Annotated in this window: 177 protein-coding genes and 2 pseudogenes (1 of these 179 running past the window's edge); 145 read left to right on the top strand and 34 right to left on the bottom strand. The window is 54.7% G+C overall.

The window, feature by feature from the left end:
* The first annotated feature begins 528 nt into the window (after nt 1-528).
* The 4 genes from hisS (at nt 529) to MKZ15_RS17470 (ending at nt 6,871) form a co-directional block, all read left to right on the top strand.
* Nucleotides 529-1,773: a histidine--tRNA ligase gene (gene hisS, locus MKZ15_RS17485; protein ID WP_193418937.1), complete on the top strand. Its 1,245-nt coding sequence runs from the start codon at nt 529-531 to the stop codon at nt 1,771-1,773.
* Between the two features lie 43 nt (nt 1,774-1,816).
* Nucleotides 1,817-3,595, top strand: a complete 1,779-nt coding sequence (aspS, locus tag MKZ15_RS17480) for an aspartate--tRNA ligase (RefSeq protein WP_339817156.1) — start codon at nt 1,817-1,819, stop codon at nt 3,593-3,595.
* 144 nt (nt 3,596-3,739) lie between these two features.
* The gene (locus tag MKZ15_RS17475) at nt 3,740-4,492 is read left to right on the top strand and encodes a tRNA threonylcarbamoyladenosine dehydratase (RefSeq protein ID WP_155608735.1); all 753 of its coding nucleotides are present in this window, start codon (nt 3,740-3,742) and stop codon (nt 4,490-4,492) included.
* A 216-nt stretch (nt 4,493-4,708) separates the two neighbouring features.
* Nucleotides 4,709-6,871: a UvrD-helicase domain-containing protein gene (locus MKZ15_RS17470; RefSeq protein ID WP_339817153.1), complete on the top strand. Its 2,163-nt coding sequence runs from the start codon at nt 4,709-4,711 to the stop codon at nt 6,869-6,871.
* A 418-nt stretch (nt 6,872-7,289) separates the two neighbouring features.
* Here the strand turns inward: MKZ15_RS17470 and MKZ15_RS17465 are convergent, their stop codons facing one another.
* Together MKZ15_RS17465 and MKZ15_RS17460 are read right to left on the bottom strand one after the other, a co-directional pair.
* A complete protein-coding gene (locus tag MKZ15_RS17465) occupies nt 7,290-8,192 on the bottom strand; it encodes an HNH endonuclease signature motif containing protein (RefSeq protein WP_339817151.1) in 903 nt (300 codons plus the stop codon).
* 141 nt (nt 8,193-8,333) lie between these two features.
* Nucleotides 8,334-8,630, bottom strand: coding sequence for a CD3324 family protein (locus tag MKZ15_RS17460; protein WP_336244906.1), 297 nt, complete (start codon nt 8,628-8,630; stop codon nt 8,334-8,336).
* Nucleotides 8,631-9,092: 462 nt separating this feature from the next.
* Here MKZ15_RS17460 and MKZ15_RS17455 point away from each other — a divergent pair, with 462 nt between their 5' ends.
* Nucleotides 9,093-10,406: a replication-associated recombination protein A gene (locus tag MKZ15_RS17455; RefSeq protein WP_193416570.1), complete on the top strand. Its 1,314-nt coding sequence runs from the start codon at nt 9,093-9,095 to the stop codon at nt 10,404-10,406.
* Nucleotides 10,407-10,507: 101 nt separating this feature from the next.
* On the opposite strand, the gene mnmA is transcribed toward MKZ15_RS17455, so the two are convergent.
* Complete coding sequence (mnmA, locus tag MKZ15_RS17450) at nt 10,508-11,641, bottom strand: tRNA 2-thiouridine(34) synthase MnmA (RefSeq protein WP_213623952.1); 1,134 nt, start codon at nt 11,639-11,641, stop codon at nt 10,508-10,510.
* Nucleotides 11,642-11,881: 240 nt separating this feature from the next.
* On the opposite strand from mnmA, the gene MKZ15_RS17445 reads away from it, so the two are divergent.
* From MKZ15_RS17445 to MKZ15_RS17350, 20 genes are all read left to right on the top strand, one after another.
* Nucleotides 11,882-12,301: an Rrf2 family transcriptional regulator gene (locus MKZ15_RS17445; RefSeq protein WP_068784637.1), complete on the top strand. Its 420-nt coding sequence runs from the start codon at nt 11,882-11,884 to the stop codon at nt 12,299-12,301.
* Between the two features lie 133 nt (nt 12,302-12,434).
* A complete protein-coding gene (locus MKZ15_RS17440; protein ID WP_339817147.1) occupies nt 12,435-13,586 on the top strand; it encodes a cysteine desulfurase family protein in 1,152 nt (383 codons plus the stop codon).
* Nucleotides 13,587-13,683: 97 nt separating this feature from the next.
* On the top strand, nt 13,684-14,187 hold the full coding sequence (locus MKZ15_RS17435) for a PRC-barrel domain-containing protein (RefSeq protein WP_155605820.1): 504 nt from the start codon (nt 13,684-13,686) through the stop codon (nt 14,185-14,187).
* A 31-nt stretch (nt 14,188-14,218) separates the two neighbouring features.
* Complete coding sequence (locus tag MKZ15_RS17430) at nt 14,219-14,428, top strand: hypothetical protein (protein WP_193416592.1); 210 nt, start codon at nt 14,219-14,221, stop codon at nt 14,426-14,428.
* 241 nt (nt 14,429-14,669) lie between these two features.
* Nucleotides 14,670-16,109, top strand: a complete 1,440-nt coding sequence (locus MKZ15_RS17425) for a PTS mannitol transporter subunit IICBA (RefSeq protein WP_155605818.1) — start codon at nt 14,670-14,672, stop codon at nt 16,107-16,109.
* A gap of 81 nt (nt 16,110-16,190) precedes the next feature.
* Entirely contained in the window at nt 16,191-18,269 is a 2,079-nt protein-coding gene (locus MKZ15_RS17420; RefSeq protein ID WP_339817145.1) for a BglG family transcription antiterminator, read from the top strand.
* A 42-nt stretch (nt 18,270-18,311) separates the two neighbouring features.
* On the top strand, nt 18,312-18,749 hold the full coding sequence (locus MKZ15_RS17415) for a PTS sugar transporter subunit IIA (protein ID WP_155605816.1): 438 nt from the start codon (nt 18,312-18,314) through the stop codon (nt 18,747-18,749).
* Nucleotides 18,746-19,900, top strand: a complete 1,155-nt coding sequence (locus tag MKZ15_RS17410; protein ID WP_339817143.1) for a mannitol-1-phosphate 5-dehydrogenase — start codon at nt 18,746-18,748, stop codon at nt 19,898-19,900. The genes MKZ15_RS17415 and MKZ15_RS17410 overlap by 4 nt, the downstream gene beginning before the upstream one ends.
* Nucleotides 19,901-20,584: 684 nt before the next feature.
* Nucleotides 20,585-21,652, top strand: a complete 1,068-nt coding sequence (locus MKZ15_RS17405) for an AI-2E family transporter (protein WP_155605852.1) — start codon at nt 20,585-20,587, stop codon at nt 21,650-21,652.
* 387 nt (nt 21,653-22,039) lie between these two features.
* Nucleotides 22,040-24,664 (top strand): alanine--tRNA ligase, encoded by a 2,625-nt coding sequence (gene alaS, locus MKZ15_RS17400; RefSeq protein WP_193416564.1) that lies wholly within the window; start codon nt 22,040-22,042, stop codon nt 24,662-24,664.
* 133 nt (nt 24,665-24,797) lie between these two features.
* Nucleotides 24,798-25,058, top strand: a complete 261-nt coding sequence (locus tag MKZ15_RS17395) for an IreB family regulatory phosphoprotein (protein ID WP_155605813.1) — start codon at nt 24,798-24,800, stop codon at nt 25,056-25,058.
* Between the two features lie 9 nt (nt 25,059-25,067).
* The gene (gene ruvX / locus MKZ15_RS17390; protein WP_155605812.1) at nt 25,068-25,484 is read left to right on the top strand and encodes a Holliday junction resolvase RuvX; all 417 of its coding nucleotides are present in this window, start codon (nt 25,068-25,070) and stop codon (nt 25,482-25,484) included.
* Between the two features lie 12 nt (nt 25,485-25,496).
* On the top strand, nt 25,497-25,814 hold the full coding sequence (locus MKZ15_RS17385; protein ID WP_155605811.1) for a DUF1292 domain-containing protein: 318 nt from the start codon (nt 25,497-25,499) through the stop codon (nt 25,812-25,814).
* On the top strand, nt 25,807-26,106 hold the full coding sequence (locus tag MKZ15_RS17380; RefSeq protein ID WP_155605810.1) for a DUF1292 domain-containing protein: 300 nt from the start codon (nt 25,807-25,809) through the stop codon (nt 26,104-26,106). Before MKZ15_RS17385 ends, MKZ15_RS17380 begins: the two co-directional genes overlap by 8 nt.
* A gap of 87 nt (nt 26,107-26,193) precedes the next feature.
* Complete coding sequence (mltG, locus tag MKZ15_RS17375; protein WP_193416562.1) at nt 26,194-27,249, top strand: endolytic transglycosylase MltG; 1,056 nt, start codon at nt 26,194-26,196, stop codon at nt 27,247-27,249.
* A 15-nt stretch (nt 27,250-27,264) separates the two neighbouring features.
* Nucleotides 27,265-28,200, top strand: coding sequence for a U32 family peptidase (locus MKZ15_RS17370; protein WP_339817139.1), 936 nt, complete (start codon nt 27,265-27,267; stop codon nt 28,198-28,200).
* A 99-nt stretch (nt 28,201-28,299) separates the two neighbouring features.
* Nucleotides 28,300-29,634 carry a U32 family peptidase gene (locus MKZ15_RS17365; protein ID WP_213623945.1) on the top strand — a complete coding sequence of 445 codons (1,335 nt, stop codon included), beginning with the start codon at nt 28,300-28,302 and terminating at the stop codon, nt 29,632-29,634.
* A 241-nt stretch (nt 29,635-29,875) separates the two neighbouring features.
* A complete protein-coding gene (locus MKZ15_RS17360) occupies nt 29,876-32,053 on the top strand; it encodes a methyl-accepting chemotaxis protein (RefSeq protein WP_339817138.1) in 2,178 nt (725 codons plus the stop codon).
* 329 nt (nt 32,054-32,382) lie between these two features.
* Nucleotides 32,383-34,167: a penicillin-binding transpeptidase domain-containing protein gene (locus MKZ15_RS17355; protein WP_339817137.1), complete on the top strand. Its 1,785-nt coding sequence runs from the start codon at nt 32,383-32,385 to the stop codon at nt 34,165-34,167.
* 127 nt (nt 34,168-34,294) lie between these two features.
* Nucleotides 34,295-35,713, top strand: a complete 1,419-nt coding sequence (locus MKZ15_RS17350; RefSeq protein ID WP_155605804.1) for a polysaccharide deacetylase family protein — start codon at nt 34,295-34,297, stop codon at nt 35,711-35,713.
* 88 nt (nt 35,714-35,801) lie between these two features.
* Here the strand turns inward: MKZ15_RS17350 and ilvD are convergent, their stop codons facing one another.
* The 3 genes from ilvD to MKZ15_RS17335 form a co-directional block, all read right to left on the bottom strand.
* Complete coding sequence (gene ilvD, locus MKZ15_RS17345; RefSeq protein ID WP_155605803.1) at nt 35,802-37,487, bottom strand: dihydroxy-acid dehydratase; 1,686 nt, start codon at nt 37,485-37,487, stop codon at nt 35,802-35,804.
* A 189-nt stretch (nt 37,488-37,676) separates the two neighbouring features.
* Nucleotides 37,677-37,943 (bottom strand): general stress protein, encoded by a 267-nt coding sequence (locus MKZ15_RS17340; protein WP_155605802.1) that lies wholly within the window; start codon nt 37,941-37,943, stop codon nt 37,677-37,679.
* A gap of 163 nt (nt 37,944-38,106) precedes the next feature.
* Nucleotides 38,107-39,159, bottom strand: a complete 1,053-nt coding sequence (locus MKZ15_RS17335) for an acyltransferase family protein (RefSeq protein ID WP_339817136.1) — start codon at nt 39,157-39,159, stop codon at nt 38,107-38,109.
* Nucleotides 39,160-39,393: 234 nt separating this feature from the next.
* Between MKZ15_RS17335 and MKZ15_RS17330 the strand changes: the two genes are divergently transcribed.
* The gene (locus MKZ15_RS17330; protein ID WP_339817135.1) at nt 39,394-40,173 is read left to right on the top strand and encodes an HAD family hydrolase; all 780 of its coding nucleotides are present in this window, start codon (nt 39,394-39,396) and stop codon (nt 40,171-40,173) included.
* 14 nt (nt 40,174-40,187) lie between these two features.
* A complete protein-coding gene (locus MKZ15_RS17325; protein WP_339817134.1) occupies nt 40,188-40,937 on the top strand; it encodes an NAD-dependent protein deacylase in 750 nt (249 codons plus the stop codon).
* Between the two features lie 8 nt (nt 40,938-40,945).
* Here the strand turns inward: MKZ15_RS17325 and MKZ15_RS17320 are convergent, their stop codons facing one another.
* Complete coding sequence (locus MKZ15_RS17320; protein WP_155605798.1) at nt 40,946-41,809, bottom strand: AraC family transcriptional regulator; 864 nt, start codon at nt 41,807-41,809, stop codon at nt 40,946-40,948.
* Between the two features lie 178 nt (nt 41,810-41,987).
* Between MKZ15_RS17320 and MKZ15_RS17315 the strand changes: the two genes are divergently transcribed.
* The 11 genes from MKZ15_RS17315 (at nt 41,988) to MKZ15_RS17265 (ending at nt 56,522) form a co-directional block, all read left to right on the top strand.
* On the top strand, nt 41,988-43,166 hold the full coding sequence (locus tag MKZ15_RS17315; protein WP_339817133.1) for a galactokinase: 1,179 nt from the start codon (nt 41,988-41,990) through the stop codon (nt 43,164-43,166).
* A gap of 2 nt (nt 43,167-43,168) precedes the next feature.
* Complete coding sequence (gene galE, locus MKZ15_RS17310; protein WP_339817132.1) at nt 43,169-44,155, top strand: UDP-glucose 4-epimerase GalE; 987 nt, start codon at nt 43,169-43,171, stop codon at nt 44,153-44,155.
* Nucleotides 44,156-44,169: 14 nt separating this feature from the next.
* Entirely contained in the window at nt 44,170-45,747 is a 1,578-nt protein-coding gene (locus MKZ15_RS17305; RefSeq protein WP_339817129.1) for a UDP-glucose--hexose-1-phosphate uridylyltransferase, read from the top strand.
* A 170-nt stretch (nt 45,748-45,917) separates the two neighbouring features.
* Nucleotides 45,918-47,081: an iron-containing alcohol dehydrogenase gene (locus tag MKZ15_RS17300; protein ID WP_339817127.1), complete on the top strand. Its 1,164-nt coding sequence runs from the start codon at nt 45,918-45,920 to the stop codon at nt 47,079-47,081.
* A 135-nt stretch (nt 47,082-47,216) separates the two neighbouring features.
* Nucleotides 47,217-47,747, top strand: coding sequence for a protease (locus tag MKZ15_RS17295; protein WP_339817126.1), 531 nt, complete (start codon nt 47,217-47,219; stop codon nt 47,745-47,747).
* Nucleotides 47,748-47,789: 42 nt separating this feature from the next.
* Nucleotides 47,790-49,358 (top strand): flotillin family protein, encoded by a 1,569-nt coding sequence (locus tag MKZ15_RS17290; protein ID WP_244868563.1) that lies wholly within the window; start codon nt 47,790-47,792, stop codon nt 49,356-49,358.
* A gap of 195 nt (nt 49,359-49,553) precedes the next feature.
* Nucleotides 49,554-50,399 (top strand): PRD domain-containing protein, encoded by an 846-nt coding sequence (locus MKZ15_RS17285; RefSeq protein WP_339817125.1) that lies wholly within the window; start codon nt 49,554-49,556, stop codon nt 50,397-50,399.
* Between the two features lie 235 nt (nt 50,400-50,634).
* Nucleotides 50,635-52,695 carry a glucose-specific PTS transporter subunit IIBC gene (gene ptsG, locus MKZ15_RS17280; RefSeq protein WP_213623937.1) on the top strand — a complete coding sequence of 687 codons (2,061 nt, stop codon included), beginning with the start codon at nt 50,635-50,637 and terminating at the stop codon, nt 52,693-52,695.
* A 132-nt stretch (nt 52,696-52,827) separates the two neighbouring features.
* The gene (locus tag MKZ15_RS17275; protein WP_155605791.1) at nt 52,828-53,103 is read left to right on the top strand and encodes an HPr family phosphocarrier protein; all 276 of its coding nucleotides are present in this window, start codon (nt 52,828-52,830) and stop codon (nt 53,101-53,103) included.
* Nucleotides 53,096-54,808, top strand: coding sequence for a phosphoenolpyruvate--protein phosphotransferase (gene ptsP / locus MKZ15_RS17270; protein WP_213623936.1), 1,713 nt, complete (start codon nt 53,096-53,098; stop codon nt 54,806-54,808). Before MKZ15_RS17275 ends, ptsP begins: the two co-directional genes overlap by 8 nt.
* A gap of 175 nt (nt 54,809-54,983) precedes the next feature.
* Nucleotides 54,984-56,522, top strand: coding sequence for a Ppx/GppA family phosphatase (locus tag MKZ15_RS17265; RefSeq protein ID WP_339817120.1), 1,539 nt, complete (start codon nt 54,984-54,986; stop codon nt 56,520-56,522).
* Here the strand turns inward: MKZ15_RS17265 and ppk1 are convergent.
* Entirely contained in the window at nt 56,482-58,575 is a 2,094-nt protein-coding gene (ppk1, locus tag MKZ15_RS17260; RefSeq protein WP_339817118.1) for a polyphosphate kinase 1, read from the bottom strand. The two genes, MKZ15_RS17265 and ppk1, sit on opposite strands and share 41 nt — an antisense overlap.
* A gap of 249 nt (nt 58,576-58,824) precedes the next feature.
* Between ppk1 and MKZ15_RS17255 the strand changes: the two genes are divergently transcribed.
* The 4 genes from MKZ15_RS17255 to MKZ15_RS17240 all read left to right on the top strand — a co-directional run bounded on the left by MKZ15_RS17255 (nt 58,825) and on the right by MKZ15_RS17240 (nt 62,247).
* Nucleotides 58,825-59,466 (top strand): 50S ribosomal protein L25, encoded by a 642-nt coding sequence (locus MKZ15_RS17255; protein ID WP_155605787.1) that lies wholly within the window; start codon nt 58,825-58,827, stop codon nt 59,464-59,466.
* Nucleotides 59,467-59,643: 177 nt separating this feature from the next.
* The gene (locus MKZ15_RS17250) at nt 59,644-60,360 is read left to right on the top strand and encodes a thioredoxin domain-containing protein (protein WP_155605786.1); all 717 of its coding nucleotides are present in this window, start codon (nt 59,644-59,646) and stop codon (nt 60,358-60,360) included.
* A gap of 358 nt (nt 60,361-60,718) precedes the next feature.
* Entirely contained in the window at nt 60,719-61,159 is a 441-nt protein-coding gene (locus MKZ15_RS17245; protein WP_339817117.1) for a disulfide oxidoreductase, read from the top strand.
* A gap of 152 nt (nt 61,160-61,311) precedes the next feature.
* Nucleotides 61,312-62,247, top strand: coding sequence for a hypothetical protein (locus tag MKZ15_RS17240; RefSeq protein ID WP_155605785.1), 936 nt, complete (start codon nt 61,312-61,314; stop codon nt 62,245-62,247).
* 651 nt (nt 62,248-62,898) lie between these two features.
* Here MKZ15_RS17240 and MKZ15_RS17235 read toward each other — a convergent pair.
* Entirely contained in the window at nt 62,899-63,780 is an 882-nt protein-coding gene (locus MKZ15_RS17235; protein ID WP_339817116.1) for an AraC family transcriptional regulator, read from the bottom strand.
* 132 nt (nt 63,781-63,912) lie between these two features.
* Between MKZ15_RS17235 and MKZ15_RS17230 the strand changes: the two genes are divergently transcribed.
* Complete coding sequence (locus tag MKZ15_RS17230) at nt 63,913-65,886, top strand: beta-L-arabinofuranosidase domain-containing protein (protein ID WP_244868435.1); 1,974 nt, start codon at nt 63,913-63,915, stop codon at nt 65,884-65,886.
* A 44-nt stretch (nt 65,887-65,930) separates the two neighbouring features.
* On the opposite strand, the gene MKZ15_RS17225 is transcribed toward MKZ15_RS17230, so the two are convergent.
* Nucleotides 65,931-67,175 (bottom strand): MFS transporter, encoded by a 1,245-nt coding sequence (locus MKZ15_RS17225; RefSeq protein ID WP_339817115.1) that lies wholly within the window; start codon nt 67,173-67,175, stop codon nt 65,931-65,933.
* A gap of 231 nt (nt 67,176-67,406) precedes the next feature.
* Between MKZ15_RS17225 and MKZ15_RS17220 the strand changes: the two genes are divergently transcribed.
* The 3 genes from MKZ15_RS17220 to MKZ15_RS17210 all read left to right on the top strand — a co-directional run bounded on the left by MKZ15_RS17220 (nt 67,407) and on the right by MKZ15_RS17210 (nt 76,277).
* Nucleotides 67,407-72,446: a WIAG-tail domain gene (locus MKZ15_RS17220; protein ID WP_339817113.1), complete on the top strand. Its 5,040-nt coding sequence runs from the start codon at nt 67,407-67,409 to the stop codon at nt 72,444-72,446.
* Between the two features lie 361 nt (nt 72,447-72,807).
* Nucleotides 72,808-75,039 carry an FMN-binding protein gene (locus MKZ15_RS17215; RefSeq protein WP_339817112.1) on the top strand — a complete coding sequence of 744 codons (2,232 nt, stop codon included), beginning with the start codon at nt 72,808-72,810 and terminating at the stop codon, nt 75,037-75,039.
* 281 nt (nt 75,040-75,320) lie between these two features.
* Nucleotides 75,321-76,277 (top strand): HD domain-containing protein, encoded by a 957-nt coding sequence (locus MKZ15_RS17210; RefSeq protein ID WP_339817110.1) that lies wholly within the window; start codon nt 75,321-75,323, stop codon nt 76,275-76,277.
* A gap of 13 nt (nt 76,278-76,290) precedes the next feature.
* On the opposite strand, the gene MKZ15_RS17205 is transcribed toward MKZ15_RS17210, so the two are convergent.
* The gene (locus tag MKZ15_RS17205; RefSeq protein WP_193416534.1) at nt 76,291-77,127 is read right to left on the bottom strand and encodes a M15 family metallopeptidase; all 837 of its coding nucleotides are present in this window, start codon (nt 77,125-77,127) and stop codon (nt 76,291-76,293) included.
* A 96-nt stretch (nt 77,128-77,223) separates the two neighbouring features.
* Here MKZ15_RS17205 and MKZ15_RS17200 point away from each other — a divergent pair, with 96 nt between their 5' ends.
* From MKZ15_RS17200 to MKZ15_RS17155, 10 genes are all read left to right on the top strand, one after another.
* Nucleotides 77,224-78,105: an ROK family protein gene (locus MKZ15_RS17200; protein WP_193416533.1), complete on the top strand. Its 882-nt coding sequence runs from the start codon at nt 77,224-77,226 to the stop codon at nt 78,103-78,105.
* 111 nt (nt 78,106-78,216) lie between these two features.
* Nucleotides 78,217-79,407 (top strand): substrate-binding domain-containing protein, encoded by a 1,191-nt coding sequence (locus tag MKZ15_RS17195; protein ID WP_193416532.1) that lies wholly within the window; start codon nt 78,217-78,219, stop codon nt 79,405-79,407.
* A 704-nt stretch (nt 79,408-80,111) separates the two neighbouring features.
* On the top strand, nt 80,112-81,419 hold the full coding sequence (locus MKZ15_RS17190) for an ABC transporter substrate-binding protein (protein WP_339817107.1): 1,308 nt from the start codon (nt 80,112-80,114) through the stop codon (nt 81,417-81,419).
* Between the two features lie 27 nt (nt 81,420-81,446).
* The gene (locus tag MKZ15_RS17185; protein WP_339817105.1) at nt 81,447-82,334 is read left to right on the top strand and encodes a sugar ABC transporter permease; all 888 of its coding nucleotides are present in this window, start codon (nt 81,447-81,449) and stop codon (nt 82,332-82,334) included.
* Between the two features lie 59 nt (nt 82,335-82,393).
* Nucleotides 82,394-83,257 (top strand): carbohydrate ABC transporter permease, encoded by an 864-nt coding sequence (locus tag MKZ15_RS17180; RefSeq protein WP_193416588.1) that lies wholly within the window; start codon nt 82,394-82,396, stop codon nt 83,255-83,257.
* 19 nt (nt 83,258-83,276) lie between these two features.
* Entirely contained in the window at nt 83,277-84,362 is a 1,086-nt protein-coding gene (locus MKZ15_RS17175; RefSeq protein WP_339817104.1) for a glycoside hydrolase family 76 protein, read from the top strand.
* Nucleotides 84,359-85,411: a glycoside hydrolase family 76 protein gene (locus MKZ15_RS17170; RefSeq protein ID WP_193416530.1), complete on the top strand. Its 1,053-nt coding sequence runs from the start codon at nt 84,359-84,361 to the stop codon at nt 85,409-85,411. The genes MKZ15_RS17175 and MKZ15_RS17170 overlap by 4 nt, the downstream gene beginning before the upstream one ends.
* Nucleotides 85,412-85,471: 60 nt before the next feature.
* On the top strand, nt 85,472-86,740 hold the full coding sequence (locus MKZ15_RS17165) for a glycoside hydrolase family 125 protein (protein WP_339817102.1): 1,269 nt from the start codon (nt 85,472-85,474) through the stop codon (nt 86,738-86,740).
* A 39-nt stretch (nt 86,741-86,779) separates the two neighbouring features.
* On the top strand, nt 86,780-89,527 hold the full coding sequence (locus MKZ15_RS17160) for a carbohydrate-binding protein (RefSeq protein ID WP_339817100.1): 2,748 nt from the start codon (nt 86,780-86,782) through the stop codon (nt 89,525-89,527).
* Nucleotides 89,528-89,639: 112 nt separating this feature from the next.
* Nucleotides 89,640-90,632: a Gfo/Idh/MocA family oxidoreductase gene (locus MKZ15_RS17155; protein ID WP_339817098.1), complete on the top strand. Its 993-nt coding sequence runs from the start codon at nt 89,640-89,642 to the stop codon at nt 90,630-90,632.
* Between the two features lie 130 nt (nt 90,633-90,762).
* Here MKZ15_RS17155 and MKZ15_RS17150 read toward each other — a convergent pair whose 3' ends face one another.
* Nucleotides 90,763-91,104, bottom strand: a complete 342-nt coding sequence (locus MKZ15_RS17150; RefSeq protein WP_155605770.1) for a cupin domain-containing protein — start codon at nt 91,102-91,104, stop codon at nt 90,763-90,765.
* Between the two features lie 215 nt (nt 91,105-91,319).
* Here MKZ15_RS17150 and MKZ15_RS17145 point away from each other — a divergent pair, with 215 nt between their 5' ends.
* Nucleotides 91,320-91,529: a hypothetical protein gene (locus tag MKZ15_RS17145; protein ID WP_155605769.1), complete on the top strand. Its 210-nt coding sequence runs from the start codon at nt 91,320-91,322 to the stop codon at nt 91,527-91,529.
* 125 nt (nt 91,530-91,654) lie between these two features.
* Here the strand turns inward: MKZ15_RS17145 and MKZ15_RS17140 are convergent, their stop codons facing one another.
* From MKZ15_RS17140 to MKZ15_RS17130, 3 genes are all read right to left on the bottom strand, one after another.
* Nucleotides 91,655-93,142 carry an altronate dehydratase family protein gene (locus MKZ15_RS17140; RefSeq protein WP_155605763.1) on the bottom strand — a complete coding sequence of 496 codons (1,488 nt, stop codon included), beginning with the start codon at nt 93,140-93,142 and terminating at the stop codon, nt 91,655-91,657.
* Nucleotides 93,130-94,578 (bottom strand): tagaturonate reductase, encoded by a 1,449-nt coding sequence (locus tag MKZ15_RS17135; protein WP_339817097.1) that lies wholly within the window; start codon nt 94,576-94,578, stop codon nt 93,130-93,132. The genes MKZ15_RS17140 and MKZ15_RS17135 overlap by 13 nt, the downstream gene beginning before the upstream one ends.
* A gap of 143 nt (nt 94,579-94,721) precedes the next feature.
* Nucleotides 94,722-95,738, bottom strand: coding sequence for a LacI family DNA-binding transcriptional regulator (locus MKZ15_RS17130; protein ID WP_339817095.1), 1,017 nt, complete (start codon nt 95,736-95,738; stop codon nt 94,722-94,724).
* 171 nt (nt 95,739-95,909) lie between these two features.
* Here MKZ15_RS17130 and MKZ15_RS17125 point away from each other — a divergent pair, with 171 nt between their 5' ends.
* A complete protein-coding gene (locus MKZ15_RS17125) occupies nt 95,910-96,830 on the top strand; it encodes a dienelactone hydrolase family protein (protein ID WP_213622741.1) in 921 nt (306 codons plus the stop codon).
* 26 nt (nt 96,831-96,856) lie between these two features.
* Here the strand turns inward: MKZ15_RS17125 and MKZ15_RS17120 are convergent, their stop codons facing one another.
* Nucleotides 96,857-97,732: an AraC family transcriptional regulator gene (locus MKZ15_RS17120; protein ID WP_155605759.1), complete on the bottom strand. Its 876-nt coding sequence runs from the start codon at nt 97,730-97,732 to the stop codon at nt 96,857-96,859.
* A 112-nt stretch (nt 97,733-97,844) separates the two neighbouring features.
* Between MKZ15_RS17120 and MKZ15_RS17115 the strand changes: the two genes are divergently transcribed.
* From MKZ15_RS17115 to rbsK, 4 genes are all read left to right on the top strand, one after another.
* Entirely contained in the window at nt 97,845-100,883 is a 3,039-nt protein-coding gene (locus MKZ15_RS17115) for a glycoside hydrolase family 2 TIM barrel-domain containing protein (protein WP_339817093.1), read from the top strand.
* Nucleotides 100,884-101,125: 242 nt separating this feature from the next.
* Nucleotides 101,126-101,563: a MarR family transcriptional regulator gene (locus tag MKZ15_RS17110; protein ID WP_155605757.1), complete on the top strand. Its 438-nt coding sequence runs from the start codon at nt 101,126-101,128 to the stop codon at nt 101,561-101,563.
* A gap of 18 nt (nt 101,564-101,581) precedes the next feature.
* Nucleotides 101,582-103,222, top strand: coding sequence for an MDR family MFS transporter (locus MKZ15_RS17105; protein WP_193416521.1), 1,641 nt, complete (start codon nt 101,582-101,584; stop codon nt 103,220-103,222).
* A gap of 363 nt (nt 103,223-103,585) precedes the next feature.
* Nucleotides 103,586-104,896 carry a ribokinase gene (gene rbsK, locus MKZ15_RS17100; protein WP_213622739.1) on the top strand — a complete coding sequence of 437 codons (1,311 nt, stop codon included), beginning with the start codon at nt 103,586-103,588 and terminating at the stop codon, nt 104,894-104,896.
* 82 nt (nt 104,897-104,978) lie between these two features.
* On the opposite strand, the gene MKZ15_RS17095 is transcribed toward rbsK, so the two are convergent.
* Nucleotides 104,979-105,521, bottom strand: coding sequence for a flavin reductase family protein (locus MKZ15_RS17095; protein ID WP_213622738.1), 543 nt, complete (start codon nt 105,519-105,521; stop codon nt 104,979-104,981).
* Nucleotides 105,522-105,761: 240 nt separating this feature from the next.
* Here MKZ15_RS17095 and MKZ15_RS17090 point away from each other — a divergent pair, with 240 nt between their 5' ends.
* The 10 genes from MKZ15_RS17090 (at nt 105,762) to MKZ15_RS17045 (ending at nt 126,057) form a co-directional block, all read left to right on the top strand.
* Nucleotides 105,762-108,071: an AraC family transcriptional regulator gene (locus tag MKZ15_RS17090; RefSeq protein ID WP_339817089.1), complete on the top strand. Its 2,310-nt coding sequence runs from the start codon at nt 105,762-105,764 to the stop codon at nt 108,069-108,071.
* 203 nt (nt 108,072-108,274) lie between these two features.
* Nucleotides 108,275-109,207: an ABC transporter permease subunit gene (locus MKZ15_RS17085; protein WP_239483943.1), complete on the top strand. Its 933-nt coding sequence runs from the start codon at nt 108,275-108,277 to the stop codon at nt 109,205-109,207.
* Between the two features lie 15 nt (nt 109,208-109,222).
* Nucleotides 109,223-110,107 (top strand): carbohydrate ABC transporter permease, encoded by an 885-nt coding sequence (locus MKZ15_RS17080; protein ID WP_155605751.1) that lies wholly within the window; start codon nt 109,223-109,225, stop codon nt 110,105-110,107.
* Nucleotides 110,108-110,144: 37 nt separating this feature from the next.
* The gene (locus MKZ15_RS17075) at nt 110,145-111,683 is read left to right on the top strand and encodes an ABC transporter substrate-binding protein (protein WP_339817085.1); all 1,539 of its coding nucleotides are present in this window, start codon (nt 110,145-110,147) and stop codon (nt 111,681-111,683) included.
* 124 nt (nt 111,684-111,807) lie between these two features.
* Nucleotides 111,808-115,605, top strand: a complete 3,798-nt coding sequence (locus MKZ15_RS17070; protein WP_339817083.1) for an Ig-like domain-containing protein — start codon at nt 111,808-111,810, stop codon at nt 115,603-115,605.
* Nucleotides 115,606-115,898: 293 nt separating this feature from the next.
* On the top strand, nt 115,899-116,609 hold the full coding sequence (locus MKZ15_RS17065) for a hypothetical protein (protein ID WP_339817081.1): 711 nt from the start codon (nt 115,899-115,901) through the stop codon (nt 116,607-116,609).
* Complete coding sequence (locus MKZ15_RS17060) at nt 116,588-120,772, top strand: glycoside hydrolase family 2 TIM barrel-domain containing protein (RefSeq protein WP_339817080.1); 4,185 nt, start codon at nt 116,588-116,590, stop codon at nt 120,770-120,772. Before MKZ15_RS17065 ends, MKZ15_RS17060 begins: the two co-directional genes overlap by 22 nt.
* A gap of 243 nt (nt 120,773-121,015) precedes the next feature.
* The gene (locus MKZ15_RS17055) at nt 121,016-123,394 is read left to right on the top strand and encodes a hypothetical protein (RefSeq protein WP_339817079.1); all 2,379 of its coding nucleotides are present in this window, start codon (nt 121,016-121,018) and stop codon (nt 123,392-123,394) included.
* Nucleotides 123,395-123,432: 38 nt separating this feature from the next.
* Nucleotides 123,433-124,578 (top strand): glycoside hydrolase family 88 protein, encoded by a 1,146-nt coding sequence (locus tag MKZ15_RS17050; RefSeq protein ID WP_339817078.1) that lies wholly within the window; start codon nt 123,433-123,435, stop codon nt 124,576-124,578.
* A gap of 201 nt (nt 124,579-124,779) precedes the next feature.
* Nucleotides 124,780-126,057, top strand: coding sequence for a BNR-4 repeat-containing protein (locus MKZ15_RS17045; protein WP_339817076.1), 1,278 nt, complete (start codon nt 124,780-124,782; stop codon nt 126,055-126,057).
* A 66-nt stretch (nt 126,058-126,123) separates the two neighbouring features.
* Here MKZ15_RS17045 and MKZ15_RS17040 read toward each other — a convergent pair whose 3' ends face one another.
* Nucleotides 126,124-126,798, bottom strand: coding sequence for an SOS response-associated peptidase (locus MKZ15_RS17040; RefSeq protein ID WP_339817074.1), 675 nt, complete (start codon nt 126,796-126,798; stop codon nt 126,124-126,126).
* Between the two features lie 254 nt (nt 126,799-127,052).
* Here MKZ15_RS17040 and sigK point away from each other — a divergent pair, with 254 nt between their 5' ends.
* The 5 genes from sigK (at nt 127,053) to MKZ15_RS17015 (ending at nt 130,542) form a co-directional block, all read left to right on the top strand.
* A complete protein-coding gene (gene sigK / locus MKZ15_RS17035) occupies nt 127,053-127,751 on the top strand; it encodes an RNA polymerase sporulation sigma factor SigK (RefSeq protein WP_155605744.1) in 699 nt (232 codons plus the stop codon).
* A gap of 143 nt (nt 127,752-127,894) precedes the next feature.
* Nucleotides 127,895-128,518: a hypothetical protein gene (locus MKZ15_RS17030; RefSeq protein ID WP_339817073.1), complete on the top strand. Its 624-nt coding sequence runs from the start codon at nt 127,895-127,897 to the stop codon at nt 128,516-128,518.
* A 152-nt stretch (nt 128,519-128,670) separates the two neighbouring features.
* Nucleotides 128,671-129,528, top strand: coding sequence for an ABC transporter ATP-binding protein (locus MKZ15_RS17025; protein WP_213622728.1), 858 nt, complete (start codon nt 128,671-128,673; stop codon nt 129,526-129,528).
* Nucleotides 129,521-130,180, top strand: coding sequence for an ABC-2 transporter permease (locus tag MKZ15_RS17020; RefSeq protein WP_155605741.1), 660 nt, complete (start codon nt 129,521-129,523; stop codon nt 130,178-130,180). The genes MKZ15_RS17025 and MKZ15_RS17020 overlap by 8 nt, the downstream gene beginning before the upstream one ends.
* The gene (locus MKZ15_RS17015) at nt 130,177-130,542 is read left to right on the top strand and encodes a GntR family transcriptional regulator (RefSeq protein WP_155605740.1); all 366 of its coding nucleotides are present in this window, start codon (nt 130,177-130,179) and stop codon (nt 130,540-130,542) included. Before MKZ15_RS17020 ends, MKZ15_RS17015 begins: the two co-directional genes overlap by 4 nt.
* Nucleotides 130,543-130,600: 58 nt before the next feature.
* Here MKZ15_RS17015 and MKZ15_RS17010 read toward each other — a convergent pair whose 3' ends face one another.
* Complete coding sequence (locus MKZ15_RS17010) at nt 130,601-131,884, bottom strand: glycoside hydrolase family 27 protein (RefSeq protein WP_339817072.1); 1,284 nt, start codon at nt 131,882-131,884, stop codon at nt 130,601-130,603.
* 462 nt (nt 131,885-132,346) lie between these two features.
* Nucleotides 132,347-132,532: pseudogene (locus MKZ15_RS17005) on the bottom strand (catalase); the annotation flags it as partial.
* Nucleotides 132,533-132,959: 427 nt separating this feature from the next.
* Between MKZ15_RS17005 and MKZ15_RS17000 the strand changes: the two are divergent.
* Complete coding sequence (locus tag MKZ15_RS17000) at nt 132,960-137,765, top strand: X2-like carbohydrate binding domain-containing protein (protein ID WP_339817070.1); 4,806 nt, start codon at nt 132,960-132,962, stop codon at nt 137,763-137,765.
* A gap of 55 nt (nt 137,766-137,820) precedes the next feature.
* Here MKZ15_RS17000 and MKZ15_RS16995 read toward each other — a convergent pair whose 3' ends face one another.
* The gene (locus MKZ15_RS16995) at nt 137,821-138,801 is read right to left on the bottom strand and encodes a glycoside hydrolase family 43 protein (RefSeq protein WP_213622721.1); all 981 of its coding nucleotides are present in this window, start codon (nt 138,799-138,801) and stop codon (nt 137,821-137,823) included.
* A gap of 246 nt (nt 138,802-139,047) precedes the next feature.
* On the opposite strand from MKZ15_RS16995, the gene MKZ15_RS16990 reads away from it, so the two are divergent.
* On the top strand, nt 139,048-140,256 hold the full coding sequence (locus MKZ15_RS16990; protein WP_339822476.1) for an oxalate decarboxylase family bicupin: 1,209 nt from the start codon (nt 139,048-139,050) through the stop codon (nt 140,254-140,256).
* Here the strand turns inward: MKZ15_RS16990 and MKZ15_RS16985 are convergent.
* From MKZ15_RS16985 to MKZ15_RS16975, 3 genes are all read right to left on the bottom strand, one after another.
* Complete coding sequence (locus tag MKZ15_RS16985) at nt 140,247-140,621, bottom strand: hypothetical protein (protein ID WP_339817068.1); 375 nt, start codon at nt 140,619-140,621, stop codon at nt 140,247-140,249. The two genes, MKZ15_RS16990 and MKZ15_RS16985, sit on opposite strands and share 10 nt — an antisense overlap.
* Nucleotides 140,622-140,623: 2 nt before the next feature.
* Nucleotides 140,624-141,223, bottom strand: a complete 600-nt coding sequence (locus MKZ15_RS16980; RefSeq protein ID WP_193416497.1) for an ImmA/IrrE family metallo-endopeptidase — start codon at nt 141,221-141,223, stop codon at nt 140,624-140,626.
* A gap of 107 nt (nt 141,224-141,330) precedes the next feature.
* Complete coding sequence (locus tag MKZ15_RS16975) at nt 141,331-141,684, bottom strand: helix-turn-helix transcriptional regulator (protein WP_059044468.1); 354 nt, start codon at nt 141,682-141,684, stop codon at nt 141,331-141,333.
* 295 nt (nt 141,685-141,979) lie between these two features.
* Here MKZ15_RS16975 and MKZ15_RS16970 point away from each other — a divergent pair, with 295 nt between their 5' ends.
* The 15 genes from MKZ15_RS16970 (at nt 141,980) to MKZ15_RS16900 (ending at nt 155,736) form a co-directional block, all read left to right on the top strand.
* A complete protein-coding gene (locus MKZ15_RS16970; RefSeq protein ID WP_339817067.1) occupies nt 141,980-142,471 on the top strand; it encodes an ArpU family phage packaging/lysis transcriptional regulator in 492 nt (163 codons plus the stop codon).
* 271 nt (nt 142,472-142,742) lie between these two features.
* Complete coding sequence (locus MKZ15_RS16965) at nt 142,743-143,336, top strand: hypothetical protein (RefSeq protein WP_339822473.1); 594 nt, start codon at nt 142,743-142,745, stop codon at nt 143,334-143,336.
* Nucleotides 143,337-143,342: 6 nt separating this feature from the next.
* On the top strand, nt 143,343-143,567 hold the full coding sequence (locus MKZ15_RS16960; RefSeq protein ID WP_339817066.1) for a hypothetical protein: 225 nt from the start codon (nt 143,343-143,345) through the stop codon (nt 143,565-143,567).
* Between the two features lie 3 nt (nt 143,568-143,570).
* A complete protein-coding gene (locus MKZ15_RS16955) occupies nt 143,571-145,028 on the top strand; it encodes a phage tail sheath family protein (RefSeq protein WP_339817064.1) in 1,458 nt (485 codons plus the stop codon).
* Between the two features lie 31 nt (nt 145,029-145,059).
* On the top strand, nt 145,060-145,476 hold the full coding sequence (locus tag MKZ15_RS16950; protein WP_193416492.1) for a phage tail tube protein: 417 nt from the start codon (nt 145,060-145,062) through the stop codon (nt 145,474-145,476).
* A 261-nt stretch (nt 145,477-145,737) separates the two neighbouring features.
* Nucleotides 145,738-146,220, top strand: a complete 483-nt coding sequence (locus tag MKZ15_RS16945; protein WP_339817061.1) for a hypothetical protein — start codon at nt 145,738-145,740, stop codon at nt 146,218-146,220.
* Nucleotides 146,221-146,383: 163 nt separating this feature from the next.
* On the top strand, nt 146,384-147,976 hold the full coding sequence (locus MKZ15_RS16940; RefSeq protein WP_339817059.1) for a hypothetical protein: 1,593 nt from the start codon (nt 146,384-146,386) through the stop codon (nt 147,974-147,976).
* A 19-nt stretch (nt 147,977-147,995) separates the two neighbouring features.
* Nucleotides 147,996-148,637, top strand: a complete 642-nt coding sequence (locus tag MKZ15_RS16935) for a LysM peptidoglycan-binding domain-containing protein (RefSeq protein ID WP_339817057.1) — start codon at nt 147,996-147,998, stop codon at nt 148,635-148,637.
* Nucleotides 148,634-149,632: a phage portal protein gene (locus MKZ15_RS16930; protein ID WP_339817055.1), complete on the top strand. Its 999-nt coding sequence runs from the start codon at nt 148,634-148,636 to the stop codon at nt 149,630-149,632. The genes MKZ15_RS16935 and MKZ15_RS16930 overlap by 4 nt, the downstream gene beginning before the upstream one ends.
* On the top strand, nt 149,622-150,023 hold the full coding sequence (locus tag MKZ15_RS16925) for a hypothetical protein (RefSeq protein WP_339817053.1): 402 nt from the start codon (nt 149,622-149,624) through the stop codon (nt 150,021-150,023). The genes MKZ15_RS16930 and MKZ15_RS16925 overlap by 11 nt, the downstream gene beginning before the upstream one ends.
* On the top strand, nt 150,016-150,477 hold the full coding sequence (locus MKZ15_RS16920) for a DUF2634 domain-containing protein (RefSeq protein ID WP_339817051.1): 462 nt from the start codon (nt 150,016-150,018) through the stop codon (nt 150,475-150,477). The genes MKZ15_RS16925 and MKZ15_RS16920 overlap by 8 nt, the downstream gene beginning before the upstream one ends.
* Entirely contained in the window at nt 150,477-151,595 is a 1,119-nt protein-coding gene (locus tag MKZ15_RS16915) for a baseplate J/gp47 family protein (protein ID WP_339817049.1), read from the top strand. The genes MKZ15_RS16920 and MKZ15_RS16915 overlap by 1 nt, the downstream gene beginning before the upstream one ends.
* Before the next feature lie 103 nt (nt 151,596-151,698).
* Nucleotides 151,699-152,238 carry a YmfQ family protein gene (locus MKZ15_RS16910; protein ID WP_339822470.1) on the top strand — a complete coding sequence of 180 codons (540 nt, stop codon included), beginning with the start codon at nt 151,699-151,701 and terminating at the stop codon, nt 152,236-152,238.
* Entirely contained in the window at nt 152,228-155,548 is a 3,321-nt protein-coding gene (locus tag MKZ15_RS16905) for a tail fiber protein (protein WP_339817047.1), read from the top strand. The genes MKZ15_RS16910 and MKZ15_RS16905 overlap by 11 nt, the downstream gene beginning before the upstream one ends.
* Complete coding sequence (locus MKZ15_RS16900) at nt 155,548-155,736, top strand: hypothetical protein (protein ID WP_339817045.1); 189 nt, start codon at nt 155,548-155,550, stop codon at nt 155,734-155,736. Before MKZ15_RS16905 ends, MKZ15_RS16900 begins: the two co-directional genes overlap by 1 nt.
* A gap of 8 nt (nt 155,737-155,744) precedes the next feature.
* Here the strand turns inward: MKZ15_RS16900 and MKZ15_RS16895 are convergent, their stop codons facing one another.
* Nucleotides 155,745-156,008 (bottom strand): hypothetical protein, encoded by a 264-nt coding sequence (locus MKZ15_RS16895; protein WP_339817044.1) that lies wholly within the window; start codon nt 156,006-156,008, stop codon nt 155,745-155,747.
* On the opposite strand from MKZ15_RS16895, the gene MKZ15_RS16890 reads away from it, so the two are divergent.
* The 17 genes from MKZ15_RS16890 (at nt 155,989) to MKZ15_RS16810 (ending at nt 175,389) form a co-directional block, all read left to right on the top strand.
* On the top strand, nt 155,989-156,276 hold the full coding sequence (locus MKZ15_RS16890) for a hypothetical protein (protein WP_193416482.1): 288 nt from the start codon (nt 155,989-155,991) through the stop codon (nt 156,274-156,276). The genes MKZ15_RS16895 and MKZ15_RS16890 overlap by 20 nt on opposite strands.
* Nucleotides 156,277-156,509: 233 nt before the next feature.
* The gene (locus tag MKZ15_RS16885; RefSeq protein ID WP_339817043.1) at nt 156,510-157,442 is read left to right on the top strand and encodes a peptidoglycan recognition family protein; all 933 of its coding nucleotides are present in this window, start codon (nt 156,510-156,512) and stop codon (nt 157,440-157,442) included.
* A gap of 14 nt (nt 157,443-157,456) precedes the next feature.
* Nucleotides 157,457-157,735: a holin gene (locus MKZ15_RS16880; protein WP_155605726.1), complete on the top strand. Its 279-nt coding sequence runs from the start codon at nt 157,457-157,459 to the stop codon at nt 157,733-157,735.
* Nucleotides 157,736-157,836: 101 nt separating this feature from the next.
* Complete coding sequence (locus MKZ15_RS16875) at nt 157,837-158,049, top strand: hypothetical protein (RefSeq protein WP_339822467.1); 213 nt, start codon at nt 157,837-157,839, stop codon at nt 158,047-158,049.
* Between the two features lie 179 nt (nt 158,050-158,228).
* Entirely contained in the window at nt 158,229-159,803 is a 1,575-nt protein-coding gene (locus MKZ15_RS16870; protein ID WP_339817040.1) for a DUF4127 family protein, read from the top strand.
* 94 nt (nt 159,804-159,897) lie between these two features.
* A complete protein-coding gene (locus tag MKZ15_RS16865; RefSeq protein ID WP_339817037.1) occupies nt 159,898-161,010 on the top strand; it encodes an amidohydrolase/deacetylase family metallohydrolase in 1,113 nt (370 codons plus the stop codon).
* The gene (locus MKZ15_RS16860; RefSeq protein WP_339817034.1) at nt 160,976-162,079 is read left to right on the top strand and encodes a DgaE family pyridoxal phosphate-dependent ammonia lyase; all 1,104 of its coding nucleotides are present in this window, start codon (nt 160,976-160,978) and stop codon (nt 162,077-162,079) included. The genes MKZ15_RS16865 and MKZ15_RS16860 overlap by 35 nt, the downstream gene beginning before the upstream one ends.
* 1 nt (nt 162,080) lies before the next feature.
* On the top strand, nt 162,081-162,836 hold the full coding sequence (locus MKZ15_RS16855; RefSeq protein ID WP_193416476.1) for a KDGP aldolase family protein: 756 nt from the start codon (nt 162,081-162,083) through the stop codon (nt 162,834-162,836).
* Nucleotides 162,829-163,848: a sugar kinase gene (locus MKZ15_RS16850; protein ID WP_339817030.1), complete on the top strand. Its 1,020-nt coding sequence runs from the start codon at nt 162,829-162,831 to the stop codon at nt 163,846-163,848. The genes MKZ15_RS16855 and MKZ15_RS16850 overlap by 8 nt, the downstream gene beginning before the upstream one ends.
* A 10-nt stretch (nt 163,849-163,858) precedes the next feature.
* Nucleotides 163,859-164,572: a GntR family transcriptional regulator gene (locus MKZ15_RS16845; RefSeq protein ID WP_339817028.1), complete on the top strand. Its 714-nt coding sequence runs from the start codon at nt 163,859-163,861 to the stop codon at nt 164,570-164,572.
* Nucleotides 164,573-165,003: 431 nt separating this feature from the next.
* The gene (locus MKZ15_RS16840) at nt 165,004-166,023 is read left to right on the top strand and encodes a glycosidase (protein ID WP_155605719.1); all 1,020 of its coding nucleotides are present in this window, start codon (nt 165,004-165,006) and stop codon (nt 166,021-166,023) included.
* A gap of 329 nt (nt 166,024-166,352) precedes the next feature.
* On the top strand, nt 166,353-167,678 hold the full coding sequence (locus tag MKZ15_RS16835; RefSeq protein ID WP_213622708.1) for an extracellular solute-binding protein: 1,326 nt from the start codon (nt 166,353-166,355) through the stop codon (nt 167,676-167,678).
* A 146-nt stretch (nt 167,679-167,824) separates the two neighbouring features.
* Nucleotides 167,825-168,700, top strand: a complete 876-nt coding sequence (locus MKZ15_RS16830) for a sugar ABC transporter permease (RefSeq protein ID WP_178025032.1) — start codon at nt 167,825-167,827, stop codon at nt 168,698-168,700.
* Nucleotides 168,701-168,717: 17 nt separating this feature from the next.
* Nucleotides 168,718-169,548, top strand: a complete 831-nt coding sequence (locus MKZ15_RS16825; RefSeq protein WP_339817025.1) for a carbohydrate ABC transporter permease — start codon at nt 168,718-168,720, stop codon at nt 169,546-169,548.
* 31 nt (nt 169,549-169,579) lie between these two features.
* The gene (locus MKZ15_RS16820; RefSeq protein ID WP_339817023.1) at nt 169,580-171,382 is read left to right on the top strand and encodes a sensor histidine kinase; all 1,803 of its coding nucleotides are present in this window, start codon (nt 169,580-169,582) and stop codon (nt 171,380-171,382) included.
* Nucleotides 171,372-173,027 (top strand): response regulator, encoded by a 1,656-nt coding sequence (locus MKZ15_RS16815; protein WP_339817021.1) that lies wholly within the window; start codon nt 171,372-171,374, stop codon nt 173,025-173,027. The genes MKZ15_RS16820 and MKZ15_RS16815 overlap by 11 nt, the downstream gene beginning before the upstream one ends.
* Before the next feature lie 52 nt (nt 173,028-173,079).
* A complete protein-coding gene (locus MKZ15_RS16810; RefSeq protein WP_339817020.1) occupies nt 173,080-175,389 on the top strand; it encodes a glycoside hydrolase family 3 N-terminal domain-containing protein in 2,310 nt (769 codons plus the stop codon).
* Nucleotides 175,390-175,660: 271 nt separating this feature from the next.
* On the opposite strand, the gene MKZ15_RS16805 is transcribed toward MKZ15_RS16810, so the two are convergent.
* Entirely contained in the window at nt 175,661-176,503 is an 843-nt protein-coding gene (locus tag MKZ15_RS16805; protein ID WP_193416467.1) for an AraC family transcriptional regulator, read from the bottom strand.
* Nucleotides 176,504-176,710: 207 nt separating this feature from the next.
* On the opposite strand from MKZ15_RS16805, the gene MKZ15_RS16800 reads away from it, so the two are divergent.
* The 7 genes from MKZ15_RS16800 to MKZ15_RS16770 all read left to right on the top strand — a co-directional run bounded on the left by MKZ15_RS16800 (nt 176,711) and on the right by MKZ15_RS16770 (nt 183,741).
* Entirely contained in the window at nt 176,711-178,501 is a 1,791-nt protein-coding gene (locus tag MKZ15_RS16800) for an L-fucose isomerase (protein ID WP_339817018.1), read from the top strand.
* A gap of 34 nt (nt 178,502-178,535) precedes the next feature.
* Nucleotides 178,536-179,195: a class II aldolase/adducin family protein gene (locus MKZ15_RS16795; protein ID WP_339817017.1), complete on the top strand. Its 660-nt coding sequence runs from the start codon at nt 178,536-178,538 to the stop codon at nt 179,193-179,195.
* 16 nt (nt 179,196-179,211) lie between these two features.
* Entirely contained in the window at nt 179,212-180,774 is a 1,563-nt protein-coding gene (locus MKZ15_RS16790; RefSeq protein ID WP_339817016.1) for a rhamnulokinase family protein, read from the top strand.
* Nucleotides 180,768-181,199 carry an L-fucose mutarotase gene (fucU, locus tag MKZ15_RS16785; RefSeq protein ID WP_155605708.1) on the top strand — a complete coding sequence of 144 codons (432 nt, stop codon included), beginning with the start codon at nt 180,768-180,770 and terminating at the stop codon, nt 181,197-181,199. The genes MKZ15_RS16790 and fucU overlap by 7 nt, the downstream gene beginning before the upstream one ends.
* 138 nt (nt 181,200-181,337) lie before the next feature.
* Nucleotides 181,338-182,069, top strand: a complete 732-nt coding sequence (locus MKZ15_RS16780) for an SDR family oxidoreductase (RefSeq protein WP_339817015.1) — start codon at nt 181,338-181,340, stop codon at nt 182,067-182,069.
* Nucleotides 182,070-182,108: 39 nt separating this feature from the next.
* Entirely contained in the window at nt 182,109-183,086 is a 978-nt protein-coding gene (locus MKZ15_RS16775; RefSeq protein ID WP_339817014.1) for an aldo/keto reductase, read from the top strand.
* Between the two features lie 16 nt (nt 183,087-183,102).
* A complete protein-coding gene (locus tag MKZ15_RS16770; protein WP_339817013.1) occupies nt 183,103-183,741 on the top strand; it encodes a ThuA domain-containing protein in 639 nt (212 codons plus the stop codon).
* Nucleotides 183,742-184,218: 477 nt separating this feature from the next.
* Here MKZ15_RS16770 and MKZ15_RS16765 read toward each other — a convergent pair whose 3' ends face one another.
* Both MKZ15_RS16765 and MKZ15_RS16760 read right to left on the bottom strand, forming a co-directional pair.
* Nucleotides 184,219-184,890: a hypothetical protein gene (locus MKZ15_RS16765; RefSeq protein WP_240908659.1), complete on the bottom strand. Its 672-nt coding sequence runs from the start codon at nt 184,888-184,890 to the stop codon at nt 184,219-184,221.
* Nucleotides 184,891-184,950: 60 nt separating this feature from the next.
* Nucleotides 184,951-185,130, bottom strand: a pseudogene (locus tag MKZ15_RS16760) (transposase); the annotation flags it as partial.
* A 360-nt stretch (nt 185,131-185,490) separates the two neighbouring features.
* Here MKZ15_RS16760 and MKZ15_RS16755 point away from each other — a divergent pair.
* The 4 genes from MKZ15_RS16755 to MKZ15_RS16740 all read left to right on the top strand — a co-directional run bounded on the left by MKZ15_RS16755 (nt 185,491) and on the right by MKZ15_RS16740 (nt 190,625).
* Nucleotides 185,491-187,584 (top strand): bifunctional aldolase/short-chain dehydrogenase, encoded by a 2,094-nt coding sequence (locus MKZ15_RS16755; RefSeq protein WP_339817012.1) that lies wholly within the window; start codon nt 185,491-185,493, stop codon nt 187,582-187,584.
* Between the two features lie 71 nt (nt 187,585-187,655).
* Nucleotides 187,656-188,384 carry a (Fe-S)-binding protein gene (locus MKZ15_RS16750; RefSeq protein ID WP_339822464.1) on the top strand — a complete coding sequence of 243 codons (729 nt, stop codon included), beginning with the start codon at nt 187,656-187,658 and terminating at the stop codon, nt 188,382-188,384.
* A complete protein-coding gene (locus MKZ15_RS16745; protein WP_339817011.1) occupies nt 188,381-189,901 on the top strand; it encodes a LutB/LldF family L-lactate oxidation iron-sulfur protein in 1,521 nt (506 codons plus the stop codon). Before MKZ15_RS16750 ends, MKZ15_RS16745 begins: the two co-directional genes overlap by 4 nt.
* A complete protein-coding gene (locus tag MKZ15_RS16740) occupies nt 189,894-190,625 on the top strand; it encodes a lactate utilization protein C (protein ID WP_339822461.1) in 732 nt (243 codons plus the stop codon). Before MKZ15_RS16745 ends, MKZ15_RS16740 begins: the two co-directional genes overlap by 8 nt.
* On the opposite strand, the gene MKZ15_RS16735 is transcribed toward MKZ15_RS16740, so the two are convergent.
* Nucleotides 190,622-191,377 (bottom strand): DeoR/GlpR family DNA-binding transcription regulator, encoded by a 756-nt coding sequence (locus tag MKZ15_RS16735; protein ID WP_339817010.1) that lies wholly within the window; start codon nt 191,375-191,377, stop codon nt 190,622-190,624. The two genes, MKZ15_RS16740 and MKZ15_RS16735, sit on opposite strands and share 4 nt — an antisense overlap.
* Nucleotides 191,378-191,635: 258 nt before the next feature.
* Between MKZ15_RS16735 and rhaB the strand changes: the two genes are divergently transcribed.
* The 8 genes from rhaB to MKZ15_RS16695 all read left to right on the top strand — a co-directional run bounded on the left by rhaB (nt 191,636) and on the right by MKZ15_RS16695 (nt 202,387).
* A complete protein-coding gene (gene rhaB, locus MKZ15_RS16730) occupies nt 191,636-193,093 on the top strand; it encodes a rhamnulokinase (RefSeq protein ID WP_339817009.1) in 1,458 nt (485 codons plus the stop codon).
* A gap of 47 nt (nt 193,094-193,140) precedes the next feature.
* Nucleotides 193,141-194,397: an L-rhamnose isomerase gene (gene rhaA / locus MKZ15_RS16725; protein ID WP_339817008.1), complete on the top strand. Its 1,257-nt coding sequence runs from the start codon at nt 193,141-193,143 to the stop codon at nt 194,395-194,397.
* A 106-nt stretch (nt 194,398-194,503) separates the two neighbouring features.
* Nucleotides 194,504-195,310, top strand: coding sequence for a rhamnulose-1-phosphate aldolase (gene rhaD, locus MKZ15_RS16720; protein WP_193416580.1), 807 nt, complete (start codon nt 194,504-194,506; stop codon nt 195,308-195,310).
* Nucleotides 195,311-195,873: 563 nt separating this feature from the next.
* Nucleotides 195,874-197,361, top strand: coding sequence for an L-arabinose isomerase (gene araA / locus MKZ15_RS16715; protein WP_339817007.1), 1,488 nt, complete (start codon nt 195,874-195,876; stop codon nt 197,359-197,361).
* A gap of 107 nt (nt 197,362-197,468) precedes the next feature.
* Nucleotides 197,469-198,569 carry a GntR family transcriptional regulator gene (locus tag MKZ15_RS16710; RefSeq protein WP_193416455.1) on the top strand — a complete coding sequence of 367 codons (1,101 nt, stop codon included), beginning with the start codon at nt 197,469-197,471 and terminating at the stop codon, nt 198,567-198,569.
* Between the two features lie 148 nt (nt 198,570-198,717).
* Nucleotides 198,718-199,413 carry an L-ribulose-5-phosphate 4-epimerase gene (gene araD, locus MKZ15_RS16705; protein ID WP_339822455.1) on the top strand — a complete coding sequence of 232 codons (696 nt, stop codon included), beginning with the start codon at nt 198,718-198,720 and terminating at the stop codon, nt 199,411-199,413.
* A gap of 15 nt (nt 199,414-199,428) precedes the next feature.
* On the top strand, nt 199,429-201,105 hold the full coding sequence (locus tag MKZ15_RS16700) for a ribulokinase (protein ID WP_339817005.1): 1,677 nt from the start codon (nt 199,429-199,431) through the stop codon (nt 201,103-201,105).
* 148 nt (nt 201,106-201,253) lie between these two features.
* Nucleotides 201,254-202,387 (top strand): sn-glycerol-1-phosphate dehydrogenase, encoded by a 1,134-nt coding sequence (locus MKZ15_RS16695; RefSeq protein ID WP_339817004.1) that lies wholly within the window; start codon nt 201,254-201,256, stop codon nt 202,385-202,387.
* A 266-nt stretch (nt 202,388-202,653) separates the two neighbouring features.
* Here MKZ15_RS16695 and MKZ15_RS16690 read toward each other — a convergent pair whose 3' ends face one another.
* Nucleotides 202,654-203,508, bottom strand: a complete 855-nt coding sequence (locus tag MKZ15_RS16690; RefSeq protein ID WP_193416452.1) for a LysR family transcriptional regulator — start codon at nt 203,506-203,508, stop codon at nt 202,654-202,656.
* Nucleotides 203,509-203,634: 126 nt separating this feature from the next.
* On the opposite strand from MKZ15_RS16690, the gene MKZ15_RS16685 reads away from it, so the two are divergent.
* Together MKZ15_RS16685 and MKZ15_RS16680 are read left to right on the top strand one after the other, a co-directional pair.
* Entirely contained in the window at nt 203,635-204,537 is a 903-nt protein-coding gene (locus tag MKZ15_RS16685; protein WP_339817003.1) for an EamA family transporter, read from the top strand.
* 2 nt (nt 204,538-204,539) lie between these two features.
* Entirely contained in the window at nt 204,540-205,277 is a 738-nt protein-coding gene (locus MKZ15_RS16680; protein ID WP_339817002.1) for an SDR family oxidoreductase, read from the top strand.
* A gap of 65 nt (nt 205,278-205,342) precedes the next feature.
* Here MKZ15_RS16680 and MKZ15_RS16675 read toward each other — a convergent pair whose 3' ends face one another.
* Nucleotides 205,343-206,260 (bottom strand): winged helix-turn-helix transcriptional regulator, encoded by a 918-nt coding sequence (locus tag MKZ15_RS16675; protein ID WP_193416450.1) that lies wholly within the window; start codon nt 206,258-206,260, stop codon nt 205,343-205,345.
* Nucleotides 206,261-206,638: 378 nt separating this feature from the next.
* On the opposite strand from MKZ15_RS16675, the gene MKZ15_RS16670 reads away from it, so the two are divergent.
* The 6 genes from MKZ15_RS16670 to MKZ15_RS16645 all read left to right on the top strand — a co-directional run bounded on the left by MKZ15_RS16670 (nt 206,639) and on the right by MKZ15_RS16645 (nt 214,317).
* Nucleotides 206,639-208,159 carry an alpha-N-arabinofuranosidase gene (locus MKZ15_RS16670; RefSeq protein WP_193416449.1) on the top strand — a complete coding sequence of 507 codons (1,521 nt, stop codon included), beginning with the start codon at nt 206,639-206,641 and terminating at the stop codon, nt 208,157-208,159.
* 184 nt (nt 208,160-208,343) lie between these two features.
* Complete coding sequence (locus MKZ15_RS16665; protein ID WP_339817000.1) at nt 208,344-209,675, top strand: extracellular solute-binding protein; 1,332 nt, start codon at nt 208,344-208,346, stop codon at nt 209,673-209,675.
* A 72-nt stretch (nt 209,676-209,747) separates the two neighbouring features.
* On the top strand, nt 209,748-210,647 hold the full coding sequence (locus MKZ15_RS16660) for a sugar ABC transporter permease (RefSeq protein ID WP_193416447.1): 900 nt from the start codon (nt 209,748-209,750) through the stop codon (nt 210,645-210,647).
* Entirely contained in the window at nt 210,644-211,486 is an 843-nt protein-coding gene (locus tag MKZ15_RS16655; RefSeq protein WP_339816998.1) for a carbohydrate ABC transporter permease, read from the top strand. The genes MKZ15_RS16660 and MKZ15_RS16655 overlap by 4 nt, the downstream gene beginning before the upstream one ends.
* 69 nt (nt 211,487-211,555) lie before the next feature.
* On the top strand, nt 211,556-212,527 hold the full coding sequence (locus MKZ15_RS16650; RefSeq protein WP_339816997.1) for a family 43 glycosylhydrolase: 972 nt from the start codon (nt 211,556-211,558) through the stop codon (nt 212,525-212,527).
* Nucleotides 212,528-212,769: 242 nt separating this feature from the next.
* Nucleotides 212,770-214,317, top strand: a complete 1,548-nt coding sequence (locus tag MKZ15_RS16645; protein WP_193416445.1) for a response regulator transcription factor — start codon at nt 212,770-212,772, stop codon at nt 214,315-214,317.
* Between the two features lie 181 nt (nt 214,318-214,498).
* Here MKZ15_RS16645 and MKZ15_RS16640 read toward each other — a convergent pair whose 3' ends face one another.
* Nucleotides 214,499-215,404: an IS1595 family transposase gene (locus tag MKZ15_RS16640; RefSeq protein ID WP_339816992.1), complete on the bottom strand. Its 906-nt coding sequence runs from the start codon at nt 215,402-215,404 to the stop codon at nt 214,499-214,501.
* Between the two features lie 352 nt (nt 215,405-215,756).
* Between MKZ15_RS16640 and MKZ15_RS16635 the strand changes: the two genes are divergently transcribed.
* Entirely contained in the window at nt 215,757-218,618 is a 2,862-nt protein-coding gene (locus tag MKZ15_RS16635; RefSeq protein ID WP_339816991.1) for a glycoside hydrolase family 3 C-terminal domain-containing protein, read from the top strand.
* Nucleotides 218,619-218,765: 147 nt separating this feature from the next.
* Here the strand turns inward: MKZ15_RS16635 and MKZ15_RS16630 are convergent, their stop codons facing one another.
* Complete coding sequence (locus tag MKZ15_RS16630; RefSeq protein ID WP_155605681.1) at nt 218,766-219,671, bottom strand: AraC family transcriptional regulator; 906 nt, start codon at nt 219,669-219,671, stop codon at nt 218,766-218,768.
* Nucleotides 219,672-219,804: 133 nt separating this feature from the next.
* Here MKZ15_RS16630 and yicI point away from each other — a divergent pair, with 133 nt between their 5' ends.
* From yicI to MKZ15_RS16600, 6 genes are all read left to right on the top strand, one after another.
* On the top strand, nt 219,805-222,123 hold the full coding sequence (gene yicI / locus MKZ15_RS16625) for an alpha-xylosidase (protein WP_339816987.1): 2,319 nt from the start codon (nt 219,805-219,807) through the stop codon (nt 222,121-222,123).
* 141 nt (nt 222,124-222,264) lie between these two features.
* Nucleotides 222,265-224,049: a sensor histidine kinase gene (locus MKZ15_RS16620; RefSeq protein ID WP_339816986.1), complete on the top strand. Its 1,785-nt coding sequence runs from the start codon at nt 222,265-222,267 to the stop codon at nt 224,047-224,049.
* A gap of 93 nt (nt 224,050-224,142) precedes the next feature.
* A complete protein-coding gene (locus tag MKZ15_RS16615; RefSeq protein WP_339816985.1) occupies nt 224,143-225,123 on the top strand; it encodes a sugar ABC transporter permease in 981 nt (326 codons plus the stop codon).
* Nucleotides 225,124-225,139: 16 nt separating this feature from the next.
* Nucleotides 225,140-226,045 carry a carbohydrate ABC transporter permease gene (locus tag MKZ15_RS16610; RefSeq protein ID WP_339816984.1) on the top strand — a complete coding sequence of 302 codons (906 nt, stop codon included), beginning with the start codon at nt 225,140-225,142 and terminating at the stop codon, nt 226,043-226,045.
* A gap of 202 nt (nt 226,046-226,247) precedes the next feature.
* The gene (locus MKZ15_RS16605) at nt 226,248-227,975 is read left to right on the top strand and encodes an ABC transporter substrate-binding protein (RefSeq protein WP_339816982.1); all 1,728 of its coding nucleotides are present in this window, start codon (nt 226,248-226,250) and stop codon (nt 227,973-227,975) included.
* A gap of 105 nt (nt 227,976-228,080) precedes the next feature.
* Nucleotides 228,081-230,465, top strand: coding sequence for a glycoside hydrolase family 95 protein (locus tag MKZ15_RS16600; protein ID WP_339816981.1), 2,385 nt, complete (start codon nt 228,081-228,083; stop codon nt 230,463-230,465).
* Nucleotides 230,466-230,483: 18 nt separating this feature from the next.
* On the opposite strand, the gene MKZ15_RS16595 is transcribed toward MKZ15_RS16600, so the two are convergent.
* A protein-coding gene (locus MKZ15_RS16595; RefSeq protein WP_193416438.1) for an AraC family transcriptional regulator crosses the window boundary here: on the bottom strand, nt 230,484-230,686 show its end. It continues 631 nt past the right edge of the window; the window shows 203 of its 834 coding nt (coding positions 632-834); its start codon lies beyond the right edge, outside the window; the stop codon is at nt 230,484-230,486.

The raw sequence follows: 230,686 nt of genomic DNA, 5'->3' as shown, positions 1-230,686 counted from the left end.
CGTTGGTGACAGGTTTTTTTCTTTGTTTAGACATTTTTCAAGGGTCCGGGCTTGACTTTAGCGCGGTGGTTTCATACAATCTAAAAATAACAGTGTGACCTTTTGAACTGCATCTAATATTCGATGACGGGAGAAAGTAGTGCAACCCCACATCCACAGAGAGGAATCCCCGACTTCGACGGCGGTCTAACGGACGTATCAAATCCGTTACTCGGATGGCGAAGCAGGCTGGAAGGATTCCGGTGATGATTGAACGAAAGACTTCCCCGAGAACCGACGGCGAAATCCCAGAGCGACCCTTCGCTTGGAGAGTAGACGTATGGCGTAGGCGGGCGATAACCGCTTAAAGCGAAGGCGAACATGGAGGACGCCGCGCAGTCAGTGTGACTGGGCAACCTCAGGTTTCGAATTCGGAATGTGGGTGGCACCACGGGTGATTGCGAACCGATCTCTCGTCCCTGTTTGAATCAAACAGGAACGGGAGATTTTTTATTTTGGCTTACGAGTCTGAGATGGAGGATGAACGATATGGCTTTTCAGAAACCGACGGGTACGCAAGATTTGCTGCCGGGAACCGTCGAGAAATGGCAATTTATCGAGGAGAAGGTCAGAGATTTGTGCCGGCGCTTTAACTACCGGGAAATCCGTACCCCGATTTTTGAGCAGACCTCGCTGTTCGAACGGGGCGTAGGGGAAACGACGGATATCGTCGAGAAGGAAATGTATACGTTTCTGGATAAAGGGGAGCGCAGCATGACGCTGCGTCCGGAAGGAACCGCCGGCGTCGTTCGTTCCTATGTGGAGAACAAGCTTTACGGCGAACCGGATGTCAGCAAGCTGTATTATATCGGGCCGATGTTCCGCTATGAGCGTCCACAGGCCGGGCGGCAGCGCCAATTTCACCAGTTTGGGGTAGAGGCGTTTGGGGCGACGGATCCGGCGATCGACGCCGAAGTCGTGGCACTGGGTTACCAGTTTTGCCGCGAACTGGGGCTGCAAGGCGTAAAGGTGGAGATCAACTCCGTTGGTAATCCGGCTAGCCGGGCGGCCTATCGTGAGAAGTTGCTTGCGTTCCTGCTGCCGATGAAGGACAGCTTGTGCAAAGACTGCCAAGCTCGGATGGAACGCAATCCACTGCGTGTGCTCGACTGCAAGAACGATCAGGACAAGTTCGTTGGCGCACCTTCCATTCTGGATAGCTTAGATGAGGAATGTACTTCACATTTCGCGAAAGTGCAGGAGCTGCTGAGTGCGATGGAGGTCGATTATGTGATCAATCCTCGTCTCGTCCGCGGATTGGACTACTATACGCACACTGCGTTTGAATATAAGGCTCAAGGCATCGGTGCGATCGATACGATCGGCGGCGGCGGACGTTATAACGGACTGGTGGCTGAGGTGGGCGGCCCGGATCAGCCGGGCATCGGGTTCGGAATGGGACTCGAACGGATTGCATTGATTCTGGAGAAGCAGGAGATCGAAGTCGGCGCCGTCAAGCCGCTTGACGTATATCTCATCGCCTTGGGCGAAGCGGCGGATAAGGAAATTACGACCCAGCTGTTTAAGCTGCGGCAAGCGGGAATCTCCGCCGAACGCGATTACCTGGGCCGGAAGATGAAAGCGCAGATGAAATCCGCCGACCGGATGCAGGCGCGCTACACCGCGATTCTCGGCGACGATGAGCTGGAACGCGGAGAAATCGCGCTGAAGTCAATGGAAAACGGCGAGCAGCGCACAGTGAAGTTAAGCGAACTGATTCAAGAGCTAAAATAACCAAAACTATAAACAAAACGAAAACGCGAAAAGGGGAGTTACGATGAAACGAACGCATCAAAGCGGGACACTGAGTACCGCGAACATCGGAGAAACCGTTACATTAAACGGCTGGGTGCAAACCCGCCGCGACTTGGGGGGCGTCCTGTTCATCGATCTGCGTGATCGCAGCGGTATCGTACAGATTGTCTTTAATCCGGCTTATTCCGGTGAAGCGCTGCAAATCGCCGACCGGGTGCGCAGCGAATACGTGCTGGCCGTCACGGGGAAAGTCGTAGCCCGGGACGCCGAAACGGTCAATCCGAATCTGCCAACCGGTGACATCGAAGTGCAAATTACGGAAATTGAAGTGTTGAATGCAGCGAAAACGCCGCCGTTCTTCATTGAAGACGGCGTCGAAGTCGATGAATCGCTGCGCTTGAAATACCGTTACCTCGACCTGCGCCGTCCGGAAATGCAGCAAACGCTGTGGCTGCGCTCCAAAGCGGCTAAGGTGTTCCGCGATTTCCTTGACGGAGAAGGATTTATTGAAGTAGAAACTCCGATCCTGACCAAGAGCTCGCCGGAAGGCGCGCGCGATTATCTTGTGCCGAGCCGCGTGCATCCGGGCGAATTTTTCGCTCTCCCGCAATCGCCTCAGCTTTACAAGCAACTGCTCATGGTCAGCGGAATCGAACGCTACTACCAAATCGCCCGTTGCTTCCGCGACGAGGATTTGCGTGCTGACCGCCAGCCGGAATTTACGCAGGTCGACATTGAGACTTCGTTCCTGTCGCGCGACGAACTGCTGGAGATGATGGAGAAGCTAGTGGTGCGTCTGTTCAAGGAAACAAAGGGAATCGATATTCCTACGCCGTTCCAGCGCCTGAGCTATGCCGATGCGATGGATAAGTACGGCTCGGATAAGCCGGATCTCAGATTCGGCCTGGAGCTCGTGAATGTTAGCGACCTGGTTGCTACAAGCGGCGTCAAGGTGTTCGCCTCCGTTATCGAGAAGGGCGGCGAAGTGAAAGTCCTGAACGCCAAAGGTTGCGGGACATGGAGCCGGAAGGATATCGACGATCTTGGACCTTATGCGGCCCGTTACGGCGCGAAGGGTCTCGCCTGGATTCAAGTGAAGGAAGGCGAATTCCGCGGTCCGATCGTGAAGTTCTTTACGGAACAGGAAATCGAAGCGATCAAGGAACGCACCGGCGCGGAAGAAGGCGACCTGCTGTTGTTCTCCGCGGATAATAAAAAGGTTGTCGCGGACGTTCTCGGTGCGTTGCGCCTGAAAATCGGCCGCGATCTCGGCTTGATCGACGACAGCGTCTATAAATTTGCTTGGGTGGTCGACTTCCCGTTGCTGGGCTGGGACGAGGAGCAAAAACGTTATATCGCCGAGCATCATCCGTTCACCCGCCCGCGTGAGGAGGATCTTTCTCTATTTGACACGGACCCGGGCAAAATCCTCGCTCAAGCTTACGACCTCGTGCTGAACGGCTACGAAGTTGGTGGCGGCTCGATGCGGATTTACAAACGCGATGTGCAGGAGAAGATGTTTAAAGCAATCGGCTTGTCGCAAGAGGAAGCCCAAGACAAATTTGGCTATCTGATGGACGCGTTCGAATACGGCACACCGCCGCACGGCGGAATTGCCTTCGGCTTCGACCGCTTGGTGATGCTGCTGACGGGCCGTTCCAACCTGCGCGAAACGATCGCTTTCCCGAAAACGGCCAGCGCGACGGATTTGCTTATGAACGCTCCTTCCGAAGTCGACGGATCGCAGCTTGATCAACTCCATATCAAGCTCGCGCCGAAGTTGGCGGAAGCGAAGAAGTAGAATTGGGCGTTTGAAGAACGAGCTATAAATTGGAAAAGACTCTCCTGTTGGAGAGTCTTTTGTTTAGCTGGAACAACTTGCTTCCAAGCTTAGATTTGTCCTATCATATATAAGATGTCAACCTATCGGGAGGTACACTAGACCATGCTTCATCAATTTTCGCGGACAGAACTCGCCATCGGGGCGGAGGGACTGGATATTCTTAAGAATAGCACGGTGGCCGTGCTCGGTATTGGCGGCGTAGGGGCGATGGCGGTCGAAGGGCTGGCCAGAACCGGGATCGGGCGAATCATCCTGATTGACAAGGACGTCGTCGATATCACGAACATCAACCGGCAAATTCATGCCTTGACGACGACGATCGGACAGAAGAAAGCTGATTTAATGTGCGATCGGGTCAAGCTGATCAACCCGGAGTGCGAAACGATCGCGCTGAATATGTTTTATACCGAAGAGACATACGAGGAACTGTTTAAACACGAGATTGATTACGTGCTGGACGCCTCGGATACGATCATTTACAAAATCCATCTGATCAAGGAATGTCTGAAGCGGAAGATCCCGATCTTGTCGAGTATGGGGGCCGCCAACAAAATGGACCCGACGAAATTCCAAGTCACGGATATCTCGAAAACCCATATGGATCCGATGGCTCGAGTGATTCGGACGAAATTGCGCGAGGACGGGATCAAGAAGGGCGTAAAGGTTGTCTTCTCAACCGAACCTCCGGTGAAGCCTCGCCAGGATGTCACGGAGAAAATCGCTCCGGCCGGCGCCAAAATCCGCAAGGCCAAGCAGCCGCCGGCCAGCAACTCGTTCGTGCCGCCGGTCGTTGGCTTGATCATGGTTAGCGTGGCGGTACGCGAATTGCTGGAACGCGGGAGCGTGCGCGCATGATTCAGGAGCTTGCCAAGAAGCTGAAGTGGGGCGCTTGAAGCGCCCATCGGATAAAGCATAGAGGAAGATGAGATCATGAAGACGCGGTCAGGGCGCCTAAGGCTAGCTGGATCCGCGTCTTTCTTTTTGAGAAAATTCGCCTTTTGGATGGAGGTAGTGGTATAATGAAACTCCTTTTGAGTCTGGAGTGCACAAAAACCTTAGGAGGTAACTGAAATGGATGATTTTCAAAGTGCCTATCAAGAAGAGAAGGCGCGGCTTGACCGCACCTTGGAAGAGATCGACCAGCAGCTTAAGCGACTGCGTTCGATTCCGGTGTACACCGGGCAGGACTTTACCGAACAACTTCTTGAAGAGAATCGGGAGAGCCAACGTAAACAGCTGGAGCAATCGATCCATGAACCGTATTTTGGGCGGCTGGATTTCGAGGAGCAGGGAAGAAGAAAAACGCCGCTTTATATCGGCAAGGTTGGCGTTGGCGACCAAGACGGAAAAGACCCCATCGTCATCGACTGGCGCGCGCCGGTGGCCAGCCTGTTCTACTCGTTTACCGGCGGGGATGATGCCTCTTATGTGGCGCCTGAGGGCTTGATCGAAGGCTTGGTCTATTTGAAGAGGAACATCGTGATCCGTAAAGGGATTTTGGACCGGGTCGTGGATACGTATAACCGCGACGGCGATGGCCCGGCTGTATCGGATGAGTTTCTTGTTTATCGCCTCGGCGAGAACAAGGACAACCGCTTGCGCGACATTGTCTCGACGATTCAGGCCGAGCAGGACCAAATTATCCGTGCGGCGAAAAATACGGCGCTGATTATCCAAGGCGTAGCCGGCAGCGGGAAAACAACCGTGGCGCTGCATCGGCTAGCTTTTTTGCTGTATCAGTATAAGGAGCAGATTAAAGCGGAACGGCTGGTCATTTTTGCGCCAAACCATATGTTTATCGATTATATTTCGGAAGTGTTGCCCGAGCTGGGAGTAGGAGACATCCAGCAGAGCACATTCAGCGATTGGGCGGCGAAGGTATTGGAGCTGGATGAGGTCCCGTCCGATGGTTCCGAGGCGTTGTCGCGGTGGTTTGACGGCGGGGCAAGGGGCGCGGAAACATGGCGGGATGCGGAGTTGCCTGGACGCTTTAAGGGTTCGATGGCGTTTAAGGAGATCATCGACGCGGCTGTGAGCACGCTCGAATCCGGCTGCGTGCCCGAAGGCGATTTCGAGCCTTGGGAAGGGGCGCGACTGCCGCGCAAAGAAATCCTGATCTGGTTTGAAGGCGAATACCGCCACTATCCGGTGGCCCGCCGTAAGGAACGGGTGCTGGCACGCATTCATCGCTGGATCGAAATGGAGCTGAAGAAGGCACCGTCGGCGGCTGCGCTCAAGGATCGGAAGAAAAAGGCCCAGCAACGGGAAAAAAGCTATGCCAAAAAGTGGCCGGAGCTTACGCCGCTCAGCCTGTACCGGGAGTTGTTTGGCATTCGGAAGAGCGGCGGGACGGAAGGGATGGTTAATGTCTCGGACCGGATTCCGGCGGGCATTTGGAAGGATACGCAAGCTCGTTTGAAGAAAAATGCCGTTAAGGAAGAAGATCTGGCCGCCCTGTTGTACCTGTACACATTGATCAATGAGATCGACGGAAATCAGACCTTCGACCACGTCGTCATCGACGAGGCCCAGGACTTTGCTCCATTCCAGGTTCATGTGCTGGACCGTTTCGTTAAGGGGCATTCCTTTACGATTCTCGGGGATTTATCGCAGGGCATCCATTATTACAAGGGAGTGCGCCATTGGGATGAGATGAAGCAGTTATTCCGGCCGGACGAAACCGCTTATTTTGCGTTAACGCGCAGCTATCGATCGACGATGGAGATCATCCAATTCGCGAATGAGATTCTCGAGCGGGGCGTTGGGGCGGATTTGCTGGCTGTTCCGGTATTTCGCAGCGGGGAGCCGGTGCGGCTGCTGGAGGCGGATGGCGAGAAGCGGCTGGCGCTGATTCGGAAGGCGCTGGATAAGGTGCAGGGCGGTTCGTTCCGTACGGCGGCGGTATTAACCCGAACGATGCGGGAGGCGGAAGAGCTGTATGCCGCGTTAAGCGAAGGCGGGCTGGAAGCAAACCTGATTAACGGGGAGCTGACGCAATACGCCGGCGGCGTATCGGTGTTGCCGGTATACCTGTCGAAGGGACTGGAGTTCGATGCGGTGATCGTGACGGACGTGGATCAGGAGCATTATGGGACTAAAGACGCCAAGCTGCTTTACGTCGGCTGCACCCGCGCGCTGCACGAGCTGTGGCTGTTGCATGGCGAGAGGCTGCCGGATTACGTCTCTGGCGATGAGGCGTCGGAGTATGCGGCTAAGGTGAGCTTGGAAGCTTAAGCTCACGGGCGTGAGGGATGATGCTCAATAGGGGGTTGAGATTTCCCTTCACCATTATCCCTTTCATTAAGGTGAAGAGTGAAGGGGGGCGGTTGCTGCATTATCCCTTTCGTTCAGGAGAGGGAATCATGCATGCACGCACTCGGGCTTCTCTTGGAAACCTGCCTAGGTACAACGCGATGTTTTACGGGGGCGAAAATGTATTCGATTTTTCATATATAACATACCGAAGATGGCGGAAAAACCGAATTGTATTCGGTTTTTCGCATAGATTCAGGGCAAACGGCTCTAGCAGGTACGAATGTATATGAAATTTCATATATATTCGGTCAAAATCGCCAAAGCGGGCGGATTGTATTCGATTCTTCGAATAGAAGTGCACCAATAGGGTTGTTTGGAGCGCGTATTAAACGGAGCTTTACAGCGCGTCATCCTGCATAAAGTCGTCCAGCCACCGGTCGGCTTTACTCTGATTGCACAGGTTGCAGGCACATACGCAGTTGACCGGAGTCGTATGACCTCCCTTGGCCTTAGGCAACAGATGGTCGATCGTATCGCCGTATTCTCCGCAAAAGAAGCAAGTGTAATCATCCCGTTTCAAAATATACTGGCGGAACGCCTTGTTGGTATACAAACGCCGGATGGTAAACGGATTGACGACGACTGCCATATGCTCGCGCACGAGCGTGACGGCCAGATCAAAGTCGATCTCCTGCTGCCAGCGCCGACCTTTGTCGGTGCGTCCGCGCAGGCGGATCATGCCGTTCCGGTTCGGGCGCAGGGTCCGAACGTCGGGACCCTCAGCCTTCGGGGGCGGGGCAGGCAGCGCCCGCTTGATCCGCCGCTTGGGCAGCGCGGCGTCGGCGCTTAGCCGGCCCGCAGCTGCGGCCGGCGCCGCATTGGCGGCGCTTGCGCCGTCTTTCAAGGCCGCGACCTGTGCCGCGGCCTTTTTGCTGCGGCGCTTGCGCTTGCGTTTGCGCGCCGCCTTGGCCGTGCCGGCGGCGACCTCCGCGCCCGGCGGCACGCTTGGCCCGGCCGCGGCTTCGCCTGCGCGGCCGCCGCGGCTTGGCGCCGCCGCGGCGGGCACTGCCGCTGGCGCCGCAAGTGCTGTGCCAGCGGGCTCGGGCACCGCGGCCTGGGCCGGCTGCTGCTTGCGCTGCGCCCGGCAGCTGCGGCAGGCGCCGCGGCGCGAGCCTTTGCCGGAGCGCTTGCCGGTGCGGCGCAGGAATTCGCCGAGCGGCTTCGCTTTGCCGCAATAGGCGCATATTTTTACCGCTTTCGCGGAGGTAGAAGCTTGATCGGGTTGCTGTTGCTGCGTCAAGGGGGTCACCTCAGTTTAGAATAGGCTACAAGTAGGATATGACTCCATTATACCTGATTCTACATAAATATAGCCAAGACCAGCCGGTCTTGGCTTATGGTTTATATTCAAATTTGTCATTGGATGATCCCTCATTGCCGGTTACTCGGTCACGGCTGCGGGTTGTCTTAGGCTGCGCATTTTGGTTAAAATTTTGCGGATGCTTTCATCGGAGAGGTGGAATCTTCCGGCTAAATCCCGAACCGTGCTCCCGGCGCGATAAAGGCGGAAAATCTCTTCGTTCCGCTTGGCGATGGAGATGCGGGATCCGCTCAGTTCTCCCCATAACGCCCTCGACCGTTCCGGTTTGGGAATGTACAGCAGCTCACCTTGAATATAGGTTTGGAGCTCCTGCAACAGCCTAGGGGGAAGAACATCCTTTCCATTTTTGTAATTCACGATCATGTACCTCCTTATTTCGTGGTCCGTCCTCAACTACTGTTACGACATAAGTCAACATGCTCGCTTCCCCCTTTCAAAATTTGATTTGGTCGTCGCTTCATCCTACCTTCTCGGTGTGGAAAAGCCGACTTTGTGACTTTTAATAAAGTCAAAATTTGGTTTTTACTGGATCTATCTTAACACAGGTATCGTCAAACATAAATAAGGGAGGCTGTTCCCAGCCCCCCGTTTTATTGCGGTGCCGCTTACGCGGCAGCCACCTCACTCACTGTAATCACTTCGATCAGCCCCCTTTCCCGTGATTCGTCGGCCCGACATCTATATTAACTCATATTTCCGGCCGCTGGAAAAGCGAAAGAACGACTATAAGTGTTTTTTACGTAAGGTATGCTAGAATAAGTTTGGGTTCATTCCATTTATCACGTTAATCATGCTAACGATCAAGGAAGTGACTTGAAGGTGGATTTGTTTTCTTTCAATCAGGAGCAAAGCCCGGCGGGGCGGCTGCTAGCCGACCGGATGCGGCCAACCTCCCTCGATGAATATATCGGACAGGAGCATATCGTTGGCCCGGGCAAGCTGCTGCGGCGAGCGATCGAAGCCGATCAGGTGTCCTCGATTTTGCTGTACGGCCCTCCGGGATGCGGCAAAACGACGCTTGCCCACATTATTTCCAACCATACTCAGGCGGAATTCGTTCGGTTAAACGCGGTGGATGCGTCGGTGAAGGACGTTCGCGAGGTCATCGAAAAGGCGCAGAACGACAAAGCTTTTTACGGCACGAAAACGATCCTGTTCCTGGATGAGGTCCATCGATTTAACAGTTCGAGACAGGATGCCTTGCTGCCGGCGGTGGAAAAAGGAACGATCATCTTCATCGGCGCAACGACGGAAAATCCGTTCCACTACGTCAACGGCGCCTTAATGAGCCGCTCCACGTTGTTCCAACTAGAATCGCTGACGAAAGAGCATTCGCTGATCGCGATGCGGCGGGCCTTGGCGGATCAAGAGAAAGGGCTTGGCTTCATGCCGCTGCAGGTCGACGAGGAGGCGCTGCTGCACATTGCCGCGATGGCTAACGGCGACATTCGGCGCGCGCTGAATGCCCTGGAGCTGGCCGCGATGACCACGCCGCCGCAATCGGACGGCACGGTGCATGTCACGCTTGAGGTGGCGGAGGAATCGATCCGTCGGCCGCTGGTCAAAGCGGACGAGTCGACGCAATACGACGTGTTGTCTGCGTTCCACAAGTCGATTCGCGGTTCCAGCGATGCGGCGGTATTCTGGTTCCTCTATGCCGTGGAGAAGCTGGGGATGGATCCGATGACCTTTATCCGCCGGTTGATCGCCGCCAGCAGCGAGGATATCGGCCTGGCTAATCCGCAAGCGCTGGTACAGGCGATCAGTGCTTTGGACGCTTACCGGAACAACGGTTGGCCCGAAGCGCGGCTAAACGTCGTTCAGGCGATCCTGTTTGCGGTCGAAAGCCCTAAATCGAACGGCGTCGTGGAGGCGATCGGGAACGCTATGGCAGCTATCGAGGAGGTCAAATCCGCCGAGGTTCCGCTGCATTTGCGCGATACCCACTATAAGGGAGCAGTGAAGCTCGGGCACGAGGGCTACAAATATCCGCATGATTACCCTGGTCATTATGTGCAGCAGGAATACCTGCCCGAACGCTTGGCTGGTCGTTCGTTCTACCATGCCACCGAGCAAGGGAACGAAGCGAAGATCAAACACAACCAAGAGCTGCGGCGCAGAAACGGCAAGTAAGCCGAGTGCATGAGTGTAAGTGCCATGTCTATACACGCAAAAAAAAGCGGGAGGTTCGGGTCTAATGTAGACGCCGTAACTCCCGCTTTATTTCTTCCTGCTTAAGCTTGCGCTGCCGCAGCCTCCGCCCGCAGTTTCGCCGGGGCTTCGATCGTGCCACCGCCGAGGCATTCCTCACCTTGGTAGAACACGACGGCTTGGCCCGGGGTGATCGCCTTTTGCGGCTGATCGAACTCGACAAGCACGGTGCCGTCCGGCCGCTTCGTCAACGTCACGCCTTGGTCCGGCTGGCGATAGCGGAACTTCGCCATGCAGTGGAACGGACCCTCCGGCAGATGGTCAGCCCCGGCGATCCAATTGACGCCAGAAGCGATCAGCGACGTCGAGTACAAGCTGGGGTGCTTGTCGCCTTGCACGACGTACAAAAGGTTGCGCTCCAGATCTTTGTCAGCGACGAACCACGGTTCGCCGGTGCCGGAGCCGCCGATGCCAAGTCCTTGCCGTTGGCCTAACGTATAGTACATCAGGCCATCGTGGCGGCCCTTGACTTCGCCGGTGACGATATCAACCATATCGCCGGATTTGGCCGGTAGGTAGTTGCTTAAGAACTCCTTGAAATTACGTTCCCCAATGAAGCAGACGCCGGTGCTGTCTTTCTTCTTAGCCGTATATAAACCGGCTTCTTCCGCAATCCGACGCACCTCCGGTTTCGGCAGGTGACCGATCGGGAACATGGCTTTGGATAACTGCTCCTGATTCAGGGCATTGAGGAAATAAGTTTGATCCTTGTTGTTGTCGACGCCTCGCAGCAGCTTGTACGTCCCGTTCTCTTCCACGACTTGTGCATAATGCCCAGTCGCAACGTAATCCGCGCCAAGATCCAGCGCTTTGTTCAGAAATTCGCCGAATTTGATTTCCCGGTTGCACATGACGTCGGGATTTGGCGTCCGGCCCCGCTTATATTCTTCGAGGAAATAGGCAAATACTTTATCGTAGTATTGCTTCTCGAAGTTCACGGTGTAGTAAGGGATATCGATCTGCTCGCAGACGCGGCGAACATCTTCGGCGTCCGCTTCGGCCGTGCAGTAGCCGAATTCGTCGGTATCGTCCCAATTTTTCATGAATATGCCGATGACATCGTAACCCTGCTGCTTCAGCAGGAGCGCGGTCACCGAGGAATCGACGCCGCCGGACATGCCGACGACGACGCGGGTTTCGCTGTTAGGCTTCGCCATGATTATCACTCCTTCGAGCGGCGTTCGCTCGCCGTTTATTTTACCATATTTGTTGCTTTATTTTCCAAAACACATATGATATGTTACGATAAGCACAGGGTAAAGATAGGAATAGGGAGGAATTCCCGGATTTGGGCACGGCTGTCGCGGAAGTACGCGGCGGATGGCCCGAGACTGTCTTTTTTAGGATCAAAGCTTAATTATATAAAGTTTACTCGAAAATTGAAAGAGGTGCCTTCTTTGAAGATTTCTACAAAAGGACGCTACGGATTGACCATTATGATGGAGCTCGCCGCCAAATTTGGCGAGGGGCCCACTTCTCTCAAAAGCATCGCCGAGAAAAACCAATTGTCCGAGCATTATCTGGAGCAATTGATCGCACCGCTGCGCAACGCCGGCTTGGTAAAGAGCGTACGCGGGGCTTACGGCGGCTATATTCTTTCCAAGGAAGCCAGTGAAATTACGGCTGGAGATATCATCCGCGTGTTGGAGGGGCCGATTTCCCCGGTGGACTTCACCGAGGAGGATGATCCGGCAAAACGCGATTTGTGGCTGCGCATCCGCGATAGTATCGCTGAAGTGCTGGATTCGACGACGCTGGAGAATCTGGTGAATTTCGAGGAGCACGGAGCCAAGGAAAATTACATGTTCTACATTTAATCTGCGAACCGACTTGTCATCATGAATGCGGTGGGATACAATCAACAAACGATTCGGTAGCCGTCCCGATCCCGGGGCGGTGATTTACGTTTTATACGTTAATAAAAAAAGTGATTTGGACAAGGTGAGAGCCATGAAGCATATCTATTTGGACCATGCCGCATCCACGCCGATCCATCCGGACGTCGCGGAAACGATGCTGAAGGTGATGCGGGGGCAACTCGGTAATGCATCCAGCGTTCATTTTTTTGGACGGGAAGCCAAACGTCTGGTGAACGGGGCGCGAGATTCGATTGCGGCTCGGATCGGCTGCCGTCCGGATGAACTGGTATTTACCGGCGGAGGGACGGAAAGCGATAACCTGGCGTTGTTTGGCACGGCATCTGCCCGCAAGGCGGACGGTCGCCATATCATCACGACCGCCATCGAGCACCATGCGGTGTTGCATTCCTGCGAACGTCTAGAGAAGGACGGGTTCGAGGTAACCTATTTGCCGGTGGATCGCTACGGTCAGGTGCATCCGGATCAGGTACGGGAAGCCATTCGTCCCGATACGATCCTGATTAGCGTGATGTACGGCAATAACGAGGTTGGAACGATTCAGCCGATTGCCGAAATCGGCGCGATCGCCAGGGAGCGGGGGATCGTCTTTCATGTGGACGCCGTGCAAGCGCTCGGTTCGCTGCCGATTTCCTGCCGCGAGCTTCCGGTCGACCTGATGAGCTTCTCTTCGCACAAAATCAACGGACCCCAAGGCGTCGGAGCTTTATATGTACGGAAGGATCTTCAGCTGGATCCGATCCAGCACGGCGGACTGCAAGAGAGAAAACGCCGGGCCGGTACGGAAAACATGGCCGGGATCGCCGGTTTTGCCAAAGCCGTTGAATTGGCCGTGGCGGAGCGAGAGGCTCGCACCGCGCATGATCGTCTGTTGATCCAGGAGCTGCTGTCCGCTTTGGAACAGCGGATCACCCGCGAAGCCTTCCATGTGAACGGCCACCCGAGCGATCGACTGCCGCATATCGTCAACCTCAGCTTTCCGGAAGTGGATTCGGAGACGATGTTGATGAATCTGGATATGGAAGGCATTGCCGCCTCCAGCGGCTCGGCGTGCACCTCGGGCTCCTTGGAGCCGTCGCACGTGCTGGAAGCGATGCATCTTCCGGCAAGTTTTTTGCGATCCGCGATTCGATTTAGTGTAGGATTGGGTAATACTAGGGAAGAAATTTCCGAAACTGCCGAAAAAATTGGAACCATCCTGGAACGACTTCGTAGAAGAAAATAATGGGCACCTTTTTGGGCTCAAATCGGCTTTTGCGGAGAGGAGGTATAGGATTTTCGGCACCGTATGAAATGCCCAAGCAGGGAGTGTCTTATTCAACATGAGAATGCAAGAAATGATTGGCCTGACCGTTTATGATGTGGAGCATGGCAAGCAGGTCGGGAAAGTCGTTGACATCCTCCTAAACCATGACTGGTCGATCGTCGGCATCCAGCTGGAGAATCGATTATTTTGGACTTCCGGTGTCAAGGCGGTAGGGTGGGACGATATCGTGGCTTACGGCGATGATGCTGTGATGATTCGTAATCAACAGGCTGTCCGCAAATGGGGAGCCGAGAACATACAGAACACCTTTTTAACGGGAAATGGGAAATTAAAAGAGCTGCCGGTCCTGACTGAGGACGGAATTCGTCTGGGTCATGTGACGGATGTTTATTTTGAGCATGAATTGGGAAACACAATTACTGGAATTGAAATTAGCGACGGGTTTTTCACCGATCTCATGGAAGGGCGCAAGCTGCTGCCTTTTTTGCCGGAAATGACCCGAGGGGAAAATGTGATCATGGTGCCCCTGGGCAGCGAACAGCTGCTTGAAAAGCCGTGAATTTTGTGGATGGATAGGTGATGGTTCTATGATGAAATGTCCAAATTGCAATTCCAAGGATATCGGGAAAATCGGCTCCCACCAGTTCTACTGCTGGGGTTGCTTTATTGAACTAACGGTGAACGGCGACAAAATGTCCGTATATCAAGTCGAGGAAGACGGTACGCTCAGCTCGCTGGACGATCTGTTCTTCGGCGAGGAAATGGTGCAGGACTTCTCGCAAATGCACGCTTCCTCGTAACAATATATTCCTGCTAGGCTTTGGAAATGCAAAAGCTGTCCCCATTTGATCGTGAAGGGGATGGCTTTTTTTGTATAGAGGAATCGCTCTTCAAATGTTGTCAACAATAATCATGACGAAACCGTGTTTTCATTTGATTGAGAAAGAAAGCGCTTTGATTTAGGATGAGTCTAGAAGCACGGTAATCCAACAAGTCAACGTTGTTGATGGTCCGTACATCATTCTAAGGGGGTTTCTCTTTATGGCTATAGCACAAACGAAAAAACCGTCTGCAGGATCCGGCGGAGCAAGGGTCAAGGTTCAGCAGTTCGGTCGTGCGCTCAGCGGGATGGTTATGCCGAACATCGGCGCATTTATCGCATGGGGGTTAATCACCGCACTTTTCATTCCTACCGGCTGGATTCCAAGCGAATATCTCGCCAAGTTGGTTGATCCGATGATCAAATACTTGCTGCCGCTCCTGATTGGTTACACCGGCGGCAACATGGTACATGGCAAACGCGGTGCAGTAACGGCTGCGATCGTAACGATGGGGGTGATCGTCGGCAGCGATATTCCGATGTTCCTCGGCGCGATGATCGTGGGTCCGTTGTCCGCTTGGATCATCAAGCAGTTCGACAAATTGGTCGAAGGGAAGATCAAATCCGGTTTTGAAATGCTGGTCAATAACTTCTCGATCGGGATTTTTGGCGGCTTGATGGCTCTTGGAGCTTACAGCGGCATCGGTCCGGTCGTCACCGCGATTAGCAAAGGCTTGTCTTCGGGCGTTGACTTCCTGGTGGAGGCAAAATTGCTCCCACTGGTCAACCTCTTGATTGAACCAGGCAAGGTGTTGTTCCTGAACAATGCCATCAACCATGGTGTTATTACGCCGATCGCTTCGGAAGAAGCGCTGCGTGTCGGCAAATCGATGTTATACATGCTCGAATCGAACCCGGGTCCAGGTCTTGGCATCCTGCTGGCTTACTGGGTCTTCGGACGCGGCATGGTGAAACAATCGGCTCCAGGCGCAGTGGTGATCCACTTCCTGGGCGGGATTCACGAGATTTATTTCCCGTATATCTTGATGAAGCCGATCTTGATTCTGGCAGCCATTGCCGGTGGTGTGGCGGGTACGTTCACGTTCCAATTGACCGGTGCCGGTCTTGTAGGTTCTCCTTCTCCGGGTAGTATTTTCGCTTACTTCCTGATGACGCCGAAGGGCGGATATGTGCCGATGTTAAGCGGTGTAATCGTCGCAACGGTCGTTTCTTTCTTGATCGCTTCGCTACTGCTCAAGACGGGTAAACAAGACGAAGAGGATATGAACTTGGAAGAAGCATCGGCGAAAATGAAAGAGATGAAATCCGCAGGTTCGAAGAACCAGGTGGCAGCTCCTGCTGCTGTAGGCGGCGTGCAAAAAGAAACGGTGAACAAAATCGTGTTTGCTTGCGATGCGGGTATGGGTTCCAGCGCGATGGGCGCCTCGGTCCTGAGAAAGAAGATGCAGGATGCGGGCGTGAAGGTGACTGTCGTCAATTCAGCTGTTAGTGAGATCCCTAGCGACGCAGATATCGTTATTACGCAAAAAACGCTGACGGACCGCGCCATCGCGAACAAACCGGATGCGGAACATATCTCCATTGATAATTTCTTGAAGAGTCCCAAATACGATGAACTGGTCGAACGGCTGAAGGGCTAAGTAGCGCCGGTTACGATGCGGGGGCAGAACACTGGCGATTAGTCGCCGGTGTTTTGCGTCTATATTAGGGAGAGACTTGATATGAGGAAAATGACCGCAAGACAAAAGCAGATCCTCATCCTCCTCCTCGGGCGCAAGAACGGGATGACCGCTGCGGAAATCGCCGCGGAGATTAACGTCAGCGTCAGAACGGTCCACCGGGAACTGGACGAGATTGAAAAAATCCTGGCCTATTTCGGATTGATCCTGCACCGTAAGTCCGGTACCGGAATTTCTGTTTGGAGTAATGCGGCAGATAGCGAGGAAGGTGAGAAGCTTCAGGAAGCCAGGCGTTTGCTGCTGGTGGATAAGCCTAGTGACTACTCGGGAGAGGAGCGGCAGCTCTTGTTGATTTGCCGCTTGCTGGAGGAGCAGGAGCCATGCAAGTTGTTTACATTAGCTCATAGCCTGAAAGTCACGGTAGCAACGATCAGCAGCGATTTGGATGAGGTAGAGCCTTGGACCCGCCGCTTCGGACTGGAGCTGGTCCGCCGCCGGGGCTACGGCGTCGAGTTGATCGGTGATGAGCGGGAGATACGCGAGGCCTTATGCCAATTGGCAGCCGATCACCTGGATTACTCGGATCTGATCGGGGGATCGCCGGAAAGTCAAGTCTCCTCAGCTACCGCGAGGCTGCTGGAGGTCGTTGGCACACACAACCTGATGACGGTGGAGAATACGCTATGGGCCATGAATTGGAATTGGACGGAACATTTGTCCGAAAATGCCTACACTCAGCTGTTGATCCATCTCTCCGTTTCGGTGAATCGGATCAACGCGGGGAGATTCGTAAACGGTTTGAACAACTCTGGCAAGGTGGCCTCCACCGGGGGCGGAGAGCAAGACGCAGCTGAGACGGCCCGCTTTGCGCTACGTTTGGCCGACAAGCTCACGCTTACGTTCCCACCGGATGAAATCACCTATATGAACGGGTTGTTCAGCCAGGCCAAGGAAGCCTCTCCTGAACTGGTTCAAGCGGATTTAGAACTGGTTGATACCGTATACCGACTAACGGAGAACGTCGTCAAGCGAACCGGTATCCCGTTTCAGGAGGACCGCCTGCTGCATAGCGGCTTACTTGAGCATATGGGCCCGGCGTTTAAGCGGATTCGCGAAGGCTCTCGCATCCGCAACCCGCTGCTAGGCGCTATCCGCAAGGATTACGAGGAGCTGTTCGGCATCGTGCGGGAGGCGATGAACGACAGCGCAGCCGGCCTGGACGTGCCGGATGAAGAGATCGGCTTCCTGGTGATGCATTTCGGCGCTTCGATCGAACGGTTGAATCAGCTAGGCCGCAACGTGCGGGCTATCTTGGTTTGCTCAAGCGGGCTGAGCTCCTCCAAACTGTTAGCTACGCGGCTCGCCAAGGAGATGCCGCAGATCGAAGTGCTGGGCAACGTCTCATGGTATGAAGCCAAGCGGCTTCCAGAGTCTGATTATGATTTAATGATTTCGACGATCGATCTGCCTCTTCCAGAGGATCGTTACGTCAAATTGAGCCCGCTGCTCACGGACGAGGACAGCGAGCGGTTACTGGAGTACGTGCAGCATACGACGCTGAAGGCTCGTAAGCCGGCATCCGAGCCGGAATCGGCCAAAACCAGGGCCTTTGATAAGGTACGGTCGTTGTCGATGGCGCTTAACGAAGTTGTCAGTCTGTTAGATCAGTTCGACGTGAGTACCTTGTATAACCGGGGGGCTTCGCTCCGAGACACGGTAACGGCGGCACTGGAGGAAATAAACCAATCGTTCGTTCCACCTTCCGTATCCGACATTGCGGCTGTAGCCGACCGTTTACTGGAACGGGAAAAAATGGCCAGTCAGGTTATTCCGGGTACTTCGCTCGCCTTGTTCCATACGCGAACCCGGTTTGTGAATACCCGTTCGCTGGCTTTGTTCCGGCTGGAGGAGCCTGTACTGCTCGACGGCGGGACGAAAGTAGGCGCACTGCTATTCATGCTTGCGCCACGCGAGCTGTCGCGTGAGAGCTTAGAGGTGCTTAGTGAAATCAGTGCGTTGCTGCTGAAGCCGGAGCTGGTAGAACTGCTGGAAACGGGAGAGCGTCAGGAAATCCGAAACTTTTTGGCGACTGAACTGTTGGTTTATTTTGAACATTTGTAAATCCGGAAGATAGGAAAATCAGTGGAAAGGGAGAGAACAATCATGAAATTACTGTCTAAAGAGAAAATTATATTAAATGGAAAAGCTAACGATAAATACGAGGCGATCCGCATGGCCGGGAAGCTGCTGGTTGACGCCGGTCACGTTACGGAGGGATACGTCGACAAAATGGTCGAGCGCGAAGAGATCGTCTCCACCTATATGGGCGGCGGCCTCGCGATCCCGCACGGAACCAAGGAGGCCAAAAGCCTGATTTCCTCGACAGGACTGTCGGTTGTTCGCTTCCCTGAGGGCGTTGACTTCGGCGGCGATGAGCCAGCTTTTATCGTCATTGGCATTGCTGCTGCCGGCGGGGATCATATGGAAGTCCTGACCAACGTCGCCATGGTGTTCACCGAGGAATCCAACTTGGAGCGGATCATGAATGCAAAGACGGAAGAGGAGATCGCGGAAATTCTCGAAGGGGGGATGGAGGCATGAAGGCGGTCCATTTCGGCGCAGGGAATATCGGGAGAGGGTTTATCGGCTTGCTGTTGTCCGGTTCCGGTTACGAGGTTTGTTTTGTCGATGTCAACGAGAAACTGGTTTCGGAACTGGCGCGGCGTAAGGAATATCCCGTCACTCTGGCCAGCGATCAGCGGGAAACCGTTCTTGTGAGCGGCGTGACGGCGATCAACAGCGTGAATGACCCTGTCGCCGCCGCCCGGGCAATTTCCGAAGCCGACTTGGTAACCACGGCGGTTGGGGTTTCGGTGCTGAAGCATATCGCCGGTACAATCGCCCAAGGGCTGATGCTGCGGAAAACCAATGAAGCGGCATCCCCACTTCATGTCATCGCCTGCGAGAACGCCATCGGCGGTAGCTCCCAGCTTAAGGAGCATGTCTATGCCCAACTGGACGAGGCAACGCGGCAGTGGGCCGACAGTCATGTAGCGTTCCCCGATGCGGCGGTCGACCGGATCGTTCCGCTGCAGCAGCATGAGGATCCGCTGCAGGTCGTTGTGGAACCTTTTTACGAATGGGCGGTGGATCAGTCCCAAATGTTCGAAGGCTTTCACCGGGTCGAGGGAGTGCACTATGTTGACCGGTTGGAGCCTTATATCGAACGCAAGTTGTTTACCGTAAATACCGGCCATTGCTCGGCCGCTTACATGGGATACCTGCAAGGCCATGCCACGATTCAGGAAGCCATGAACGATGAGAAGGTCGTTCATCATGTACGTGCCGTCCTCTCGGAGACCGGGGCGGTGCTTGTGGCGAAACATGGGTTTTCGTCAGCCGAGCATCAGGCATATATCGATACGACTCTGGAGCGTTTCGCCAATCCGGCGCTGACGGACGAGGTTTCGCGGGTCGGCCGTTCACCGATCCGCAAGCTGTCCGCCGGCGACCGGCTGGTCTCCCCGGCGACGCAGGCGTATGACCGGGAGTTTGGATACGGCTACCTGGCGCTGACGATGGCGATGGCGCTCCGTTTCGAGTCTCCGGACGATCCGGAAGCCGCGGAACTGCAAGCGTCGCTGAAAGAAGTCGGCGCTTCGCAGACCTTGGCCAAATACACCGGCCTCGACGCCGAGCACCCGATCCACCAAGCGGCGCTGGCGCATTATGAGGAATTGAAGAACCGCTGAGCGGCAATTAGTAGGGGGATTAGCTTATTCAACGCTATTTCCCTGCTTGACGCCAATATACTCGCTCGAACATCGCCTCTAGCAGGTGGATGAGATAGCAGCCCTGACGCATCTGCAATATAAGATGCGCCAGGGCTTTTTCGGTTTGCACGCGTGGCTAACGGCTAACGGACCTAGGGGACGTTATTGGCCGCGAGAACCGTACCATTGAAACCTAACGGACTGAGATGACCTTATTCCAGCGGAATTGTCTCGGTTGGCTGCATTTGCGGCTAAATAACGGCTGCTGAGTCCGTTACATCGGGAAATAGTCGGGAAATGACTCAATAACGTCTCTCAGGTCCGTTAGGAGTAAGAGGCCCACAGAGAAAGCACTCGAAGAGCGCAAAAGGCCAGAGGGAGAAATGATTCTGGAGAAACGTTAGTGGTCGCCTTTGCGAGTGGATTTCTACACCGTAGGAATTTAGTTCAGTCAGAGAAATCCGCGAACAACAGCGATCGGAAGAACATTTCACCCGTCGGCCCCCAGCGCTCTTCAAATCTTTTTCAGTTACCGGTTCTCGTCATCTCACACATCTCCGGCCCTTCGCAGCCACCCTCTCATAAATCTCCCTCTCCAGGCAAATACTGATCTATACGATTAACCGCCGCGAAGGGGGAGGAGGCATGAAGCCGATGGAACCGATGGAACCGATCGCCAAAAGCAAGCTGTTCCGATATGGCGTCTGGGTGTTGCTTGGGCTGGTCATCTTGTTTTTCGTGTGGCAGCTGCGCCCGATGTTTGCGCTCGTTTATGGATTTCTCAAAGCGGTGTTCGCTCCGTTCGTGATCGCCATTATCATCTCTTATGTCTTGAATCCGATCGTTCGCATGCTCGGCGGGCGCAAGGTGCCGCGGACGATGGCCGTATTGTTGATTTACGCGGTATTCCTGACCGGCCTTTCGGTGGTGCTCATGAACGTGATCCCGATGTTCGTCGAACAGCTGGAGGAACTCGGGGAGCATTTGCCGGAGCTGACCATCCACACCCAGCAAATGATGAACCGTTGGGACAACGGCATTTTGCCCGGGAGCATCCGCATGGGGATGAACAACTGGTTTTATCAATTCGAAAACCGGCTGGCAAGTTCGATTTCCGGCTTTTTAGACAATATCGGGACAACGATCGGCGTGGTATTTAATGCGTTCATTATTCCATTTCTGATCTTCTACATGCTGAAGGACATCGAGCTGATTGAACGGCTGATGCTGCAGTACCTGCCGCGTTCGCGGCGCAAGTCGATCATGACGTTGCTGAAGGAAATCGACATGGCCTTGGGCAACTACGTTCGGGGGCAACTCCTGGTTTGCATCATCATCGGCGTGCTGGCCTACATCGGCTATATGCTTATCGGAATGCCGTTTGCTCTGCTGCTAGCGGGAGTGGTCGCTGTTTGCAATATCATACCTTACCTGGGCCCGTTTCTCGGGGCAGCGCCGGCCTTGATCATGGCGACAACGATTTCGTGGAAAATGGTCCTGTTTGTCCTGCTCGTCAATATGCTCTGCCAAATGATCGAAAGTAACGTCATCTCCCCGCAAGTCGTGGGGCGGAGCTTGCATATGCACCCCATGCTGATTATTCTGGCGCTCCTGATCGGCGGGGAACTGGCGGGGGTGCCCGGGCTGATTTTGGCTGTGCCGTTTTTTGCCGTGGTGAAGGTGATTATCCAGCATTTCTATACTTATTACGTTCGGCGCAAAGCGATGTGAATATGCCGCATTGACATGGCGTAACCCGCCTTATATACTTAAAATGTTATGTGCAAAATCTAAAAAACGTTGATGAAATCAAGTACGTTCGGCAAGCGGATTTGCCAGAGAAGGGTTCCGCTGCAAGCGGCGTCCCGCAAGGGAAGGCCACAGCGGCGGCTGAGAGAACCTGAAATCTCGCGCGGACGGAAAGCTAATTTCGGAGTGTGAGCTCTAAATTCACCGGCAGGTCCCCGTTACCGGGCCGACGAGGCGATCGCTACAGACGCTGGCGGACGAAGTCCAGCCGCATCAGGAGCGATAACCAGGGTGGTACCGCGATTTAATCGTCCCTGATTTTCAGGGGCGTTTTTGTTTTTTTAGAGGATAAATTAGGAGGTCTATACGATGAAAGCAAGTGAAATTCGTTCCAAATGGCTGGAGTTCTTTGCCGGCAAAGGCCATAAAATCGAACCGAGCGCCTCGCTCGTACCGCATAACGATCCGTCCCTGCTGTGGATCAACGCCGGGATGGCTCCGCTCAAACCGTATTTTGACGGGCGGGTTAAGCCGGAAAATCCGCGCCTGACGAATTCGCAGAAATGCATCCGCACCAACGATATCGAAAACGTGGGCAAGACGCGCCGGCACCATACGTTTTTTGAAATGCTGGGCAACTTCTCGATTGGGGATTACTTTAAGGAAGAAGCGATCACATGGGCTTGGGAATTCCTGACCGACAAGAAGTGGATCGGCTTTGATCCAGAGCGTCTATCGGTCACCGTGTATCCCGAGGATGAAGAAGCCTTTAAGCTGTGGAATGAGAAAGTCGGACTTCCGGCCGAACGCATCGTAAAGCTGGAGGACAACTTCTGGGACATCGGTGAAGGGCCTTGCGGACCTTGCACGGAAATTTTCTACGATCGCGGCGACGCTTACGGCGATTTGTCCGATCCCGAATGTTATCCCGGCGGTGAGAACGAACGATTCCTCGAGGTCTGGAACCTCGTGTTCTCGCAGTTTAACCATAATAAGGACGGCAGCTATACGCCGCTTCCGAACAAGAACATCGATACTGGGGCGGGACTGGAGCGGTTTGCGTCCATTCTGCAGGATGTGAACTCCAACTTCGATACCGACTTGTTCCAACCGATTATTAAGCAAACAGCCAAAATGGCCGGAGTAACTTACGGTACGGCGGAGGAAAGCGATGTGGCGCTCAAGGTCATCGCCGATCACATTCGTACGGTGACATTTGCCGTGGCCGATGGCGTATTGCCGTCCAACGAAGGCCGGGGTTACGTGATTCGCCGCTTGCTGCGCCGCGCGGTGCGTTATGGCAAGCTGATCGGAATGGACAAACCGTTTATGTTCGGCTTGGTGGAAACCGTCGGTGACATCATGGGCACCTATTATACGGACGTTGTGACCAAACGGGAGTTCATCGAAAAAGTTATTCGTACCGAGGAAGAACGGTTCCACGAAACACTCAGCGACGGCTTGGCGATTTTGGCGGACATCAGCGGCGAAGCGAAGGCAGCCGGCCGCACGCTGATCAGCGGGGCAGATGCATTTAAGTTGTATGACACCTACGGATTTCCGCTGGATCTGACCGAGGACTTTGCGGTGGAACAAGGGCTGGGTGTCGACCGTGAAGGCTTTGAAGCTGCCATGGAGGAGCAACGCGAACGTGCCCGGGCGGCCCGCCACGAGAGCGGCAGCATGAAGGTGCAAGGCGGAGTTCTGGCCGATTTTACGACTAAAACGGAATTCGTTGGATATAATGAGCTTGAAGTTACAACCAGCATCGTCGCCATCGTGGCTGACGACGCTTTCGTTGACACGCTTAGTGCCGGTCAATCAGGCCAAATCATTTTGGCTTCGACGCCTTTCTATGCAGAAAGCGGCGGCCAGGTCAGCGACCAGGGGACCCTGCGCACCGGCTCTGGCAGTGCGACCGTGGAAGGTTTGTATAAAGCACCACACGGGCAGCATGTCCATCAAGTGACGGTGGAGACCGGCGAACTGCGAGTCGGTTCAGAAGTTACGGCTTCCGTAAGCAAGGAACAACGCAGCCATACGGTGAAGAACCATACGGCAACCCATCTGCTGCATAAGGCGTTAAAAGAAACGCTCGGCGAACACGTGAACCAAGCCGGTTCTCTTGTTGAACCGCAGCGTCTGCGCTTCGACTTCTCCCACCTTGGCAGCATTTCGCCGGAGGAATTGGTGGAAATCGAACGCCGCGTGAATGAGCAGATTTGGAACGCGCTGCCGGTGACAACCTCGCTGAAAGCGATCGATGAAGCCAAAGCGATGGGGGCAATGGCGTTGTTCGGCGAGAAATACGGGGACATCGTTCGCGTTGTCCAGGTCGGTGAGTACAGCCTGGAGCTGTGCGGCGGTTGCCACGTGAACAATTCGGCGGAAATCGGCCTGTTCAAAATCGTCAGCGAAAGCGGCATCGGCTCCGGCGTGCGCCGGATCGAAGCGGTGACCGGACGGGGCGCCTACCAGTTCATGGATGGTCAGCTTGATTTGCTGAAGCAAGCGGCTGGCTTGTTGAAATCGAATGTGAACGACGTGCCGAAACGGGTCGAAGGATTGTTCCAGCAGTTGAAGGAGCTTGGTCGCGAGAACGAATCCCTGCAAAGCAAGCTGAGCGTGATCGAAGCTGGCGAATTGACAAGCCAGGTGGTTAACGTCGGTCAAACCCAACTCCTGGCTGCTCACGTTCAGGCCGGAAGCATGGACGCGCTGCGCACGTTAGCCGACGAGCTGAAAGCCAAGCTGCCGGATGCGGTGCTTGTGCTGGGTGCTCCAAGCGAGGACAAGGTGAATTTTGTTGTTGTCGTGCCTAAAGAGGAAGTGGCTCGCGGACTGCATGCCGGCAAGCTCGTCAAGGAAGTGGCGGCCGTATGCGGCGGCGGAGGCGGCGGCCGTCCGGACATGGCCCAGGCGGGGGGCAAGGATGCCAGCAAGCTGGACGAAGCTTTGAAGAAAGCTGCGGAATGGATTGCTTCCCAAGCCTAAAGGAACGATGAATTTGACGGGGTGAACCCGCGAAAATTTCCTTATGGAACCCATGATATGGTATAGTATGATTAGGCTAAGAGGAAATCAGCTGCGATCATAAAGGCGTATGTCGAAGAAGCGAGGTGTCATCATGGACTCCATGGATAAAACCGTCAAATTTAACGTCAAAGGCGATGAACTAGAGGCGTCGGCGCAGGAAATTCTTCTTACGGTTTACCAGGCGTTGCAGGAGAAAGAATACAATCCGGTTAACCAGATCGTCGGATATCTGTTGTCGGGAGATCCGGCCTATATACCGCGCCATAACAATGCGCGAAGTTTGGTCCGCAAGAAGGAACGGGACGAACTGATAGAAGAACTGGTACGCTTTTACATGGCGGGCCACCGATAGGAGCAATACATGAAAATCATGGGTCTGGATTACGGGGACCGTCGGATCGGAGTCGCCGTTAGCGATAGTCTAGGCTGGACCGCCCAGGGGCTCGAAACCATCGAGCGCCGCAGGGAAGGCAGCGAATTCGAACGCATCGCCGAGCTGGTGAAACAGCACGAGGTGGAGGAGATTGTCGTCGGTCTGCCGAAGAATATGAACGGCACGATTGGTCCCCGGGGAGAAATATGCATGGCGTTTGCCGAGGAGCTTCGGGGCAGGTTTAACCTCCCCGTGCATCTCTGGGACGAACGGCTGACCACCGTTTCTGCGCAGCGAACGCTGCTGGAGGCGGATGTCAGCCGGAAGAAGCGCAAGGGTGTCGTCGACAAGATGGCCGCCAGCTTGATTTTGCAAAACTATTTGGACTCTAAGAGTATAAAGTGAGGGTGATCGCGTATGTCTAAAGATCGTATCGGAAATGAAGAAGAACCGGAAATTATTTATATCCCCGATGAAGAGGGCAATGAAGAAGAGTTCGAAGTGATTATGAAATTCGAAGTCGACGGTTCGGACGCCAAGTATATGATGGTCGTTCCTCTGGATTCCGATGGGAATGAAGAAGAAGAGAGCGAAGAGGTATACGCGTTCCGTTACGAGGAAGACGGCGATGACTTGAAGCTGTACACGATCGAAAGCGACGAAGAATGGGAAATTGTCGAGGAGACGTTTAATACGCTCGTCGACGAATTTGACGGAGAAGATAGCAATGACTGATTTTACGGCAGACCAAGCGGTCCTGACGTCGCGGGTTCGCGACGCTTTTGGCCCGATCGTGGAGCTGGAGGACGAATCAGGCAATGCCTCCTATTATCAAGTCGTTCAAGAGTTTGACGTTGCTGGAGCTTCTTATGCAGTGTTGATGCTGGAGAATGCTTCCAAGGACGAAGAGCCGGAGATCTTCAAGATTGTGATGACCGGCGACGAGCTAGAGCTGGTCACGATCGATGACGACGAGGAATGGGAGAACGTATCCGAGCTTTATGACGAATTGACCTTTCCGGAGTAAAGGGGAAGGTGTTGCAGGAGCACGATAGATCAGTCCGGGAAGAGCGGGATTTTACCGCTCTTTTTGGCTGTTAAGGGGGAAGCGGTCTTGAGGAAGGCGCTGAAATGGCTGACCGTCCTGCTCTTACTCGTGATCATTGGAGTTGGGGCGGCCGGAATATATGTTTACACAGGCATGCAACCTGTCGAAGCGAAGGAGCAACCGGTCAAGTTCACGATCGAACCGGGTACGGGGACGTCAGGAATCGCAGAGTTACTGGAAAACCAGGGACTAATTAAAAATTCCTTTTTGTTCGTTTCGTATTTAAAATGGAAATCGGAAGGCAGTCATTTTCAGGCTGGAGTCTACGAGATGAACCCGGGAGTGACGTATGACGAAATCATCGCCAAGCTAAACGGCGGCGACGTGGTCAAAGCGGAAATGATCCGGTTTACGATTCCCGAAGGCTTTACCGTGAAGCAAATGGCTGACAAGCTGGCAGAGGAAGGCTTGGCCGACAAAGCGGCGTTTTTGCAGTTGGCGAAGAGTGCTGCCGAGCTCGACGATGAGCTGCTGACTCAAATCCCGGCGGACGAGCGATTAACCTATCGGTTGGAAGGGTACTTGTTCCCAGAAACTTATGAGCTAAAGAAAGGCAGCAATGAGCGGGATATTATCGCTCGCATGCTGCAGGAAACGGGAGAGCGGCTAGGTGAAATCCCTGATTTCACGCAAAAGCTGCAAGCTCGTGGTTTAACCTTAGGCGAACTGATGACGGTCGCTTCGTTGGTAGAGCGGGAAGTGGTAGTTGATGCCGAGCGTCCTAAGGTAGCCGGGGTCATTTACAACCGACTGAAAGACGGCATGAAGCTCGAAATCGACGCCACGGTGCAGTATGTGCTGGATAAACCGAAGGAGCGTTTGCTGAATTCGGATCTAAGAAGCGTGGATAGCCCCTACAATACGTATTTGTATGAAGGATTGCCACCGGGTCCAATCGCTGCGCCAAGCCTCAAATCGATCGAAGCGGCACTTACGCCGGAGCCGTCGGAGTACCTTTTCTATGTGACGAAGAAAGATGGCAGCGGGGAACACCTGTTTGCCAAGACCTATAAAGAACATTTGAAGAACATCGAGACTAGCAAGGCTATGGCCAATAAATAAAGGTGGTAGTAACAAATGAGTAAAAAGCCGGAACTCTTGGTCCCAGCCGGTTCGCTGGAAGAACTAAAGCGTTACTTCGCAGCGGGGGCTGATGCAGCCATCATCGGCGAGGCCAAATATGGAATGCGCCTTCCTGGCGAGATGACGACCCGAGACATCGCCGCGGCCGTTCAAGTGGCGCGCGAATACGGAGCCAAAATCTATGTTAGCCTCAACAACCTAATGACCAATGCCTTGTTGGACGACCTGTCCGATTACGTGAAGCAGGTGGCGGAATGTGGTGCAGATGCTATCGAGTTTGGCGATCCCTCTGTCCTTCAGGCGGTACGAAAGGTGGCACCGCAGCTGAAGCTGCATTGGAATGCCGAGATGACTTCCACTAACTATGCCACGGCCAACTACTGGGGGTCGAAGGGCGCATCCCGCGTCGTACTGGCGCGCGAGCTGAACATGGACGAGATCACCGCGATGCCTCCATCGCTGAATATCGAAGCGGAGGTTCAGGTCCATGGCATGACCAATATCTATCACTCGAAACGCAGCTTGGTGCAGAGCTATATGACGCATCAAGGACGGCCGGTCGCGCCGGGCAGCGATCTGGGCTTGAATCGCGGACTCTTCCTTGTCGAAGCGGAGCGGCCGGACGAGAAATTCCCGATTTTCGAGGATGCCAACGGGACGCATATTATGAGCTCGGACGATATCTGCATTTTGGAAGATTTGCACATGCTTATGGCTTCAGGCGTGGACAGCTTCAAAATCGAGACGATGCTGAAGTCGGCGGCTTATAATGAAATCGTGATTACTTCATATCGTAAGGCCATCGAAGCTTATTTTAGCGACCCGGAAGGGTACGAGTTCGATGAGAGCTGGATGGATGCCATCCGCGAGGTACAAGATCCGGAGCGGGAGCTAACCTTCGGATTCTTCTACAAAGAACAAGTCTATTGAGAGGAAGTTCGGTGCTGAAAAGCCGACTTTTTGACCTATATTTAAAATTTAAGTACCAAAAAACTTATTAACCAACAAAATGATGAGAGGTGAACGAAGATGCAAACCGCGGAGAAGCATATCCCGAAATATGTGGGAAAACGTAACCGGTTGGCGAAACCCGAATTGCTCGCCCCGGCGGGTAATCTCGAAAAGCTGAAATTCGCCGTCCATTACGGCGCCGACGCCGTATATATCGGGGGACAACAATATGGCCTTCGATCCAATGCGGATAATTTTAGTTTCGAAGAAATGCGGGAAGGCGTGGAATTTGCTAAAAAATACGGCGCAAAGGTGTTCGTCGCCACGAATATTTATGCCCATAACGAGGATTTGGAGGGCATTGAGGCGTATTTGCGCAATCTGCACGAGGCGGGGATCGCAGCGATTATCGTCGCTGACCCTGTGATCATCGAAACGGCGCAGCGCGTTGTACCCGAACTGGAGGTCCATCTCAGCACCCAACAGTCGACCGTTAACTGGCAGGCGGTACAATTCTGGAAGGATCAGGGCTTGCCGCGGGTCGTGCTTGGTCGTGAAACCAGCCTTGAGGAAATAGAGGAAATTAAACGCCATGTCGACATTGAGATCGAGTCGTTTATCCATGGGGCAATGTGCTCCTCATATTCTGGACGATGCGTGTTGTCGAATCATTTTACGGACCGTGATTCCAATCGCGGGGGCTGCTGCCAATCCTGCCGCTGGAAATACGATTTGTTTACGGACGCGCGCGCGGAAGGGGAATGGATCTCTGAGGAAGAAGCCCGCGACAACAAGGTGCTGGAGAAGTTCCGTCTTGGAGTAACCCAACTGCCCTTGTTCGAGGAGGACGACAATGCGTTTACGATGGGATCCAAGGACTTGTGCATGATTGGACATGTTCCCGATTTGATCGACGCCGGCGTGGACAGCTTCAAAATTGAAGGTCGAATGAAGTCGATTCATTACGTGGCGACGGTCGTGAATGTTTATCGCCAAGCGATTGATGCGTACATGGCGGATCCGGATCATTACGTGCTGAAGCCGGAGTGGATTGAAGAAATCAATAAGGCGGCCAATCGACCGCTAAACACCGGTTTCTTCTACGATACTCCGGACCATGAGGATCATATTTACGAGCCGGAAGAAAAAGCGGCGCCTTACGATTTCGCGGGATTGGTCATGGAGTATGACGAAACGACCGGTATGGCGACGATCCAACAGCGCAACCATTTTAAGCCCGGACAAGAGGTAGAGTTTTTTGGCCCCGGGGGGACATTCTTTAAGCAGACCGTTGGGACCCTATACGACGAAGCCGGAAATGAACTGGATGCGGCCCGTCACCCGCTGCAGCGGATCAAAATGAAGGTCGAACAACCAGTATCCTACTTCGATATGATGCGGAAAAAGAAGTGAATGTAAAAATCAATATGCTTAGGGGCCTGTTCGTTCATAGGACGAAAGGCCCTTTTTTGTGTTTTTTGTCAAGATTATTTAAAATCCGCTACATGTGAAACCGATATTATAGAGGAGAACGTCAGGTATTGTCGAATATATTGGATAGCTGACGAGAAGTGTGAATTACCAACAGGAATTATGCATGACCTCTAGCCTAAAAACTTGGGTCTGCAACTATTAAGAGTGGCGGGTGATCAACATGAGTCTGGTTCCAAAGAACGAGGACCAAGCAACTAACAACAAGAAGAAGGAAAAGAAACAAAAGGGAGAACGGACCAATTCAAAGGCGGTTAACCCAACGAGCAAAACTCCGCTGAATTTCAAAGCTGTATTAGCTTCATTGCGGGACAAACTACCTAAACAAATTAATCCTTCAAAGTCGGTAGGCATTCGGTTGTTCCTGATTTTCTTTGTTGCAATTATGTTTTTCGTGTTGACCATCGGGATTATGTCTTCCCAAATGGCGAAGGGAACCATTCAGGACAATGCGGAACAGGCTAACCTGCAGACGATTGTTCAAACCTCGCAAAAGCTGGATATCGTTATGCAAAAGTATGAAGAAAATCTGCAGCAAATGTTCCTGGACGACGAAATGCAGAACGCCATCATGGACGCTTCCTTGTCGAACATCACGGACTATGACAAGTTTACCGCAACCAACAAAATGAGAACACGCTTGAATACGCTAACATTCTCAACTAAGGGAGTTTCCGCGGTTTACATGTTGTCAGCAGACAAAATCGTGGATGATGTGACTTCGGGTAGCGCGGATATCAATTTCTTGAGCACCGTACGCGGAGAGGCTTGGTTCAAGGATCTAGCCGGCGCAACCAAGACAGTTTGGCTGCAAGTTCCATCGGAAGGAAAAAGCAATTCAGTTTTCCGCCTAGCTCGCTCGGTGCAAAGCGTAAACAGTATGAAACGTTTCGTTCTGATCACCGATGTGAATTTGGACGTATTGAACGGTTATTTGAAAGAAGTTAACCTGGGGAAAAACTCCAAGCTTCAAATGCTGACACAGGATAATATTGTGGTTGGTTCCTCCGTCGATGGCGATGAGGGGAAGGCTAGCGAATTTGATCTGGGGAAAAGCAGCGGCCCGTCGGGTAGCCTTCGGACCAAGGATGCAAGCGGCAACTCCGTTCTCGCTTCGTTCAATACCCAGGCTTCCGGGTGGAAGTTGATCGGTACCGTGGATTCGGCGGAACTGACGAAGAGCGCAGACCGCATCCTGATGTTTACGATGTTCTCTTTGGTTATCGTTGCAATCATCGCCATTCTGATCGGCATTTGGATGGTTCGGATGATCGCGCATCCGCTCGGCAAGTTGAGAAACCTGATGGAGGAAGGCTCCCGAGGGAATCTGAACGTTCGGATGAATACGAAAGCGAAGGATGAGATCGGTCAGTTGACGGTGAGCTTTAACGTGATGATGGAAAATATCACCGCCCTCGTCAAACAAACCAATAACTCCGCACAGGACGTATTGGATACAGCTACCGAATTAACGCAAGCTTCGAACAAAACGGCCTTGTCCGCCAAAGAAATTGCGGTGGCAACCGAAGAAATCGCTAACGGGGCGACCAGCTTGGCGAACGAAGCCGAACGCGGCAATGAGCTGACGGAAAATATTTCTCGTCAGATGGAACAAGTGATCCAAACGAACAAAGAGATGGAAAACTCGGCACGTCAGGTGGAGAAATCCAGTCAGCAAGGGACCGAGTATTTGGGCGGCTTGATGGAGAAAACCAACATGACGGTCGAAATGATCAACGCGTTGACCGCCAAAGTTGACTCGCTCAAAGCGAGCACAGGATCCGTCTTGAAGGTACTCGACGTGATGCAGAACATTACGCAACAAACAAACATCCTGTCGCTGAACGCTACGATTGAAGCGGCTCGCGCAGGCGCTGCTGGCCGAGGGTTCATGGTCGTTGCTGATGAAATTCGCCAATTGGCGGATCAATCCCGTCAATCGATCACGATGGTCGGTGAAATTACGGATACGATCCAAAAAGAGATGAACGAAACGGTCAAAACCTTGTCCGAAGCGAGTCCGATCTTCCAGGAGCAAATCGCGTCGGTACAGGAGACAAGCCAAATTTTTGTATCCGTACAACAACAAATGGAAGGCTTCGTCCATCATCTCGATTCTGTGACGGCTTCCATCGACCAATTGAACGAATCGCAATCGGTTTTGTCCGAAGCGATGAGTAACGTCAGTGCGGTTGCGCAGCAATCATCCGCTACATCCGAAGAGGTTGCCTCTCTCTCCAGCGAACAGCAGACGGTCGGCGATCAGCTGGTGCAACTGTCGAACAAACTGGAGAACGTATCCACCGGCTTGAAAGAGTCGTTGTCGAAGTTTACCGTATAAGAAAACAGGCTCAGCGCCTGAAAGTAAGCTAGATCCGATTTCCCGAGGGTTCCGGGAATCGGGAGAAGCCCGGCTAATCTGCGATGCAGGTTTGGCCGGGTTTTGTTTTTGTTAGCGGAATCATCGGAAACGAATAACGATCTCGGGCCGCTCTTGTATGCCGCTTGTCCAATGAAGAATACGGTCTGGATCGCGTCAAATATACAAGTTTGTTGCAATGCTACCAGCTAGGCTTTTCGGCGAGTGATTTTGAGTTCGGCTGGTCGGGGGTGCGGCGGTTTAGTCCGACTTTTCCCAGGAAATAATGGGAACAGAATGGAGGGCGAACGATGTCGTTATTGAGCAAAAAACGGATTTTTTACCTGTTGTTGTCCTTTATGGTTGTGATGGGGTTGTTTGCGCTGCGCATCGCCTGGATTCAAACAGCTTCGGCGTTTAAGACAGTGACGGTTGGCGGCAAGACGATCAATGAATTGGCTGTTCGGCAACGTGAAGAGAGTATTGAACTGGACCCGGGGAGGGGACATATCTTTGACCGCAATGGGAAGCCATTAACGGGGGAGTTGGCCTGGACGCCAATTCTTTTTCCAGTTCGCAAATTGCCCTTAGAAACTCAGCTTGCTCGCTTGGCCAGCGCTCTAGGGACGACAGTCCCGGAACTTCGAAGTAAGTGGGAACGGTTGGAGCGTCCTTATGTCTGGCCGAAGGCTGGAGGGGAGTCTGGCGAGCCGCTCCGGCTTGGGGAAGAAGCGGTCCGCAAATTGCCGAAACTTGAAGGCCTAGAGGTACTGCCGTATATGGCGCGATATGGGCCGGGCGAACGAGGGAATCAATGGCTGGGGTTTGTGACGCAGCGGCCGGACGTTATTCGTAAGCTCAGGGAGAACAAGCATCAACCGGACTTCGCGTTGACCTTGCAGGTCGGAGCCTCCGGCCTCGAAAAAACGCTCGATGGATTTTTACGGGGACTTGGCGGCGTCAGAGCTGCTTACACCGTGGATGGCCGCAAAGACCCGCTGGGCGGGACGGGCACGCGGGTGAATGCGGCCGCCAGCCGATATTACCCGCTTCAAATTCAAACGACGGTGGACGATAACCTACAGCAGAAGATTGAGCGATTGGCCGCGACGATGAACGTGACGGAAGGAGCGGTCGTCGTGTTAGACGCAAAATCGGCCGATATCGTTTCGATGGTGTCGCTGCCTTATTACGATCCGCATCACGTTGATCCGGCGGCGGAGAATTGGGGGAACAAAGCGGTGAAGGCATTCGTTCCCGGCTCGATATTCAAGACGGTGATTGCGGCTGCCGCCCTGGAGGAGCATGCCACGGTTCCCGGTGAAGTGTTTCACTGCAATGGCCATTATGGCAAATACGGCCTATCTTGCTGGAAGAAAGGGGGGCATGGAAACATCACGCTGGAGGAGGGATTTGCTAAGTCGTGCAACGTTGTGTTCGCCACGTTGGGAGAGCGGTTAAGTGCGGACGCGATAGTTAGGACTGCCGCCAAGCTGGGGCTGGGTCGTCCGATTGGCTGGAGCGATCCTGCCTTCCTCGGCGGGGATGGATTACGGCCGCTCGATCATGAGGAGTCGGGGGCGGTGTTCCATAGATTGGTTGCAGCGGACGGCGGAGTCCGGGCGCAAACTGCGATCGGCCAGCGGGATGTGCTGGTATCCCCGCTTCAAGCAGCTAATTTAGTCGTAACTCTGCTTCACGGCGGCCAAGTAATGGCACCGCGCTTAGTCAGCGAGATCCGTTATAAAGACGGATCCCTCTTATCCGACTTACCTTCGCAAGCTTCGCCTTCTTCCGTGGGGCAGATTAACCCACAGACAGCCAAACGGTTGCTGTCCTGGATGAGACTGGTGGTGACGGACGGCACCGGGCGAGCTTTACAACAAGCCAAGTGGCCACTGGCCGGCAAATCCGGCACGGCTGAGGTTATTCGAAACCATCAACAACGCAATAATCAATGGTTTATCGGTTACGGACCGATAGAACAACCCAAGTATGCCGTGGCGGTTCTGGTCCAAAACCAGACTGAAGGGTCGAAGCATCTTGCCGCCGAGTTGTTCCGGCGGACTATGGATATTTTAGCTTCTCCAGGTTGACCGATTTCCTGTGCTTTCCCCAAAATAATGCGCCTAAACTAGGGACGTCTGTGATAAAATAGTGTAGATGCTATGCTTTTCACGGAGCATGCCAAAGTCATTGATCATAGAAAAGTGGGGAAAGCATATGGAGACTTTGCTGCTATGGTTATTTTATATCTCTACGCTGTACGCTTTTATACCCGGATTGATCACTCGGATCTTCGGTTTTCGCGTATTTAAGCACGGGACCAGCGATAAGGAGTTCGCGCTCACCTTCGACGATGGCCCCGATCCGAAATATACTCCGCAATTGCTTGATTTGCTCAAGCGCCATGGGGCGAAGGCGACATTTTTTCTCGTCGGCTCGAATGCGGAGAAATATCCCGAATTGATTAAACGGATTCACGAGGAAGGCCACTTGATCGGATCGCACAACTATGTGCACAAAACCAACTGGCTGATGGGACCGGCCGCAGTTAAGAAACAAATTCAGAAGACGAATAAGATCATCTACGACGTTACCGGCGTGGATTCCCATTATTATCGTCCGCCGTGGGGAATCGTCAACCTGTTTGATTTTACGAACCGGGGCAACACGCAAATCGTCCTGTGGTCGGCGATGTTTGCCGATTGGCGAGTGAAGGTTGGCGCTGACCGTTTAACGAAACGCATGATGAAGAAACTACGGGGTGGAGAAGTATTTCTACTGCACGATTGCGGCGCTACCTTAGGTGCCAATGTCGGAGCGCCGGCTGAAATGCTGACCGCGCTTGAGCGCGTGCTGACGGAAGCGGATCGCCGCGGATTGCGCAGCATTCGCATCGACGAATTGATTCAAGTAACGGAAGAAGCGAAGCGTAAAAACAAACCCGCTGGGACTCCCGTACCAAAGGGAAGAACGCCGGTGAAGGTGTCCTGGTTCAAACGAAGTATCGTGGCCTTATGGCTGTTATGGGAGAAGATCTTCCACGTGATATTCCAGTTGAAAACGCCGGATACCCAGAATCCGTTCCTCCATTTCCGTATCCGCCCTTACCACGGGGAACCGGTAGCCTTAAACGATGGGAAAACCCTCCAAGCAGGGGATCAGGTCATGGAGCTCCATTTCGACAACAAGAAGTTGTACGAAATCGGGACTCGCTCCAGGACTACGGTGCAATTGGCGATTCAAATGATTCGCAATTTTGAGAAAACGTTACCGAAGCTGGCCCAGTATATCTACGACCATCCCGAACTCAAAGAGGTCAAAGCTTTGTATGGCGTCAGCATGATTAATCGGGGACCCGAGCAATTTGGATTTATTATTACCGATTTGCCGAGAGGTTGGTTTGCAAGCTCGACTCAAATCTATTTGAAATTATTGATGAGCGTTATACATCCCGCAGGGAAGTCGAGATTAAAAGAGCAACCTCAAGAATTGGTACCCAAAATGATGGTGATGCCGATGGATCACCTCCTGGCAAGGTTCACCGAAACTGGCTCGCATCGCAGCCATTCGACCTTAGAGAAGACTGAGGTCGTAGAAGAGGAGTCATTACTTAGCATCTCCATGCCTACTCGGTAACGGATTCTTTCGATTTTCATCTGTGAACAGGAAAGGCCGTATCTGGATCATCATGATCCGGATACGGCCTTTTTGTAAATTTGTTAAACTAAATCTTCATGACGCCACCCGAACTGGCGTTGGTGACCAGTTTGGAATAACGAGCCAAGTAACCGGTTTTGACCTTCGGCTCAAAGCCTTTCCAATTCGCTTTGCGGCGTGCGAGCTCTTCGTCGCTGACATGCAGCTCGATCTTGCGGTTATTCAGGTCAAGCTCGATGATGTCACCATCTTCGACAAAAGCGATTGGTCCGCCTTCCGCTGCCTCCGGAGAGATATGACCGATGCTGATACCGCGAGAAGCGCCGGAGAAACGTCCGTCGGTGATCAAGCCGACCTTCGCGCCAAGCCCCATACCGACGATTTGCGAAGTCGGTGCCAGCATTTCCGGCATCCCCGGCCCGCCTTTAGGACCTTCATAACGGATAACAACGACGCAACCTTCTTTGACTTTGCCGCCGGCGATTCCTTCCAGTGCCTCCTCCTGGGAGTCGAAGCAGATGGCTGGACCTTTATGGTAGCCGCCAACCGAAGCATCTACGGCCCCTACTTTGATAACCGAACCTTCCGGAGCTAGGTTACCGTACAGAATGGCGAGGCCGCCTTTTTCCGAATGCGCTTTGTCGAGCGGATGAATGACATTCGGGTCGAGGATTTCGCAGCCTGCAACGTTTTCGGCTAGCGTCTTACCCGTTACGGTCATTTGATCGCCAAAGATCGCACCTGGCTTCTTCAGCAGCTCGTTAATGACGGCGCTGACGCCGCCAGCCCGGTGAACGTCTTCGATAAAGAGGTCGGATGCCGGAGCCAGCTTGGCGATATGCGGCACGCGGTTGGCAACTTCATTGATTCGTTCCAGCGGGTAATCGATGCCTGCTTCCTGGGCTAGTGCCAGCGTATGAAGCACGGTGTTGGTGGAGCCGCCCATCGCCATATCCAGCGCAAAGGCGTTGTCGATGGATTCCTTAGTGACGATGTCACGAGGTTTCAAATCGAGTTCGATCAGTTTCATCAGCTGACGCGCGGATTCCCGAACGAAATCGCGGCGTTCTTCAGCCACAGCGAGGATCGTGCCGTTACCCGGCATAGCCAGACCCAGCGCTTCGGCGAGGCAGTTCATCGAGTTGGCGGTGAACATGCCGGAACAGGAACCGCAGGTTGGACAGCCGTATTGTTCCAGCTCCAGCAGGTCATTATCGCTGATTTGTCCAGCCTGATGCGCGCCTACACCTTCAAAGACGGAGGTCAGGGACAATTTCCGTCCTTTGCTGTCTACGCCGGCTTTCATTGGGCCGCCGCTGACGAAGACGGTTGGAATGTTGACGCGCAGCGCGCCCATCATCATCCCCGGTGTGATTTTGTCGCAGTTCGGAATGCAAACCATGCCGTCGAACCAGTGCGCCGAAACGACGGTCTCGAGCGAGTCGGCGATGATTTCCCGGCTTGGCAGGGAGTAGCGCATGCCAATATGGCCCATCGCAATACCGTCATCCACACCGATGGTATTAAACTCAAACGGAACGCCTCCGGCTTCGCGAATGGCTTCCTTTACGATCTTGCCGAACTCCTGCAAGTGCACATGTCCTGGCACGATATCGATATACGAGTTGCAGACCGCGATAAACGGTTTGCCGAAATCTTCTTCTTTCACGCCGGCGGCACGCAGCAAACTGCGGTGCGGCGCACGGTCGAAGCCTTTTTTGATCATATCAGAACGCATCTTTTTGGCTGTCATGATCACCGATCCCCCCATGATTAGTTATAGTTTTGGAGCTTTACACCGCTAAAGGTTTTCTCTAGAGTCTATCACAAGTGGTTATGATTTTCTACCCGTTGATCACAGGAAATGGCTAGAGGACAGGGCGCTTTCACGGTCTATGAAAATAAAGAAATCTCCGGGGGGGGGCCGGAGATTCCACAAGGTTCACGCATTAAATCCTGGTTTACTGCGGGCGACCCCGCCTTTGCGGCCAATATCACGATAGAAACCGGTGTCGTGCTTCTGGGATGTTGCTTCGCCGCCCTTCTGACCGATTTCCTGATAAAAGTCGCGGTTATGGGTTTTCGAGGTCGCTTCGCCGCCTTTTTGTCCAATTTCTTGGTAAAAGGCTTTGCCGTGGTTCTTGGCCGTGGCCAGTCCTCCCAAACGTCCCGCTTCTTCTCGAGTCATTTTGCTTTGGCTTCGTGCCATCGAATCCCTCCTTGATCTTATTTTGGAGTACGTATGTTTTATTTACCACGGATTTCCATGATGAAACGAGTTTGTTCAAAAAATTCAAAATATCCAAAAAAAAGATACCTTTCGGTTTGAAAGGTATCTTCGAGTTCCTTCCATATTCCAAGTTACGCCTGGCCTATGGTTTACCGGCCGCTCCAAGCTGCCGCAAAGCTTGGTGTTCCAGCTTCAACAGCCAATCCACCGAGGGCTCGACCAACGGGGAGCTCCATTTGCGCACCCAGGGTTGGGCGAGAAGCAGGGTGAGCGCCACGGCTCCGGCAATGACCAGCAACCCGCCCAACTCGCCATGCACATATCCGTAAAGCGGAGATACGGCCGCCAAGCGCACGATAAAACCGTGCAGCAGGAAAACGTAAAGGGTGCGGCGACCGAGCTCGGTGAGATGGCTGGCCCGGGATGGAACGAGGCCAAGAAAAGCGAGTCCCGACAGCAACTGCACGGGGTAGAGCAACAGACGGAACAAGCCGGCGTACCATTCGGGATGGCCGAGCTGGATGTAGGTCATGCTGCCGTAAAGCCAACCCGGATGGATGCTTGATGTAGCGAGTCCTAAAGTGACCAGCAAACTGAGCGAAACGAGAGTGGATGCGATTTTGGCAGTTGGATTCTGTAAAAATTGAAGCAAGCGATCGGAGAAATGATAGCCGAGCACGAAAAACGGCAGAAACACGAACGTCCGAGATACGCTAAACCACACGCCGTCGATTTGCAGATAGCCGACCAGTACCGCAAGCAGGATGGAGGCGGCAAGCTGTTGAAGAGGCGAACATTTTTGCATCAGGAGCAGCATCCATCGCCAGCCTAGATGACTGACCAGGAACCACAGCAACAAATACGGTGCGAAGAAGGAATGGTGAATTTGGTCTACACGGAACACCGCGACATCCAGCACGGAGTATAAGCTCTGAAAAATGAGGTACTGCAAGCCGATCTGCAGCATGATCTTTCTGCCCTTGCCGCCGGTCAAATTAGGTTTGGCAAAATAGCCGGTTACGAACACGAACAAAGGCATGTGAAAGGTAAAAATCCATTGGTAGAGGGTTTGCAACCCTTCAATCCGCAGGGTAAGCGGTTCGATGGCGTTGCCGACGAATACACAAAGGATCAGCAAGAAGCGTAAGTTCAAGAAAAATATCTCACCTTGCGGGTTGATTTTGGATGGCGTCATGACGGACCAGTTCCCCTCTTTCCAGTGAACTTCCCTAGCGGATATCATTTAAAATTTAAATAAATGAGTTCATGAATAACGTACTCTCTTTACAGATTTAAGCTTGTGATATTAATCACAAATTAAGCGTTCTCAATTTGGCGGGTGTGACTAACGTATGACAGCTTGAGGAGCCTTGGTAAAGTTGTAAAAATGGTATAATAAGGACATGGATGTACTGGAAGGGGGATCATGATGGCCACTATTGAAACACAGGGGCACCAAGCGGCTTGCCGTGCGATTTTGTTTGACAAGGACGGGACGCTGTTGAATTTCATGGGCCTGTGGGGAAGCTGGGCGGTGGCTTTAACCGGTCTAATGGAGCGGAAGTTGTCCGAATTGAGATCCCCCGGAAGCTTAAACAAAGCAGGATTGCTTGGGTTACATACAGATGGGGAGAACCGGGTGATTGGTTACGACAAGACCGGTCCGGTCGCAATGGGTACGGAAGAAGAGGTCATCGCGTTGTTGGCTTCGACGTTGTATGCTGCGGGGCTTCCATGGAACGAAGCGATTACGGCCGTCAGGGAATTAAATGCCTCGGCTATGGCTGATCTCAAGCGGAGGCGAGAAGCCGTCCCTTTGCCAGGGCTGCGTGAATTCCTGCAGGATTGCCTGAATGCGGGACTGAAGCTGGCGGTCGTCACCTCTGATTCAACCTCGGAAGCGCTGGAGCATTTGGAATGGATGGGCATCCGGGATGCGTTCGTCAGCATAGTCGGGCGAGACCGGGTGACCCGGGGCAAACCGGGACCGGACATGGCGTTGTTGGCTTGCCGCGAGCTTGGCCTCCAACCAGGCGAGGCCGTGGTGATCGGCGACAGCAATGCCGATATGCAAATGGGAAAACGTGCGGGAGTCGCCATGACGATTGGAGTAGCGGAGGATTACAGCGAAGACGCGCAGGGAGCGGGTTACTTGCGTGACGCGGACGTCATCATCGCCGGTTACCGCGAGTTGACGATCCATCATTAGGAGGTTCGATACGGATGACCAAGGAGACGGACAATTTAGCGGCTTGGATTCAGGAAAGCCACAATATCGTATTTTTCGGCGGGGCCGGGGTCTCGACCGAAAGTGGGATCCCCGACTTCCGTTCGGCGGCGGGCATCTATCAGATGGAGAAGGCTTCGCCTTACGCGCCGGAGGAGATTTTGAGCCGGCGGTTTTTCGACCGGCATCCCGAAGTTTTTTTCGATTTCTACAAGACGAAGATGATTCATCACGAAGCGCAGCCGAATGCCGCGCACCGCTGCTTGGCTGAACTGGAGCGAGCGGGAAAATTAAAGGCTGTAGTCACGCAAAACATCGATGGGCTCCATCAGCAGGCGGGCAGCCGACGCGTGCTGGAGCTGCACGGATCGGTGCACCGCAACACCTGTATGGACTGCGGCCGCACCTATACGCTGGAAGACGTGATGGGCAAGGAAGACGACGTGCCCCGTTGTACCTGCGGCGGAATCATCAAGCCGGACGTGGTGCTGTACGGTGAAAGCTTGGATGAGCAGGTGATTCAGGATACGGTCGATGCAATAGCCGGAGCCGACCTGCTTCTGATCGGCGGCACCTCGCTGACGGTTCAGCCAGCGGCGCACCTGATCACCTATTTCCGCGGCGAACGGACGGTGCTGATCAACGCATCGTCCACCACCTATGACAACCGGGCCGACCTGCTGATTACCGAGCCGATCGGTGCGGTATTGGGGGCCGTCTCCCGGAAGCTGGGACTGGAGGAGTAAAGCAAAGCTCATTCCGCTGAGGGAGTCCGGGTTACGGCTCTGCGGTATTCGCTTGGAGATTCGTGATGGAACCGACGGAATTGCCGAGAGAAATAGAGCGGATCGGTGAGACCTACGGAAGCGGCGATCTGCTCGATCGACAGCTCCGGACGTTCGCGAAGGAGCTGTCGCGATTTATCGATTCTGAGCTTCAGGAGGTAGGTGACCGGAGTGTAGCCGGTTTCTTTTTTGAAAATGCGAGAGAGATAAGCCCGGTTATACCCCAAGGAAGCGCACATTTGTTCAATGGAAACCGGATGCGCATATTGGCTGGACATATAATGAATCATTTGCTTCACAATCCGCTGAACGCCCGATTCGCCCGACGGCAGCGCGGAAGCCATGCCGAGCGTCTCCTGGGCCTCGGCCATGATTTGATGCAACAGCCCCAGCGATAGCAGATGGGAGCTGTTTTTTTTGGTTTGAAAGGTCTGTAACACGCTGCTCAGCATGGATGGAATCGGGCTGCCATCACCCTGCCGAAATACCGGTTGCTCCGGGGTGAAGCCGGCCCGCGACACGAGATCGGTCGCCTTTGCGCCGGTGAAAGCGATCCAGCGATAACGCCAAGGATCGACGACATCGGAAGCATAACTGACGAGCTGATCGGGGAGAATCAGGAAGCCATCCCCTTCACTGAGCTCATAGGAGGCCGATTCGGTCCGAAAAGAGCCCTTGCCTTGTTCCACAAAGTGAAGAAGGTAATAATCATAGACTTTCGGGCCCAAGCGGTGATCGGGCAGGGTCTGGCTTTCGCCGGCGAAGAGGACATGCAGATCCTCCGCTTCGAACAAATCCGGGTTGGCGGCCGCACTATAGGTTTCTCGCTTCAAGGGTCGTGTCTCCTTTTTTGGCAAGGGCGAATACGCCCTGAAAGATATCTGTTCACATTATATTCCGGAAAGTCACATTTATCTATATAGTTCTCGCAAAGTTGCATTATCAAAGCAGAGCGATTTCATTATACTGGGTACAAGAATTAAAGATTCCATGAAGATGGGGTGGACGTTAATGAAGAAGAATGAAATGGAACAATTGTTTATATCCAAATACGGGGAAAGCACCGAGCCGCTGCGCGTATTCAACGCACCGGGCCGCGTCAATCTGATCGGCGAGCATATCGACTATAACGGGGGATATGTGTTCCCCGCCGCGCTGGAGTTCGGAACGACGCTGGCGATTCGTAGACGGACGGACGATAAAGTTTCTTTCGCTTCTAGTAATCTGCCGTATACGGCGGAGCTGGAGCTCGGAGACCTCGGCAAGAGCAAAACCGGGGAGTGGATCGATTACCCAATCGGCGTCTACGTGGAACTGAAGAAGCTGGGCATCTCGCTTACAAGCGGTTACGACCTCCTGTTCCACGGCGAGATTCCGAACGGTTCGGGATTGTCCTCCTCGGCATCGATCGAAGTAGTGACGGCTTTTGCTCTCCTGAGCATGGAAGGGAAAGAGACGAACAAAGTTGAAATTGCCCGGTTATCCCAACGGGCGGAGAACCAGTACGTCGGCGTCAACAGCGGCATCATGGACCAGTTTGCCGTTGCAAACGGGGCCCAGGATCATGCGATCCTTCTGATGTGCGATACCTTGGAATACAAGCTCGTGCCATTCCGGACCGGCGCATATAAACTTGTCATCAGCAACACGAAGAAGCGCCGGGGACTGGTAGACTCCAAGTACAACGAACGGCGTTTGGAATGCGATGAAGCGTTGGCGATTTTGCAAAAACGCGAACCGAGCCTGGAGTTCTTGGCCCATCTGAAGCCGGATCAATTGGAGCGGTGGCAGGGAGATTTTGCGAATGAAGTTCTGTTGAAACGGGCCAAACACGTTGTGGAAGAGAACGCGCGCGTGTTGAAATCGGTGGACGCGCTGAGCGCGAACGACCTGAAGACCTTCGGCGAACTGATGAATGCTTCGCATGATTCGCTGCGCGATTTGTACGAAGTGAGCTGCCTGGAGCTGGACGTGATGGTTGAGGAGGCGCGGAAGATTGACGGCACGCTGGGCGCTCGGATGACCGGGGCAGGCTTTGGTGGCTGTACGGTATCGCTGGTGCATGAGGATTCCGTAGAGCGGTTCGTGGCTGAAGTTGGTCAGGCTTATAAAGAACGGACAGGGTTGGATGGCGAGTTTTACGTGTGCGGCGTAGGCGACGGCGTGCATGAGATGAAAGGGGAGAACTAACCATGGCGATATTGGTAACGGGGGGAGCCGGCTATCTCGGCTCGCATACGGTAGCTGCGCTGCTAGAGCAAGGCAAAGAGGTCGTCGTGATCGACAACCTGCAGACCGGACATCGCGAAGCGCTGCTCGGCGGCAAGCTTTATGAAGGGGATTTGCGCGATAAAGCGCTTATGGCCAAGCTGTTTGCCGAGAACGAGATCGAAGCGGTGATTCATTTTGCCGCGAATTCCTTGGTGGGGGAGAGCATGAAGGACCCGGTCAAGTATTTCGACAATAACGTGTATGGAACGCTTTGTTTATTGGATGCCATGGATCAGGCGAATGTACGTAAAATCGTGTTCTCTTCCACGGCGGCCACTTACGGCGAACCGGAAAAGGTACCGATCGAAGAAACCGATCCGACCCGGCCTACGAACGTGTATGGCGAAACGAAGCTGACCATGGAACGGATGATGGCTTGGTTTGATCAAGTGCTCGGGATCCAATATGTATCGCTCCGCTATTTCAACGCGGCGGGGGCCCATGAAAGCGGCAAGATTGGCGAGGATCATCGCCCGGAAAGCCATCTGATCCCGCTGATTATTCAAGCGGCATTGGGACAGCGTCCGTCGATTCAAGTGTTCGGCGACGATTACAACACGGCTGACGGTACCTGCGTCCGCGACTACATCCATGTGAGCGATTTGGCCGACGCCCATCTGCGCGCAGTGAATCATTTGCTCGGCGGCGGAGAAAGCGACGTGTTCAACCTCGGCAACGGGCAAGGTTTCTCGGTTAAGGAAGTGATCGAAACCGTGAAGGACGTTACCGGCCACGACTTCCCGGTCGTCATCAGTCCGCGTCGCGCCGGGGATCCGGCGGTGCTTATCGCTTCCTCGGACAAAGCCCGTCGTGTGCTGGGCTGGAATCCAACCCGCAATCAATTGGCGAACATCATCGAAAGCGCGTGGCAGTGGCATAACAACCATCCAAACGGCTATAACGACTAAGGGAGTGTAACGCGATGGGAGCAGAAGAGAGAAATCGTCAAGAAACGCTTCATGCCATCGAACGATTGGTGAATTATGCGCTGGAGCAGGGCTTAATCGATTGGTGGGACGTGGACTACTCGCGCAACCGCCTTCTGGAGTTGTTTTCTTTCGATGAGCCGTTCGCCGGTGAAGTAACGGAGGAGGTGCTAACCGGTCCGCAGGAGCCGCTCGAAATTCTGATTGATTACGGGGTCTCGATCGGCCTGATACCAGAAGATACCGCTACTTACCGCGATTTGCTGGATGCTCAAATTATGGGCTTGCTGATGCCGCGCCCGTCGGAAACGATCGCGGCCTTCCGCAGAACGGAAACCGAGCAGGGAATCATCGCGGCAACAGACGCGTTCTATAAGCTGTCCGTGGACAGCAATTACATCCGGATGGACCGGGTTCGCCAAAACATCTATTGGGAACAGCCTACCTCGTTCGGGGATATGGAAATCACGATTAACCTGTCCAAACCGGAGAAAAATCCGAAGGAAATCGCCATGGCCAAGCTGCTTCCGCCGCCGGTGTACCCGAAATGTCAGCTGTGTCGCGAGAACGTTGGTTATGCGGGACGGATCAATCATCCGGCCCGTCAGAACCTGCGCGTCATTCCGCTGACCTTAAACGAGGAGCCGTGGTTTTTCCAATACTCGCCTTATGTGTATTACAACGAACATTGCATCGTATTCCACCACGATCACGTGCCGATGAAGTTGACCCGCGATACGTTTAAGCGTCTCCTTGATTTCACGACGTTGTTCCCGCATTATTTCATCGGCTCGAATGCGGACCTGCCGATCGTTGGCGGTTCGATCCTGACCCATGATCATTTCCAAGGGGGACGACATACGTTTCCGTTGGAGAAAGCCCCGGTGGAAGCCGTCTTCTCCCATTCGGACTTCGCCGGCGTGACCGTTGGTATGGTGAAATGGCCGATGTCCGTGCTGCGGGTGAACGGTCAAGACCGCGAAGCCGTGCTGGAAGCGGCGGACGATCTGTACGAGAAATGGAAGCAATACAGCGATCCCTCGGTCGATGTCCTGGCCTTCTCCGAGGAGAAGGGGGAATCCGTGCCTCATAACACGGTGACCCCAATCGTCCGTCGCAGTGCAGATGGCGGTTACGAGGCCGATATCGTCCTACGGAACAACCGGACGAACGAGCAGCATCCCGAGGGGATCTTCCATCCGCACCGCGAAATGCACCACATCAAGAAGGAGAACATCGGTCTGATCGAAGTGATGGGGGTAGCGATCCTGCCAGGCCGGTTGAAAGAAGAGCTGGCGGGGGTCGCCGACATTCTGAGCGGGGACAAGACGTTGTATGAGGAGACCGTGTCCGATCCGGCGGCCCGTTTGGCCGTGCATGCGGATTGGGTGAAGGAACTGGCCGCACGCGTTGGCATATCGATGGCGCGCGAAGACGCCGAAGCGCTGCTGCGTGACGAGGTCGGCAGCAAATTCGCGGAGATCCTTGGACATGCCGGCGTATTCAAAGCAACGACGGAAGGCCGCGAAGCCTTCGAACGCTTTGTCGTTTCGATCGGTTACCGCAGACAATAGAGCATAGGTTCCGGTTAGCAATTTACGGGGCCGTCCCCAATCGAAGAGATTTGGGACGGCCTTATTTCTGTTTGTTATTCCATTACAGTTGGAAGTATAATAATTTGGGAGTACGAAGAGGCTAAGGTAGCGAACCCCTTTTACATAACTGAATTTAGGAGGATTTTGGCATGGATCATTTCGTATTTCATAACCCGACGAAGCTCATCTTTGGTAAAGGCCAGTTGGCGTCGTTGCGGACCGAGGTTCCGGCTTATGGCAATAAAGTGCTGCTGGTCTACGGCGGCGGCAGCATCAAACGCAGCGGGCTGTATGATCAAGTGACAGTCATTCTCCGGGAAATCGGCGCCGAGGTGACAGAGCTGGCGGGCGTCGAACCAAACCCGCGTCTGTCTACGGTGCATCGTGGAGTCGAGCTGTGCAAGTCAAACGGCATCGAGCTAGTCCTCGCGGTCGGCGGCGGCAGCGTGCTGGACTGCGCGAAGGCGATTGCCGTAGGCGCTAAATACGACGGAGATATGTGGGACTTCGCGGAGCGGAAAGCCGTGCCAAAAGCGGCCCTGCCGCTCGGAACCGTGCTGACGATGGCCGCAACCGGCTCGGAGATGAACGGCAACTCCGTGATTTCCAACGAAGCGACGAAGGAGAAACTCGGCTGGGGCAGCAAGCTGGCGTATCCGGCGTTCTCCATCCTTGATCCGCAGTTCACCGCTTCGCTGCCGAAGGAGCAAACCGTGTATGGCATGGTCGACATTATGTCTCATGTGTTCGAGCACTATTTCCATCCGACGCCAAACACGCCGCTGCAGGACGAGTTCTGTGAAGCCTTGCTTCGGACAGTGATCGAGACCGCGCCGAAGCTCGCTGCGGATTTGGAGAACTACGACCTCCGGGAAACGATTCTGCTCTGCGGCACGATGGCGCTTAACGGGGTGCTGAACATGGGCCTGTCCGGGGACTGGGCGACCCACAACATCGAGCATGCCGTGTCGGCGGTTTACGATATTCCGCACGGCGGAGGCCTGGCGATCCTGTTCCCGAACTGGATGAAGTATAACTTGAAGCAGGATATCGCTCGATTCAAGCGTCTGGCGACTCACGTCTTCCACGTGGATCCTACGGGCAAGAGCGACGAGGCTGTCGCGCTCGAGGGCATTGAAGCGTTGCGGTCGTTCTGGAACTCGATCGGCGCTCCAAGCCGTCTGGCCGATTACGGTATTGACGACAGCCAACTGGAAGTCATGGCCGAGAAGGCGGTTCGCTTCGGCTCGTTCGGTAATTTTGCTGTGCTGGATAAACAAGACGTGCTTGAAATTTATCGCATGTCCCTGTAATTACTGTAATCTCACCCCATCACCGGTTTCGCGGCATCGCGCTGCGAGCCGGTTTTTCTTTTTCGAAACATATTTCTCCAAATTACGTATGTATTTGTAGAGTACATCAATATTTTGGGTAGAGGGAGGAACAGGATGGAAGCGCTGTTTTGGGGTTGTTTCGTCGGCGGAGCCTTGTTTGCCGTCATCAGCGCATTGCTTGGCGACTTGCTCGGAAGCTGGCTGGACGGCGTGTTCGATTTCCTGTCCGTGGATTTTCTCAAGCCGATTATCACGGCTTCGGCGATTACGTCGTTCGGCGGAGCCGGCATATTGCTGGACCGGTACACCGGACTTGGAGGGGCCGGCGTGGTGGTTCTCGCCATTGTGGCCGCCGTATTGTTATCCGCCGCCGTGTATTTCGCTTATGTTCGGCCGATGGAAAACAGCGAAAACTCCACCGGATTTTCCGAATCCGAATTGCCCGGCAAAGTCGGCGAGGTGACCGTACCTATCCCGGCACAAGGGTATGGCGAAGTGATGGTGAAGCTGGTTGGCGGCAACACCCTTCATATTGCGTCTAGCTGGGATCGGAAGGAAATTCCCGCCGGAACCGTCGTTGTCGTCATCGAGACGGCGAAGGACGGAACGGTCCAAGTTTCCGAGCTATATCCTCACCCGATGTAACACCATTACAAGAAGAGGGAGCTGTTGTCATTGTTCGAAAGTATTCCGGATTTCCTGCTAATCCCCGTCATCGTGATTGCGGTCATTATCGTGCTCGGACTGGCGTTCTGGGCCCGATATAAGACGGTGAGCCCTGACGAGGCGATGATCGTCACAGGTTCTTTTCTAGGGGGCAAGAACATATCCGATGACCAATCCGGCCGTAAAATCAAAATCGTCCGCGGCGGCGGGGCGTTTATCTGGCCGATATTCCAAAAAGCCGAATTCATGTCGCTGCTCTCCCACAAACTGGACGTGATGACACCGGAGGTTTACACCGAGCAAGGCGTGCCGGTTTCCGCTGACGGAGTGGCCATTATTAAGGTGGGGAGCTCGATCGAGGACGTCGCAACAGCGGCCGAGCAGTTTATGGGCAAACCGATCGAATCGCTCAAAGGCGAAGCACAGGAAGTGCTTGAAGGCCATTTGCGTTCGATTTTAGGTTCGATGACCGTCGAGGAAGTGTACCGGAACCGCGATAAGTTCGCGCAGGAAGTACAAGGCGTGGCGGCTCGCGACCTGAAGAAAATGGGGCTGCAAATCGTCTCGTTCACGATCAAGGATGTTAGGGACAAACATGGTTACTTAGAGGCGCTCGGTAAACCGCGGATCGCTGCGGTCAAGCGGGACGCTGATATCGCTGAGGCGGAAGCCCAGCGGGATGCGCGGATCCAAAAGGCCCTGGCCGAAGAAGCCGGGCAGAAGGCCGAGCTGGTGCGTGATACGAACATCGCCGAAGCGGAGAAGGAGAAGGAGCTGAAGGTCGCCTCCTTTAAGAAGGATCAGGATACCGCCAAGGCTGAAGCTGACCAGGCTTATCACATTCAGGAAGCTCGGGCCAAGCAGACGATGGTGGAAGAGCAAATGAAGGTCGAGCTGGTGCGCAAGGAACGGGAGATCGATTTGCAGGATAAGGAGATCACCGTTCGCCAGAAACAATACGACGCCGAAGTGAAGAAGAAAGCCGATGCGGATCGTTATGCGGTCGAGCAGGCGGCAGAAGCTGAAAAGGCGCGGAAAATGCGGGAGGCCGACGCGCTGCAATACTCGATCGAGACGCAAGCAAAAGCTTCCGCCGAACAGAAACGTCTGGAGGGTTTAGCGATCGCGGATGCGGAACGGGCCAAAGGGACCGCGGATGCCGAGATCATCCGACTGCGCGGCTTGGCTGAGGCCGAAGCGAAGGAGAAACTGGCCGAAGCGTTCCAGAAATTCGGCGAGGCCGCGATCCTCGATATCGTGACGAAGATGCTGCCGGAGCTCGCAGGCAAAATCGCTGCTCCATTGTCTTCGATCGACAAGTTAACTGTCGTCGATACCGGCAAAGGCGAGGGGGCTGCCCGTGTCAGCAACTACGTCACCGAACTCATGGCTACTGCGCCTGATATGTTGAAGAGCGTCTCGGGGATCGAACTGGATCGGTTAATTCAAGGCTTGACTAAAGGCAAGATCGTCGCCACGCCACCGGCGGTTGAGGTTGCTTCTGTGAAGTCTACGGCTTCTGTGAAGGCGTCGGAGCCCGTTGCTTTGGAGACGGCCGCCTCGAAAGAAACGGAGCAAGACCGGAAGTAAGGCCTTTCGTCCGGCTTGACAACCGTCATCAATCCGTGTAATTTGTCATAGGATCAATCGCGAATCGGCGTCCCGCCCGGTCATTGGGCGAGGACGCCTTTGAAATGCCTGGGAATTGGCTGACGGGGCCCGGAAAATCCTTTATAATGGGCTTAACCGTTTTCGGACAATAGGAGAAAAAGAGGTGCTTATGTTGTGAACAGCCTGCGCGTTTCTAAAGTGTTGAATAACAATGTCATCATCGCGAATCACCCGGAGCGTGGCGAGGTCGTTGTGATCGGCAAAGGCATCGGATTTAACCGAAAAACGGGGGACTCGATCCTGCTTGAAGCCGTTGAGAAAATGTTTATCCTCACGAATCAGCAGGAACAAGAGCAATACAAGCAGCTTGTACCCCAGGTGGATGAACAATTGATCGAAATTATCGGCGAAATTATCATGTACATTTCCCAGAAGACGCAAACCGTGCTGAACGAGCATATCCATATCGCCTTAACCGATCACTTGGCGTTTGCGATTAAGCGAGCGGAGCAGGATATCGCTTTTCATAACCCGTTTTTGTTCGAGACGAAGGAGATCTATCCGGTGGAATTCGAACTGGCGGAATACGCGATTCGACTCATCAAGGAGCGGTTGGGTGTCGATCTCGGTGAGGATGAAATTGGCTTCGTTGCGCTTCACATTAACAGCGCCATGACCAACCGACATATCAGCGAGGTAAGGGGACATGCTCAGTTAATCGCTGACCTGGTTGGCATTATCGAGACGGAGCTTCGCTTTACGATCCTCCGCAACTCGCTGGATTATTCCCGTTTGCTGACCCATTTGCGGTTTGCGATCGAACGGATTCGACGCGGCGAGCAGGTTAGCGAAGTCGACAAGCTGGAAATGCTGCTGAAGCAGGAGTATCCAACCTTGTATTCGCTTGCTTACAAATTGACCAAAGTGATGGAACAACGGCTCAAGATGCCGGTTTATCAGGCCGAAGTCAGCTATTTGACGATGCATTTGCACCGGGTGGCCCCGGCGAATCTTCAGTAGCTGGCTTGCGCGAACTAGAAAGTCCTGCTATAATTCCTAAGTGCATTGGCAACAACTTCATAGATCACAATGTGTGACTGATTCGATCAGGCATGAGTTGATAAAGGTTTTTTTGGATTGTATTGGACGGTTACGGGGTATTATATCCGTAAGCGATCACGATACAGAACCAATGACCTATATTGGCTTATGCCTGTTTTTGTTTGTCACACGATGTCATAACAGGAGGTTACTTATGTTTAAGCGTTTATTTGGTGTATTACAACGGGTAGGGAAAGCGCTGATGCTCCCTGTGGCTCTACTTCCTGCGGCAGGTTTGCTGCTCGGGATCGGGAATATGCTGGTCAGTCCGGAGTTTCTGGATCTGGTGCCCGCCCTGGATAATCATGGCGTCCACGCCGTAGCCACCGTCATGATGAATGCAGGCCAAATCGTCTTCTCGAACCTGGCCTTGCTGTTTGCCGTAGGCGTCGCCGTTGGTTTGGCCGGCGGGGAAGGCGTAGCCGGTTTGGCTGCGATTATCGGTTACCTCGTCATGAACGTGACCATGGGCACGGTCATCGGGGTCACGCCTGCGATGATCGGAACCGATCCGGCCTATGCGAACGTGCTCGGCATCCCGACGCTTGCAACCGGGGTGTTCGGCGGGATTATCGTCGGGATCTTGGCTGCGGCCATGTATAACCGGTTCTTCCGGATCGAGCTCCCATCGTATCTCGGTTTCTTCGCCGGGAAACGATTCGTGCCGATTATGACGGCCGCAACTTCGCTTCTTCTCGGCTTGTTGATGGTCGTTATCTGGCCGCCAATTCAAGGGGGCCTCAACTCTGCTTCTCACTTCATGTTGGAGCAGAACCGGACGTTGTCCGCGTTTATTTTCGGGGTGGTAGAACGGGCATTGATTCCGTTTGGTTTGCACCATATTTTCTATTCGCCGTTCTGGTTCGAATTCGGTGAATACGTCAATAACGCCGGTCAACTCGTTCGCGGGGACCAATCAATCTTCATGGCTCAGCTGCGTGACGGTGTGCCATTTACGGCCGGTACCTTTATGACCGGTAAATTCCCGTTCATGATGTTCGGCTTGCCTGCCGCAGCGCTGGCGATTTACCACGAAGCTCGGCCTGAGCACAAGAAATACGTGGCTGGGATCATGGGTTCGGCAGCCTTGACCTCCTTCTTGACGGGGATTACGGAACCACTGGAGTTCTCGTTCTTGTTCGTCGCACCGGTATTGTTTGCGGTGCATACGATTTTTGCCGGTTTGTCTTTCATGACGATGCATATCCTTGGGACGAAAATTGGGATGACCTTCTCCGGCGGTTTGATCGACTATCTGATCTTCGGGGTGATTCCAAACCGGACGCCTTGGTGGAACGTTATCATCGTCGGTTTGATTCTGGCCGTGATTTACTACTTCGGTTTCCGCTACGTTATCCGTAAGTTCAATCTGAAGACGCCGGGCCGCGAAGATCCGGAGGTTGAAGGGGACGAAGTGAAAGCGGGAGGCGCAGTTAAACAGGACGAACTGCCGCAGAATATCTTGTCAGCCTTGGGCGGACAAGAGAACATCGTTCACTTGGATGCCTGCATCACGCGTCTGCGGGTTGAAGTGAAGGACAAAGGGAATGTGAGCAAAGACCGGCTCAAGAAGCTGGGCGCCTCTGGCGTGCTGGAGGTTGGCAACAACGTTCAAGCGATCTTTGGAACGCGTTCTGACACGATCAAATCGCAAATCGCTGACATTATGAGCGGGAAGACCCCGCGGGTTGCCGTCAAGACGGAAGAGATTAAACCTGCCGAGGTCGAGCAGCAAGCGGCCCAAGACGGCGACGCGATAATCAAGGAAGATATCGTGATGCCGGTGAACGGCGAGCTGATGGATATTTCCAACGTTCCCGATCCCGTGTTCTCGGAAAAAATGACCGGCGACGGGTTCGCGATTCTGCCGCATGACGGCGTGATCTGCTCTCCGGTTTACGGTAAAGTATTTAACGTCTTCCCGAGCAAGCATGCCATCGGCATTATGTCGGATGGGGGCAAGGAAGTGCTCGTGCATATTGGCGTGAACACCGTCAAACTGAAAGGCCAAGGCTTCAATGTGCTGGTCCAGGAAGGCGATCTGGTTGCCGCAGGACAGCCGATTCTGGAAGTGGATCTAGATTATGTGAAGGAACACGCTCCTTCGATCATTTCGCCGATCGTCTTCTCGAACCTGCCGGAAGGCGCGTCCGTGACGCTGCATAAGACCGGCAAGCTGCCGAAAGGCGAAGCGGATATCGTTACGATCAAGTAAATCATCAGAACCCGCCGCTGAGTCGGCGGCGGGCATTTGGCTTTGGTTATCGCGATCCCTTACAATGTGATAGGGAGCGTATCTTATATCTATTCTCAAAAATTCATAAATCAGAAAGCGAGAGGATCAATCATGGAAAAAATGTTTAAAATTACGGATGAAGACGGAATTCATGCACGCCCGGCAACGGCCCTGGTCAATACAGCAAACAAATTCAAGGGAGCCGAATCCTTCGCTGAAGCGGGCGGCAAGAAAGTGACGTTGAAATCGATTCTTGGCGTTCTGTCCCTGGGTCTGGAGCAAGGCGATTCGCTGAAGCTGATTGTCGAAGGCGAAGAGGCCGCAGAAGCACTTCAAGCGCTCACTGAAGTGATGGTTAACGAAGGGCTGGGGGAAGTGAATGCTTAAGATTGATGGCATTGCCGCTTCGGCCGGCGTGGCCATCGCCAAAGCCTTCAAATTGGAGCATCCCGATTATACGATCCATCAGCGGGATGCTTCCGATTCCGCAGCGGAGCTGGCACACCTGGACGACGCTTTGGCCAAATCTCAGCAGGAGCTTGAAGCGATCAAAGAGCGCACGCTTCAAGAGCTTGGCGAGAAGAAAGCGGAGATTTTCGAATCTCATTTGTTGATTCTGAACGATCCCGAGCTGCTAACCCCGGTTCGCGATAAGATTGCATCTGACAAGGTTAGCGCAGCATTTGCGTTAAATGAAACAGCAAGCGAATTTATTGCGATGTTTGAAAATATGAAAAGCGCCTACCTTAAGGAACGCGCCGCGGATATGCGGGATGTAACCAAGCGTGTGCTCACGCATTTGCTCGGTTTGAGCTATGTCAATCCGGCAGATATCAGCGAGGAAGTGATCGTGATTGCGGAGGATTTGACGCCGTCGGATACGGCGCAGCTCAATCGCAATTACGTGAAGGGCTTTACGACGAATATCGGCGGTCGCACGTCGCACTCGGCGATTATGGCCCGCTCGCTGGAAATCCCTGCGGTCGTCGGCACTAAAGAGGTGTTGGACAAGGTGAACGGCGGCGATCTGGTGATCGTCGACGGATTGGACGGCAGCGTCATCATCAATCCGACCGAGGACGTTCTGAACGAATATATGGCAAAACGCGATAAGCACCTGAAGCAAATCGAAGAGTGGAAGAAGCTGCGCGAGGTCCAAACGACGTCGAAGGACGGCGTCCACGTGGAGCTTGCAGCTAACATTGGCACGCCTAACGACGTTGTCGGCGTCATGGAGAACGGCGGAGAAGGGGTAGGCTTGTATCGGACAGAGTTCCTGTACATGGGACGCACCGAGTTGCCTTCGGAGGAGATCCAATTCAATGCCTATAAGACCGTGCTGGAAAAGATGGAAGGCAAGCCGGTCGTCGTACGGACATTGGATATCGGCGGAGACAAGGAATTGCCTTATCTCAATCTGCCGAAGGAAATGAACCCGTTCCTGGGCTTCCGCGCCATCCGTCTATGTCTGGAGCAGAAGGACCTGTTCCGCACGCAGCTACGCGCTTTGCTTCGGGCCAGCGTCTACGGATCGCTTCGAATCATGTTCCCGATGATCGCAACGCTGGATGAATTCCGAGCAGCCAAGGCGTTGCTAATGGAAGAAAAGGAGAAGCTGAAAGCCGAAGGCGTTCAGGTATCCGATGAGATCCAGCTCGGAATAATGGTGGAGATTCCTTCGACGGCCGTATTGGCCGATCAGTTTGCCAAAGAAGTGGACTTCTTCAGTATTGGAACCAACGACCTTATTCAATATACAATGGCGGCCGATCGTATGAATGAACGCGTTTCCTATTTGTACCAACCTTATAACCCAGCGATTTTGCGGCTGGTCAAAATGGTCATTGATGCCGCCCATAAGGAAGGCAAATGGGCTGGAATGTGCGGCGAGATGGCCGGCGATGCAACGGCGATTCCGCTGCTGCTGGGATTGGGTCTGGACGAATTTAGCATGAGCGCAACTTCGATTCTACCGGCTCGTTCGCAGATTTCTAAGTTGTCTAAAGCGGATATGGAACAGCTGGCAGCCAAGGCGCTGCAAATGCAGACCGCTGCACAGGTCGTCGAACTGGTTCACGCCATCGGCGAGTAACGATACGAGATCTTTTCCAACCGAAAATGCGGGTTTCTTCATAGGCCGGCGCCTTCAGGGCGCTGGCTTTTTTTTAGGTGTAAGGTTTATTTTTGCCCGATTTTGGGATAAAGTGAGGTAAAACTGTTAGGCCGAGGAACCAAAATTTCTATACATTACGGGAGCTAAAGTTCGTATGCCAAATAACCATGAGAACGTTGGAATCATCGACATTGGGTCAAACTCCATTCGTTTGGCCATCTATGAAACGGCCCCGCAGGGGTACTACCGTTTGATTAACGAATTGAAGGAATCCGCCCGGTTAAGTGAAAAAATGAATGCGAATGGGGCTATGGCAACAAAGGAAATCCATTCGATCGTTCCGATCCTGCGCCAATTTCATGAGGTGTGCAGAGCATATGGCTGTCATGCCATCCGGGTGGCGGCAACGGCGGCCATCCGGAACGCGGCAAATGCACAGGAAATCGGCAAGCTCCTGGAGCAAGAAACCGGTCTGCCGGTAGAAATCCTATCCGGCGAACAGGAAGCTTATTTCGGATTTATCGCTGTGGCCGGCGGAATGGCGACCGAGGACGGATTCATTATTGATATTGGGGGCGGAAGCACGGAAATCACTTTGTTTCGTGGCCGAAAGCTGGTAGAGAGCGTTTCTTTGCCGATTGGCGCGGTCAACGCCCAAGTGAGATTTGGAGTGTCGGAGGAGCCCTGGCCGCCCGAGCAGATCGCCGATCTTCAGGCGGAAGTTGAAAGGATGTTGGACGGTTTGCCTTGGATCGGGGCCCATCCGGGATTTCCGCTTATCGGGCTGGGGGGAACGATTCGGACGTTGGGCAAGCTGGATCAACGGCGCCGCAAGTACCCGCTCCGTTTGGCCCATCACTATCTGCTGGAGCCGGAGAGTCTCCGTCATTATGCGGAAACTCTGCCTGAGTTGCCGCTGGATAAACGCAGACGAATCGACGGGTTGTCCAAGTCCCGTGCCGACATCATTGTACCGGGGACAATCATTTTGAAGGCGGTCTTCGATCGCATTGGAGCGGCGCATTGCCTGGTCAGCGGCTCGGGGCTGCGCGAAGGATTGCTGCAGGATACGTTGGGTCTAGGTGTGCCTGCCGCTCAAGAAGTGCTGGAATGGCAAACCGGTACGCTACTCGCCTTTCATGCGCTGTCCCCCATTGCTCATTATCGTCAGGTTCGTCGGTACGCCGAGCAGTTGTATCAGTTACTGGAGAAGGAGTTGAATGACAGAGGCCCGATCAAGCTGATTCAAACGACAGCTATGTTGTATAAAATCGGGGGCTCGATCCGTTACCACCAATACGACAAGCATACGTTATATTGGCTGTTGCAAGCGCCGCTGGGAGCTTTGACCCATCGGGAAGCCGTACTGTGCAGCCTGATCGCGGATTATCCGGCGAATCACGGGAAGAAAACAGGTTTCGAGGAGTATGGTGATCTGCTGCAGGAAAAGGATGATGAGTTGATTCAGAAACTCGGAGCCTTGTTGGAGGTAGCGATCGCCCTCGACGCCAGTGAGACGCAGACGGTAGAAGCAGTAGCGACGGTTTGGGAAGAGGAGGCGGTGTTATTGAAGCTGACGTGCCGCAGCCAAGCTTACCTGGAAATCAGGCAGCTGGAGGCTGCGGCCAAGAGCTTCAAGAAAGCGTGGGACCTTAGATTAGAGTGGGAGATTCGTGCAATTTCCACGCACTGATCTCTCGGGCGGCGAATTGGCTCCGGCAGGGAACTGCCTGAGAACCGCCGAGGATGGGTTCGTATTTTCCGTTTGGCACCAGGCGTTTTGCTTTCACACTATCGGCCAGCGACAGCATAAGAATGCGCACCAGCGTCTCCCGGGTTTGCGGTTTGATGACAGGACACATCAGCTCCAGTCGGCGTGTCAGGTTGCGCGTCATCCAATCGGCGCTTGACAACCAGACCTCGGGGTTCCCGCCGTTCTCAAAATAATAGATGCGGGAATGCTCCAGGAAGCGGTCGACGATGCTGCGTACCGTGATTCGTTCGCTTAAGCCTTCAACACCGGGGCGCAAACAGCAGACGCCGCGAACGATCAGATCGATGTGAACGCCCGCTTCGGAGGCCTCGTATAATTCGTCGATCATCTCCTGGTTGGATAAGGAGTTCATCTTGGCGATAATCCGCGCCGGGCGGCCAGCGGCGGCATGCTCGGCTTCCCGCTGGATCAGCTCGAACAGCTTGTCCTTCATGACGGTTGGCGCAACCGTCAACGCCTGCCATTGCTCGGCTTCCGAGTAGCCCGTAATGAGATTAAACAGCTGAGAGGCATCCTCGCCGATTGCAGAATCGGTCGTAAACAATCCGATATCGGTGTAAAGCCGGGCGGTGATGTCGTTGTAGTTGCCGGTGCCCACATGGACATAACGCTTTAAGTCGCGACCTTCCTGGCGAACGACAAGCAGGATCTTGGCATGGGTTTTTAGCCCAATTAGGCCGTAGACGACGTGGCAGCCGGCTTTTTCCAGCGTCCGCGCCCAAGCGATGTTCCGCTCCTCGTCAAACCGGGCTTTTAGCTCAACGACAACCGTAACCTGTTTGCCTGATTCCGCGGCCTGCGCTAGTGCTCGGATCAGCGGAGAGTTGCCGCTGACACGGTATAACGTCATCTTGATCGCCATGACCGCCGGATCTTCCGCGGCTTGATCGATGAAATCGGTCACCGCGTCGAAGCTCTCGTACGGGTGGTATACCAGTACATCCTTCTGTTTCAATACCTCGAAAAAATCGTCATTCTCATCGAATTCCCGCGGATACACGGGATCTACTTGCGGGAAGCGCAGCCGGGAATACCCTTTGACCGAGCCCGGGAGCCGGCCGAGAAAACCGAGATCAAGGGGACCTTCGATCTCGAAGACCGCGTCGGTAATTTCAAATTCTTCTTTGAGCACCTCGAGCGCGTAAGGGTGGATGCCCCTTTGTATTTCCAGGCGGACCGGCGCTCCCCAACGCCGCTTACGCAGTTCTTTCTCTATCTCCTCCAGCAAATCCTCGGCGCCTTCTTCGTCGAAAGCCAGGTCGGCGTTGCGTGTCAGCCGGAACTCATCGACGGCAAGCGGCGTATATCCGCTGAACAACGTTTGTATATTATGACGGATCAGTTCCTCAATTAGGATAAAAGACTGTTTCTTGCTGTTGGAATGATGCGGCAGCGGGATGATCCGGGATAGGTTCGATGGGATTTGCACGATCGCGAAATAGGATTCCTTCTCTTCTTCCGTTTGCACTGCGCCGTTCCGTTCCAACACGACTGCCAAGTATACGAACCCGGTATGCACGAGGGGAAACGGACGACTTTGGTCTACGGCCATGGGCGTCAGCACCGGGAAGACGATGTCATGATAGTAGGTCTCCATCGATTTGCGCTGTGCGCTGTTCAGCTCGTCGTATTTCAGAAACTGGATGCCCTCCTTGGCGAGCAGTCTCGAGAGCTCCCGGTAAGTCCGGTATTGTTCGGCTATCATGGCCGAAATTCGGAGAATTAATCTTCGGTATAATCCGGCCGGAGTGTAGCCGGTGAAATCCTTCTTGGTATAACCGGCACGGATTTGATCCTGGATGCCGGCGACGCGTACGCTCATGAATTCGTCCAAATTGCTTGAGACGATGGACAGGAATTTGGCCCTCTCCAGCAAAGGCGTGCCGGAATCCTTGGCTTCCTGCAGCACACGGCGATTAAATTCCACCCAGCTGAGATCGCGGTTCAAATATCGCGGTCCTTGTTTTTTCATAACCATATCCGCCATGGATGTCAGACCTCCGCCTATTTTTTCTTTCATTTATCTTTCTATTTTACTATGTTGCAAGGTTTTGAAATGCATGCTTTTGTAAAATCTATGTAAAAATTACAACTCTATGTAAAGACATTTCGGGAAATGGGCTTTTTCTGGTTAGGTTGGCGGCAAAAATGGGTAATATACGGGTATGGCGTCTTTCGCCAATCGCCAAAACCGGCACAATTTCAAGGAGGTTGTTGCAAGATGAGTACGAACCATCACTCGTTTCAACTGAACGCCACGCCAAGAACGGAATTCCACCGTTCCACGCTGCGACAGCTGAGACAACAGGGACGCGTTCCTGCGGTCGTATACGGAGCGGAGTCCGGGAACCTCGCGGTTCATGTGGATGTGAAGGAGCTTGTGAAGGTCGTGCGTACGGGAAGATCGGAATTTTTTGACCTGAAGGTCGAAGGGGGTCAAACGATTCCGGCGCTGATTAAAGAAGTTCAACAGCAGCAAGGGAAGATCCTGCACGTCGATTTTCAGCAAGTATCCAAAAATAAACCGATCCGCGTTAAAATCCCGCTGCACTATACCGGTACGGCTGCAGGAACCCAGGTTGGCGGCGTTCTGCAGATTCAGGCAACGGAGTTGGAAGTGGAGGGCTTACCGGATGTTTTGCCGGCATCCCTGGACATAGACATTACCTCGCTGGACGCGGGGGACAAGCTGATGGCCGGAGACGTTAAGATGCCGGCAGGGGTGACGATGCACGCTCAGCCGGAGGAACTGCTGGCATCGATCGTGCTTCCGCGGGTGGCGGATACGGATCTGGCCCTGGATGCCGCGGCCGACGGGGAGCCGGCTGGCACGGTTGGCTCGGACGAAGCTGCTGCGGAATAATCGACAGCATCGCCGGATGGATCTTGGATGAAGGGCTGTTCCGGACGCCTTGGGGCGTTTGGGACGGCCTTTTTCGTGTGGAAGCCCCAGCTTGACGAATCCTGCTAATGTAACTAAAATGGTTGCAGGATAAGAAGAATCTTGAATCTATTAATCTAATAGGAAAGTAGGGGTCGCATGCCGCCGAAAACGACAACAAACGCTTTGGCCAAGCGCAAAGCCGAACAACAAAAACAGCAGCAGCAAATGAAGAGAAGACGCCTGATTTGGTTCTCGACAGTGGGACTGCTTCTCGTCCTGATTATCGTTGTGCTGACCATTCAGCCGAAACCCAAGGCGGCCGAATTTGATTACGCCGCGCTTCCTGTGCTGGGACAAGCCGACGCACCGGTGAAGGTGCTGGAGTTCGGGGACTATCAATGTCCGTCGTGTAAACATGTGAATGAACTGATTAAGCCGGATTTGGTGAAGGATTATATAGATCAAGGCAAAGTCGCCTTTTATTTCATGAATCTGCCGTTTATCGGTTCCGATTCGTTTACGGCCGCTCTGGCCGCGCAATCGGTGTATCATCAAAGCAACGAAGCGTTCTGGACTTATTTCGATGCGATTTATGAACGCCAAGGAGCGGAAAACAGCGGTTGGGCTTCCCCCGAGTTTCTCGTGAATCTGGCTAAGGAATTGGAGCTGCCGATCGATTACGATCTGCTGCAGAAGGATATCGCGGAGGCAACGTACCAAGAAGAGATCGAAGCGCATTTGTCCCGCGGGGACAAGCTCGGTGTTAACAGTACGCCGACGTTCTTCATTAATGGCGTGGAATACGCCGGCAATCTTGGCGATTACGAGGCGCTGAAGAAGACGCTCGATAACGAATTGTCTGCAGAGGAATAGTGGGCGAAGGTTGAATGAAGCTAGGGACAGAGTAGCGGAGCGTAGCTGGAGGCTACGTGAGTGGGCGGAGGGCCCGGGTGAATTCAAGATTCGACGTCGATTAGCTACTGGATACTGCTTCGTGATCGAAAGATAACTTGTTCAACTACCGTTTCGATAAAGGTTGATAAAGTCAGGTTTGGAGCACCGAGAAGGTTGGATGAAGCTAGGGACGGAGTAGCGGAGCGTAGCTGTAAGCTACGTGAGCAACGGAAGGCCCGGGTGAATGCAAGATTCGAAGTCGAATTAACTTCGAGGGAATTGCTTCGTGATCGAAAGATGACTTTTTCAACTACCTTATAAAGGGAGGGATGGGGGAGTGCGGGGGTTTCTGAGAAACTACGGCATCTACCTCGCCTGGTTGGTCGCGCTGGTCGCGACGGCGGGCAGCTTGTATTTGAGCGAAGTGCTGCATTATGAGCCGTGCCGATTGTGCTGGTTTCAGCGGATATTTATGTACCCACAGGTCATTTTACTGGGCATCGCGGCGTACAAGAACGACCGCCAGATCATTCCATATGTGCTTCCGTTAAGCATCATCGGCGGCTTGATCTCCATCTACCACTATAGTGAGCAAAAAATCCCCGGGCTTGCCAAGCTCCTTCCCTGCAAAATAGGCGTGCCGTGCAACGTGGATTACCTGGGTCAAGGCTGGCTCGGATTTATTACGATTCCGTTTATGGCACTGGTCGCCTTCGTATTGATCGTGATGTTCTTGTTGGCGGCTCGGGGGATAAGAGAAGAAGCCGGGGAACGGTAACGTGGAATAAGGATAAGGATAAGGAAAGGCGGGGCACCTAAGGGGGCCTCGCCTTTTTATGCACTCCTTGCCGGTATGTGGAAGCTGCAAAAATGCCCTACAGTGGCAACTTTTTTGAAGATTGAACGTCAGTGTATATGGGGGTGTTGATATTGCAAAACATGAGCTTGAAGAACGATAAATGGAAAAGAACGGCGGGTTGGTTGAGCATGATCCTGTTGGCCATATCTCTGACAGCATGCACCGGGAATGGTTCTGAACCTGGGCTAAATGCAGGCGGTGAAGCGAACGGGAATCCATCAGCGCCAGGCAACAACGGAGGCGAAACGGACCCTTCGAGCGATACTCCGGATAAGGATGCAAGCGAAACGAAGCAGGGGAATGGCACATTCGTCGGGTTGATTGACAACCATTCGGCGGAGATTGAGCTGGAGGGGACGCCAACCGCTTTTCAATTGGATGAAACCTTAAGCGCGATGGCGCAAAACTTGGAGCAAGGGACGTCCGTCTCTATTGAATACGTGGAACGGGCAGTAGAGGGCGATGCTACGCTGAAACAGTTGGTGTTGACGAAGCTGGAGGTGGCTCCCGCTAAAGGAACGACGAGCTCCGGTTCATCGGTGGAGTTGCCGGCTGAAAAATCGCTTGAGGTCGAGCTGGAAGGGACGAAGGAGACGCGAACCGCCACTTTGGCGAAGGGTGACGGGTACGCATTCTATATGTTCGACATCTTCTCTTTTGATGCTAAAACCAACAAGTTAATGATGAATTATGACTCGGCATATCATGTCGTGATCACTAAGTTACCTTCCGGTTATGATGTCGAGGAGCTGGCTAAGACGACAAAGAATGAGTTGTCTAAGATCGGTAAAGTTGAGCAGATGTCCGGCGACCAAGTTTACGTAACGATGCGAGATGCAGAGCTGTTCCTGATCGCCCGGGGCGATGACGTGACCCAGGAATACATCGTCAAGAACATCGACGGGCAGGGATTTGCCTTCCTGGTCAATATGCCTCACGGCGAGGCTTCGGAAGGTTTTGGCCCACTCGCGTTTGCATCGATCAACACAACGGTAGCAACGGATTGATCCCAATAGCAAATTTTTGAGAGCACATCCTAAATCTAACCGTCTGCGCAGGGCTCCTGCCGCGGACGGTTTTTATGTTGAAGGGGAGTAAAAAAGAGAAGAAATGTTGTATTTCGTGCAATATTCCTTATGTGGATTAGGCGGTAGAGCCCAAATGTTGCATAAGGTACAACAATTTCACCCCTCGCAGGGAAAATCGCCGAAAAAGTTGCACAAACTGCAGCAATTTACGGGTGTGGACCGAACGAGCCGTTGAATTGTTGCACTAAATGCAACAATTTGCGCGAATGAGGCGCTGTAGTCGCTGAAATGTTGTAGGAATTACAACATTTCAGGTTAGGCTCAGCGGCGACGGGCGGGGTGCAGCAAACGGGATCGATGCTGGATAGACCGGCTGCAAACCAACGCATGCAAGTCGCTCAGCCCCCAGTCACTCCGCCCCAGCCGCGTAACCCCCCAGTCACTCCGTCCCCAGTCACCTCGCCTCCAGTTGCGTCATCCCTAGCCCGTAACACACACTCGCATCGCCCCAGTCACTCCGCCCTCAGAAGCGCGGCTCCACTCGCATCGCCCCAGTCGCGTTACCCCTAGAAGAGCCTCGCCTAGAAGCGCCATCTCCAGTCTCGTCACACTCAGCCATAGCCCTCGTCCTCAGGACGTGTATTGTTTACGGAATGCGCGGGGTGAGCAGCCGTTCTTAAGCGCAAAACGGTTCGAGAAATACGGGGTGCTGTTGAAGCCAACGTAAGCGGCGATGTCGGCGATGGGCCATTCCGTCTTTAGCAGCAGCAGCTTGGCTTGTTCCAACCGATAATGTAGCAAATAATCGTTGGGGGTCATGCCGTAAACCTGCTTCATGCAGCGGGTGATGTAGTTGTAGTGGTAATGTAACGCGCTGGACATTTGCCCGCTGTTCAGCTCCGAGCGGTAATTGCTTTTGATGTAAGCTTCGGCCTTTTCTGCAACGACAACCACCGGGGAGGCGTGTGACTCCAGCTGTCTTAGGTCCATCGCATGGAGAAGCTCCTCGAACCGCTGTTGCCTTATCCAAAACGCTCGGGACTGACGTTCTCCCAGACTGTCCAGCAATTGCCGGAACAAGCGGAACGTTTGGTCGGGAGAGGGAAGGTCCCATGCCTTCGGCAGCTGTAGGGAATATGGTGAGGCAAGGAAGCGGGCATAGTGCTCGTCCGCGTCGGGATAACGGTGGTCCGCTTCTTCCGCCGGGAGTTGCTGCCACGCACAGACCGTATAGAAATGCAGCCAATAAAATGAGGTGGGTTCCTCGCATGGTCTCACCGCGTAATGATGCCGATCGGGCAGCAGCAGCAGGGACTGACCTGCCCCCAGGCTCCAGGCCTGCCCGGCTTCGCCGATGAATAGCGTTCCTGACTCCACCACGATCCAATCGAAAATGCCGATATTCCGCCGATTGGGATGCTCGTCTCCCGGCTGATATACAGAATGTCCGCACTCGAGAAAATAGGGCAGGGGCGGAGCCGTAAGCTGCACCAGCTCCGTTGGTTTTGACATGATCATCGCCTCCATTTCGAGTGTGAAATATTATAACTTTGAGGTTGCTGCTATTCATATTTTGATCTAAATATATGAGATAAAATGAGATTTGTCAGTATGATTTTTCAAAAAAGAGGAGGACGCTTTGCGATGAATATGGCCGGGCAAATGCCGCGTTCCGAGCGGATCGCGCTAAATCAGGTAAAAATCCGCGACGAGTTTTGGAGTTACTATATCAAATTGGTTAAGGAGGTTGTCGTTCCTTATCAATGGGAGGCGCTAAACGACCGGGTGGAAGGTGCGGAACCCAGCGGTGCGGTACGCAACTTTCAAATCGCCGCGGGTCAGTCCCAAGGCGAATTCTATGGGCTGGTGTTTCAGGACAGTGATTTGGCCAAATGGCTAGAAGCGGCGGCTTATCTTTTGGAAGCGGATGCAAACCCGGAGCTGGCGGCCATTGCCGACGGGTTGATCGATACGATCGCGATGGCCCAGCAGGAAGACGGGTATTTGAACACGTATTTTATCCTGAAGGAGCCGGACAAGCGCTGGACGAACCTGACGGAATGCCATGAGCTCTATTGTGCGGGACATTTGATCGAAGCGGGAGTTGCCTATTATCGGGCCACGGGAAAAAGAAAGCTGCTCGACGTGGTCGCGAAATTCGCGGATTACATCGACAGTGTGTTTGGCCTAGAACCCGGCAAGCTGGCCGGCTACGACGGCCATCAGGAAATCGAGCTGGCGCTCGTGAAGCTGTACGAGGCGACCGGTGAGGAACGGTACTTGCGCTTAAGTCGATATTTTCTCGATCAGCGAGGGCAGCAGCCTTTCTTTTTCGAGGAGGAGTTGAAGCAGCGGGACGGGAAAACGCATTGGGCTGGGAGCGCCAAACACGTCGATCTCGCTTACCATCAGGCGCATCAGCCGGTACAAGAACAAGAGACGGCAATAGGGCATGCCGTTCGACTGCTCTACATGTTGACCGGGATGGCCGACGTAGCGGCGCTGACTGGAGATGAGACCCTGTTGGCGGCTTGCCGTAAGCTGTGGGACAATATCGTCGGCAAACAGATGTACATTACCGGCGGGGTAGGCTCGATGCCGCAAGGCGAAGCGTTCTCGTTTGATTACGACCTGCCGAACGACACGGTATATGCGGAGACCTGTGCGTCGATCGGACTGATCTTCTTCGCCCAGCGAATGCTGCGGATCTCGCCGGAATCAAGATACGCCGACGTGATGGAGCGGGCCTTGTACAATACGGTCGTCGGCGGAATGGCCCGGGACGGCAAGCATTTCTTCTACGTGAATCCGCTGGAGGTGGATCCGAAGGCTTGCGGTGGCGCCAATCATAAGGTAGACCATGTCAAACCGGTGCGCCAGGAGTGGTTCGGTTGCGCCTGCTGCCCGCCGAACATCGCCCGGCTGTTGGCTTCATTAGGCGAATACATGTATACGGTCCAAGGGGACACGGTGTACGCCCATCTTTATATCGGCGGGGAAGCCGAATTGCAGACCAGCGGCGGCAAGGTGAAGCTGACGCAAACGACGGACTACCCTTGGGACGGAACGGTGCGTTTCGAAGTGGAGCCGGAAGGGGAAGGCCGCTTTACGCTCGCGCTGCGGCTGCCGGATTGGTGCCCGAAAGCGAGCCTTAAAGTGAATGGGGAAATCGTGCCGCTGGAGGAAGGTTTGTTCCAGGACGGCTATCTCCGGCTACAGCGGCAGTGGAGTAAGGGGGACATCGTGGAACTTACGCTGGCGATGCCGGCGACGCGCATGTACAGTCACCCGCTCGTGCGGGCAAACGCCGGGAAAGTCGCTCTGCAACGCGGCCCGCTTGTATATTGCTTGGAACAGGCCGACAATGGCGCGAACCTGCATGAACTGGCACTTCCGCGGGAGGCGGAGCTTCGGATCGAACGCGAGGCCGGACTGCTCGGCGGCGTCGTCACCGTACAGGCTGAGGCGGTTCGCCGCGCCGCGCCGGACTGGAACGGCGGGTTGTACAGCGCGTCTGCGCAACTGTCGGAACAGAAGGCAGCGCTCAAATTCATCCCGTATTACGCCTGGGCCAACCGCGGCGAAGGGGAAATGACGGTGTGGGTGCGTGAGCGTTAAATAGGAAATGCTGCGGTTCTTCGCATGTGGTTCAGACCATTTAATTATTGAACATTCCATAGACGGGTCCGCACGTAAACGGCCAATGCGACCAGATTCCATACCGAGCAGGCCACAAAAATGACACTTGCCCCCCACCAGGCAATCACCCAGCCGGAAGCGTAGACGGCGATCGGCATACCGATGCGGAAGCAGGTCCCGGTAATTCCGGTGATCCGGCCCATGAGATGGGCTGGCGTCTGCTCTTGACGGAACGCGTACACCGAAACGCTGTATAGGGTTGCGGCAAATCCACATACGAATAAGGCGGCTGCAAACGACACAAGTCCATGTGTGATAAATAGTAGAAAATAAGCGACAGCGTTCAGCAGGATCGAAGCGCCGAACACTTTGCCAAGACCCCAGGCCTGTCTAAGCTTGTTCAAAAGCAGGCTTCCAGCCAGGCCTCCAGCTCCCGAAGCGGAGAGTACGACGGCCAGCAGGGACGAGGACAACCGCAGGTCGTCCTTGGCGAAGTAAATTGCCGTGGTGTTGATCACGGTATAGGTGCAGTTCAGAAAAACAACGAATACCGTCATCATCATGAGTGGCTTATTGGAGCTAAAAGCATGCCACCCCTCCAGAAACTCCGCGGCGAACTTAGTTTGCCGCGGAGTTTCTTTTTCCCCAGTCAATTTCAGTCTTGTGAACAATCCCATGCAGATCAGGTAACATGCCGACGTGATGAGCAGTCCGTCAGAGACGTCGGATAACATCAAGATCAAGCCGGACAAGGCCGGTCCCATAATGCCGACGAAAGTCTCTGCAAAGCTCAGCTTGGCATTGGCGGCCGTGAGCTCTTGGTTCGGGACGCTCAGCTTAATGAGGCTGACTTCAGCGTTGAAATACCCGTAACTCAGCGTCATCAGGAAGAAGCCGATCGCATAATAGACCGGCAGCAAATGGATCCCGCTCCGAAACAAGAGGGCGAAGCTCAGGAGCAGGACGGCCTGGAGTCCGATCATCCAGAGGACCCAACGTTTTTTGTTGACGCGGTCCACGAAGACCCCGATGAAAATGGCAAAGAAGAAATTGGGCAGCAGTTCCGCGGTTTTCATGCTGGACATGGCCACAGAGGAATGGGTGATATCGTAAATCATCAACGGAAGAATGATTTCGTACAGTTTCCCCCCGAAGGTGAGCAGCACGACACTGGTTAAAATGATCGCGAAGGAGCGGCGGTGGTGTTGATTCAGAGCAGAGCTTGTGCTCGCAGACTTAGTGGTGGTCAAAGTGAGATCGTTTTCCATGTTCGGTGGCCTCCAGGTTCTTGACAAAGGGAATGGATCAACATGTTTACACCCAAGGTTATTGTAACGCGCTAACAGGTGCGGAAAAACGGTAGAAATTTGGCGAAACCATTTCATCTTTTCTCGAGTCTTTGGACGGCTATTTCCTACTCGAAAGCGTTGTGACAAGAGCCTAATTGCCCGCATATGATACCGGAGATGATTAACTTTTGGCAAAGGAGAGGGCGGCTCTTGAAAAGACAAAAACCAGCGAAACCTAGTAGACCGAGGAAATCGCTCTATTTCGTAGATAACCCGGAAATCAACGAATTAACGCTGTTGGAGGAACGAAAGGTTTCGTCGCAATCTGGGGATGAAGGGGTTCGACTTCATGAAACTGCAGCGCTCACACTGCCAGAACAAGGCGAAGAGACCAGGGTGCCGGCTGCCATTGAGGCAGAGCCGGAGCACGAGAGTATGGACGGGACGCGGGCGTTGCAGGATTTGTTGAGCGAAAAAACCGCACCCAATCAGGAGCAAGGCATTATTTATACCGACGATATCATTGATGAAGCCGTGACCCGGGAGAAAATCGCCCCGTTCGCGATCGACGCTTCGCGGATCATGCGGGGGACGATTGACACGGCTTGGATCGCCGACTACGCCGTGGAGAACATCAAGCTGGCAGACCGGGCGGTGACCTCGTCCAAAATCGCTCCGTCGTCGGTGAACGGCAGCCACTTGGTGGACAGCTCGATCGAAGGACGGACGATCCGGGACCACTCCATTAGCGGGGAGAAGCTGGTGGACGGCAGCATTACACCGGAGAAGCTGGCCGATCGGGTCATCACCGGGGAGAAGCTGGCGGAGGGAGCGGTGGAAAGCCGCCATTTGTCGGAGTGGATCGTGACGGCCGAGTTGCTGCAGGACCAAGCGGTGACGGGGGATAAAATCCGCAGCGGAGCCGTGAATGCACAGCATTTGGCCAACGGGGCGGTCGACACCTCGAAGCTCGGGGACGCCTCCGTGACAACGTCTAAGCTACGCGATAGCTCCGTGACGGGGGACAAATTGGCAGAAGGCACGGTAGAAAGCCGTCATTTAGCGGATCAGGTCATTATCTCGCGCCACTTGGCTCCGGGCTTGATCGGCCGGGAGCTGTTGGCCTGGTCCAGCGTTGGTGCAGAACAACTGCAAATGGGGAGTGTCACGTCGGCTCATTTGAGCGGAGCCGTGGTCGAATCTCGCCATCTTGCGTCAGGGGCGATAGGCAGCGAACATATCCAGCCGGGCAGTATCGGGCAGGAGCATATCGCTGACAGGGAGATAAAAGCACGGCATCTGGCAGACAAGGCGATTCCCTCCACGAAGCTGGCCGACCAGTCCGTGGGTACGTCGCATATCGTGGAACAGGCGGTGACCTCGTCTAAAATTGCCGATCAAAGCGTGCTGCCGGGGAAAATCGCCGATGAGGCCGTGTTGACCCGGCATCTGGCTAAAGGCGCTGTCCAATCGACGCAGCTTGCCCGGGGCTCAGTTACGAGTCAGCATCTGACCGAAGGGGCGGTGCAAAGTGGGCACCTGGTGCAGGAGGCGGTACAGGAGTGGCATCTGGCCGATGCCGCGGTGACTGGGGAGAAGCTGGCGTTCGCCGAGGTGACTGCCGATCATCTGGCGGAAGAGGCCGTTTCGGCGGATCATCTGCAGGCGGGGAGCGTTACGGCTGACAAACTGGCTAAAGGCAGCGTAACATCCCGGGCGATCGCGCCTGGCGCGGTGACGGAAGCGGCTATTGGATCTCAGCAAATTACGGCCGAACATTTGGGATTAGGTATCGTGCAGACCCGGCATTTGGCGACGGGTTCCATTAACCGCAGCCAAATCGGAGCGGGGGCGGTACGGGAGGAGCACCTGGGTGTTGGCGTCGTCTTCTCGCCGCATCTTCAGGACCATGCAGTCACCAGCTTGAAGCTGTCGCCGGAAAGTGTTACGACAGATAAGCTCGGAGATCTGGCGGTGACAGCCGCTAAGCTGGCGGTAAGCAGTGTGACCGGGTCGAAGCTGGCGGCGCAGGCCGTGGACGCCGGGCACTTGGCTCCGGGTGCCGTTGGGCCCGAAGCATTGGCTGCCGGCGCCGTCACAGCGAGCCATCTGGCCGATGGGGCGGTGCAAAGCACGCATTTGGCCGAAGGCAGTGTGACAGGACGACATCTCGGCCAGGCCGAGATCGAATCTCGTCATATCGCGGATGAGGCGATTGATGTCGATCATTTGTCCGCTGCTCTGCGGCAAAACGGGGTATTGCCTGAGGAGGGCATCACCGGGGAGGACCTGCAGTCCGCCTCCATCACAAGCCGACATCTTCAGGCGGGTGCGGTCGGTGCTGAAGCACTGGGCGAGCAGGTGGTTGGCAGCACGCATCTGCAAGCCGGCGCGGTGCAAAGCGGTCATTTGGCGAATGGGACGATCCAAAGCCAGCATTTGGTGAAAGATGCGGTACAGAGCGTGCATTTGGCTAAAGGCGGCGTGACGGAACACCACCTTGGTGAAGCCGTCATCCATTCTCGACATATCGTGCCTGAGGCGATCGATGCCGGGCATCTGTCAGCCGAACTGCGGCAAAGCGGACTGCTGCCCACCGCCGGCATCAACGGGGAAGACCTGCAGCTGGCATCGATCACGAGCCAGCACTTACAGGCCGGCGCGGTTGATGCTGAAGCGCTGGGTGAGCAGGTAATCGACAGCACCCATCTCCGAGCCGATGCGGTGCAGAGCGGCCATCTGGCGAATGGGGCGATTCAAAGCCGACATTTGGCCGAAGATGCGGTGCAGAGCGAGCATTTAGCCAAAGGCAGCGTGACTGACCGCCACCTTGGAGTCGCGGTAATCGGCTCTTACCATATCGCCGCTGAAACGATCAGCGCGGCTCATATGACGCCCGCGCTGCGGCACAGCGGGCTGCTGCCTGCCGCTGGTGTCGACGGAGAGGCTCTGCAAGCGGAATCGATCACCAGCCGGCATTTACAGGCCGGTGCGGTTGGCCCTGAAGCGTTGGGTGAGCAAGCGGTGGGCAGCGTTCATTTACAGGCTGGTTCCGTGCAAAGCGACCATCTGGCGGATGCCTCCGTACGCAGCCAGCACTTGGCCGAAGGTGCGGTGCACGGCGGGCATCTTGCCGAAGGCAGTATTGAATCGCCACACCTTGGAGAGGCGGTAGTGGATGCCCGTCATCTTGCTCCTGAAGCCGTAAATTTCCGGCACCTATCGCCAGAGCTGCAACAAAGCGGTCTTCTGCCCGTAGCCGGCATCAGCGGAGAAGCCCTACAGCCGGCATCCATTACCAACCGGCATTTGCAAGTTGGAGCAGTTAACGCTATAGCGCTGGGTGAGCAGGCAGTCAGCAGCGGCCATTTGCAGAGCGGCTCCGTGTATAATCGCCACCTGGCGGATGCTTCCGTGCAGAGCCGGAACTTGACCGAAGGCGCGGTAGAAGGCGAGCATTTGGCTGAAGGCAGCATTGGGTCCCGGCACCTCGGGGAGGCCGTGGTCAATGCGAACCATCTTGCGCCCGAAACTGTGAATGCGGGTCACTTGTCCGCCGATCTGCAGCAAAACGGTCTGTTGCCCGCTGATGGCATCAGCGGCGAGGATCTGCAGGCAGCGTCCATTACAGGCCGGCATCTGCAAGCCGGCTCGGTGAATGCCATCGCGTTGGGCGAGGAAGTCGTTGGCAGCGGTCATCTGAAGGCCGGTTCCGTGCAAAACCGCCATCTGGCGGATGCGTCCGTGCATGGCCGGAACCTAGGCGAGGGGGCGGTGCAAAGCGGGCATTTGGCCGAAGGGAGCGTTGAGTCCCAGCACCTTGGGGAGGCCATCGTCGACACACAGCATCTTGCCCCCGAATCCGTAAATGTTTGGCATTTATCCGCCGAATTGCAGCATCACGGTCTGTTGCCCGCGGAAGGCATCAGCGGAGAGGACCTGCAGTCGGTATCGATCACAAGCCGGCATTTGCAAGCCGGAGCGGTTACTGAAATGGCTCTGGGTGATCAAACGGTGGGAAGTAACCATCTGCAGAAAGGTTCCGTGCAAAGCAGTCATTTGGCGGATGCGTCCGTGCAGGGTTGGCACCTGGCCAGCGACGTGGTGGAAGGCGGACATTTGGCCGAGGGCAGCATCGAGTCCCGACACATAGGGAAGGCCGTGGTTGAAGCCCAACATCTGGCCCCCGAATCCGTGAATGTCTTGCACCTGTCTGCCGAACTGCAGCAGCGCGGTCTGTTGCCCGCAGAAGGCATCAGCGGGGAGGATTTACAGCCGACGTCCATTACAAGCCGGCATTTGCAAGCCGGAGCGGTGAACGCCGTGGCCTTGGGTGAACAAGCGGTTGGCAGCGGTCATTTGCAAGCGGGTTCCGTGCAAAGTGCACACTTGGCAAATGGAACCGTCCAAGGCCGCCACTTGGCTAATGGCGCGGTGAAAAGCGGTCAGCTAGCCGAGGGCAGCGTGTCAGCCCGCCATCTCGGCGAAGCCGTTGTAGGCCCTCGCGAGCTGCAGGCGGATTCCGTGCAAAGCGAGCATCTGGCGAACGGGGCCGTTCAAAGCTGGCACTTGGGCGAAGAAGTTGTGCAAGGGGCAAATTTGGCAGCCGAAAGCGTGGAATCCCGACATCTTAGCGATGCGTCGGTGAATGCCCACCATATCTCCCTCGAAGCCGTCAATATCTGGCATTTGTCTGCTGAGATTCAGCAGCAGGGGCTGTTGCCCGAGGATGGCCTCGGAGCCGAAGACATCCAGCCGTCAGCTATCGGTCGGCTGCATCTGCAGCCGGGTGCGGTGGACGGCGGAGCGCTGGCCGAGGATGCAGTTGGGACGGAGCATCTGCAGGAGGGCGCAGTCGGGAACGTTCACCTGGCGCCGAATGCGGTCGGTAGCAGCCAACTGGCCAACGAAGCTGTCGGAACCCGCCACCTGCAACCGGGGTCCGTCGGGATGGAGCAGTTAAGCTTTGCTCCGATACAAACGATGTCGGGCCAGCCGGCGGAGCTGCAATTCGGTATGGTTGCGTTTCTGCTGAAACATCATGAGGTGGAGACGACGGTAACGATTAGCTTCGATTCGCCGTTCACGTCGTCGAACTATGTGGTTGTTGCCATGACCAACCATGCTGCGTATTCCGCTTCACTGAAAGAGCAGTCGGCCGAATCGGCCGTGATCACGATCTCTAAGCTGAAGGAGAGCAACGTCAATTACGGATTTGTGACATGGATCGCAATCGGTAATACGCTGTAGGACGTTTGTGAATACAACAGCCGCCGGATCACTCCGGCGGTTGTTTTTCTTTGGCAACGCCTTGGAGAACGTGACATATCTTTCAGGCTGTGTGATTTTGCGTACAGCTTTTTTGCGACAAATTACCTAGTATTTAATGGAAACCACCCGTATCTATTTTTTTCCACTGTTATGTGAATTGATTCACGTTCGTGGGAGGCGTGGTTTCCGGTTAGACATCGTGCAAGAGGGAGGGGCGCGATTGCTTGGAAAGGGTTTCATCGTTTCTGAGCAAAGTCGAATAACAAAGAGAAACACCATTTGAAGAGCAGGTTATGTAATTTACATAGCTTGGTGAATTTCACAAGGGAGAGGATCGCATTTGAAAAAGCTGATTAGCCTTACAGTAAGCGCGACGTTGGTATTATCATCCTTGTCGCTTACCGTCGGTATGTCGGGGAACAAACTGACTGGCATTGACGTAGTGTCCGCTGCATCGGAATCAGAAACGCCAGCTAAGGAATCGACACCTAGCAAGACAACTACGCCAAGCAAGTCGACAACACCAAGCAAGACAACAACGAAGACACCTAGCAAGACAACAACGAAGACACCTAGCAAGACAACGACAACGCCGGCAAAGACACCTACGAAAACGACAACGCCTGCGAAGACGACAACCAAACCGGCAACTCCGGTTAAAACGACTACACCTGACGTCAAAAAGGTTGAGAATCCATACGCTGACGGTGTGTACGTCACTTACGGTAACGCTTATTCCAAAGGAACCGAAGGGGCAAAGGTAACGATCAAGGATGGCAAAGTTGCCGCGATCGAACTGCTTAGAACAAGCCCTAAACTGATTGACAGAGATGTGCGCAACAACTACAGCGGCCTCTGGAATGCTTATGAAACGATGAAAACCAATCTGCTCGGCAAAACGCAGGAACAAGCCGCTAAGGTGGACATCGTGTCCGGGGCAACTCGTTCCAGCAATGGTTGGAAGATGTCCGTCGACCGTGCTTTCCAAAGAGCCTTGAAAGCGAAGGCAAAGGGTGTAACCTATTTTGCCGGTGAGCATATGGGTGTAGATCCGGAAGGCAAATACATGGTCTTCGTTACTTTTGATGCTACGAAGCGTACGGCTGTCAAGGTTTACCCGCTGGATGCCAGCGGCAATGCAATCGAAGAAGCGAACCTGACCGAAGCGCAAGCAGCGTCGGTGAAAGCCATTACTGCCGAACTTCTGGCAAAAGGTACAGGCGCTGTTAGTCCTAAAGGACAAGAAGCCGAATACAAAGCCGCAGTGAACGCTTATTGGGATGCGGAACAAAACGCGAAAGTAAGCAACGATTCGAAATACATCGACGGCTTCTACTCTGCTTACGGCGCAGCCCGTGATAAAGGCGTAGAGAGAGCCGATGTCTACATTCGCAACGGCAAGCTGGTTGATGTGAAGCTGTTTAGACTGGGCTCCAACCTGATCGACCGGGGCGAAACGGCTTATGCCGAAGTGGTAAAAGCGAACGCGCCGATGACGGCTAAACTGCTCGCTAAAGGCTCGTACATCGCGAACTACAGCGACGACGTTGACGCGATTGCCGGCGCAACCGAAAGCAGCCACAGCTGGAACCTGGCCGTGGAAAGAGCTTTCGAAAAAGCGTTGAAGGTACCGGGCAAAGCGAAGTATTTTGAAGGCACCTTCGCTGGTGTCGACAACCTGTCCAAAGTACTGGTTCTGGCTGACATCAAGGCAGACAAAGTTTCGAACGTAAATGTACTCTTATTTGGCGCCGATGGTAAACTGATCGCCGCCGACAAGCTGACGGAAGAGCAACAAGCTCTTGTCGCTCAATTGAATGAAGGTTTGACTCAAAAAGGTGCAAACATGACGCCGATCGTAGGTCAAGAAGACTTGTCCCTAGCTGCCAGAGCCGCGTTCGCCGACTTGCTGAACAACGCTTCGAAAACACAAGGCAACTACAAGGACGGCACTTACACTGCGTTTGGCGACGCTTATGACAAAGGGACGAACCGTGCGGATGTCACGTTGCGTAACGGTGTCGTTGTTGGATTGAAGCTGTATCGTGTTGGTGTGAACATGGTTGACCGCGGTGCTTCCGCTTATGCGGAGGTAGTTAGAGCGATCCCGATTCTGACCCGCGATCTGCTGTTTGCAGGAACGAGAGAGCAAGCAGCTAAAGTGGACGTCGTGACCGGGGCAACCAGCAGCAGTACCGCTTTGAAGACAGCTGTGGAAAATGCCTATAAGAAGGCAGAAATCAACGAGTCGTACAAAACGGCTTACATTAACGGCATTTTCGCCGGTATCAATAAGGACAAATCCGTTTACGTCATGGTGACGGTCCAAAACAACATTCCGTTCAAAATGGAAGTATTCTATCTAGATGCGAACGGCAAAATCAAGACCGCAGAACAATTATCCGCTGACGAGAAAACCGTCAAAACGGAAATTGAAACGCCAACCACAGAAGGTTCGTTGCATAAATACGGGTATCGCCCGGCAGCCTTTGGTGAAACAGACGGCGTGAAGGCGGTATCGGCCCAAGTGGTCGACGCTGTGAAGAATGCGCTTGAGAACGCCGGCAGATAACCGTTTTCGTCGGAATCTGCGAGTCTAAAGACTTAGTGCATAAAGCCCCCTTGGATTAGATCTAAGGGGGCTTTTGCTGTACCTGAGGGACAACCATAAAAATTCTGGGTTACAACTTATGTCATGGCATGGCTTGAGCTCTAGAAGGACGTTGTCTTCGTGATATCACGGGGACGGCGTCCTTTTTTGGATATCGGGATAAGTTGGCGAAGGGAAAAGGCGCTGAGCTTTTGGCAGTCCCATAGTATAATAGATTTATCATGGATTTGGAGGAATTACGGGTGACGCAAATTAATCAATTAAGAAATCAGGATGAATTCGTTGGCTTTTATTTGCTTAAGGAGCTGGAGGTAAAGCAGACCAACGCCAACCCGCCAAAGGATTATTTGGATATTGTGTTGTGTGACGCGACGGGCGAAATGCCGGCTAAATTCTGGGATGCTTCGTCAACCGATAAGGAAACGTTCTTCCCGATGGGGCTAGTCAAGGTGCGGGGAATCGTGCAAACCTACCGGGAGAAGCTGCAGGTCAAGGTGATGCAGATCCGGCCGGCCAATCCGGAAGATGGGGTGAGGCTGACGGATTTCATCCGTTCCGCACCGATATCATCCGAGGCGCTGATTCATACGATTCAAGGCGTCATCAACGCAATTGCCGATGAGGAGATCCAGGCGATCGTCCGGTATTGCGTCGGGAAGGTGGAGGAGAAGCTGTCCCATTACCCTGCAGCCAAAACGCATCATCATGCTTATTTTGGCGGATTAGCTTACCACATGGTGCGCATGCTGGAAATCGGCGATTTTCTGTGCGGGCAGCGATCATTCCTGAACCCGGACCTGCTGAAGGCAGGCATCATTTTGCACGATATCGCCAAGCCTGAAGAAATGGTGGCCGAGTTGGGCATTGTGTCCGAGTACAGCACGCCGGGCAAGCTGCTGGGGCATATCTCCATGTCCTCGCAATGGATCACCGAAGCGGCGATTCACCTCGATATTGCATTGGATTCGCCGAAGGTGCTCGGGCTGCAGCATTTGGTGTTGTCTCACCATAATTTGGGAGAATGGGGCAGCCCGGTGCAGCCGCAGACGCCGGAGGCTGTCGCCCTGCACCATATCGACGCGCTGGACGCCAAACTACAAATGGTGGAGGACGCGCTGGCTACAACGCCGGAATCCGAAGCATGGACACCGCTGATTCGGGGGCTTGAGAACAAGGGGATCTACCGCTTGAAGTGGTGAGTGCGAGTGACAGTTATTCCACGTCAAAATCAAAATAGGTGGACGGGTAAGGCTCGTTCTTCAGGGTATAGTGCCACCATTCCTTTGCATACGGCTTAAAGCCCTGCTTGACCATCGCCGTCTTGAGAATGTAGCGGCCCGTCCGCTGCGCCTTGGTCAGCCCCTGTGCTCCATGCGCGGAAATCGGGCCAAGGAAATCGACCCGGCTTCCCATGTCGACTTCCTCGCCGGTCTTCTTGTAGACCAACGTAAGATCCACCGTGCTGCCCCGGGAATGGCCGGATTTGGAGGATAAGTAACCTTGCTTGAATAGATTCTTCTTATCCACCTCGGGGTAGAAACGTTCTTTCATCTCTGCATCGAGGGGATCCTTGGACCAGCGGGCGAAATGATTAACCGCTTTCTGCGGACGGTAGGCGTCAATGATTTTCAGGCGATAGCCTTGGGCTTCTAAATTGTCGTTGACCTTCTTCAACGCGCGGGCCGCGCGTAAGGTCAAGATCGCGAACGGTCCGCTGTACCCGTCGATTCGCTCCCCGACGAAGTTGTCACCGGTATAATAGCGAAGATCATATAGGGCATTCGGGATCACCTCGTCAAGGTATACGAAGCCCTTCCCCTTGGGTAGATGATATTTCTTGCTGACATCGGCAGCCTGGGTGGGGGAGGCAGGGGACGCGGTTAATTTGGAGGCAGCGGTTGAATAACCGGTGCCGGCTGCATTCACGCAGACTATGAATATCAGGGCGGCCAAGGTGAATAAGCCAATTTTACGTCCTGCCCGGGATAGGTTGTTACCGGACTTCGCAGGCGGGTAGTGCGCGTGATTATTTTTAAGGAAAGGGTACATGATCATGCTCCTTACACGGATAGAATAATTCAGATGAGGCAGCGATTGAATTCTATGATTATAGCATATCCCAGACCTTCAAAGGAGGAGATTACGATGCGGATTGGAGCAATTGAAGCAGGCGGGACGAAGTTTGTGTGCGGCGTCGGAAATGAGCATGGCGTCATCGAAGATAGCGTCAGTTTCCCGACAGAGCTTCCAGAACCAACTCTGGAGCGGGTGATTGGCTATTTTCGCGATAAAAAGGTAGAGGCGATCGGCGTAGGCTCGTTTGGCCCGCTTGACCTCAACCGGAACAGCGCCACTTATGGTTATGTGACGACGACGCCAAAGCCGGGCTGGAATGGATATGATGTTCTTGGTAAGTTAAAATCGCAATTTGATGTTCCCTATGGATGGGATACGGACGTGAATGCCGCCGCCTTGGGCGAGGCGAAGTGGGGCGCGGCACAAGGCCTGGATAGCTGCGTGTATTATACGGTGGGGACCGGCATTGGCGTTGGGGTGCTGGCGGAAGGCAAGCTTGTCCATGGGCTGGTCCACCCGGAAGGCGGACATGTTCTGCCGCGGCGGCATCCGGAGGACGATTTCCCCGGCCTTTGTCCATATCATGGCGACTGTCTGGAGGGCATGGCTGCGGGTCCAAGCCTCGAAGCGCGCTGGAGGGTGAAAGGTCATGAGCTAGCGCCGAATCATCCGGCCTGGAAAATCGAAGCCTACTATTTAGCGCAGGCGGTGACCGGCGCGATTCTGATGCTCTCGCCGCAGAAGGTGATCATGGGCGGCGGCGTCATGCAGCAGCCGCAGTTGTTCCCGTTGATTCGCGAGGAGGTTCGGCGGAACCTGGCTGGGTATGTGAACGCTTCGGCGATTTTAAGTGGTATGGACGGATACATTGTCCCGCCGGGCTTGGGAAACCGTGCAGGGCTTTGCGGCGCATTAGCCTTGGGGTTGGAAGCGATGACTATCCGTGGCTGATGTTTCGGGGGCATCGTGAACCGTTTCAAACATGGTTCGACAATCAAGATATATCATGATATATTATAATATATATCATGTCCTTTTGTGAGGGAACGTGGGAGGAACGTCATGAGTGAAAGTACCTCGTCTAAACCGATGTACGAGAAAATCTTTGATGATATGAAACGGCAAATCCTGGATCAAAGTTATAAGCCGGGCGACCGGATCCCATCGGAGAAAGAGCTGGCCGAGGAATATCAGGTTAGCCGGATTACGAGCAAGCGAGCGCTGGAGCTGCTGGCGGCCGAACATATCATCGTTCGAAAGCCGGGACGAGGTTCGTTTGTCACGGATCCGGAAGCCGATGGAGTAGGAGCGGCGGAACAAAGTCACGGCCGGATGGACGGCGCCTACGGCGGGAATGGAGCGGACAGGGAAGCGGCCGGGAAGTTAATCGGCGTCGTGTTGACGGATTTCGCCGGGAGCTACGGGACGCGGCTGATCTACGGGATGGAGGATGCCGCACGGGAGCAGGATTGTTTTCTCGTCCCGAAGCGGACATTTGGGATTCAGGAGAACGAGGAAGCGACTATTCGGAAGCTGCTGCAGCTTGGGGTGGACGGATTGATCGTATTCCCGGCGCAAGGGGAATATTTCAATGCGGAAATCCTCAAGATGGTGATCGAACGCTTCCCGCTGGTGCTGATCGACCGGGAACTGAAAGGCGTGGCGGCGGCCTCGATTAGCACCGACAATGTGAAAGCGGCGCAGGAGGCGACGGAGTACTTGTTTGATCTCGGGCACGCACACATTTCGTTGCTGTCCCCGCCGCCGGTAGATACGTCGGCTGTTGAGGAACGGATCGAAGGGTTTGTGCAGGCGCATGCCGGCCGAGGCATCGCTGCGGAACGGGAGTTGTGGATCAGCGACCTGACCTCCACCCTGCCAAACTCGTTTTACGATGAGAATATCGAACGAGATATTGATAAGATCATGCGCCATTTGCAGGCGCATCCTTCAATCACGGCGTTCTTCGCCATCGAATACAACATCGCGCTGTTGGCTAAAGCTGCTGTAACGCGGCTGGGGCTTCGCATTCCCGAAGACGTATCGATCATTTGCTTTGACAGCCCGCAGTTCCGCATTGGCGAGGGCTACGCTTTTACCCATATGCGCCAAAGCGAAGAGGACATGGGCAAGCTGGCCGTGGAGAATGTTTTGGCCTTGCTTGAGAACCGGCCGGTAGCGAACAAGGTTAAGCTGCCCGCCGCACTCGTTCCGGGAGAATCCACCGGACCCGCGAGGGAGCGGCGCGAGTAGCCATAGGCTCGCTCGCCAGCCTGCGGCGAAGGCATGCGCTGGTGCACAGTGAGTCGCCACTCCGTGGGAATGGCCAACTGCGGCCACTCGATGCTGGAGTTGCCACTCGCGGCGCAGCAAGCCAACTTCTGCCCCGTGGCGGAGCAACCGTGGCTGTGCGCGATGGGAGTGCTGTCTCCGTAGTGCGATGGCAGTTGCTCGCCTGCGTACTAAGGTAACTGCCACCCTCATGCCGAACCCAACTGCAAAAGTGCAGTTGAGTTTCGGCATTTTTGCGTTTGTGGGCTCTTGGGATGTAAAAGTGCATCTGATTGAGGACAATTTGGCTGAAAAGGGCGATTCGAGCAAATTTGAACTGCACATTTACATTTGAAGTCTCTTTCGAGAGCATTTTACGGCAAATCAAATGTACATTTACATTTGAGTACGCTAGCCAGCGCATTTTGCTGTATACCAACTGCGCTATTGCATTTGGCAGACGGATCAGGGTGAAATCCTATCGTGAATTCCGAACAAGGACCTCCGTACAGGAGGTCCTTGTTTTGTCACGCTTGAAGGGAGAAGGGGACGTTTGATATATATTTTACATACCAGGAACATCGATATTTTTCCCCATTGACATAATGATATGATGCTAATATACTATGTTTATTGAAAACGCTTTAATTGCTATGTCATCTAAACGAAAAGGGGAGGTTTATGAAATGAGAAAGTGGATGCTTGTAATGCTGGTGACGGTCCTGTTCGGCGCGATACTGGCTGGTTGCGGAGGAAGCGGCAGCGGTGACAGCAGTGGCAATGGTGGCAGTTCTGGAGACAGCGGAAGCGGCAATGCCAAGAAAGTGAAGCTGACGTTCTGGGGCGACTGGGGCGGCGAAGGGCAAAAGCAATTCGAGACGATGGTCGATGCTTTTAACAAATCGCAGGACAAAATCGAAGTTAAATACGTACTTCAACAGGATATGGTGACGAAGTTCCTGACAGCCGCAACGAGCGGTGGTTCGCCGGACATTTTGTTCTGGGACCGTTGGAGAACGTCGCTGTACGCTCCGAAAAACGTACTTCGCCCGATCGATGATTATATGGAGCGCGATGGCGTGAACAAAAGCGACTTTTTTGATGAGTCCTTAAAGGAATTAACCAACAGCGACAAGCTATATGGCCTGCCGTTGACGGTGGATGCCCGCGCGTTGTTCTACAACAAGAAGATGTTTGCGGATGCGGGCCTAGAGGCGCCTACAACGTGGGATGAATTGGAGCAGGCCGCCAAGACATTGACGAAGTGGAACGGCAGTAAGCTAGAAACCTCTGGCTTCTCCATGGCTGACCCGGGTCTGTTCAACATGTATCTGCAACAGGCCGGCGGACAGATGCTCGGCGAGGACGGCAAAACCAACTTCAACAATGAACAGGGCAAGCAAGTACTGGAGTTTTGGCAGCGTTTGCTGAAAGAGGACAAAGTATATAAGGTTGGCTTCGAAAAAGGTCTTGGCGAAGGCACCGATGCATTTGTAACGGGCAAAGTTGCCATGTTGTACACCGGTCCTTGGATGATGAGCACCTACAACAAATACGGCAAGGATCTGGATTACGGCATCGTTCCGCCTCCGGCAGGTCCAAACGGCGACAAGGGCAGCGTCATGGGCGGTTTCGGACTCGTGATTCCGCAAGGCTCCAAGCATCCGGATGAAGCTTGGGAGTTCATAAAGTGGTGGACGGCAAATAAGGACAATGCTTTGCTGTGGGCGAAAACGAGCTTGAACTTGCCGGGCTTCAAGCCGGCGCTCGAGGATCCGTTCTTTACTGAGGATCCGTTGTGGAAGCCGTTTACGGAAACGCTGGAGTTCGCCAAGACACGTCCAACGCATCCGGGCTATTCGGTCATGGAGGAGAACGCGTTGATTCCGAATCTGGAGCTGCTCCTGCAGAACAAGCAATCCATCGACGATACGTTGAAGAAAGCTCAGGAGCAAGGCGACAAACTGCTTGCGGAAAATGCGGTCGTGAAATAAAACCGGCCTCTGAAAGGGGAGCGAAGAATGGCATCCGTCAATAAGCTCGAACGGCATCAGGCCCGAATGGCCTATCTGTTCATTACACCAACCATGCTGTTGTTTGCCGTATTCATGGTCATCCCCGTCGTGATGGCCCTATATCTCAGCTTTACCAATTATGACGTGCTGAGCAGCAACGATTGGGTTGGGCTGGATAACTACCGCCGCCTGATCGGCGACACGCTGCTCTGGCAGACCTTTTTGAACGTGTTCTATTACGCAGTTGTTTTCGTTCCGCTGAATTTATTGATTTCCTTACTGCTAGCAATGCTTCTCAACAAAAAGAAAGGCGGAGTCAAGCTGTTTCGCACGTTTTACTACCTGCCAACCTTGACCTCCGCCGTCGCTGCGGCCACCGTGTGGATCTGGATGCTGCATCCCGAATACGGGCTGATCAACGGGTTGCTCTCGTATATCGGCATCACCGGTCCGGCTTGGGTATCGCAAACGGAAACGGCCATGGTGTCGATCATCGTCATGACGTTGTGGCAGTCGGTTGGCTCCAATATGATCATTTATTTGGCCGGACTCCAAGGCGTGCCCAATTACTTGTACGAATCGGCCCGGCTTGACGGGGCGTCGCGGTTCGCGTGCTTCCGTTATATCACTTGGCCGCAGCTTCGCCCAACGACGTTCCTTGTCAGCGTTTTGGCGATCATCGGCGCTCTGCAGCTGTTTGATCAGGCGTTCGTGCTGACGCAGGGCGGTCCAGCCAATGTCACCAAAACCCCGGTGTACCTGATCTACCAACAGGGCTTTAATCAGTTGCAAATGGGGTATGCCTCGGCGCAGGCGTTTGTGCTGGCGATGGCGATTCTCGTATTTTCGCTGATCAGCATGAAAATCACCAAAGCGGAGGAGCCGATTGTATGACAAATCAAGAGACGACGAGAACCGGCGTCGGCACCCGTCACGTCCAATTGGGCGCACCGATGCAGAAAAGATTGGCGAACGTGTTGTTTTATACGGTCAGCGCCATCATCGCTGTGATTATGTTTTTGCCCTTTTACTGGAGCGTGCTTACTTCATTTAAGCCGGATGAAGAGATGTTCTCGATGCCGATCAAGTGGTTCACGACGAACCTTACGTTCGAGCATTACTATAATGCGTTTACGACTGTGCCGTTTGGTCTTTATTTCTGGAACTCTTTTCTGCTGGCCGCGATCGGCGTGTTGTTCAACCTGTTCTTCGGCTCGCTAAGCGGTTATGCGTTCGCCAAGCTGAACTTCCGGATGAACCAGCCATTCTTCCGCATCCTGCTCGTTTCCATGATGGTGCCGGGGATCGTTACGATGATCCCTAGCGTGTACGTGCTGCGCCATATTCCGCTAGTCGGTGGAAACGACCTGTTCGGCAGCGGCGGTAACGGGCTGATGAACTCGTTTTGGGGGATTATTTTGCCGGGGGCTTCCGGTACGTTTGCCGTGTTCTTCATGCGCCAGTTCTTTCTGACACTGCCGAAAGACATGATGGAAATGGCACGGATCGAAGGCTGCGGCGAGTTCAAAATCTTCTGGCGCATTTACCTGCCGTTGACCAAGCCGGCCCTGGCCACGCTGGGGATTTTCACCTTCCAAGCGGGCTGGAACGGCTTCCTGTGGCCGATGATCGTACTGAACGATCCGGCGAAGGCGACGATTCAAATGGGGCTGCAGGCTTTTTCGTACAACTATCAGACGGATTACGGCCCGATGATGGCGGGGGCGCTGGTAGCGATCCTGCCGATTCTGGTGCTGTTCCTGCTGCTGCAGCGGTATTTTATCCAAGGTATCGCATTTAGCGGAATCAAGGGATAGGACAGATGGGAGAGATCACATGAAGACCACCATGAAAGAAACCGAAGTGCGTCGGCAACGGGCTGACCTGGCCCAGACTGCGCTAGATGAAAGGTTCTGGAACGAAGAGATCCAAATGTATAATATCCAAACGCCATGCGAAAACGGGACGTGCAACGACATTTTTCATTACTGGTGGATGGCGCATGCGGTCGACACGCTGGTCGACGGACTGAAGCGCACGGGAGACCGGCGGTATGCCAAGCGGCTGGAAGAGCTGTACGACGGCCTTCTTTGGCGCAACGGCGGTGCCTGGCCCAATGAGCTGTACGACGATATGGAATGGATGGCACTCGCCTGGTTGCGCGCCTATCAAGTTACCGGAGAACCGCGCTACAAGGAGACTACCCTCCTGCTGTGGCAGGATATCCAAACCGGATGGAACGAGCAGATGGGCGGCGGGATTGCCTGGCAGAAATCGCAATTGGACTATAAAAATACCCCAGCCAACGCCCCCGCCGTCATCCTGGCGGCCAGGTTGTACCAAGCGTTTGAAAACCCGGACGATTGGGCTTGGGCGCAGCGAATTTACGATTGGCAGGCAGCGAACCTGGTTGATCCGGCTACCGGCCTGGTGTGGGACGGCATGAACCGGACGGGAGACGGCGCGATCGACAAGGATTGGAAGTTCACCTACTGCCAAGGCGTCTTTATCGGAGCTTCCGTGGAGATGTACCGGGTAAGCGGGGAGGCGGCTTTCCTGGAGGCGGCGCTCCGCACGTTCCGCGTCGTCCTCCAGGAGTTCACCTCCAGCGAAACCGGGCTGCTGCCGGAGGAAGGAGACGGCGACGCCGGGCTGTTCAAAGGCATCTTGATCCGCTATTTGGCGGAGCTGGCCCATGCGGCCCCGGACCATCCCGAAGTTACCGAGTATGTTGGCCTTCAGGCGGAACGCGCCTGGAGCCGGCAGACCGCATCGGGGCAACCGCGGTTTGGCACAGATTGGAGCCGAGCTCCTAAGGAGGGCGAAGTCGTGTCGCTCAGCTCGCAACTGAGCGGCGTCATGCTGATGGAGGCGGCCTCGGGGTTAACTCCGGATGCCGCGACCGAAGGGGAGACGCGATGATGGACCGCCGCGAACTGGGCTGGGCTCATCTGGCAGAACACGTGCACCGCGACCTGTTCGCCTGCTATAGGAACGAGGAGACCGGCATCCTGGACCAGTGGTATCCGCGTACGGCGGGCCTTGCAGGCGAAAACTTCTATTACTGGTGGCAAGCCCACGTCCTCGACGTGCTGGTGGACGCCTATGAGCGGACCGCCGACCCCGCGCTGCCGGACCGGATGCGGCAGTTCTGCATCAGTCTGGAACACTATAACGGCGGGGCGTTGACGCACAATTATTATGATGACATGGAATGGACGGCGCTGGCGCTGCTGCGGGCTTACCGGGCGACCGGCGAGACGTGGTACGAGGAGAAGGTCCAGGAGCTGTGGGCGGATATCCAAACGGCTTGGAATGCGCATTGCGGCGGCGGGATGGCGTGGAAGAAGGATCAGCTCGATTACAAAAACACCCCGGCCAACGCGCCCGCAGCGATCCTGGCTGCCCGGCTCTACGGTTTGTTCGGCCGACCTGACGACCTCGCTTGGGCCAAACGGATTTACGAGTGGAATAAAACACATCTGGTCGACCCCGCTACCGGCTTTGTGTGGGACGGCATGAACCGCACTGGGGACGGAACGATCGACAAAGACTGGCGATTTACTTATTGCCAGGGCGTCTTTATCGGTGCGGGTGTTGAATTGTACGTCTGCACCGGCGATTCCGTTTACCTGGAGGATGCCAGACGGACCGCTGCCGCCTGCTTCAAGGAGCTGGGTGAGCCCGGCACCGGTCTGCTTCCCGAGGAGGGGATCGACGATACCGGCTTATTTAAAGGGATCCTGATTCGCTACCTCGTCCGTCTCCTGGAGATCGACCCGGCTTGCCCGCGTGTCCGGGAGGTCCTTCTCATGAATGCGGAGAAGCTTCGTTCCGAGGGGCTGCTTGAGAACCCCCTCTTATGCGGCCCTTCCTGGAAGGAGCCACCTACCCTGCCGGTCCAGCTCAGCGTCCAGCTGAGCGGCTTGATGCTGCTGGAAGCGGCGGCAAAGCTGAAGTTATCGGAGTGAAGAAACCACGCGGAAAAAGTCCCATCAAACCACTGCTAGATTAAACGGAGGAGAGAGATCATGACTGAGCAACTAACCCAAACCGACATCATCGCGTTGGTGGAAACGAAGATGAAGCATCGCCCGAAAATCGTGGAGATGTTTAAACGGTGTTACGAAAATACGCTGGAAACGACCATCCATCGTCATGAGGACGGAACGGTGTTTATGCTGACCGGCGATATTCCGGCCATGTGGCTGCGCGACTCCGTCAACCAGCTCCGGCCGTATCTGATCCCGGCGGCGAAGGATGCCGGCTTGCGCGAGATTATCGAAGGGGTACTGATGACGCAATGCCAATCGATCTTGCGAGATCCGTACGCCAACGCGTTTAACGAATTCGAGAATTTTCGCGGCCATCAGTCGGATTTGACCGAGATGTCCGGTTGGATTTGGGAGCGCAAATACGAGGTAGATTCGTTATGTTATCCCCTTCAGTTAGCCTACCTTTACTGGAAAAATACCGGGGAGACCCGTCACTTCACGCCGGAATTCAAGCAAGCGGCCGAGCTGATCCTGCAAACCTGGCGGACCGAGCAGCGCCACGAGGAACTTTCGAAATATACGTTCGTACGGGAAAACAGCGGGGAAACGGATCGACTCCCGGGACCGGTAATGTATACGGGCATGACCTGGTCGGGTTTCCGCCCAAGCGATGATGCCTGCAAATACGGCTATCTCGTTCCATCGAACCTGTTTGCGATCGTCGTGCTGGGTTATTTACTGGAGATCAATGAACGGTTTTACGGGGACGACGATTTCGCCGATGAGGTACGCGCGCTGCGCGATGACATTCGGCAGGGGATTGAACAGTACGCGGTCATCGATGACGAGGAGTTTGGAAAGGTGTATGCGTACGAGGTGGATGGGCTCGGTGGGGTCAATCTGATGGATGACGCCAATGTGCCTAGTCTTTTGTCGCTGCCTTATCTCGATTACTGCAGCAAGGACGATCCGATTTATCTGAACACCCGCCGGATGATCCTTAGCCGACGCAATCCTTACTACTATGAAGGAACTTATGCCAAAGGGATCGGCAGCCCGCACACGCCCCCGGACTATATCTGGCACATCGCCTTGTCCATCCAGGGAATCACTGCGCTCGATGAATCGGAAAAGCTGGACATTCTGGGCATGTTCGAACGAACCGATGCCGGAACGAATTTGGTACATGAAGGTTTCCACAAGGATAATCCTTCGGAATACTCGCGGGAATGGTTCTCTTGGTCCAACGCGATGTTTGTTGAATTCGTGCTCAGCTTATGCGGTCTGGAAATTGCCATGCGCTAGCTTTCAGTACGGAATGAATCCGCAAATGGAGGTTTTGCCGTGAAAGGGAATCAAGTGAAAAGAACCGCTTCGAAATTTCTTACGCTCACCTTGACGATGGCACTCTCGATATCGCTGCTTACCGGGGCGAAGGCTCCGGAGGCTCAAGCGGCCAGCTTCAATTCCGCAGATGCGGACGCCGCAATCCGAGCCTTTAACGCCAAGTTCTGGGATCCGCAGGCCAAATCCTATTGGGCCGATTCCAATCGCGGCTCCAACTACCAGGGCTTCTGGGTGGAAGCCGAGTTATGGGAAATGGTCATGGACGCTTATCTTCGCACCTCGGACCTGGAACTGAAGGCGCAGCTTCGCGCCCAGATCGACGATATTTTTGACGGCGCCGTTCTTAAATATGGCGAGGACTGGACGAATAATCCGTTTAACGATGACATCATGTGGTGGGCGATGGCCAGCGCAAGAGCTTATCAAATCACCGGGGAAGCCCGCTACCTGGACAAGGCGAAATATTACTTTGATTTTGTATACGATACCCAGTGGGATGACGAATTTGCGAACGGCGGTCTGTGGTGGTTGAACAGCGAGCATGTCACGAAGAACGCCTGCATTAACTTCCCGGCAGCCGAAGCAGCGGTGTTCCTGTACGAGATCACGGAGGACTCGCATTATCTGGAGGCGGCAACCCGAATTTACCGCTGGGGCAAAACGATGCTGACGGATGGAAACGGCAAGGTGTTCGATCGGATTGAACCGGATCGCGGCCCTGTGCCGGATGCCACGCATTATAATCAGGGGACATTTATCGGTGCCGCCACCATGCTGCACCGGGTCACCGGCGATAAGGTGTATCTGGAGGATGCGATCAAGGCAGCTCAGTTTACCATGGCGCATCAAACGGAAGCCAATGGGCTGCTGGGTTATGAAGGCCCGAACGGGGACCTGAAAGGCGGCAAAACGATCCTGCTACGCAATTTGGCGTACTTGCAGCAAGCGGTAGATGGCAGCAAACCCCGGGCTCATCGGGAGTTTGAACGGAAGTTTGACGATTGGCTGGCTTTGAATGCAACCATGGCCTGGAGCCATCGGAACGCAGAGGGCATCGTCGACGGCAACTGGATCGGGCAGCTATTGTCCGGAACCTATGAATCCTGGGCCGCCTCCAGCGCCGTCCAGGCCTTGACGGTCGTGCAACCGAAGTCCATCGTTCCGGCATACCCAGTGAAATCGGCTTATCAACGAATCGAAGCGGAAAAATACAACATCGGCCAAGGCTTCGTGCTAGAGGGTAGCGCGGAAGGCACGTTGCAACTGGGCGGAATAAAGCACGGGCATACTGCGGTTTATAGAAACGTCGATTTCGGGACGACGGGAGCCGTCGGCTTCATCGCCCGGGCAGCTAGCGGAACGTCCGGCGGAACGATCGAAATTCGGCTGGACGCCGAAGATGGTCCTAAGATCGGTACGGTCCGGGTCGAAAGCACGGGCGGCTGGAACCAGTTCATCGATGCGGTTGCCGTGCTCAAGGATGACCAAGGCGATTCAGTGACGGTAACCGGAAAGCATGATGTCTACTTCACTTTTCTCAAGGCGAATGACGACTATCTGTTTAACTTGAACTGGTTTCGGTTTACGGAGACCGATCCGACGAGAACCGATGCCTATGCCAAACGGAAGGCCGGCGAATTCGACGCCAGTTCCGGGGTAAGCCGAAACGGCGAGCATGGCTTCCTGGAGGGAATCACGAATGGCGCGTACGTTCATTATGAGGGCATCGATTTCGGCAGCGGTGCGGCCGGAATCACGGCGCATGTCGCGAGCGGGAACCGCGGCGGAACGATCGAGGTGAAGTTGGATAGCTTGAACGGGCCAACCGTCGGCACCCTTCCTATTCCCGCTGTTGGCGACTGGGCGACATGGATCGATGTGATGTCCACGGTCGATGACACGGCAGCGGCTGGCATCCACGACGTCTACCTGGTGTTCTATGGCACGGACGGCAGCGATTTTCCGTGTAACCTCGACTGGTTCAGCTTTACGACTGTTAAAGGCAAGGCCCAGGATGCTTACGGCAAGCTGGAGGCCGAAAGCTATACGAGCGGTTCGGGTTTCGGCACGGAGCAAGGCGGGGGACAAACGTACCTTGCAGGGATGTTTGGACCTAATCAGCCGTATGCTATGTACAATTACGTAGACTTTGGCGAAGACGGCGGAGCAGCGCAATTCCATGTCAGCGCCGCCAGCGATACCGCCGGCGGGACGATCGAGGTACGGCTGGACAGCCCAAGCGGCCCCGTGATCGCGGAGACGGCCGTCACCGGAACTGGCGGCTGGCAGGAGTTTAAAGTGTTCTCGGCGGAGGTTACCTCCCCGGTTCGCGGTAAACATATCGTATTCCTCCTCTTCAAAGGCTCGGATTGGCTGTTTAACCTGGATAAGTTCACGTTCGGCGATCCGGCCGTATTCACGGCGCCGCCCGTGATTCCTGAACCGCCCCGCGACCATACGCCTCCGGGGGAAGTTGAACATGTGCGCGCGGTAAAGGAAAACGGACGGATCCGGCTATATTGGGACGGTCCGTACGATGTGGACGGCGAGAAGGTGCAGATCCGTCTGCTAAAGAACAAGAAGCCATTCGGCGATATGATGGAGGTAGCTCGCGGCGTTCAGACCGTAGTGCTGCCGGACATGAAGAATCCGAAAGGGTACACGGTACAGTTCAAATCTGTCGACACTTCTGGTAATGTCTCCAAGGGGTATTCCGTTTCATTGGGAGACCTCATCGCGAAATAAATGAACAAACAGACCGGGGCGGAGTGGTCCAGCCTTCGGTCTGTTTTTTGCCCGGGGTTGTGTTACATTAAGAAGGAATCAATTGGACATTTATTCCGAGGAGGAATGGCGAATGGCAGCGATTCGGATTGGCATGATCAGTTATTGGCATGTGCATGCATGGGATTATACGAAGGAGGCCTTGGCGCATCCCGACACCGAGATCACGGCGGTATGGGACGAGAACCCGGAACGGGGTCAGGAGCAGGCCGAGAAGCTGGGCGTTCCGTATTACGCTTCATTGACGGAAATGCTGGACAGCGGCATCGAAGCGGTCATCGTGGATGCACCGACCCGATTGCATCGGGACGTGATGGTGCAGGCGGCCCGTGCAGGCAAGCATATCTTTACGGAAAAAGTGTTGGCTCCTAATCTGCAAGAGGTTCAGGAGATCCTGGACGCGGTGCAGCAAAACAATGTCAAGTTGGCGGTGTCCTTGCCCCGACTGAATGACGGGTACACATTGGCGATTTCGGAGGCGTTGCAGGAAGGGCTGCTCGGACGTGTCACTCAGGTTCGCGTACGACTATCTCACAATGGCGCGATAGCGGGATGGCTGCCGGAGCATTTCTATGACCCGGTGGATTGCGGCGGTGGGGCTTTGATTGACCTGGGCTGCCACCCGGTATATTTGACTCGCCTGTTTCTGGGAGAAGACCCCGTCGAGGTTACGGCGCAGTTCGGGTATGTAATGGACAAGCGGGTAGAAGATAACGCCGTGATGACATTAAGCACGGCATCAGGGGCCGTGGGGATCGCCGAGGCGGGATTTGTGAATCCGTTTTCCCCATTTACGATCGAGGTTCACGGAACCGAGGGCAGCTTGCTGTACGGAACGCCGGAGTCGAAGCTGCTGCTGCGGACCGGTGCGAAAGGCGAGGAATACGCTGGACAATGGCATGAGCTGGAGATTCCAGCCAACCGGGTAGGCGCGTTTGCGCAGTGGATTAGGCATATCCAAGATGGTACGTCGGCGGAGGGAAATATCCGTGCGGCCGTGGAATTAACCCGGCTTATGGAGGCTGCCTACCGATCAGTACAAGAAAAACGCTCGGTCGTATTGTAGAAGTTGACCTTGCTTGAATCAAATCATCGGCCAGGTGGGTTCCCACCTGGCCGATGATTTATCAAGAGAAAGTCACCTATCGGATTCACTTTCTACTGGGACGAACCCTTAGCATGAGCCGGAGTTGGCGTTAAATGTTCTGCGCGTATTCCGCCGAAGGAACTTTCGTTAGAATGACGTACAGGCTAGCGGGTTCGGTTCCGTCATTACGGTAGGAGAAAGACTCGGCTCCTTCCAGATGCAATACTTCGCCTTGTCCCAGCGGTGAGGTTTCTCCGTCCACCGTGATCGCTCCGCTACCTTGCAGGGCAAGAATAAACACGTCGGTATTCGGATGCGTGTGGGTTGGCAGCTCTTGCCCCGGCATAAAGTTCAGCACGAATACGACGCTTTCGCCTTTCTTGAAGGCAATGCGTTTGGTGAATTTCTCGGGTTGGTAGTCTTGAAGGTTGGTTAATGCCAGCTTTTCCATGAATAGTTCCTCCTTGACCGGTCAGCGGGCCGGTTCATTGAATGGGTTTTTGGATCATGATCGTTGATATCATTGTCTTCCTGTCTCTTATGTTAACATCAACCGGTCGGCTTATTCTTGATCTAGATCAAGCTTGCAGAAAAATTGTCCCTATTTCAAAACTCCAGGAAATGGCCACTACTGCAAAATGAAGTAAATTGGAGGAAGACGAATGGATGTTTTTAGTAAATGTGGTGAAAGGAGTAACGCTCGTGAAACGTTATCCGGGGATGGATCAAGAAGTGGTTATGATGGAGATCAAGCGGCTCAAACAGAAAGCCGACCGGTTGCTTGCCATGTCGATCCGGCTGAATCAGCCTAACTTGGCGGACGAGGCGGAGCGGTTATACCAACAAATAGACAGGTTGGCTTTGCTAACGGGTTGATTTACGATAACATTCCTTGAGTCCGTGCCTTCAATAAATACGGCCTGCATCTGACATACATGATTCCCAAAAAGCCAGAGTCTGACCGAAAACGGTGACTCTGGCTTTTTGTATGGCTCTGACTCTTATAACGTAACCCCGGTTTTGAAAATCGCCAACTCACGTACTTCGTTCTGTTCGTTCCGAGTTTTCTGCCCGCTCGCCACCGCGATAACATAAGCGATAAACTTCTCCAGCACATCCTCCATTGGCGTATCCAGCAAGGTGCCCGCGTTGAAGTCCATCCAATGCTGCTTGCGGTTGAACAGCTCATTGTTCGTGGCGACTTTTACCGTGGGGACGAAGCTGCCGAACGGGGTACCGCGACCGGTCGTAAAGAGGACCAACTGACAGTCGGCGGCGGCTAGCGCAGAGGAGGCCACCAGGTCGTTGCCCGGCGCTTGCAGGAGGCTTAGCCCCTTCTTGCGCAGCTTCTCGCCGTATTTCAGCACGTCGACCACCGGGGCAGTCCCGGCTTTTTGCGTGCAGCCCAGCGATTTGTCCTCCAGTGTGCTGATGCCGCCAGCCTTGTTGCCCGGCGATGGATTTTCATAGACAGGTTCGCCGTAGGATAAGAAGTATCGCTTAAAATCATTAATGAGGCCGACGATTTGTTCAAATACCGCTTGGCTCTCGGCGCGGGCCATCAGCATCTGTTCGGCCCCAAACATTTCGGGCACCTCGGTCAGGATGGTAGAGCCACCTTGGGAAATGAGGAAATCGGAGAAAGCACCGAGCAGCGGATTCGCCGTAATTCCGGAAAAACCGTCGGAGCCGCCGCACTTCAGCCCAACGTTCAGCTCACTGAGCGGCACCGGCTCCCGGCGGTCGTTCTGGGCCGCCTCGACCAGTTCGTCGAGCAGCGCCAGCCCCGCCTCCAGCTCGTCTTCGACCTCCTGGGCGACGAGGAATTTGACGCGTTGCTCGTCGTAATCGCCCAGGCGCTGGCGGAACTCGGCAACGATGTTGTTCTCGCAGCCTAGGCCGAACACCAGCACGCCGCCCGCATTGGGATGCAGTACGGCGTCTGCGAGAATGCTGCGCGTCATGAGGTGGTCTTCGCCTAGCTGCGAGCAGCCGTAGGGGTGCTTGAGCACGGTGATATTGTCGAAGGGACCGAGGTCCGGATGCTCCGCTTTAAAAGCGCCGATCATCTGCTCGGCTATCCCGTTTACGCAGCCGACGGTCGGCACAATGTACAGATCATTCCGAATGCCTGTTTTCCCGTTAGCCCGGCGATACCCTTGAAACGTCAGCGGGCGTTTCGGGTAAATCACGGGATGCAAGTCGGGTTGATATTCGTACTGCTCCTCGCCGGCCAGATTCGTTTTCACATTATGCATATGCACCCATTCGCCTCGAGCGATCGCTGTTACGGCATGACCGATGGGGTAGCCGTATTTGGTGACAGCCGAACCGGCGGGGATATCGTGTAGCGCGATTTTGTGACCTTGAGGAATGTCTTGCTTGGCTTCAACGATCAGATCGTCCCACTGGATCCCCTCGCCAGCTTCGATGGGCCGTAAGGCTACCGCGACATTGTCGCGCGAATTCATTCTCATTAATCGCCGCATGGGCTGCCGCCTCCTATCCATTGTAACGTGGCTCGGGCACCAAACGCGTCCAGCTTTCGGACATATTGCTCCAGGGACGCGGCAAGCTCGGGTACGTCGGACAAATCCTCGCCCCATAACTGGACATCCCGTAAAAGGGTCGGAATCACTACTGCGGGCTGTGCCCAGGCCTGATCGAAGAGCGCAAGCACGTCGGGGCTGTCCTTCCGCTCCAGCCGGTCGCCCCGGTAGCCGACTAACAACGCGGCAAAAGCAAGGGCGATCCGCTTCGGAAGCTCGCCGCGTTCCCGCCGGTAACGCAGGAGAACGGGCAGCAGCCGGGTCTGGAATTTGGCGATGCTGTTCAGCGAGATCGAAGCCAACTCGTGCCGGATGAAGGGGTTCATGAATCGTTCCCGTACGGCCTGGGCATAAGCCAGCAGCCCTGCCTTAGGCAAATCCAACATCGGAAGAATCTCCTCTTCCATCAACTCCCGTACAAATACGGATAAATCCTCGTCGTTCATCACTTCCTCGACGGTTTCCAGGCCGGCTAGTAAGCCCAAAGCGGCCATCGCCGTGTGAGGGCCGTTCAGCAGATGGACCTTTTGCTCCCGGTACGGGCGTAAATCTTCCGTGAAAATAACGTTCAGTCCCGCCTCGGCCAGCGGCAGCCGTTCAGGCAGCCAATCCGGGCCTTCGATGACCCACAGCAGGTATGGTTCAGCGGTTACCATCAGGCGGTCTCGATAGCCGAGCTCCCGCTCCCAATGATCCGCTTTTTCCTGCGGAAATCCAGGAACGATGCGGTCTACGAGGCTGCAGCAAAACGTATTATCCCGTTCGAGCCATTCCGTGAACCCGTTGCCCAAATTCCACTCCGCGGCGTAACGCAGTACGATTTGGCGCAGCTTCTCGCCATTGCGGTCGATCAGCTCACAAGGGATGATCGTAAATCCCGCCTTCCCCAACTGATAACGGCGATAGAGCAGGGCGGTCAGCTTGCCGGGGAAGCTGCGCTGTGGTGCATCCGTTAAGCGGTCTTCCGGGTTGTAGGTGATGCCGGCCTCGGTTGTGTTCGAGGTGATGAATTCCAGAGAGTCCTGCTCCGCCAGGGCGAGGAATTGTTCATATTCGGTGTACGGGCTGATCAACCGGCTGACGGAGCTAATGATCTCGTGCTCGCGGACGATTTGCTGCTCCGCGATTCCGTTCATGAGCACCGTATAAAGATGATCTTGCTTGGCATAATGTTCGGATACCGGACTTCCTTGCGGCTTGATCATCACCAAGCTGCCTTGAAAACGTCCTTGCCGATTCATCTGCTGGACCTGCCAGGCGGTGAAGGCGCGCATGAAATTGCCTTCGCCGAACTGAATCATTCGTTCCGGGTAGGCGGGCAATTCGGGGAATAAGGTTCGGGATAAGAGCGGATAAAACGGAAGCTGCGTATCCATTGGCTCCTCGACTCCTCTATTAGGATTGTATGCACACGTGAACAAAATGAGATAAAAGAGAGATGTAACCGGGTTGCAGCTAAGGGCCGCGAATGCGCCGAATTCTCGAAAAACTACTGTAATTCGGCGTCAACCGGCAGTGCTTAAATCCCGGCCACCGAATGTCGGATCATCAGCGTCGTTGGGACGAAGAGCGTCTCGCCCGGTTGTTCGGCATCCGTTTGGTCCGGTCCCTGAGGCTTCATAAGCTCAATCAGCTTCCGGGTGCCGAGCTCGCTGATATCGGCGACCGGTTTGCGGATCGTCGTCATGGCCGGATTCGTATAGCTGGCGAATACGATATCGTCAAATCCGATCAAGGACACCTGATCCGGCACGCTCACCCCGCGAGCGAAGCAGGCGTTCATGGCCCCGATCGCCATATCATCGTTCGCACAAAATACCAGGGTTGGCGGTTCGGGCAGATCCAGCAGCGAATTCATCGTCCGGTATCCGCTGTCGATGCTGTAATCTCCGACCGTTTGATACTCGGCGGGAAGGGAGAGGCCATGGGCGAGCAAGCTTTCCAGGAAACCTTGCTTCCGTTCGGCCGCCGATCGAAAGCCCGCTTTGCCTTCCATAATCGCCAAACGGCGATGGCCGCGGCCGATCGCGTAGTCGATCGCCTCCCGTACGCCTTCGCGGTCGTTCGCCACGACGTTGGCGATGCCGGGATCGTCCAGATGGCGGTTCAGGACGACAAGCGGAATTCCGGCCTTCTTGACATGGTAGATGAACGCATTGTCCGCATCGCTTTGGCTCATGACCAGAATACCGTCGAAGCGGTGCGGCGAAATGCCCTCTAAGTGGCGGATGCCGTCAATCCCGTGTACGGTTAAGCTGTAGTTCTCATCCAGCGAATGGTGTATGCCTTTGATCGCATCGACGAGAAAGCTGGCGGACGTTCCTTGATCGATGCTTGAGAAAAACAATCCGATCGTGTACGTCTTCTTCATCACCAAACTTTTGGCGCTGACATTCGGGATATAGTTCATTTCGGCGGCGATTTTTTCGATTTTGTCCCGCGTCTCCGGCTTAATCAGCGGGCTGCCGTTCAGCGCCCGGGACACCGTGGTGTGAGACACGCCGGCCACGCGAGCAATGTCTTTGATCGTAATCATAGAACCTCATCTTTCGTAGGAAGTCACTGGTTATTTTCACGTTTACATTTTAATTCATAATTCTCCAAATAGTCAAGGAAAACAAGCTATGCACACGTGAAAATATAAATTGCCTGCAGGGCGATGAAAGCGCTATAATCGGGAGTAAAATGATCGGAGGGATGAGCTGTAATGGGCGTAAAGGAACAGCGGTCGAAATTGTGGAAAGCGCTCGGGGAATTGCCCTCCTTCGAGCGACCGGTATCTGCCCGCTTGCTGAAGCAGGAGGTGCTCGACGGGGTTATGCTGGAGACGTTGCTGCTGGATTTGAACGGACTGGAGCTTGTACCGGCGTATTTTGCCAAGCCAGTGGAAGGGGAGGGACCTTTCCCGCTGATCGTGTTTAACCATTCCCATGGAGGAAATTATGGTAACGGCCGCAAGGAGATGATTCGCAGCAGCGCTTACCTTCAAGAGCCTTCATTTGCCAAGGTGTTGACCGGATTGGGCTGCGCCGTTTGCTGCATCGATATGTGGGCCTTCAATGAACGCAGCGGCAGAACCGAGGGGGAGCTTGTGAAGGAGATGTTATGGAACGGACGCTCGTTATGGGGCATGATGCTTTATGATAACCACCGCTTGATCGATTATTTGTGCACGCGTAGCGACGTGGATGCTTCGCGAATCGGAACGATGGGCATGTCCATGGGGGGGCTGATGTCTTGGTGGCTGGCGGCGCTTGATGAGCGGGTTGGCGTCGTGGTCGACCTCTGCGGGCAGGTCGATGCAGAAACCTTGGTCGCTAGGCGCGGCTTGGAGCATCACGGGTTTTATTATTATGTCCCTGGGTTGCTGAAACATTTTACGACTTTAGAGATTCAAAAGCTGATCGTCCCCCGTCCCCGCATGAGCCTCGTCGGTCGAAACGACCGGTTATGTCCGTTCGAAGGGGTGCAACTGCTGGATCAAGGCTTGCGCGAAGCTTATGCGGCCGCCGGGAAGCCGGACCATTGGCAGACCGTCATCACCGGCGGCGGTCATATGGAAACCGCGGAAATGCGGGCTGCTTGGCCGGAATTCATCTCAAGGCATCTGGTACGTTCCGCGCAGTAGGGGCAACTCCCGGCCGGTGAGGCCACCTACCGCCCCTCGCGAAGCTCCTCCGATGGCAGGCGGCGGAACTCACGTTTGTATAGCCGGGCAAAATAAACCGGCTCTAAGCCGACATAGGCGGCCGCTTGGCGGATCGTCATGTCGGGATGCTCGAGCAGCAGATGCCGGGCCGTTTTCAGCCGGATCTGATGGAGATACTGCAGCGGCGTTAATCCCATCGATTGCCGGAACAACCGGGTCAACTGTTTTTGCGAATAGCCGACATGGCCCGCCAACCCGGCAATGGTGATCGGCCGGTTCAAGTGGTCGTGCAGGAAGCGGACCGCGACCTCCACGACCGATGCCCGGTAGGAGGCAGCAGGTGCAACCGGCTGTACCGGTGGGACGGCAGCATCGGTCCGTAAGCTTGTTTGCCCCGACGTATCCTTAAGGATCGCCAGCAGCAGCGAATACAGCAATTCGGTCGTTTGCCAAGGGTCATGATCGTTACCGGATCGTTGCCAGATGGCTAACAGTCGGTCCGTAAATAGGGAGACATCCGACAGTTGCAGCAGCCGAGGCGTACTCCCAAAGCCCCATCGGCTTAACACTTCGCCGAAGTTTTCCAGCAGCGTGACATACCCGACGAACCAGGGCTGTTCCCCGTAAGGCATATACTCATGGGCGCAGCCGGCGGGGATGAAGAGCAGTTGCCCTGGATGAAGGATGTCCCATTTGTCCTTGTCGACGTTCAGCCGACGAAATTGTCCTGCCCCGGATAGGGTCAAGAATAGCTGGTGCGCCGAAAATCCCTTCATCCGCGTGAGTGGCGGCTGGATTTCCGTTCCGACCGTATATACGGACAGCGGCAAAAGTTCGTTGTGGGAGGGGGTTAAATTACTTTTGAGCGGGAGAAGATCCATGGGCGTTTCCTCCATTTTGTCCTTTTTGTCTAGTGGATTGTCCGATTTGTGGCTTCCGCCCGATTATATCCCACCTCTATAATGAGAGCAAATCGTTTTGGGAGTGTGACTCATGTTGGAACTGAACTATGAATGGGAAAATTTATCGTGTCTGCACATCGGCCGGCTGCCGGCCCGCGCCTCCTTTATTCCGTACAGAAACGCCGAGACGGCTCGGACGGGAAAACGAGGCCGCTCACCGCATTACCAAACGTTAAACGGAATGTGGAAATTCCGCTATCATCGTAGTCTTCACGAGGTAGAGGGAAGCTTTTTTGAAACGGAAACGAATGTAAGCGCTTGGGACAATTTGATCGTGCCTTCCTGCTGGCAAACCAACGGTTACGATCAACTGCATTATACGAACGTGAATTACCCCATCCCCTATGATCCTCCGTTCGTACCGGATGACAACCCGGCAGGCACCTATGTCAGGGATTTCAATTTGCCGGAAGCGTGGACGAAGAAAGAGACGCATATCGTGTTCGAAGGGGTCAATGCCTGCTTCTACTTGTGGGTGAACGGCCGTTTCGTGGGTTACAGCCAAGGCAGTCGGATTCCAGCGGAGTTCGACCTTTCGCCGTTCGTCGCGGCGGGTCGCAACCGCATCGCTGTTCTGGTGTTGAAATGGTGCGACGGCACGTATTTAGAAGATCAGGACGTCTGGCGGTTCTCCGGAATTTATCGCGATGTCTATTTACTCTCCCGGGAGAATACGCATATCCGCGATGTGTTCAACCAACCGCAGTTGTCGGCTGATCTGTCTGAGGGCAAGCTTCGCTCGGAGATCGAAACGACGGGCAGCCTGACGGTGCAAGCGGAATTACGGGATCCGACAGGAAAGTTGGTGGGACGGCAGGAGGCGCAAATGGACGGCAAAGGGGCCATCGAGTTGGATGTGCCGCAGCCGCAGTTGTGGAACGCCGAGCAGCCTCGATTGTATGAGCTGCTGCTGACGGCGGGGCAAGAGGTCCTGCGTTTTCGCGTCGGTTTCAAAAAGGTAGAGATCATAGACGGCATCTTCCGCATCAACGGCCGTGCCGTGAAGCTGAAGGGAGTTAACCGCCACGATTCCCATCCGGAGCTGGGGCAGACGATCCCGGTGAATCACATGATTACGGATCTTAAGCTCATGAAGCGGCATAACGTGAATACGATCCGCACCTCACATTATCCGAACGATCCGAAATTTCTTGATTTATGCGATGAATACGGGTTTTACGTCGTCGATGAAGCGGACTTGGAGTGCCATGGCGTCACCAGCACCGGCAAACTTGAAGAGGGAGTCTTCCACAAGCTGACGAAGGACCCGGAGTGGCGGGATGCGTTCGTGGAACGTGCAGTCCGCATGGTTGAGCGGGACAAGAATCACGCCTCCGTCATTCTCTGGTCGATGGGCAACGAATCCGGGTATGGGGCCAACCATATGGCCATGGCGGAGTGGACGAAAGCACGCGACGCGTCCCGGCCGGTGCATTATGAAGGCGCGGATGCCCGGTATTACGGCGATCCGAACACGGACTGCCTTGATCTGGACAGCCGTATGTACCCTTCGGTGAAGGAAATCGAGCGGTATGCCCAGGATGAGAATAGCACCAAACCGTTGTTTCTATGCGAGTATAGCCATGCGATGGGGAACGGCCCCGGTGATTTACAAGACTACTGGAACGTCATTTATCAATATCCGAAGCTGATGGGCGGCTGCGTTTGGGAGTGGTGCGATCATGGCATCGCCGCCGAGACACCGGACGGACAGCGTTATTACGCTTATGGGGGCGATTTCGGGGATCAGCCGAACGATGGGAACTTCTGCATCGACGGGCTGGTATCGCCGGACCGCCAGCCGCACACGGGGTTGTTGGAATTGAAGCAGGTGATTGCACCGGTTCTTATTGAGGCGGAAGATGCCGGGCAAGGCCGGTTCCGCATTCTGAACCGCTATGACTTCAGCAGTCTGTCGCACCTGACGGTCAACTGGAAGTTGGAGCGAGAGGGAGAAGTGCTGCGGCAAGGACGCTCGACTTCGCTTACCGCGGGTCCGGGTGAGACACAGACATTGTCTCTCTCTTACGATCTACCGCAGGATGTGCCAGGACCGTTCGTCTTGACCTGTTCGGTTCGGCAGCAGCTCGATACGCCTTGGGCGGAGGAAGGCTACGAAATCGCCTTCTATCAATTTGAGCTGCCGGGGGCAAACGCCGAGCTGCGTCAAGTTCAGGCGCTGATCGGGGAACACGCCGCCTTTATGAAAGCGGTGGAACAAGACGGACTTCTGGCCGTCACCGGATTTGACTTCGAACACGTCTTCGACCTAAAGCAGGGCATGCCGCAGCAGTTGTCAAAGCAAGGCGTTCCACTGCTTTCCCGTCCGGCCCGGTTTAACTTATGGCGGGCGCCGATGGATAACGACATGTATATTCGAAGAGAATGGGAAGCGGCGGGGCTGCATCATGCAACCATGAAGGTATACGCCAGCCGCTGGGAACAGAAGCCGGACGCTACGGTCGAAGTTCACGTGGACTTCTCGCTCGGCAGCTACAGCTACGAACCGTTCCTGCGCGGTCGTGCCGTCTGGACGGTTGCGGCCACGGGGGAAGTCAAGCTGGCGGTACATGCCGACGTGCGAGAGAATCTTCCCTATCTTCCGCGCATCGGTCTCGAGCTGACGATGCCGGAGGGGACCGAGGAGATCGAATATTACGGCTACGGTCCGCACGAGAGCTACATTGACAAACGCGCGAGCGTACGCAAAGGAAAATACCTGCTATCCGTCGATGACATGTTCGAGAATTATGTCATGCCGCAAGAGACCGGTTCCCGTTACGGGACGGATTGGGCGATCGCATCCACTGTGCAAGGCATGGGGCTGAAATTCGCGGCGGCACAGCCGTTCTCATTCCAGGCTTTGCATTATACGGCCGAGGACCTAACGGCGGCAAAACATACGTACGAGCTGAAGCGGCGTCCCGAAACAATCGTTTCGCTTGATTACCAGATGAGCGGCGCGGGGTCTGGCTCCTGCGGACCACAGTTGGCAGAGCCTTACCGTTTTGCCGAGAAGTCATTTGATTTCGAGTTGTCGATCCAACCGGTATTCAAAGAAGAAGAATAGGTAGAAAAATAAGAAAGGAGCTGTTCACCGGCCGCGGCCAGATGAACGGCTCCTTTTATTACTTTCCAGTGAGCTTAAGGGACTTGGGGCTATATTTTCCATGTCAAATTTTTTGTGGGGAGGAAGGCTTGACGGGCGATTCATTAGGGAGTATATTATTAAACGCTAAAATATTTAAACAGTAAATTAATTAAATTGTTAAATAAACGAATGGCTCGAGGCAGGAAGGAGGGAAAAGGACATTGGTAAAAAGAGAAGAGCTGTTCGAAGTGACTTCGATGTTTCGAACGCTGATTAAGGTGATCACTCAGGAGTGGAACAAACGCGGCGGCGATTTTAACCTCAGTTTTCCGCAATTTAAAATGCTCCACATGCTGAATGCTACCGGAACGCATACCGTATCACAGTTGGCGGAGGCGCTGGGAATTACTTCGGCGGCGATCACGGGAATCACCGACCGGCTGGTCACGGAAGGCTTCGTCAACCGGGAGCGCGGGGAGAACGACCGCCGGGTTGTCAATATTTCGATAACGGATCAAGGCAGGGAAATCATCAGCCAGGTTACCGAACGGCAGAAGGAAATGCTTGAGGGGATTTTTGATCAGTTGCATGAGGAAGATTTACAGCATTTGCGACGAATCTTTGGCGTAGTGCTTGCAAATATAGAAAATAAATCATAACGGAGATGGAGAAACTACATGGAACACTTATCACTTAAACGCAAAGTTTCGATCATGATCGCCATCATGGCCGCGATGTTCTTCGCAGCCATCAACCAGACGATCGTGAGCACCGCCATGCCGCGAATCATTTCGATTCTGGACGGCATGGACTATTACACCTGGACGATCAACATTTATTTGTTGACGTCGACGATCGCTACCGTTCTGGTCGGCAAGTTGTCCGACATGTATGGGCGGAAGCCGTTTTTGCTGATCGGGATCCTGCTCTTTATGGCAGGCGCCTTTATGACCGGGACGTCCTCAGACGTCTTCCAGTTCATTGCCTACCGGGGGATTCAAGGGATCGGGGCCGGTATCATCCAATCGACCGCCTTTACGGCCGTCGGCGACTTGTTCCCGCCGCGTGAGCGCGGTAAATGGATGGGCCTGATGACCGCCATTTTCGGCTTCTCCAGCGTACTTGGCCCAACCTTGGGCGGGTATCTCGTCGATCACATGGATTGGCACTGGCTGTTCTGGATTTTCTTGCCGCTTGGTATCGTAGCGTTTGTCATGATCCTGATGCTGTTTCCGAAAATGGAACGCGGCAAATCCCAAAGCATCGACTATCTGGGTTCGCTGTTCATGACAACGACGATCGTACCGATGCTGCTGGCCTTCTCTTGGGCGGGAACGACGTACGCTTGGGGTTCGACGGAGATTATCGGCTTGCTTGTGGCCTCGGTCGTATCCGCTTTGATTTTCGTGTTCGTCGAGTCGAAGGTACAAAATCCGATTTTGCCGCTTCACTTGTTTAAGAATGATGTTGTGACGATTTCGAATATTATCGGGTTCATTATGAACTTCGGAATGATGGGCGCCTTGATCTACCTGTCGTTCTTCGTGCAGGGCGTGCTGGGCATTTCGCCAACGTATGCCGGCTATGTCACCATGCCAATGTCGATCGTCATGGTTGTCGCGAGTGCCATCACCGGCCAAATGATCGCCAAGAAGGGCAAATACAAACAATTTGCATTGTTTGGCATTCCAATCATGATTGCAGGGATGGCCATTATGATCTTCATGCACAGTGTACCGGTCGCCATCGTCAGTATGATCGTGTTCGGTTTAGGTCTAGGCGTCGGGATGCCGGTGTTCTCGCTGGCTACGCAAAACGCCGTGCCGCATAAAGAGCTTGGCGTAGTTACCGCTTCGACGCAGTTGTTCCGTAACCTTGGCGGTACGATCGGGATCGCCGTCATGGGTACCGTCATGTCGAACAATTTGACGAAGAACCTGAAAGAAGCGCTGCAGTCGTCCTCAGCGCCCGACATGAGCAAGGTGGATCCGCAGATGGTGCAGCAGATGACCGCTTTTGCCAATCCTCAAACCTTGATGAACAAGCCGCTGTTAGAGCAGACGCAAGCCAGTTTGCCTGCGGATGCGCAGCCGCTGTTCGCGCAGATGATCCAAGGTATCCGCGACGCGCTGGGCAATACGTTGTCCACCGTGTTCCTGACAGGAACCTTGGTGCTGGTCGTGGCTTTCGTGCTGGTCTTCTTCTTGCGGGAGCTGCCGCTTCGGTCAACGAACCAGGCGCCAACTCCGCAGACCGCCAAAGAAGGCGGCGAGGAAGGTACGGCGGTGCAAGGATCTCAAGCTTCTGTCACGCAATAAGTCGAACTAAAGGCCAGAGCGATCGCATCTCGGATGCGGGGGCTCTGGCTTTTTTGCGGCGGATGGAGCCGGGCGTTGGGCGTTGGTGCGCTAACGCTTATCAGGGAGCTTATTAAGCCCAAAAAAGGGGGAGAGAGAATCTAACGCTTGCCGGAAGGCTTATGAGGATGGAATTGCGTATATTTCGCCGAGAAATAGCAATATAAGCTCTGTCACAAGCGTTACATTTCCAAACGGCTTGTTTTTCGACCAATAGCGTTGCTGATCCGCGTTAGAGCTGTTAGCCGGCGGAACGGCTTGCTCAAAAGACGGTTCTGGCATAAACTTGAAGGCAAAAACTACTTCAGTTAAGGACGGATGATCATGTCAACGCCTAATGTAGCTGTGATCGGCAGTTTAAATATGGATATCGTCGTCGAGACACGGCTAATCCCGCAAATCGGGGAGACCCTTCTCGGCGAACGGGTCCGCTTCATACCGGGCGGGAAAGGCGCGAACCAGGCGGTTGCCGCCGCTCGTTTAGGAGCGGTCACCTCGATGATCGGAGCGGTCGGGGCGGACGCCTTCGGCGAGGAGTTACGGGCTGCTCTGAGCCGGGAAGGCGTTGATATCAGCGGCGTTAAGCGGCTGCCCGACGCTTCGACAGGCGTCGCTTCAATCTATGTCGCCGAGGGGGACAACAGCATCGTTGTGGTCCCCGGCGCTAACGACCGGGTGTCGCCCGCGGATATCGATCAGCACCTGGACAAGCTGAAGCAGGCCGATATCGTGCTGCTCCAACTGGAAATCCCGGTGGAGACGGTGCTTTACGCCGCTCGCACCGCCAAATCGCTGGGCAAGCAGGTCATCCTGAACCCCGCCCCGGCCCGAGAACTGCCGCAGGAACTCTATGGCCATATCGACTATATGACGCCCAACCACACCGAACTCGGGCGGTATGCCGGGATAGAGCCGAAGACAACCCGCATATCGACCGGCGATTTCCTCCGCTCGGCGATGCGGCGGCTGAAGGACTTGGGCGCGGCTCAGGTCGTGACAACGCTGGGAGCCGACGGATCGGCCTATCTGGATGAGGCCGGGGAGGTCCGCCCGGTGAAGGGGCATGCCGTCTCCGTCGTGGACACGACCGGGGCCGGCGACTGCTTCAACGCCGCGTTGGCGACGGCGCTCGCCCAAGGGGAGGGCCTGGAGGCCGCGATACGCTTTGCGTCGCTGGCCTCCGCGCTGGCCGTGACGAAGTTCGGCGCCCAGGCGGGCATGCCGACGGCGGATGAGGTGCGGCAGTTTGCGGCAGCGGGCTCGCCCCGGACGATGCAAGAAGCGCAGATCCGCGTGAAACGGATCTACGAACCTGCCGCCCCCGCCGACGGGTACCGCATTTTGGTCGATCGCTTATGGCCGCGCGGGATGACCAAGGCGGATGCGGCGATCGACGAGTGGATGAAGGCGATCGCACCGAGCCCGGAGCTGCGTAAGCAATTCGCGCACCGGATGGAACGGTATGCAGATTTCAGCACAAGCTATGTCCGGGAACTGAACACCAGCCCGGAGTGCGCCGTGCTAGCCGACCGTATCCGCGAACTCGCGCGCGAGCGCTCGGTTACTTTGCTGTATGCCGCCAAGGACCCGGAGTATAATCACGCGAATGTGCTCCGCCGTTGGTTGGTTGAGTGAATACAGCAAAAAGCTGCTTCGTCGCTTTGATAGCGATGAAGCAGCTTTTTCGTGTAGGGAGATGTTGTAAGGAGTATAGCTGTCAGCTCTCCTGCAAAAACCGGAACCCCTTGTTGACCCCGTCCCCGCCATAGATGATCGGATTGATCTTGCCGATCTGCAAGCGTCCCTCCGCATTCAAATATTCCTTGGCTACGGAGCGGCTGATGATTCGCCCCATGATATGGGTCAAGCCCGGGAAATGCTCGCTTTCGACAACATCCACGACCCGGCAGGCGATCGAGATGGGACATTCCTTGACGACAGGCGCATGAACATGCTCCGAAGCCTCCGGCGTTAGGCCGGCTGCGGCGAACTTGCTGCCTTCCGAGCCGGAACGCGAACCGCAGTAGCTGACCGACTCCTGCAGGGAAGGGTCCGGTAGGTTAACGACGAAGTCGGCGCCCGCCTTGAGATGCTGTGCGGCAAAGCCCTTACTGTTGAAGCCCAGGACAACCATGTCCTTGAGCGAATAAGAGGACGAAGACGGCGTCACATGCGCGACCCCGTTTTCATCGTAAAAGCTGGTTAGAATCACCGGAAAACCATAGTACATTTTTTCGAAATTAACCTCGAGTTTCTCCACGTTACGACCTCCTGCATCCATTATTTCTTTATCATTGGTCCATCTCTTTCGAAGGATAACGCTGTTGAAGGAGCGGCAAGGTGATTGCGGTCACAATTCACGGCGCGGTGGAAGGAGGAGGATTGACAACCCAAAATGCGAACGATATATTTAGGGCACCCGATACCAAGGCATTCTCCCGATGCCGAAATCCAAAATATTTGAACGCAACCCTAAGTCATCTACAGGGAGTGAGAACCGATGAATGTGCTGCAAATGCTCCGCTCACGCAAATATTTGCAGCGGATCCTGCTCAGCTTTATGCCCGTAGTCGCCATGCTTGCCATTGCCTCCCTCGTCCTGAACTCCGTCGCCCGCGATAAGGTGCTGAGCCTGCAAAACGACGCCGACCGCAAATTGCTCACTCAACTTAACTACAATATCGAGAACATGAACGGGATCGTCAAAGATCTGGCGGTATCCCTCTACAACGATGAAGAGATGATCGCGCTAAAGTCCGGGGGGGACTATAAACAGAGTATTTTAAAAATCGAACGGCTGAACAAAATGGTGGCGACCTCCCCTTATTTGCACGCCATCGTATTTTACAACGGCAAGCAGGGCCGTTTCTTCTCGTCGCTGAACCACGGGATGGACAACGGTCAGTTGTACGGGGCTTTGGAGAAAATCATGGCTTCAGACAGCGAACTACCGAAGCTACAGCTCTTACCGCTTGACCTGGACGGCGGGAACGAAGGAATCGACGTATTCGCCTTTTTTGTGTACGACGGGCTTACGCTAGGCTCCGTCAACGACGACGTGTTGATTCTGACGGTGAAGCCCGGGTGGATGCTGGACAATCTGAAAGCGCTTAATCGGGTGGTCGACCGAGAGAACGACTTGCTGTTCGTTACCGACGGCGCGGGTCGGCTGCTGATGTCAAACGATCGCCAGCTTCCTGAAGGACTCGATACCAAGGATGTTCTTCGGCGTATCGCGGCTTCAGAACAATCGCTCGACTCGTTTATCTACGCGCAGGATGGAAGCAAATACAAGGTCACCTATTTAAGCAAAGCCCTAAACAACTGGCAAATCATTAGCTTACAGGACTATGATGATGTGCTAGGCAGCGTGCGGCAAATGAGATGGACGGAAATTGCGGTTACGTTATCCGTGGCGCTCCTGGCCGTGTTGTTGTCCGTTTTCTTTGCGCTGCGGCTATATAAACCGGTCGGCCATCTGCTTGCTTTGGTCCCTCCTCCGGGAGGACGACCGTCAACAAATTCCAAGGATGAGCTGTCGCTCATCGCGGATAACGTAACGGAAATGCTGGGTAAACTCAAGGGGCTGGAGCAGGAGCGGGCGTCGCAGTGGAACATCGCGAAGCTGTATCACCTGCGCAGCTTGATCAGTCTGAGCGAAAGCCTGGAGGAGCCGGCCTTTCTAAGGTTTAAAGCGCAATATGGCATCGACATTGCGTACCCGTCGCCGCTTCGCCTGGCGTTGGTGCAGATCGACGATGCCCATGAATTGGCCAAACAGCAGGGCCCCGCGGCAGAGTCGCTGCTCTACTTCGCTGTCGCCAATATCGGCCAGGAGCTGCTTGGGAACGGCGGTTCCTGCGAAGCTGCGGATATGAAAAGCGGCCATCTCGTCTTCATCGTCGGCGGAGGCACGGAAGCGCTGGAGAAGCTGGGAGAGCGCTTTGCCGAGCTACAAGGCATGATTCTCCGCTATTACCGGATTACCTTCACGGTAACCTTAAGCGACGTGTTCGAGGATTACCGCAAGCTTACGGCGCATTATAACCTGGTGGTGCGGCGTGCCAACTACCGTATGATTGTGGGCAAAGGAGCGATCCTGGAATCGGAACAGCTGCGCGCTAACGAGACCAATGAGGCGTTCCGCGTCCCGCAGGAGCTGGAACGGCGATTGACGGAAGGGCTGAAGAGCGGAGATCCGGAGGAAACCGAGCAGGCGATCCGCAGCTGGATCCGGCTTCTTAAAGGATTCAGCTTTGAGAATATGTATTCCGGACTGCTGCATTTGACCGTGGCCCTAAGCAACACGTTGGGCGAAATGAACCATCATAACGCTAACCCGGTCTCGGTGAACCTCCAAGCCATCAACCGACGTATTTTGGAGCAGGAAACGCTAACCGAAATCGAGGCCGTACTCCTGGAGGTGGTGGAGGAAGTACTCGAGCAACGCCGCAGCGGACGCGAGAACAAAAACCGGCTGCTGGCCGATACCGTCAAGGAAATCATCGACAAGCATTACGCCGATCCCGACCTTAATGTGCAAAAAATCGCCGACATGCTAAAAATGAGCTCCGTTCATTTGGGACAGGTCTACAAAGCGGAGGAGGGGCTGTCGGTCGTCGACCGGATTAACGAAGTCCGTTTGGCTCAAGCCCGGGTGTATCTCGAGCAACAGCAATTGACCGTAACGGAAATCATGGAGAAAGTCGGCTTCGGCAATGAGAGCTACTTCTATCGGCTATTCAAACGGCGTTACGGAGCCACGCCAAAGGAATACCGCCTGAAAGCGGCCATCGACCGCAACACATGAACTTTTCCTACCTTAAGAACCCGCAGCGGGAGCTACCGCCTGCGGGTTTTTGACGTCTCGATACAGCAATCTGAAATTGTTACAGCCTTCCTATACAGCATTCCTGAAATTGTACAGTAACGATGTGGCCCGTAGCTGCGCTATCGTTAGACGTGCAAAGCCATCGTCGCAGGCAAGACGGATGGAAAGGAAGGGGCTTTGAAATGTTGAAAAGGGATTCATGGATGCGAAGGGAGCTTCACCATTTTCGAAACAACCGGGAGCTGTTCGTGCTGTCATTACCGGGGATCGTGTATAAGCTGATCTTTGCTTATCTCCCCATGGTCGGACTGATTATTGCATTTAAGAATTACAGGTATGACCTCGGCATGTTCGGCAGTAAATGGGTGGGGCTAGAAAATTTCCGATATTTGTTCTCCACGGATGCGGCCTGGCGCATTACGCGCAATACGGTGCTGTACAATGCGGCTTACATTATCACCACGGCGGCTGCGGCGCTCCTACTTGCGATTCTGCTGAACGAAGTGAAGGCGAAATGGAGCAAGTATTACCAGACGGCCTTGTTTTTGCCCTATTTTTTATCGTGGGTACTGGTGGGGTATGTGGCCTACGCGTTCTTAAATCATTCGGACGGATTCATTAACCGCACGCTCGAAGCTTTCGGCATGGATCCGATCAGCTGGTATCAAAATGCCGGGTCGTGGCCGTTCATTCTGATTCTGGTTCAGTTATGGAAAGCGGTAGGGTTCAACACGCTGATCTATTTCGCTGGGATTGTCGGCATCAACGGCGAGTACTACGAGGCGGCGAGGATGGACGGGGCGACGAAACGGCAGATGGCGTTAAAAATCACGATTCCGCTCCTGGCACCGCTTGTCATTATCATGCTGATCTTATCCATCGGGAACATGTTCCGCGGGGATTTCGGGCTGCATTACTTCATTCCGAACAACTCCGGTTTCCTGTACGGCTCTACGGATATTATCGATACCTATGTCTATCGGGCGCTGCGCGAGGTAGGAAACGTGAGCATGTCCGCGGCAACGGGATTTTATCAATCGGTGGTCGGGTTCATTCTGGTGCTGCTGGCAAACGGTATCGTGCGAAAAATCAATCCCGATCATTCGCTATGGTAAGGAGGGGATGCGACAATGCCTAAAACGATCAAACTTTCTCAAATCGGACTACATCTCCTGTTTGTTGTCCTATCGCTGGTCGTCATTCTTCCGTTTCTGCTTGTTGTTGCCGTATCCTTGACCGACGAGAAGTCGCTGACTCAAAACGGTTATCAGTTCATTCCCGAATCGTTCAGCTTGAACGCGTACCGATATTTGCTGGACGCTCCTGATATTTTGCTAAGGGCCTACGGGGTGACGATCACGGTGACCGTAATCGGAGCGTTGACCGGCTTGCTATTAACCGCGATGACCGCTTACGTCATCTCCAGGCCGGACTACCGGTATAACCGGATTACGACGTTTTACGTGTTCTTCACGATGCTGTTCAGCGGCGGGTTGGTGCCTTCGTACATCCTGATGACGCAATACCTGCACCTGAAGGACAGCTTGCTGGCGTTAATCCTGCCGGTGCTGCTGTCGCCGTTTAACATTATGGTGATGAAAGGGTTCATGTCGAAAATCCCGATTGAAATCATCGAGTCGGCCAAAATCGACGGGGCGCGGGAATATCGTATCTTCTTCCGCATTATCCTGCCGCTGTCCACGCCGGCGCTGGCCACGCTGGGCCTGTTGATCTCCTTCACCTACTGGAACGAGTGGTTCAACGGGATGCTGTATATCGACGATCCGAACAAGGTGCCACTGCAGCTGTTGCTGGTGCGAACCCTAAAAAGCATCGAGTTTCTTACCTCCAATTCCGAGTTTACGCAGCAGTTGGGTATCGATCTGTCGAGCTTTCCCAATAACTCGGCACGAATGGCCATCGCCGTTCTAGCCGGCGGACCGATGCTGGTGATCTTTCCATTCTTTCAACGGTTTTTCGTGAAAGGGCTTACGGTTGGCTCCCTCAAGGGTTAACATAGAACAATCCAAATGAAACATAGGAGGTCATGACATGAGAAGAAGGCTAATCGGAATTTTGACAGTGGTTCTGCTGGCGGCATCCGTACTTGCAGCCTGCGGCGGTAACGGGAACAGCGGCAACAGCGGAAACGCTGGAAACGGCGGGGAAGGTGCAAATGCTCCAACGGCGGAGACGGGAGGCACAACCGATCTTGAGCCCGTCACGTTGACCTGGTATTATCCGCTTTCCCAACTTCAGGCGGATCAAACGAAGGTGGAGGAAGCGGTCAACAAGATCACGAAGGAGAAGCTGAACGCCACCGTCAAAATGATGCCGATCGCCATCGGCGACTATGTGCAGAAGATGAACACCGTGCTGGCCGCAGGCGAGAAGTTTGACATTCTCTGGACCGGCTACATGCTGAAGCCGGAGGAGCTGGTACGCAAAGGGGCGATCCAGCCGATCGACGAGCTGCTAGACAAGTACGCTCCCGAACTGAAAGCGGATGTCCCGCAGGTCATGTGGGATGGCTTGACCGTCGACGGGAAAATCTACGGCATTCCGAACCAACAGATCAACGGCAATCGTTACGGGTATATCGTGCAGAAGCGATTTGCCGACAAGTACGGGCTGGATCCGGCATCCATCAAAAAAATCGAGGACATTGAGCCGTTCCTGGCCCAAATCAAGCAAAACGAACCGGATATCATCCCGTTTGGCAATTTCGGCAATTACTTCGATTTCATTCCTCAGGTGCATGACGATCAGTTTTGGGGGGTTCCAGGGGTCGACGGCCATTTCTTCGTCAAGACCAACGATCCGACTTACACGTTGTACCGTTATCCTGAGGAAGAGCTGAACAATTTCCGACTGGTCAGCAAATGGTACAAAGAAGGGTATATCTACAAGGATGCAGCAACAGCCAACTTCGCGGATTATCAAACCAAAGGACAGATTGCGGTGGAGTATAACGTGACGCTGAAGCCGGGCGTAGAGGCCGAGGTGATGGCGAAAAACGGTGGCAACGAAGTCATCACCGTTCCGATCAGCAACTGGTATTCCAACGGTTATTCGGCAGCGACCAACCAGTCGATCAGCCGCACTTCGCCGAATCCGGAGCGGGCAATGATGCTGCTCAATCTGATCAACACCGACAAAGAGCTTTACAACCTGATCTGTAACGGGATTGAAGACGTCCATTACAAAAAACTGTCCGGCGATTATATCGAAGCCTTGGCGGATACCCGGTACCGCCCGAATATGGACTGGGTTTTCGGCAGCGTATTCAATTCCTACCTGAAGGAAGGACAGCCGGAGAACGTATGGGAAGAAACGAAAAAAATCAATCAGGAAGCCGAAGTTAATCCGAGTGGCGCCTTCAAGTTCAATTCCGAACCGGTGAACACGGAGATCGCCAACCTGAACGCGGTGTGGGGCGAATATAAGCGGGGGATCCTCACCGGTACACTGGACTTCGACGAAACGTGGCCTGTGCTGTACGGCAAGCTGAAGGAAGCGGGCGAAGTCAAATATGTGGAAGAGGTTACGCGTCAGTTTGAAGCGTTCTTAAAGGAACAAGGCTTAAAGTAATCGGACTCGCCTGAACGAAAGTACGTGGAGCGGAGATAGGGAGGAACCCGCTGTGAGGGACGGCTTTGCCCGCAGAGATTGGGCAAAGCCGTTCATATCGCATGCGAGAGGATGAAGAAGAACGATGACGAAACAAAGTTGGCTTGTGCTGATGATCGCCAGTCTGTTATTCACGTTAAATCCTGTAGCATCGCCTGCGGTTTCCGCGGCGGAAAACAGCCATCCCGGCAATTCCGGTCATCCCCGCGCCACGGTTTATTACGTGGCCACAAACGGCAGTGATTCCAACAGCGGGAGCAAGAAGGCCCCGTTTCGAACCCTGGAGAAAGCCCGGGATGCCATTCGCGAACTAAAAGCGGAGAAAGGCTTGCCGCCCGGAGGCATTACGGTCTATTTACGGGAAGGCCGCTACGAGCGATCGGCGAGCTTTGAACTGCGGGAACAGGATTCGGGTAGTGCGGGCAAACCGATCACCTATGCGGCGTACCCCGGCGAGAAGGTGGTGATCTCCGGTTCCGAACAGCTGGAGAAGTCGGCATTTGTTCCGGTTACCGACGAGGCCGTGCGTAACCGCATCATCAGCGCTGAAGCGCGAGAGAAGGTGCTGGTGGCGGATTTGGCGGGACTTGGCATCACGGACTATGGGAACTTAAGCCGCCACGGGTATTATCTCGCCAACGATCTCAGCGAGGTGCCGCCCATGGAATTGTACATCAACGGGCAGGGCATGACGCTGGCGCGCTGGCCGAACGAGGGTACCGTTCAAATGGACGAGATCCTCGATCCCGGTCCGACGCGGAAAGACCCGAACGGAGAAGTGCATACGCGAGGGGGGACGTTTACGTACACGTATGATCGTCCGCAATATTGGATGCAGGCGGACGACATTTGGCTGGACGGGATTTTCGGCTATAGCTGGGAGTGGTCGTATAACAAGATCGCCTCGATCGATCCGGTCGCCAAAAGCATTACGCTTCGTTACGGAGAGATGAGCGGGATCTTCAAGAACTGGTACCCCGATTTCCACTTCGCGCAAAACTTGCTGGAGGAAATCGATATGCCCGGCGAGTATTACATTGACCGTTCCGCGGGGAAGTTATATTTTCTGCCGAATGCGGAATTTATGACGGTCGATCCGACGATTGAAGTCACGATGCTGAAATCGCCGATGATCAATGCGCTGAACGCTTCGCACATCAACTTCTCCGAGTTGATCCTGGAGAACGGCCGCGATTCGGCGGCGGTGTTCATGGGCGGCAGCCATATGAAGATCCAGAACAGCGAAATCCGCAACTTTACCAACAGCGGCGTCCTGGTGAACACGCAAAGCCGGTTTTATTACAACGACTTCGACGGCGTCCCCGGCACAGACCACGCGATCGAAAACACGCATATCCATCATATCGGCGGGACGGCCGTGACCCTGACGGGCGGCAACAAAACGACGCTCTCGCCAGGCAGAAACGTCGTGAAAAATTCCCATATCCACGATTTTGCCTATTATCACAAGGCCTATAATCCCGGCGTTCTGCTGTCGGGCGTGGGCAATCGGATGCAACACAACGAACTGCATGACGCGCCTCATCCCGGGGTGTTGATTTTTGGCAACGACCATGTGGTGGAATACAACAACATTTACGATGTATGCAAAACGTTCTCCGACCTCGGCGCGATCTACATGAACGCCGGCGAAACGCCGCAGGAGCGCGGAATCGTGATTCGGCGCAATTATTTCCATCATATCGGGGAAACGAAACCCGGGGTTGAAGGCGTATATCCCGACAATTTTACGATGGGGCTGACGATCAACGAGAACATTTTCTATAAAATGGGCAATTCGGCGATTAAGAACAACGGGGGATCTCACATTCTGACGCGCAACAATATTTTTGTGGACAGTAAGGTGCCTTACGATTTCGCGGATTTGTTTCTAGGCGATGATCCGGACGATCAGGTGCCGAAGAATTACATGCCGAAGTGGCTGGCTTTGTTTGCGGCCAACAACGATTTCGTAGGGACGCCTTATCTGGCGAAATACCCGGAACTGGCTGATTTCTTCACGGAAAACCGTTATTACCCTGACACGAATACGTTTCAGGGGAATGTGATCTACAATCCGGTGGTCCCGCGCAGTACGACGACGAACGAAAACGGGGCGTACGACAAATTTGGGCTGATTCAATATGCCAACAACTGGGTGGCGCAGGAGGATCCCGGCTTCGTTGATCTGGCGGGAGGGGATCTGTCGTTGCGTCCGGATGCGGAAGTGTTCCAGCAGATTCCCGGGTTTCCGGATATCCCGTTTGATCAGATCGGTGTCCAAGGCAAAGCGGGCACGACTCTCGGTCAAGACAGCTACCCGGTGCAGGGCGTCGCGGTTTATGACGACAACGTCACGGTCGATCGCTGGAAGACGGTGAAGCTGCGGACGGCGGTTCTTCCCTGGAATGCCGACAATCCGGCGCTGATCTTCACCTCGGCCGATCCGGCCATCGCTTCGGTTGACGGAAGCGGCGTTGTCACCGGACTGGCGGTAGGTCCAACGGTCATCACGGTAGCGTCGGCGGAAAATCCGCTGTTCACGACCACGGTGAACGTTACGGTGGCAGCCGGCGACGGCGTGATGGACTTTACCGATTTCGAATCGGGGTCGAACGGCTGGCCCCAGGATGCGAACCGAAGCATCGTCAAGGAAGGGGACAACCGTTGGTATAAGGTGCTGAATGGAGCCTCGACGCTAAGCTCCAAATCGTTCTCCGAATACGAGCTGAGCTTCAAACTGAAGACGCCGGAGACGATCGGGAACGCTGCGACCCTATACATCTTTGATCGCCAGGTTGGCAGCGGGTCCAGCCGGATCGGCTACAAAACCCGGGCGGACGGCAGCTCGGCCTGGCTTCTGTACGATCCTGCTTGGGCGATTCTGAAGGAAGTGAAACTGCCGGGCCACGACTTACAGCCAAACATGGAATATGAAGTCAAAATGCTCGTCAAAGGCGGCGACATCAGCGTGTATGTGGACGGCGGTCTCCGCCTGAAAGGCCAGGATCCCGGACACAACGCCGAGGGAAAAGTCGGGTTCTACGTCGCCGGCGTTAGCTACATGTTGTTTGACGATATCCGGTTTAAGGCGCTGTCGACGGAGCTGGCCGGCATCCTTCCCGTTGAGAGCCAGGTGCGGATGGTTCCTGGAGAACAGCGGCAATTGCAGCTCACCTTCGATCCATCGGATACGCCGGAGACGGAGGTTGCGTGGCAATCGGCCGATCCGGCGGTGGCGACGGTGGATGCCATGGGCGTCGTGAACGCCGTTTATGAAGGGGAAACGATCATCACGGCGGTGTCTACGGTAAATCCGCTCATCCAAGCGGACATTACGGTGACCGTCTCCAACGTGATGCATGAGACCAACTTCGAGAACGGCGGCAACGGTTGGCCGATTGATCCGAACCGCAGCATCACGGCGGATCCGGACGGTAATCGCCGCTACAAGATTCTGAACGGCGCTACCGGTCTATTGGACCGAAACTTCGAGTCCTATGTACTGGAGTTTACGCTGAAGACGCCGTCCTCGATGCCTGAGAACGGCGGGGTGATGTATATTTTCGACCGGCAAGACGCGGTTGGTTCCACCCGCATCGGCTACCGGACGCGGGCGGATGGGACCTCCGGCTGGATCCTGTACGACACCAGCTGGCAGAAGCTGGCGGAGGCCGATTTGCCGGGCCTTGACCTGCAGCCGGATACGGAATATGCGGTGAAGGTGGTCGTCAAGGACGGCGATGTCGCCGCTTACGTAGACGGCTCGCTGCGAATCGCCGGCACCGATCTGAATCATCGGCCAACGGGTAAGGTTGGTTTTTATGTCAGCGGGTTCGACTATCTGCTGTTTGACGATATTCGGGTATCGTTGAATCCGTGATGTGGATTAGGGGCACGGCAGGGAGGGCGGCGGGTTCGAGATCGAGTTCGAGATCGAGTTCGGGCTAGAGTTCGAGTTCGATGTCTGATTGTATGCGATTTTTCGAATACATTTCCTCGATCGCGGCCAGAAATCGGGATTCTATATGATTTTTCATATAGATTAGGGGCTTTCGTCTTTCAGAAGCCTCATTGTATATGAAATTTCAAGTATATTGCTTTGAAATCGACGTAAACGGGGGAAATCTATGCGAATTTTCGAATAGATTTCCCCGATCTATTGGGAGGTTGGCCATGAAACGGTGCATTTACCGGGCCGAAGGTCTAGATGGAGTGGAGAAGGCTGAGATCTGGCGGGGGTCGGAGGTTTCGTTTGAGCTGTCCGAAGCGATGGAACGGCTGGAGGTGGATCATCTCAGCCTTTTTGCCGACGGGAATCGGTTCTATCTGTATTATGAATGCTTGCGGGAGACGGTTCCGCCGGAGCTGCTGCTGATGGCGGCTGGTGAGCGGTTGGCCGTTTGGCCGGGAGGGGAGTTGGAGACGGGGATAAGGACGGGGATGGAGCGGCGGTGGGCGCCGATGACGGATATTTTTCATTACCATCAACCCGCTATCGGTGCGGCTTGGCGGCATTCGGATCGCTCGACCGAACCTTACGGAAGGCTGGCAAGGCTGAAGCCCGAAGAAGCCGCAAGCTACATCTACCACCATTATCAATATCAAGAAGAAAAGCCGGGCGACGGGGATAAATACGGGATCATCGGGCTGCACGAGAACTTGTTGTTTTTCTATTCGGAGCAGCCTGCGACCCTTGAGCCGGCTACCTATAAAGGAAAGCTGAACACGTCGCTTAAGCCGGAACGCTGGGCCGAAGTGATGGAACCGCATTTTATCCCGTGGACGGGAGTTTCGGCAGGGCAGGAGCTTTGGCGGAAGCTGGAGCTTGTACTGCACGCGCGCCGGACGGAGGAGGAGACACGATGCGTCATACGTTATGCCTGAACGGAGAATGGGATTTTATGCCGCTGTATGGCGAGTCGTGGCGCCGCACGCTGCCCGAATCCCTCGTGTATGAGGCACAGAAGGTGAGGGTTCCTTCCAGTTGGAGACGAACCTACGCCCAGGGGCCGGGGAAGCGTTTTGGCGAAATCCCCGAGCATGGCTTTGTTCCGATGGACTTGTACGGTTACCCAAAGGAATGGGACGATGCCGAGGCTGGCGTGCTGCATCGCTGTTTTCGAGTGCCGGAGGGGATGGCCGGGCAGCGAATCGTGCTGAGACTGGACGGCATCATGCAGAAAGCCGTCATCTATTTGGACCGAAGAGAAATCGCCGTATGGGAGGACGGCTACCTGCCGCTAAGACTCGATATCACGTCTTTTGTGACGCCGGGGCAGGAGCATGAGCTGCATCTCGTCTGCGGGAGCTTCGATCAAACGACGTTACCCTCTGGAGCCAAGAAGGTGACCGGTCTCGTCGGTTCCTGGTTTGGCAGTGTTTGCCGGGGAATCTGGCAGGATGTTTATCTGGAGAGTTACCCGGCGCTGGCCGTAGAGGACGTCACCCTGCGCACTTCCGTCCGGAAAGGGCGGCTTGAGGCAGACGCCGTGATCGGCGGCGCGGGAGGGAAGGCGGCGGCGATTGCAGGGGAAAGACCGCTACGTGTCCGGCTTCGCGTTTGCGAGCTGGGGGTGCTGGCTTCGAGCCCGGATGGGGGACGCCCCCCAGAGGTGGTGACCGGTGCCGGGCGGCAGGTTCTAACGGCGGAACGGGCGATTGAGCCGGTTTCGTCCGAGTCGGCCCGGTGGCAGCGGCTGTGCGAGAACGATCATGGCGGGGAAGTCTTCCGCGTTTCGTTCGATTTGGACTGGGCGGACGCCAAGGGGTGGAGCCCCGATTCGCCGTTCCTGTACCGGGCGGAGTTCGAACTGTTGGACGGGGAACGCGTAATCGATCGGCGGGAGGAATCGTTTGGTTTTCGCGAGTTCTGGTGCGAAGGCCCGCAGTTTAAGCTGAACGGGATTCCGCTGAACCTGCGCGGCGACTCATGGCATTTTCAAGGCGGAACCCAGCAGACGGAAGGTTATATCCGTAACTGGTACCGGATGTGCCGCTCCGTCGGAGTAAACAGTATTCGGCTGCACGCGGAGCCTTACCCGGCAGACTATCTACGGATCGCCGACGAGGAAGGGATGCTGATCGTCGACGAAACGGCCATTTACGGCTCGAGCAAATCGATGCAAGCGGACCATCCCGACTTTTTGGAAGCTTGCCGGAAGCATGTACGCCGGCTGGTGCAGCGCGATAAGAACCATCCGTCCGTCATCCTCTGGAGCGTGCAAAACGAGATGCGCTGGGTGGACGGACGGGATGACTTTAAGGTGCATCTTCCCGGGTTGATGACTTCTATCCGAGAGCTGGATCCGACGCGGGCGATTATTGCCGAGGGGGATAACCGGCTGCTGTCCAAAGCGCATACAGAGGTGGAGAGCCGACATTACAACATCGACGGAACGATCGGACAATGGGATCGTACCGTTCCGCTAACCTTTGGCGAACATGGCGGCTGGTGGTACATCTGCCCGCAGAACAGCAGCATGTACGTCGGGCTGCGGGCTTACCGGGGTACCGATGAAAGTACCCTAGGTCTGGCGGAGAAAGAGCGGCTGTTCGTGGAGGTTGCGCGGCGCCAGCAGGTGTCAGGTATATCGACGTTTAATTTCGCCCACTACTTCATGCGGGCGATGCCCGAGCGGGACGTGGTCCTCCCGCCGCCGCTCGACGCTGATCTCCCCGGCGTGAAACCGAAGGTGATCCCGGCTTATTCGCTGACGATCCACAACGGCTTGCTGCCGGAGGAAGAACCGAGGTATCGGCCGAATCCCGCTTTTGCCGTTATGGCCGAGGCGTTTAAGCCGGCAACGATCATCGCCGCCGAATACGATCGCTGCTTCTATGACGAACAGCCGATCGACCGCAGCTTTGACGTGTACAATGACACGCTTTCGGCCCGGAGGGTCACGGTGAAATTGACCGTGAAGCAAGGGGAGACGCTCGTCCATGACCAAAGCTTCGACTTCACGCAAGGCCCGGCGGAGCCCCGGGTACTCCGGATCAGGTGGCAACCACTGCCTGTCCAATCGGAAGGAAAGGCGGAGCTCACGGCAACGTTGATTCATGACGGACAACCGGTGCATGAGCTGATGTTGAACTACCGGATCCTGTCCGCCAACCTGCGGAGCCGTCCCGTCCCCGTCAACCGGCCGGTGGCTTATTGGGGGAACGATGCGGATTATGAGACGATCCGCAGGCTAGTGCCCGGCTGTGAACGGGTGGACCGGGAGCAGTTGGCTGACCGTCGTCTGCTGACTGACGGGCTTCTGGTCATCGGGAGTTACGCAGAGGATGCGGACGGCACGTTGGAGCGACTGCTCCAGGCGTATGTCGCCCAGGGCGGCCGGCTGCTGCTGCTGGAACAGAAACAGTTATCTCTGGGGAAGCTGACGCTGTCGCGGCGTCCGTTCCAGCGCGCCCATGCCGGGGATTACGGCCATCCGGCGCTCTCCGGGATCGGCGACGACGACCTGATGTTCTGGCAACCGGAGCTTGCCGAAGACGGCCCGTTGCCGATCGTCCGCGCCGCCTTCGAGAAGCCGGTCCGTGGCGACTTCACGCTGCTGCTGGAGTGCAGCGCGGGCGATTTCGGCGACGGCGGCGATCTGTGGTCGCCGCTGCTGGAATACCGGCACGGCCGCGGCCGGATGGTGGCCAATCAGCTGGAGCTGATGGCCCACGCGGATCGCGTGCCGCAGGCTTGCTTGCTGCTGCGCAACCTGCTCGCGTATGCGGGCGGCGCGGCCGGGGAGCAGGACGAGGCGGCGGCGTTGCCGACCGCCGCGCTGGTGCGCCCCGGCGGCCCCGCCGCCGCGTTGCTCGGCCGGCTGCGGCTGCGGCACGCCGCGCTGGCCGATATCGCGGCGCTGGCGCATGCCGCGCCGCGAGGCCCCTTGGCGCCGGGCGATGCGCCGGCGCCCGCGCCTGGCAAGCATGGCGGGGACGCCGCCATGCCGCCCGGGCAGGACTTCGGCCTGCTGGTGGCCGAAGCCTGCCTGCTCGAGGCGCCGGGGGCGGCGGAAGCCGTCCGGCGCCATGCCGAAGCCGGCGGACGCGTGCTCGTCCTGCCGGCGCAGCCTGGGCAGCAGGCGGCGCTAGCCCGCCTGCTGGACCGTCCCGTGCGCGTGGCGCCGCACGAGACGTACCATTTGGCGGCGGACTATGCGCACGCCGCCGTCCGCGGGCTCAGCCCGGTTGACCTGTTCGGTTTCGACAAGGTGTTCTTGTCGCCGCGGGAGGTGGTCAACCGGGTCCTCGCCACCCACCGCCTGGAAGCGCCAGGCGTGGACGTCCTTTGCACCAGCGTGGAAGGCACGGCCTGGAAGGACTTTTTCGTGCAGGGATACACCGCCGAATACAGCCGCCTCGCGCTGGTGGAGCTAAATCGCCGGAAAGCCCGGCCATCCGGTGCGTTCCTGATTGAAGCCAAAGTGGGGAGCGGAACCGTAGTATGCTCCCAGCTGTTACCGGACCCTGAAAGCGACAAGGCGCTGCGCTTATATACTCGCTTGCTGGCTCATTTGGGTGCCTCTTTTGACGATGAGCTGCTGTACGAGGAGAAAGGCGACGGCGAGTGGGCCGTGGAAGCCATGATGGCGCTGCCTTGTCCGACTTACGTCGATTCCGACGCGATGAGGGCTTACTATACCGATCCGGAATTTTCACTAAACAATTTGGGTGAAGGCCTGTACGGCTGGATGCAGAAAAAAGAACGCCGCTCCACCGGCTTGCTGCATCTCGCCAATGCGGGTCGGGATCCGTGGTTCCTGAGCTGCTTCGTGACGGTACCGGAAGAAGGGGGAGCTCCCCGTCGGGGACGGCTGCGCGTGCTCGCCGATACCTCTTCCACGGTTGAAATCGTGTTAAACGGGGAGCGGGTAGCGGAGCCGGAACAGGAGCTGGTCTTGAATCCGGGTTTGAACCGGCTGATTGCCATCGTGCGTGGGAGTGACGAGGATCTTGACTTCGGTTTGGTCTTCCTTCATCCCGACGGCCGCTATATGAAGGATCTGTCGTATAGCCTGACGCTAGACGAGGTAGAGCCCAAATAGGTGGACCCGGTCTCACGGGTTTACGGTATAACGGACCTGAAAGACCTTAATTGTCCGAAAACGCACCTTTCCTGTTTCTAACGGACCGGAAAGCCGCTATTTCCTCCAAAATAGGCTTGATCGTACGTTTAGATGCTCAATAAGGTCTTTGGAGTCCGTTACAGATGGAAATCGGTCTTTTCCAGCTAAATAACGGCGCTGAGGTCCGTTAGAAATCAACAAAGAAGTAAGGAGTGGATACCCATGAAACCGATCGACCCGCAAAGCTACTATTCCTTCCGCGATGCGGAAAAAGAAATCGAGTTCCACCGGCACGACATGCCGACCCCTTGGATGAACTATTTGTCCAACGGCACATTCCATACGATGTTGTCCCATGCGGGCGGCGGGGTCGCGTTTTACAAATCGCCGCAAATTTGGCGGATTACGCGCTATCGGTTTTTTCACCTGCCGATGGATCGCTCGGGCCCCTATATTTACGTCCAGGATGCGGACTCGGGGACGTACTGGTGCCCCACCAACGAACCTGCTGCCGCCAAACCGGATACCTGGAAAAGCACCCACGGCCTCGGCTACACCCGGTTTGAGGCGAGGAGGGACGGAATCGCTGCCCAAACGTTGTATTTCGTGGGTCCCTACGAAAATTCGTTAATATGGAAATTGACCTTGTCCAATGAAACCTCGGTAGCCAAAGAACTGAACGTTTACGCTTACGTGGAGTTCGGGATGATGGAATTCATGCGCGAGCTGCAGTGGCAATGCTATAACAAGCACCAGGTCTCCGTGCAGTACCGTCCGTCCGAGGCGCTGGTGTACCGGTATGGCGTTGAAAATCAACCGAAGCCGGAGGAGACGCCGCTCGTTTATTTTGCTTCCGACGCGCCGCTGTCCGGATATGACGGCGACCGCGAAGAATTTATCGGTAGCTATCGCAGCGAAGCCAATCCGGCGGCGATCGAAGAAGGGGGCTGCCGCGGATCGACGCTGATGGGCGGAGATCCTTGCGGAGCGCTGCAATTCAAGGTCACGCTGCAGCCGGGCGAAAGCCGGACCCTTCATCTCTTCCTTGGCACAGCCCAAGATGAAGCCGAGGTTGAGCAGGCGCTTGTCCATTCCCGGGAACCCGGGTTTGCAGAACGTTCTTTTCAAGGGCTACATTCCTATTGGGACGGTTATCTCGGAGCTTGGGAGTGCCGGCTGCCGGATCCGGACGCCGAGCGGATGCTGAACATCTGGAACCCGTATCAAGCGCATCGCAACTTTCTGTTTTCACGGAATATTTCCTTCTATGCTACCGGAACGTTCCGTGGTGTTGGATACCGGGACACGTCGCAGGATATATTGGCGGTCGTGCCGTTTGATCCGGAGCAAGCGTTGGGCAAGCTGCGGCTACTGCTCGGCCAGCAGTACCGGGATGGGCACGCAAACCACTACTTTTTCCCTCATGAAGGTTGGGAGCCGGTGACGAGCATTCATTCCGACGATCATTTATGGCCGACATTGGCGGCTTGGGACCTGTTAGCTGAAACCGGGGACGCCGCGTTTTTGCTAGCGGAAGTGCCTTACTACGATGGCGGTCAAGGAACAGTATACGAGCACTTGAAGGCCGCGATCGATTTTACGGCGTCGAAGCTGGGACCAAACGGGTTCCCGTTGATGCTGCGATCGGATTGGAACGACCAGTTGTTCCGGGTGTGCCGCGAGGGCCGGGGGGAGAGCATTTGGACCGCCATGCAGCTTGGCCTGGTGCTGTTACGGATGGTTGATCTCGCCGTCGCCGCCGGCCGTCCGGAGGATGTCGCGAAATACGAGACCATGTACGAACAGCAGCGGGAGCTGGTCAACCGCATTGGCTGGGACGGCCGCTGGTTCCGCCGCGCCATTATGGATGACGGCCGTTTCCTTGGGAGCGATGAGCACGAGGAAGCGAAAATCTGGCTGAACGCCCAAACCTGGGCGGTTCTATCCGGGATGGCCGATCCGGAGAAAGGTCGGCAAGCGATGGACAGCGTTCGGGAGATGCTGGACACGGAGCTTGGCATCAAAAAAATCCACCCTTCCATCAGCACGTTTCCCGATCCCGCCGATCCTTTGACGAATTACAACAAGGGGACGGGGGAGAACGGGGCGGTATTCTGCCACGCCAATACCTGGGCGATCATGGCCGAATGCCTGCTCGGGCGAGGGGATGTCGCCTACAAGTATTACCGCCAGCTGCTCCCGAACGTGGCGATGGACCAAGCGGGCCTGTGGCGGTATAAGGCGGAGCCTTATGTCTACGCTTCAAACTTGTTTGGGCCGGAGTCCGACAAGTTCGGATTGGCCAATGTGTCCTGGCTGACTGGGACGGCCGCTTGGATGTACGTCGCCGCGACGCAATATATCCTGGGCATCAAACCGGTGCTGCAGGGCTTGTCCGTCAACCCCTGCATTCCCGCGGATTGGGAAGGGTTCACGGTGAAACGCCGGTTCCGTGGCTGCGACTACGAGATTACGGTTCGCAACGAAAGCCGGGTTAGCCAGGGCGTAAAACACATCACCGTCGACGGTCAGCCGCTGGAGGGCCATGTCCTGCCGGCTTATCCCGGACGCTCATCCGTCCGTGTTGACGTCATCATGTAACTTGAAAAATCCATCAAGCCAACCTACAGGAGGATAAAATGAACTGGAATGAATGGATCGAACAAACGCTGGACATTACGCGAACGAATATCTCCCGTTTTCAAACCCGTTTTCCGCATGTCAGCCAGGGAGAGGGCAAGTACCAGCTGGTGGAGCATACCGATTGGACCGAAGGCTTCTGGTCGGGTATCTTATGGCTTAGCTACGAGTACAGCCGGGACGAAACGATCCGTCAAGCGGCTGAAGCGGCCACGGCGTCTTTTCAAGACCGGCTTACGCGGCGGAGCCATTTGGAGCATCACGACATCGGCTTTCTATATCTGTTGTCCACCGGGGCGCAGTGGATCGTAGAGCAAGATGAGGCCGCCCGGAAGTCGACTCTGGAAGCGGCCGATTTGCTGCTGACACGGTGGCGGCCAACTGCCCGCATCCTGCAAGCCTGGGGCCCTGAGGGGGATGAAATCAACGGCGGACGCATCATCATCGATTGCCTCATGAACTTGCCCTTACTCTATTGGGCCAGCCAGCAAACCGGGGATCCCGAATATGCCGACATCGCCCGGATTCATGCCGAGCAAAGCCAGCGATTCTTGGTGAGAGGCGACGGCTCGTCGTATCACACGTTTTATTTCGACACCGCGACCGGCGATGCGGTTCGGGGCGGCACGCATCAGGGCTATCGCGACGGATCGACCTGGACGCGGGGGCAGGCTTGGGGAATCTACGGATTTGCGCTCTCCTACCGTTATTTCCGGGAAGCTTCTTTTTTGGATACATCCAAGCGGCTGGCCCGTTATTTCATCGATCATCTACCTGCGGATCTCATTGCTTATTGGGATTTTGATGCGCCTCAAAATGAAAGCGAACCTCGGGATAGTTCGGCTTCTGCGATCGCGGCATGCGGCGTTCTGGAAATCGTGGAGCATTTACCCGCCGATGACCCGGACCGGGCGGAACTGCTGGCTTTTGCCGAACGTGCCGTGGCGTCGCTGGCGAAGCATTGTTTCTCGGGCGGCACGAACGGGGCCCGGGAAGGCGAAGGCTTCCTGCGACACGGCTCCTACTATGTGAGGGGCGGTATCGCAACCGATGATTATGTGATCTGGGGGGATTATTTTTACCTCGAAGCGTTGATGCGCCTTGGCCACGGGATCCCGGGATATTGGTACGAACGCGGGCGTTAATTCACGTGAATCCGGGGTCTGTATGACAAAGGAGAAATGTTCTACTTTTAGCAAAAATGCGTAATTCCGTTCTATTCAGAACGTTGTTTTGTTTCTATTCCGGCTCGGGGCAGCGTGATACGCTTGTACCGGTAGCGGGAGGACCAAGGTTATCGGGGGATTGAGTTTTGCAAGCGATTTCAGTTTGAGGAGGCGAGAAGTGTGAAAAGGGGAAAAGGTTGGCGAATCGGGCTCTGGTTTGTAGCGTTGATGACGCTGCTGCCGACAACTACGGGGTATGCGGCCGCTGAACTTACAGAGGTTCCTTATCCGATGGATTCCAGCAACCAGGCGGGATGGTGGTCGCCGCTGGATACGTATGGAACGGGGTATGAATACGCTTATATGGCTTACAATGCGCCTGGGGGCACAGCGGGTATGCATACGGTATATATCGCCAGAAGAGACGGAACGGGGGCTTGGAGCAATATCCCGGTCATGAACGGGTCCGTCGTAGCCGAGTATAACGACGATTTAGGTCACAACCAGCCCTCCATCGCGAGGGACGGCAGCGGCCGGTTCCATGTGTTTGCCTCGATGCACGATAATAACTGGCGATATTTTCGATCGGATACGGTAGGCGGAGCTCCTCAGAATCATTCGGCGGATATGCCGGGTCCGGATATGAAAATCTCTTATCCAATCGTCAAAACCGCACCAAACGGGGATTTGTATCTCTTCGCACGGGCGGCCAAAGATCCTGCGGGGAAACGGGAAGGCGTCCTGTTCCATTGGGATAATACGGCCTCGACTTGGAGTCAGATCGGTGTGATCGCATCAACGCTGAATCGGTCCGTTTATCCGGACGACTTGGCTTTTGATGCGAATGGCGATATGCATATTTTGTTCGAGTGGGCGCATTTTGCCGCCAGCGCGTTACGCCATGAGCTGTCGTACCTGAAGTACAGTCCAGCCACAGGCAGCTTTACGAAGGCGGATGGAACGCCGGTGTCCCTTCCGGCGACGTTGTCTACGGCCGATATCGTCCAGCCTTTAGCCCCTGGCGAAACCTACGTGCAGAGCGGCGACGATCCGGGCGGACCCGGCGTGCAAAGCGCCAAAATGACGGTGGACTCCGCAGGACGGCCGATCATCGCCTACCGTTACCGTGAAGCAGGCAGCGCGAATTTCGCCGTGAAGCAGGCAACCTACGGCACGGGAGGCTGGGAGCTGCAAACGGTCTTTGATGCCGCCGCGACGCGGGCTGCGGTGGATGTCACCTGGAACGGCACGGAAGCGAGAATCTACTACGTGAAGCAAAGCGGTGCGGATCGGGCCTTCGTGGCCGTGAATTCGAGCGGAGCCGGATGGACCGAGACCTCGTTGGCCCCTGGCAAACCGATCGAGCGGCTGGCAGTGGAGCGTAGCGCCAAAGGCGTCGATATCCTGTACCTGGTGGATATCCCGAATCTCAAGTTATATTACGGCAGGAATAACTGAAGTGAAATTAAAGCTCTTGGACGAGAGAAGGGTCCAAGAGCTTTTTTACTTATCTTTTTCAGAGTCTCATCGTTTCACCCAAGCCAACTGCAAATCCATCTCCCGGATGCATTCGTCGGTGTCGTACCGGTTGTTGTCGATAAGCGGCGTAACCGCGTAGGCCTTCATTTCCTCCGCTGCATGCGGACGCAAGATGGGGTCCAGCGCGTCGAGATCATTGATCTCTTCATCCAGCCACCGGGTCATATCCTCCGGAGACAAAATCGCAGGCATGCGGTTCTCGAACTCTCCGATCAGCGGATTGGCATCCGTCATGACGAGGGTGCAGGTGCGGAGCGGCTCGCCTCGCGTATCCCGCCAAATTTCGTACAGTCCGGCCACACCAAACATGCCGCGGTTTTTCAGAACCACCCGGACGGGGTATTCTTTCTTGCCTTCCTTCCTCCAATAATAGAAGCCATTGCACGGGATGATGCAACGCTGCGTGCTGATGATTCGGCGGTACGTCGGATTCTGGTGGACGTTACGCAGATCCGCGTTAACCGCGTCTTTTCCCCAATACGGAACAAACCCCCAGCGGAACTCGTCGAGCACCCGCTCCCCATCCTGCTGAAGCACGACCGGCGTCGGTTGCGTGGGACTGATGTTGAAGCGGTTCTTGTAATAGCTCATGACCCGCCCGATTTGAAAATGCTCCTGGACTTCCGGCAACTCGGCCGCGATGGAATACCTTTGACACATGAAATATCTTCCTCCTTATAAAATGATTGTGATGTAGTGTTTGTAAAAGGAGGAAAATAATTCTTTTTCTTAGCTAAAAATGATTTAATTCATGGATTTACTTGTGCTTCATGTTCCAAGATGAGAGAAAGGATCCTGTTAAATCAAATTCCTTCGTACAGGCACGCCTAGGCCTCCGCCCACATACAATGAAATGACCCAAAATGAAGCGAGGTTGTATTCATTGTGATGTGAATCAGCAGGAGGTGTCATCATTGCCTGGATTGTTTACCGCAATTGCTTTGTTCATTAAACAGCTAACTTTGCTCGTATCGTATGTCAAAAATAATGCGTTTCCCCAGCCCTTGACCGAGGAGGAGGAAACGAAACACCTGCAGCGCATGGCGGAAGGGGACGCGGTTTCCCGCAATATTCTGATCGAGCATAATTTGCGGCTGGTGGCGCATATCGTGAAGAAATTCGATAACACCGGCGAAGATCTGGAGGATCTGATCTCGATCGGTACGATCGGTCTGATCAAGGCGATCGAAAGTTTTCGGCCGAATAAAGGGACGAAGCTGGCGACCTTCGCGGCCCGCTGCATCGAGAACGAAATCCTCATGCATTTGAGATCGCTGAAAAAAACGCGCAAGGACGTATCGCTGCATGATCCAATCGGTACAGATAAAGAAGGAAATGAAATCACCTTGATCGATATTTTGGGTACGGAAGCGGACGATGTGGTGGACCGGGTTCAACTGAAGATGGAGAAGAGCAAAATCTATCGGAACCTGGACATTCTGGACGCGAGGGAGCAGGAAGTGATTAAGGGACGTTTTGGCCTGGATCATGGGGGAGAAGAACGGACCCAGCGCGAAATCGCCAAGGAGCTCGGCATCAGCCGAAGTTATGTGTCACGGATCGAGAAGAGAGCGCTCATGAAGCTGTATCATGAGTTTTATAAGAAAAAATAATTAGAATTTGTTGTGATGCCTAAGCGGGACCGAGCCATGCTCGGTCCCGCTTATTTTACAGTCAAGCGATTGAAATTATGATACAATGGCGTCGTTGATTATGAAGCTGCAGGAGCAAATATAAAATGATTAGGACGGACCCTATGAAGAGAGTATTTCTTAAAATAGATTCAAAGAGACTGATCATCATGGTTATTGGTAATGTCTTTTTGGGGATGGGGATTAGTATTTTCAAGCTGTCCGGCATGGGCAACGATCCCTTCAGCGGCATGGTGATGGCACTCGCAGATTCTCTCGGCATCGCCTATGCTCATTTTCTAATCCTACTAAACTTGATGTTGTTTGTAATCGAATGGATCATGGGTCGGAAATATATCGGAGCCGGGACTTTCGTCAATGCGATTCTTCTGGGCTATATCGTTACTTTCTTTCATAGTACCTGGCTTCATCTATTCGGCGAACCTCAGCTTTTTTGGCAACGGACGGTCGTTGTGGCGATTGGTGTGGTCGTTTGCAGTTTTGGGGTATCGCTGTACCAGACCTCGAATGTGGGAATAGCTCCGTATGATAGTTTGTCCTTGATTATGAAAAATCGCTTCCCGAAAATCTCTTATTTTTGGCATCGGATGTTTACAGACGCACTTTGTGCTTTGATCTGCTTCCTGGCTGGAGGCGTGATCGGTTTGGGAACGCTCGTGTCCGCGCTGGGTCTAGGACCCATCATCCACTTTTTTGATGTAAAATTTACGAAGAAGCTCTTGGCTTAACCGGGATGCTGTCCAATCAAACCCCCGCCGACTTTATCGTCTGGCGGGGGTTTTGTGTTTATTTTACATCTTGAGTTATTGACGTTCCCCAATTTCGATGTTATATTGTGCATACACGATATGCACAATTATTTTTTTGGGGGAGGTACCGAATGCTGGCATTAGATATTCGTAACCTAAATAAGAAATACCCGAGCTTTGAGCTCAAAGATGTTTCGTTCCAGCTGGAGAAGGGCTATATCATGGGCTTTATCGGAGTCAATGGCGCGGGGAAAACCACCACGATCAAATCGATTCTGAATATGACTCACATCGATAGCGGTGAGGTTCATATTCTGGGGCGAAACATGAACGAGCACGAGCTTGAATTGAAACAAGACATCGGATTCGCCTTTGGAGGCATCGATTTTTACACGCGCAGTAAAATCAAGACATTGACCGAGACCATCAAAAAGTTCTATCGGAATTGGGACGACGAGACCTACTCCTATTACCTGCGGAGATTCAAACTGGATGAGAATAAGAAGATCGCCGATCTATCGACGGGCATGAAGGTTAAATACAGCCTTGCCCTTGCTTTGTCCCACGGGGCGAAGCTGCTCATTCTCGACGAGCCGACAAGCGGACTTGATCCGGCCTCACGGGATGATCTGCTGGACATTTTCCAGGAGTTGATCGTTGGCGGTGAAGTCAGCATTCTTTTCTCCACCCATATTACCTCCGACTTGGAGAAGTGCGCGGATTACATTACCTTTATCGCGAATGGGGAAATTATCCTTAGCTGCGAGAAGGAAGAATTCAAGGAATCTTATCTTCTGCTGAACGGTTCCGCGAGTGAACTGGACCAGGTGAAGGACCAGATGATTGCCTACAAGACGAATTCGTTTGGGTTTACGGGATTGATCCAAGCGAGCGACTTCGATCCGTCCTGCGGCATCAAGTCCGCCACGCCAAGCCTCGAGGATGTCTTGATCTATTACACGAAGAAGGGGGAGCAAATCCATGGTTAACTTGATTAAGAAAGATATCAGGCTGGGCGTACATCCCCTGTTTTTGATGATGCCTTTCCTAACGGGCGCTTTAATGTTCATTCCCGGCTGGGTTTACTTCGTAGTGATCCTGTATTTTTGCTGGATCACCATACCGAATATGTTTAACCAATTGAGATCGCAAAATGATTTGATGTTTACCTCGATGATGCCGGTCACGAAACGGGACATCGTGAAAGCGCGGGTATTCGTAGTCGCCGGATTGGAAACGGCGCATATTGTGGTTGCCCTGATCTTTGGCCTGATTAGCTCGCGTATCTATCCGGATTCGATGACCTATCTGTTCTTCCCGCCGAATTTGGGTTTCTTTGGTCTCTGTTTTGCCATGCTGGCGATCTTTAACCTTGTCTTTATACCCATGTATTACAAAACGGCGTATAAATTCGGCATGGCGCTGCTTGCCTCCACCGTGGCTGCTACGCTGTTCGCCGGGATTACCCAATGGCTCGGGATCGTGAATTCGGGGATGAACCGTATTTTCTATGGTACGGAAGCGAATCATGTGGCGTTTCAAGCATACATGCTGATTGCAGGAATCGTCATCTTCTTTGCATTTACCGCTGTGGCTTACCGGATGGCAGTCAAACGATTCCTTCAAGTGGAGATCCAATGAACGTAGCGATTTCGAACACTTCGGAGAAACCGATTTATCAACAGCTGTTTGAGCAAATTAGCGCTCAGATTTTGAAGGGTGAACTGGAGAGCGGCTACAGTCTCCCCCCGATCAGACAAGCTGCCCATGAGCTGCGGGTCAGTGTCATCACCGTCAAGAAGGCATGGGAAGAACTCGAACGGCGCGGTTTGATCCATACGGTTACTGGAAAAGGATGTTTCGTGGCCGAGTTCTCACCGGAGGAGATGTTGCGAATCCGCAACGAAATGGTGATGGAGCAATTGATGAATGAGGTGTCTTATTATAAGTCCTTTGGGCTAAGCTTGGATGAGATGATCGAAATGTTGAAGAAGGTTTATTAACTTGAAAAGCCTAGAAGAAGAGAACTGCCCAATTGCGGGCAGTTCTCTTCTTTGTTAGTCAATCTAACCGGAATAAACGCACTCCATGCGATGGTACCGTGGTAGGAAGTTCACCTGATACCGTGAGCTCGGCCGTCGCTCCGCTCCACAGCTCAAAGCCCGCAGTAACTCCCGATAGACCGATCCGCTCCATAGGGAGTTCCAGCGTCAGCGGACTTTCACCGAGATTAAAAACAGCGGCATAGCCGAATCCCTCAGGATGTTCAGCCGTCCAAACGATAAGATCGCCTTCACGGATTGCTTCCCTGGCTCCGCGACTCTCCCGGTGCATGCGCAGCACCTCCCGATTGGTGATCAGCGAAAGAGTCCATTCGTCGTTATCCCTTAATTCACCGCCAAAGATGAGCGGCGAGCGGAAGATGCTCCAAAGCGACATCATCGTCAACTGCTCGTCTCGGGTGAACCGGGTCCAGCGATCCGCCCCGCCGCCATCCACCGAGCGTATGCCGATATGACCGAGCGGCAGCATGTCGCAGTCCGGCCATGAGCCGGCTTGCGGCACGCCCTGCCAGGCCCGGCACCGGTCGAACATATCTCGCAGAAGCGGCCACTGGTCCCAGAAATCGTCCGTCATCCGCCACATGTTGGCATGCTCGGCGAAGAAGGCCGAGGATTCCACCGGAGCCGGCCCGGGGGACAGGCTTAGCACCATAGGCCGGCCGCAGCGTTTCATCGCTTCGGAAATCATCGCGATTTCCGGTTGGTGGGTGCCGTATAACCTGGAGGCCGCAATATCGTCCACCTTTACCAGGTCAACACCCCAGGAGGCGTACAATTCAAAGAGCGAATCGTAATAAGCCTGCGCTCCTTCCTTTGAGGCATCCACGCCGTACATATCCGTATTCCAGGGACAGATGGAGTTCGTATGCGCAATGTCGCGCGCGGTCGCGGTATTGCCCAGAATTGGTGTGGCGCCATGAACGGCTTGGCGCGGGATTCCGCGCATGATATGTATGCCGAACCTCAAGCCCAGGTGATGAACATAATCGGCCAAAGGCTTGAAGCCTAGGCCGCCGACCGCGGAGGGAAAACGGTTCTCAGCGGGCATGAGCCGGGAATAGCTGTCCATCGCGAGCGGTACAAATGGGCGATATTGCGAGGAATGCGCCCCCGGTTCATACCATTGAATATCGACCGTGATATAACTCCAGCCAAAGGCTTTGAGGTGTTTCGCCATGTATTCCGCATTGCCTCGAATCTCTTCTTCCGTTACGGCCGCGCCATAACCGTCCCAGCTGTTCCAGCCAAGCGGCGGAGTAGGTGCAATAAACGAATGGTCCATTTTACAGGCTCCTTTACAGATGATTATTGCTCTATTTAGGTTCATCTTAATCAAGAAGTAGTGCAATATCTATAGTAACTTTGGAACGATGAGGGTAAAATATTGCGGTTAATCGAGTATATAAGGGAATCTGCGAAAACCATCGGTGTTATGGCTGCCGGAAGCTGCGGATGGACTTGCTGAGCCGCGGCGAATAAATGCAAGAACAAAGCCGGCGATTGCTGCTGCAATCGCCGGCTTTTCATTAATATCGATCGGACTTGTGTCCCATCCCTTGGGCCTTATCCAGCGCTTCATCCGCACTGGCAGTGCTGGTATGCTTACCCGCCGCATCCATCTCCCGCTTCACCGCCTCAAGTCCTTCCTTGACCCTTCTTCTATACTCTGGGTCCGCTTGCGTGAAGTGGCTGATCCAAGTCTCCTAAATTACGGAACTGCACAACTTCAGATTGTTTACGAGATTCGGTCGAAATGGGAGATTTTCTCGAGGAGATGATAGTTCTCCAGTGTGGTCGGCCCCCGGCTTCCGACGGTTCGGACGTTTTGATTGTCTGTGATCGGGTGCCCCTGGCGGTCCGTTAGGGTTTGTTCCTCCTCGTTCGCTTCTTTGTTCGTGCCTGCATGTGGATCCACTAGATTGACCTCCAAATTTCAATTTGAGGATAGTGTTTTACGTGATTCTCGGAAGTATGCATTATTTGGTAAAAGTGGTTGATCGCAAAAATTCCCTTAAGAGATCTCTTCTCTAAAGGGAAAATTGTCCCTTGTTCGAGAAAATGGTTGCCTCAATCCGCTGGATGATCACCCCAAATGAGGGGGAGATGTACGCCGAACGAAGAGATGTACCTAGGCGAAAGCTTCGGCAATTTTCTATACTCATCGCGAAGGAAACGTGACCCAAATGTGGAAAGCTTAGGGGCATTTTCACGCAGGGGGACGGTCAGGTAACCTGAAATGATTCAACCTGCCGTTTTGAAAGCGTTACCAAAAAGGACGCTTGGCGCAGATAGGGGGGAGTACCGAATTTCACGGGTCTCCGAACAGGGACACCTATTCTACCAAAGGAGATGAAATGATGATCCGTTTGTTGCATAAGACGTTGATTTGCTTGTTAGCAGCAGCGATTGTGCTAGTACCGTGTGCTTATTTTGAGCCAAGTCACAAGGTGGCACACGCGGCCGATAATGGGCTGGCAATGAAGCCTTATATGGGCTGGAGCAGCTACAGCTTACAGGTTTACGACGGCCCGGAGGGGAACTGGACCTCCGAAGAGAAACTGAAAAAGATCTCCGATGCGATGCATGAAAAACTGCAGTCTCACGGATACGAATACATCAATATCGACGCCGGATGGAACGGCAGCATGGACGAATACGGCCGGCCGATTCCGAGCGAAACGTTATATCCAAACGGTTTCGTGAATTTAGTGGATTATATTCATAACAATGGGCAGAAGGTCGGGATCTACCTGATACCTGGCTTGTCCAAGGAAGCTTACCGGCTTAACCTGCCAATCTACGGAACGGAGTACCATATGCAAGATATCGCCGCCCAGCCGCTCCGACAAGCGGACTATTGGGACATCGATTACAAAATCGATTTCTCCAAGCCGGGGGCGCAGGAATACATTAACTCGATCGCCGATCTAATCGCCTCCTGGGGCGTCGACTTCGTGAAGTTCGACAGCGTGACCCCGGGGTCCGGCCATAACGACCTAACGATCGACGCACGCGATGACGTGAAGGCCTGGTCGAGCGCGCTGTCCAAGCACGGAATTTGGCTGGAGCTGTCCTGGGCGCTGGATCATAACTACGTGGATTTTTGGAAAAAGTACGCCAACGGATGGCGCGTCAATTGGGACGTAGAGGCCTATGACCCTAACGTCGGAATGACGCAGTGGGCGAACATCGCCCGGTTGTTCCCGGATGCCGCTTTATGGTGGCGTGACGCCGGTCCCGGCGGCTGGAATGACTTCGATTCCCTCAACGTCGGCAATGGGCAAACCTCTGGTTTGACCCGGGACGAGCGGCAGACGGCGACGACGTTATGGGCGATCGCCAGCGCGCAATTCTACACCGGCGATGATTTAACCAACCTAGACAGTTACGGGCTGGAGCTGTTGACCAATGATGAGGTCATCGCCGTCAACCAAGCCGGCCGTCCGGCACATCCGGTGTCGATGGCTACCAATCAACAGGTGTGGGTTGCCAATAATGGGGATGGGACCTATACGGTGGCCTTGTTCAATCTAGGCAACAAAGGCGCTTCGATGGACGTCAAATGGAGCGACATCGGATTGGACGGCGCGGCTTCCGTCCGCGATTTGTGGAGCCATAAGGAGCTCGGCCAGTTTGCGACCGGCATGGATGACATCTATTTAGAGCCGCATGCTTCGCGCTTGTTTAAGGTAACGGCGAAGAATGGGACATCTAAAGTCAATGATGACGATACCGGCGTGAAGTATACCGGAAACTGGACGCGTAACGGCGGTAATGAGCTGGTGCAGGATGCGCAGGATCTGAATGTGACAATCGTGGACTCGAGCGCGGTAGGACCGGGGAACGCGGTTGTGAATGACGCAGCCGCGGTCAATGAGGAGAGATTGGCGGCTGGAGCCTTCGCGGAGCAGGCAGCGTCTGGTTTGACCGCCGCAGAGGCGGGCGAGCATTGGGTGATCTATAACGATAACCACCCGTCGGTGACCTATGATACTTACGGAAGCAACGGCAGTTGGGGATACAGTTCGGGGAGGGATCCCGTCTGGAATGATTATCTAGGCGATGTTCATTACGGGGAAAAGGGCGAGGTGCGTTTCGAACATCAGTTTAAAGGTACGGGCGTAGATTTTCTGACTGAAACGGCCGAATCCGGAGGGGACATCGACATCGATCTGGACGGCGAATTCCAAGAGACGGTAAGCGCCAATGCCCCGAATCAACAGGGACAAATCCCGGTTTACAGCGTACGGAACCTGCCGTTCGGCGAGCATACGATCTCCGGCGTGATGAAGGGCGGGACCTACTTGCTCGTCGATGGGTTCAAGGTTTACGCGGACAGCTTGCTTGGGGCAACGACGGCCAGCTTTGATACGACAAATCCGCAGGACATTCCCGTTGCGCTGCCGCTGGGAGGAGATACATTCACCCACATTGCGAACGGTTCAGCAGAACTGGTGCGAAACACGGATTATGCGGTCTCCGGCGACAGCGTCACGATCAAGAAAGCGTATTTGGCCCAGCAACCGCCCGGCCCGCTTGCCTTGACGTTTGGTTTTGCCGGCGGCGACACGCAGACGTTCACGGTGGACATTACCGGACCGGTGATCGTGAACAGCACGATCGCTCCGAAGACAGCGGAGTTTGATCAAAAAGCATCCGCGCAAGCCGATGTCTCGACCACGATGACCTTAAACGGCAATACGCTGGTCCGCATCACCAACGGGGCGGAAGCCTTGAGCGAAGGGGAGGATTTTTCGTTCGAAGGGGATACGATCCGCATCCATTCCTCGTACTTGGCCGCGCAGCCAACCGGCATAACCGAGCTGACCTTCCAGTTCAGTGCCGGGCTGCCGCAAACGCTCACGATCGATATTGTAAATACGTCCGGCCGTTTCCTCATGATCAACAACAACGATCCCGGCATTCGTTACACCGGGTCCTGGAACCGCAGCACAGGGCGCAACTTCGGCGATTATCAGGATGACGTGCATTTTGCCGAGACGAACGGCGATTTCCTGGAATACACCTTCAAGGGGACCGGGATCCAATATATCACGGAAATTGACCCTTCTCAGGGGGAAGTAGACGTTTATCTGGACGGCGCATTCGCGGGCACCGTGGATACCCATGCCGATGCCAGACAACCGATGCAAGCGGTCTACAGCGTTTCCGGGTTGTCCGATAGTCTGCATACGCTCAAGCTGGTGAAGAAATCGGGCCGCTTCATGCTGTTGGATGCGCTCAAGGTGCAAATCCCCGACTTGATTAACCTCACCGAAGCGACCTTCGATAAGAATCCGTCCGCCCAGGACGACATCGAAGTCGAAGTGATCGGCGGCATCGGGAACCTCGGTAGCATTCGGAACGGCCAAGTGCCGTTGGTTGCGGGCGCGGATTACGCCGTAACGGGGAACATCGTCACGATCAAGAAGGAATACCTCGTTGCCCAGCCATTGGGAAGCTTGAAGTTGACGTTCCACATCAAAGGCGATTATTACGATGACGTGCATGCGACAGAGGTGAATGGGGATTCCTTCGAGTATACGTTTAAAGGAACGGGCATTGATTTGCATATGCCAAAAGGTCCAGCCCAAGGAGAAATGGAGGTTTACATCGACGGACAGTTAAAATCGACCGTAGATGCCTATGCCGAGTCCCGCAGCGCCCAGCAGCCGTTGTTCGGCATCGCTAACCTGCCAGCTGGCCAACATACGGTCAAAGTGGTGAAAAAATCCGGCGAGCTGATGCTGGCGGATCTATTGATTTACCACGTCGCCCCCGGTTCGACGACGCCAACAACGCCAACGAATCCGTCCAACCCGCCGTCGTCCCCAACCGGACCGTCCGGTCCTTCGGCGCCGCCTAGCGCGGCGGGAACGGAAATCGTTCGCGATCCGGCCAATCAGATCCCGGTGGATATCATTCGGACGACGTTAGCCGACGGAACGAAACGAGATGAAGTCAAACTGACGGTCGATGCTCCACTTCGGGCTGCGATTGACAAACTGGGAGATGAAGGCGTCACATCGCTAACCCTTACGATTCCGGATGCCAAGGATGAAGTGGCCTCCGTCCAGTTGTCGCTCGCCCGCGACTTTATCCAGTTGATTACGGGACGCGGTTTGGAATTGAAACTCCAATCGACGAACGGAGAGATCCTGATCCCGGCAGCCTCTTTGCAGGGTTCGACCGGCGATCTGACCTTGACAATCCATCCCGTGAAAGCAGCTAACCAAAGCAAGGAAATCGAAGGACGCGCCAATAAAGCCGAGGTGGTACTTGCGTCCACAGGGGGGCAAGGGGTAACTGTCATCGGTCGTCCGGTTCAAATCGAAACGAACCTGCAGAACCGGGAGGTCGAGCTCATTCTGCCGCTGGCCGGCTCGGCGCTGAACGATGCGGACCCGGCCAAACTAGGGGTGTATATCGAACACTCCGACGGGACGACGGAGTTCCTGACGGGAGAGGTTGTTCCGTTCGGGAACGGCAAAGGGTTGAAAATCAGCGTAGACCATTTCAGCACCTTCGTCCTGGTGAAGACGGCCGAGGCCATGTTGCCAACGCATAAAGCTTATATCAGCGGCTATCCGGGGGGGCTATTCAAACCGGAGAACCAAATTACCCGCGCGGAGATGGCTGCCATGCTGTCCAAGGCCGTGGGCCTGAAGGAGACGGCGGAAGCGTTAGGCTTCAACGATGTTCCGGCAGGTTATTGGGCTGCCGAAGCGATCGCCCAAGCATCCCGCATGGGCTTGATGCAAGGTTTTGCCGATGGCAGCTTTAAGCCGGAACAACCGGTGACGCGGGCGGAAATCACGGCCGTCGCCGCGAAATTCATGAAGTCGGTCGCGGGGCAGGGTACCGGCTTCTCCGACACCGCCGGCCATTGGGCGGAGGAGGCGATCCGGTCCGCCCAAGCGGCAGGGATCGTTAGCGGCTATGCCGACGGCAAGTTCCGCCCGGCGGCATTCGTCACGCGGGCCGAAGCAGTAACCGTGATCAACCGGGCATTGGGCCGAGGGCCGCTATTTGGCAACATCGACGCGCTTCCGGTTTGGCGTGACGTACCGCAAGCACACTGGGCTTTCCACGAAATCGCAGAGGCATCGACGGAGCATGTTGCGACACCGAGAGTGGGAGGCGGAGAGGAACCAAGTAAATAAAAAAAAGGGGAGCACCTCCGGCTTGATTCAGCCGGCCGGTGCTCCCCTGCTTTACTTATTTGTACGGATCGATCGTTTGGATCGTGCCGTCCGGGTTGTAATGCAGTTCGGTGTATTTGACGCTGCGCTTGTGGTTCACGCCGCCGGACAACGAGCTGTCATGATAGAACAGGTACCATTTGTCCTGGAATTGCACAATGGAATGGTGCGTGGTCCAACCGATGACCGGCGTCAGGATTTTGCCTTTAAAGACATAAGGCCCTTGCGGGTTCTTGCTGATCGCGTACACGAGGGTATGGGTGGATCCGGTTGAATAGGACAGGTAATAATTACCGTTGTATTTATGCACCCACGGTCCTTCGAAATACCGCCGGTCTTCGTCCCCGGCCAACAGCGGATTTCCGTCCTCGTCAACGATGGAAATTTCCTGCGGTGCGGATTTAAAGCTGAGCATGTCATCGCTTAATTCAGCGAATTGCGGCCCCAACGCCGGCGCATCCGGTGCCGGTCCTTCGGCGTCCGGTTTGAAGGTTCCTGTTTGCCATTTCTCCAACTGGCCGCCCCAAAGTCCGCCAAAATACATATAGGCGCGGTTGTCGTCATCGACGAGTACGGCCGGATCGATACTGAAGCTGCCAGGAATGTAGCTTTCTTGCGGCGTGAACGGACCTGCAGGCGAGGAACTCGTAGCTACGCCGATGCGGAAAATGCCTTCTTTGTCCCGGGCAGGGAAAAAGAGATAATAGGTATTGTTCTTGTAAGCCGCGTCCGGAGCCCACAGCTGTTGGCTCGCCCAAGGAATATCCCGCAGATGCAAGGCTTCGCCGTGATCGACGCACGGTGAGTTGAAATCGTCCAGCGAGAGAACGTGGTAATCTTCCATCGCGTATTGGTCGCCGTTATCATTGTCGGGACCGTTGTGATCGAGGTCATGGGATGGGTAAATATAAATTTTGCCGTCATACACATGGGCGGATGGGTCAGCCGTAAAAATATGCGTAACGAGCGGTTCATTCGGACGTACAGGTTTTTCCACGAGGATTCCCCTTTACCTAGTTAGTTTGTTGACTAAACTTACTAACTTTAATTATACAGAAGCTTGGACAACTATCAAGCTCTTGAAGTTATTTTCTCCGAAATCATCGGATTTTATTGGGAAATGAACCGTTTCGCCAGAACATATTTCTGCTAGGGAGGGAATAGGATCACTGTATGATTAGAATGTGGAAAAAATTAACATTGGCACGTCCAGAATAAGGAGTGATTGTCGATGACGGATCGAATGGATCTATCCGCTTCAAGGCATCCGGAAAATCACGCTGCTGGGGCATCCCTCGTGCCCGAGCCGATACGCGATGACGGCAGCGGCGCGACCGATACAGGACCACGGGATGTCATGCGGGATCGCGAAAATCCCGACATGCTGGTTCCTCCGGTGACCGATAACGGATTGGTTCCGAATCTGAAATTTTCTTTTTCGGACACGCACATGCAGTTGAACCAAGGGGGCTGGTCGCGGGAAATTACGATTCGGGAACTGCCTATCGCTACGACGCTGGCAGGGGTGAATATGCGCTTAACGCCGGGAGGCGTGCGGGAGCTGCATTGGCATCAGCAGGCGGAGTGGTCGTTCATGATCTCGGGGAAAGCCCGGATCACCGCCGTGGATCAGGATGGAAGGAACTTCATCGCCGATGTAGGCATCGGGGATTTATGGTATTTTCCGCCGGGGATTCCTCATTCGATTCAAGGGCTGGAGGAGGGCTGCGAGTTTCTCCTTGTGTTCGATGACGGTCATTTCTCCGACTTAAACACCCTTTCGATTTCAGATTGGTTCGCCCACACGCCCAAGGAGGTGCTGTCGGCGAACTTTGGCGTGCCGCGCAAAGCGTTTGACCATATCCCTAGTAAGCAGGTGTACATCTACCAAGACCGAGTCCCGGGGCCGATCGCAAGTCAAAAGATCACTTCGCCTTACGGAGAGATTCCCGTCAGTTTCAAGCATAGCCTGCTGGCCCAGAAGCCGGTCCGAACGCCGGGCGGAACCGTGCGCATCGCGGATTCCACCAACTTTCCCATCGCCAAAACGATTGCGGCTGCTCTCGTGGAGATCAAGCCCGGCGCCATGCGGGAAATGCATTGGCATCCGAACAACGACGAATGGCAATATTATTTGTCCGGGAAAGGACGCATGACCGTGTTCGCCGGAGGCGGCGTCGCTCGCACATTCAACGTCAGGGCGGGGGATGTGGGGTACGTCCCATTTGCCTTTGGCCACTATATTCAAAATACCGGGGATCGCAGCATCTGGTTCTTGGAGATGTTCCGCAGCGACCGGTTCGCCGATGTGTCGCTGAATCAATGGATGGCGCTGACGCCGCGCGAGCTGGTCCAGGACAATCTGCATGTCGGGCCTCTGTTAGTGGATGCGCTGCGGAAGCAAAAGTGGCCGGTGGTGGAATACGACCGTCCGTCTAAACCTCACTCATAACCCAAGACTTCTTCGACATCATCCATCTGCACCACCAGGCGCTGAATCTCGTCCGTATCGCCGCTGCAGGCGGCGATTTGCGGGAGACGAATGCCGAGAACCCGTTGGGATGGAACGGAAAGCGCTAATTCCAGCTCCGAACCGCCGGAAAACTCCGGCGGTTCTTTGGGTCGTACGAGGTCTTCCAGCAGGACGGATACGCCCGGCAAATCGCCGAAATCTTCGGCCGTGAACGGCTCAAACGGACCGGAGACCGGGATGTAGAGCGTCTTCGACCAATCCAGTTCTCCCGGCCGCGCATCGACAATCAACTGCAGCGGTCGGTTGGAATCCGCGTAAAAATCGCAATACGCCGCAATCCGCATCGTCACCGCCCTCCCTGGCCGCCGATTTGCCGTTCCAGTTGGGACAACATGCGCCGAGTCTCCGGCGACCAGCCCCGCTCTGCTTCGCGCTGGCGGCGGGTTGCTTCCTGGGCTGCAGCGATCAAGCTGCCGTGCAGGACCCGCCGCTGGATTTGGTCTAGCCGCTGCTCCGCCAGCTCTGGCGGGACATGGAATTGCTCGGCGATATAAGCCACCGCCTCGCTGCGATGATCCGGCACTGGCAGTTTGGCAAACATATAAAAGGGGATTGCGGCGTAAAGCACGAACTGCTCGGCTTCAGTCTCCTGGGCATGCAGGAACAGATCCGTCATCCGGCGCTGATCCCCGGCATGGCGCAGCACATGGCATAACTCGTGAAAGAAGACGACCCGGGTCTGAACCGCCTCCAACCACTTGTTCAGAAAAATCACGTTCTCCTCATTATCCGAAAAGGAGGGGTGATTCCCGTAAATTAGCCCGATGCCGAAGGCTTCGGCGATTCGCTCGATGTCGAGATCGGCGGGGGCCGATATCCCGTGATTCAATAATTTGGCGTTAATCCATTGTTCCAGATGGGTCTCATGATAATAAGCGTACAGCATCCAAGTCACCCCGAATCAGAATGTATGTTCGGTTCATCGCCCGAAATAAGGGCCCTCCAGAATCAGGGCCGTCATTGCTGGTCATATATAGGTTGGTTCACTTCAACTTACTTCGCTTCGTCCCCGTTCAGCAGCTTCTTCTTCTGCTCCCGATACGCTTTCAAAGCGGCCTCCATCATGGCGATTTCATCCGCCGTATACGCTTCGGGACCGCCGAAAAAAGACAAGCTCATCCCTTTTTCCGCCGCAGGAGACGGGTCGGGTGTTCGGCCCAGCAAGTAATCGGCGCTGGTATCCAGAGCGTCGACGATATTGCGTAGCACCTCCGGATCCGGCTTGCGGTCGTTAGTCTCGTACCGAGACAACTGCACGACCGAAATGTCCGCTTGGGAGGCGAGGTCTTTTTGCGTGAGCTGACGTTGTTCACGAAGATATTTGATCCGATCGCCTAGCGTTTGCATGGTTACTCCTCTTCCTTGCCGTTTCATTTAGTGTAGCACAAGTTGCCAAATTGGTAAAGTGCGGGCACATTAGATGGAAATATTTTATATTGACAAAACGGCAATAATGCGACTTGACATTACCAAAATGGCAATCTATAATCAGGATACGGTTACCAAATTGGTAAAAAAGAGGAGGTTGAAGGAAGCGGAATCGAAGTTGCAGACGGATATACGCGTGGACAAGCAAGTTGATTTGCCGGAAGAAGATTACGTTGATTGCCAATATGGCAATATACTATAGGAGGGAATTCAGATGGGGAGAAGACGCATTCATGTGTACCATGCTTTATTCGATTCTATGCCGGTGGACGAAGCAGCTACCCGGGCTGCGGTGGAGAAGCGGTTGGAGGAAGTTAGGCGGTACCGGCAGGTCGGTTGGATTCGCAAGGAAGCGTTCATCACCGCAGGCTATGAGCCACGATACCATGGAGCTACCCATGCAGTAAGCCAACCGACGGAACAACTTGCGATCGGGAACGTGGATAAGGAAGCGGAGCTGGTTCGCAAATCGGAGCTGCTGGACCTCGCCATGGAGAGGTTGTCGGAAGAGCAGCGAGAAGTCATTCGGCGGAGTTATTTGGATCAGAAAGCCGAATACGATTTCATCAGTTGCGGCGAGATGGGCATCAGCGATCGGACGTATCGCCGCATCAAAGCCAGCGCGATTCGCCTTCTGGCGGCGGCGATGAGGCTGGAGGTTTACCAGGAAGAAGAATTGCATATGGCAAAGCATGGGGTCGGCTGATAGCCGGCTTTTTTTTGCGCGTCTATAAGGAAATGGAGCTGTCCGATAGCTGTCCGGCGGGTGTCCGTCACTTGTCCGTTCGTTTGGTTTTGCCCATGTTACATTGGTAGCGTGGAAAAGAAAGGGATGGAGAAACCGAATCGACCGATGAAAACCGCTGACGTTCCGGCGGTTTTTTGCTTTGGAAAGGAGGGGGGACGATGCGAAGCAAAAAGATTTCGCCACCATATTCATTTGAACCCGAATGGGTGCAGCCGGCGCGTTGCCAGGGGTGCATCTGGGGGCGGTTGGAGGGAACAAAACAGTTTTGCAGTTTGCCGCGCTGTATGCATGGCGATTCCATGCTGGAAAGGAGGTGATTGCCATTGCAGAAGACGAAATGACTTTGATTCCGGAATCGGCGCCGATCAGAAGCGATCCTTGGATGACGGAATTAGCCCATTGGTCGTTGTCGGCGCTAGGACCCGAGTGGAAAGCTTACTGCGGGACGTGGCCGCCGGACGTAGCCGCTCCGGCCGTGATGTGGCGGATGATCGGCATGGACGTGCGGCCGTTGGGCCCGACGTCTTATGAGGTTCAAAAGCGGATGACGGCTTTTCTTCAAGCGGAAGACGCGGAGCAAGAGCATTCTGCGGTGCTGCGGCTGCTGGAAGCGCTGGGAACGGCGGTGAAAATCCCATTGGACCCTACGGCCAAACGGTATTTGCGAATTGCCGATCCGAAGATGAGTGTGCAGCCGGAGGGAACGGCGGAGAGTACGTCGGCACAGGGGCCGCTTACCGTCACGTTGATCCGGCGCATGTCAAAATCGATTGCGGAAGCGCCGTTGATGCAATCCGTTTTTTATCAATCGACAATGAGGTGATCAGACGTGGCAGGAAAGAAATCCAAGGGGAGTGAAGCTGCATCGGCTTTAGTTGCGGCGATCAGTTCCGCGGGTTACCGAATGGAGGAACTGTTGGCCCTCTCGGAGGCGGTGTTGGGAGTCAAACCGGAAATTCTGGCCGGGGCGATGTTGGGAAGGGAACGTAAGTTACTTCAAATTGACGAAGCCAAACGGCTCGTCGATCAATTTCTAAGGAAGAAGGTGCTGTAAGTTATGGCAGGAGGAACATGGAATGTAACGGATCAACCGGCGTTGCCCGGGCTTTACATGAATTTCGTCAGCGCGGCGGGGAACGCGATCCAGGCGGGGGCGCGCGGTATCGTTGTCGCTCCGGTGAAGGCCCATTGGGGACCGGTCGGACAATTCGTGGAAGTCGGAAATGAGGCGGCGATCCGGGAGTTGTTCGGGGCGGACGAATCGGATGGAGCGACGGCGTATAGTACGCTGTACCTCGCTTTGTTGGGGGGGACCAAGAAACTGCTGGCTTACCGGCTGGCCGGGAGTTCCGCAACGGAGGCGTCGTTAACGCTTCAGGATACGTCGAACGCCGCGGCGCTGCGGGTGAAGGCGAAATATCCCGGCAAGCGAGGAAACGGCTTCATGATGTCGGTCGGGCCCAGCTTGACGCTTCCCGGCAGCAAGGAGTTGAAGCTGTATGAGGGTACGGCGCTGCTGCGCACATTCCCGCTGGGCGACGGTTCGGCCGTGCAGGCGGCCGCTGCTATCAACGGCGATCCGGCCAATGTCTGGATCGTTGCCGAAGCGCTGGAAGGCGGCGCGTTGGCTGACGTATCCGGAGCAGCCCTGACCGGCGGGGACAGCGGCATCGCGGGCATCACGAACGCCGAATACGCTTCGGCTTTGTCCGCGTTCGAGACGCAGGACTTCCACGTGCTCACGCTTGACGGCGTGTCGGACGCGGCTTTGCGGACCAGCGTCGCCGCTTGGGTGAAGCGCGTCCGCGGGGAAGGCAAAGGCGTCATCGCCGTGCTGGGCGGCTCCGCAGCCGACGATACTGCTGCCGACGCCGTCGGCAAAGCGGTGGCGCGCAGCGCCGCCATCGATCACGAAGGCGTCGTCAACGTCGGCACCGGCGCGGTGCTGAACGGCCGGGCGTATTCGTCCGCGCAGGTGGCCGCCTGGGTCGCGGGCCTGATCGCAGGCCAGCCGCTGAAGGCGTCGGCGACCTACGCGGCCGCGCCGTTCGACGACGTCACGCGGCGCTGGACCCGCTCCGAGCAGGAGCAGGCGGTGCAGGGCGGAGTGTTCCTGCTCGTGCACGACGGCCGCCGGGTGAAGGCGCTGCGCGGCGTGAACAGCCTCGTTTCGCCTCGCGAGGGGCAGAACGTGGGCTGGAAGAAGATCCGCAAGATTCGCGTCATGGACCAAATCAATGCGGATCTGCAGCGGACCGCCGAGGATGCCTATATCGGCAAGGTGAACAACACCGAGGAAGGCCGCTTGGCGCTGATCGGCGCCGGGAAGCAATACTTGCAGACGTTGGCCGCCGAGAACGTGATCGAGGCGAGCGGGTTCGATGTGACGCTGGATCCTCGTTTTTATGGCAGTGCACCGCAATTTACGCCTGAGGACGATCAGGTCTTCTTGGCTTGGACGGCGGACGATACGGATGTGATGGAGCAAATTTTCGGCACGTTTTACGTGCAATAAATCTATTTCATGTTTGAGGAGGAGCTAACCGATGGCACAATTTCTTGATCCCGGCCGCGTGATGATGGGGACGTTTGGCCAGATTTTTATCGAAGGGGTATGGCAGTCGAATCTGAACCACCTGGAGGCGAGCGTTGAGGCGGAGAAGAAGGAGCTAAACCTCGTGGGTACCGATTATACGGTGTACAAGCTGGGGCGCAAAAAAGGCACCGGCACGATGAGCGGTTACAAGATCACGTCCGATATGATCGCGCGCGGCTTTCAGAAATTTTCGATCATTCATAAGCTTGACGATCCGGAAGCGTACGGTTTCGAACGAATCCAGTTGAACAACTGCATGGTCGACAAAATCGTGCTGGCCAACTGGACCGCCGGCGAAGAGGTGACGGAGGAAACGCCGTTTACGTTCGAATCGTACGAGCTGCTGGACCCGATCGTGGCGTCTTAATGATAATAGATGGCCGTGGTGGTGGGGAGTCGGTCGTGGCTACGCTCTTAGGGTGACGTCCTGGCCCTGACCGGGCCCACTTTCATTTAGCGGACATATTGGGCGTTATTTCCGTTTATTTGTGCCTGGTGAATGAAATAGCGGACATTTTTGGCTCTATTTTCATTATAGCTGTGGTAGAACGCCTGATTTGAGTCGGAATAACGCCCTTTTGTACCGCTATTGCTCGAACAAAATCGTTATAAGGAGGAGGTAACTAGTATGAGTGAATATACATCCATAGATCCGGCTCGTGAACAGGAAATTTTGGACGGGCTTTTCGAAACGGTGGCGAATTTGCCGGAGGAAGCCGTATTTATCGGACGCTTGGGACTGCGAGTGACGCTGCGCGGGTTGACGTCCAGCAAAGTGGACGCGATCCGCGAACGCTGCACCGTGCGCAAGACGACCAAAGGTCAGGTGAGCGAGAAAATCGATAGCGAGCTGTTTAATGCGGCGTTGATCAAGGAAGCTACTTCGATGCTGGAAGTGGTGAAAAAAGCCGAAGGCGGTGATCACGGCGCGGAGACGCAAAGCGTGAAACTAAGCGGCTGGGGCGACGAGCGGTTGACCAGCCGGTTGAAGCTGTCCGGCGGTGAAGAGGCCGTCCGCCGTCTGCTGCTGGCCGGGGAGCTCGACGCCGTTGGCGATAAAGTGCTGGAGATTTCCGGGTTCGGAGTCGACATCGATGACGTAAAAAACTAATCAGCTCCGGCGGCATGACGACGCTGTTGTTCCATATGTGGACGCGGCATCATCTTCGCCCCGGGGAATACTGGTCGCTCCCTAAGGGAGAGCGCCTGCTGCTGCGGGCTTTTTCGGAACGGGAGTTGGAGATGTTGTGAGGCTTAGAGAAAGGAGGTTATGTATGGCCGAGAAAGAGAAATTTGAGCTCGATATTGAGGTGGATGACCGTGACGTTGATCGAACAGCGAAAAAGCTTCGCGGTCTGGACAAGCTGCTGCTACAAACTCAACGCCGTGTGGCGCTGCTGGGGAAAACCCGCATCAAGCCCATCCTCGCCCTGGACGATCGTTTGACATCTGTCGCCCGTAAGGCAGAGGAAGTGCTAGCTCGCCTACAGCGAACGACAGTGAGACCAACGGTGCAGTTTATCGATCGCTTCTCACCCTTAGCATTGAAGCTCAAAGCTTCCCTCGCCGCGCTTGCCACCACCCCATGGAAGGTTACCGCTGCAGGGGTGGATTGGGAGGCGGTGGTCGGCGACTCTTTTTCCGGATGGGTCAGCTCCGAGGGGAAAAGCACGCTTAAGCGGATATCCTCGGCGATTGGAGAAGCGCTGGGTGACGGGTTAAAGGAGAATATCTTGGAGGGGTTGGGGTTAGGTGAGGTAACGGGAAAGTCAAGACATCACTTTGGAAACTCGGGAATCATGATGAAGAAAGAGCTCCTATCTTCAAATCTATCAGAGATTCCTAGATTTAACGCTTATAATATGCTTACTGGTCGGATTACTGAGATCGCCCAAAAAGGGAATCCTGCCAATTCTTATTTTGCTGGAGCGCCTTCGAATGGATCAATTTATACAGAGGCTGGTATAAAGGCAGGAAAGGATTTCTTTCAAGCCTTTTTATCCACGATTGACTCAAAACAAATTGGCGATAAGTTGGATTCAACGAGTACGTCGTCAGCGAATGGGCAGTCAAATAAGAAGTTAGCTAAATGGGAAGAAGGAACACTCGATATTATTAAAGACGTGGCGGTATCGTTATTTTCGGGTTGGTTAGGTGTGAAGATAGATAAGTGGAATGGTAACGCCAGTAAGAAACTTATCGATGATTTGGACAAGGCTCCCAAAAAGTCCGTGATACCTACAGCAAGTTCAAATAAACTGCCAGGTAAAGAGGCAACTTCATGGACCAAATGGCTCGGAGAAAGTAAAACCGAAGCCTCTTTAGCTAGTGGAGCAGCTAAGGGACTGGTCCGATCAGCAGGTCCGATAGGCCTAACCCTTTTATTCAACGACGCTTATAACATTTCAGCAGCCATAACTGATTTTGTGTTAGGGCATAAGGCAGGAGACCGAAAATATCGGGATCCGGTATTTGGTTTTCCGACAGACAATTATACCGATACCGTGTCTCCTTTTCGTTGGAAGGAAGTTAGGGACTTTCTTCAAAAGAACGACAGTGTAGTTAGCTATACCGACCGAGTCATGGCTCCTAGCGTACAGGGAATTACACTCCCGGGGACAAACGTGAATGTTCCAAAGGTAATGGGCACCCCGGTACCAAACTATTACCAGTTGCCAGAAGAAATGAGGTCAAAAATCGGCGGAGCCAGTTACAACCAAGTCTCAACGCCGGTTAACGTATCCCTGTCAGAGGGTACCATCAATTTAACAGTAAATAAAGAGAAGCTGGACTATCAAAAGTTGGCCGAGACCGCCGGCTGGAAAATCGCCAACGAAGTAAGGTTCGCCATGCAAAATCTGAAATAGCGGAGGGGAGGAGGACCCTATGGAGATTCACTTGATCGACGGTGCGGGTCAAAATTTCGTGTTTCCCGTCAATCCGGAGGAGATCATGATCTCCCGCGGCAAAGGCTTGGAGACGGTGAATATTGTATCGCTGGGGGAATATGACTTTCCGGCTGGAGAGAAGGTGAAGGAAATCGCCTTCTCTTCTTTTTTTCCGGCGGCTTATGATCCGGGTTATTGCACCTATAAAGCGATCCCCGATCCGCAGGAGGCGATGAACCGGCTTACGACCATGATGAACAGCAAGTCGCCGGTGCGTATGATCATCACCGATACGGCCGTAAACGTGCTTGTCACGATGGCAACACATAACAGCACGTTTCGAGGCGGGGAACCGGGGGACGTGTACTTCGACCTGACCGCCCGGACTTGGCGGGAGATGAAGGTACACACTCAAACGGCTACAGGTGGGGGAGCTTCTGCTGCCAAGTCCGCTCGGCCGGATACAAAGAAACCGGCGAAAACCTACGTCGTCAAGGCTGGGGACACGTTGTCCAAAATCGCGAAGCTGGAGCTTGGCGACAGCTCGAAGTGGCAGCAGATTTACAGCGCCAACCCAAAAACCATCGGTAAAGACCCGAACCGAATCAAGCCTGGTCAAAAGCTGGTGATGCCGCAGTGAGTTACGAAGTGGTGCTGCAAAACAAATACTACTTGCGGGAATTGGTTGAGAGTATCTCGTTAAAGGATTCTCTCGATCAAATTTCTTATCAAGGCGCGATCGGACTGAAGCTTCCGGATTCTTTTCCGGGGATCGAACCGGGACAGGAGATTCGGATCAGCGGCGTGCCGTATGACGGTGCGGGCAGCAGCATTGCTGCTGGGGGTAAGATGGTTCACTTGCTGCATCCCGGCGTGGTGTGGGATTGCTCCAGTACGCTGAAGCAGACGAAGCACATGACGGTGACGGTGTATGACCGGACGATTTATTTGGCGAAATCGGAGGATGAGTATCTGTTTCCGGCAGGGGGAACGGCTGCCCAGCGGCTAAGGAAATACGCGGCGGACTGGGGTATTCCGCTTGATACGGTGCCGGATACGAAAACCAAGCTAAAAAAAGCCGTCTATCGCCCGCAAACCCTGTACAACATGATCTTGTCCGATCTGAAGGAGACGGCGAAGGCTGGCGGGGACATGTATGTCCCGCGGATGACGCCTGCCGGACTCACCTTGTTCAAGATCGGCAGCAATAACGTAGTCTGGAAGCTGGAGCAGCTGGAGGAAGCAACGCAAAATCGAACGCTGGAGGGTACGGTGACGCGAGTTAAGGTTATCGGGACCGAGGATCGGGGCGATAGTGCGCCTTCCAAAGTGCTAGCCGTGGCGAGCGGGGAGACCGCCAAGTATGGCGTGCTTCAACGGATCTTGCAGGACGAAAACGTCAAAACCGCCGGTGCCGCCAAGAAATTTGCGGAATCGATGCTGACAGGCCAAGGCCAGAGTTACACCGTTACTTGCGTGGATCTGAATACGATTCGAGCGGGGGATAAGGTCCATTTTAACGGGCTGAACCTGATCGTGACTTCCGTTTCGCATGAGCTGGGGGACCCCGGGCATATGACGCTGGAGCTCGCGACGATGAACGACGTGAAAAGGAGGTATTATCTTGACCCATGATCCTTATTCGGCGTTGGCCGTTTCGTTAAGGGAAAATGCCGCAAAGAAAGCGGCCGAAGCGCTAACCGGTGTGACGGCAGAACTCGGGACCGTGACGGGCTCGGGACTGAAGCTGGACAGTTTCAAGCATGAAATTCAAGAATACTTGGTCGCAGAGTTTCCAGGGACGCTGAAGTTGCCGGAGTTGAAGCTGGTCGGCGGTGTTCGTGGGCTTAAGGATAGCGGCGGAGGTAATGTGGAGGGCCAAGGGGAGTTTGCGTTTTTGCCTTCGGAGACCAAAGAAACGGTACTATCGTTAAAATATCAGCCCGGAGATCGCGTGCTGGCGCTACCGTTAAACGGCGGGAATGACGCGATTGTATTGTGCAGGGTGGTGAGCGGGAATGGCTAATCTTTTTCCGGAAGCGGTAGGGGATTCTTGGTTGGCTGCGGGACTGGACGGGCAGGAATCGATGGCGGATGCGGTCACGTTTGGCCGGAGCTGGCGGTTTGATTTTGATGCCGGGGAGTTCGTGATGACGCCGACGGGAAAAATCGCCCCTGCCGACGAGAGCGCTGCCTGGAAGGTGTGGTGCGAAAAAGCGATCCGTACCCCGCGGTATCGGCACTTGATCTACTCCCGTGCGTATGGCCAGGAGTTCGAAGAGTTGATCGGCCAAGGCTATAGCCGGGCCGTTCAGGAAAGCGAGATCCGGCGGATCGCGACGGAGACGCTAATGGTTGACCCTCGAACGTTGAGCGTGGACGGGTTTGTTTTTGATTGGCGAGAGGATGGGTGCCGTTTTGCGTGCCGGGTCAAAAACGTCAGGGAGGATGAGTTACTGGTGGAAGGGAGCGTGACGTGATGGCGGAGTTGCCGCTTTACTTGCAGGATCAGACGGAAGCGCGGATTATGCAGCGAATGCTGGACCGGGTACCTTCGGATATCGATAAATCCGAGGGTTCTTTTATTTGGGACGCGGAGGCGTCGGCGGCCTTCATGCTGTCGGAGGCGGCGACTTGGGTGCAGCAGCTGTTGGCACGCGGGTTTGCGAGTACGACGTACGGGGAGTATCTCGATCTCCGGGCGGCGGAGCATGGAGTTGCGCGGCGGCCAGCCGTGGCGGCGACGGGCGTGGTTCGGTTTACTGGGGAGCCGGGGAGGACGGTGCCTGCGGGGACCGTGGTGGCGACGCCAGCGGACGAGTATTCAGCGGAGGCGTCGATGGATTATGAAACGACGGCGGCCGTGACGTTGGATGAGCGCGGTGAAGGGACCTCCCTGATCCGGGCGTTGATTCCAGGACGGGCGGGCGTTGTACCGGCAGGCGTGATTCAGGTGATGGCTACGCCGGTCAGCGGCGTGACCGCCGTTACGAATCCGGAGGCCACGCGGGGCGGTGCCGATATCGAGTCGGATGAGCTGCTGTTGGAGCGTTTTTTCTCGCAGGTGCGCAATCAGGGGACGAGCGGGAACAGGGCGCACTATTTAAAGTGGGCCGGGGAAGTGCCAGGCGTGGGCGGAGCCCAAGTGGAGCCGTTGTGGCAGGGGCCGGGGACGGTTGGCATCTATTTATTGGATGCCGATAAGCGGGCGGCCAACGAGGAGATCGTTGCTGCGGCGCAGGCTTATATCGACCCGACTAGGGACGGACAAGGCGAAGGAGCAGCACCGGCAGGGCCGGTCGTCACGGTAATGGCCGCCGAGGAGGTGCCGATCGAGATAAGCGTGAAGCTGACGCTCGCCAGCGGTGTAACGATGGCTGAAGTGAAAAAGAAAATTGAGGATGGCGTGAGGGCGTATTTGAAGCAGCTTGCTTTTGCCGACCCGCTGGTACGGTTTACGCGGATTGCCGCGATCCTGCTGGACATTCCGCCTATTATCGACTACACCGAGTTGACGGTGAACGGCAACGCGGATACCAATCTGGAGATCTATACGGGCCAGGTAGCCGTGTTAGGGACGGTGGATGTACATGAGTGAACCGATGCTGAGGCGGACGAGTGAAACTTTGCTTGCCAATGGGGGTGATCCTTTACTGGCAAGCTCTAACGTTGCTTTACTGACCAGCCCTAGAGGGCGCGAAATGTTCGCCTTCCTCCCCGGATACTACGAAACCTCCCGGGTCATGCAGGCAGACATGAACGCCAAAGGGGCAGAGATGGATCTCCTCTTCGCGGCGCTGGATGAGACACTACAGCAGTTTTTTGTGCGCTCTGCCACGTGGGGCCTTGATCGCTGGGAAAGTGAGCTGGGTATCGAGACCGACTCAAGTAAGCCGCTGGATCAGCGCCGTGCCGTCGTCGAATCCAAGCTGCGCGGCAGCGGGAAGTTTTCGGGGCGCTTGGTAAAGAATGTGGCGGAGGCGTATGACCGGGGGAGGGTGGAGGTTTCTTTTGAGCCGGGGGAGTGGGGGTTTACGGTGAAGTTCGTGGATACCGTGGGTATTCCGCCGAACCTGGGGGACCTGAAGGCAGCTATCGAGGAACTGAAGCCGGCGCATTTGAAAGTAGAGTTTGAGTTTAACTACATGTTGATTCGTGATGTTCACGGAGTTTTGACGCTCCATGAACTGGAACAAATTCCATTAAACCAATTTGCAGGAGGTGATCCGGTTGGCAACTAACACACCGAATCTCAATTTGCTCAAGAAAGACCCTGTGACCGACGGGAACGAAACTTTTAATGTTCAAACGATGCTCAACGATAACTGGGATAAGATCGATGCTGCCGTGGGGAGTATTCGCCAACAGGTGGAGCAAATCGAGATAGACATTCCGGTAGCGACCCTGGAGCAGCCAGGGATTACGCAGCTCTCCAACGCTATAAACAGCGATGCAGAAGATCGCGCAGCTACACCAAAGGCGGTAAAAGCAGCTGCAGACGACGCTCGCGGCAGTATCTTCAAGTTAAGCCGCGACGTCGCAAACCTGAACATGCAGCTGGAGGCATCTAAGCGGGTAACAGACGGCTTTACGTTCGGTTCCAACTTTGCAGATAGCTTTGGCATGGAGATTGATACAACTAAGCTTATAAGCCCTACAGCCCTGGAAGTGGGCCAAACCGAAATTACCGTTGATACTATCGGAACGCTTGCGGCTGGCATGGAGGTTACGGTATACGATGATGTGAACATGGAGCGTACGACCGTAAACGAGGTCGCTATAACGCAGAACTTTGTTACAAAAACAACGGAGAATGCGGTGGTGAAATCCGGAATTAGCGGTTTGTCCACAGACGGAGGCAGGAAGCTTATTCGCTTAAATAATGGGGTGCTAATTTCCGCAGGTAAATACGCAACTGGATGTTATATCGTAAAATCCGCAGACGATGGCAATACGTGGGCTTCGTTGTGGGCTACGGCAACAGTTCAAGACGTCACACTTGTATCGCTAGGAGAAAGATTCGTTATATTCTACGCGGCAAATGGAACCACTTTAAGAGTTATCATAATGGACGAAAACGGTTCTATGGCGCAGGGTGGTGAAATCCAGTTTACCGGGGACGCTACATCTCTAGGGACGACTGTTAGCGCTGATTTTAATCCGGCTGATAGCACGCTACACTTAGCTTGGCACGGAAAAACGGCGTCGGCATCAAACAGCGATAACATCAAGTACATGAAATGCCCTGTAAACGTAAGCGCCGGGACGCTTACAGCGGGAACCGTGGAGACGGTAACGACAAGTAATGCGACAAACGTCGATAATATAGCACCGTGCATTGCGTTAAATGCAAATGGAAGCCCGGTGATAGTTTATTCCGGTTCCGGGAGTTCGGCAGTAAAGGGCATTTTTGCCTTCATAAAAAGCGGGGGAGGTTGGACCGGTAAAAGCGCGCCTTATAATACGGGGTCAACTACCTATATGCAATATGCTCCGTCCGTTGTTTTTGTTCCTAGTAGCGTAAACGGTCTTTCAAACGGCCGGATATGGTGTACTTGGTGGGGGACAACTGCAACGATAACAACTGGATCCATATTTGTTTCCTACTCCGACGACGGAGGAAATACATGGTCAACGCCGGAAAGAATATCCCCGGTCAGCTCTAAACCAAAAACATACCCGAGCATTACTGCAGACAAGAACGGCGTTATTTATGTTATCTCCCGGAGCATCGGAGAGGCAGGTTCGGACAATTCATATGACATTTGCATGGTAAAAAACGCAGGGGGGTCATGGGGAGCGGAGACTACAGTTGTTGAAAGCTACTATGTGCCAGTAACTGGCACCGCACAGCACTATTATCCACAAACTTTAAACGATATTTCAATGGAGTTTGTTGTTCCCCCGTTCATTTATCGCACAATTGGGCTTGCTGACGGGGACGCGGTTTCGTTCTATGGTTCTTGGAAAGAAATAGGGGCGGCGACGAAATTGACTTTTAATCCACTCACCAAGCACTACAAAACTAGGGCCGTTATCGCCCGTACTACAGCCGTTGTGGATGCTGTTAATAAGGCGTTGAAGTTTGGAAGCTTTAGGGTTGTTGGAGAACATAGTTTTGAAAACAATGATACAGTTGTAGCGGATAGGTTAAACTACCTAGAAACTGGAAATAAGTCTCTTGTTCGTCTCCCGAATGGCTGGCTTGTATTGACGACAAGATACGGCAGTAACGGACTTAGATTCTACAAGTCAACAGACGAAGGGAAAACATGGAGCATGGAAAACAGTTATAGTTTCCCTTCTGTCAGCTCATACTCCGTCGTCGCAAAAGGGAACTATCTATTTGGGATTGTTTCGTATAATACAAGCCAGCTTTCGTGGTTCCGTTTCAATGTAGTTGATGGAGGCTTCACACAGGCCGCACTTGATTCGTCTTTAGTCCAAGCAGGATATGTAAGTTTAGCTATAAATAGCGCGGGTACAGAACTACATGCGGCCTACGATTTCGTTAGTACAAGTGGTGGACAGGCGAATATTAGATATGCAAAGGGCACCATTGACACAAGCAATAACATTTCGTGGAGTGCCGTGGAGAACGCAACAACAATGGTTGGGGCTTACTTATCGGCGAGGTATCCCTCGGTTGTACTTAGACAAGACGGTACCGCTGTTATTCTGGCAACGGCTACGACAAGTTCAACTCAATATTTCGTTATCGCAATAAGCAAGGCGTTTTCAGGTACTTCCCAATCAGGTGTGGCCATGAACAGCGGATGGGGAAACATGACGGTATATAGCCCCACACCGGGCGCAGGACAGGACCAAGCATATACATGCGCCGTATTCATCCCCCAGGGCATAAACGGGCTAGCTAACGGACAAATAACCGTAGCATGGCAAGGGAGAAATACAAGCGAACTATCGGCGTGGAATATTTGGATTGCCACGTCCACTAATGGCGGAGCGTCATGGACTACAGCGCAAATGACAACCGGGAACACATATTCCAGAATGAACCCATCTCTATCCGTGGATAAAACCGGAAAGACGTATCTATTTTATTCTGGAAATGATGTAAACGACGCGTCAACAGACATTAGAATGAGGGCACACACGCCCGGAGTCGGCTGGAACAGTGAGCAGATAATTTCTCAAGCAACTACCGCGTCGAAGTCAGTGCCTGTTACCCAAGTAGACGTTACAATGACATGGGAGTTACCTCCATTAGCTTATTACGATACTAACGGAGTGTATTTTTCTGGGGCGTGGACGAAAACGACGGAATACGAAACTCCCCTAACGGAAAGCGACGTCCGATTTAAGCTGAAAGACACCGACGAGGTAGTTCTGTGGGTACAGCGTGACGAAGGCGTAAGCCTTGCCGCCCGCATTAATGGGGAGACGATGGACAAGACTTCGACAGCCGGAGAAGATCAATTTACAATCGCGCTGGATGAATCAGGCCCGGCGGAATGTAAATTAGTCATGACAAGGGCAGACACGGCCACAGACTTAAAAATTACCCGGATTCTAGGAGGGGTTGCGTAATGCGGTTTAAGGACGAGGTTACGGGCAAAGTAGTGACGATCAAACCGACGGAGAAGACGCCGGAGGAAAAGATCGCCGCGCTTGTAGAAGAAAATCAGCTGCTTAAAGTTCAGAACAAGGCGCTCTCCGATCGGGCGGACTTTATCGAGGACGTTATAGCAGAAATCGCAACTCAAGTGTATCAATAGATTCACCTTTATCCCACATGAAGGGAGGTGAGGTCGTGGTAGCTATGTTTTTCGCGCAACGGGTCATTTTGGGTAAAACCAAGTACAACGAAGTCCCAGTGACGCTGCAACCAGAAGTAATAAAAATTCTGACAGATAGTGGGTTCGGGTTTTTGATTGATGAATAAGCCTGCCACAAAGCGCCGCAAGGCGTATTTTTTATGCCCTCGGTCCCCCGAGGGCTCTTCATTTTCCCCGAAAGAAGGTGTAATCATGGACATTACGATAATCACTGCGGTGACCTCCGTGCTGGCGGCGGTGAGCGGGGTTGCGTTGGGGTGGGCGGGGCGCGCGAAGGCGGCGAAACGGGAGGCCGAGGAGTCGGCCGAGGCGGAGGCCGTGCAGCGGGCGGATGTAGAATACATCAAGCGGGGCGTTGATGACATGAAAATCGAACAAAAGCTGCAAGGCCAGCGATTTGAAGCGTTCTCCGAGCGGCTGACGCGCGTCGAGGAATCGGCCAAACAAGCCCATAAGCGAATCGATCGGCTGGAGGAATAAAACGCCCTGGGAAACCTCCAAGATAAGAATGCAGAGAATAACCCGCACCGATGGCGCTAACCTGGGCGGGTTATTTTCGTTTATTCAGGTAAGTAAGCAATTTATACCAGGAGTCTGCTATCTATCGCAGGCTCTTTTCTTTTATTCTCCTGTCTCCTGGAATCGGACAAACAAGCGCACAGGCGAACCGGCAACCTTACGGAATAGTATGAATGGAAGGGGTGAAATCGCTTATGGATACACAAAAATACCGAATTGAAAGGCGGTACGTCGCGATCCGGCCGAACATAAGGCCCGGGACGAGGTTATCGACCGGAACGCCGGAGTTTTTTGTGGCCCATGACTCGGGAAATCCGGGAGCAACGGCGGACAATCACTATGCCTATTTCAACTCGCAAACGAATCGCTCCGCCTCGGCCCATGTATTTATTGACGATACGAAGATTCTTGAAATCATACCGACCGGCACCGGTCCCGAACCGGCGGAAAAAGCCTGGCACGTGCTGTACGGTGTCACGACCGACAATGATTTGTTTGGCTATGATGCCAACGATGCGGCGATCGGGGTGGAATTTTGCTACGGCGGGCGCATAAACTTTACAGAAGCGTACAAGCGGTATGTTTGGTATTTGGCCTATTGCTGCAGCGTATGGAACAAAAATCCTTATGTCTTTATCCCGTCCCACCGGCAATTGGATCCGGCGCGCAGACAGGATCCCGATGAGGCTCTGGCCACAGGCAGGAAAACGCTGAACCAGTTACTGGACGATATCTCGACCGAACTCAACGTGATGCGGACGCCTAGGCCAACGCCAAATTCGAGTACGTCATTTGCGCCCCTGCCCGCAACCATCGCGCAGTCCTTGATCGACAACTATGTCTCTCCGGCTTGGTTCGCCTCGCAAGCCAAGGGCGACCAGGTCGGAATGACGCATTTTCACAATTTGGCAAACAATCTGCGAGTCGCCTCGGGGATTCCGCTGGCCTCCTCATCCGCAGCCGGTCCGCTGATTCCGCTGCCGAAAAGCAATGCGCAGGAAATCATCTTCCGGTGGCTTTCGCCGGCTTGGTTTAAGGCGCGGGATGAAGGAAATTCGGCGCGAGCGCAGCATTTTAACAACCTGGCGAATTATTTGCGCCGGGCCGCGGGCATCCCGGAGCAATAAGAAGGAGGGAAGTCATGCAAAACGAGATTTTAACCAATGTATTGGCCTTTGCCTCGGTTTTATCCGTATTCGTATTAGCTTTAGTCCAACTCGTCAAAACGACCGTCAACCTGCCGAAAAACCTGATCCCTTTCATCGGGGTCGTCATCGGCGTATTGGTCGGAGCCGCGGCTTACCCTTTTACGGAAATGGAATTAGTGTTGCGGCTGTGGGCGGGAGGTTTAGCCGGTTTGTCGGCCACCGGACTGTTCGAGCTTGGGAACAATCGTCAAGGGAAGACGAAGGAGAAGTGACGTAACGTCTGTTGCCTTAACACGATACCCCCTGTTTTATTTTCTAGTTGAATAAAGAACACATGTTTGCATATAATACAAACAAACGTTCTTATTTGGAGATGATTCGGGTGGAAAAATACATCGGCCGGACCGTAGAAATCATCTACGTCGACCGCGAGGGCAAGATCACCCAGCGGCGGATCGAGGTGCACGATGTGCGTGAGGGTATAGTTCGGGCGACCTGTCTGGCTTCTCATGCCCCTCGGGCTTTTCGAATGGAGAATATTTTGGCTTGCTTTCCTGTGGCAAAAGGACGGTATCATGCCTCCTGAGCCTTCCCTTGTTTTGGGCCGTTTCGCCTTGGCGAACGGCCCTTTTTGCATTTTTCGGATATTATCGTAAATCCGTGGGATATTTCCCGGACTCCCGGAAAGCTAAGATTACATTAGGCGTACGATGAGCTATGCGCTATTTTTCGATGGGAATCAGGCTAACGGGAAGGAGTGGCAATATGGCTAAAGTGGTTTATGTGCCGCTGGACGAAAGGCCGTGCAACGAGGGGTTTCCCAGGCAGCTGGCGCGGATGACGGACGTAACGCTCGTCGTTCCGGACCGTTCGATGCTCGGGAACAAGAAACGCCCGGCAAATACGACTGCGCTTCGGGAATGGCTGCTCGAGGCCGCGGAAGGTGCGGATTATTTGCTTGTCTCGATCGATCTGCTCGTTTACGGGGGGATCGTGCCATCCCGGCTGCATCATTTATCTCTGAAGGAGTGCTTGCGGCGGTTGGCGGTATTAGGGGAAGTCAAACGGCATTACCCCGGCATCAAGATTCACGCCTTTAACTTAATTATGCGCGTGCCAAACAATAACAAAGACGAAGAAGAGCCGGATTATTACAAATTTCACGGCGGGCAAATTTTCAAATACAGTTACCTGACGGACAAAGCGGAGCAGGAGGTATTGACCCCGGCGGAACAACGAGAACTGGAAGAGGTCACGCGGTTCATCCCGAAAGCCGATTTAGGCGATTTTTTGGAGCGGCGTGCCGTCAACCAACAAGTAAACCAGCACGCATTGACCCTGGTCCGCGAAGGCGTGATCGACCATCTGGTTGTCCCGTTGGACGACAATTCCCAATACGGCTTCTCCCGGGCGGAACAGCAAATGATGGTTTGCCGCGTGGAAGCGTTGAACGTGCTGGATAAGGTCTTGATCTACCCAGGGGCAGACGAGGTAGGCTGCACAATGTTTGCCCGCATTTTCGGGGAATTGAAACAGTACAAGCCGGAGATTTTTGTGCGTTATTCTTCAACCCTGGGTCCGCGGATCAAGCCGAAATACGAAGACCGCAGCCTGAACGAAAGCGTCAAATCGCAGATTACCGCGGCAGGAGCCGTCCTGACCGACCATTCCGCAGAGACGGATTTAGTGCTTCTCGTCCACTCGCCGGCGGTCGACCAGGCGGGGATGGCCGAGCAAATACCGTTCCAGGAACGGCATCGCACCTATTTCTCGGAAATTCATTATCGGGAGTTTGCCGAAGCGATGGAGGCTTACTTGCGCAAAGGGAAGCTGGTCGCATTAGGCGACGTGGCGACGTGCAACGGTGGCGATCCGGTGCTGATAAACCTGCTGCAGCAAAAAGGACAGCTGGACCAATTAACGTCCTACGCCGGCTGGAATACGTCAGGGAACACGCTGGGAACGGTGGTGGCCCACTTGGTGATTGCTTCTTATTACGCGAATCGCTGGGCGCAGGGCGAGTTGGCGAAGGCATATGAGGCGAGTCGTGTTTTTTATTACCACCGTCTGGCAGAAGATTTCCTGTATCAGTCGCTGGTGCGGCAAGACATGCTGGCGAACGACCTTCCCGGGCTGAACGCGAGCTACTATGTGCTGGAGCATTGCTTGGGGCAGGCTGAGGCGATTTTAGCGGAGAAAATGAACCGAGCTGTAGCGCACTATTTTGCGGATATAAAAGAAGGTCGGATTCGGCTAAGCGGGCTGCATTTTCCGTGGAGACGCATGTTTGAGGTGGGGTTTGAGCTGACGATCGAAGGATTCGATGCACTTCACACATAAACATTATAACGTTATATTCTCAGGAGAATTTTTCCGTGTTATGCTAAACCCAACCGTAAGCATGACAACGATCTATTAAAAAGAGGCGAACCCAATGAAGGAAAGAATTGTTCTCCGCCATCTGAAAAAAGTGAACGGGGAAGAGATCGACATCGTGATCGAGGACGGAAAAATCGCCGAGATCACCGGAGCCGGCCTAGCTCTCTGCGATCGGGAATGGGACGGATCGTCCCTTTACGTATCCAGTGGCTGGATCGATATGCATGTTCACGCTTTTCCGGAATTCGATCCGTACGGCGATGAAATCGATGAGATCGGCGCGAAGCAAGGCGTTACGACGATCGTGGACGCTGGCAGCTGCGGTGCGGACCAAATCGGCGATCTAGTGGCGAGCGGGAAACGATCCGCCACCAACCTGTTGGCGTTCTTGAACATCTCGCGGATCGGGTTGAAACGCATCGACGAACTGTCCCAATTGGCCTGGATCGACCGCGATCGGATCAAAGCAGCGCTAGCGGATTACAGCGACTCGATCGTCGGCCTGAAAGCGAGGATCAGTCAAAGCGTGGTTCGGGAGAACGGCGTAGAGCCGCTGCGTATCGCGCGGGAGTTGTCACTTGAGACGGGAATGCCACTCATGGTGCACATCGGTTCGGCTCCGCCCGATATCCGGGAGGTGGTTCCGCTGCTGCAGCGAAAAGATATCATTACCCATTATCTCAACGGCAAAGCGAACAATCTGTTCGACGCATCAGGCGAACCGCTTCCGGTGTTGACTGAAGCCATCAGCCGGGGCGTGCATCTCGACGTGGGCCACGGCACAGCGAGCTTCTCCTTCCGGGTGGCCGAGGCGGCCAAGCGGCACGGCATCAACCCGGATACGATCAGCACCGACATTTATCGGGGTAACCGGCTGAACGGTCCGGTGTATAGCATGGCGAACGTGCTAAGCAAATTCCTCTATCTCGGCTATCCGCTTGAAGAGGTCATCGCGGCGGTGACCACTCGCGCCGCGCAGTGGCTGGGCAGGGAAGAGCTCGGCCGCATTCGGGTCGGGGATCCGGCTAATTTGACCTTGTTTGCCGTCAAGGAGGAACCGACGGAATTGATTGATTCGGAAGGAGAACGGCGCGTTTCGAATCGCCATATTGAAGCAAAAGGAGCGATCATCCATGGAAAGTTCATTGAATGCGAAGTACGGGCTTAAACGCGTCATCAACGCCAGCGGGCGGATGAGCATCCTCGGCGTATCCGCACCGAGCGATACCGTGATGGAGGCGATGAAGCGGGGTGGCCAGAGCTACGTCGAAATCGCCGATCTGGTCGATAAGGCGGGGGACTATGTCGCCAAGCACGTCGGTTCGGAGGCGGTAGTTATCGTGAACTCGGCATCAAGCGGCATCGCCTTGTCGGTAGCGGCGATCGTGACACAAGGCGACCGGCGCAAGAGCTTGCGTTTGCATCAGGACGAGATTGCCCGTAACGAAATCCTTATCCTGAAGGGCCACAACGTGCAATACGGCGCTCCGGTGGAAACGATGGTTTACCTCGGCGGCGGCAAATTGGTGGAAGTGGGCTATGCCAACGAAGGACGGGCGGAACATTTCGAAGACGCGATCGGCGAGAAAACGGCGGCGATCCTTTACGTGAAATCGCATCATACGGTGCAGAAGAACATGATCTCCGTCGAAGAAGCGTGGGAGGTGGCGAAACGGAACCACGTGCCGATGATCGTGGACGCGGCCGCGGAAGAGGATCTGCAAAAGTACGTGAAGTTCTCCGATTTGGCGATTTATAGCGGATCCAAGGCGATCGAAGGCCCGACCTCCGGAATCGTCGCTGGGAAACGTACCTATATCGAATGGGTGAAGGTGCAGCTGCACGGCATTGGACGGAGCATGAAGGTCGGCAAGGAAACGTCCTTCGGCCTGCTGCAGGCCCTGGACGAATATGCCGTCAAGCCTGATCACAGCGAGCGGGAAAAAGCGGCTTTGCAGACGCTAATGCCGCTTAGCGATCTCCCGGGAATCCGGGTTTCGATCGTGCAGGACGAAGCCGGACGGGCGATTTACCGGGCACGGGTGCAGGTTGATCCGCAGCAGGCCGGCATTAACGCGAAGGAAATGGTTCATGCGCTGCAAACCGGAGATATTGCGATTTATACCCGGGATTACGGCGTCAGACAAGGGTTTTTCGATATCGATCCGCGCCCGCTGATGGGGGACGATATCCAGGTGATTGCCGAAAAAATACGCGAATTGGCAGGAGGACGTTAAGATGTCGCAGATTGCAAAACGATTTTATAAAAAACGGGTAGCTCTCAATGTATTGGCCAAAGACATTCCGAACGCCAAGGAAGTGTTTGAAGCCGCAGAGGGCTACGTTCTCGTCGGGGTATTATCTAAAGACTACTCCACTGTCCAGGAAGCCGTCACGGCGATGAAAGCGTACGGCCGGGAGATCGACGATGCAGTGTCGATCGGCCTGGGCGCCGGCGATAACCGCCAGGCGGCGGTCGTTGCGGAAATCGCCAAGCATTATCCCGGCAGCCACATCAACCAAGTGTTCCCGGCCGTTGGGGCGACCCGGGCAAACCTCGGCACGCAAGACAGCTGGATTAATAGCTTAGTTTCACCGACGGGGCAAACGGGTTACGTGAACATTTCCACTGGCCCAATCAGCGCCGCCCAGGAGAACCAGGCGATCGTTCCGGTCGAAGCGGCGATCGCCCTGGTGCGCGATATGGGCGGCAATGCGCTCAAATACTTCCCGATGCAGGGGCTCAGTCGTGAAGAGGAGCTTCGCGCCGTGGCGGCCGCCTGTGCCAAGGCGGATTTTGCACTGGAACCGACAGGCGGCATTGACCTGGACAATTTCGAAGCAATCCTGCGCATTGCCTTGGAAGCCGGCGTTCCGCAGGTAATTCCGCATGTGTATACGTCCATCATCGACAAAGCGACCGGCAACACCCGCACCGAAGATGTGCTGCTGCTGACCAAAGTCATGAAAAAGCTGGCGGATGCTTATGCCTAAACGCATAGCAGCCTTCGGCGAAGTCATGATGCGCCTGCAGGTGCCGGGTTACGAAACGTTGGCGCAGGGCGATACGTTGAAATATTCCTTTTCGGGCACCGGCGTCAACGTCGCATCGGCCTTGTCCCGTTACGGGCAAGCCGGTTCGCTGGTTACGCGGTTGCCGGACAATCCGCTTGGAGGCGCCGCTTCCGCCTACCTACGCAAACTGGGTATCGATACCTCGCGCGTCCTGCGAGGAGGCAAGTACGTTGGCATGTACTTCTTGGAGAACGGCTTTGGCGTGCGGCCTAGTCGCGTGACATACTCGAACCGGTTGGACAGCAGCTTTAACACCGCGCCTGAAGGAACCTACGATTTCGCGGAAATCGCCGCCGGGATCGATGCGGTCCATTTCTGCGGGATTACGCTGGCGATGAACGACGGCGTGCGGGCGCACATGAAATCGTTCGCCGAAGCGGTCAAGCGGCAGGGGGGCAAGGTGATTTTCGACTGCAATTACCGCCCGTCCCTTTGGGGGGAAGGCGGGTATGCCAAAGCTAAACCGCATTACGAAACGATGCTGCGGCTAGCAGACGTCGTGATGATGAACGAACAGGACGCGATGCTTACCCTGGGGATGACCACGGCCCTGCAGGAACGGGAGGATCAACTGGCGGAGCTGATTCCGGTCGTGGCGGAAAGCTACGGCATTTCCGCGATTGCCGGAACGCATCGCCAGATCCACGGCGATAATTCCCATTCGCTGCGCGGATTTCTCTACAAGGGGGAGCGGCTCGTTTACACTGATCGGCTGACCTTTTCCGTCTATGATAGAATAGGGGCGGGGGACGCTTTTGCGAGCGGGATTATCCACGGCGAGCTAGAGGGCTTCGCCCCGGAGCGAACCGTCCGGTTCGCGGCGGCGGCGGGCATGCTGGCGCATACCGTGCCGGGCGATACCCCGATGGCGACGGAGGCGGAGATCCTCCGGGCGATGGAGCAATCCGCCGCCGGTGATGTGGAAAGGTAGGAAGAGGGCCATGAATTTGTCCCGTAAAGATCGACCGTTATATTTGCAAATCAAAAATATCCTGAAGGATCGCATCTTATATGGCGTTTACCCGCTCGGATCGAATATCCCTTCCGAGCCTCAACTGGAGCAGGAATTCGCCGTCAGTAAAATCACCGTCCGCGGCGCGATTCAGGAGCTCGTCCAGGAAGGTTACCTGGAGAAGGGCAGCGGCAAAGGCACCAAAGTGATCCGCAATAAGGCGGCCTCCAAGTGGTCCAAGTGGAAGCACTTCACGGAGATTCTGGTGGAGGAGAACCATCAAATCCGCAAGGAGTGGCTCCGTGCTGAAACGGTGCGGAACGACGCGGGCTCCGAGCTCCACGGGATGTTCGGGGAGCGTTGCTTGAAGCTGGAACGCGCGTATTATCTCGACGGTCAGCCTTATATTTTTTACGAGCATTACGTGAAGACTCCCCGGAAAGAACCGGATCTCGACGATTTCCGCGATCATTCGCTTTACGAAGTGCTGGAGGAGTGGGGCGTGTCGCTGGACAAGCTCCGGGACGAATTTGCGGTGACCCTTCCGCCGGGCGAGGCGAAGCGGTTCCTGCGGTTAACCGACGGGGTGCCCGTATTGAAGCGGTCGCGCTATTCGCGGGATGTTCAGGGAAGCTTGGCCGAATACAGCGTCGGCTACTACAATACGGAGCAGCAGGCTTACATCGTCGATTATGACGCGTAACGCGGCTGGTCGAATGAACTCTAGGCCCCAGATCGTTGCCCTGATTGCGCAATGATCTGGGGTTTTTATGCGAAAAACCGAGTATAATTCGCCGTGCCCGGTGATTTTCGCGGAATATATGTGAAATTTCATACAGATTGAAGTCCCGGTGAGTGAAAAGTCGCGATTATAGATGATATTTCGAATAGAATCCGAACTTTGTGGCGTTAGCGACTAAATATATGCGAAATACCGAGTACAAAGGAAGCTTCGATCGGTTCAGCAGGGTGTCTTTTTCCTTAATTCGGCCCTGGGTCCTATCGGATCCGGTTCGCACCAAACGATCCGAATTATTCAGATGTTTTCGAAAGTTTATGGGATATTTCCGCCGGATAGCCAAAGCTATAATAGCATTAAAGCACTTACAAAGGGTTTCATGAGGAGGAGCACAGATGAAGATAACGAGGCATCCGGAAAATCCGATCGTGGTACCGGGAGGTTTCGAATGGAGAAAAGTAACCGTATTCAATCCGGCGGTGATCATGGATAACGGTAAGTTCTATATGATTGAACGGACGGCAGGATCGCTGACGCCGTGCAAAAACTACCTGGGCCTTCTGGAAAGCGAAGACGGCGTGCATTTCACCCATGTGAAGGACGAGCCGATCGTTACGCCGGACATGCTCGGTTTCCCGTATGGCAGCGTGCAAGATCCACGGATCGTGAAAATCGACGATACGTTTTACCTGAATTATGCGCTTCGTCCGTGTGCGATGAGCTATTATCCGACAGGCCGAGGGGTCCCGGAGCGTTCGATCCCCGAGTACCCCGACGGTTGGGGAGAACAGGAAGGCCATTGGCTGACGCGTTCGTCGATCCTCGCCTCTAAGAACCTGATCGATTGGGAGTTCGTGGCCGACACGACCCCGCTGGAGATCAACGATCGGGATAACATCCTGTTTCCGGAGAAAATTAACGGCAAGTTCGTGTTGTTACGCCGGCCGGAGGAATATGTGGGCGAAGCGTACGGGACGGAAAAAGCGGCGATGTGGATCACCTATTCGGAGGATCTGATCCACTGGGAGGAGCCGAAGCTGCTGGCGAAAGCGGAAAACATGGCGTGGGAGTCGCGTAAAATCGGCGGTTCGACACCACCGGTACGGACGGATCGCGGGTGGCTCGTGTTGTATCACGGTGTGGACGACGAGGTGGTCTACCGCGTCGGCGCCATGCTGCTGGATCTGGAGAACCCGGAGAAGGTCATCGCCCGCACCCAAAACTTCATCATGGAACCGGAAACGTATTACGAAAAATTCGGGTATCAGATTCCAAACGTGGTTTTCCCGACAGGGAACGTCGTTAAAGACGGACTGCTTTACATTTACTACGGGGTGACCGATACGGCGATCGCGCTGGCGACTGTGCCGGTCGAGGAACTCGTCGATTATATCCTGAATGATCCACAGGCCTAACTGCTAATGCTTCCATTGGAATGACCGCATCAAGCGGTTATTCCAAGAGCCATTTTTGCAACCGCTTACTGAAAGAGGTTGAAAAGGGAAAAAGCACCGGTAAGTGAAAACGAAATTATAAATGTTATGTTATATAACATAGTTTTCTGAAAGTGGTATAAAAAACATCAAAACCAGCTAAATATTTCGGATATAATCGAAGATTTATAGGATATAGTCGAATCGATGTAGCTTTTATAATAGGTAATATAACAGGAAAGGAAACGAAAGTGATCATTTCCTGTTATGTTTAAGGACTGGATCCAAAAAACAAGAGAAGAGGGTTGACTATGGGCAAAAAACACAGAGGCAAAAAAGCGGTACTGCTCGGTTTGGTTGCGGTGCTGGCACTGTTCACGGCGGCTTGCGGTAACGAAAACGCGGCGGGCGGCAACAACAACTCCGGCGGCGCAGGCGAAGCGGAGACGATTACCTTAAACATGATGCATCCTTGGACTTCCCCGAACGTGGACAACGAAGTCTACAAAGCGCGGATCGCCGAGTTCGAAAAGCAGCACCCGAACATCGTAATTAAGCAAGACGGCGTACCATCCGCCCAATACAAAACCAAGCTGCGCACGTTAGCGGCCGCCAACAACCTGTCCGATATCAACGTCGTATGGCCAGGGGCGGATTTGTCGCCGCTTGTTGCCGGTAATTTGCTTCAGCCGATCAACGATCTGATGGACAACTGGGGCTCCATTCTGCCGGAAGCCGCGTTAGCCGGATTTAACGTGGACGGACAGCAATATGCGGTACCGACCAAGCAAAACTTCGTAGACATCATTTATTACAACAAAGAGATGTTCGCTCAAGTGGGTTACGATCAATTCCCCGACACCTACGATAAATTCATCGATGCAGTGAAGAAGCTGAAAGCGGCGGGGATTACCCCGATTTCGCTCGGCAATAAAGAGCAATGGCCGCTGCAATCGTCTTACATTTCCATCATCGGCGACCGGTTCACCGGAAGCGATTTCCTTCCGGCCGTACTTGAAGGCAAAGCGAAGTTCACCGACCCTGAGTTCGTCAAGGCGCTTTCGGTCATCGATGAGCTGACGAAGCTGGGTGCCTTCAATACGGACGCCAACAACATGGACTCCGTTCAAGGCCAGGACTACTTCATTCAAGGGAAGGCAGCCATGCATATTTCATCCGCAACCGTCGATGGACGAGTACGGATTAACAACGAAGAGGGAGATAAATTCGGCATCGCTCTGTTCCCAAGCGTAGAAGGCGGCAAAGGCGATCCGAAGAAGAGCGCCGGGATCGTGCAATACGGCATCGCTATCAAGAACGGGCTCGACGAGAAGAAAAAAGCGGCTGCCGAGGAGTTCTTGAAGTTTTTCGTGAGCGAAGATCTGTATAAAGAGTTGATCCGCAACGGGGTAGTCGTGCCCGCTAAGGTAGAAATTCCCGAAGACGCCAGTCCATATCTGAAAGAAATGCTATCGCTGACAGGTGGCGGTACAGCCCCGGTATTCGATAGCGTTATTCCTACGCAAGTGGTGGACGTCCTGCAAAACGGATTGCAAGCCTTGACCGTGGGCCGCGGCACCCCAGAAGAGCTGGCTAAGGAAGTTCAGGAAGCCATGGAGAACTATAGCAGCAATTAACGAAGAGTAGGCATTCTAAAGTCGCGATCCAACTTGCGCTTACGTCTTTCAAAATCGATGCGTGAAAGAAAACCCGAATCCCGGGTTTTCTTCATTCATCGGGCTTGAACCTAGATTCGACATAAAGGAAAAGGAGGGAACCTCTGGTGCAAACGTTACGAGGCACGAAGCTGGCGATTTTTATCGGGTTGTTTCCGGCATTAATCATCTATCTGGGCATTGCCATCGTTCCGATCGGAATGTCTCTGTACTATTCGGTGATGGATTGGAACGGCATCGGTTCGATGAAGTTCGTCGGCCTTGATAATTTCGTGAAGATTCTGGGCGACGACACCTTCTGGCTATCCGTCAAAAATAACGTCATCATCATGGTGACCGGCCTGATCGGCCAAATTCCCCTTGGTTTATTGCTTGCGCTGCTGCTCAACCGCGGACTCAAAGGCTCCGGATTTTTCCGGACGGTCGGCTTCATGCCGGTCGTGATATCATCCGTCATGGTGTCCCTGATCTGGGGCATGGTTTATAACACGGAGTACGGGATGCTGAACAATCTGCTTGGCATCGTCGGCCTCGACGGTTGGAAGCAAAATTGGCTCGGCGACGACCGGTGGTCGATGCTGTCGATCAGCATTGCGTACATCTGGCAGAACTGCGGACTGTACATGGTGATTTTCCTGGCCGCGCTGCAGAACATCCCCGACGAGGTGAACGAAGCAGCCGAACTGGATGGAGCCACCGGGCTCAAACGCACCTTTCGCATTACGATTCCGATGATTCGCAGCACGCTTATGGTTGGGGTCGTCTACAGTATCAGTAACTCCTTCCGCGTCTTCGACCTGATTCAGATCCTGACGGGCGGCGGTCCGGCGCATCAAACCGAGGTCATGACGATTCACATGTACAATAGCGCCTTCATGAACATGCGTTACGGATACGGCAGCGCCGTGTCGATCCTGATTCTGCTGTTCAGCTTGATCGTCATCTCCCTGGTGAATCGACTGGGCCGAGAAAAAGAAGCTTAAGGAAGGAGGATATACCCATGAATAAGAAGTCTGTCGGCTTCCGAATATTTGCATACACTTTTCTAAGCCTATTCGCTATGATGAATATAATCCCGCTGTTCTGGATGGTCGTCAACTCTTTCAAAAACGAACAGGAATACGCGGCCAGTCCGTTTTCGTTCCCGGAGGCATTGCATTTTTCCAACTACGCCGAGGCGTGGAAGGTCGCGAATATGAATGTATACTTTCTGAACAGCCTTTTCGTCACGTTTGCTTCCTTGATCGTGACCGTATTTTTCGGGGCCTTGGCTTCCTATTTCCTATCGCGGTTTCAATTCAAGCTTCGCGGATTCACCTACGGCGTATTTCTGCTCGGCATGCTGGTGCCGATTCATGCGACTTTGATTCCGATCTTTCTGATCATGCAAAAATTGCATCTGCTGGATACGCATTTATCGTTAATCTTGCCGTATACGGCGTTCCATCTATCCTTAACGATCATTATTCTGGAGGGCTTCATGCGGGGATTCCCCAAGGATTTGGAGGAATCGGGCGTGATGGACGGCGCGGGCATTTTCCGGATCTTCTGGTCGATCATTCTCCCGATCACGAGACCCGCGATGGCCACCGTCGTCATCCTCAACTTCATATACAACTGGAATGAGTACTTGTTCGCCTTGGTGTTGATCAGTTCTTCCGCACTCAAAACGCTGCCGCTTGGCTTGGCCAACTTCGTCGGCATCGAGACAGCGAGCCTCACCCTGCAAATGGCGGCGCTAACGATGGCGCTCATTCCGATCATTATCTTCTATCTGCTGCTGCAAAAGCAGTTGGTCACTGGCATGACAGCAGGAGCGGTCAAAGGCTAAAATTACATCACGAATGGCGGAGGTGAAGGCGATGACAGGCTATAAAAGGTTGCTCGGCAGCTTTGGCTTAAAGCGGAAGGCGCTTGTCATCTTCTTGATCTTCGTCATCCTCCCGACGTTTGGCGTCGGCGTGGTCGTGCAAATCCAATTTAACGAGGTCCTGCGGGAGCAGTTCATCAATTCGACCAAGCGAAATCTCGATAACGTCGCCGGCCAACTCAGCGAGCAGACCAAGATGGTCGAGGATATCGCCAATTACTTGATATTGAGTCCGGATATGCGGAACTTTCTGCGCACGTCGCCTCCGCTCAGTAGCGAACAGCAAGCTTCTTATAAGCGGAATATCGAGGATTTTTTAACATTCCAACTGATGTCAAAGGGGTACATTCGATCCATCGAAGTTAATGGATTCAATGGCAGCTTTATCGAAATGGGCGAGCCTTTCAGCGGCGACGAGACGAAATGGGAACAGGCCGCCAAGGTGCGCAAAGGCGGGATTACCTGGACTGAAGGATATGCGATCCATAGCGATTGGAACGGCGAAGTTCGCGTCCTGTCGATGTTCCGCGTCCTCAACTCCTACAGCCAGATTACCAAACCGCTCGGAAGGCTGATCATTCGTTTGGACGAAGCGAGTATCGTCGGTTTACTGGAGAAAGGGATTTTTAAAGACGGGGCCGGGAGCGTGTTTATCGTCGGTTCGGAAGGCCAGGTGATTCTGGGATCGAAGAATCCGTTGCCGGACGTGCTCCAACCGGGAGCGCCGCTTCTGGACAAGCTCTCGTCCGGACGGGGAGACTTAACGTACGAGGTGAACGGCCAGCGTTATTTGACCCTATATAAGGGGATGGAAAACACCGATTGGAAAGTGGTCGCCATGATTCCCGAAGCGAAGGTATCCGAGGAGTTCCGAGGGATCAAGATGACGATGCTGGTCATCCTGACGGCGATTATGCTGCTGGGGTTAACCGCATTGATCGGGTTCCACTATACGATCATCCGACCGATTTTGCGACTCAAAAAAGAAACCAGCAAAGTCACCTACGGCGATTTCAACGCTCGGGTTCCGGTCAATTCCAACGACGAAATTTCCGAATTAAACCGCAAATTCAATGAGATGGTCGCGACGATTCAGCAGCTCATCGAGCATAAATATAAGCTGGAGCTAAGGGAACGGGAATCCGAGCTAAAGCTCATGCAAAACCAGATGGATCCGCATTTTCTGTACAATACGCTCGATATGATCCGTTGGACGGCACGATTGGAGCAGGCGACGAAATCGAGCCAACTGATCGAAATGCTGTCGAAGTTCTTCCGGTCCAGCATGAATAACGGAAGCTATCAGACCACGCTGCGCAAGGAGCTGGAATTCGCCCAATCCTACTTGTACCTGCAGCAGCGCCGGCTCGGGGAGAAAAAGTTGAAGTATTCCCTCCACGCCGAGGCGGGCATCGAGGAGGCCGTAACGTTGAAAGCTACGATCCAGCCGTTGGTGGAGAACTTCATCAAGCATGGCCTGGACCGCGGCAAACCGTTCGGGGAAGTGAGCGTGCGCTGTTACGCCCGCGAAGGCGAAATTCGAGTGGACGTCATCGACAACGGCAAAGGAATGGATCCCGGTAAGGCGGAAGCCATCCGGAACGCCCTGGAGCGAACAGGAACCAGCGGAACCAGGGAGGGAGCCATGCATAACATTCACGAAAGACTATCGATCTTTTTCGGACAGAACTACGGTTTGGAGATCGTAGAGACTTCGGCCGAAGGCACGTGGGTACGGCTTCGTTTCCCTTTTGCCGAGGCTTGCTATCCCGGAGGTGAACCCCATGAATCTTGATTATGGAACGAATATAGATCCTGCCGGCGTTGGTAAACGGGTGAAGATGCTGATCGTGGACGACGAAGCGGTCATCTGCGAGGGGCTGCGTTATACGATCGACTGGACGAAGCTGGGCGTGGAAGTCGTAGGCGAGGCGTATGACGGGAAAGAGGCGCTGCGGCTGGTCGAGGAGCATGGCGTCCAACTGGTGCTTTCGGACATCCGCATGGACGGCATGGACGGGCTGGAGCTGGCCAAGCATTTGCGGCAACGGCATCCCGCGGTGCAAGTGGTCATGATTAGCGGCTATGAGGATTTCGAATATGCACGCCAGGCCATTCGGCTTGGCGTGGAAGACTATCTGCTGAAGCCGGTCGATATCGAGGAATTGAGCTCGGTCGTGAAAAAAATCGTTGCCGGCATTCGGACCGGCGATAAGGAAGAGAAAGACCGGGAAATCGAGCTATGGCTTTCGGGCATGGCCCGGCACGGCTCGGCGTACGGCAAAGAGCCGCCGCCTTCGCTGGACGGCGTCCAATTTCGCATCGTAGCGACCCAATTGGCCGATTTCCACGAACGATTTGCCGATATGGAAGCGGAGCGGTTCGAAGAAATCCAAGAAGCTTGGTTGCTCGGGTTGCATCGCAATCTGGAGGCTGGCCCGTTTCGAGCGCTGTCCGTTTTCGACCATGAAAACTTACTTATCACCTTCTTGGCTTCGGAGCAAAGGGCCGAACTGGAGGCTTGGGACGAAAGGCTGTCCTCGGCTATGGGTTCGCTTGACCCTGGAGCGGGGGGACGTATTTATGGCGGTGCTTCCTCCGTATACGAGGATCTGGAAGAAACCGCGGATCGCTGCGCCGAAGCCGTGCGTCTGCTGGCGCTTCATGTGCTGGACGGGCGCCGGGTCCTGACGGCCGACTACGGCGAAGCGGCGATGTTCGGCCGGACGCTGCCGGCGTTCGATATCACGGAGACGGCGCAAGGACTCGTATCCGCGTTCTTCAAGCAGGACCGGGAGGAAGTTCACCGGGCGGTGGAGGGCATGGTTCGGTTTTGCCGGGAATCGGGTTATTTGCTGCCGGAATTCTGGAACCTGTACGAGGAATTGTTTGCACTGCTCCGCCAGCGCTTGCGCAAAAGCGGCATGACCGGGTTGGATTACGCCCGCCGGGGACAGCCGGACCCGAATATATATAACTCCTATGCCGGACTTGAAACGGTGGTCTTGGAGGATATGGAGGAACTGCAGCGGTTAATTGACCAGAACGGAATCGACAAGTCTTACTGGATCGTCGAAAAAGCGAAAAAGTTCATCGTCGACCGTTACCGCACGGACCTCAAGGCTTCCGAGGTCGCCGCTTGGCTGAAAATCACTCCGAGCTATTTCAGTTATATTTTTAAGCAGAGCACGGGAAAAGGGTTTACGGAGTATATGAATGAGATGCGGATCGATCAGGCCAAAAACCTGCTGGCCACGACGCAAGATAAGGTATTCGAGATTGCGGACAAGGTCGGTTATAAGGAATACAAGTATTTCGTGTCCGTGTTCAAAACGTACACGGGCATGACGCCGAAGGAGTACCGCGGTCTGCGCGTCTGCAAGGAGGCGTCCGCGGGCGGCGGGAATACGGCGGCCGGCATGGAACCGGCCAATGACTAGGAGACGGTCGGACGGCGTTTGGGCCTCCGGCCGATAAGCGGGAGGAAGACGGATGGAAACTTACAAGCTGCCGTCCGCTCCGTTAGAAGAGCGGGTAGCGGATTTGCTGTCCCGGATGACGCTCCGGGAAAAGGTGGGCCAACTCAATCAGCGGATGTACGGCTGGGACGCTTATGTACGGAAGGAAGATACGTTCGAGTTGACCGATGCGTTCAGGGACGAAGTAGCCAAAGGCGGCGGAATGGGCGCGCTGTACGGCTTGTTTCGCAGCGACCCTTGGTCGGGCGTGAATTACGATAACGGCATAGCCGCGGCGGATAGCGCGAGGGTGGCGAACATGGTGCAGCAGTACGTGCTGGAGCATACCCGGCTGGGCATTCCCGTCCTGTTGACGGAAGAATGCCCGCACGGCCACCAGGCGCTGGACGGGACGCTGCTGCCGGTCAATCTCGGCGCCGGGGCAACCTGGAATCCCGAGCTGATGGAGCGGGCGTACGCCCATGTGGCGGCGGAAATCCGCAGCCGCGGCGCGCACGTGGGGCTGGTCTCGGCGCTCGATATTTTGCAGGAACCGCGCTGGGGGCGTTCGGAGGAATGTTACGGCGAGGATCCTCATTTGGCCGCCCGCTTCACGGAAGCGGCGGTACGCGGAATGCAGGGCGACGAGCCGCGGAAGCTGGATGCGCCGGACCGCGTCGCGGTCGTCCTGAAGCATTTATGCGCGCAGGGGGCGGCTCAAGGCGGGCGCAACGCCGGTCCGGGGGCCATCGGGCCGCGGGAGCTGCGGGAGATCCACCTCCCGGCAGCCCGGGCAGGGGCTCTTGCCGGAGCTGCGGGTTTCATGGCAGCCTATAACGAAATTGATGGCGTGCCGTGCCATGCCAACCGCGATTTGCTGACCGGCATCCTACGGGAGGAATGGGGCTTCGAAGGGCTGGTGATGGCAGACGGCTGCGCGGTAGACCGACTGTTGGCGCTAACCGGCACCTATGAGTCCGCGGCTGCTCTCGCCTTGGCGTCGGGCGTCGACATTAGCTTATGGGATACCGCTTTTTCCACGCTGGAAGAGGCGGTACGCCTAGGACGGGTGCAGGAAGCGGAGATTGACCGTGCGGCCGCGCGCGTGCTGCGGCTAAAATTCCGGCTGGGGCTGTTCGATCGGCCTTACGTGCCGGAGCTCCGGGCCATTTCCATTGTCGGCAGCCCGGAATTCCGGGACGTGAACCTGCAGGTCGCCCGCGAATCGGCCGTGCTGCTCAAGAACGAAGGCGACTTGCTGCCGATCGTCGGCCGAACGCGGAGGATCGCGGTGATCGGCCCGAACGCCGACCGCTTGTACAACCAGCTGGGCGACTATACGAGCGTCCAGCGGGAAGGGGCGGGCACGACGGTGCTGCAGGGCATCCGTTCGTGCGCCCCGGAAGAGACCGAGGTCGTGTACGCCCTGGGATGCGGCATCCGCGACCGGTCCAAGGCAGGCTTCGCCGAGGCGGTTGCAGTTGCCCAGGGCGCGGACGTCGCGGTACTCGTGCTCGGCGGAAGCAGCGCCCGAGAGTTCGGAGGCGACTTCGAAGACAACGGCGCGGCGATCGTCAAAGAGGGCAGCCCGTCCGAGATGGACTGCGGCGAAGGCGTCGACCTGGCTGACCTTTCGCTCGGCGGAGTCCAGCGGGAACTGCTCGAGGCCGTTGCCGCCACCGGCACGCCGGTCGTCGCCGTCATCGTGCAAGGCCGCCCGCATGCGCTCCTCGACGTCGTCGATTTATGCGGTGCGGTCCTCTGCGCGTGGTATCCCGGCACGGAAGGCGGCCGGGCGATCGGGGAGCTCCTGTTCGGCATCGCGAATCCGAGCGGTAAGCTGCCCGTGACGCTGCCGCGATCCTCAGCCCAACTTCCCGTGTATTACAACCAAAAGGATCCCGGACGAACCCGAAATTACGTCGATATGCCCTCCGCGCCGTTGTACCCGTTTGGCTACGGGTTAAGCTACACGCAGTTTGCTTATGCCCATTTATCCTTGTCCCGGGAAGTCGTCTCGACGGCGGAGCTGGAGAACGGGGAGCGGGTGAAGGTTCGCGTCGAGGTAGAAAATACGGGGGCCAGGAGCGGGGCGGAAACGGTCCAACTGTACATCCGAGCCCGGGAATCGGGCATCACCCGGCGGATTGCCGAGCTGAAGGGGTTCCACAAAATCGAGCTGAACCCGGGAGAAAGTCGTGTCGTCGAGTTCATGTTGGGCCTGGAGGAGCTGGGGATCTGGAACCGCGAGTTACGTTTTGCGGCGGTTCCTTGCATAGTCTCCGTTCAAGTCGGGGGCGACAGCCGCGACACTCTTTCCGCTGATCTGACCGTCACAGTGTAACTATAGGAGACAATTTCGTAATTTGCAGCGCAAGGTTCCAAGGGCGGTCGCCCTGGTACTTGCGCTGTTTTGTTTTTATGGGGAAGGGGAAGCGGCTTTGGCGCCAGAGAATCCCCTTTGTCGGACGCTTTGCAGCATTATCCCGTTTGATCAGAAGTTAAGACAGTTAAGACTACAACAAGAAACAGCCAACTCGGGTGAGCAAACTTACGCCCCCTGAACAAAAGGGATAATGGTGAAAAACGCCCGCACAGAGCACAAAGCGCCCGGTTTATTTCGTTTCCCGGAAAGCGCTGGGCGATTGGCCGGTTACTTTTTTGAACAACATGGAGAAATATTTGTCGTTCCCGTAACCGACCCGTGCGGCGACTTCATGTATCGGCGCGTTGGTTTCGCGGAGCAGGCGCTTGGCCTCCTCGATCCGGCGGGTGATGAGATAGTTGACGGGCGAGTCGCCAAGTTCTTTTTTGAACAGATGAGATAAATAATGTTGACTGACGTAGAGGGTATCGGCAATTTCCTTGAGCGTAATGCTGCGGGTGTAATTCTTATCGATGAACTGCTTGGTGCGGACGGTAATTTCGTTCTTGTCCTTCAAAGGATCAAAAGGATGCTTCACGTCAACGATCCGATATAGGAGCGTGATCAGTGACATGAGCAGGTTGTTGCTGAGCGTCTCGTAGCCGAGCACTTGGGAATCGCATTCCTGCAGCATTTCCGACAGGTAGCTCTCGACTTTGTAGGCGTATTTCTCGCACGGGATCACCGGGTCGACGGAGGCGGGCAGCAGCTGTCCCGGCGGTACGCCGTCGATATGCACGTTGCCAACACCGCAGTAGATTAACTTGAAAGGCTCTGGACTCACCGAACGTTCCTCATGCGGAACGCCTGCGTTATAGACAGCGACATCGCCGGGATGCACTTCGTAGGTCGTGCCCCCGATCCGGAATTCCCCTCGGCCTTCGACGATATAGATGATCTCGCAATAGTCGTGGATTTGCGGCGGCGCGTAGAAACGGCGTTCGTCCACGACTTGGCCGGCGTACAGCAGCTCGGGCGTTTTTTTGAAGCGGAAGCGGTCGCTTTTGCGATGAGGAATTTCGATTTTCGGCACGATGGGCTCCTCCCGAACGTTGGATACTCCCATTATAGCGGAAGCGAAGGCGAATGGGAGGATATTGCAGGAAAATTACGCAGCGGAGAGGCGGTTCACTATTTTGCGGTGTTGCGGCGGCAAGAGGGCAATATAGTAGGTTCCCGAACGTACCGAGCCAACTTTAGAATGGGACTATAATTCATTGTCCAAGGAGGCAGGTTGGGTATGGTTGAAAACGGTTACAGATGGCGGGATGGATTTCCGAAAATCGGCATTCGTCCAACGATCGACGGCAGAAGACGGGGCGTACGCGAATCGCTGGAGGAGCAGACGATGAACCTGGCCAAGGCGGTGGCCCGGCTGCTAGAGGCGGAGCTCCGTTACCCGAACGGGCAGCCGGTGGAATGCGTAATCGCCGATACGTGCATCGGCGGCGTAGCGGAAGCGGCGGCCGCGGCGAAGAAATTCAAGGCGGCCGAGGTCGGCGTATCGATCACCGTAACGCCGTGCTGGTGTTACGGTACGGAAACGATGGATACCGATCCGCAGATCCCGAAGGCGGTATGGGGCTTTAACGGCACCGGCCGTCCGGGTGCGGTGTATTTGGCCGCCGTGTTGTCCGCGCATGCGCAAAAAGGGCTGCCGGCGTTTGGCATCTACGGCGAGGACGTACAGGACGAAGGCGACGACCGGATCCCGGCCGACGTGCAGGAGAAGCTGCTGCGGTTTGCCCGCAGCGGGCTGGCGGCGGCGCTGATGCGCGACCGGGCCTATCTATCGATGGGCTCGGTGTCGATGGGGATCGCCGGGTCGATGGTGAACGACGCCTTTTTCCAGGAGTATCTGGGAATGCGCAACGAGTATATCGACATGACCGAGTTCACGCGGCGGATGGAGGAAGGGATTTATGATCCCGAGGAATACGATGCAGCATTGGCCTGGGTCAAGGGAAATTGCCAGGAAGGTCCGGATAATAACCCGGCCCAGCTACAGACGACGCGGGAGCGCAAGGACCAAGAATGGGAGACGGTCGTTAAAATGACGCTGATCACGCGCGACCTGATGATCGGCAACCCGCGCCTTGCCGAATTGGGGTACGAGGAAGAAGCGCAAGGCCATCACGCGATTGCTTCCGGCTTCCAGGGGCAGCGCCAGTGGACGGATCACTTCCCGAACGGCGATTTCATGGAGACGATGCTCAATTCGTCGTTCGACTGGAACGGCACGCGCGCGCCTTACCTTTTGGCAACGGAAAACGACAGTCTGAACGGCGTCGGCATGCTGTTTGGGTATTTGTTGACGAATACGGCGCAGATTTTTGCCGATGTGCGTACGTACTGGAGCCCGGCCTCCGTGGAGCGGGTGACCGGCCATAAGCTGGAAGGACGCGCTGCGGGCGGTCTCCTGCACTTGATTAACTCCGGTTCGGCGGCGCTCGACGGAACCGGCGAGCAAATGAAGGACGGCGCTCCCATCATCAAGCCGTTCTGGGAGATCAGCGACGAGGAGGTCGATCGCATGTTGCAAGCGACGCAATTCCGACCGGCTTCGCTGGAGTATTTCCGCGGCGGCGGATTCTCCACCGACTATTTGACCCGTGGCGGCATGCCGATGACGATGACCCGGCTCAACCTGGTCAAAGGGCTCGGGCCAGTGCTGCAAATCGCCGAGGGGTACTCGGTGGATCTGCCGGAGCAAGTGCACGACACGCTGGATAAACGAACGGACCCAACGTGGCCGTCGACCTGGTTTGCGCCAAACCTAACCGGCAGCGGCGCGTTCGCTAGCGTCTACGACGTGATGGATCACTGGGGCGCGAACCACGGCGTGATTAGCTACGGCCATATCGGCGCCGATCTCATCACGCTGGCGTCAATCCTGCGCATCCCGGTCAGCATGCACAACGTGCCGAAGGAGAAGGTGTTCCGTCCGCGGGCCTGGGGCCTGTTCGGTACCGAGGATGCGGAGAGCGCAGACTTCCGGGCGTGCACCGCGTTTGGACCGCTGTACAAGTAAACCGTTACTCAAGCCTATAAAGGAGCTAAACGAGATGCAAAACATGGAAACACGCCAGGAGCTTTGCAAATATGCCCGTAAGATTGTGGAGAGCGGGTTGGTCGTGGGGCCGGGCGGCAACATCAGCGCCCGGGCTGGCGATAAGATGTATCTGTCGCCGAGCGGCTTCGCGCTCGAGGAGATCGAGCCGGAGAAGTGGATCGAGGTGGATATCCCGACGGGGGAAGTGACCGAGATCGGCCTGCGTCCGTCGTCCGAGGTGCTGATGCATCTATATGGCTACCGCCAAAAGCCCGAAATGGGAGCCATGGTGCATACACACCCGTCCCATTGCATCGCTTTTACGCTGATCGAACGGGACCTGCCGATCATGTTCCCGGATCAGGCCGCTTTGGTCGGTCGGACGGCGTTTATCCCGTATTTGATCCCAACGACGGATCTGCTGGCGAATGCGGTCGCCGAAAAGGTGAACGAGGCGAGCTCGATTTTGCTTGGGAACCATGGGCTGGTGACGACGGGCCGCAATTTGCGGGAGGCTTACTACCGGACCCAGGTCGTGGAGGAAAGCGCGAAAATTTACTTAAACGCGAAGGCGGCGGGTACGCCTGTCCCTTTAACGAACCAGGAGGTCTTGGACATCGCGGCGCTCGAAAGTGAAGACTACCGGATCACGCTGCTGCAAAAAATGAAGTGATTGGACGGTGAAGGTCATGTCATCGGAACAACAACGTTTCCCTTGCGTCCTCGCGTTTGATTTAGGAGCTAGCAGCGGTCGGGCGTTCGTCGGCGAGATCATCTCCGAGCGCCTTGGTTACCCCTCCGGTGCCGGTGCCGACAACGGCTCTTCCAGCGTTCGGAAGCTGAATATCATCGAGGTTCACCGTTTCCCAAACGTTCCGGTCCAAATCGGCGGGCACCTGTATTGGGATACGCCGATGCTCCTGCGAGAGATCAAAACCGGCATTCGCAAAGCGTTCCAGGCCGGGTACCGGCCGGAGAGCTGCGCCATCGATACCTGGGGCGTCGATTTTGGCCTGTTGGATCGAAACGGAGAGCTGCTCGGCATTCCGTACCATTATCGGGATCGTCAAACCGAAGGAATGGTCGAGGAGGTATCCGCCCTGGTCGGCCCGGAGCGATTGTTCCGCGAAAGCGGACTGCAGTTTATGCCCTTTAACACGTTGTATCAGCTGTATGCCATGAGAAAAGCCGGTTCTCCCAAGCTGGATCTGGCCGAAACGCTGTTGTTGACGCCGGATTTGCTGAGCTATTTTCTGACCGGCCGGCGCGTTTGCGAATTTACGATGGCGACGACGACGGGGCTGTTCGATCCGGGAAGGGGCGCGTGGAACGCTACATTGATGGAGGAGCTCGGCATCCCGAGCGCGATACTCCCCGATCCTGTACCCCCGGGCACCGAAATCGGCGAATTGACGGCGGAGGTATGTGCGGAGCTTGGCGTGCCGCCGATCAAGATCATCGCCGCAGCCTCGCACGACACGGAATCCGCGGCTGCGGCCGTGCCGGCGGATTCGCCGGCGTTCGCCTACCTCGTGAGCGGCACCTGGTCGCTGCTGGGGACTCAGATGGCGAAGCCGCTGCTGACGTCGGAGGTGCTGGAGCGCCAATTCTCTAACGAGGGCGGCGTGGACGGCACCTACCAATTGCTCAAAAACATCATGGGCCTGTGGATCCTCCAAGAGTGTAAACGCAAATGGGAGCAGGACGGCGAAGTTTACTCTTTCTCCGAACTCGTACTGCTAGCTGAGCAGGCCGCGCCGCTGCGCACCTTGATCGACCCGGATGACTTGCGGTTTATGAATCCGGTCGACATGCCGGAGGAGATCCGGGTTTACTGCCGAGAAACGGGCCAGCCGGTACCGGAATCGCCCGGTGCCTTCGCCCGCTGCATCCTCGAAAGCCTGGCACTCCGCTACCGCCAGGTGTTGGAGCAGGCCGAGGAACTGACCGGCTTGCGGTTTGCCGGGCTGCATGTGGTCGGCGGCGGCATTCAGAACGAGCTACTCTGCCGGTTTACGGCAGAAGCGATCGGTCGCCGGGTCTGGGCAGGACCGGTGGAAGCCAGCGCGATCGGCAATCTGCTTGTCCAGCTGCGAACCGGCGGCTGGCTTAAGGATTTGCAGGAAGGCCTCGCACTGGTCAAGGCATCCTTCCCGCTCCGGATTTACGAGCCGGAGTCTGAGGAAAGCCAGTCGGCTTGGGCCGCCGCCTATGAGCGATTCGAACGACTTGGGAGGTCGATAAAATGTTAAAAGGGATATCCAGCCTCCTTTCACCTGAGCTGTTGAAGACTCTGATGGAAATGGGGCATTCGGACGAGATCGTGCTTGCCGACGGCAATTTTCCGGCAGCCAGCCACGCCCAGCGCTTAATCCGCTGTGACGGTCACGGCATCCCCGCGTTGCTGGATGCCATCCTGCCGCTGTTTCCGCTCGACGTCTACGTGGACCACCCGGTCGCGTTGATGGCGGTCATGCCCGGCGATCCGGTCGAAACGCCGATTTGGGATGAGTACCGTCAGATCGTGAGCCGCCACCACTCGGCGGATCAGCCGTTCGAGGAAGTCGAGCGGTTTGCCTTTTACGAACGGGCCAAACAGGCGTATGCGATCGTCTCCACCGGGGAAAAAGCGTTGTACGCTAACGTGATTCTAAAAAAAGGCGTAGTAAAATCATAAGAAAAGTTATCGAATGCAAAGGGGGCTGCCGGAAGGCATGCCCCCTTTTAACGCCGAGAAAAAGCGTTTACAATAAAAGAGACCGCGGCCTCGGACAGAATGAGCAGATTGGGCTTCGGAGAAGGGGAGTGGACGGCAATGAGTTATACGGCATTGGTGACCGGCGCCGATCACGGCATCGGACTTGAACTGGTGCGCAAGCTGCTGGAGGAAGGCCACCAGGTGTTTGCCGGGAGGTTCAATTCGGCGGATCCAGGGCTGCCGGAGTTGGTTTCGACGTACGGCAACCGGTTGATTCTTGTGGATCTGGACGTGGGCAGCGATGCCAGCGTGCAGGCGGCAGCCGCCAAGGTGCGGGAGCACACGGATTCGTTGGACCTCCTGATCAATAATGCGGCGATTCTGGGCGATATCGAAATGACGGTCCTCGGCGAGTTAAACTTTGAAGAAATGCTGCAGGTATTCAACGTCAACGCTTTGGGCAGTCTGCGGATGACGAATGCACTGATTAGATTGATCCTGAACAGCGAGTCGCGGACGATCGCCAACATTTCCTCAGAAGCGGGAAGCATCGGCCAATGCTACAGGGACAGCTGGTTCGCCTATACGATGTCGAAGACGGCAGTGAACATGCATTCGAACGTCGTCCATAACGGCGTGAAAGCGCAAGGGGGACAAGTGCTAGTCCTTCATCCCGGCTGGGTGCAGACGTTTATGCGCGGGGAAAAAGATTCCGCCGCAACCCTCACACCGGAACAATCGGCCGGCAAGTTATGGATCATTATCCGAGAGGCGATGGAGCAGCGGCGAAGCGAGCCTGCCGAGGCGCCGGTATTCCTTGATGTGGATGGCCATATCTTACCGTGGTAAACAAGAAGGATCCTTAATTGAAAATGGAGGTATCGACAAATGGAATACACGTACTTAGGACGTTCTGGAATAAAAGTGAGCAAGCTGTGCCTCGGCACGATGAACTTCGGAGTGAACACCGACGAGAAGGAAGCATTCCGGATCATGGACGCAGCGCTGGATGCGGGCGTGAACTTTTTTGATACGGCCAATATTTACGGATGGGGCGAAAACGCTGGGAAGACAGAAGAAATCATTGGCCGCTGGTTTGCCCAAGGCGGAAGTCGCCGCGAGAAAGTCGTGCTGGCCACCAAGGTTCATGGCGATATGAGCGATCCCCTCGACGGACCAAACAGCCCAGCCGGGTTATCATCCTATAAAATCCGCCGCCATCTGGAAGGCTCGCTGCGCCGGCTGCAAACCGACCACATCGAGTTGTACCAAATGCACCATATCGACCGCAACGTATCTTGGGATGAGCTGTGGGAAGCATTCCAAGTTTCCATCCTGCAAGGGAAAATCGGTTATGTTGGCTCCAGTAACTTCGCCGGTTGGGATCTGGTGAAGGCGCAGTATGAGGCGAAGAACCGCCATATGCTGGGCCTCGTATCGGAGCAGCATAAATATAATCTGCTCTGCCGTTTGCCGGAGCTGGAAGTGTTGCCAGCCGCCGAGCATCTCGGCATCGGCGTCGTAGCTTGGAGCCCGCTCGAAGGCGGGTTGCTCGGCGGCAACGCGTCAAAGAAGCAAGCTGGCTCGCGCACGGCGAACGATAACCGCTACGAGCAGTTCCGTCCGCAGCTTGAGGCATTCTCAGCGTTGTGTCAGGAGTTGGGTGAAAGCGAAGCCAACGTGGCTTTGGCTTGGACTCTCGTGAATCCCGCGATGACCGCGCCGATCATCGGACCGCGTACGCTGGAGCAGTTCCAGGATACATTGCGGGTGGTCGATATCAAGCTGGATGAGGCCGCGTTGAAGAGATTAGATGAGATCTTCCCGGGTCCGGGAGGTTCGGCACCACAAGCTTACGCTTGGTAAAAGGGGGATGACGGAGATGAGTAACACGCGGAAAAACGCATGGGTAATCGGCAATAACGCTGACGCGCCTTACCATCCGCTGAACGCGGTACAAGATGAGCTGGAGCGGATTCTGCAGGATGATTTCGAGCTTACGACCAGCCTGGATTACGGCATGCTGGCCGCTGGAACACTAGAGGAGTACGATCTCTGCATCTCCTATACGGACCGTTGGGAGGACGCGGTTAGCGCGGAGCAGGCGGCGGGGCTGCTTACCTACGTGGCAAATGGCGGCGGGTTGCTTGTCGTGCATAACGGGATCTCCCTGCAGGTCCGACCGGAGTTGGCCCAATTAATCGGGGCCAAGTTTACAGAGCATCCGCCATATACGGAGCTTGAGTTCCAGGTAGTGGTCGGGGCTGGGCATCCGGTCGTGGAAGGGATCGACCCCTTTGTGCTGGCGGAAGAGCCTTATCGCTTCGAATTCGATCCGTTTTGCGCCAAAGAGGTGCTGCTCACGTACCACCATGAAGGCCAAGATTGGCCAGCGGCCTGGGCGCATGCTTATGGACTCGGCAAGGTCGTGTTCCTGATGCCGGGGCATCACCTCCCCACGTTTCAGCATCCCGAGGTAGCAAAACTGCTGCGAGGTGGAGCGAAGTGGGCGGCAAAATAAATTAGTATGAACTGGACTGGTCCTTTCGAGGCGAAACTTCGCCTTGGGGACCAGTATTTTTTGTGATTCAAAGAGGTAAGGTCAACCCTCTCTCACCCCACCGCCCCCCTGCCACCCCTGTCACCCCCGACACCCTCCGTCAGCCCCCACCGTCACCTATGTCTGACCCCCTCCCTTAACGATTATCCCATTTGATCAGGTTACGGCCGGTCTTGAAATGAATCCGAATGAATCGGGACAACAAGAAGATCTTCCGAGATGAAAGTAGTTTAGGATGAAGAAAACAGCCAAGAGGAAGAAAGTAACTTAATGAGAAGAAAGTAGCTTAATGCGAAAGAAAGTAGCTTAAAGAGAAGAAACAATTAAGTTTAAATCAGAATGTAGCAGTCCAAACGCAAGAAATGAAAGAAGCGAAAGAAGCGAAAGAAGCGAAAAAACGATGTAAGGCGACGACTAGAGCGGTAGTCGAGTCTATGATTAGGCCGCAGCTGCAAGGGGAGAATTCAGTTGACGGGCGATTAGTTTGTGGTAAGAGATTGCTGTAACCGATACACACATGGAAAGCAACTTTAGCAGCCTCTGCTGTTGCGTTTCTTTCGTTCCAGCTAGATGCAGTTGCCGGCGTCCGGTGAATTCGTTCAGGTACGCTTGAAGATGCTTCGATCCTAAGGCAACATAGGTACTCTTCAGTGAATCCCACGCCTCTCTCACCAATTTTCGCAAGGGAGTATATAACCGAAAAGCCAGAGGGAACGACTGTACGGCAGAAGTACGAACATCCACATTTCGGGTTATAAACTCGTCGAGTTCAAGGCGGTTGGGCCTTCTTCCATCGCCTCTTTTGTGAGGCAACAGGCGTATTTTGACTAACTCTGGTTCGCCTGATTCCGTTAGCGTGCATCCGGCTACGACCGCCGTGGCATGCGGGTGGGGGAACTGACACCGGGACGGGTTGCGACCGTACTGGTCGCTATTCACTTTCACATCACCACTCAGTAGTACCCGGGCATCGGACTCACCGAGGGTATGGCGTATTTTGTGCAGCATCAACCAGGCGGTCTTATAGGTGACCTGGATCACCTGACTTAGCCGCATCGCCGAGATGCCGTCGGGGAGCAGGAATAGCTCCAGAGCGCGAAACCACTTCATTAGAGAGAGATGTGTTCTTTCAAAAATGGTACCGACCAAAGGTGAAGTTTGATGCATGCATCGTCCACACTCAAACAAGGGGATACGTCGGGTGGTCAGGCGGGTACACCGAGGGTAATCACAGCGCGGGCAGACGAAGCCAGTAGGCCACTTCATGGCAATTAACGCCTCTATGCAGGCCTCCTCATTCTGATAGAATCTGTTAATAATTTGAAGATCCGTATCCGAACTGTCTCCCATGATCGCTACCCCCATTTCAATGAAAATACGTACGTATGTTCGCTATATGGTAATTTTACCAAACATACGTTCTTGAATCAAGCTTTTAACCTCACTTTAATAAACTTTTTTGCATTATTTTTTATTCACCATCTCCCTGGATAACTCGAATCCTGCAATCACTGCTTTCTGAGCTAAAGGGATAATCGTGGAGAGAGGTGTGAAGAGTACCCAATTACCAATTGCTTTAATCCGATAAAGCGATAAGTGCCCAAAGTCCAAAATTTTAATCGGTATTTTATGAAAGCGCTATACCCAAAACAAACCAAATCGTTTAAAATTAAAACAAACAAAAATAAAGGAAAAACCAAACAAACAAAAATGGAGGTAATTATGGTACAGAACTTATGGGACTCATCCAAAGCATCGGCTTTATCCACGGGATTGGAGCAAATCGTCTACCGTTCTAATTTACTTGGGGCAGACCGACGGGTGTGCAACTGGGGTGGCGGCAATACGTCGAGCAAAACCATGGAGAAAGACTTCCGTGGCCGGGATGTTGAAGTGATGTGGGTGAAGGGCAGCGGTTCGGATCTCGCAACGATGAAAGCCGGTAACTTCACCGGATTGTGCATGGACGACATTCGGCCCCTTTTTGAGCGGGAGGAGATGTCGGATGAAGAGATGGTGGCTTACCTGACGAACTGTATGATCGACGCCAAACATCCGCGAGCATCGATTGAAACGCTGCTTCATGCGTTTTTGCCCTTCAAGCATGTGGACCATACACATCCGGACGCGATCATCAGCTTGTGCTGTGCCGATAACGGCCAAGAAATGGCCCGGGAAATCTACGGCAATCGGTTTGTGTGGGTTCCTTATATACGCCCAGGGTTTATGTTATCCAAAATGATCGCAGAGGGCGTACTGGCCAACCCGGATGTGGAGTTGGTGTTGATGGAAAAGCACGGGCTGGTGACTTGGGGAGAGACGCAAGAGGATTGTTACACCAAAACCATTGCCATTATCAATGAGGCGGAGGCGTATATTGAAGCGAAAAGCGGTACTCAAGCCGCGGAAGGCCGCGTGTTTGGCGGGCAGTTGGCTGAGCCGCTCGAAGCCGGACAGCGCCGAGCGATCGCGGCCGAGGTCATGCCGCTGATCCGTGGGTTGGCGAGCGGGGAGAAGCCGGTCATCGTCACGTTCGATGACGAGGCGGACGTGCTCGAATTTGCCGGCAGCAAGGATGCGGGTGGGCTGTCGCAGATTGGAGCGGCTTGTCCCGATCACTTGGTGCACACCAAGGTGGTGCCGCTTTTCATCGACTGGAAGCCGGATGCCGCAGACGTCACCGGGCTGAAAGAGAAGCTGGCGGCAGGAATCGCCGATTACAAAGCGCGTTACCAAGCTTATTTTGAGCGCAATAAACAGGCAAATGACGCCATGTTTGACGCTGCACCGCGCGTCATTCTGATCCCTGGCGTGGGCATGCTGAACACCGGCAAAAGCTGGGTCAACTCCAAGCTGAGCGGGGCGTTATACCATCGGGCGATCGCGGTGATGAAAGGTGCAACGGCTCTTGGTCAATTCGTATCGCTCAGTGAGAACGAGTCCTACAACGTCGAGTATTGGCCGCTTGAGCTGTACAAATTGTCATTGGCTCCGGCAGAAGCGGAATTCTCCCGCAAGGTTGCATTCATTACCGGAGGCGCTGGCGGGATTGGCAGTGAATCGGCTCGGCGACTGGCTGGAGAGGGAGCTCATGTCGTGTTGGCAGATCTCAATTTGGAGGGTGCGCAGAAGATTGCTGCCGAAATTAATGCCCAATACGGCGAGAACCGGGCACTGGCGGTGAAGATGGATGTAACGAGTGAAGAACAGGTCACGGCTGCTTACGCCGAAACAGCGTTAACCTACGGAGGCGTCGATATCATCGTGAATAACGCTGGGTTAGCGACGTCCAGCCCGTTCACGGAAACTTCGTTAAAGGAATGGAATTTGAATATGTCTGTGCTGGGGACGGGATATTTTCTCGTCGCGCGGGAAGCGTTCAAGCTGATGAAGGAGCAAAGCCTCGGCGGCAGCATGGTGTTTATCGGCTCGAAGAACTCGGTGTACGCCGGCAAAAACGTCACTGCTTACAGCTCCGCCAAGGCACTCGAAGCTCATTTGGCCCGCTGCATCGCGGCCGAGGGCGGGGAGCTGGGCATTCGGGTGAATACGATTTTGCCCGATGCGATTTTGCAGGGCTCGGCCATTTGGAATTCTAACTGGCGGAATGAACGGGCCGCCGCTTACGGCATTGAGCCGGACCAACTGGAGGAGTATTACCGCAAGCGCACGACGCTGCTGGTAAATATTTATCCGCGCGATATCGCCGAGGGCGTCGCCTTCTTTGCTTCGTCCAAGTCGGCGAAAACGACCGGCTGCATGCTGACGATCGACGGTGGTGTCCCGGCGGCGTTTGTAAGGTAGCATAAAAACCTAAGGGAGGTGCGAGGATGGAGCTGCTGGATAAAGCGGACACGGCAACGACCGAGACTGGCATCAAGGTTTCGATGTTTGTCACTTGTATCGGCGATGCGGTGTACCCGCGCATCGCGGAAGCGATGGCCCGATTGCTGGCTCGGGTCGGCGTCAAACTGGAATTTCCGCAGGTGCAAACCTGCTGTGGTCAGCCGGCGTTCAACAGCGGGTATTGGGATGAAGCGCGACGTTCGGCGGCCACGCTGCTTGAGGCTTTTTCAGATAGCGATTTCGTTGTTGGACCTTCAGGCTCATGCATCGGAATGATTCATCACTACCCGAAGCTGTTCGAGCAGGATCCGGTCCGGCTGGCGATGGCCGAGGACTTGAAAGCGAAGTCGTATGAATTTACCCAATTCCTCGTTCAGGTGCTGGGCGTAACCGAACTTGGGGCGACGTTTCCGCATAAGGTTACGTACCACCCGTCCTGTCATGGCAGTCGGTTGCTCGGAATCAGGGAGGAGCCGATGGCACTACTCCAAAACGTGAGGGGCATGGAGCTTGTACCGCTCCCATTTGCGGAGGATTGCTGCGGTTTCGGGGGGACGTTTGCTGTGAAGATGGCCGATATATCCGGGGCGATGGTGACGGAAAAAGCCGACCACGTCCTGGAGACGTCAGCCGAGGTACTGACCGGGTTGGACATGGCCTGCCTGATGAATATCGCCGGTCAACTTCGGCACCGCCGTCAGCCGGTACGCGTGATGCATCTGGCGGAGCTGCTGTATGAGGGGGTGAGCGGGGCATGAGCAGCGTAAAAGAGCGAGCGGATCTAGCACTAAACAATGATTTCTTGCGTAAGGCGGTGCGATTTACGACCGAACGTCTGCGCGACGGGAAGCGGAAAGCCGCCGATGACCATGGGAATTGGGAGGAATGGCGGGAGCAGGGGCGGCAAATTCGCCTGCATACGATCGCGCATCTCGATTACTACTTAAATCGGTTTGCCGAGCAAGCTCGGGCGAATGGGGCGCATGTTCACTTTGCTTCGACCGGTGAAGAGGCGGTGCGGATTGCTTTGGAGATTGCGGCACGCAAGCAAGCCTGTTCCGTCGTGAAGTCGAAATCGATGGTCAGCGAGGAACTGCACATCAACCGGGCGCTGGAAGAAGCGGGCGTGGAGGCGGTTGAAACCGATCTGGGCGAATATATCATTCAGCTTGCCGGTGAAGCCCCTTCGCATATCATCATCCCGGCGATTCATAAAAACCGTTACCAGATCGCCGAGCTGCTGTCCCGCGAGGCGGGGGAAGAGCTGCCGCCGGAAACGAGCGTGCTGGCGGGCTTCGTGCGCCGGAAGCTGCGGGCGAAGTTTCTGGCGGCGGACATCGGCATGACCGGCTGCAACTTCGCGATCGCCGAGACCGGTTCGATCGTGCTGTTCGAGAACGAAGGCAACGCCCGCATGGTGTCGACCGTGCCGAAAACGCAAATCACGTTTATGGGCATGGAGCGCATCATCCCCTCCTGGAGTGACCTCGAGGTGATGGCGACGCTGCTGCCGCGCTCGGCGACCGGTCAGAAGTTGACGGTTTATATGTCCGGCATCACCGGACCGCGCCGTACAGCGGATGGGGACGGCCCGAAGGAGATGCACATCATCATCCTCGATAACGGCCGGTCCGAGCAACTGGGTGATCCGGAGTTTCAGGAGCTGCTGAACTGCATCCGCTGCGGAGCCTGCCTCAACGCTTGTCCGGTATATCGCCATATCGGCGGCCATGCTTACGGCGGAACGTACAGCGGCCCGATCGGAGCGGTCCTGACGCCGGCGCTGAACAAGAATGTAGCAGATTGGGACGATATCGCTTCGGCCTCCAGCTTGTGCGGTGCCTGTTATGAAGCGTGTCCGGTCAAAATCCCGCTGCACGACATGCTTGTCTATTTGCGCAGGCGCAAGGTCGAGCGAGGCTTTGGAAACAAGCTGGAGACGGCAGGGATGAGGGGCTTTGCCGCCGTGACGTCAAGCTCCAAGCGGTTCCATCGCGCGCTGAAGGCGGGAAGGGTCTTGCAGAGAATTATCGTTCGCAACGGTGAAATTTCGGCGCGGATTGGCCCGCTGAAGGGCTGGAATCGTTACCGCATTGCGCCAAGCCTGGCAAACGAACCGTTCCGCGAACGCTGGGATGCGCTTCAGCATGAACTGCGCGCTTCCGTTGCGCAAACAGTGACCGGCACGGTCGCGCAGGAGCGAATGAAGGCGGCGCTACACAAGCGTGCGGCTAAGCCAATCGACCGGAAAGAAGGTCATACCTATGATGGATAACGAATATAACGATTGGTTAAAAGTGAAGGAAGTGGAAGCGCGGCAGAAGCAGGAGCAGTTTATGGACCGGATTGCCGGGAAACTCAAGCGGTCGCGGCTGCGGGAAGCGCCGGATCATCCGTTCCGGGGAGCGCCGGCGTACTGGAGGGAGCTGGATTGGAGCCTGGAGGAGCGGTTGGCTCGATTTGAGGACAATTTTACGGCAGCGGGGGGGCATGTCTCCCGGTTGGCCGATCTCGAAGCGGCCAAGGCGTATATTATGGCCAAGGCGCAAGCGCTTGGCGCCCGTTATATTCTACGCCAGGACAACCCGCTTCTGGCAGAGCTCGGACTGGATGAGGCGCTTGCCGCAGACGGCGCCCGCGTGTCCGTGTGGAACGGGCATCGCTCCGAGGCCTGGATCGCCCGGGCGGCGGAGGCGGACTTCGGCATCGTGGCGCCGGACTTTGCCGTCGCTTATACCGGTTCGCTGGTCGTTCAGTCGGCCGCGGAGGAAGGGCGCTCGGTTAGCCTGTTGCCGACGGCGCTGTTCGCGATCATCCCCGTAGACCGGATGAAAACCCGTTTGGGCGAGGTGCTGGAAACGTTCGATGCGGTCGGACGCGAGGCTTTGCCTGCCGGCATCCATTTCATCTCCGGCCCAAGCCGCTCGGCGGACATCGAAAACGATCTGACGATCGGAGTTCATGGGCCGGGCATCGTGTTTGCGCTACTCGTTGGTTAATACAACACTTCGATGTTCTTGCCTTGCAGAAGCTGAAGCCAGGCATCGGAGGGGCGCTCGTCCGTGATTAGATAGTCGATTTGCTCCCAGTCCGCCAGCTTGACGAAAGCATTCTTGTCAAATTTCGTATGGTCGGCCAGCAAAATGACTTTGTCCGCGTGACGGAGCATGTGCTTCTTCAGCTCGCATTCCGGCTCGTTGGAATCGGAGATGCCTTTGTCCGGCGACATGCCTTTGCAACTGATGATCGCGGTGTCGACGTTGTACTTCTGCACTGTTTCCTGGGCGGCGGGGCCGACCAGCGACAGGGAACGCGCGCGCAGCGAACCGCCGGTGGAAATAATGTTCAGGTTTGAGCTGGCGAATTCGTTCAGGACGCTGACGGAATTGGTGATGACGGTAACGTTGTTTTTGGAATGCAGCGTCTTCAAAAATTCAAAGCTTGTAGAGCTCGGGTCGATCATCAGCGTGTCGCCGTCGTTCACTAGGTCGATGGCCTTGAGCGCGATGTCCCGTTTGATCTCCACATTAAGCGTGTTCCGGGTCGTATACGGCAAATCTTCGTTCGTGTGCCGGTTGAGTATGGCGCCGCCGTAGGAGCGGGTTGCGATCCCCTCTTTCTCGAGCTTCTCCAGGTCGCGGCGGATCGTCTCCTCCGTTACTTCGAACATCCGGCTAAGCTCGGACACCAGGACACGCTTGTCCTGATGAAGCAGGTCGATGATTTTTTGTTTGCGTTCTGCCGCCAGCATGGCGATTCACCTCGGGATCCGTTCATATTGTCAAGACACCAGGGTCTTGGGTTCCCTCCCATCATAGCGAGAAAAAGGGGCGCTTGGCAACCGTATTTCGGGAATGAAGCGGGTGAGTAAGACAGAGTTGCTTCACGGAATAGACAAAAACAAAAATAAAACAACATAAATTATCTTTGTTTATGTTGACTATAAAACAAAACGGACATAGGATAGAAGTAAGAACAGGCAGCATTTCAGAGCGAGGAGCGCTGAACGATGAGAGATTACGTTGCGGTTGATATCGGCGCCTCCAGCGGGAGGCTGGTAAGGGGAGAACTGCAGGATGGACGGTTGTCGCTGCAGGAAATCCACCGGTTTGACAACGGGTTTTCCGAACGTGACGGGCATTGTTATTGGGATATCGATCATTTATATCGGGAAATCCTCTGTGGGCTACAGCAGGCCAAACAGCTTGGGATCGAGAACTGTACGCTAGGCATTGATACATGGGCGGTCGATTATGCGCTGCTGGACGGGAAAGGGGAACGGATCGGCGAGGTTTATGCTTACCGCGATTCCCGTACGCTTGAAGCAGTTCCTCAAGTTCACGAGATCCATCCATTTGCACGGATTTATGAGAAAACGGGCATTCAGCATCTGCCTTTCAATACGGTGTACCAGTTATTCGCGCATGACCGCGAGGAGTTGGCGACGGCAGAGCAGATCCTGCTCATTCCGGATTATCTCTATTATTTGTTATCCGGGCGGCGGATCAGTGAGATGACCAACGCTTCGACAACCGCGTTATTAAACCTGCAAACCCGCGATTACGACCCGGGATTGCTTGAGTTGCTGGGGTTGCCCCGATCGAAGTTTCCGGCGCTAACTGAGCCCGGGACGCGGCTTGGGAAGATCAAGCCGGAATTGGTTCGGGATTATGGGTTGCCCGAATGCGAGCTGATCGTCGCGGCAACGCACGATACGGCCTCCGCCGTGTTAGGCGTTCCGGCCAGCGGCGATTCGTGGGCGTACCTCAGCAGCGGGACGTGGTCGCTGATCGGCGTCGAGCGGCAGACGCCTCTGGCGACGGCGGAAGCGATGGAGCGTAACTATACCAATGAATGGGGCGCGTACGGAACGTACCGCTTTTTGAAAAACATCATGGGCATGTGGTTGATCCAAGAGGTTCGTAAGGATTACGACAAACAACACAGCTACGCCGAATTGGTGGAATTGGCGGAGGCGGTCTCGCCGTTTCGTTCCTTGATCGATTGTAACGACGATCGATTCCTGAACCCGGCGAATATGACTGAAGAGATTCGGCGGTTCTGTGCGGCGACGGGCCAGCCGGTTCCGGATACGCCGGGCGAGGTGGCGCGGTGCATTTTTGACAGCTTGGCCTTGTCCTATGATTTTTACTTGAAAGAACTTGAGTGGCTGACCGGTCAACAGCCGGAGACGCTGCATATCGTCGGCGGTGGTGCCAACAATGGGCTGCTGTGCCAATGGACGGCGGACGTGTCAGGCATCCAAGTGGAAGCCGGGCCGACGGAGTCGACGGCTTTGGGCAATTTGCTGGTGCAAATGATCAGCAGCGGCGCGATTCGCGATATCGGCGAGGGGCGTGAGATGATTCGGCGGTCTTTTCCGATCCAGACGTATGTTCCTCGGGGGAGCAATGCCGACCCGATTACAGAGGCGCGGAAACGGTTCGTGAATTTGTTGGCACGATGACGGTTGGACGGAGCTATAGATAAATTATGCAAAAGGAGGAACAGAACATGGACAACGCGATTCAAACCAGCTATCACGAGGCGAAAAAGCTGTATGAGCACCATGGAACCGACGTCGACGCTGCACTGGCCCGACTGAGTCAAATCAAGATTTCGCTGCATTGCTGGCAGGGGGACGACGTCAAGGGATTCCTGGGCAAGGATCAAGAGCTGGGCGGCGGCCTGGCGGTTACCGGCAGTTATCCGGGCCGGGCGCGGACGCCGGACGAACTGCGGCAGGATCTAGACGAGGCGCTTCGCTTGATTCCCGGCCGGCACAAGGTCAATCTTCATGCAATTTATGCCGATACGGACGAACGGGTTGAGCTTGACGCCCTGGAGCCTAGACACTTTGCCGGTTGGGTAGATTGGGCGAAGGAGCGGGGGCTGGGGCTGGATTTTAACCCAACTTGCTTCTCGCACGAGAAAGCCAAGGACGGGTTCACGCTTAGTCACCCGGACCTGGATATCCGCAAGTTCTGGATCGACCACTGCAAAGCGTCGCGCAAGATTGCCGAGTCGTTTGGACGGGAGCTCGGCCAGCCGTGCGTGACTAACGTCTGGATCCCGGATGGCTTCAAGGATTCGCCGGTGGATCGACTCACGCCTCGGGCTCGTTTGATGGAGGCTCTTGATGAAGTTTTCGCCGAACCGATCGATGAGAAATACAATATCGATGCGGTGGAGAGCAAGCTGTTCGGGATCGGCTCGGAGAGCTATGTCGTCGGCTCGCATGAATTTTACATGGGGTATGCGTTGTCTCGCGGCAAAGCGGTCTGCTTCGACGCCGGCCATTTCCATCCGACGGAGACGATCTCTAACAAGTTGTCCTCCTGGCTGTTGTTTGGCCGCGAGCTTCTCCTTCATGTCAGCCGCCCGGTGCGATGGGACAGCGATCACGTCGTGACGATGGACGACGAGCTGTTGGAAATCGCCCGCGAGCTGGTACGCGGCGAGCTGCTGGACCGTACGCACATCGGTCTCGACTTCTTCGACGGCAGCATCAATCATATCGCGGCTTGGGTCATCGGGACGCGCAACACGCAAAAAGCGCTGTTGTGGGCGATGCTGGAGCCGCTCGACAAGCTGAAGCAATTGGAACTGGACGGCGATTACACATCGCGGCTGGCGTTGGTCGAAGAATTCAAATCGTATCCGTACGGTGCCATTTGGGATTACTTCTGCGCAACGCAAGGCGTGCCAGTGCGTGAAGCTTGGCTGGCAGACGTGAAAGAATACGAAACGAACGTGCTGGCGACTCGGTAATGCAGCCTAGGTTATCCGTTTTTTTATATAAGCTTGACCAAAAGGAGAGGAACCTACTGTGAGTACGACATTAACGGAAGTGGAGCAAGGTCGGCGGGTCCCGGGGATGGAAGTGCCTTTCATCCGGGAGATGGCGGAAATCTCGTTCCATATGTGGCGGCTGGGCTGGGATGAACGCAACGGAGGGAATATCAGCTATCTGCTGGATGAAGCGGAGGTGGCGAAATATCTTGGAGCCGCTTCTGTAACGGAGCGCCGTAAGCTTCAACTCGCGTTTCCGGTGAAGGAGCTGGCGGGACGTTATTTTATCGTGACGGGCTCGGGCAAGTATTTCAAAAATGTGATCTCCGATCCGGAAGCGAATCTGGGCGTATTGCGGGTGGCTGAAGGCGGTGACCAGGTCGAGATCCTGTGGGGCCTTCGGGACGGGGCGGTACCGACCAGCGAACTGCCAGCGCACTTCATGAGCCATATCGAGCGTTTGAAGGTGGACCCGGCGCACCGGATCATCATGCACTGCCATGCGACCCATGCGCTGGCCATGACGTTCGTCCATGAGCTGGATGAGAAAAAACTGACGAAAACGCTATGGGAAATGTGCACGGAATGTCTCGTGGTGTTCCCCGACGGCATCGGCATCGTGCCGTGGATGGTGCCCGGCAGCCCGGACATCGGGCGGGCGACCGCCGCGAAGATGCGAGAGCATCGCGTCGTCGTATGGCCGCAGCACGGGATTTTTGGCACCGGTACGACGATGGACGAGGCGTTCGGCTTGATCGAAACGGTCGAAAAGGCGGCGCAAATCTACATGCTGCTCGGCGACCGTCCGGTGCTGCAAAAGATCACCGATGCCCAGTTGCGCGACTTGGCAGTAGCGTTTGGTGTGACACCGCAGCCGGGGATTTTGAGCTAGGGATTATAGCGGAGGAGCAGAGGCTAGGCGCACGGGCTAAAAGCTGTGAGTGGAGAGCAAGAGGGATAGCGATGGAGAGCTAGTATAGAGCATAGACGATAATAGAGAAGAGACGATCGTTGGGAATACAGATCAGGACTCCGGTGCAGGGGTCCTTTTTTGCATGCTGCCGGCGATCTCGAAAGGGAGGTTCGGCTAACGGACACAGGAGACGTTATTTAGCCCAAAAGCGAGGGTTCGCATTTCTAACGGACCCTAGTGCACTTATTTCGCCAAATTGATGATGGAAACGTCCGATGGGGAGCCGATAAGGGCTCCTGGGTCCGTTAGAACTCGGAAGAGGCGCAAATGGACGGAATAAGGGCGCTCCGGTCCGTTAGAAGTAGGATGGGACAAAATTGATCTCAAATTCGCAAACAAATCCTATTGTCATTTTGAGCGGCGGGCAGTACAATGGGGGTAAATCGACTTGTACGTACAATTAGAGAAGAATTGTCGAAAATACCGATATGGTATGTACAAGTTAGCTAGCAGTTATTTATGATTAGGAGGCGCTTTGGCATATGAAATTGAAACCGCATTCTTTTTGGTTCGTGACCGGCAGCCAGCACTTATACGGCCCTGAAACGCTGGAGGAGGTGGCCGCCCATTCCCGCATCATCGCAGAACAACTGGACCAAGACCCGGCGATCGGATTCCCGGTCATGTTCAAACCGATCGTAACGACGCCAGACGAAATCTACAAGTTGATCCTGGCCGCGAACGGCGATGAGACCTGCGCGGGGATCATCACCTGGATGCACACGTTCTCGCCGGCCAAAATGTGGATCGCCGGCTTGTCGCAGATGCAAAAACCGCTGTTGCATTTCCATACGCAGTTTAACCGCGATATTCCTTGGGAAACCATCGATATGGACTTCATGAACCTGAACCAGTCGGCCCACGGCGACCGTGAGTATGGCCATATCGGCGCCCGGCTGGGCATCGCTCGCAAAATCGTGGTCGGCCATTGGGAAGACGGCGAAGTGCGCGGCTCGATCGCCGGCTGGATGCGGACGGCGGCCGCTTATGCTGAGAGCCGTCAGCTTAAGGTGGCCCGCTTCGGCGACAACATGCGCGAGGTGGCGGTGACGGAAGGCGACAAGGTCGAAGCGCAAATCAAGTTCGGTTGGTCAGTGAACGGATATGGCGTCGGTGATCTGGTGCAGGTGTTAAACGAAGTCAGCGATGCGGAAGCCGAAGCGCTGCTGAAGGATTACGCCGAGCAGTACGCGATTACGCAAGCGGGCCTAAGCAACGGACCAGTTCGCGAATCTATCGCCTATCAGGCGAAGCTTGAAATCGCCATGAAGCGGTTTTTGGAGCAAGGCGGCTTTGGCGCGTTTACGACAACGTTCGAAGACCTGCATGGGCTCAAGCAGCTTCCGGGTCTGGCCGTGCAGCGGCTGATGGAAGCCGGATACGGCTTCGGCGGCGAAGGCGACTGGAAAACCGCGGCTTTGACGCGCGTATTGAAGGTGCTGGCGAACAACAAGAGCACCTCGTTTATGGAGGACTACACGTATCATTTTGAGCCGGGTAACCACATGATTCTTGGCGCGCACATGCTGGAGGTGTGCCCGACGATTGCCGCGACGAAGCCTACCATCGAGGTACATCCGCTGGGCATCGGCGGCAAAGCCGATCCGGCACGGATCGTATTCGACGGCCAGGCCGGTCCGGCGGTCAACGCTTCGCTCGTCGATCTGGGCCATCGTTTCCGGCTGCTGGTCAACGTGGTGGACGGCGTGAAGGTAGAGAAGCCGATGCCGAAGCTGCCGGTCGCTCGCGTGTTGTGGAAGCCGCAGCCTTCGCTGCGAGAATCGGCGGAGGCGTGGATTTTAGCCGGCGGGGCGCACCATACGGTGTTGTCTTACGCCATCACGGCGGAGAACCTGTCCGATTGGGCGGAAATGACCGGCATCGAAGCGGTGATCATCGACAAGGATACCTCGGTACCTCGATTTAAGAATGAGCTGCGCTGGAGCGATGCGGCTTACCGGCTGCGTTAATCACAGTCCCAATCGGCCGATGATTTCGGCCCGATACGTTCGCCCGGCCTATGTTACAATAACGGGTAGTCAATAGAACGGTGGCATTGGTGAAGGGTGGACGAAACATGAATGACCGGAAAATCCCGAAATATATGCAGCTCAAAAACGAATTGTTGTCTTGGCTCGAGCAAGGAAAGCTCCAGCCCGGGAAACAGGTTCCGTCGGAGAACGAGATCGCGGAGCAGTTCGGCTTAAGCCGGCAGACGGTTCGGCAAACGTTCGGCGAGCTGGAGAAGGACGGCTGGCTGGAGCGCATCCAGGGCAAGGGCACATTCGTCCGGCATCCCGGACGGCGAGACGGCGAAGCGGTCAAGACGATCGGGATCATGACGACGTATATTTCGGATTATATTTTTCCCCATATCGTTCGGGGGGCGGAAGCGGAGCTGCGCCAACAGGGGTATCGATTGATGCTGTCGAGCACGGACAATACGAAGGAGAAGGAGATGGACAGTCTTCAGCTCATGACGAGCCAGCCGCTCAGCGGACTGATCATCGAGCCGACGAAAAGCGCGGAGGGCAACCCGAATTTGGGGTATTTTTTGGAGCTGCAGGAGAAGGGCATTCCGTATCTCATGATCAATGAGAAGTATCACGAGTTGGAATGCCCTTGCCTGAAGGTGGATGACGAGGCGGGAGGCCGGAAGGCGGCGCGTTACTTGCTGGAGAAGGGGCACCGGCAGATCGCCGGGTTCTTCAAAAGGGATGACCTGCAGGGCGTAAACCGACTGAAGGGCTTCCTGTCCGCCCATCGGGACTTCGGGATTGCGGTGTCACCGCAGCATGTGGTGACGTTTACGACGGAGCAAAAAGGCGAGTACGCCTATCAAAAAGCGCTGGAGCTGCTTCAAAAAACGCCGGATCAGCGTCCAACCGCATTGGTGTGTTATAACGACGAGCTGGCGGTGATGCTGATGGACGCCGCGGCCGCATGCGGCTTACGGGTACCTGAGGATTTGTCCGTCATCGGTTTCGACGATTCCAGCCTGGCGGCAGCCTCGGGCACGAAGCTGACGACGCTGACCCACCCAAAAACAACGATGGGAGAGCTCGCTGCCCGCCAACTGATCGGGATGATTGAGCGGGGAGAAACGCCGGGCGATACGGTGTTTGAACCGGAGCTGATTGAACGGGATTCGGTGCTGGAACTGACGGGTCAGAAATAAACGGGAATGAGACAACTTGGCGGTGTCATCGTCCTGCTGAAGTTCGGCGGGGCGGTGCCGCTTTAGGTTGAAGCAGGTGCTTGGTAACTTGTACGTACCTTTTGTTATATGGGATCACATGGGATGAGGAAAGGGGTTGGATCAAGCGATGTTGGAAGCCTTAAAGCAGCAGGTGTGGGAAGCCAATTTGGAGTTGCCCAAATATGGCCTGGTCACGTTTACGTGGGGAAACGTCAGCGGGATCGATCGGGAAAGCGGATTGTTCGTCATCAAACCAAGCGGCGTGCCGTATGAGGAATTAAAGCCGGAGCATATGGTCGTGGTCGATCTGGAAGGCAATGTAGTGGAGGGGAACCTGCGACCGTCCTCCGATACGCCAACGCATCGGGTGCTCTACCGTGAATTCCCCGAAATCGGCGGGGTCGTGCACACGCATTCCCCATGGGGAACCAGTTGGGCCCAGGCGGGGCGGGGATTACCGGCGTACGGAACGACGCATGCCGATTACTTCTACGGAGAGATCCCGGTAACGCGGCCGATGACGCGGGAAGAAATCGAGGGTGCTTACGAGTTGGAGACAGGCAATGTCATCGTGGAGCGGTTTACCGAGCTTGGCCTCGATCCGAACCAGGTGCCTGGGGTGCTTGTGCATTCGCATGCCCCGTTCGTATGGGGCAAGGATGCGCATAATGCCGTTCATAACGCGGTCGTGCTGGAGGAAGTAGCGAAAATCGCCGCCCGCATGCTGCAGATCAACCCGGATACGCAGGCGATGGATCAGACGCTGTTGGATCGGCATTTTTTGCGGAAGCACGGAGTAAATGCTTATTACGGGCAGAAATAACGGGGAGGGATAACCATGAGCAAAGGGAAAAAGTACACGATCGGCGTCGACTACGGCACCCAGTCCGGACGCGCAGTGCTGGTAGATTTGTCGGACGGCCGGGAGGTCGCTGACCATGTCACGCCATATCCGCATCATGTCATCGACGAGCGGCTGCCCGGTTCCGGGATCAAGCTCGAGCATGATTGGGCCTTGCAGCATCCCGGCGACTATCTGGAGGTGCTTCGGCGCTCCGTGCCCGCGGTGCTAAAGGAATCGGGGATCGATCCGGCGGACGTGATCGGGATCGGGATCGATTTTACCGCCTGCACGATGCTCCCGGTGGACGCCCAAGGTCAGCCGCTTAGCTTCGATCCGGAGCTGGCCGACAACCCGCATAGCTGGGTGAAGTTATGGAAGCACCATGCGGCCCAGCCGGAGGCCGACAAGATCAACGCGATTGCGGCTGAGCGGGGAGAGGCTTTTTTGCCGCGATATGGGGGGAAGATTTCCTCCGAATGGATGATGGCCAAGGTATGGCAAATTCTCGATGAAGCGCCGGAGATCTACGAGAAGACAGATCTGTTTCTGGAAGCGACCGATTGGGTTATTGCGCAAATGACCGGCAACATCGTCCGCAACAGTTGTACGGCAGGTTATAAAGCAATATGGCATAAGCAAGACGGATATCCGAGCAAGGCGTATTTTAAGGCTCTGGATCCTCGGATGGAGGATTTGACGGATACGAAGCTGCGCGGCGACGTGATTCCGCTGGGGACGAACGCGGGCGGACTTCTGCCGGAGATGGCCGAGATGATGGGCCTGACGCCAGGCATCGCCGTGGCGGTGGGCAACGTGGACGCGCATGCGGCCGTGCCGGCCGTCGGCGTCGTTTCGCCGGGCAAGCTGGTCATGGCGATGGGAACCTCGATTTGCCACATGCTGCTGGGGACGGAAGAGAAACAGGTGGAAGGCATGTGCGGCGTGGTCGAGGATGGAATCATTCCGGGCTTGTACGGTTATGAGGCTGGGCAGTCGGCCGTGGGCGATATTTTTGAATGGTACGTCGAAGAAGCGTTGCCGGCTTACGTGAAGGAGGCCGCCGAGAAGGATGGCCTGAATGTGCACCAATGGCTGGAGCGGGAAGCGGCCGCGTACCAACCGGGGCAAACCGGCCTGCTCGCGCTGGATTGGTGGAACGGCAACCGGTCCGTGCTGGTGGATACCGATTTGACCGGTCTGATTGTGGGGATGACGCTGCTGACCAAGCCGCAGGAGATTTACCGGGCGCTGTTGGAATCGACGGCTTTTGGCACGCGCAAAATCGTTGACGCGTTTGATCAAAACGGCGTACGGGTGGATGCGCTGTATGCCTGTGGGGGACTGCCGCAGAAAAACCGCCTGTTGATGCAAATTTATGCGGATGTGACGAACCGCGAGATTTTTGTGGCGGATTCCAAGCAGACGCCGGCTCTTGGTGCGGCGATGTTCGCGGCCGTTGCGGCGGGTGAGGCGGCTGGCGGGTACGATTCGATCCTGGATGCGGCCGGGAAGATGGCCCGCGTCAAGGAGGAAACGTTCAAGCCGATTCCGGCGCACGTGGAAGTGTATGAGAAGTTGTACCAGGAGTACAGCCAGCTTCACGATTATTTTGGCCGCGGGGAAAACGACGTGATGAAGCGTCTGAAGCGGATTAAGCAGGCAGCGGAGTAAGAGTAGGGGACGGGCGGAGAGATGGGCTGGCGAGTAACGTACCGATGGCTCAAAGGCTTCGCCTGTCGCCTATTGCGGAAGCTGCGGGAAGTATTAGGATGTTGCGGAAGGTTGCAGGAGTCGATGGATGGCCCAGGGAGGGGATACCATGCTGAAAGACAGGTTATTGGAGCAATTGAAAGTGATTGAACTAGAACGGGGTGCAATCCGGAAGGTCGTTCCTTACTTGCGGGAACAAGGTTATGATCATGTCCTGCTGGTGGCGGACGATCACACGTATGCGGCGGCGGGGGAGCAACTGAGCGGTTTGCTGGCGGCCGAGGCCGTCGAGACGCGTGTTTGCCTGATTCAGCCTGACGCGCAGGGCGATGTCGTCGCTGACGAGATCGCGCTTGTCCAGCTGCTGCTGGAGATCCGTCCCGAGGAGACGGACGCGCTCATCGCTGTGGGCTCCGGGACGATTCACGATATCGTCCGGTTTGCCGCGCACAAGACCGGCAAGCCGTTCGTATCGGTGCCAACGGCACCGTCCGTGGACGGCTTCACCTCCGCGGGCGCGCCGCTCATTATTCGCGGGGTCAAGAAGACAGTGCCGGCGGTGCCGCCGGTAGCGATATTCGCCGACCTCGACGTTCTGATGGCGGCCCCGCAGCGGCTGGTCGCCGCGGGTTTTGGCGATATGCTCGGCAAGTATACCAGCCTGTTCGACTGGAAGTTCTCCCGTCTGACCGCGGGGGAACCCTATGACGAACAGGCGGCGGCGATAACCGAGCGCGCGCTCTTGAACAGCGTGACTCACGCCGATGCGATTGGCGCGCGCACGGAAGAAGGGATCCGCGCCTTGATGACGGCGCTGATCGAATCGGGCATCGCCATGCTGCTGTTCGGGCAGTCGCACCCGGCCTCCGGCGCAGAACACCATCTCTCCCATTATTGGGAGATGGAATACCTGCGCTTGGGCCGGCGGGCGCTGCTGCACGGCGCCAAAGTCGGCGTTGCTTGCGCCGAAATCGCCCGTGCGTACCACGCCGCGGGCGAAGGGACCTTCCCGGGCGCCGAGCCGGCGGCGCTCCGGGAGCACGGGGAGCAGGTCCGCGCCTGGCTGCGGGACCTGCCCGGCGAAGCCGAGCTCCGCGGCCTGCTGCGCAAGGCCGGCGGGCCGGCAACCCTCGCCGAGCTGGGCGTCGGCGAGGAGCTGTTCGCGCGCAGCCTGCGCGAAGCCCACCTGGTGCGCGACCGCCGCACGCTGCTGCGGGCGCTGAACGAGGCGGAGCAGGCCTAGCGCGCGAACCGTCCCGCGGCCGGGCTGCCGGCTCGTTTGGCGCGAAATAGCGGTGATCCATCACCTTATTTCGCGTAAACTTCGATTTTTTGGCGAAATAGCGCCACAAAATCACCTTATCTCCCCGTATTCCGCCTTCCAAAGGGATTCCGGGGCGAAATAAGACCAAAAAATCACCTTATTCCGGTGAAAACGGGCGTTCCGTCGGAAATAAGGTGATTTTTTACCGCTATTTATGTCCGGCCACGGCCACGGCCAAAAGCCCCTTAAGCCACGCTCAACAAATCAATCAAAGCGCGGAGTGCGCTGGTTGGTTGGGCGTTTTTGCGGTAGATGAGCTCGGTCTGCATATGGCGCATCGCTTCGGGGACCTCATGAATCCGCACGGTACCGTCCTGCGCCTGCTTCTCGGCGACGATCCGCGGCACCAGCGAGATGCCGAGGCCGGCCGAAACGCCGCCGAGGATCGCTTCCAGCGTGCCGAATTCCATTGCTCCCACGTAAGTTCGGCCGCGAGACTGCTGCATTTCTTCCAGCATTTCGCGGTAGGTACAGCCTCGGCTGTAGACAAGGCTTGGCTTCGTCAGGGCTTCGTCCAGGTTATCAATGCCCGGGGGAGAAATGACGACAACCTCCTCGTCGAACACGGGAATACGGGTCAACTCGTCATGATTGTAGCGGAAGTTGCCGAAGGCTACGTCTAGATCGTAATGGATCACCTTCTCCGCCAGACGGTCGGAGAGATCGGTGGTCAGCGTTAATTCGACCTTTGGATGCATTTCGTAATACTTGCTCAGCAGCTTGGGCAGCCGAACGGCTGCCGTTGTTTGGGTCGAGCCGATCAGCAACGGACCGGTAGGCTCGCCGGAGAAGGAAAGCGCTGCTGCCGCTTCGTCCAGAAGGCCGACGATTTTATCGGCGTAATCCAGCAGCATTTTGCCGCTGGAGGTCAAGGTCATGCCTCGGTTATGGCGGTAGAACAGCCCCGTCCCCAGCTCAGTCTCCAGTTGTCTAATGCGAGCGGTCACATTGGACTGTACATAACCCAGCCGGTCGGCGGCTTTCGTGATGGAGCCTTCTCGGGCAACGGCTTGAAAAATGCGTAATTCTGCGCTTTCCATCGGGGAGTCCTCCTTTTGTACGGATATCACCAAAAATGATATCAACTATCTCTACCAATCATTATACATAATTTCAAACCTCCCTTACAATACAAACAAGAATGACACCATGGGAGGAAGAGCTACATGAGGACTTATAAATATACAGGTTTGCTGCTGTTGACCACGTTCTTAATGGGGACGGCCTACCCCGTTGCTAAGCTGGGAATGGTTTATACGACCCCGCTTATGTTAATGGGACTCCGGTTCTTGTTTGCCGGGGGATTACTTGCCTTATTCAGCGCTAAAAAACCGCAACCCCAAGGAGTCAATTCCTGGCGGCAGATCCTGCTGCTCGGTTTATTTCAATCGGTGGGGGTGATGGGATTCACCGCTTACAGCATGAGATGGATCACCTCCGGGGAGTCGGCGATTATCTCGAGTACCAGCCCGCTCATGCTGATCCTATGGGGTGCGTTGATGGGCACTGCTTATCGCGTGAGGCAATGGTTTGGCGTAGCGATCGGTTTTATCGGCGTGATGATCACCTTTGGGCTGCATATGAGCCTGGACCCCGGCATGGTGTTTGCTTTTGCCGGAGCGGTTTGCTTTACCGTCGCCACGTTGCTCATCAATCGATTTAGCCCGGCGTTCGATAAAAGCGTGCTGGCCGCCTACCAAATGCTCGCAGGCGGCGTTATGATGCTGACCCTCAGCTTAATAGGGGAGAAGCCCGTCTTTGATCTGAATGTTACGTCGGGGTTGGTGGTCGTTTGGATGGTTCTCTTCTGTTCCATCGTCCAATTTACGCTTTGGTTCTATTTGCTTAGCCATAGCGATCCGGGAAAAACGAGCTCGTTCCTGTTCCTTGTTCCGATCTTTAGCGTGCTTTGCAGCTGGCTGCTGCTTGGCGAGCACATCGATTGGTATGTATACGTTGGCGGAGCCTTGGCCTGCGCGGGCGTATTCCTGGTGAACTGGCAGGCGAAACGCAGCCCGCAGATCCACGCGAAGGCAACGAGTCCATATTTGATGCAGGAGGAGATGTAAATATGGGTTACCTTAACAAGGTTGTTCTGGTTACCGGGGGCGGTACGGGAATCGGCAGAGCTACAGCCATGCTGCTGGCCGAACGCGGGGCGATCGTCGCCATCAACTACTCCCGTTCCGCGGTGGAGGCCGAGGAGACCGCGCAGGCCATTCGGCAATTCGGCGGCCGTGCGATGGCCATTCAGGCCGATGTGGCCCGAAATGCGGAGGTCGTCTCCATGATCGAGCAAATCGTCAAGTCCTTCGGCACGATCCATTACTTGGTCAATAACGCCAGCATCACCCGATATATCGCCATGGACGATCTGGAGGCGGTCACGGAGGAGGCATGGGACGATTTGTTTGCGGTGAATGTCAAAGGCATGTTCAACTGTGCACGGGCCGCCGCGCCGTATTTGAAGGCCGGGAAGGGAGCCATCGTCAACGTCGGCAGCATCGCAGGAATCACGGGGAAAGGCTCTTCGCTTCCGTATGCAGTATCGAAGGCCGCCGTCCATGGTTTGACGAAATCGCTGGCCCATGCCTTGGCGCCGGACATTCGCGTCACCGGCGTAGCCCCCGGAGCGGTAGACACGCGTTGGTGGGCAGGTAAGGAGGAGCAGATGCGTGCGCTCATTCATCATCTGCCCTTGGACCGGATCTCCACACCGGAGGAAATTGCCGCACTCATCGCCGCTGTCCTGGAACAGCCCTCACTGACCGGGCAAATCGTTACCGTCGATAACGGGCAAACGATGTAGAATAGGTTGTTCATAAAAAAAGCAGCTTTCAGGCCGAATGGGGAACCTGATCGCTGCTTCTTTTGTTATTCCTCTCGCACATCATACAGCACCCGGGCCAGGAGGTCCTGGCTGTAGTTGCCGAAGTTCTTGCCGAAGATAGTCAACCCCCGCTTGTTGATCGGCTTGTCGGTGACGGCGATGCGAAACGTCAGCTCGCTTTTGTAATCAAGGTTGATCTGCTCCAGTGTGACGTCGGAGATGCGGCATCCGTCGATAAAGCTGCCCTCATTGTTGATCCGGATCAGCTTCAGCATGCCGTATTGGTTCAGATGCGGCGGCCACCAATCCGGGTTAAACGTGCCGCGTGCATCGCCGAAATCTCCCGGACTCGTCCAGAAGCCAATTTCAACGCCGTTCAAATAGAAATAGATGTCGGATGGGTAGTTGTCGCAATATCCTGGGGCCTCCGAACCAAGCTCCATCGAAAATTGAATTTCCCGAAAGGTCTGATTCGGCTTGAGGTAGTTCGGAATGCGATATTCGAGGAAACCCTCGGACAACCAAATGATCTCCGAATCGATTCGCTGCGGATCGGCAAAGTAGCGAGGTTCGTCAAAATCGCCGATGATGCTGTCCTTTGTCGCGAGCCCGCAGGTTGGAGCAACCTGATAATTACTGTAGTGACCCACTTGAATTTCCACTTCATATAAATTGTCGACATCCTTGCTCCGCAGGTCGACCATCAGCTTGTCTTTGTTCAAATAACAAATCTTCTGGATGCCATGTTTGCCTACCGAAGTATTGATTTCGATCAAACCGCTCTCTTCGAGCTTCTTAATATGCATGGTAATGGCCCCGTTGCTTAAGCCTAGTTTGGTGGCCAGGTCGTTCAGATTTAAGGCTTGGTTCTTCGCCAGCAGTTCGAGGATTTGAATCCTGATCTCGGAGCTTAATGCTTTAAAAATGTCGATCCCGCTCATCAAATCCTTAATATAGATCATCGGATATTCGAACCTTCTTCCAATAGGATAATGGATTCTTTTATTTTAGATTATTATAAACTAACTTGGTCGTTTAATAAAGTATCAAATCAAAATATGTAAATATAGTTCAAAAAATAGTTTAATTTTGTAATAAATGCGCAATTAGCTTCATGTTAATCTAAACTTAATTTCATTGTTTTATTGAAAATTCATGTGAATTACAGTGTTTTTCAGGTGTTACAGGATGTTTTATCTCATTAATTTTATAAAAACATAAAACAGTTTAGATAAATATATTTACAACCTTAATTTCATATGTTATTTTATACCTGTAAACGTATTCATTCAAGGAAATTCGAAATGGTTTAGTATTTACTAAAACGGAAGGTGGTCAACATGTCATCAGCAGCACCGCGAGCAACGATGGTCGTAGACAAAGCCTTTAAGATTGCCGAAGTGGATCGGCGGATTTACGGCTCCTTCATTGAACATCTGGGCCGAGCGGTCTACGGAGGGATTTATGAGCCTTCGCATCCGGCGGCCGACCGATTGGGATTCCGCAACGACGTAAAGGAGCTGGTCAAACAGCTGAACGTTCCGATCATCCGGTATCCCGGCGGGAACTTCGTATCCGGGTACAACTGGGAGGATGGAGTCGGTCCGGTTGAAGCGAGACCTAAGCGCCTGGAGCTGGCTTGGAGAACGGTTGAGCCTAATTGGGTTGGGACAAACGAGTTTGCAAGCTGGGCTAAAGAGGTTGGCTCGGAAGTGATGATGGCGGTGAACCTGGGCACTCGCGGTGTTGACGCCGCCCGCAATTTACTGGAGTACTGCAACCATCCCGGCGGTAGCTATTGGAGCGAATTGCGCCGCAGCCATGGTTACGAGCAGCCGCACAAGATCAAAACCTGGTGCCTGGGCAACGAGATGGACGGCCCCTGGCAAATCGGTCAGAAGACGCCGCAGGAATACGGCCGCCTCGCCTACGAGACGGCGAAGGCGATGCGTTTGGTGGATCCCGATATCGAGCTTGTATCTTGCGGAAGCTCCAGTTCTTCGATGCCTTCGTTCCCTGAATGGGAAGCGGTGACGCTGGATCATACCTACGAGGTTGCTGACTACATATCTCTGCATCAATATTATGGCAACCGGGATAACGATAGCGCCGGATTCCTGGCTCGCTCGATGGATATGGACCATTTCATCAGGACGGTGATCGCCACTTGCGATTATGTCAAAGCGAAGAAACGCAGCTCCAAAACGATGTACCTCAGTTTCGACGAATGGAACGTCTGGTACCACTCCAACGATGCCGACGCCAAGCTTACGCCTTGGGGAATTGCTCCGCCTCAGCTGGAAGACGTCTACAATTTCGAGGACGCCTTGCTTGTAGGCAGCATGCTGATTACGTTCCTGCGTCATGCCGACAGGGTGAAAATGGCTTGCATGGCGCAACTGGTCAACGTCATCGCCCCGATCATGACAGAGAATGGCGGACGGTCCTGGAAGCAAACCATCTTTTACCCGTATATGCATGCCTCGGTTTTCGGACGGGGGGTCTCACTTCAACCGGTTGTCAACTCGCCGGTATACGATGCCAAGGATTATACCGATGTCCCTTATCTGGACAGCGCTGTTGTATATAACGAAGCGGAAGAGACGCTTACGATTTTTGCAGTTAACCGCCATCTAGAGGAAGCCCTTGAGCTGGATTGCGACATCCGCGGGTTTGAAGGATACCGCCTGATCGAGCATCTCGTGTTGGAGCACGAGGATTTGAAGGCCGTAAATACGGCGGACCGGGAGGATGTTAAACCTCACGCCGCAGGGAGTGCGACATGCGATGACGGTTATGTCAAAGCGCGATTGGCCAAAGCCTCCTGGAACGTGATTCGTTTGGGTAAGCCAAGAAACTAGCTAGCGAATCGGTGCTCCTCTAAGAGAAGCCGGTTCATCTCCCAATTGAACGATGACAACATCAGCTATGCACAACAGGTGAGCGCTTCTTAGGGTCATTGATTGACCAACGGGTTGACTAGAAGTGAGAGAAACAGACTGTAGATGGAGTGTGTAGATTTTATTTTGTCAGGGAGGGTCAAGGATGAAGAAAAAAGGATTCATAGTGCTCTTGATATTAACGATGGCTACCTGGTTATGGGGCTGCGGCAAGGCGTCGACGACGGCCGGAGGGGAAACCTCCGTGCTGGACGGCGGTGCTGGTGAAAGTGCGACAGAACTCTCTTATTGGACATTCGTAGAACTGCATGGACAGCATTTTGAAAAGATGTTGGAGAAGTGGAACGCCGCGAATCCGGATCGGCAAATTAAGCTGAACGTCACCGTGATGCCTTACGATGATATGCATAACAAATTATCGATTGCCGTGCAGACGGGCGTCGGCGCTCCGGATATCGCCGATATCGAGCTGGGCAAGTTCCCGGATTTCTTGGCCGGGACGCCGCAGTTGGTCGAATTGAACGACGTCATCGACCCGTACCGAGACACGATCGTCAAATCCAGAATCGACCTTTACAGCAAGGACGGTAAGAATTACGGCATTCCGACCCACGTCGGCGCTTCGGTCGCTTTTTACAATACGGAAATTTTGGAAGCGGCCGGGGTGGATTACAAGACGATCGTCACATGGGATGATTATAAAAAAGCCGGGATCCAAGTTTATGAGAAAACCGGGAAATACATGGGGACCGCCGATACGAGCGCAACGTGGCAAACTTCCCAGCTGCTGGCGCAGCAAGGGACGGACTTTACGGACGACGCCGGGAACCCGGTCGTCAATTCGGAAGCGATGGTCAAGGCGCTCACGTTGCTGAAAGACCTGCAGGACAACAATGTCATCGCCACGATCGCCGGCGGGCAGCCGGATACGGAAGAAGCGTACGGGGAGTTTAACGCAGGGAACTATGCGACCGCTTTCATGCCGCTGTGGCAAATGTCGAGATACACGAACTATATGAAGGATTTATCCGGAAAGATCGCGATCGCACCGATCCCGGTCATCGAGAAAGGGATGCCTCGGTCGGTCGGCGGCGGAGGAACCGGAACCGTTGTGACCAAGACGGCGAAAGATGTTCAACTGGCGAAGGATTTCTTGGCTTTCGCTAAACTGTCGGAGGATGCCAATATTGAGATCTGGAATACGTTGGGTTTCGACCCGGTCAACATGGATGTATGGGAAATGAAGGACGTTACCCATAACCTGGATAACCAGTTCGTTCAATATTTCGTGAACAATCCATTTGACGTACTGGCCGATATCAAGGACGAAATTCGACTCATCAAATCGACTTCGGCGTCACCAACGATCAACAACGTGCTCTGTACGGTCACGTTAAACGAAATATTTGAAGACGGCAAGGATATCAAGCAGGCTTTGGACGATGCGCAAGCACAAATCGAGCAGGAACTGAAGTAATCCCAAGTCTGCAGAAATAAACAGCGAGCTACTCCATCCGGAGTAGCTCTGTTTAAAAAAAGGGGTAGGGCGATGGTCAAAAAATTCCTATACTCACAAAAAGTAGCACCATACGTATTTATTTTTCCGTTTGTGCTCGTGTTCCTCATCTTTTGGGTGTATCCTCTGGCCAGCTCCTTCGGGATGAGCTTTCAGAAAGTGACCCTGGGGCAGGAAGCGGCGTGGATCGGAATGGACAATTACGAGAAATTGATGGGGGACGGTATTTTCCTCAAAGCGGTTGGTAACAGCGCCATCTATATGGTCTTGACTTTAGTGATTCTGATTCCGTTTCCGATGCTGTTTGCCGTATTGATCAACAACAAATTCATGTGGGCCAGGGAGTTTTTCAAGTCCTCATTTTTCTTCCCGGCATTGACCTCGGTCGTGGTGGCCGGGACCATTTTTCGACTGATGTTCGGGGAGATGGAAGGTTCCTTGATCAATAGCTTCCTCGGGTTATTTGGCGTGGAGCCTATCAAGTTCCTGAAAGGGCAAACCACCGGCTTCATTGCTTTATTGGCCCTGGCGACCTGGCGATGGACCGGGGTGAACATGCTCTATTTCCTATCCGGACTTAAGAATATTCCTGACGAATATTACGAAGCTGCTTCGATCGATGGTGCCTCACCCATCCAGCGATTTATGAAGATCACGATGCCGCTGTTGAAGCCGACAACGATTTATGTTTTGACGATCAGTATTTATGCCGGCCTGGCGATGTTCATCGAAAGCATGATGCTCTGGAACGGCAACAATTCTCCGAAGAACATCGGGTTAACTATCGTTGGCTATTTATACCGCCAAGGGATCGAGAAGAACAACCTGGGGTATGCGGCTGCCGTCGGTATCGTACTTCTCGTCATTACGATGGTCATTAACCTCACGCAGCTGGCCTTTACCGGTATGTTTAAGAAGGAGGAGGAAGTATGACGAAATCAACCCGCGGCTTGCCGATGAAAATCGTCTTGTTCCTGTTTTTTGCCTTCCTGTGCGTACTGATCCTTCTGCCATTTTACGCCGTAACGCTAGCTTCGTTTAAGCCTGGCGAGGATTTGATCCGATACGGGCTCAATTTGCGGTTTGATCTGCCTGCCATGAGCTTTGATAACTTTGTTTACTTGTTCACAGGGAATCATTCCTATTTTATGTGGTTCTTCAACTCGCTGTTGCTGACAGTCATACAGGTGGCATTGACGCTGTTGGTCAGCGCTACGGTGGCGTACGGGTTTTCGGCTTATGAATTTAAGGGGAAAAACGTCCTGTTCGTCTGCGTGCTGCTGATCATGATGGTTCCGTTCGAAATTCTGCTGCTGCCGCTGTATACGTTGACCTACGATATCGGGCTGATGAATTCCTACTCGGCCATCATACTGCCGGGGATCGCCAGCGCAGCGACCATCTTCTTCTTCAGACAATATCTGCGAGGAATTCCCCGGGAAATTATCGCGGCCGGCCGCGTTGACGGGGCAAGTGAGTACGGGATCTACGTGCGGTTGATCCTGCCGATCATGAAGCCTTCTTTTGCGGCGATGGCAATCCTGAACGGCATGAACAGCTGGAATAATTTCCTGTGGCCGTTTATGGTCCTGAGCGACGCGAACAAATATACGTTGCCAATCGGGTTAAAGACGCTGCTAACCCCTTACGGCAACAACTATGATTTGCTAATTGTAGGTTCGTTTTTTTCCATCATTCCGATTTTCATCTTGTTCGTCGCTTTCCAAAAATACTTTATCGATGGGATGACAGCGGGAGCGGTCAAAGGCTAGATCGGAAATAATGCCCGAGAAGCAGGCCGGCATGAAATCCAAATAATAGAAGGAGAAGGAGAAACCGAGATGAGTCACAAGCAGGAGTATCTGAATCCGATCGTGGAGCAGAGGGCGGATCCGTGGGTTTACAAGCATCAGGACGGTTATTATTACTTTACGGCTTCGGTACCCGAGTACGACCGGATCGAAATCCGGCGATCGACGACGCTGCAAGGATTGGGGGAGGCCGAGCCGGTCGTGGCCTGGCGTAAATATGAATCCGGTCCGTTGAGCGCCAACATCTGGGCGCCGGAACTCCATTTCATCGAAGGGAAATGGTATATCTATTTTGCCGCGGCGCGAACGACCGAGACGAACGAGGGGTTATTTGATCACCGGATGTACGTGCTGGAGAACCCTTCAGCCAATCCGCTCGAAGGCATATGGCAAGAGAAAGGACAGGTTCGCACGTCATGGGAGTCGTTTGCGCTGGATGCAACGATGTTCGAGCACCAAGGCGAACGTTATTATGTTTGGGCACAAAAGGACCCGAAGATTGAAGGCAACTCCAATCTCTACATCTCCCGAATGAGCAATCCTTGGACGCTGATTGGAGAACAAGTCATGATCTCTTCGCCCGAATTCGACTGGGAAACCATCGGTTTTAAAGTAAACGAAGGACCGGCGGTACTAAAACGGAATGGGCGTATTTTCATCAGCTATTCGGCTAGTGCCACCAACCATCATTATTGTATGGGTTTGCTCTCCGCCGATGCATCTGTAAACTTGCTTGACTCCGGCTCCTGGATGAAATCGCCGATCCCGGTGTTCGTCTCCAATGAGGCTGCCGGTCAGTTCGGACCGGGACACAACAGCTTTACCGTCTCGGAAGACGGGCGTGACGTGTTGGTCTATCATGCCCGCAATTACAGGGAGATCGTCGGCGATCCGCTGTATGACCCGAACCGGCATACGCGGGCTCAGTTTCTGGAATGGAACGAAGATGGTACGCCCAATTTCGGTGTGCCGGTGCCGGACTCTTCCCTTAAGGGGAATTAGGGCAAATCTGTTGAACCCAAGTCCTTGCGGCGGGTTTGATCAATTCAGGAAAAAGGCTGCTCTAGGCTCATCCAACGATGAGAAGGAGCAGCTTTTCGTTTCTATGCATCAAAATAGTGCAACAAGTCAACAGAATAATGTTTGTGGAAGAAGCAAAAATTGAAATATAATTAATTGTAAACGCTTTATTACTCTTACTAACTGGAAGAACGAAACTTTTTTTCCGGTCGGAGGAATGCCTAATGATTAAAGTGCTTATTGTTGACGACGAACCCAAGCTCAGAGAAGGCCTACGTACGTTCATCGATTGGGAAGCCTGTGGCTACGAAGTTGTGGATACAGCGGCGAACGGGAACGAAGCACTGGATAAATTTCAACGATATCAACCCGACCTGGTGGTGGCTGACATCCGTATGCCCGGTATGGACGGGTTGCAATTGATCGAAAAGCTCCGAATGCAGGATCCGCTCCTGCATATTTTGATACTTAGCGGGTACGCGGACTTTAGTTACGCTAAGAAGGCGATGACCCAGCGTGTGGACGGTTATTTGCTGAAGCCGGTGGATGAGGATGAACTGAAGGATTATCTCTGGAAGATCAAGCTGACGGTCGATGAGGAGAGGGCCTCCCAGCAGTGGAAGCACGTCACGACCGAATGGAACCGGGAAGCACTGATACAGTCCGTGCTGACCGGTGAAGAAGATGACGATCCTGCTCCGCTATGCGAGCGGGCCAGTGAAGTCGGCATCAGCGGTAAGGTGTATCAAGTCCTGTTGCTTAGCGCGCAAACGGAAGGGGACGTCGAGGCCCAAGGCAATGCACTGGTCCGCAAAGCGCTGGCTCGGCTGTTCGAGGAACCCGGCCGCGGTTGGGTGTTCGCCATTCACGCCAAGATTGGAGTCCTGATTAAAGAACCGCTTTTATCGGTTGAACTCGGGGGGATCTATCGCGAGCTCACGGCTGAATTGGCCGGCACGGGGATCCGTTTCTCTGTGGCACTTGGCGGGAAGGTCGGTTGCTTGACGGAAATTCGGGAATCCTATCGGACAGCGTGCGAACTGGTTCGGCATCATTTTTTTCTAGATCAGGGAACCGTTTTGACCCCGGAAGACAAGCGATCCGGAAGGGCTGCTGACGCAGGGGATTTGTCGACCGAAGAACTGGGGGAACAGCTCTTTTATGCGGTAGACATCGGCAATCAGGATGCCGTGAAATCTTTGCTGCGCCAACTGGGCGAAGCGTATATGACGGATGGCGCGATGGAGAATGAAATCAAGAACCGTTACGTTGAGCTGTTGACGACGATATACAGCAAGGCGCTGAAGCAGTCGCCGGAGCTGCAAAGCCGCGGCAAGGAGTTTTCGGACGGTTTTTCCAAGATCCAAAAGGCCTATTCCATTCTGGAATTAAACGGGCAGGCAGAGGTTCTACTGCAGCAGATCATGAATCAACTCGGTGAAGACGGGAAACACCGCGAAGTCAAAATTATGCTAGACCTCATTCACCGGAACTACAGCGATAATCTCAAACTGGAGACACTCTCCGGTATTTTTAACTATAACAGCGCTTATTTAGGCAAGTTGTTCAAGAATACGACGGGCGAATATTTCAACACGTATCTGGATAAAGTGCGGATTGAGAAAGCAAAGAGTTACCTGGAGGAAGGCTTGAAGGTATACCAGGTGGCTGAAAAGGTCGGATATACGAACGTCGATTATTTTCATAGCAAATTCCGCAAGTATGTCGGGACTTCCCCTTCTGCCTACCGAAAGCAGACCAACCATGCTTGAGGCTTCTCTGGGCCGTTCCTCTCTCGTTAGGGGGTCGGAGGATGTAGGTCATCCGCTTTCTTCTGACGATTATCCCGTTGCATCAGGGAGTGGAGAAAGAGGTACTGAAACGTACGAGTGAAAAAATGTAATAAAAGCGACCATTCTCGTTCGCTGATTAACCCGTAAGTTCAGCAGTCAATTAAGCCGCTGCTGCAATGGACGGGTTTTTTGGGTGTTCTATTAGCTGGCGGTACGGGATCGCCGGAATGGACACGCACATCTGAAGCAGTTTCTGGCGCATCGTCTCTTCAGAATCAGACATGCGCAGGCGGCGGCGTACAGTATACTCATTCAGATACGTCTGCAAATGCCCTATCCCCAAGGCAACATACGTATTTTTGAGAGAATCCCAAGCTGCTCTTATTTCTTTTCGCAAGGGCCAATACAGCCGATAAACCAACGGGAACGACTGGATGCTAGAGGTATGGACATCGACCTGCTTATTGATGAACGCGGCGAGATCGTGCCGGTTAGCCCGTTGTCCGCCACCCCTTTTATGCGATATCAGCTGAATCTTCACCCGCTCCAGCTCGCCGGACTCCGTTACCGTGCATCCGGCGACGACCGCGGTGGCATAAGGTTGAGAGGCTGGATGAAACCGCAACGGATCGTTCGCATACTGATCGCAGTTCACCTTCACCTCTCCGCAGAGCAGCTCCTGGGCATCGCATTCGCCGAGAGTATGGCGGATTTTGTGCAGCATGAGCCATGCGGTTTTGTAGGTAACCCGGATCACCTGACTCAACCGCAGCGCCGAGATGCCATCGGAAAGCAGGAATAATTCCATAGTTTGAAACCATTTCACCAAAGGCAGATGGGTTCTTTCAAATATGGTTCCCACCAAGGGCGAGGCTTGATAGCCGCATCTACCGCATTCAAACAAAGGAAGGCGGCGGGAGGATAGACGGGTGCACTCGGTATAGGCGCATCGCGGGCAGACGAAGCCATTGGGCCACTTCATAGCGATGATCGCAGCAATGCAGTCCGCTTCACTTTGAAAACGGGGGTTGATAGATTGAAGCTCCGTATTCGCATCTAATTCCAATGTACGATCCCTCCAACTCAAGATATGCGTACATACGTTCTCTTTTCCTTATTATACCAAACACACGTTCTGTTTTCAAGAAAAAAATCCCAGAAAATGATCTTGTTTTTAAACTCCTCCCCGATACCCCTAATTCTGAATGAAAGGGATAATCGTTGAGAGTAGGGGTGAGGTACCTATGGGGCCGTGTGGTCGATGCGATATTTTTATATGAAAAGATGACTAATATTCCGTGTATCGCAGGGGATGAATGGCGGGCTATGATAGGGTTGGTAAACCACGCGGGAACAAGCAGGGCATAACTTTTAAGCGCTTACAACGAAATTTTAGAGTATGGGAGCGAGGTAATCGTATGACGAACAGCACGTACCAATATCCTTATCAAAACCCCGATTTGCCACTGGCGCAGCGGGTGGATGACTTGGTTTCCCGATTCACACTGGAAGAGAAAGTTGAGCTGATGTGCCAGTTTCAAACCGAGGTGCCGCGGCTCGGCGTCAAACCATACAAACACGGTACGGAAGGGGCCCATGGCGTAGCTTGGCTAGGGGAAGCGACGTCTTTTCCGCAAAATACAGGGCTGGCCTGTACCTGGAATCCCGAGCTGATGCGTCAAATCGGCTCTGTGATCGGCGATGAGGCACGCGTGTATTTTCAGCGGAACCCGGCGGTTAACGGCTTGACGATCTGGGCGCCAACCGTTGATATGGAAAGGGACCCGCGGTGGGGGCGGACGGAGGAGGCCTATGGCGAAGATCCGCACCTCACGGGGGCGTTGACGACCGAGCTGGTGAAAGGCCTGCAAGGCGATCATCCGTTTTATTATAAAGCAGTAGCGACGTTGAAGCATTTTTACGGGAACAACAATGAAGTGGACCGCGGCAGCGATTCGGTGAGCATCGATCCGCGAAACAAGCGAGAGTATTACTTGAAAGCGTTTGAACGCACGTTCCGGGAAGGCCGGGCCGGGTCAATGATGACGGCTTATAACGGGATTAACGGTACGCCTTGCAACCTCAATCATGAAGTAAACGACATCGTTAAAGGCGAATGGGAGATGGACGGGTTTGTCGTTGGCGATGCCGGCGACGTGATGGGGACGGTGATGGATCACCGTTACTTGGAATCTTACGCGGAAGCGGTGGCTGGGAGCATAAAGGCAGGCATCGACAGCATGACGGATGATCAACCGATCATGTTCCAGGCGCTGCGAAATGCGTTGGATCAAGGCTTGCTGGCCGAGTCGGACCTAGACCGCGCCTTGCGCAACGCCTTCCGCGTCCGGTTCCGGCTGGGCGAGTTCGATCCGGAGGAGCGAAATCCGTACAGCCGTGTCCCGGAGGACAAACTGTGCGCACCGGAGCATGCGTCCTTGTCGTTGGCGGCGACTCGCGAATCGATTGTGCTATTGAAGAATGAAGGCTTACTGCCCCTGCCGCAAACGTTAAGTTCGGTGGCCGTTGTCGGGCCGCTGGCGGATGAAGCGATTACGGACTGGTATAGCGGCACGCCGCCTTACCGTGTAACTCCGTTGCAAGGCTTGAAGGAGAAAATGGGAGACCGCCCCGTCCTGTTCGGAACGGGCTTGGACCGGATTCGCTTGCGCTCCTCGGTGACCGGCAAATATGTCCGGATCGCGTCTGGTGAAGGGGCGGAAGCATTTCTGGCAGCTACCGGCGAGAACGCGGCCGATGCGGCGGTATTTGAGCGGGGCGATTGGGGCTGGGGCTCGAGCACGCTACGTTTGGTGGATACCGGCAAATTTGTGACCGAGACCGATTCGGGTCTGCTGACGGCAACGGCGAACGAAGCCAGCGGCTGGTTCGTGAAGGAAGTATTCGACTTTAGCCCCGCATCGGACGGCCAGATCGAGATGAAGGCATGGAACGGGCGGCCCATCGTCCTGAACGAGCGCGGCGGGTTGATCGCGGTTGGCGAGAACGTTTTTGATAATGCCATTAAGGTCGACAGCCGTTTGCCAGGGGAAAAATGGGTTGTGGAAATCGTAGAGAATGGGATCGAGAAGGCTGTCCATGCGGCCAAATCAGCGGAGACGGCGATTGTCGTCGTGGGTAACAACCCGTTCATTAATGCGAAGGAAACGATTGACCGCGCTGACATTGTACTGCCTCCAGCGCAGCAAGCGCTTATTCAAGCGGTACGGGCAGCGAATCCGAATACCGTGGTCGTCATTGTCGGCAGCTATCCGTTTGCGGTCAATTGGGAGAACGAGCATGTGCCGTCGATTCTGTTTACCTCCCATGCTGCCCAAGAGCTTGGACATGCCGTAACCGACGTGCTGTTCGGCGACTATAATCCGGCGGGACGCCTCAATATGACCTGGTACCAATCGGTGAACCAACTGCCGGAATTGAAGGATTACGACATTATGAAAGGAAAGCGGACTTATCAATATTTTGACGGAGAAGTCCTCTACCCATTTGGTCATGGGCTTAGCTATACAACGTTTGAATATAGCGGACTGACGCTGGATCGGACGACGGTTGGTCAGGACGGTGAAGTTCAGATCGCATTTGAAGTGCGGAACTCCGGAGATATGGCCGGGGATGAAGTGCCGCAGCTATACGTACGGATCGGGCAGTCTCGTGTGCCGCGTCCACTCAAGGCGTTGAAGGGTTTTACTCGCCTGCATCTTCAGCCGGGAGAAGCGAAACGGGTTACATTTACGCTGAAGGCGGATGAGCTGGCGTTCTGGGATGTGACTCGGGATCGGTATTGCGTGGAGTCGGGCGAAGTGACGGTCATGGTTGGACCTTCTTCGGAGGTCATTGCCTTGATGGCAACACTACAGGTGGAAGGCGAAACCGTGCCGCCGCGTTCACTGCTCGAACCGGTGCGTGCGGTCAACTACGATGATTACGAGCAGGTCTTCCTGGATGAGTGCCGCGAGGGCGGCGAAAGCATCCGGTTAAAATCCGAGCGCGGATGGATTGCTTTCCGCGATGTCGATTTCGGAGAAGGAGCCTCCCGGTTCGAAGCTCGGGTATCGGGGAATTTGAAGGGCGGCGAAATCGCGGTGACCCTGGATTCCACGGATGGCGAGGCTGTGGTCAGTTGCAAGCTTCTGCCGACCGGCGGACGCCAGGCCTGGACGACGGTAACTGCCGAAGCCGCAACCGGCTTGTCGGGCCGGCATGATGTGTATCTGCATCTGCAAGGGGAAGCGCAAATCAGCTGGTTCAAGTTATGTTAGAAGGAATAATCGCCGGATGTCTCCGGTTCTTTTGAGCCAAACTATAAAAAACGACAAATTAGCTGGGACTATTTCCAGCTAATTTGTCGCATCAAGAATGCGAACTAATCGAAATCATTTCCGGCACTTGCTGTGCTCACCGAATAGCTACACCCCCACCGGCGCCAGCAGCCGTTTACGGAATTCCGAAGGCGAGCAGTTCATCGTCTTGCGGAATACCCGGATAAAATAGCTGATGTTGTCAAAGCCAACTTCCAGTGCAATATCGGAGATTTTGCGCTCCGGCTCGCGCAGCAGCTCGGCGGCCTGGCGAATTCGGTAGGAATTGATGTAATCCATCGGTGTCTGGCGGGTCATCGATTTAAAGAAGCGGCAGAACTGGCCCTCGCTCATTGGGATCAGTGCCGCCAGTTCCGCAAGCCGGATGGGATGACCGTAGTTCTGCTGGATATGCTGGATAACGGTCTTTAGCCTGTCGATCTTGGACGATTCGCTGCGGCTGCTGCCATAGGATCGGTTGACGGCCCGGCCTGTCGCCGCGGTTTCCGCCAGCATCAAGTATAGATGTCCTTTCACGGCGCCTTCATAGCCGGGCGATTCAGTGCTGCAACTGCGCATCATGGCTACAATATGCTCTAGTAAGGCGAGGCTTGCCGCTTCCTCTCGCTGAATATGGCGAGGGAACGTCGCTTTTCGTTCTTGCAGCGGCAGGACAAGGTTCTCCTGAACCGCGTCGTAATGGGCGCTGGCCAACAGCTGCGTATCGAAGACGAGGGAGAAGAACGCGCAGCCTTGTTCGCCGTGCGCATGCGCGGCGTGAATGTCTCCGCCATCGATAAACACCGCTTCCCCGGCCCGGACCGGGAAGTAGTCGGTATCGACTTGAAAGAGGGTTTCGCCTTCGAGGCAGTAGAAAAACTCAGCCTCGTCGTGCCAATGGCAGTCGATGACGTGTTCCCCGGGACCGTAGCGATACCAGTAAGTGCCGAACGGAAGGCGTTCATTGCCGTGACTTTTGCTCTCCTTCAGGGAGCGGCGGAGCGCTTGATCCATGCCTCTTCACCTCGTCAAAATAGTGTTATATTTTCGCTTGATAATGTTAGTTTATTGTTCGTTGTATCAGTATAATGCAAGTATAGAACGTTTTCATTTGAAAAACAATGTGACGAAAGGCGGGTTTTCCCAAATGAAGTTTACCGATGGCAACTGGCTGATTCGCGACGAATTTACGCTCTCCACCGCGGTGCAGGCCTATGATTTCCAGGTTCAGGACCATACCTTGATCGCCTCCGCATCGACAACACCGATCCGCGGCCGCGGCGACATGATCAATACCACCTTACTGACGATGCAATTCCATTCTCCACTGCCGGGAGTCATTGGCGTAAAGCTGATTCATTTTGCCGGTACGGTCGACCATGGTCCGCATTTTGAGCTCGCGAAGGGCGGCGACCATGCCGAGATCACCGAGAACGAACAATACGCCGAACTGAAGAGCGGCAGCCTTAGCGTCCGTATCAACAAAGGCCCGCAATGGTCCGTCGATTTCTATCGCGGTAGCGAGCGGATTACCGGCAGCGGCTCCAAATCGATGGCGCACATCACCGAAACGGGCGGCAACACCTATATGCGTGAGGAGCTTGACCTTCGCGTCGGCGAATGGGTATACGGACTAGGCGAACGCTTCACCTCGTTCCTCAAGAACGGGCAAGTCGTCGATATCTGGAACAAGGACGGCGGCACGAGTTCCGAGCAGTCCTACAAGAATATTCCTTTCTACGTCACCAATAAAGGGTATGGCGTACTGGTTAACGATCCGGGGGCGGTTTCCTTCGAAGTCGCGTCGGAAAAGGTGAAAAAAGTGCAATTCAGCGTCCCCGGCGAATCGCTTGAATATTTCGTGATCGATGGACCGGAGCCGAAGGACGTACTGAACAAATATACCGATTTGACCGGCAAGCCATCGCTGCCGCCGGCATGGAGCTTTGGCCTGTGGCTGACGACCTCGTTTACGACCGATTACGATGAAGCTACCGTGAATTCCTTCGTGGACGGCATGGCCGAGCGCGACTTGCCGTTGCATGTATTCCACTTCGATTGCTTCTGGATGCGCGAATTCCACTGGACAGACTTTAAATGGGACGAGCGCGTATTCCCGGATCCGGTAGGAATGCTGAAGCGCCTGAAGGAAAAAGGCCTGAAAATCTGCGTATGGATCAACCCGTATATTGGTCAGCGTTCCCGTTTGTTTGAAGAAGGCAAGAAGAACGGCTATCTAGTGAAAAAAGCGAATGGCGACGTGTGGCAATGGAACTTGTGGCAGCCAGGCATGGCTCTTGTGGATTTTACAAATCCGGAGGCTTGCGAATGGTTCGCCGGGTACTTGCGCGAACTGGTCGACATGGGCGTCGATTGCTTCAAAACCGACTTCGGCGAACGGATTCCGACGGATGTCGTATACCACGACGGCTCCGATCCAGTGAAAATGCACAACTACTACACGTACCTGTACAATAAAGTCGTCTTCGAAGTGCTTGAAGAGAAGCTGGGCAAAAATGAAGCCGCCTTGTTCGCTCGTTCCGCGACCGTCGGCGGTCAGAAGTTCCCGGTTCACTGGGGCGGCGACTGCTACGCCGATTATGAGTCGATGGCGGAAAGCCTTCGCGGCGGCCTATCGCTGGGCCTCGCCGGCTTCGGCTTCTGGAGCCACGATATCGGCGGCTTCGAAAATACGGCACCGGTGCATGTGTTCAAACGCTGGCTGGCCTTCGGCTTGCTGTCGAGTCATAGCCGCTTGCACGGAAGCAGCTCGTACCGCGTACCTTGGGCTTATGACGACGAGGCCGTGGACGTAACCCGGTTCTTCACCAAGTTAAAATGCCGGTTGATGCCGTATATGTTCGACACCGCCGTGCAGGCGACGCAGCAGGGCGTGCCGACGATGCGGGCGATGTTCCTCGAATTCCCAGAGGATCCGGCTTGCGATACGTTGGACCGTCAATATATGCTAGGCGACTCGTTGCTCGTTGCGCCGGTATTCAGCGAAAAGGGCGACGTCTCGTACTACTTGCCGGAAGGCCAATGGACCCACTTGCTGTCCGGACAGACGGTAGAAGGCGGCAAATGGCGCAAAGAGAAATACGATTTCTTCAGCCTGCCGCTGTTTGTTCGCCCGAATTCGATTTTGGCGACAGGAGCGAATGATGTTCGTCCGGATTATGATTATGCGGACAGTGTGGAGCTTGGCTTGTATGCGATCAAGGACGGCGCAACGTTATCTCGAACGGTTCGCAATGCGAAAGGCGATGCCGAACTCAACGTTAACGTCGTTCGCAGCGGAAAGCTCGTGAAATTGACGGCCGAAGGCGCTGGCAAACCGTTCTTCGTCACCCTGCATGGCATGGGCGAAGCGGCTGCGGTGCAAGGCGCGGTGTTGGCAAGTAACGGCGCGGTGGAAGTGGCTTCCTTCAGCGGCAAAACCGAACTGCAAATCACCTTGAAATAATTGGTCCTGGACCATATCAGCCGGGTAATTTAATATGTGACAGGCATCCCTGGCGCTAGAAACGATCGTTCAGGGATGCCGAAATATCCCCTTTTCCCCTTAAAGAAGGGGATATTTCCATTTTAATGAGGGGGGATCTGATTGTTGGGTAAACTGGTCCGCATCACCAACAACCTGAGATTGAAGCATAAGTTGCTCATTTCCTATATTGTCGTGGTTATGATCCCCATCCTTATCGTAGGGGTCGCTGTAACCGCTTACTTTCGCAACCAAGCGATGGAACGTGCGATCGCGCAGACCACCAACAACGTCGAGAAAGTAAAGACCCGGACCGCCACGATGCTCCGCGTGCCGACCGATATTTCTGATTTTTTTATGCTCGATGAGGGACTGGAGAAGATGGTGGACACCCGGTATCCCAGTGTGTTGGAGCTCACGAAGGCATACCTCGATTATGATGATTTCCGCAACTACGACAGGACTTACCGTGAGGTTTCCGGGATTCGTTTCTATTATGACAATCCAACCTTGATCAACAACTTGGAGCTAATCCCGATGAACGAAGAGATCGAGGACATGTATTGGTACAAGCAGGCGATGAAAAGCAAAGACATCGGGTGGTTCTACATCAACGATAATCAGGAAGTCCCGGTGAAGCGGCTTAGCTTGGTTCGGCAAATTTCATTTGAAGGAACCCGAAAAAGCGGCGTCCTCATGGTCATCATGAACCAGGAGGAACTCAACCGGATGCTGCAGCAGGAGCCTTTTGAGACGCTGATCACCGATGATTTGGGATACGTTGTGGCGGCCAAAAATCCGTCGTTCGTCGGCAAGACGCTGGAGGATCTTGATTATGGCATCGATTTGCGGACGCAGCAAAAAGGAACCATTAAAGTAGCTATCCAAGGCGTACCGTCTTATCTCGTGATTGATACCTTGACGCCGGAATCCAGCATGAACGGCTTGAAATTCATTTCGGTGTTTGCAACAGAACCGATCGTAAAGGACGCGAATACGGTAAGCCTTATTGGACTTTGGATCATTATCCTCGTATTGCTGATCGCACTGATCTTTGTATATATCGTTTCGTTCTTGACCACAAACCGGATGCTGCGGCTAAGCCGCCATTTGAACCGGTTGGCACTGGGGGATTTTCACGTTGTATCACGGATCGACGGCAACGACGAAATCGGACAGCTGTCACGGCAGTTTAACTATATGGTGGAAAGTATCCGCCAACTGATGGATCAAGTTGTGGAGAAAACCGAACAAAACAATGCCTTGGAGCTTGCGCAGCGGGAGATCAAGCTAAAGATGATGGCCAGCCAGATCAATCCGCATTTTCTGTTTAATGCGCTGGAGTCTATTCGCATGAATGCCCATATGAAGGGAGATAAAGAAATCGCCAACGTGGTCCGGCTGCTAGGAAAGATGATGCGTAAGAACCTGGAAGTCGGCAGGGAGAGCATCCCGCTGAAGGAAGAGTTGGATATGGTCAGCTCTTATCTGGAAGTCCAGAAGTTTCGTTACGAGGAACGCTTAAGCTATACCTTATCGATCGATCCTGAAGTCAGCGCCATCCGGGTACCGCCGCTGATTATCCAGCCACTGGTCGAGAATGCCGTTGTCCACGGGGTCGAGGATAAGGAAGAAGGCGTGCATGTCGAGGTGAACATTGAAAGGGACAAGGAACAGGTCCGGGTAACGGTACGTGATAACGGGATGGGGATGACGACGGAACGCCTTCGTGAGGTGACGAGCTTTATATCGGGTACCAAAGAGCCGGAGCAGAAGCGGATCGGACTGCGAAATGTCCATCAAAGACTCGTATTGTCCTATGGGGAAGAGCATGGATTGCGTATCGTCAGTGAGTATGGCATCGGCACGGAATTTACCTTTACGATTCCGACCGGAGGGAATCTCTAATTATTATATGGTTTTGTTCGAAATCTCTCGGGTATTTCGCCGCCCCCCCTTGTTTTATCATTAAGCTATAGCAGACGAGGGGGGAGAAAAGAGATGGAAACGCTGTTAACTCAGCCCGAAACCAGAAATGTAAGCGCAACCCCTAAGCCGCCGAAAAAGCGGAAGACCGGTATCTGGCGGAGCATTTTACAGCAGAAATACTTGTACTTAATGTCCATGCCATTCGTCATCTGGTTGTTTGTTTTCAATTATTTGCCGGTCTGGGGATGGACGATGGCTTTCCAAAATTATAAGCCGTCAAAATCCTTCTCCGAGCAGAAATGGGTAGGATTTAAAAACTTTGTGGACCTGTTCCAGGATGAACGGTTCTACCTGGTACTTCGCAATACGCTGGCCATGAGTATAATGGGCCTGATCGCGGGATTTGTGATTCCAATCACCTTTGCGGTGCTGCTCAACGAGCTGCGCGGCAAATACTTCAAGCGGACGGTGCAAACCGTATCCTACCTGCCGCACTTTGTGTCCTGGGTTGTTGTCGGGGGGATCATTACGAAAATGCTCTCGATCGACGGCGGGATTGTCAACGAGCTTCTGGTGTCGTTGCACATCATTAACGAGCCGATTCAATTTATGGCCCAGGGGAAATGGTTTTGGGGAATTGTAACCGCTTCCGATGTCTGGAAGGAAACTGGTTGGAACGCCATCATTTATTTAGCGGCGATCACCGGTATTGATAAAGAGCTTTACGAGGCGGCCCGGGTCGATGGGGCCGGACGCTTCCGGCAAATCTGGAACATTACGCTTCCGGGGATCCGGACAACGATTTCGGTGCTGCTGATTATGTCGATCGGCCATTTGATCGGCATCGGGTTCGAGAAGCAGTTCCAGCTCAGCAACTCGCTGGTTACCGACTATTCCGAAGTACTGGATTTATATGCGCTGAACTACGGGATAAATATCAGCCGCTTCTCTTACGGTACGGCAATCAGTATGTTCACTTCGGTGGTCAGCATTATCCTGCTGCTTACCGCCAACGGAATTATGAAGAAAACAACCAAAGAAAGCATCATGTAGGGGGAGGGAGACGACGATGGCAAGTTCAAGCAAAGCCTTCAACGATACACGGGGCGATAAAATCTTCAATATCTGTAATTTCATTCTTATGAGCATTATTTTGATCATCACGTTGTACCCTTTCCTGAACGTGCTTGCGATCTCCCTGAATGATTCCACGGACACGGTAAGAGGCGGCATTTACCTCTGGCCTCGGGAATTCACCTTGGAGAATTATAAGACGATCTTTAATTACTCCAGCCTGATTACGGGCTTCAAAATTACGATTTACCGGACGGTGCTCGGAACCGTGCTCGGGTTGATCAGCGCCTCGATGCTGGCGTATACGCTAAGCCGGCCTGATTTCAAATCCCGGAAGTTCGTCTCCACGTTTCTGGCGCTTACGATGTACTTCTCCGGCGGGTTGGTTCCAACCTATATGCTGATGCGCCATCTGGATTTGATCGGCACGTTCTGGATTTACATCCTCCCGGGAATTGTCAGCGCATTTAACGTTTTCATCATCCGTTCCTTTATCGACGGATTGCCGTATGCGCTGCAAGAATCCGCCAAGCTGGACGGGGCCAACGACTTTACGATTTACTATAAAGTCATCCTGCCGCTCTGCAAGCCCGTTCTGGCAACGATCGCCTTATTCCTGGCGGTAGGCCAGTGGAACTCCTGGTTCGACACCTATCTTTACAACGGGAACAAAGCGCATTTAACGACCTTGCAATACGAGTTGATGAAAATTCTGCAAAGCACGAACCAAGGTGCAAGAATGACCAATGCCAACGATATGGCCAATATGATGGCTCAGGTATCTCCCGAGTCCATTAAGATGGCGATCACGATTGTCGTTACGGTACCGATTTTGATCATCTATCCGTTCTTGCAACGTTATTTCGTAGACGGTATGACGCTGGGCGCGGTAAAGGCTTAATCAATAAGCTTTCGACTTCGCTTCCGCCGCAGATTCACTGGCGGCGGGGCGGCCTCAAGCGGACGATCTTTCTTGTCAGCCAATAATGAAAGCCCTTTCTCGTTCCGGAACGCCGGGCAGAAGGGGAGCAGGTCTCGGTATCAGCAGGCAAAGCCTGTTATACAATATAGGTTTTATCAAGACTACGAGGGGGAAAGTAGAAATGAAATGGAGAAGCCCTAAAGCTTTTGCAGCGATTTTGCTCGCGAGTACGATGTTGGTAGCGGGTTGCGGAAGTAACGGAAACAATGCCGCCAATAACGGAAATGCAGGCAACACCGGAAACGCAGGAACCAATGCAGAAGCGGCAGCCGATACAAGCCCGATTACCTTTACCTTCTTCGGCGCTGACGCTAGCCCGAACTGGAACAACATGCAAGACGATGTGGGCAAAGTGATTACCGAAAAAACCGGCGTTTCGATCGATGCCGAGTTTGACGTAGGTGCCGGCGGCGGCGAGAACAAAATCGCCCTGATGGCAGCGAGCGGCGATGTACCTGATTTGATTTTTGCCAAAGGCGAATTGAGCAAACTGGTCGATGCCGGACTGATCGTCGATATGGCCCCATTGATTGAAGAGCATGCGCCAAACCTGAAGAAAATGTTCAGTGAAAACATGAATCGTCTGAAATATAGCAATGATGATCAAGCGATCTATTCGTTGTTTACAAACGGCGGCGTGGACCAACAATATTTTGACGCCGGCGGCGGATTTGAAATTCAACAACGCGTTCTGAAGGAGCTTGGTTATCCGAAGGTTCGTACGGTACAGGACTTTGAAAATGTACTGAAGCAATACGTGGAGAAAAACCCGACGACGGACGGTCAGCCGACGATTCCGTTGACGCTGAGCGCCGACGACTGGAGAATCATGATTACGGTAACGAACCCGGCGTTCCTGACAACCGGCGCTCCGGATGATGGCGAATACTACGTCAATCCGGAAACATACGAAGCTCAATTGCACTACAAACGCCCGGAAGAGAAAGAATACTTCCGTTGGCTGAATCACATGTACAATGAAGGTCTGTTGGACAAAGATACGTTCGTACAAAAGGAAGACCAATACAAAGCGAAAATCGCCAGCGGCCGCGTGCTTGGTCTGATTGACCAGGAGTGGGGCTATCAGGATGCAGAAAACGCACTGAAAACCGCAGGCAAAGATGAATACACCTACGCACACTTCCCGGTAACCTTGTCGGAAGACTACGAAGACCATTCCTTCCAGCAAGCGGGGGTTGATGGTTACGGTATCAGTATCACGACAGCATGTAAAGATCCGGTGCGTGCAATCAAGTTCATTGACTGGTTATCCTCCGACGAAGGCCAAGTGCTGAGAAACTGGGGGGTCGAAGGCAAACACTATACCGTTGAAAATGGTCAACGTGTTGTTCCAGCCGACGTTCAAGATCGCAAAGTGAATGACAGCACGAACTTTACGAAGGAATCCGGCATCAGCCTTTATCGTACCTTCGGTGCTAACTATGGCGACGGCGTAAAAGATCCTTCGGGCAATTACTATACCACGAACTTCCCGGATCAAATCGTAGCAGGTTATACGGAAGCTGAGAAAGAAACACTGAAAGCTTACAACGCAACGACTTGGAAAGACTTGTTCCCTGGTGAAGATGCATTCCCTGCGAAGGATTGGGGCGCTCTGTACAACATGCCTACTCCAACAGACGGCGATTACCAAGTGATTTTCCAAAAAACGCAGGATATCGTCCGCAAACGGATTCCGGAAGCGGTTCTGGCGAAATCAGCCGACTTCGACAAAGTGTATGACGCATTCCTTGCCGAGCTGGATAAAGCGGGTGCTAAGGAAATGGAAGCCGAATATACGGAACTGGTTAAGAAAAGAGTCGAGTTGTTTACCGGCAAGAAATTGTAATCATCGTATATCGTCTGACGATCTAAATAAGGTTGTGAAAAGGCCCGTGATTTCCTCGGGCCTTTTTGCGCCAATATGAAGGAGAATTTCGGAGGAGTGAGAAAGGTGACCTATCCAGATCAAACAGAGTGGGAATTGTGGTATGATCGGCCCGCTTCCCGCTGGGAGGAAGCTCTTCCCGTCGGAAACGGGCGGATCGGTGGCATGGTCTTTGGCGGGATTCATGAAGAAACGATTGCATTAAATGAGGATACGTTATGGTCGGGATTCCCCAGGGATCCGCAAAACTACGATGCGCTTCGTCACCTTGGACCGGCACGGGAGTTGATTTTTGCCGGCAAATATAAGGATGCCGAAAGGCTGGTCGACGCAAAAATGCTGGGTCGGCGCACGGAATCCTACCAACCGCTCGGGAATTTGCGATTGGAGCAGGGGGGAGTTGAGGCGGCAGGGGAAAGCGGAGTTAGCTCGTTCCGGAGAGAATTGGATTTGGGAACGGGGATCGCCGCTACGAGCTATCGAATAGGCGAGGCGGCTTATCAGCGCGAGGTGTTTGTCAGCGCGGTTGACCAGGTGCTGGTCGTGCGTATCGCTGCGCATGGGGAGAAACCCATTGATTTGACCGCTTCGCTGGATTCGTTACTGCGGTATCAAATCGGAAGCGAAGGGGCGGAAACAGCCCGAATCGTCATGACAGGTCAAGCCCCCAGCCATATCGCCGACAATTATCGTCGTGACCATCCACAGTCGGTTTTGTACGAGGAGGGCTTAGGCCTGTCTTTTGAGGTACAGCTGCTGGCGTTGACAGAAGGCGGCACGGTAGAGGTGGATAAATCAGGTCGACTGATCGTCCACGGAGCACAGTCTGTGACGCTGCTGTTAGCCGCCGCGACGAACTTTGCCGGTTATGAGATGGCGCCGGGAAGCGGCGGGGTGGACCCGGCAGAGCGGTGCCGGACTGCGTTGATCGCGGCGACGGAGCTCGGCTATGAGCGGCTGCGTGAGCGCCATGTGGAAGATCACCGCCGGCTGTTCGAGCGCGTAGAGCTGCGCTTAGGCAGCGCTACCGCGGCAGCGGAGCGGGCGTCACGGCCGACCGACGAGCGGCTGGAAGCCTACCGCAGCGGGGCTGAAGATCTTGCGCTGGAGGCGCTGTACTTTCACTATGGCCGGTATCTGTTAATGGCCAGCTCCCGGCCAGGGACGGAAGCCGCCCATTTGCAGGGGATCTGGAACCCTCATGTACAGCCGCCGTGGAATTGCGGGTATACGACCAACATCAATACGCAAATGAATTATTGGCATGCAGAGATAGCGGGGCTGCCCGAGTGCCATGAGCCGTTGTTCGAGTTGATCCGCGATCTGAGCGTTACCGGTAGCCGAACGGCACGAATTCATTACGGCGCTCGGGGCTGGGTAGCTCATCACAACGTGGATTTATGGCGTCAGTCCACGCCGTCGGATGGCGAATCAAGCTGGGCGTTCTGGCCACTCGGCGGGGTATGGCTGTGCCGGCACTTATGGGAGCATTATCAATTTGCACCGAATGAATCATTTTTGCGGGAGACCGCTTATCCGTTAATGAAAGGGGCCGCTGAGTTTAGCCAGGATTGGCTCGTGGCCGGACCCGACGGACGGCTCGTTACAGCGCCTTCGACTTCGCCGGAGAATAAGTTCCTGACACCGGATCGCGGCGAACCCTGCAGCGTGTCCGCCGGCAGCACGATGGATCTGTTCTTGATCCGGGAATTATTTACGCATACGATTCAGGCAGCAGAGATCCTTGGCCTTGATGAAGCGTGGCGAGTGGAACTGGCGGAGACGCTGGCGAGCATGGCCGAGCCACAAATCGGCCCGGACGGTCGCCTGCAAGAGTGGAGCGAGCCGTTTGCGGAAGCTGAGCCGGGACACCGGCATGTGTCACATCTCATTGGCTTCTACCCGGGGGACGCGATCACCGTACGGCAGACGCCGGAACTGACGGAAGCCGTACGGCGAACGCTGGAAGAACGTATCCGGAACGGCGGAGGCCATACCGGTTGGAGCTGTGCCTGGCTAATCAACCTGTACGCCCGGTTGGGTGACGGGGAGACCGCACACCGCTTCGTGGAAACGCTGTTGTCGCGCTCCACGTATCCGAACCTGTTCGATGATCACCCGCCATTCCAGATTGACGGTAACTTTGGCGGAGCGGCCGGCATCGCTGAAATGCTGCTGCAAAGCCATATGGACGGCATCGATCTGCTGCCCGCTCTACCCGCGGCCTGGACGAGCGGCCGGGTGAGCGGCCTTCGGGCGCGAGGGGGATTCTCCGTCGACCTCGCGTGGGAGGAAGGTCGCTTAACGTCGGCCAGGGTTACGTCGACGGTCCGAGGCGAGTGCACGCTGCGCGGGCTGCACGGCCTGTCCGTTCGCTTGCCGGATGGCCGCGCCGTCCAGGAGGGGGACCGTTTTCAGACGGAAGCGGGAGTGATGTATATCGTGGGCTAAGAGACTAGCGGCACAGAACTAATGCAAGCGGCGAAACTGCTGAGGCGTCATCCCCGTATGCTTGCGAAAAGTGGCGACAAAGTGGCTGGCATCGCGGAAGCCCGTTTTTCCGGCGATGGCAGATACAGTTACGCCGGGCTCGCTGGCCAGATGCTCCTTTGCTTTATGGATGCGCATGTGGGTGAGGTAGCTGTATGGCGCGATGCCAAACGTTTGCTGGA

It is taken from the genome of Paenibacillus sp. FSL R7-0216 (genome assembly GCF_037969915.1).
GTDB classification, from domain to species: Bacteria; Bacillota; Bacilli; order Paenibacillales; family Paenibacillaceae; genus Fontibacillus; species Fontibacillus rhizolycopersici.
This window is presented reverse-complemented; position numbering and strand designations above follow the sequence as displayed.

Excerpts from the sequence above, each read along its gene's own strand:
- hisS (WP_193418937.1), top strand. The coding sequence starts at position 529 with ATGGCTTTTCAGAAACCGACGGGTACGCAAGATTTGCTGCCGGGAACC.
- aspS (WP_339817156.1), top strand. The coding sequence starts at position 1,817 with ATGAAACGAACGCATCAAAGCGGGACACTGAGTACCGCGAACATCGGA.
- MKZ15_RS17475 (WP_155608735.1), top strand. The coding sequence starts at position 3,740 with ATGCTTCATCAATTTTCGCGGACAGAACTCGCCATCGGGGCGGAGGGA.
- MKZ15_RS17470 (WP_339817153.1), top strand. The coding sequence starts at position 4,709 with ATGGATGATTTTCAAAGTGCCTATCAAGAAGAGAAGGCGCGGCTTGAC.
- mnmA (WP_213623952.1), bottom strand. The coding sequence starts at position 11,641 with ATGGCGAAGCCTAACAGCGAAACCCGCGTCGTCGTCGGCATGTCCGGC.
- MKZ15_RS17440 (WP_339817147.1), top strand. The coding sequence starts at position 12,435 with ATGAAGCATATCTATTTGGACCATGCCGCATCCACGCCGATCCATCCG.
- MKZ15_RS17435 (WP_155605820.1), top strand. The coding sequence starts at position 13,684 with ATGAGAATGCAAGAAATGATTGGCCTGACCGTTTATGATGTGGAGCAT.
- MKZ15_RS17430 (WP_193416592.1), top strand. The coding sequence starts at position 14,219 with ATGAAATGTCCAAATTGCAATTCCAAGGATATCGGGAAAATCGGCTCC.
- MKZ15_RS17425 (WP_155605818.1), top strand. The coding sequence starts at position 14,670 with ATGGCTATAGCACAAACGAAAAAACCGTCTGCAGGATCCGGCGGAGCA.
- MKZ15_RS17420 (WP_339817145.1), top strand. The coding sequence starts at position 16,191 with ATGAGGAAAATGACCGCAAGACAAAAGCAGATCCTCATCCTCCTCCTC.
- MKZ15_RS17415 (WP_155605816.1), top strand. The coding sequence starts at position 18,312 with ATGAAATTACTGTCTAAAGAGAAAATTATATTAAATGGAAAAGCTAAC.
- MKZ15_RS17410 (WP_339817143.1), top strand. The coding sequence starts at position 18,746 with ATGAAGGCGGTCCATTTCGGCGCAGGGAATATCGGGAGAGGGTTTATC.
- MKZ15_RS17405 (WP_155605852.1), top strand. The coding sequence starts at position 20,585 with ATGGAACCGATCGCCAAAAGCAAGCTGTTCCGATATGGCGTCTGGGTG.
- alaS (WP_193416564.1), top strand. The coding sequence starts at position 22,040 with ATGAAAGCAAGTGAAATTCGTTCCAAATGGCTGGAGTTCTTTGCCGGC.
- MKZ15_RS17395 (WP_155605813.1), top strand. The coding sequence starts at position 24,798 with ATGGACTCCATGGATAAAACCGTCAAATTTAACGTCAAAGGCGATGAA.
- ruvX (WP_155605812.1), top strand. The coding sequence starts at position 25,068 with ATGAAAATCATGGGTCTGGATTACGGGGACCGTCGGATCGGAGTCGCC.
- MKZ15_RS17385 (WP_155605811.1), top strand. The coding sequence starts at position 25,497 with ATGTCTAAAGATCGTATCGGAAATGAAGAAGAACCGGAAATTATTTAT.
- MKZ15_RS17380 (WP_155605810.1), top strand. The coding sequence starts at position 25,807 with ATGACTGATTTTACGGCAGACCAAGCGGTCCTGACGTCGCGGGTTCGC.
- MKZ15_RS17370 (WP_339817139.1), top strand. The coding sequence starts at position 27,265 with ATGAGTAAAAAGCCGGAACTCTTGGTCCCAGCCGGTTCGCTGGAAGAA.
- MKZ15_RS17365 (WP_213623945.1), top strand. The coding sequence starts at position 28,300 with ATGCAAACCGCGGAGAAGCATATCCCGAAATATGTGGGAAAACGTAAC.
- MKZ15_RS17360 (WP_339817138.1), top strand. The coding sequence starts at position 29,876 with ATGAGTCTGGTTCCAAAGAACGAGGACCAAGCAACTAACAACAAGAAG.
- MKZ15_RS17355 (WP_339817137.1), top strand. The coding sequence starts at position 32,383 with ATGTCGTTATTGAGCAAAAAACGGATTTTTTACCTGTTGTTGTCCTTT.
- MKZ15_RS17350 (WP_155605804.1), top strand. The coding sequence starts at position 34,295 with ATGGAGACTTTGCTGCTATGGTTATTTTATATCTCTACGCTGTACGCT.
- ilvD (WP_155605803.1), bottom strand. The coding sequence starts at position 37,487 with ATGACAGCCAAAAAGATGCGTTCTGATATGATCAAAAAAGGCTTCGAC.
- MKZ15_RS17340 (WP_155605802.1), bottom strand. The coding sequence starts at position 37,943 with ATGGCACGAAGCCAAAGCAAAATGACTCGAGAAGAAGCGGGACGTTTG.
- MKZ15_RS17335 (WP_339817136.1), bottom strand. The coding sequence starts at position 39,159 with ATGACGCCATCCAAAATCAACCCGCAAGGTGAGATATTTTTCTTGAAC.
- MKZ15_RS17330 (WP_339817135.1), top strand. The coding sequence starts at position 39,394 with ATGGCCACTATTGAAACACAGGGGCACCAAGCGGCTTGCCGTGCGATT.
- MKZ15_RS17325 (WP_339817134.1), top strand. The coding sequence starts at position 40,188 with ATGACCAAGGAGACGGACAATTTAGCGGCTTGGATTCAGGAAAGCCAC.
- MKZ15_RS17315 (WP_339817133.1), top strand. The coding sequence starts at position 41,988 with ATGAAGAAGAATGAAATGGAACAATTGTTTATATCCAAATACGGGGAA.
- galE (WP_339817132.1), top strand. The coding sequence starts at position 43,169 with ATGGCGATATTGGTAACGGGGGGAGCCGGCTATCTCGGCTCGCATACG.
- MKZ15_RS17305 (WP_339817129.1), top strand. The coding sequence starts at position 44,170 with ATGGGAGCAGAAGAGAGAAATCGTCAAGAAACGCTTCATGCCATCGAA.
- MKZ15_RS17300 (WP_339817127.1), top strand. The coding sequence starts at position 45,918 with ATGGATCATTTCGTATTTCATAACCCGACGAAGCTCATCTTTGGTAAA.
- MKZ15_RS17295 (WP_339817126.1), top strand. The coding sequence starts at position 47,217 with ATGGAAGCGCTGTTTTGGGGTTGTTTCGTCGGCGGAGCCTTGTTTGCC.
- ptsG (WP_213623937.1), top strand. The coding sequence starts at position 50,635 with ATGTTTAAGCGTTTATTTGGTGTATTACAACGGGTAGGGAAAGCGCTG.
- MKZ15_RS17275 (WP_155605791.1), top strand. The coding sequence starts at position 52,828 with ATGGAAAAAATGTTTAAAATTACGGATGAAGACGGAATTCATGCACGC.
- ptsP (WP_213623936.1), top strand. The coding sequence starts at position 53,096 with ATGCTTAAGATTGATGGCATTGCCGCTTCGGCCGGCGTGGCCATCGCC.
- MKZ15_RS17265 (WP_339817120.1), top strand. The coding sequence starts at position 54,984 with ATGCCAAATAACCATGAGAACGTTGGAATCATCGACATTGGGTCAAAC.
- ppk1 (WP_339817118.1), bottom strand. The coding sequence starts at position 58,575 with ATGAAAAAACAAGGACCGCGATATTTGAACCGCGATCTCAGCTGGGTG.
- MKZ15_RS17255 (WP_155605787.1), top strand. The coding sequence starts at position 58,825 with ATGAGTACGAACCATCACTCGTTTCAACTGAACGCCACGCCAAGAACG.
- MKZ15_RS17250 (WP_155605786.1), top strand. The coding sequence starts at position 59,644 with ATGCCGCCGAAAACGACAACAAACGCTTTGGCCAAGCGCAAAGCCGAA.
- MKZ15_RS17235 (WP_339817116.1), bottom strand. The coding sequence starts at position 63,780 with ATGTCAAAACCAACGGAGCTGGTGCAGCTTACGGCTCCGCCCCTGCCC.
- MKZ15_RS17230 (WP_244868435.1), top strand. The coding sequence starts at position 63,913 with ATGAATATGGCCGGGCAAATGCCGCGTTCCGAGCGGATCGCGCTAAAT.
- MKZ15_RS17225 (WP_339817115.1), bottom strand. The coding sequence starts at position 67,175 with ATGGAAAACGATCTCACTTTGACCACCACTAAGTCTGCGAGCACAAGC.
- MKZ15_RS17205 (WP_193416534.1), bottom strand. The coding sequence starts at position 77,127 with ATGTACCCTTTCCTTAAAAATAATCACGCGCACTACCCGCCTGCGAAG.
- MKZ15_RS17200 (WP_193416533.1), top strand. The coding sequence starts at position 77,224 with ATGCGGATTGGAGCAATTGAAGCAGGCGGGACGAAGTTTGTGTGCGGC.
- MKZ15_RS17195 (WP_193416532.1), top strand. The coding sequence starts at position 78,217 with ATGAGTGAAAGTACCTCGTCTAAACCGATGTACGAGAAAATCTTTGAT.
- MKZ15_RS17190 (WP_339817107.1), top strand. The coding sequence starts at position 80,112 with ATGAGAAAGTGGATGCTTGTAATGCTGGTGACGGTCCTGTTCGGCGCG.
- MKZ15_RS17185 (WP_339817105.1), top strand. The coding sequence starts at position 81,447 with ATGGCATCCGTCAATAAGCTCGAACGGCATCAGGCCCGAATGGCCTAT.
- MKZ15_RS17180 (WP_193416588.1), top strand. The coding sequence starts at position 82,394 with ATGCAGAAAAGATTGGCGAACGTGTTGTTTTATACGGTCAGCGCCATC.
- MKZ15_RS17175 (WP_339817104.1), top strand. The coding sequence starts at position 83,277 with ATGAAGACCACCATGAAAGAAACCGAAGTGCGTCGGCAACGGGCTGAC.
- MKZ15_RS17170 (WP_193416530.1), top strand. The coding sequence starts at position 84,359 with ATGATGGACCGCCGCGAACTGGGCTGGGCTCATCTGGCAGAACACGTG.
- MKZ15_RS17165 (WP_339817102.1), top strand. The coding sequence starts at position 85,472 with ATGACTGAGCAACTAACCCAAACCGACATCATCGCGTTGGTGGAAACG.
- MKZ15_RS17155 (WP_339817098.1), top strand. The coding sequence starts at position 89,640 with ATGGCAGCGATTCGGATTGGCATGATCAGTTATTGGCATGTGCATGCA.
- MKZ15_RS17150 (WP_155605770.1), bottom strand. The coding sequence starts at position 91,104 with ATGGAAAAGCTGGCATTAACCAACCTTCAAGACTACCAACCCGAGAAA.
- MKZ15_RS17145 (WP_155605769.1), top strand. The coding sequence starts at position 91,320 with ATGTTTTTAGTAAATGTGGTGAAAGGAGTAACGCTCGTGAAACGTTAT.
- MKZ15_RS17140 (WP_155605763.1), bottom strand. The coding sequence starts at position 93,142 with ATGCGGCGATTAATGAGAATGAATTCGCGCGACAATGTCGCGGTAGCC.
- MKZ15_RS17135 (WP_339817097.1), bottom strand. The coding sequence starts at position 94,578 with ATGGATACGCAGCTTCCGTTTTATCCGCTCTTATCCCGAACCTTATTC.
- MKZ15_RS17130 (WP_339817095.1), bottom strand. The coding sequence starts at position 95,738 with ATGATTACGATCAAAGACATTGCTCGCGTGGCCGGCGTGTCTCACACC.
- MKZ15_RS17125 (WP_213622741.1), top strand. The coding sequence starts at position 95,910 with ATGGGCGTAAAGGAACAGCGGTCGAAATTGTGGAAAGCGCTCGGGGAA.
- MKZ15_RS17120 (WP_155605759.1), bottom strand. The coding sequence starts at position 97,732 with ATGGATCTTCTCCCGCTCAAAAGTAATTTAACCCCCTCCCACAACGAA.
- MKZ15_RS17115 (WP_339817093.1), top strand. The coding sequence starts at position 97,845 with ATGTTGGAACTGAACTATGAATGGGAAAATTTATCGTGTCTGCACATC.
- MKZ15_RS17105 (WP_193416521.1), top strand. The coding sequence starts at position 101,582 with ATGGAACACTTATCACTTAAACGCAAAGTTTCGATCATGATCGCCATC.
- rbsK (WP_213622739.1), top strand. The coding sequence starts at position 103,586 with ATGTCAACGCCTAATGTAGCTGTGATCGGCAGTTTAAATATGGATATC.
- MKZ15_RS17090 (WP_339817089.1), top strand. The coding sequence starts at position 105,762 with ATGAATGTGCTGCAAATGCTCCGCTCACGCAAATATTTGCAGCGGATC.
- MKZ15_RS17085 (WP_239483943.1), top strand. The coding sequence starts at position 108,275 with ATGTTGAAAAGGGATTCATGGATGCGAAGGGAGCTTCACCATTTTCGA.
- MKZ15_RS17080 (WP_155605751.1), top strand. The coding sequence starts at position 109,223 with ATGCCTAAAACGATCAAACTTTCTCAAATCGGACTACATCTCCTGTTT.
- MKZ15_RS17075 (WP_339817085.1), top strand. The coding sequence starts at position 110,145 with ATGAGAAGAAGGCTAATCGGAATTTTGACAGTGGTTCTGCTGGCGGCA.
- MKZ15_RS17070 (WP_339817083.1), top strand. The coding sequence starts at position 111,808 with ATGACGAAACAAAGTTGGCTTGTGCTGATGATCGCCAGTCTGTTATTC.
- MKZ15_RS17065 (WP_339817081.1), top strand. The coding sequence starts at position 115,899 with ATGAAACGGTGCATTTACCGGGCCGAAGGTCTAGATGGAGTGGAGAAG.
- MKZ15_RS17060 (WP_339817080.1), top strand. The coding sequence starts at position 116,588 with ATGCGTCATACGTTATGCCTGAACGGAGAATGGGATTTTATGCCGCTG.
- MKZ15_RS17055 (WP_339817079.1), top strand. The coding sequence starts at position 121,016 with ATGAAACCGATCGACCCGCAAAGCTACTATTCCTTCCGCGATGCGGAA.
- MKZ15_RS17050 (WP_339817078.1), top strand. The coding sequence starts at position 123,433 with ATGAACTGGAATGAATGGATCGAACAAACGCTGGACATTACGCGAACG.
- MKZ15_RS17040 (WP_339817074.1), bottom strand. The coding sequence starts at position 126,798 with ATGTGTCAAAGGTATTCCATCGCGGCCGAGTTGCCGGAAGTCCAGGAG.
- MKZ15_RS17030 (WP_339817073.1), top strand. The coding sequence starts at position 127,895 with ATGAAGAGAGTATTTCTTAAAATAGATTCAAAGAGACTGATCATCATG.
- MKZ15_RS17025 (WP_213622728.1), top strand. The coding sequence starts at position 128,671 with ATGCTGGCATTAGATATTCGTAACCTAAATAAGAAATACCCGAGCTTT.
- MKZ15_RS17020 (WP_155605741.1), top strand. The coding sequence starts at position 129,521 with ATGGTTAACTTGATTAAGAAAGATATCAGGCTGGGCGTACATCCCCTG.
- MKZ15_RS17015 (WP_155605740.1), top strand. The coding sequence starts at position 130,177 with ATGAACGTAGCGATTTCGAACACTTCGGAGAAACCGATTTATCAACAG.
- MKZ15_RS17010 (WP_339817072.1), bottom strand. The coding sequence starts at position 131,884 with ATGGACCATTCGTTTATTGCACCTACTCCGCCGCTTGGCTGGAACAGC.
- MKZ15_RS17000 (WP_339817070.1), top strand. The coding sequence starts at position 132,960 with ATGATCCGTTTGTTGCATAAGACGTTGATTTGCTTGTTAGCAGCAGCG.
- MKZ15_RS16990 (WP_339822476.1), top strand. The coding sequence starts at position 139,048 with ATGGATCTATCCGCTTCAAGGCATCCGGAAAATCACGCTGCTGGGGCA.
- MKZ15_RS16985 (WP_339817068.1), bottom strand. The coding sequence starts at position 140,621 with ATGCGGATTGCGGCGTATTGCGATTTTTACGCGGATTCCAACCGACCG.
- MKZ15_RS16980 (WP_193416497.1), bottom strand. The coding sequence starts at position 141,223 with ATGCTGTACGCTTATTATCATGAGACCCATCTGGAACAATGGATTAAC.
- MKZ15_RS16975 (WP_059044468.1), bottom strand. The coding sequence starts at position 141,684 with ATGCAAACGCTAGGCGATCGGATCAAATATCTTCGTGAACAACGTCAG.
- MKZ15_RS16970 (WP_339817067.1), top strand. The coding sequence starts at position 141,980 with ATGGGGAGAAGACGCATTCATGTGTACCATGCTTTATTCGATTCTATG.
- MKZ15_RS16955 (WP_339817064.1), top strand. The coding sequence starts at position 143,571 with ATGGCAGGAGGAACATGGAATGTAACGGATCAACCGGCGTTGCCCGGG.
- MKZ15_RS16950 (WP_193416492.1), top strand. The coding sequence starts at position 145,060 with ATGGCACAATTTCTTGATCCCGGCCGCGTGATGATGGGGACGTTTGGC.
- MKZ15_RS16945 (WP_339817061.1), top strand. The coding sequence starts at position 145,738 with ATGAGTGAATATACATCCATAGATCCGGCTCGTGAACAGGAAATTTTG.
- MKZ15_RS16940 (WP_339817059.1), top strand. The coding sequence starts at position 146,384 with ATGGCCGAGAAAGAGAAATTTGAGCTCGATATTGAGGTGGATGACCGT.
- MKZ15_RS16935 (WP_339817057.1), top strand. The coding sequence starts at position 147,996 with ATGGAGATTCACTTGATCGACGGTGCGGGTCAAAATTTCGTGTTTCCC.
- MKZ15_RS16920 (WP_339817051.1), top strand. The coding sequence starts at position 150,016 with ATGGCTAATCTTTTTCCGGAAGCGGTAGGGGATTCTTGGTTGGCTGCG.
- MKZ15_RS16915 (WP_339817049.1), top strand. The coding sequence starts at position 150,477 with ATGGCGGAGTTGCCGCTTTACTTGCAGGATCAGACGGAAGCGCGGATT.
- MKZ15_RS16910 (WP_339822470.1), top strand. The coding sequence starts at position 151,699 with ATGTTCGCCTTCCTCCCCGGATACTACGAAACCTCCCGGGTCATGCAG.
- MKZ15_RS16900 (WP_339817045.1), top strand. The coding sequence starts at position 155,548 with ATGCGGTTTAAGGACGAGGTTACGGGCAAAGTAGTGACGATCAAACCG.
- MKZ15_RS16890 (WP_193416482.1), top strand. The coding sequence starts at position 155,989 with ATGGACATTACGATAATCACTGCGGTGACCTCCGTGCTGGCGGCGGTG.
- MKZ15_RS16885 (WP_339817043.1), top strand. The coding sequence starts at position 156,510 with ATGGATACACAAAAATACCGAATTGAAAGGCGGTACGTCGCGATCCGG.
- MKZ15_RS16880 (WP_155605726.1), top strand. The coding sequence starts at position 157,457 with ATGCAAAACGAGATTTTAACCAATGTATTGGCCTTTGCCTCGGTTTTA.
- MKZ15_RS16875 (WP_339822467.1), top strand. The coding sequence starts at position 157,837 with ATGATTCGGGTGGAAAAATACATCGGCCGGACCGTAGAAATCATCTAC.
- MKZ15_RS16870 (WP_339817040.1), top strand. The coding sequence starts at position 158,229 with ATGGCTAAAGTGGTTTATGTGCCGCTGGACGAAAGGCCGTGCAACGAG.
- MKZ15_RS16865 (WP_339817037.1), top strand. The coding sequence starts at position 159,898 with ATGAAGGAAAGAATTGTTCTCCGCCATCTGAAAAAAGTGAACGGGGAA.
- MKZ15_RS16860 (WP_339817034.1), top strand. The coding sequence starts at position 160,976 with ATGGAAAGTTCATTGAATGCGAAGTACGGGCTTAAACGCGTCATCAAC.
- MKZ15_RS16855 (WP_193416476.1), top strand. The coding sequence starts at position 162,081 with ATGTCGCAGATTGCAAAACGATTTTATAAAAAACGGGTAGCTCTCAAT.
- MKZ15_RS16850 (WP_339817030.1), top strand. The coding sequence starts at position 162,829 with ATGCCTAAACGCATAGCAGCCTTCGGCGAAGTCATGATGCGCCTGCAG.
- MKZ15_RS16845 (WP_339817028.1), top strand. The coding sequence starts at position 163,859 with ATGAATTTGTCCCGTAAAGATCGACCGTTATATTTGCAAATCAAAAAT.
- MKZ15_RS16840 (WP_155605719.1), top strand. The coding sequence starts at position 165,004 with ATGAAGATAACGAGGCATCCGGAAAATCCGATCGTGGTACCGGGAGGT.
- MKZ15_RS16835 (WP_213622708.1), top strand. The coding sequence starts at position 166,353 with ATGGGCAAAAAACACAGAGGCAAAAAAGCGGTACTGCTCGGTTTGGTT.
- MKZ15_RS16825 (WP_339817025.1), top strand. The coding sequence starts at position 168,718 with ATGAATAAGAAGTCTGTCGGCTTCCGAATATTTGCATACACTTTTCTA.
- MKZ15_RS16820 (WP_339817023.1), top strand. The coding sequence starts at position 169,580 with ATGACAGGCTATAAAAGGTTGCTCGGCAGCTTTGGCTTAAAGCGGAAG.
- MKZ15_RS16815 (WP_339817021.1), top strand. The coding sequence starts at position 171,372 with ATGAATCTTGATTATGGAACGAATATAGATCCTGCCGGCGTTGGTAAA.
- MKZ15_RS16810 (WP_339817020.1), top strand. The coding sequence starts at position 173,080 with ATGGAAACTTACAAGCTGCCGTCCGCTCCGTTAGAAGAGCGGGTAGCG.
- MKZ15_RS16800 (WP_339817018.1), top strand. The coding sequence starts at position 176,711 with ATGGTTGAAAACGGTTACAGATGGCGGGATGGATTTCCGAAAATCGGC.
- MKZ15_RS16795 (WP_339817017.1), top strand. The coding sequence starts at position 178,536 with ATGCAAAACATGGAAACACGCCAGGAGCTTTGCAAATATGCCCGTAAG.
- MKZ15_RS16790 (WP_339817016.1), top strand. The coding sequence starts at position 179,212 with ATGTCATCGGAACAACAACGTTTCCCTTGCGTCCTCGCGTTTGATTTA.
- fucU (WP_155605708.1), top strand. The coding sequence starts at position 180,768 with ATGTTAAAAGGGATATCCAGCCTCCTTTCACCTGAGCTGTTGAAGACT.
- MKZ15_RS16780 (WP_339817015.1), top strand. The coding sequence starts at position 181,338 with ATGAGTTATACGGCATTGGTGACCGGCGCCGATCACGGCATCGGACTT.
- MKZ15_RS16775 (WP_339817014.1), top strand. The coding sequence starts at position 182,109 with ATGGAATACACGTACTTAGGACGTTCTGGAATAAAAGTGAGCAAGCTG.
- MKZ15_RS16770 (WP_339817013.1), top strand. The coding sequence starts at position 183,103 with ATGAGTAACACGCGGAAAAACGCATGGGTAATCGGCAATAACGCTGAC.
- MKZ15_RS16765 (WP_240908659.1), bottom strand. The coding sequence starts at position 184,890 with ATGAAGTGGTTTCGCGCTCTGGAGCTATTCCTGCTCCCCGACGGCATC.
- MKZ15_RS16755 (WP_339817012.1), top strand. The coding sequence starts at position 185,491 with ATGGAGGTAATTATGGTACAGAACTTATGGGACTCATCCAAAGCATCG.
- MKZ15_RS16745 (WP_339817011.1), top strand. The coding sequence starts at position 188,381 with ATGAGCAGCGTAAAAGAGCGAGCGGATCTAGCACTAAACAATGATTTC.
- MKZ15_RS16740 (WP_339822461.1), top strand. The coding sequence starts at position 189,894 with ATGGATAACGAATATAACGATTGGTTAAAAGTGAAGGAAGTGGAAGCG.
- MKZ15_RS16735 (WP_339817010.1), bottom strand. The coding sequence starts at position 191,377 with ATGCTGGCGGCAGAACGCAAACAAAAAATCATCGACCTGCTTCATCAG.
- rhaB (WP_339817009.1), top strand. The coding sequence starts at position 191,636 with ATGAGAGATTACGTTGCGGTTGATATCGGCGCCTCCAGCGGGAGGCTG.
- rhaA (WP_339817008.1), top strand. The coding sequence starts at position 193,141 with ATGGACAACGCGATTCAAACCAGCTATCACGAGGCGAAAAAGCTGTAT.
- rhaD (WP_193416580.1), top strand. The coding sequence starts at position 194,504 with ATGGAAGTGCCTTTCATCCGGGAGATGGCGGAAATCTCGTTCCATATG.
- araA (WP_339817007.1), top strand. The coding sequence starts at position 195,874 with ATGAAATTGAAACCGCATTCTTTTTGGTTCGTGACCGGCAGCCAGCAC.
- MKZ15_RS16710 (WP_193416455.1), top strand. The coding sequence starts at position 197,469 with ATGAATGACCGGAAAATCCCGAAATATATGCAGCTCAAAAACGAATTG.
- araD (WP_339822455.1), top strand. The coding sequence starts at position 198,718 with ATGTTGGAAGCCTTAAAGCAGCAGGTGTGGGAAGCCAATTTGGAGTTG.
- MKZ15_RS16700 (WP_339817005.1), top strand. The coding sequence starts at position 199,429 with ATGAGCAAAGGGAAAAAGTACACGATCGGCGTCGACTACGGCACCCAG.
- MKZ15_RS16695 (WP_339817004.1), top strand. The coding sequence starts at position 201,254 with ATGCTGAAAGACAGGTTATTGGAGCAATTGAAAGTGATTGAACTAGAA.
- MKZ15_RS16690 (WP_193416452.1), bottom strand. The coding sequence starts at position 203,508 with ATGGAAAGCGCAGAATTACGCATTTTTCAAGCCGTTGCCCGAGAAGGC.
- MKZ15_RS16685 (WP_339817003.1), top strand. The coding sequence starts at position 203,635 with ATGAGGACTTATAAATATACAGGTTTGCTGCTGTTGACCACGTTCTTA.
- MKZ15_RS16680 (WP_339817002.1), top strand. The coding sequence starts at position 204,540 with ATGGGTTACCTTAACAAGGTTGTTCTGGTTACCGGGGGCGGTACGGGA.
- MKZ15_RS16675 (WP_193416450.1), bottom strand. The coding sequence starts at position 206,260 with ATGATCTATATTAAGGATTTGATGAGCGGGATCGACATTTTTAAAGCA.
- MKZ15_RS16670 (WP_193416449.1), top strand. The coding sequence starts at position 206,639 with ATGTCATCAGCAGCACCGCGAGCAACGATGGTCGTAGACAAAGCCTTT.
- MKZ15_RS16665 (WP_339817000.1), top strand. The coding sequence starts at position 208,344 with ATGAAGAAAAAAGGATTCATAGTGCTCTTGATATTAACGATGGCTACC.
- MKZ15_RS16660 (WP_193416447.1), top strand. The coding sequence starts at position 209,748 with ATGGTCAAAAAATTCCTATACTCACAAAAAGTAGCACCATACGTATTT.
- MKZ15_RS16655 (WP_339816998.1), top strand. The coding sequence starts at position 210,644 with ATGACGAAATCAACCCGCGGCTTGCCGATGAAAATCGTCTTGTTCCTG.
- MKZ15_RS16650 (WP_339816997.1), top strand. The coding sequence starts at position 211,556 with ATGAGTCACAAGCAGGAGTATCTGAATCCGATCGTGGAGCAGAGGGCG.
- MKZ15_RS16645 (WP_193416445.1), top strand. The coding sequence starts at position 212,770 with ATGATTAAAGTGCTTATTGTTGACGACGAACCCAAGCTCAGAGAAGGC.
- MKZ15_RS16635 (WP_339816991.1), top strand. The coding sequence starts at position 215,757 with ATGACGAACAGCACGTACCAATATCCTTATCAAAACCCCGATTTGCCA.
- MKZ15_RS16630 (WP_155605681.1), bottom strand. The coding sequence starts at position 219,671 with ATGGATCAAGCGCTCCGCCGCTCCCTGAAGGAGAGCAAAAGTCACGGC.
- yicI (WP_339816987.1), top strand. The coding sequence starts at position 219,805 with ATGAAGTTTACCGATGGCAACTGGCTGATTCGCGACGAATTTACGCTC.
- MKZ15_RS16615 (WP_339816985.1), top strand. The coding sequence starts at position 224,143 with ATGGAAACGCTGTTAACTCAGCCCGAAACCAGAAATGTAAGCGCAACC.
- MKZ15_RS16610 (WP_339816984.1), top strand. The coding sequence starts at position 225,140 with ATGGCAAGTTCAAGCAAAGCCTTCAACGATACACGGGGCGATAAAATC.
- MKZ15_RS16605 (WP_339816982.1), top strand. The coding sequence starts at position 226,248 with ATGAAATGGAGAAGCCCTAAAGCTTTTGCAGCGATTTTGCTCGCGAGT.